At 47.0% G+C, this 230,686-nt stretch carries 193 protein-coding genes, 24 tRNA genes, 2 rRNA genes, 1 other RNA gene, 1 riboswitch and 1 other annotated feature (1 of these 222 cut by a window edge); of the genes, 43 read left to right on the top strand and 177 right to left on the bottom strand.

Features of this window, described 5'->3' with window-relative positions; translation table 11 throughout:
• The 4 genes from MHH93_RS16320 to MHH93_RS16305 all read right to left on the bottom strand — a co-directional run.
• Positions 1-262, bottom strand: partial view of a peptidoglycan D,D-transpeptidase FtsI family protein gene (locus MHH93_RS16320; RefSeq protein ID WP_500054863.1) — the start only. The gene continues 1,718 nt to the left of window position 1, outside the view; 262 of the gene's 1,980 nt are visible here — the first part of the coding sequence; its start codon is at positions 260-262; its stop codon lies off the left edge, out of view.
• 366 nt (positions 263-628) lie between these two features.
• Positions 629-2,665: a peptidoglycan D,D-transpeptidase FtsI family protein gene (locus tag MHH93_RS16315; RefSeq protein WP_500054862.1), complete on the bottom strand. Its 2,037-nt coding sequence runs from the start codon at positions 2,663-2,665 to the stop codon at positions 629-631.
• Between the two features lie 105 nt (positions 2,666-2,770).
• A complete protein-coding gene (locus MHH93_RS16310) occupies positions 2,771-3,865 on the bottom strand; it encodes a transglutaminase domain-containing protein (protein WP_500054925.1) in 1,095 nt (364 codons plus the stop codon).
• Between the two features lie 69 nt (positions 3,866-3,934).
• The gene (locus MHH93_RS16305) at positions 3,935-4,417 is read right to left on the bottom strand and encodes an ATPase (RefSeq protein WP_500054861.1); all 483 of its coding nucleotides are present in this window, start codon (positions 4,415-4,417) and stop codon (positions 3,935-3,937) included.
• Between the two features lie 188 nt (positions 4,418-4,605).
• On the opposite strand from MHH93_RS16305, the gene MHH93_RS16300 reads away from it, so the two are divergent.
• Positions 4,606-5,781: an MFS transporter gene (locus MHH93_RS16300; protein WP_192135861.1), complete on the top strand. Its 1,176-nt coding sequence runs from the start codon at positions 4,606-4,608 to the stop codon at positions 5,779-5,781.
• 481 nt (positions 5,782-6,262) lie between these two features.
• Entirely contained in the window at positions 6,263-6,610 is a 348-nt protein-coding gene (locus MHH93_RS16295; protein ID WP_192135859.1) for a toprim domain-containing protein, read from the top strand.
• 78 nt (positions 6,611-6,688) lie between these two features.
• Here the strand turns inward: MHH93_RS16295 and MHH93_RS16290 are convergent, their stop codons facing one another.
• On the bottom strand, positions 6,689-7,300 hold the full coding sequence (locus MHH93_RS16290; protein WP_192135858.1) for an SCO family protein: 612 nt from the start codon (positions 7,298-7,300) through the stop codon (positions 6,689-6,691).
• A 424-nt stretch (positions 7,301-7,724) separates the two neighbouring features.
• Between MHH93_RS16290 and MHH93_RS16285 the strand changes: the two genes are divergently transcribed.
• Positions 7,725-8,705, top strand: coding sequence for a metal-dependent hydrolase (locus MHH93_RS16285; RefSeq protein ID WP_500054860.1), 981 nt, complete (start codon positions 7,725-7,727; stop codon positions 8,703-8,705).
• A gap of 116 nt (positions 8,706-8,821) precedes the next feature.
• Here the strand turns inward: MHH93_RS16285 and MHH93_RS16280 are convergent, their stop codons facing one another.
• Positions 8,822-9,040, bottom strand: coding sequence for an alpha/beta-type small acid-soluble spore protein (locus tag MHH93_RS16280; protein WP_024634589.1), 219 nt, complete (start codon positions 9,038-9,040; stop codon positions 8,822-8,824).
• A 120-nt stretch (positions 9,041-9,160) separates the two neighbouring features.
• Between MHH93_RS16280 and MHH93_RS16275 the strand changes: the two genes are divergently transcribed.
• A complete protein-coding gene (locus MHH93_RS16275; protein WP_500054859.1) occupies positions 9,161-9,361 on the top strand; it encodes a hypothetical protein in 201 nt (66 codons plus the stop codon).
• Positions 9,362-9,473: 112 nt separating this feature from the next.
• On the opposite strand, the gene trpS is transcribed toward MHH93_RS16275, so the two are convergent.
• Positions 9,474-10,469, bottom strand: a complete 996-nt coding sequence (gene trpS, locus MHH93_RS16270; protein ID WP_421891805.1) for a tryptophan--tRNA ligase — start codon at positions 10,467-10,469, stop codon at positions 9,474-9,476.
• A gap of 75 nt (positions 10,470-10,544) precedes the next feature.
• Positions 10,545-10,810: a binding site (T-box leader), on the bottom strand.
• Between the two features lie 247 nt (positions 10,811-11,057).
• Here trpS and MHH93_RS16265 point away from each other — a divergent pair.
• Together MHH93_RS16265 and MHH93_RS16260 are read left to right on the top strand one after the other, a co-directional pair.
• On the top strand, positions 11,058-12,032 hold the full coding sequence (locus tag MHH93_RS16265) for an aldose 1-epimerase (RefSeq protein WP_500054858.1): 975 nt from the start codon (positions 11,058-11,060) through the stop codon (positions 12,030-12,032).
• Between the two features lie 214 nt (positions 12,033-12,246).
• Entirely contained in the window at positions 12,247-12,480 is a 234-nt protein-coding gene (locus MHH93_RS16260) for an alpha/beta-type small acid-soluble spore protein (RefSeq protein WP_017692382.1), read from the top strand.
• A gap of 88 nt (positions 12,481-12,568) precedes the next feature.
• Here the strand turns inward: MHH93_RS16260 and MHH93_RS16255 are convergent, their stop codons facing one another.
• Together MHH93_RS16255 and MHH93_RS16250 are read right to left on the bottom strand one after the other, a co-directional pair.
• On the bottom strand, positions 12,569-12,982 hold the full coding sequence (locus tag MHH93_RS16255; protein WP_500054924.1) for an O-methyltransferase: 414 nt from the start codon (positions 12,980-12,982) through the stop codon (positions 12,569-12,571).
• Between the two features lie 273 nt (positions 12,983-13,255).
• Entirely contained in the window at positions 13,256-15,055 is a 1,800-nt protein-coding gene (locus MHH93_RS16250) for a M3 family oligoendopeptidase (RefSeq protein WP_500054857.1), read from the bottom strand.
• A gap of 118 nt (positions 15,056-15,173) precedes the next feature.
• Between MHH93_RS16250 and MHH93_RS16245 the strand changes: the two genes are divergently transcribed.
• Positions 15,174-15,344, top strand: a complete 171-nt coding sequence (locus tag MHH93_RS16245) for a YycC family protein (protein WP_500054856.1) — start codon at positions 15,174-15,176, stop codon at positions 15,342-15,344.
• Positions 15,341-15,574 (top strand): hypothetical protein, encoded by a 234-nt coding sequence (locus tag MHH93_RS16240; RefSeq protein WP_062324061.1) that lies wholly within the window; start codon positions 15,341-15,343, stop codon positions 15,572-15,574. The genes MHH93_RS16245 and MHH93_RS16240 overlap by 4 nt, the downstream gene beginning before the upstream one ends.
• Before the next feature lie 12 nt (positions 15,575-15,586).
• Here MHH93_RS16240 and MHH93_RS16235 read toward each other — a convergent pair whose 3' ends face one another.
• From MHH93_RS16235 to MHH93_RS16225, 3 genes are all read right to left on the bottom strand, one after another.
• Positions 15,587-16,318 (bottom strand): DUF2225 domain-containing protein, encoded by a 732-nt coding sequence (locus tag MHH93_RS16235; RefSeq protein WP_500054855.1) that lies wholly within the window; start codon positions 16,316-16,318, stop codon positions 15,587-15,589.
• 43 nt (positions 16,319-16,361) lie between these two features.
• On the bottom strand, positions 16,362-16,739 hold the full coding sequence (locus MHH93_RS16230; protein WP_500054854.1) for a globin domain-containing protein: 378 nt from the start codon (positions 16,737-16,739) through the stop codon (positions 16,362-16,364).
• Between the two features lie 244 nt (positions 16,740-16,983).
• Positions 16,984-17,148, bottom strand: coding sequence for a hypothetical protein (locus MHH93_RS16225; RefSeq protein WP_155984997.1), 165 nt, complete (start codon positions 17,146-17,148; stop codon positions 16,984-16,986).
• A 152-nt stretch (positions 17,149-17,300) separates the two neighbouring features.
• Here MHH93_RS16225 and spoVV point away from each other — a divergent pair, with 152 nt between their 5' ends.
• Together spoVV and MHH93_RS16215 are read left to right on the top strand one after the other, a co-directional pair.
• On the top strand, positions 17,301-18,554 hold the full coding sequence (spoVV, locus tag MHH93_RS16220) for a dipicolinic acid transporter SpoVV (RefSeq protein ID WP_500054853.1): 1,254 nt from the start codon (positions 17,301-17,303) through the stop codon (positions 18,552-18,554).
• Between the two features lie 104 nt (positions 18,555-18,658).
• On the top strand, positions 18,659-19,462 hold the full coding sequence (locus MHH93_RS16215) for an NAD kinase (protein ID WP_036673293.1): 804 nt from the start codon (positions 18,659-18,661) through the stop codon (positions 19,460-19,462).
• 32 nt (positions 19,463-19,494) lie between these two features.
• Here MHH93_RS16215 and MHH93_RS16210 read toward each other — a convergent pair whose 3' ends face one another.
• Both MHH93_RS16210 and lipA read right to left on the bottom strand, forming a co-directional pair.
• A complete protein-coding gene (locus tag MHH93_RS16210) occupies positions 19,495-19,914 on the bottom strand; it encodes a YutD family protein (RefSeq protein WP_500054851.1) in 420 nt (139 codons plus the stop codon).
• 14 nt (positions 19,915-19,928) lie between these two features.
• A complete protein-coding gene (gene lipA, locus MHH93_RS16205; RefSeq protein WP_253440726.1) occupies positions 19,929-20,828 on the bottom strand; it encodes a lipoyl synthase in 900 nt (299 codons plus the stop codon).
• A gap of 240 nt (positions 20,829-21,068) precedes the next feature.
• Between lipA and MHH93_RS16200 the strand changes: the two genes are divergently transcribed.
• A complete protein-coding gene (locus tag MHH93_RS16200) occupies positions 21,069-22,139 on the top strand; it encodes a M23 family metallopeptidase (RefSeq protein WP_500054849.1) in 1,071 nt (356 codons plus the stop codon).
• A gap of 126 nt (positions 22,140-22,265) precedes the next feature.
• On the opposite strand, the gene yunB is transcribed toward MHH93_RS16200, so the two are convergent.
• The 4 genes from yunB to zwf (MHH93_RS16180) all read right to left on the bottom strand — a co-directional run bounded on the left by yunB (position 22,266) and on the right by zwf (MHH93_RS16180) (position 27,039).
• Positions 22,266-23,147: a sporulation protein YunB gene (gene yunB / locus MHH93_RS16195; RefSeq protein ID WP_500054848.1), complete on the bottom strand. Its 882-nt coding sequence runs from the start codon at positions 23,145-23,147 to the stop codon at positions 22,266-22,268.
• 259 nt (positions 23,148-23,406) lie between these two features.
• Complete coding sequence (fsa, locus tag MHH93_RS16190; protein ID WP_036605718.1) at positions 23,407-24,051, bottom strand: fructose-6-phosphate aldolase; 645 nt, start codon at positions 24,049-24,051, stop codon at positions 23,407-23,409.
• 86 nt (positions 24,052-24,137) lie between these two features.
• Positions 24,138-25,031 (bottom strand): phosphogluconate dehydrogenase (NAD(+)-dependent, decarboxylating), encoded by an 894-nt coding sequence (gnd, locus tag MHH93_RS16185; RefSeq protein WP_062838007.1) that lies wholly within the window; start codon positions 25,029-25,031, stop codon positions 24,138-24,140.
• Between the two features lie 553 nt (positions 25,032-25,584).
• On the bottom strand, positions 25,585-27,039 hold the full coding sequence (zwf, locus tag MHH93_RS16180) for a glucose-6-phosphate dehydrogenase (protein ID WP_500054847.1): 1,455 nt from the start codon (positions 27,037-27,039) through the stop codon (positions 25,585-25,587).
• Positions 27,040-27,454: 415 nt separating this feature from the next.
• Here zwf (MHH93_RS16180) and MHH93_RS16175 point away from each other — a divergent pair, with 415 nt between their 5' ends.
• Positions 27,455-27,775: a winged helix-turn-helix transcriptional regulator gene (locus MHH93_RS16175; RefSeq protein ID WP_036605715.1), complete on the top strand. Its 321-nt coding sequence runs from the start codon at positions 27,455-27,457 to the stop codon at positions 27,773-27,775.
• Between the two features lie 195 nt (positions 27,776-27,970).
• On the opposite strand, the gene MHH93_RS16170 is transcribed toward MHH93_RS16175, so the two are convergent.
• A complete protein-coding gene (locus tag MHH93_RS16170) occupies positions 27,971-29,128 on the bottom strand; it encodes a Gfo/Idh/MocA family protein (RefSeq protein WP_500054846.1) in 1,158 nt (385 codons plus the stop codon).
• 108 nt (positions 29,129-29,236) lie between these two features.
• Between MHH93_RS16170 and MHH93_RS16165 the strand changes: the two genes are divergently transcribed.
• From MHH93_RS16165 to MHH93_RS16130, 8 genes are all read left to right on the top strand, one after another.
• A complete protein-coding gene (locus tag MHH93_RS16165; protein WP_500054845.1) occupies positions 29,237-30,112 on the top strand; it encodes a helix-turn-helix domain-containing protein in 876 nt (291 codons plus the stop codon).
• Positions 30,113-30,523: 411 nt separating this feature from the next.
• Positions 30,524-31,174 (top strand): phosphatase PAP2 family protein, encoded by a 651-nt coding sequence (locus MHH93_RS16160; RefSeq protein WP_500054844.1) that lies wholly within the window; start codon positions 30,524-30,526, stop codon positions 31,172-31,174.
• Between the two features lie 242 nt (positions 31,175-31,416).
• Entirely contained in the window at positions 31,417-31,920 is a 504-nt protein-coding gene (locus MHH93_RS16155) for a DedA family protein (protein ID WP_500054843.1), read from the top strand.
• A 45-nt stretch (positions 31,921-31,965) separates the two neighbouring features.
• Positions 31,966-32,532 (top strand): class I SAM-dependent methyltransferase, encoded by a 567-nt coding sequence (locus tag MHH93_RS16150; protein WP_500054842.1) that lies wholly within the window; start codon positions 31,966-31,968, stop codon positions 32,530-32,532.
• A gap of 90 nt (positions 32,533-32,622) precedes the next feature.
• Positions 32,623-33,303 carry a response regulator gene (locus MHH93_RS16145; RefSeq protein WP_500054840.1) on the top strand — a complete coding sequence of 227 codons (681 nt, stop codon included), beginning with the start codon at positions 32,623-32,625 and terminating at the stop codon, positions 33,301-33,303.
• Entirely contained in the window at positions 33,296-33,778 is a 483-nt protein-coding gene (locus tag MHH93_RS16140; RefSeq protein WP_500054839.1) for a HAMP domain-containing protein, read from the top strand. Before MHH93_RS16145 ends, MHH93_RS16140 begins: the two co-directional genes overlap by 8 nt.
• Complete coding sequence (locus MHH93_RS16135; RefSeq protein ID WP_500054838.1) at positions 33,747-34,391, top strand: sensor histidine kinase; 645 nt, start codon at positions 33,747-33,749, stop codon at positions 34,389-34,391. Before MHH93_RS16140 ends, MHH93_RS16135 begins: the two co-directional genes overlap by 32 nt.
• A 34-nt stretch (positions 34,392-34,425) precedes the next feature.
• Positions 34,426-35,013: a class I SAM-dependent methyltransferase gene (locus MHH93_RS16130; RefSeq protein ID WP_500054837.1), complete on the top strand. Its 588-nt coding sequence runs from the start codon at positions 34,426-34,428 to the stop codon at positions 35,011-35,013.
• Between the two features lie 67 nt (positions 35,014-35,080).
• Here the strand turns inward: MHH93_RS16130 and MHH93_RS16125 are convergent, their stop codons facing one another.
• The 8 genes from MHH93_RS16125 to MHH93_RS16090 form a co-directional block, all read right to left on the bottom strand.
• Positions 35,081-35,473 carry a hypothetical protein gene (locus MHH93_RS16125; RefSeq protein ID WP_500054836.1) on the bottom strand — a complete coding sequence of 131 codons (393 nt, stop codon included), beginning with the start codon at positions 35,471-35,473 and terminating at the stop codon, positions 35,081-35,083.
• Between the two features lie 24 nt (positions 35,474-35,497).
• Positions 35,498-36,280 carry an SDR family NAD(P)-dependent oxidoreductase gene (locus MHH93_RS16120; protein WP_500054835.1) on the bottom strand — a complete coding sequence of 261 codons (783 nt, stop codon included), beginning with the start codon at positions 36,278-36,280 and terminating at the stop codon, positions 35,498-35,500.
• Positions 36,281-36,386: 106 nt separating this feature from the next.
• Entirely contained in the window at positions 36,387-36,965 is a 579-nt protein-coding gene (locus MHH93_RS16115; RefSeq protein WP_500054834.1) for a TetR/AcrR family transcriptional regulator, read from the bottom strand.
• A 61-nt stretch (positions 36,966-37,026) separates the two neighbouring features.
• A complete protein-coding gene (locus MHH93_RS16110) occupies positions 37,027-38,025 on the bottom strand; it encodes an NADP-dependent oxidoreductase (RefSeq protein WP_500054833.1) in 999 nt (332 codons plus the stop codon).
• Between the two features lie 306 nt (positions 38,026-38,331).
• Positions 38,332-39,417, bottom strand: coding sequence for an alkene reductase (locus MHH93_RS16105; RefSeq protein ID WP_500054832.1), 1,086 nt, complete (start codon positions 39,415-39,417; stop codon positions 38,332-38,334).
• 64 nt (positions 39,418-39,481) lie between these two features.
• Complete coding sequence (locus tag MHH93_RS16100; protein ID WP_500054831.1) at positions 39,482-40,240, bottom strand: SDR family NAD(P)-dependent oxidoreductase; 759 nt, start codon at positions 40,238-40,240, stop codon at positions 39,482-39,484.
• Between the two features lie 266 nt (positions 40,241-40,506).
• Complete coding sequence (locus MHH93_RS16095; RefSeq protein ID WP_500054830.1) at positions 40,507-41,295, bottom strand: TrmH family RNA methyltransferase; 789 nt, start codon at positions 41,293-41,295, stop codon at positions 40,507-40,509.
• Positions 41,296-41,321: 26 nt separating this feature from the next.
• Complete coding sequence (locus MHH93_RS16090) at positions 41,322-42,023, bottom strand: potassium channel family protein (RefSeq protein WP_278299144.1); 702 nt, start codon at positions 42,021-42,023, stop codon at positions 41,322-41,324.
• Positions 42,024-42,151: 128 nt separating this feature from the next.
• On the opposite strand from MHH93_RS16090, the gene sspI reads away from it, so the two are divergent.
• Positions 42,152-42,385: a small acid-soluble spore protein SspI gene (gene sspI / locus MHH93_RS16085; protein WP_036673259.1), complete on the top strand. Its 234-nt coding sequence runs from the start codon at positions 42,152-42,154 to the stop codon at positions 42,383-42,385.
• A gap of 231 nt (positions 42,386-42,616) precedes the next feature.
• On the opposite strand, the gene MHH93_RS16080 is transcribed toward sspI, so the two are convergent.
• The 12 genes from MHH93_RS16080 to MHH93_RS16025 form a co-directional block, all read right to left on the bottom strand.
• Positions 42,617-44,200 (bottom strand): peptide chain release factor 3, encoded by a 1,584-nt coding sequence (locus MHH93_RS16080; protein ID WP_500054829.1) that lies wholly within the window; start codon positions 44,198-44,200, stop codon positions 42,617-42,619.
• Between the two features lie 353 nt (positions 44,201-44,553).
• Positions 44,554-44,952, bottom strand: a complete 399-nt coding sequence (locus tag MHH93_RS16075) for a DoxX family protein (RefSeq protein WP_024634146.1) — start codon at positions 44,950-44,952, stop codon at positions 44,554-44,556.
• A gap of 364 nt (positions 44,953-45,316) precedes the next feature.
• Positions 45,317-46,867, bottom strand: a complete 1,551-nt coding sequence (zwf, locus tag MHH93_RS16070; protein WP_500054828.1) for a glucose-6-phosphate dehydrogenase — start codon at positions 46,865-46,867, stop codon at positions 45,317-45,319.
• Positions 46,868-47,082: 215 nt separating this feature from the next.
• Positions 47,083-47,832 carry a YwmB family TATA-box binding protein gene (locus MHH93_RS16065; protein ID WP_500054827.1) on the bottom strand — a complete coding sequence of 250 codons (750 nt, stop codon included), beginning with the start codon at positions 47,830-47,832 and terminating at the stop codon, positions 47,083-47,085.
• Positions 47,833-48,114: 282 nt separating this feature from the next.
• Complete coding sequence (locus MHH93_RS16060; protein ID WP_091020933.1) at positions 48,115-48,783, bottom strand: response regulator transcription factor; 669 nt, start codon at positions 48,781-48,783, stop codon at positions 48,115-48,117.
• Positions 48,725-49,840 (bottom strand): sensor histidine kinase, encoded by a 1,116-nt coding sequence (locus MHH93_RS16055; RefSeq protein ID WP_500054826.1) that lies wholly within the window; start codon positions 49,838-49,840, stop codon positions 48,725-48,727. Before MHH93_RS16055 ends, MHH93_RS16060 begins: the two co-directional genes overlap by 59 nt.
• Positions 49,841-49,871: 31 nt before the next feature.
• The gene (gene liaF / locus MHH93_RS16050) at positions 49,872-50,519 is read right to left on the bottom strand and encodes a cell wall-active antibiotics response protein LiaF (RefSeq protein ID WP_440391432.1); all 648 of its coding nucleotides are present in this window, start codon (positions 50,517-50,519) and stop codon (positions 49,872-49,874) included.
• Positions 50,520-50,669: 150 nt separating this feature from the next.
• Complete coding sequence (locus MHH93_RS16045) at positions 50,670-51,377, bottom strand: PspA/IM30 family protein (protein WP_124117409.1); 708 nt, start codon at positions 51,375-51,377, stop codon at positions 50,670-50,672.
• A 1-nt stretch (position 51,378) separates the two neighbouring features.
• Entirely contained in the window at positions 51,379-51,882 is a 504-nt protein-coding gene (locus MHH93_RS16040) for a PspC domain-containing protein (protein WP_500054825.1), read from the bottom strand.
• A gap of 17 nt (positions 51,883-51,899) precedes the next feature.
• The gene (locus tag MHH93_RS16035) at positions 51,900-52,133 is read right to left on the bottom strand and encodes a PspC domain-containing protein (protein ID WP_500054824.1); all 234 of its coding nucleotides are present in this window, start codon (positions 52,131-52,133) and stop codon (positions 51,900-51,902) included.
• 4 nt (positions 52,134-52,137) lie between these two features.
• A complete protein-coding gene (locus MHH93_RS16030; protein WP_062838036.1) occupies positions 52,138-52,809 on the bottom strand; it encodes a PspA/IM30 family protein in 672 nt (223 codons plus the stop codon).
• Positions 52,810-52,844: 35 nt separating this feature from the next.
• Positions 52,845-53,153, bottom strand: a complete 309-nt coding sequence (locus MHH93_RS16025; protein WP_500054823.1) for a LiaF transmembrane domain-containing protein — start codon at positions 53,151-53,153, stop codon at positions 52,845-52,847.
• A gap of 562 nt (positions 53,154-53,715) precedes the next feature.
• Between MHH93_RS16025 and MHH93_RS16020 the strand changes: the two genes are divergently transcribed.
• The gene (locus tag MHH93_RS16020; protein ID WP_500054822.1) at positions 53,716-56,106 is read left to right on the top strand and encodes a helix-turn-helix domain-containing protein; all 2,391 of its coding nucleotides are present in this window, start codon (positions 53,716-53,718) and stop codon (positions 56,104-56,106) included.
• 335 nt (positions 56,107-56,441) lie between these two features.
• Here MHH93_RS16020 and MHH93_RS16015 read toward each other — a convergent pair whose 3' ends face one another.
• The 25 genes from MHH93_RS16015 to MHH93_RS15895 all read right to left on the bottom strand — a co-directional run bounded on the left by MHH93_RS16015 (position 56,442) and on the right by MHH93_RS15895 (position 74,253).
• Positions 56,442-57,368 (bottom strand): class I SAM-dependent methyltransferase, encoded by a 927-nt coding sequence (locus MHH93_RS16015; protein ID WP_500054821.1) that lies wholly within the window; start codon positions 57,366-57,368, stop codon positions 56,442-56,444.
• A 182-nt stretch (positions 57,369-57,550) separates the two neighbouring features.
• Positions 57,551-57,629: transfer RNA gene (locus MHH93_RS16010), tRNA-Leu, on the bottom strand.
• A gap of 6 nt (positions 57,630-57,635) precedes the next feature.
• Positions 57,636-57,709 (bottom strand) — tRNA-Cys (locus tag MHH93_RS16005).
• 5 nt (positions 57,710-57,714) lie between these two features.
• A tRNA-Gly gene (locus MHH93_RS16000) sits at positions 57,715-57,789 on the bottom strand.
• A gap of 4 nt (positions 57,790-57,793) precedes the next feature.
• Positions 57,794-57,868, bottom strand: a tRNA-Gln gene (locus tag MHH93_RS15995).
• A gap of 22 nt (positions 57,869-57,890) precedes the next feature.
• Positions 57,891-57,963 (bottom strand) — tRNA-His (locus MHH93_RS15990).
• Positions 57,964-57,993: 30 nt separating this feature from the next.
• A tRNA-Trp gene (locus tag MHH93_RS15985) sits at positions 57,994-58,067 on the bottom strand.
• 6 nt (positions 58,068-58,073) lie between these two features.
• Positions 58,074-58,159: transfer RNA gene (locus tag MHH93_RS15980), tRNA-Tyr, on the bottom strand.
• Positions 58,160-58,168: 9 nt separating this feature from the next.
• Positions 58,169-58,244: transfer RNA gene (locus tag MHH93_RS15975), tRNA-Thr, on the bottom strand.
• A 20-nt stretch (positions 58,245-58,264) separates the two neighbouring features.
• Positions 58,265-58,340: transfer RNA gene (locus MHH93_RS15970), tRNA-Phe, on the bottom strand.
• Positions 58,341-58,435: 95 nt separating this feature from the next.
• Positions 58,436-58,513 (bottom strand) — tRNA-Asp (locus tag MHH93_RS15965).
• 27 nt (positions 58,514-58,540) lie between these two features.
• Positions 58,541-58,614: transfer RNA gene (locus tag MHH93_RS15960), tRNA-Met, on the bottom strand.
• A 17-nt stretch (positions 58,615-58,631) separates the two neighbouring features.
• Positions 58,632-58,707: transfer RNA gene (locus MHH93_RS15955), tRNA-Val, on the bottom strand.
• A gap of 66 nt (positions 58,708-58,773) precedes the next feature.
• Positions 58,774-58,845 (bottom strand) — tRNA-Glu (locus tag MHH93_RS15950).
• 9 nt (positions 58,846-58,854) lie between these two features.
• Positions 58,855-58,946: transfer RNA gene (locus MHH93_RS15945), tRNA-Ser, on the bottom strand.
• 3 nt (positions 58,947-58,949) lie between these two features.
• Positions 58,950-59,025: transfer RNA gene (locus MHH93_RS15940), tRNA-Asn, on the bottom strand.
• 66 nt (positions 59,026-59,091) lie between these two features.
• A 23S ribosomal RNA gene (locus MHH93_RS15935) occupies positions 59,092-62,017 on the bottom strand.
• A 316-nt stretch (positions 62,018-62,333) separates the two neighbouring features.
• A 16S ribosomal RNA gene (locus tag MHH93_RS15930) occupies positions 62,334-63,886 on the bottom strand.
• The 16S and 23S rRNA genes sit together here with 15 tRNA genes alongside, the layout of an rRNA operon.
• Before the next feature lie 617 nt (positions 63,887-64,503).
• Complete coding sequence (locus MHH93_RS15925; protein WP_500054820.1) at positions 64,504-65,049, bottom strand: GNAT family N-acetyltransferase; 546 nt, start codon at positions 65,047-65,049, stop codon at positions 64,504-64,506.
• 49 nt (positions 65,050-65,098) lie between these two features.
• On the bottom strand, positions 65,099-66,703 hold the full coding sequence (locus MHH93_RS15920; RefSeq protein ID WP_500054819.1) for a response regulator: 1,605 nt from the start codon (positions 66,701-66,703) through the stop codon (positions 65,099-65,101).
• Positions 66,700-68,613 carry a cache domain-containing sensor histidine kinase gene (locus tag MHH93_RS15915; RefSeq protein WP_500054818.1) on the bottom strand — a complete coding sequence of 638 codons (1,914 nt, stop codon included), beginning with the start codon at positions 68,611-68,613 and terminating at the stop codon, positions 66,700-66,702. Before MHH93_RS15915 ends, MHH93_RS15920 begins: the two co-directional genes overlap by 4 nt.
• A gap of 28 nt (positions 68,614-68,641) precedes the next feature.
• Complete coding sequence (locus MHH93_RS15910) at positions 68,642-69,490, bottom strand: carbohydrate ABC transporter permease (protein ID WP_500054817.1); 849 nt, start codon at positions 69,488-69,490, stop codon at positions 68,642-68,644.
• A complete protein-coding gene (locus MHH93_RS15905; RefSeq protein WP_315939021.1) occupies positions 69,487-70,437 on the bottom strand; it encodes a carbohydrate ABC transporter permease in 951 nt (316 codons plus the stop codon). Before MHH93_RS15905 ends, MHH93_RS15910 begins: the two co-directional genes overlap by 4 nt.
• Positions 70,438-70,484: 47 nt before the next feature.
• Positions 70,485-71,825 carry an ABC transporter substrate-binding protein gene (locus MHH93_RS15900; protein WP_500054816.1) on the bottom strand — a complete coding sequence of 447 codons (1,341 nt, stop codon included), beginning with the start codon at positions 71,823-71,825 and terminating at the stop codon, positions 70,485-70,487.
• A gap of 184 nt (positions 71,826-72,009) precedes the next feature.
• A complete protein-coding gene (locus MHH93_RS15895; protein ID WP_500054815.1) occupies positions 72,010-74,253 on the bottom strand; it encodes a glycoside hydrolase family 88/105 protein in 2,244 nt (747 codons plus the stop codon).
• 373 nt (positions 74,254-74,626) lie between these two features.
• On the opposite strand from MHH93_RS15895, the gene MHH93_RS15890 reads away from it, so the two are divergent.
• On the top strand, positions 74,627-75,454 hold the full coding sequence (locus MHH93_RS15890) for a methyl-accepting chemotaxis protein (RefSeq protein ID WP_500054814.1): 828 nt from the start codon (positions 74,627-74,629) through the stop codon (positions 75,452-75,454).
• Between the two features lie 160 nt (positions 75,455-75,614).
• Here the strand turns inward: MHH93_RS15890 and MHH93_RS15885 are convergent, their stop codons facing one another.
• Positions 75,615-76,433 carry an endonuclease/exonuclease/phosphatase family protein gene (locus MHH93_RS15885; RefSeq protein WP_339258358.1) on the bottom strand — a complete coding sequence of 273 codons (819 nt, stop codon included), beginning with the start codon at positions 76,431-76,433 and terminating at the stop codon, positions 75,615-75,617.
• A gap of 280 nt (positions 76,434-76,713) precedes the next feature.
• Here MHH93_RS15885 and MHH93_RS15880 point away from each other — a divergent pair, with 280 nt between their 5' ends.
• Together MHH93_RS15880 and MHH93_RS15875 are read left to right on the top strand one after the other, a co-directional pair.
• Positions 76,714-78,492 carry an SWIM zinc finger family protein gene (locus tag MHH93_RS15880; protein ID WP_500054813.1) on the top strand — a complete coding sequence of 593 codons (1,779 nt, stop codon included), beginning with the start codon at positions 76,714-76,716 and terminating at the stop codon, positions 78,490-78,492.
• Positions 78,493-78,497: 5 nt separating this feature from the next.
• Positions 78,498-81,518, top strand: coding sequence for a DEAD/DEAH box helicase (locus MHH93_RS15875; protein WP_500054923.1), 3,021 nt, complete (start codon positions 78,498-78,500; stop codon positions 81,516-81,518).
• Between the two features lie 95 nt (positions 81,519-81,613).
• Here MHH93_RS15875 and MHH93_RS15870 read toward each other — a convergent pair whose 3' ends face one another.
• Entirely contained in the window at positions 81,614-82,078 is a 465-nt protein-coding gene (locus tag MHH93_RS15870) for a hypothetical protein (protein WP_500054812.1), read from the bottom strand.
• A gap of 383 nt (positions 82,079-82,461) precedes the next feature.
• On the opposite strand from MHH93_RS15870, the gene MHH93_RS15865 reads away from it, so the two are divergent.
• On the top strand, positions 82,462-83,145 hold the full coding sequence (locus MHH93_RS15865) for a type 1 glutamine amidotransferase domain-containing protein (RefSeq protein ID WP_500054811.1): 684 nt from the start codon (positions 82,462-82,464) through the stop codon (positions 83,143-83,145).
• Positions 83,146-83,246: 101 nt separating this feature from the next.
• Here the strand turns inward: MHH93_RS15865 and MHH93_RS15860 are convergent, their stop codons facing one another.
• The 4 genes from MHH93_RS15860 to MHH93_RS15845 all read right to left on the bottom strand — a co-directional run bounded on the left by MHH93_RS15860 (position 83,247) and on the right by MHH93_RS15845 (position 88,635).
• Positions 83,247-84,206: a 2-keto-3-deoxygluconate permease gene (locus MHH93_RS15860; RefSeq protein ID WP_500054810.1), complete on the bottom strand. Its 960-nt coding sequence runs from the start codon at positions 84,204-84,206 to the stop codon at positions 83,247-83,249.
• A 6-nt stretch (positions 84,207-84,212) separates the two neighbouring features.
• Positions 84,213-85,670: a glycoside hydrolase family 1 protein gene (locus MHH93_RS15855; RefSeq protein ID WP_500054809.1), complete on the bottom strand. Its 1,458-nt coding sequence runs from the start codon at positions 85,668-85,670 to the stop codon at positions 84,213-84,215.
• A gap of 51 nt (positions 85,671-85,721) precedes the next feature.
• On the bottom strand, positions 85,722-87,650 hold the full coding sequence (locus tag MHH93_RS15850) for a beta-glucoside-specific PTS transporter subunit IIABC (RefSeq protein WP_500054808.1): 1,929 nt from the start codon (positions 87,648-87,650) through the stop codon (positions 85,722-85,724).
• A 139-nt stretch (positions 87,651-87,789) separates the two neighbouring features.
• A complete protein-coding gene (locus MHH93_RS15845; RefSeq protein ID WP_311768645.1) occupies positions 87,790-88,635 on the bottom strand; it encodes a PRD domain-containing protein in 846 nt (281 codons plus the stop codon).
• A gap of 314 nt (positions 88,636-88,949) precedes the next feature.
• Here MHH93_RS15845 and udk point away from each other — a divergent pair, with 314 nt between their 5' ends.
• From udk to MHH93_RS15825, 4 genes are all read left to right on the top strand, one after another.
• Positions 88,950-89,582, top strand: coding sequence for a uridine kinase (gene udk / locus MHH93_RS15840; RefSeq protein WP_017691162.1), 633 nt, complete (start codon positions 88,950-88,952; stop codon positions 89,580-89,582).
• A 110-nt stretch (positions 89,583-89,692) separates the two neighbouring features.
• On the top strand, positions 89,693-90,022 hold the full coding sequence (csaA, locus tag MHH93_RS15835) for a chaperone CsaA (protein WP_076333520.1): 330 nt from the start codon (positions 89,693-89,695) through the stop codon (positions 90,020-90,022).
• A 336-nt stretch (positions 90,023-90,358) separates the two neighbouring features.
• Positions 90,359-91,636: an S-layer homology domain-containing protein gene (locus MHH93_RS15830; protein ID WP_500054806.1), complete on the top strand. Its 1,278-nt coding sequence runs from the start codon at positions 90,359-90,361 to the stop codon at positions 91,634-91,636.
• Between the two features lie 437 nt (positions 91,637-92,073).
• A complete protein-coding gene (locus MHH93_RS15825; RefSeq protein ID WP_500054804.1) occupies positions 92,074-95,019 on the top strand; it encodes a DUF5704 domain-containing protein in 2,946 nt (981 codons plus the stop codon).
• Between the two features lie 165 nt (positions 95,020-95,184).
• On the opposite strand, the gene MHH93_RS15820 is transcribed toward MHH93_RS15825, so the two are convergent.
• From MHH93_RS15820 to MHH93_RS15795, 6 genes are all read right to left on the bottom strand, one after another.
• Complete coding sequence (locus tag MHH93_RS15820) at positions 95,185-96,048, bottom strand: ABC transporter ATP-binding protein (protein WP_500054803.1); 864 nt, start codon at positions 96,046-96,048, stop codon at positions 95,185-95,187.
• Positions 96,038-96,835 carry an ABC transporter ATP-binding protein gene (locus tag MHH93_RS15815; protein WP_500054802.1) on the bottom strand — a complete coding sequence of 266 codons (798 nt, stop codon included), beginning with the start codon at positions 96,833-96,835 and terminating at the stop codon, positions 96,038-96,040. Before MHH93_RS15815 ends, MHH93_RS15820 begins: the two co-directional genes overlap by 11 nt.
• Entirely contained in the window at positions 96,835-98,427 is a 1,593-nt protein-coding gene (locus MHH93_RS15810) for an ABC transporter substrate-binding protein (protein ID WP_500054801.1), read from the bottom strand. The genes MHH93_RS15815 and MHH93_RS15810 overlap by 1 nt, the downstream gene beginning before the upstream one ends.
• A 14-nt stretch (positions 98,428-98,441) precedes the next feature.
• Positions 98,442-99,275, bottom strand: coding sequence for a nickel transporter permease (nikC, locus tag MHH93_RS15805; RefSeq protein ID WP_500054800.1), 834 nt, complete (start codon positions 99,273-99,275; stop codon positions 98,442-98,444).
• Complete coding sequence (nikB, locus tag MHH93_RS15800) at positions 99,276-100,214, bottom strand: nickel ABC transporter permease (RefSeq protein ID WP_500054799.1); 939 nt, start codon at positions 100,212-100,214, stop codon at positions 99,276-99,278.
• A 167-nt stretch (positions 100,215-100,381) separates the two neighbouring features.
• A riboswitch (cobalamin riboswitch) is annotated at positions 100,382-100,574 on the bottom strand.
• Positions 100,575-100,651: 77 nt separating this feature from the next.
• Entirely contained in the window at positions 100,652-101,479 is an 828-nt protein-coding gene (locus tag MHH93_RS15795) for an AraC family ligand binding domain-containing protein (protein WP_500054798.1), read from the bottom strand.
• Between the two features lie 204 nt (positions 101,480-101,683).
• On the opposite strand from MHH93_RS15795, the gene MHH93_RS15790 reads away from it, so the two are divergent.
• The gene (locus tag MHH93_RS15790) at positions 101,684-102,985 is read left to right on the top strand and encodes an alpha-glucosidase/alpha-galactosidase (RefSeq protein ID WP_047841509.1); all 1,302 of its coding nucleotides are present in this window, start codon (positions 101,684-101,686) and stop codon (positions 102,983-102,985) included.
• Positions 102,986-103,099: 114 nt separating this feature from the next.
• Here MHH93_RS15790 and MHH93_RS15785 read toward each other — a convergent pair whose 3' ends face one another.
• The 8 genes from MHH93_RS15785 to ytxJ form a co-directional block, all read right to left on the bottom strand.
• The gene (locus tag MHH93_RS15785) at positions 103,100-103,801 is read right to left on the bottom strand and encodes a response regulator (RefSeq protein ID WP_500054797.1); all 702 of its coding nucleotides are present in this window, start codon (positions 103,799-103,801) and stop codon (positions 103,100-103,102) included.
• 1 nt (position 103,802) lies between these two features.
• Positions 103,803-105,395: an ATP-binding protein gene (locus tag MHH93_RS15780; protein ID WP_500054796.1), complete on the bottom strand. Its 1,593-nt coding sequence runs from the start codon at positions 105,393-105,395 to the stop codon at positions 103,803-103,805.
• Positions 105,396-105,399: 4 nt separating this feature from the next.
• Positions 105,400-107,739: a histidine kinase gene (locus tag MHH93_RS15775; RefSeq protein WP_500054795.1), complete on the bottom strand. Its 2,340-nt coding sequence runs from the start codon at positions 107,737-107,739 to the stop codon at positions 105,400-105,402.
• Positions 107,740-107,831: 92 nt separating this feature from the next.
• Positions 107,832-108,392 carry a potassium-transporting ATPase subunit KdpC gene (kdpC, locus tag MHH93_RS15770; protein ID WP_500054794.1) on the bottom strand — a complete coding sequence of 187 codons (561 nt, stop codon included), beginning with the start codon at positions 108,390-108,392 and terminating at the stop codon, positions 107,832-107,834.
• Positions 108,393-108,491: 99 nt separating this feature from the next.
• On the bottom strand, positions 108,492-110,492 hold the full coding sequence (gene kdpB / locus MHH93_RS15765) for a potassium-transporting ATPase subunit KdpB (protein WP_500054922.1): 2,001 nt from the start codon (positions 110,490-110,492) through the stop codon (positions 108,492-108,494).
• Between the two features lie 208 nt (positions 110,493-110,700).
• The gene (kdpA, locus tag MHH93_RS15760) at positions 110,701-112,380 is read right to left on the bottom strand and encodes a potassium-transporting ATPase subunit KdpA (protein ID WP_500054793.1); all 1,680 of its coding nucleotides are present in this window, start codon (positions 112,378-112,380) and stop codon (positions 110,701-110,703) included.
• A gap of 58 nt (positions 112,381-112,438) precedes the next feature.
• A complete protein-coding gene (locus tag MHH93_RS15755) occupies positions 112,439-112,501 on the bottom strand; it encodes a potassium-transporting ATPase subunit F (protein WP_500054921.1) in 63 nt (20 codons plus the stop codon).
• A gap of 296 nt (positions 112,502-112,797) precedes the next feature.
• Positions 112,798-113,337 carry a bacillithiol system redox-active protein YtxJ gene (gene ytxJ / locus MHH93_RS15750; RefSeq protein ID WP_500054792.1) on the bottom strand — a complete coding sequence of 180 codons (540 nt, stop codon included), beginning with the start codon at positions 113,335-113,337 and terminating at the stop codon, positions 112,798-112,800.
• 224 nt (positions 113,338-113,561) lie between these two features.
• Here ytxJ and MHH93_RS15745 point away from each other — a divergent pair, with 224 nt between their 5' ends.
• A complete protein-coding gene (locus MHH93_RS15745) occupies positions 113,562-114,419 on the top strand; it encodes a hypothetical protein (RefSeq protein ID WP_500054791.1) in 858 nt (285 codons plus the stop codon).
• A gap of 101 nt (positions 114,420-114,520) precedes the next feature.
• Here the strand turns inward: MHH93_RS15745 and MHH93_RS15740 are convergent, their stop codons facing one another.
• The 28 genes from MHH93_RS15740 to MHH93_RS15605 form a co-directional block, all read right to left on the bottom strand.
• Positions 114,521-114,949, bottom strand: a complete 429-nt coding sequence (locus MHH93_RS15740) for a VOC family protein (RefSeq protein WP_124118268.1) — start codon at positions 114,947-114,949, stop codon at positions 114,521-114,523.
• Between the two features lie 169 nt (positions 114,950-115,118).
• Positions 115,119-115,679 carry a hypothetical protein gene (locus MHH93_RS15735; protein WP_500054790.1) on the bottom strand — a complete coding sequence of 187 codons (561 nt, stop codon included), beginning with the start codon at positions 115,677-115,679 and terminating at the stop codon, positions 115,119-115,121.
• Between the two features lie 79 nt (positions 115,680-115,758).
• Complete coding sequence (locus tag MHH93_RS15730; RefSeq protein WP_062837704.1) at positions 115,759-115,986, bottom strand: hypothetical protein; 228 nt, start codon at positions 115,984-115,986, stop codon at positions 115,759-115,761.
• Between the two features lie 190 nt (positions 115,987-116,176).
• Positions 116,177-117,049, bottom strand: a complete 873-nt coding sequence (locus MHH93_RS15725) for a sugar phosphate isomerase/epimerase family protein (RefSeq protein ID WP_500054789.1) — start codon at positions 117,047-117,049, stop codon at positions 116,177-116,179.
• A gap of 12 nt (positions 117,050-117,061) precedes the next feature.
• Entirely contained in the window at positions 117,062-117,937 is an 876-nt protein-coding gene (locus MHH93_RS15720) for a sugar phosphate isomerase/epimerase family protein (protein ID WP_500054787.1), read from the bottom strand.
• Positions 117,938-118,004: 67 nt separating this feature from the next.
• Complete coding sequence (locus tag MHH93_RS15715) at positions 118,005-121,124, bottom strand: alpha-mannosidase (protein WP_500054786.1); 3,120 nt, start codon at positions 121,122-121,124, stop codon at positions 118,005-118,007.
• Entirely contained in the window at positions 121,121-123,433 is a 2,313-nt protein-coding gene (locus tag MHH93_RS15710; RefSeq protein ID WP_500054785.1) for a glycoside hydrolase family 3 N-terminal domain-containing protein, read from the bottom strand. Before MHH93_RS15710 ends, MHH93_RS15715 begins: the two co-directional genes overlap by 4 nt.
• 50 nt (positions 123,434-123,483) lie before the next feature.
• Positions 123,484-125,703: a helix-turn-helix domain-containing protein gene (locus MHH93_RS15705; RefSeq protein WP_500054784.1), complete on the bottom strand. Its 2,220-nt coding sequence runs from the start codon at positions 125,701-125,703 to the stop codon at positions 123,484-123,486.
• Positions 125,704-125,881: 178 nt separating this feature from the next.
• Positions 125,882-127,519, bottom strand: coding sequence for a type 2 periplasmic-binding domain-containing protein (locus MHH93_RS15700; protein ID WP_500054783.1), 1,638 nt, complete (start codon positions 127,517-127,519; stop codon positions 125,882-125,884).
• 129 nt (positions 127,520-127,648) lie between these two features.
• A complete protein-coding gene (locus MHH93_RS15695) occupies positions 127,649-128,557 on the bottom strand; it encodes a carbohydrate ABC transporter permease (RefSeq protein WP_500054782.1) in 909 nt (302 codons plus the stop codon).
• 15 nt (positions 128,558-128,572) lie between these two features.
• Positions 128,573-129,550: an ABC transporter permease gene (locus MHH93_RS15690; RefSeq protein ID WP_074093076.1), complete on the bottom strand. Its 978-nt coding sequence runs from the start codon at positions 129,548-129,550 to the stop codon at positions 128,573-128,575.
• A 378-nt stretch (positions 129,551-129,928) separates the two neighbouring features.
• Entirely contained in the window at positions 129,929-131,341 is a 1,413-nt protein-coding gene (locus MHH93_RS15685) for an alpha-L-fucosidase (RefSeq protein ID WP_500054781.1), read from the bottom strand.
• Positions 131,342-132,175: 834 nt separating this feature from the next.
• Positions 132,176-133,234, bottom strand: coding sequence for a Gfo/Idh/MocA family protein (locus MHH93_RS15680; protein WP_500054780.1), 1,059 nt, complete (start codon positions 133,232-133,234; stop codon positions 132,176-132,178).
• Positions 133,235-133,486: 252 nt separating this feature from the next.
• Entirely contained in the window at positions 133,487-134,353 is an 867-nt protein-coding gene (locus MHH93_RS15675; protein WP_500054779.1) for a sugar phosphate isomerase/epimerase family protein, read from the bottom strand.
• Between the two features lie 105 nt (positions 134,354-134,458).
• The gene (locus MHH93_RS15670; protein WP_500054778.1) at positions 134,459-136,240 is read right to left on the bottom strand and encodes a glycoside hydrolase family 35 protein; all 1,782 of its coding nucleotides are present in this window, start codon (positions 136,238-136,240) and stop codon (positions 134,459-134,461) included.
• Position 136,241: 1 nt separating this feature from the next.
• Positions 136,242-137,702 (bottom strand): alpha-L-fucosidase, encoded by a 1,461-nt coding sequence (locus tag MHH93_RS15665; RefSeq protein WP_500054777.1) that lies wholly within the window; start codon positions 137,700-137,702, stop codon positions 136,242-136,244.
• Positions 137,703-137,767: 65 nt separating this feature from the next.
• Entirely contained in the window at positions 137,768-138,508 is a 741-nt protein-coding gene (locus tag MHH93_RS15660) for a copper homeostasis protein CutC (protein WP_500054776.1), read from the bottom strand.
• A 531-nt stretch (positions 138,509-139,039) separates the two neighbouring features.
• On the bottom strand, positions 139,040-139,231 hold the full coding sequence (locus tag MHH93_RS15655; protein WP_017691199.1) for a hypothetical protein: 192 nt from the start codon (positions 139,229-139,231) through the stop codon (positions 139,040-139,042).
• Between the two features lie 188 nt (positions 139,232-139,419).
• The gene (locus tag MHH93_RS15650) at positions 139,420-142,203 is read right to left on the bottom strand and encodes a glycoside hydrolase family 3 C-terminal domain-containing protein (RefSeq protein WP_500054775.1); all 2,784 of its coding nucleotides are present in this window, start codon (positions 142,201-142,203) and stop codon (positions 139,420-139,422) included.
• Positions 142,204-142,469: 266 nt separating this feature from the next.
• Positions 142,470-143,558: a low temperature requirement protein A gene (locus tag MHH93_RS15645; RefSeq protein WP_500054774.1), complete on the bottom strand. Its 1,089-nt coding sequence runs from the start codon at positions 143,556-143,558 to the stop codon at positions 142,470-142,472.
• 40 nt (positions 143,559-143,598) lie between these two features.
• Positions 143,599-144,555, bottom strand: coding sequence for a ring-cleaving dioxygenase (locus MHH93_RS15640; protein ID WP_500054773.1), 957 nt, complete (start codon positions 144,553-144,555; stop codon positions 143,599-143,601).
• Positions 144,556-144,699: 144 nt separating this feature from the next.
• The gene (locus MHH93_RS15635; RefSeq protein WP_500054920.1) at positions 144,700-144,927 is read right to left on the bottom strand and encodes a DUF896 domain-containing protein; all 228 of its coding nucleotides are present in this window, start codon (positions 144,925-144,927) and stop codon (positions 144,700-144,702) included.
• Positions 144,928-145,177: 250 nt separating this feature from the next.
• Positions 145,178-146,203 carry an SPFH domain-containing protein gene (locus tag MHH93_RS15630; protein WP_500054772.1) on the bottom strand — a complete coding sequence of 342 codons (1,026 nt, stop codon included), beginning with the start codon at positions 146,201-146,203 and terminating at the stop codon, positions 145,178-145,180.
• 46 nt (positions 146,204-146,249) lie between these two features.
• Complete coding sequence (locus MHH93_RS15625; protein ID WP_500054771.1) at positions 146,250-147,050, bottom strand: TPM domain-containing protein; 801 nt, start codon at positions 147,048-147,050, stop codon at positions 146,250-146,252.
• On the bottom strand, positions 147,047-148,078 hold the full coding sequence (locus MHH93_RS15620) for a TFIIB-type zinc ribbon-containing protein (RefSeq protein ID WP_500054770.1): 1,032 nt from the start codon (positions 148,076-148,078) through the stop codon (positions 147,047-147,049). Before MHH93_RS15620 ends, MHH93_RS15625 begins: the two co-directional genes overlap by 4 nt.
• A 68-nt stretch (positions 148,079-148,146) precedes the next feature.
• Positions 148,147-148,848, bottom strand: a complete 702-nt coding sequence (locus MHH93_RS15615) for a PspA/IM30 family protein (protein ID WP_500054769.1) — start codon at positions 148,846-148,848, stop codon at positions 148,147-148,149.
• A gap of 210 nt (positions 148,849-149,058) precedes the next feature.
• Positions 149,059-150,012: an alpha/beta fold hydrolase gene (locus MHH93_RS15610; RefSeq protein ID WP_500054768.1), complete on the bottom strand. Its 954-nt coding sequence runs from the start codon at positions 150,010-150,012 to the stop codon at positions 149,059-149,061.
• 102 nt (positions 150,013-150,114) lie between these two features.
• Positions 150,115-150,333 carry a hypothetical protein gene (locus MHH93_RS15605; protein WP_500054767.1) on the bottom strand — a complete coding sequence of 73 codons (219 nt, stop codon included), beginning with the start codon at positions 150,331-150,333 and terminating at the stop codon, positions 150,115-150,117.
• Positions 150,334-150,561: 228 nt separating this feature from the next.
• On the opposite strand from MHH93_RS15605, the gene MHH93_RS15600 reads away from it, so the two are divergent.
• From MHH93_RS15600 to MHH93_RS15570, 7 genes are all read left to right on the top strand, one after another.
• Entirely contained in the window at positions 150,562-152,244 is a 1,683-nt protein-coding gene (locus MHH93_RS15600) for a sigma-54-dependent transcriptional regulator (protein ID WP_500054766.1), read from the top strand.
• A 166-nt stretch (positions 152,245-152,410) separates the two neighbouring features.
• On the top strand, positions 152,411-153,397 hold the full coding sequence (locus tag MHH93_RS15595; protein WP_124118293.1) for a 2-keto-3-deoxygluconate permease: 987 nt from the start codon (positions 152,411-152,413) through the stop codon (positions 153,395-153,397).
• Positions 153,398-153,489: 92 nt separating this feature from the next.
• Positions 153,490-154,785 (top strand): four-carbon acid sugar kinase family protein, encoded by a 1,296-nt coding sequence (locus MHH93_RS15590; protein WP_500054765.1) that lies wholly within the window; start codon positions 153,490-153,492, stop codon positions 154,783-154,785.
• Complete coding sequence (gene pdxA, locus MHH93_RS15585; protein ID WP_500054764.1) at positions 154,782-155,783, top strand: 4-hydroxythreonine-4-phosphate dehydrogenase PdxA; 1,002 nt, start codon at positions 154,782-154,784, stop codon at positions 155,781-155,783. Before MHH93_RS15590 ends, pdxA begins: the two co-directional genes overlap by 4 nt.
• A gap of 249 nt (positions 155,784-156,032) precedes the next feature.
• Positions 156,033-156,599, top strand: a complete 567-nt coding sequence (locus MHH93_RS15580) for a TetR/AcrR family transcriptional regulator (RefSeq protein ID WP_440392295.1) — start codon at positions 156,033-156,035, stop codon at positions 156,597-156,599.
• A gap of 120 nt (positions 156,600-156,719) precedes the next feature.
• The gene (locus tag MHH93_RS15575; protein WP_091012066.1) at positions 156,720-157,841 is read left to right on the top strand and encodes an ABC transporter permease; all 1,122 of its coding nucleotides are present in this window, start codon (positions 156,720-156,722) and stop codon (positions 157,839-157,841) included.
• On the top strand, positions 157,841-158,524 hold the full coding sequence (locus MHH93_RS15570) for an ABC transporter ATP-binding protein (protein ID WP_091012064.1): 684 nt from the start codon (positions 157,841-157,843) through the stop codon (positions 158,522-158,524). The genes MHH93_RS15575 and MHH93_RS15570 overlap by 1 nt, the downstream gene beginning before the upstream one ends.
• A gap of 135 nt (positions 158,525-158,659) precedes the next feature.
• Here the strand turns inward: MHH93_RS15570 and MHH93_RS15565 are convergent, their stop codons facing one another.
• Entirely contained in the window at positions 158,660-159,583 is a 924-nt protein-coding gene (locus MHH93_RS15565) for a helix-turn-helix transcriptional regulator (RefSeq protein ID WP_500054763.1), read from the bottom strand.
• A gap of 199 nt (positions 159,584-159,782) precedes the next feature.
• Between MHH93_RS15565 and MHH93_RS15560 the strand changes: the two genes are divergently transcribed.
• A complete protein-coding gene (locus MHH93_RS15560; RefSeq protein WP_500054762.1) occupies positions 159,783-162,953 on the top strand; it encodes an alpha-mannosidase in 3,171 nt (1,056 codons plus the stop codon).
• Positions 162,954-163,191: 238 nt separating this feature from the next.
• On the opposite strand, the gene MHH93_RS15555 is transcribed toward MHH93_RS15560, so the two are convergent.
• From MHH93_RS15555 to MHH93_RS15440, 24 genes are all read right to left on the bottom strand, one after another.
• Entirely contained in the window at positions 163,192-164,046 is an 855-nt protein-coding gene (locus tag MHH93_RS15555; RefSeq protein ID WP_500054761.1) for an aldo/keto reductase, read from the bottom strand.
• A 141-nt stretch (positions 164,047-164,187) separates the two neighbouring features.
• Positions 164,188-166,101, bottom strand: coding sequence for an AraC family transcriptional regulator (locus tag MHH93_RS15550; RefSeq protein ID WP_500054760.1), 1,914 nt, complete (start codon positions 166,099-166,101; stop codon positions 164,188-164,190).
• A gap of 129 nt (positions 166,102-166,230) precedes the next feature.
• Complete coding sequence (locus MHH93_RS15545; protein ID WP_500054759.1) at positions 166,231-167,484, bottom strand: mechanosensitive ion channel family protein; 1,254 nt, start codon at positions 167,482-167,484, stop codon at positions 166,231-166,233.
• A 148-nt stretch (positions 167,485-167,632) separates the two neighbouring features.
• Positions 167,633-168,274: a polysaccharide deacetylase family protein gene (locus tag MHH93_RS15540; protein ID WP_500054758.1), complete on the bottom strand. Its 642-nt coding sequence runs from the start codon at positions 168,272-168,274 to the stop codon at positions 167,633-167,635.
• A gap of 107 nt (positions 168,275-168,381) precedes the next feature.
• The gene (locus tag MHH93_RS15535; RefSeq protein ID WP_500054757.1) at positions 168,382-169,257 is read right to left on the bottom strand and encodes a carbohydrate ABC transporter permease; all 876 of its coding nucleotides are present in this window, start codon (positions 169,255-169,257) and stop codon (positions 168,382-168,384) included.
• 15 nt (positions 169,258-169,272) lie between these two features.
• Complete coding sequence (locus tag MHH93_RS15530; RefSeq protein ID WP_500054756.1) at positions 169,273-170,142, bottom strand: carbohydrate ABC transporter permease; 870 nt, start codon at positions 170,140-170,142, stop codon at positions 169,273-169,275.
• A gap of 133 nt (positions 170,143-170,275) precedes the next feature.
• The gene (locus tag MHH93_RS15525; protein ID WP_500054755.1) at positions 170,276-171,589 is read right to left on the bottom strand and encodes an extracellular solute-binding protein; all 1,314 of its coding nucleotides are present in this window, start codon (positions 171,587-171,589) and stop codon (positions 170,276-170,278) included.
• 196 nt (positions 171,590-171,785) lie between these two features.
• Positions 171,786-173,564 carry a response regulator transcription factor gene (locus tag MHH93_RS15520; protein WP_500054754.1) on the bottom strand — a complete coding sequence of 593 codons (1,779 nt, stop codon included), beginning with the start codon at positions 173,562-173,564 and terminating at the stop codon, positions 171,786-171,788.
• On the bottom strand, positions 173,555-175,726 hold the full coding sequence (locus MHH93_RS15515; protein WP_500054753.1) for a cache domain-containing sensor histidine kinase: 2,172 nt from the start codon (positions 175,724-175,726) through the stop codon (positions 173,555-173,557). The genes MHH93_RS15520 and MHH93_RS15515 overlap by 10 nt, the downstream gene beginning before the upstream one ends.
• A 563-nt stretch (positions 175,727-176,289) precedes the next feature.
• Entirely contained in the window at positions 176,290-176,652 is a 363-nt protein-coding gene (locus MHH93_RS15510) for a hypothetical protein (RefSeq protein WP_500054752.1), read from the bottom strand.
• Positions 176,653-176,760: 108 nt separating this feature from the next.
• Positions 176,761-177,177, bottom strand: coding sequence for a uracil-DNA glycosylase (locus tag MHH93_RS15505; protein WP_500054751.1), 417 nt, complete (start codon positions 177,175-177,177; stop codon positions 176,761-176,763).
• Positions 177,178-177,468, bottom strand: coding sequence for a hypothetical protein (locus MHH93_RS15500; RefSeq protein WP_500054750.1), 291 nt, complete (start codon positions 177,466-177,468; stop codon positions 177,178-177,180).
• Between the two features lie 204 nt (positions 177,469-177,672).
• Positions 177,673-178,119 (bottom strand): ATPase, encoded by a 447-nt coding sequence (locus MHH93_RS15495; protein ID WP_500054749.1) that lies wholly within the window; start codon positions 178,117-178,119, stop codon positions 177,673-177,675.
• A gap of 118 nt (positions 178,120-178,237) precedes the next feature.
• Positions 178,238-178,435 carry a hypothetical protein gene (locus MHH93_RS15490; RefSeq protein ID WP_500054748.1) on the bottom strand — a complete coding sequence of 66 codons (198 nt, stop codon included), beginning with the start codon at positions 178,433-178,435 and terminating at the stop codon, positions 178,238-178,240.
• Between the two features lie 87 nt (positions 178,436-178,522).
• Positions 178,523-178,887: a transfer-messenger RNA gene (ssrA, locus tag MHH93_RS15485) on the bottom strand.
• 590 nt (positions 178,888-179,477) lie between these two features.
• Entirely contained in the window at positions 179,478-179,960 is a 483-nt protein-coding gene (gene smpB / locus MHH93_RS15480) for an SsrA-binding protein SmpB (protein WP_062837738.1), read from the bottom strand.
• Between the two features lie 261 nt (positions 179,961-180,221).
• Positions 180,222-183,020, bottom strand: coding sequence for a ribonuclease R (gene rnr / locus MHH93_RS15475; RefSeq protein ID WP_500054747.1), 2,799 nt, complete (start codon positions 183,018-183,020; stop codon positions 180,222-180,224).
• A 570-nt stretch (positions 183,021-183,590) separates the two neighbouring features.
• The gene (gene secG, locus MHH93_RS15470) at positions 183,591-183,824 is read right to left on the bottom strand and encodes a preprotein translocase subunit SecG (protein WP_062837740.1); all 234 of its coding nucleotides are present in this window, start codon (positions 183,822-183,824) and stop codon (positions 183,591-183,593) included.
• Between the two features lie 211 nt (positions 183,825-184,035).
• Entirely contained in the window at positions 184,036-185,322 is a 1,287-nt protein-coding gene (eno, locus tag MHH93_RS15465; RefSeq protein ID WP_036616228.1) for a phosphopyruvate hydratase, read from the bottom strand.
• Positions 185,323-185,561: 239 nt separating this feature from the next.
• Positions 185,562-187,106: a 2,3-bisphosphoglycerate-independent phosphoglycerate mutase gene (gpmI, locus tag MHH93_RS15460; protein ID WP_500054746.1), complete on the bottom strand. Its 1,545-nt coding sequence runs from the start codon at positions 187,104-187,106 to the stop codon at positions 185,562-185,564.
• 1 nt (position 187,107) lies between these two features.
• Positions 187,108-187,860 (bottom strand): triose-phosphate isomerase, encoded by a 753-nt coding sequence (gene tpiA, locus MHH93_RS15455; protein ID WP_500054745.1) that lies wholly within the window; start codon positions 187,858-187,860, stop codon positions 187,108-187,110.
• A gap of 36 nt (positions 187,861-187,896) precedes the next feature.
• The gene (locus tag MHH93_RS15450) at positions 187,897-189,078 is read right to left on the bottom strand and encodes a phosphoglycerate kinase (RefSeq protein ID WP_310342101.1); all 1,182 of its coding nucleotides are present in this window, start codon (positions 189,076-189,078) and stop codon (positions 187,897-187,899) included.
• 151 nt (positions 189,079-189,229) lie between these two features.
• Positions 189,230-190,237, bottom strand: coding sequence for a type I glyceraldehyde-3-phosphate dehydrogenase (gene gap, locus MHH93_RS15445; protein ID WP_056695277.1), 1,008 nt, complete (start codon positions 190,235-190,237; stop codon positions 189,230-189,232).
• A 106-nt stretch (positions 190,238-190,343) separates the two neighbouring features.
• Positions 190,344-191,369 carry a sugar-binding transcriptional regulator gene (locus tag MHH93_RS15440; RefSeq protein WP_500054744.1) on the bottom strand — a complete coding sequence of 342 codons (1,026 nt, stop codon included), beginning with the start codon at positions 191,367-191,369 and terminating at the stop codon, positions 190,344-190,346.
• Between the two features lie 426 nt (positions 191,370-191,795).
• Between MHH93_RS15440 and MHH93_RS15435 the strand changes: the two genes are divergently transcribed.
• Both MHH93_RS15435 and clpP read left to right on the top strand, forming a co-directional pair.
• Positions 191,796-191,870, top strand: a tRNA-Arg gene (locus MHH93_RS15435).
• Positions 191,871-192,048: 178 nt separating this feature from the next.
• The gene (gene clpP / locus MHH93_RS15430) at positions 192,049-192,645 is read left to right on the top strand and encodes an ATP-dependent Clp endopeptidase proteolytic subunit ClpP (RefSeq protein ID WP_169482112.1); all 597 of its coding nucleotides are present in this window, start codon (positions 192,049-192,051) and stop codon (positions 192,643-192,645) included.
• 234 nt (positions 192,646-192,879) lie between these two features.
• Here clpP and MHH93_RS15425 read toward each other — a convergent pair whose 3' ends face one another.
• From MHH93_RS15425 to MHH93_RS15380, 10 genes are all read right to left on the bottom strand, one after another.
• The gene (locus tag MHH93_RS15425) at positions 192,880-193,977 is read right to left on the bottom strand and encodes a stalk domain-containing protein (protein WP_500054743.1); all 1,098 of its coding nucleotides are present in this window, start codon (positions 193,975-193,977) and stop codon (positions 192,880-192,882) included.
• 388 nt (positions 193,978-194,365) lie between these two features.
• Complete coding sequence (locus tag MHH93_RS15420) at positions 194,366-195,118, bottom strand: SIMPL domain-containing protein (RefSeq protein WP_339258241.1); 753 nt, start codon at positions 195,116-195,118, stop codon at positions 194,366-194,368.
• Positions 195,119-195,274: 156 nt separating this feature from the next.
• A complete protein-coding gene (locus MHH93_RS15415) occupies positions 195,275-195,544 on the bottom strand; it encodes an HPr family phosphocarrier protein (protein ID WP_017691248.1) in 270 nt (89 codons plus the stop codon).
• Between the two features lie 256 nt (positions 195,545-195,800).
• Positions 195,801-196,739, bottom strand: coding sequence for a DNA-binding protein WhiA (gene whiA, locus MHH93_RS15410; protein WP_500054742.1), 939 nt, complete (start codon positions 196,737-196,739; stop codon positions 195,801-195,803).
• A 6-nt stretch (positions 196,740-196,745) separates the two neighbouring features.
• A complete protein-coding gene (mgfK, locus tag MHH93_RS15405) occupies positions 196,746-197,732 on the bottom strand; it encodes a gluconeogenesis morphogenetic factor MgfK (protein WP_017691250.1) in 987 nt (328 codons plus the stop codon).
• Between the two features lie 13 nt (positions 197,733-197,745).
• Entirely contained in the window at positions 197,746-198,645 is a 900-nt protein-coding gene (gene rapZ, locus MHH93_RS15400; RefSeq protein WP_017691251.1) for an RNase adapter RapZ, read from the bottom strand.
• Between the two features lie 51 nt (positions 198,646-198,696).
• Positions 198,697-199,647: an ROK family glucokinase gene (locus MHH93_RS15395; protein WP_017691252.1), complete on the bottom strand. Its 951-nt coding sequence runs from the start codon at positions 199,645-199,647 to the stop codon at positions 198,697-198,699.
• 448 nt (positions 199,648-200,095) lie between these two features.
• Positions 200,096-201,127 (bottom strand): AI-2E family transporter, encoded by a 1,032-nt coding sequence (locus tag MHH93_RS15390; protein ID WP_338594798.1) that lies wholly within the window; start codon positions 201,125-201,127, stop codon positions 200,096-200,098.
• Between the two features lie 162 nt (positions 201,128-201,289).
• Positions 201,290-202,249: a thioredoxin-disulfide reductase gene (gene trxB / locus MHH93_RS15385; RefSeq protein ID WP_500054741.1), complete on the bottom strand. Its 960-nt coding sequence runs from the start codon at positions 202,247-202,249 to the stop codon at positions 201,290-201,292.
• 172 nt (positions 202,250-202,421) lie between these two features.
• A complete protein-coding gene (locus MHH93_RS15380; RefSeq protein WP_500054740.1) occupies positions 202,422-204,155 on the bottom strand; it encodes a tetratricopeptide repeat protein in 1,734 nt (577 codons plus the stop codon).
• A 213-nt stretch (positions 204,156-204,368) separates the two neighbouring features.
• Between MHH93_RS15380 and MHH93_RS15375 the strand changes: the two genes are divergently transcribed.
• Positions 204,369-204,821 (top strand): hypothetical protein, encoded by a 453-nt coding sequence (locus MHH93_RS15375; protein WP_500054739.1) that lies wholly within the window; start codon positions 204,369-204,371, stop codon positions 204,819-204,821.
• Between the two features lie 134 nt (positions 204,822-204,955).
• Here the strand turns inward: MHH93_RS15375 and MHH93_RS15370 are convergent, their stop codons facing one another.
• The 30 genes from MHH93_RS15370 to MHH93_RS15225 form a co-directional block, all read right to left on the bottom strand.
• Positions 204,956-206,707 carry a hypothetical protein gene (locus tag MHH93_RS15370; protein WP_500054738.1) on the bottom strand — a complete coding sequence of 584 codons (1,752 nt, stop codon included), beginning with the start codon at positions 206,705-206,707 and terminating at the stop codon, positions 204,956-204,958.
• A gap of 253 nt (positions 206,708-206,960) precedes the next feature.
• A complete protein-coding gene (locus MHH93_RS15365) occupies positions 206,961-207,911 on the bottom strand; it encodes a sugar phosphate isomerase/epimerase family protein (RefSeq protein WP_500054737.1) in 951 nt (316 codons plus the stop codon).
• Between the two features lie 57 nt (positions 207,912-207,968).
• Complete coding sequence (locus tag MHH93_RS15360; protein WP_440392332.1) at positions 207,969-208,841, bottom strand: carbohydrate ABC transporter permease; 873 nt, start codon at positions 208,839-208,841, stop codon at positions 207,969-207,971.
• A 70-nt stretch (positions 208,842-208,911) separates the two neighbouring features.
• Complete coding sequence (locus tag MHH93_RS15355; protein WP_124118325.1) at positions 208,912-209,811, bottom strand: ABC transporter permease; 900 nt, start codon at positions 209,809-209,811, stop codon at positions 208,912-208,914.
• A 130-nt stretch (positions 209,812-209,941) separates the two neighbouring features.
• Positions 209,942-211,531 carry an extracellular solute-binding protein gene (locus MHH93_RS15350; RefSeq protein ID WP_440392333.1) on the bottom strand — a complete coding sequence of 530 codons (1,590 nt, stop codon included), beginning with the start codon at positions 211,529-211,531 and terminating at the stop codon, positions 209,942-209,944.
• Between the two features lie 447 nt (positions 211,532-211,978).
• Positions 211,979-214,240 (bottom strand): helix-turn-helix domain-containing protein, encoded by a 2,262-nt coding sequence (locus MHH93_RS15345; RefSeq protein ID WP_500054736.1) that lies wholly within the window; start codon positions 214,238-214,240, stop codon positions 211,979-211,981.
• A 247-nt stretch (positions 214,241-214,487) separates the two neighbouring features.
• Complete coding sequence (locus MHH93_RS15340) at positions 214,488-215,435, bottom strand: ribose-phosphate diphosphokinase (protein WP_036616184.1); 948 nt, start codon at positions 215,433-215,435, stop codon at positions 214,488-214,490.
• Positions 215,436-215,515: 80 nt separating this feature from the next.
• Positions 215,516-216,340 (bottom strand): histidinol-phosphatase HisJ, encoded by an 825-nt coding sequence (hisJ, locus tag MHH93_RS15335; protein ID WP_500054735.1) that lies wholly within the window; start codon positions 216,338-216,340, stop codon positions 215,516-215,518.
• A 12-nt stretch (positions 216,341-216,352) separates the two neighbouring features.
• Positions 216,353-217,087: a bifunctional phosphoribosyl-AMP cyclohydrolase/phosphoribosyl-ATP diphosphatase HisIE gene (gene hisIE / locus MHH93_RS15330; protein WP_500054734.1), complete on the bottom strand. Its 735-nt coding sequence runs from the start codon at positions 217,085-217,087 to the stop codon at positions 216,353-216,355.
• Positions 217,080-217,841 (bottom strand): imidazole glycerol phosphate synthase subunit HisF, encoded by a 762-nt coding sequence (hisF, locus tag MHH93_RS15325; RefSeq protein WP_079344982.1) that lies wholly within the window; start codon positions 217,839-217,841, stop codon positions 217,080-217,082. Before hisF ends, hisIE begins: the two co-directional genes overlap by 8 nt.
• Before the next feature lie 29 nt (positions 217,842-217,870).
• Positions 217,871-218,605, bottom strand: a complete 735-nt coding sequence (gene hisA, locus MHH93_RS15320; RefSeq protein WP_500054733.1) for a 1-(5-phosphoribosyl)-5-[(5-phosphoribosylamino)methylideneamino]imidazole-4-carboxamide isomerase — start codon at positions 218,603-218,605, stop codon at positions 217,871-217,873.
• Between the two features lie 62 nt (positions 218,606-218,667).
• Positions 218,668-219,294, bottom strand: a complete 627-nt coding sequence (gene hisH / locus MHH93_RS15315) for an imidazole glycerol phosphate synthase subunit HisH (protein WP_500054732.1) — start codon at positions 219,292-219,294, stop codon at positions 218,668-218,670.
• A 3-nt stretch (positions 219,295-219,297) separates the two neighbouring features.
• Positions 219,298-219,927 (bottom strand): imidazoleglycerol-phosphate dehydratase HisB, encoded by a 630-nt coding sequence (hisB, locus tag MHH93_RS15310; protein WP_036674766.1) that lies wholly within the window; start codon positions 219,925-219,927, stop codon positions 219,298-219,300.
• A complete protein-coding gene (gene hisD / locus MHH93_RS15305) occupies positions 219,920-221,224 on the bottom strand; it encodes a histidinol dehydrogenase (protein ID WP_074092955.1) in 1,305 nt (434 codons plus the stop codon). The genes hisB and hisD overlap by 8 nt, the downstream gene beginning before the upstream one ends.
• A gap of 155 nt (positions 221,225-221,379) precedes the next feature.
• Positions 221,380-222,039 carry an ATP phosphoribosyltransferase gene (gene hisG / locus MHH93_RS15300; RefSeq protein WP_500054731.1) on the bottom strand — a complete coding sequence of 220 codons (660 nt, stop codon included), beginning with the start codon at positions 222,037-222,039 and terminating at the stop codon, positions 221,380-221,382.
• A 1-nt stretch (position 222,040) separates the two neighbouring features.
• Complete coding sequence (locus tag MHH93_RS15295) at positions 222,041-223,240, bottom strand: ATP phosphoribosyltransferase regulatory subunit (RefSeq protein WP_500054730.1); 1,200 nt, start codon at positions 223,238-223,240, stop codon at positions 222,041-222,043.
• Between the two features lie 403 nt (positions 223,241-223,643).
• Complete coding sequence (locus tag MHH93_RS15290; RefSeq protein ID WP_340965425.1) at positions 223,644-224,186, bottom strand: acyltransferase; 543 nt, start codon at positions 224,184-224,186, stop codon at positions 223,644-223,646.
• Positions 224,183-224,839 carry a pyrophosphatase PpaX gene (gene ppaX, locus MHH93_RS15285; RefSeq protein ID WP_500054729.1) on the bottom strand — a complete coding sequence of 219 codons (657 nt, stop codon included), beginning with the start codon at positions 224,837-224,839 and terminating at the stop codon, positions 224,183-224,185. The genes MHH93_RS15290 and ppaX overlap by 4 nt, the downstream gene beginning before the upstream one ends.
• 6 nt (positions 224,840-224,845) lie before the next feature.
• On the bottom strand, positions 224,846-225,871 hold the full coding sequence (gene lgt / locus MHH93_RS15280; protein ID WP_500054728.1) for a prolipoprotein diacylglyceryl transferase: 1,026 nt from the start codon (positions 225,869-225,871) through the stop codon (positions 224,846-224,848).
• A 121-nt stretch (positions 225,872-225,992) separates the two neighbouring features.
• Positions 225,993-226,931 carry an HPr(Ser) kinase/phosphatase gene (hprK, locus tag MHH93_RS15275; protein WP_091011999.1) on the bottom strand — a complete coding sequence of 313 codons (939 nt, stop codon included), beginning with the start codon at positions 226,929-226,931 and terminating at the stop codon, positions 225,993-225,995.
• 418 nt (positions 226,932-227,349) lie between these two features.
• Positions 227,350-228,474, bottom strand: a complete 1,125-nt coding sequence (locus MHH93_RS15270) for an ABC transporter ATP-binding protein (protein WP_062837775.1) — start codon at positions 228,472-228,474, stop codon at positions 227,350-227,352.
• Positions 228,475-228,577: 103 nt separating this feature from the next.
• Positions 228,578-229,771, bottom strand: coding sequence for a PucR family transcriptional regulator (locus MHH93_RS15265; protein WP_500054727.1), 1,194 nt, complete (start codon positions 229,769-229,771; stop codon positions 228,578-228,580).
• A gap of 142 nt (positions 229,772-229,913) precedes the next feature.
• Positions 229,914-229,986 (bottom strand) — tRNA-Lys (locus MHH93_RS15260).
• Between the two features lie 7 nt (positions 229,987-229,993).
• A tRNA-Tyr gene (locus MHH93_RS15255) sits at positions 229,994-230,079 on the bottom strand.
• Positions 230,080-230,091: 12 nt separating this feature from the next.
• Positions 230,092-230,164, bottom strand: a tRNA-Phe gene (locus MHH93_RS15250).
• Positions 230,165-230,185: 21 nt separating this feature from the next.
• Positions 230,186-230,263 (bottom strand) — tRNA-Asp (locus MHH93_RS15245).
• Between the two features lie 9 nt (positions 230,264-230,272).
• Positions 230,273-230,348, bottom strand: a tRNA-Thr gene (locus MHH93_RS15240).
• A gap of 5 nt (positions 230,349-230,353) precedes the next feature.
• Positions 230,354-230,429 (bottom strand) — tRNA-Val (locus MHH93_RS15235).
• 9 nt (positions 230,430-230,438) lie between these two features.
• Positions 230,439-230,515: transfer RNA gene (locus tag MHH93_RS15230), tRNA-Met, on the bottom strand.
• A 43-nt stretch (positions 230,516-230,558) separates the two neighbouring features.
• Positions 230,559-230,650: transfer RNA gene (locus MHH93_RS15225), tRNA-Ser, on the bottom strand.
• Between the last annotated feature and the right edge of the window lie 36 nt (positions 230,651-230,686).

The following is a 230,686-nucleotide window of genomic DNA, read 5'->3' as shown; positions in this document are numbered from 1 at the left end:
CCGAGTAAGCAAGTGCAATTTTTCCCGTAGCATCATAGATGGGACCACGAACAGGTGCCAGCGGAATATCTTTGGTATTACGACTCGTTTCCATATACGTCAGTTCAGGCCCCTCCACAAACTGCACAAAGGCCAACCTGAAAATAAGGATACTGAATATGACAAATGCCGCGAAAAAAAACAGATTCAGCCTTGCGGTGGAAGGCTTATTGACGGGTGTGTCTTCCTCAGCCATGGGTTTCTTCTTCAATCGGTTAAACATGTTTTGAGCCTCTCCCGTTCCTCTATAAAAATAAAATATTTAATCCGTATTGTGAACGTATTCAATCCAGTATTTAATCCTTACTCATCCAAGTCTACCAAAGGTTAGCTGTCACGTCTTTCAATTTTTGGTTACATTTTCGTAATCAGAAATGTACACTACCCAATCTACCGATTCCAATGTAAACACTGACATATCAACGTTATCTCGTTCTTCAAAAAGCGTTTACCCTTCTCTTATATAAACGTCGCACAGCTCATATGGTTACATATTAATGCAACTAATTAACTCACTCTTATGACCCAATCTCCGCGTAAAACAAAAAAAGAGGACCCATAGGGTCCTCTCTGTAATCAATGCATCACATCACTGTGCGCCTGATTCCGATTCTGAATCTTTATTTTTGTCCTTTTTCGGTACACCGTCGAGACCGAATTCCTCGTCATAGGCATCGAAGATCGCACGTGCAACCGGAGCCGCACTACTCGAACCAAATCCCCCTTCGGGGATAACCACAGCGACAGCAAGCTTCGGATTATTACGTGGTGCGTAAGCGATAAACACCCCGTTATCCACCAGTTTACCGCCGACGAGTTGCGTCGATGTACCTGTTTTTCTGGCAAAATCATAAGGGAAGCCGCTAAATGCCGAAACCTCGGTAGCCATGCCTCGTTGCACCTCGTTCCAGTAGGCGTCGTTAAACTCTACCGTGCTGAGTACCTTCGGTTTAACTTTCTCAACCACATTACCTTCCGAATCCCGGAACTCGTTAACCAATTGTGGTTCCATCCGTTTTCCTTTGTTCGCAAGCATCGTGGTGTACTGTGCTAACTGCATGGTTGTGTATTTTCCTTGCTGACCGAAGGAGGCATACACAAGTTTAGTGAGGGAGCTCTCTTCACTTCGGATATACTCCAAATAACCAGGATATTCATTCGGCAGATCAACTTCCGTCTTCACGCCAAGACCAAACTGCTTCATGTAATCATCCCATACGCCAATGCCCTCTGCACCATACTTCGAATACAGCTTCTTCCCGATCTCGTCGATCATGAACACGTTGGAGGAATGCCGAATCGCATCATGCGGACGCATCGCACCGTACACATGCCCTGATGAGTTCTGTACTCTACGGTTGTCTCCACCAAAGGTCGTTGAACCTCTATCCGAATATACGGTATTTGTAGTGAAGAACCCTTCCTTCAAACCGATCAAAACACTAAGCGGTTTGATCGTGGAACCGAGCAAGACTACAGACTCAGCCCGCTTGCCTGTATCGTCTGGCGGGAAGCCTCGGATCGTACCATTTTGATAGATATATTTTATTTTATCGTAATCTTCATTGCTTATACCGCCGGTTCTCCATACATTGGTATCATAATCCGGCATACTTGCAGCAGATACGATTTTTCCCGTATCCACTTCCATTGCAACTGCAAATCCGGTCTTTGCATTCGGATGCAATCGACCAGAAACCGGGTTCCGATGAAGCCAGCTCAACTGATCCAGAATAGCTTGTTCTGTTTTCACCTGAACGTTCTTGTTAATGCTGGATATCAGGTCATAACCTTTCTCCGGCGGGGTAGAACCAGCTACACCTTCAGGCAAGTTACGCAAATCGACATCGACGGACGTATATCCGCTTTTGCCACGCAGTACATCCTGATATTGCAGTTCCAGTCCATCAAAACCAACGAATTCATTCTCTGTATACACCAGACCCGGATCCGTTTGCGTTTTGTTGGCCTCGTCCACTTCTTTGTATTTATTCAAGGATTTCGAGCTTCTGAACTTCTTGAGATATCCGATGGTCTGAACCGCTACCGTATCCGGATCATAGAACCGCACACTTTCCTCAACAACCTGGATGCCTTTGAACTCATCCTTATGCTGGAGGAAATAAGCAACTTCCTCCTCGGACAGATCGCTCTTAATGAGCCGTGGCATGAAGCCGTTCGCCTTGCGTGAATTCAAGTCCATCTCTTCAATGATCTGTTCGACCGTAAGTGACTCTGAATCCTTCAGCTTGTACTGTTCGAACACATCATGCAAGCGGGTTGCAATATCCTGCACTTCCCCTATGTTGGGACTCGGTTTCCCATCAACATCCCCATAGTTTTTATACAGCGTCAGGTATAGCGACTGAATGGGCTTGGAGTAAGCCAACTTCACCTCGCCTGTAGAATCATAGATCGTGCCTCTCACTGGAGGAAGCGGTACATCCTTGGTAATGTTACTTGCTTCTTCCTGACTAAGCTCAGGCCCTTCGACAAATTGTAAAAACGCCAAACGTACGATAATAACGCTAAAAATAACAAAGGAAGCGAAGAAAAATACATTCATCCGGTAGCTAAATCGCCGTTTGTCTGTAAGTTCATCCTTCTCATTGGAATGCTTTTTCATCCATCCTACCTCTTTCATGACTTGATGCATACCGCTCAAACTGATTCTTCCCGGCATGATAACCTGGCAACGTCGTCATATTACGGACTCATGTCCATTGTTTGGTTAAGCTGATTGATCCTTCAGATGGGTGTCGGCAAAATTCGGAGGATTGAACCAGTCCCCACTGATCGCCCATGTCGGGTCAAGCGGAACCCAGCTCTCGGAATCACTCAGATACACTTCATTCCACGCATGCGGACCGTACCCTCCTTGGCCGTTATAACCAAGTCCTGTAACCACTTTGACTTCAAGTCCTTGTGAACGGGCCATCACAGCATAGAGACGGGCATAATCAATACATACGCCTTTGCGTGTATCAAATGTATTCTGCGGATTCTGTTCATGCCATATGCCCTTTTGCTCATAGTCATCCACTTTACCATAGTCATACTGAATACGTGAACCTACCCAGTCATATAGCGCTCTTGCCTTTGCCTCATCTGTCGATTGCCCTTTGACAACCTCTCTCGCAGCCGATTCAATATCCGTCGGAATATTATGGTCAATGACTTCATATTTGCGTTGCAGGATGCCGCCCAGTTCCTTCTGCACAGCCTGCGTAAATACGGGAAGCTTGTCCTTGATAAACGTACCAGACAACGGTTCAATAACCGATTTGGCCCCTTGCATATAGATGGGAGATGCCTCCACATATCGACTGAACATACTCCCGGGGTAAAGACTGACGATCATGAACAACACGGCAATGACAATCATTCCACGGACGGAGCCTATGATCGTGCCAATCAATGCACCCGTCAACCGACTAAACATACCTTTAGGCGCACTTTCCTCGGCCGATCCCTGCCTGCTACTGAAAATTAATGAAGAGAGCAATCCGAGAACCAATCGGATGAGTCCATAGCTAAGCACAAATAATACAGCGAACCGCATGAGCGGAAAATCTGCAATCGCCGTAATCAACGTATAATACATCTGTTCCCACCGGTTCAGCTCCCGGTTAGGCATGGCTGAAGCATACTCAGACAGCCAATGCTGTACATATGGCGCAAGCCACAATGTTAAACCGATCGACAACAGAATACCAATAACCGCCATAATGCCATCCATCAGGAACCCAAAGAGTCTGCCTGCTGAACGTGAAGCTCCTCTGGACCAACCCTGCAATAATGAAGCAGCCACAATCAGCAACAACATAATCGTGATGCCATTCAATTCCTTCAGGCTGTCCAGCCAATTCTGCAGCACGTACCGATTCCCCCTTTACTACGATGCTGGTGCTGTTTTGTTCTCCTGTGCCTGTTCGACAAATGTACGTATCGTTTCGTTGTCGAGTTTCCATTCGCCAAGTGAAATTCCGCGGAAGGTCACATCCACTTTATCGGATTGATTTCTGCCCTTAATTTCCACATTGGGACTTGTGATGGTAAATGCTCCATCCGATCCTTTGACGTAAGTTGCTTTGGAAGCTTCCTTCAGCATCATGCTAGTTGCTTCCTTCTTCAAGGTGTCCATCGTACTGGATTGCACGTCTGTCACTGTCTGTTTGATCTGATCAATGGAGATGCCGCTGTATATCAGTAGAGCCGCAATAATGATGATGGCAATCAACCATTTCAATACGGTTTTGACCACATTCAGAACAAAGAACAATATGATCAGCGCAACCACGATCACCAACCAGTTCTGCATCAGAAACTCTTTGATTACTTCTATGTTCATGACTACACCTTCCGTATTTGAATTCATTCGTAACACTCCCGAATATTATACATGATTTCCGAAGCCGCTGTCAGCTAAGCCCTCTCCCTTAAAAATAAACGGTCTAAGTTCGTCCCGCCAGGCGTACAAGTAGTACCATAAGGTTCTGCTGGCGAACGGGAACACGTTCAAGACCTGTAGTTTGCACATGCATCGCTTAACAAGGAGGGGCTTATGTGAAAACGGCCATCTGGCTATACCTGTTTTTGTTCCTTGCTGTATTCGATCTGCACGCCCAGTATCCCATTCTGACTCCTTTTGCCATCTCGCTGGGAGCCGCCCCTACTTTCATTGGCTGGATGATGGGCATCTATTCCTTGACGCATCTACCTGGCAATCTCATTGCCGGAACACAAATTGATAAACATGGCAGTCGCCGCTACATTGTATTCAGTCTGCTCGGGGCTGGATTCATCCTGCTCCTGCAAGCCTACGTCCAGACACCATGGCAACTACTCGCGCTGCGTTCCGTCAGCGGTTTTGTACTGGCCTTTCTGTCTCCTGCATGTCTCGCCCTGCTTGCACAGTTATCCAGCGATCCGGTGAAACAGGGAAAGTATATGTCGGGACACGGGGTAGTACATACCCTCGCTTCTGTGGTATCTCCCGCAGCAGGTGCGATCATTGTGGGTTCCATGGGATTCTCTGCTACATTCTCAGGCTTGGGTTACTTGCTCATTCTTACAGGTGTGATTGCTTTCATGACCATGCCTCGTGGCATCATCAAGCAGCATGAGAGAGTGACTGAACCTGCCAAACCTGACGTTTCACCAGTAGATGCCAAAAGTGCATTCCTCCCGGTGTCCTGGCGCTATTTTGCCCTGCCTCTGGTTATTGCTTGTGCTCAAGGGATTCTCTTCTTTGAGCTGCCCCTGCGGGGAGGAGGGCATTCATCCATCATGTCTACCGGGTTGTTATTTTCCATTATTAGCATTGGAGCTCTTTTCACACTGAGCATGTTATTCCTTAACCGGTATTCCCCCAAGCTACGTCTGGTTGCGGGTGTGCTGCTGATGTCCTTGTGTTTCTTTGCAATGGCCGCCATTCCGCAAATCCCGTTGTCCACCGTATTATTTGTACTCGGGATGTCCAAAGGCATTATCTTTCCAGCTATGGCAACCCTATTTATCCGTCTGAGCGGAGGAAGCAGGTTGGGCCGTATTTTCTCGCTGCAATCCATTGCCACATCCATCGGCTCTTTTATCGGCCCAATCACAGCCGGGCAACTTCGTGTCGGGTTATCGCCCTATTTCATCGCCTTTGTTTTGTTAATGATAGGTATGCTGTTGCTTCCATACTATACATCCAGACGCGAAGCTTCCCTCGCCGATCCGAAAAGTATATTGAATTAGGCCAGTATTTTCATTAGCTTTGCATCATTCCCCCATTTACAGCTAAACTATATAAAATGGAATGACTTTTTACACACGAACGGAACGGCCTAGGGGGCATAAGCGCTGCTTCAAGATTTCAACTTTTTCTTAAATATCATCATTAGGTATGGACGATCATTGGAAGTAGTGAAGGGGACGGAATCGATTTTGAAGAAGCGGTAGCGTTCGCCTTTGTCTCCATATTTCAACCTTAAAAAATAAAATCAATCAGAAATTTGGAGACAACAGCGATCGAAGGAACGATCCGTAACCGTAACGGCCACTACTGATCAGAATTAATTCCTGATGTATGTGAAGAAGAATTCAGAAATCAGACGTGCTCCTGTCCGCGTGGTGAACAGTGTAAAGAAAAGGAGTCCATTTTATATAATCAGTCGATTTTCGCTGCAACATTTCCCGGGGAATGTCGACATAAGCTCTCGAACAAGAGGTGAATACCATGCCTATTCATGTCATTGTGGAAGGTAAGAATGACCGAAGCAAATTGAAACGTCTGGTTGGTCCCGAGATCAACATTCTATGTACGTTTGGAACACTTAATTCACTCAAACTGGAAACCCTGCGCAAACAAGTCGGGTATGATGAAGTTTATTTATTTATGGATAATGACAGTTCCGGCAAAAAAATTAGAGGTGTGCTTCGGGATGCTTTCCCGGATGCAGTACAGATGTATACACGCCGAGGATATGCTGGTGTGGAAGGAACACCTGATGAGTATATCATCGCCCAGCTGGAGAAAGCCGGGTTAGAGACATACATCCAATACCCTGAACATCCTTCCTTTTAAAAAGAAATGCCAAAAGGCTGCCTTTCGGTTGATATCCAACCTGAAGGCAGCCTTTACAATAGGAGTAGTATCCGATAATTATTCCTTGATCAGATTGCGAATATCCTCGGCAATTACAGCAGGTACAACATCCTCTGTATTGAACGCATTATATACCTTGCGAAGCTGGTTATTCTGATCCACCAAGCCAATCATATTCATATGGGCAAAATCGTCCTTATTCTCGCCTTCAATCAGGATTTGGAATGAATCCCTGGCGAACTGTTTTGTTTTGTCCATATCCCCTCGCAAGAAGTACCATCCGGAATAATCCGCATGGAAGCGATCCGCAAACGTCTTGATCTTCTCTCTTGTATCGACTTTCGGGTCGAATGAAATGGAGACAAACGAGACATCTTTACCAAAGGTGTCGTCCTCTTTCAACAGATCCTGCACCTGGGATAACGTGAACGTCGTAATAGGGCATACATCCGGACAACTGGTGAAATAAAAGTAGAACAAACGGACCTTTCCTTGAGTATCCTCCAGGGATACCGTACTGCCATCTACATTTTCCATGGAAAAGGATTGGATCTCGCGAATCTCGGGTAATTTCTCCTTACTGGCAAATACGGTGCCCCACATCAGATACACAGCCATAATAAGTGCGAGCCCAAGCAATATCCATGTCCATTTGTACTTTTTCAGCATCTTTCTCGTCCCTTCTGTATCTTCCTTTTGTGAATACGCATACATATTTGAACTTAAAAACACGTTTGTTTAACTTCATCCATCTACTGTGACATATGTACTCCAAGAAACCTACTTTTTATGAGATTCTATATTATTGTAACGGTTTGACGTAACAATGCCCATACATATTTATGGAACATCTTGAACGCGTAGGCTCTGACGAAATCCCGCTCACTATCCGATATAAAGTTTATCACAGGAAATGCTGAAATAGTTTGACAAACTACGTACATTTATTGGGTATGGACCAGGTTATTGTCATAACTTTGAAATTAGGGATGTTTTGCATCCTGACAGACGGATATTATACACTATATATGGGTATCACCTAGATAGAGAAGTAATATGCCTTAGAACGATACACCACACAAAGGAGACGTTTATGGATACCTCTACACATTTTGTCATGGGGATTGGTTTAGCCGGTCTGGCTTATGTCGATCCTGTCGTTGCGTCCAACCCTATGCTTGCAGCTGCGGTAATGGTTGGCACGATTGCCGGTTCACAGGCCCCTGACATCGATACTGCGTTACGTCTCAAAAGCAATTCGCTTTATATTCGGAATCATCGGGGCTTGTCACACTCCCTGCCATTTCTCCTGTTATGGGTTCTGCTCATCACCGGCGTCATCGCACTGATATTCCCTGGTGTCCCCATTGGACATGTTGCCACCTGGACCGCTGTAGCCGTAGGCGTTCACGTATTCACCGATCTGTTCAACACCTATGGAACCCAAGCCGCCCGACCTTTTACGGAACGCTGGATTGCCTGGAATATCATTCATATTTTTGATCCGTTTCTATTCACTACGCATGTCGTAGCTATCCTCTTATGGGCCTTTGATCTGATCGCCCCTGCACCACTCTTCGTTACGTTGTATAGTTTGACCGGTTTATATTATATATGGCGAACGATTGCTCGTGCCCAAGCGGTCAGAAAAGTTAGACGTCTGGACAACAGCCCAGAACAAGCAAAATACATCGTAATTCCAACGATATCCTGGAACCGCTGGCATGTGGTTAAACGAGTTAAGGATGGCAGTTATGTGATCGGAAAAATGGATGGTTCGAACCTGGTATGGAGTCTGCATGCCTCGTCTTCTACTCATGCGGCCGTTGCTGCTTCACGCAAATCACCGGAAGTCAGTGCTTTCCTCTATTTCACCTCCTATGCGGTGGCAGAGGTTGAAGAGCTGCCTGCCGGTTACAAGGTCCGCTGGGCAGATGTACGTTATCGACACCGGAAGCAATATCCATTTGTCGCGGTAATTGTGATGGATCGAAATTTTGAAACGATCGATACGTATGTAGGCTGGTTAAGCGATGAGAAGATGGATAAAAAACTTTTATCCGCACGCCCTTGACGAAGTGAGCACGGCAAGGCACAATCAGACATAGGAACTGATACGCGAGAAAGCCCGGAGCGTTTCCGCCCCGGGCTTTCTGTTTATCCTTTTTTAGTGCTGTTGGTTAGGATGAATTATTTGCCAGACCCAGCCAAAGACTGCTCAGCGATTTGTACCAGACGTTTGGTGATATATCCACCCAAAGATCCTGTTTCACGGGAAGTGTAGTTACCATAGTACCCGTCTTGAGGGATAGTTACACCCAGTTCCTGTGCAGCTTCCATTTTCAATTGTTGCAATGCTGAATTTGCCTGAGGTACCACCAAGTTGTTAGAACGAGATCCTTGAGCCATATTTATAATCTCCCTTCAATCTGTGTCTGTAATGTAATTGCAAGCTTGCAAGATTATTATGGCTCGCAGGCTACAGGTTATACGGAGTTTTACTAAATTTGTAGATGGAGGTTTTTCCCAATGAGTAAAGGTCTATCCTTATGGTTCGCATTCTCTTCGATTGTTTTGTTAACGGTTTCAGCAATTATGATCTCCTACTCCGGCTGGTTCGCTGCTTTATTGTTTGTCCTGTCCGTTGCCAACATTGGCTGGGGATTTGTGATTCGTGCCAAAAAAGAACGTCAGGAAGTTCGCTCGGCGGCTTCAGATCCTACTTCTTGAGCAAATATTTAACGCAAGTTAGAACATATGAAAAAAGAGGAGTCCTTCAATGGACTCCTCTTTTTCATATTAACTATTCATGCCGTTACATAAAGACTTCTTATCTTTAAGACTACGACAACGTACGTCTAGGAACAAACCCCATCCGTTCTTTCACCGCACTCAGCGTCTGAGAAGCAACCTCTTCTGCACGACGAGCTGACGTATCCAGAACATCGGCCAATTCGCCAGACTCACGAATCTCATTATATCGTTGTTGCAGCGGTTCAATAACAGACACCACGACTTCAGCCAGTTCCTTTTTGAAAGGACCGTACATTTTGCCTTCATAACGCTCAGCGACTTCCTTCAGCGTCATACCCGCACATTCAGCGTAGATACTCATCAGGTTGCTAACTTCCGGTTTGTTGGCCGGATCATATACGACTTCACGTCCCGAATCTGTAGTGGCACGGCTGATTTTTTTGCGGATGACATCCGGCGGATCCAGCAGGGCAATATAGCTGCCCGCATTAGGGTTACTTTTGCTCATCTTCGAAGAGGCATCATCAAGCGACATTACCCGTGCACCTACCTGTGGGATATACGGATCGGGAATCGTAAAGTACTCCCCATAGCGGTGGTTAAAACGTCCTGCCAGATCACGTGTCAGTTCCAGATGCTGCTTCTGATCCTCACCTACCGGTACAAGATCAGCATTGTATAACAAGATATCAGCCGCCATTAATGATGGATACACGAATAGTCCCGCACCCACGGAATCTTTACCGGATGATTTATCCTTAAACTGAGTCATGCGTTCAAGCTCACCCATGGAGGTCAGCGTCGTCATCAACCAGCCCAATTCTGCGTGTTGTGGTACATGGGATTGAAGAAATACGTTAGATTTCGAAGGATCAATACCTGCTGCAAGGAACAGCGCAGCTACCGCTTCCGACTGCTCACGCAATGCTGCTGGCTCCTGAGCCACGGTGATTGCATGAAGATCAACTACCATGAAATGACATTGATAATCATGCTGGAGTTTTACAAAATTTTTGATTGCGCCAATATAGTTGCCCAATGTGAGCTTACCGCTTGGTTGAATACCTGAAAGAACTGTTTTCATTGCACATAACGCCTCCCTGATTGGATATAAAGTAGCTCCTGTCATTCTCTGCGAACGCAAAAAGGCCCCACATCCGCAAGGGACGTGAGACCGTGGTGCCACCCTTATTCGCTTTTCTCCTACTCCCTGACCCTTAATCAAGTCAAGCTGAAGAAATGCCTTCATTGTTCCGTAACGTGGATTATACGGCAGACTCTAGTGGGGCGAGCCCGTCTCTGGCTTCACCTGTTCAAATCCACACTCAAGGGTCCATTCGGTAAAGAGCTCACACCGGTTCGCATCTACCACCGGCTTTCTGAAGAGGATTCTCTTGGCCTACTTATCCCTGTCATCGATTTCATGTCATTCAATTTGAATAAATGCTTTCAGAGTTCCATCTTAATGCGCAAAGGCGCGAATGTCAAAATGAGTTGAACTTTTTTACCCGAGACATCAAAATCTGTTATGATGGAATTGCTTATCCTAAAGCCTGCTTCACACAAAGCAGCGCAGGAAATAGCTGGCATGTACACAATGACACGCCTGCATCAGTACAATTAATCAACAACTGCTTGCAGACAGATTTCAAGTGGGAAAAGGAGCATCGATATGAAACAAGTGACCAAAGGCCAATGGAATGGTTACGACACGTATATCCTACATAGCCGTGAATTGGAAATCACCCTGCTGCCGCGTCTTGGGAATAATATTATTTCTATTCGTGATTTAGTGCAGGACCGAGATATCGTCCGCCGTCCGGATGAAGACGATCTTGCCTTTTATCTGCAGAAGCCGTACCATTTTGGCGTTCCTCTCCTAATTCCACCAGGACGCATTCATCGGGGACAATTCGAATATGAAGGTGTTGGGTACCAGTTCGATCAGAACACGGCGAATGACAACCATATTCACGGCCTCCATCGTACCCAATCCTGGTGTGTCAGTGACATTGAGGAAGATGAAGACGGCTGTGCAATTACGACTGAATTACTAACTGAAAATGAAGAGCATTGGATGGCTCAATTCCCTATCCCCCTGAAACTTGAGATGACGTTCAGTCTGCAAAACGCTGTATTTAGTCAGCGTCTGCGAGTCACCAATCTGAGCTCAACGCCTGCTCCTTTTGGGATGGGATATCATACATGGTTTTTGTTAGACGGCAAACCTGCCGACTGGACACTGCAACTCCCTGTTTCCGGAATATACGGACAGAACGAAGAACAACTACCGACAGGTGAATTGGAACCGCTGGGTGAATGGTCTGCTCTTAACGATGGCATCAACTTGCAGGGACGTAACTGGGATACCTTGTTGAAAGCTACCGAAGGTGAACCGGCTACAGCTTACTTACGCAGGCAAGATGGATATACCTTGAAATATTCAGCAGATGAAGCATTTTTTAAACACTGGGTTCTCTTCACCAAAGGTGAATCTGATCAGTTCTTGTGCATTGAACCATATACTTGGCTCCCGGATGCACCTAATTTGGATTTATCGGATGAGGAAACCGGGTTGATTCGGCTAGAACCGGAACAGCCTGTTGAGCTATTTACACGTATTGAGGTTATACCTCCTACAGACTAAGCCAGCTAACTACCTTCTATACTGCATTTACGCATTGTACGTATATCACCAACTATTTCGATATTCTCATACAACTCGCCGACCCAATACGGGTCGGCTTTTTATTGTGTTCTGTCCACTGTGAATCACCCATATTTTCCCTTACGCCATATCATGTATATTTCCTTATTCTCTAACCATACTAACATCACCAACCCATAAGGAGGTGACACATATGTACGGAGGTCAAAACCAAGGTAGCGGTAGCCGCTCCAACAACCTGGTCGTTCCCCAAGCAACTGCAGCATTGCAACAATTGAAAATTGAAGCTGCACAAGAGCTGGGTGTAACTATTCCACAAGATGGTTACTACGGTAACTATACTTCCCGTGAGACAGGTTCTCTGGGTGGATACATCACGAAACGTCTGGTGCAAATCGCTGAGCAGCAATTATCGGGTCGTTCGTAAGCTCGCAATGATTGCTTGAGCCTAAGCAGAATCCAAAAGTAACAAAAGCGGCCTTCTTCGGAAGTGCCGCTTTCTTTGGTGCAACGAATTATGAAGTCGATTCCATATCTGTATCCTTGTATGTATTGGTTCTAGGGTAACGAATCATCAAGCTCGCCATATTGTAATTAGATTCCATCGTTGCATCTACCAAAATCATACCTTGTCTTACTGCGAAGTCATATGATATTTCACCATGTGTCCAATTGCGTTTGAATTTCAATGTTTCCAGTGCCATCGACCGAAAAGAATTTCTTTGGGTTTCATTTAGTCCCCCTTCCTCCACATCCATCTGCCCGTCCCGTCCAGTTATCGGATTATGTCGAATACCGAACTTCCCAATTACGTTGTTTCGTATTTGCACAAAAACTACCCCTGAATCTAACCCTGACAACTCATGATCAAGCTCTTTAAATACTAAATCTAACTGACGTGCTAATGAAAGCTGTTCAATTTTCATAATAACACTCCTCCTACATGCTTATAGTCCTATTTAACAAGGACTTACGACTCATTATATGACATCATTTGCGCATGTTCAACAAACAACGGCAAACTTGGGTATTTTTAACTATAATTTGCACAATTAATTGCCATTCACCTTCCTTAAAGTGAGTTTTTTCTTTCATTTACGACAAAATATTTGATTATCAAAAATTAGGATTACGAACAAAAAGAGGCCGCAATTCCGTGTCTGTTCACACAGGATTGCAGCCTCTTTCATATTATGTTCAACCTATTTTTGGGGTGCTGTCATCTGCAGAAACTGCTCAATATCGGCAATAACCAAGTCCGCAGCATTTTGCCAGAAATCCGGTTGTGTCAGGTCCGTACCCAAATGTTTCTGGGCCAGCTCTTCGACCGTCATACGTCCTGTATCCCGCAACAAGTCATCATATTTATCTGCAAATGCTGTACCTTCTTGCTGTGCTCTCGCATAGATTCCCGCACTAAACATATAACCGAACGTGTATGGGAAGTTATAGAATGGCACACCTGTCAGATAGAAATGCAGTTTGGATGCCCAGAAATGAGGGTGATCTGAGGCAAGCGCGCCGCAGAATGCTTCCTGCTGGGCCTCCACCATTAATTTGGATAATTCATCCGCGTTGACCAGCCCTTTTTTGCGTTGTTGATAGAAACGATTCTCAAACAGGAACCGGGCATGGATGTTCATAAAGAAAGCCACACTGCGCTGTATCTTGTCTTCCAGCAAAGCCAGTTTCTCTTGCTCATCTGTTGCTGCCTGCACCAGGGCATCTGCTACAATTAATTCAGCAAACGTGGACGCTGTCTCAGCCACATTCATCGCATAACGTTGATTCAATGCAGGCAACTCTTCCATAATGTGTTGATGATATCCATGACCAAGTTCATGCGCAAGAGTCGACACATTAGACGGTGTCCCGGAGAAGGTCATGAAAATTCGGGTTGCTTTGCTAAGTGGCAAAGACGTACAGAATCCTCCCGGACGCTTGCCGGGGCGGTCTTCAGCTTCAATCCAGCGTTTCTCAAAAGCCATCTCTGCAAAAGAAGAAAGTTTAGGACTGAACTTGGCAAACTGTTCAACGATATTGATAGCTGCCTCATCGTAAGTGATTTTGCCACTGGATTGGCCTACCGGTGCGTCTACGTCGCTCCAACTGAGCTTGTCTACCCCCAGCAGTTCTGCCTTGCGCTCCAGATATTGAACAAGTGCAGGTTTGGCTCCATTAATCACATCCCACATCGTATCCAGTGTCTGACGTGACATCCGGTTAATGGCCAGAGGTTCTTTGAGGATATCATCCCAGCCACGTTTCTCATACAACTTCAGTCGGAATCCTGCGAGGTGGTTCAGCGTGTCTGCACAGAAATCTTCGACATCGGTCCAAGCCTGCTCCCAGTTTGCAAATACCGTCTCGCGTACATTCCGATCACTATCACTCAGCTTGTTGGCAGCCTGTCCTGCGGACAGCATTACCGTTTCTCCATCTTGCTCAAAAGGAATGTTCACCTTGCTGACAATCGTATTATAGAATTTGCCCCAACCATGGTACCCATCCACACCCAGATCCAGGGCAAGGCCTTCCAGTTCTGGCGAAAGCTTCTCACGAGCCAGCGTGCGACTCTCGTTCAATGCAAATGCCAGCGGCTGGATTTCTTCCCGAGCAATCCATGCGTCCCACACCGAATCCGATGTCTGACTAAGTGTATTATCGAACTTCGACTTACTGCCGTTCAGCATCGCAGCAATGGAACTGATGGCCCCCTGAAGCTGCGTTGCCTTCTTGTCCTTCTGGTTTTGTGATGAGAGGCAGCCTACAAACGCAGAACCTTCCGATACGCGGATATAGCAGCTCTGCAACAGTTCCAAAATCGGATCAAATGCAGCCGTCTCTTCTAATGAAGTCGGTGCGGGTGTTTCGTTCAACAGATGTTGCAGTTTGCGTACATCCTCTTCCAGTTCAATCAGATACGCAGCGAATGATTCGGAGGAAGAACCTCCACTAAAAATGGACTCCAGATCCCATACGGGGTGTAATGGCGTTTTCATTTAATAAGGCACCTCTCTCTATAAATTGGATGGTTAGAATTGAATTAAAAACTGGTTTTATGCGTGTCATATCTCTATACTAGAGAAATACTTATAGCAACTTTCAGGAGGTAAACGTATGAAACCTTTACAAGTATCGGCTGATACAGCCGTCAAATTAGCAGAATCCCTGGGCGTACCTTTGGAGCACCTGATGCACATGCCACAACATATCCTGATGCAGAAGATTGCGGAACTTGCCAAACAGGAAGCTACCAAACCTTCCGCACCAGAAGGCGAACAAGAATGATTCCGTTTGAGAACAGCTGGCCTTACGATATTGTGATGGGAGACATCTATGTACAGCAATGTCCCTATTGTCATGCAAGCAATGTGCTGCTCCCCCTCAAACCCAAAGAGCTTGTGCGCATTCGCGAAGGCAAAAAGAAGTTGCTCGTCTTTCCCTGCTGTAATACCAGCATGACCGTGATCGACAACGACAGTGACTACTTGTTATCCAGCCGTCCTGTCCGTAATTAATGCAAGATCAACCTAGAGGGGGCTGCGCTTTGCAGCCTCTTTATCTGCTTCCAGCATCTCTTCAGGAAGTTCCAACTTACTTGAAATCATCTGTTCACGCAGCACGGCCCACTGTTCCCTTGAAGCACGGATCATGGCCGCATCTGTGATCCGCTTGTCATGAATGACCTTGCTGAACCATTGCACTGCTTCATTAAACCGTCCTACCCTGCGGTTCAATTCCCCGAGCAAATACAACAGTTTGGCTTCATTACCGCCCGTTCCTTCCCGTTCGAACACTTTCACATAGGCTCCAAGGCTAAATTCGAGAAAACGATGTTCCTGTGCATGGTCCTCCATATATCGATACAACCATGCAATATGATGCAACAGACCAGCGACGACACGGTCTTTCTCCTGAATAACCTGTGCACATAGCAAGGCAAGCTTGTACGTAGCTAGCGCCTGGTCCAGTGTCCGTGCTCCGCTATAATCACGTTTTACCCAGCGATTACCGACCTGTTCCTTAAAAGCCTTGCGTTGAGCATCATTCAAATGCTCCGTTGCGTTCTCCGTGGAGGCAAATCCGCACTGCGGACAGATGCGAACCACATAAAAATCCGGATTCTCCAGCTTGTAGTAAGCACAAAAATCTGAATCTGTCCGGTAGGGCCTTTTCAAACTAGGTCTTACACGTGAGGTTTCATACTCGGTTTCGCAATAATGACAGGTCACTTTCACCTTATACAGCGGCTCTAATTCCAATCTCTTCCATCCCTCTCCCGTACGCTTATAATCATATTCGGAACTACGGTGTATTCACAAAATGATGTGCAGGCCCGGATAAACGCTGCAGGATAAACGAATGCAAGGGCTCCTCCACACCGATCTGTGTTAAGGCTTGATCCATACATGCAAGCCAAGCTTCAGCCCGTTCAACCGTCACTTCAAAATGCATATGACGGGCACGCATCATCGGATGTCCAAACGCTTCGGAAAACAGATCAGGTCCTCCAAAAAACTGAGACAAAAACATATACTGCTTATCGATGACCGGCTGAATATCTTCCGGGAAAAGCGGAGCCAGTTGCTCATTCTGCTGAACGATTGGATAGAAGGCCTCGACCAGTGCGCGAACACCTTTCTCACCACCAAGATTTTCATAAATACTTAAACTGGGATTCATTCGTCTGATTCCCCTTTCTGATGTCGAATTTTGCAATATATTACACGTTCCGTGAACATTGTGAAAACAGTAACAATATCCAGGCCACAAAAGCCTTTATCTCCATTCTATCAAAAAAAACCAAAAAGTCCTATATAACATGTAATCATCAGGATGCATCCCCTGCCATCTGTATATAGGACCTTCTTCCGAACACAACACAAAAAAAGCGCCAACCCCATAGGTTGGCGCACTAGATATTCCATTAATAACTCCGCCAGTCCTCTTCCTCAGAGCGTACCAGCGAGGCACGTATCACATATACAAAAGCACAGACCAGGATTCCGGTGACAAGACTCATGATCATCACTCCATCCGAATTGAATTCCACCTTGGAGACAATTAGGTGACGTTCAGGCGTTTTTCTCATTTTAGCACACATCACTCAAAAACACAGCCACTTTTGCAAGCGCTTTCTGCGTATAATTTTGTACTGTTTGTCCACTTTTTTTCATATATTGATGGCAATAGCATCACAGACTTCCGCACACCGACCATTCCAAAAGTAAAGGAGAAGAATTCATGGCTACTTCACAACGACTTACCCGTGTCCTGGTCACACTCGCTCTCCTGATCTTTTGTGTGTTAATGGTCTTGTATCCAGCGGAAACCTGGCATGCAGGTGTACGCGGACTGTCCATCTGGTGGGACGTATTGTTTCCCTCCCTTTTTCCTTTTTTGGTGTTGTCCGAGCTGCTGCTCGGCTTTGGCATTGTTCATTTTCTGGGTACCTTGTTAAATCCACTGATGCGTCCTTTGTTTCGTGTTCCCGGAAGCGGTGGTTTTGTATTTGCTGTGAGCTGTGCATCCGGTTATCCTACAGGGGCGAAACTGACCGCCCAGTTATGGGAACAAAAGCTGGTTACCCGGGAAGAAGGAGAACGGCTCGTTGCCTTCACCACATCATCCGATCCCATCTTCATGATTGGAGCCGTATCCGTTGGGTTCTTTCACAATGTCGCCATTGCTCCATTATTGGTTGCAAGCCATTACGCTGCGGCTTTTCTGGTGGGTATACTCATGCGTTTTCACGGCGGTACAGCGAAAGGCTCAGCGCCAGACCTCCCTTCTGCATCTCCATCGGGTGAAATACCCGGAAACAGACTGGTTCGGGCCATCTACGCGATGCATGATGCAAGAAAGGCTGACGGACGGGCATTCGGCGAACTGCTGCGCCAGGCAATCTCCTCATCCCTTCGCCTTATTATTATCGTAGGAGGGCTGGTTGTATTCTTCTCGGTCATGTTGGAGTTGCTTGTGCAGACAGGTTGGCTTGCTGGATTGTACGGAATTACCGAGCAATTGCTTCGATATAGCGGGCTTCCTCCATCCTTATCTCCTAGCTTGGTCGGTGGGTTGTTTGAAGTAACGCTGGGGAACAAAGAGGCCGGAAGTGCCGGGGCATCCGTCCCACTCGTCTATAAAGTTGCAGCAGCGGCCTTTGTTCTCTCCTGGGGCGGATTATCCGTCCATGCACAGATTATGAGTGTTCTGAGCAGCACCCCCATGAGATACGGCCCATTTCTATTTGCCAGAGCGATTCATGCGCTAATCGCACCTCTGCTGGTCCTGATGTTATGGACACCCATGATGGGACGTTCCTCTTCACCCGCTCTCATGGAGCCTGGTTTCATCCCATCGTTATCGACCTATGCACCAGACTGGGGGCTGATCTTCCTGACGGGGGTCATTGTTTTTGCGAGTATCATTGTATTGTTGCTATTCCTTACGATATTAAGTTATTTCTTCAAGCCAAGACGACATGCCAAAAAATAAGTCACTCATCCATCTATATTTAACTGAATATGCCTCCAAACGTTGTGTTCTTCCGCGGAATTGATTATCATCGGTAGTATAATGACCACAAAGGAGCTTTCATCTTGAGATATTATGTTCAAGACCGCGGAGACCAGTTATCAATTGATCTCAGCCAGCAGTTTCATGCGCTGGCGAAGGAAGAAGGGTTCAAGCTGGATGCAGAATCGCCGGAGATTGTCATCTCCATCGGGGGCGATGGTACGATGCTACAAGCATTTCACAATTTCATCGACCGTATTCCGGATATTGCTTTTGTTGGGGTTCATACAGGCCACCTCGGCTTTTACGCCGATTGGAAGAAGGAAGAATTACGGGAATTAGTTCGGCTGATGAGTGGCAAAGGAGATCCGGAACGTCTCAAACCACGCATTGTACAATATCCGCTATTGGAGCTTGAGATTCGGAAAAAGTCGGGTAATTCCTCCTACATCGCCCTTAATGAATTTACGTTAAAAGGTGTGGATGGTACCGTCGTGGCCCAAGTGGATATTAACGATGTGACCTTCGAGATGTTCCGTGGGGATGGAATCTGTGTATCCACGCCTTCAGGCAGCACGGCATACAACAAGGCCCTTGGCGGTGCCATGGTTCACCCAACTATTGAGGCCATTCAGATTGCGGAAATTGCTTCGATTAATAACCGTGTCTATCGGACACTCGGTTCACCGGTTATTTTGCCCAAGCATCATCATTGTGACATTTTCTCCCGCAAAGATCAGCGGTTATTGATGACCATTGATCATGTGAACGTGATGGTGGAAGATCTAATATCCGTCCGTTGTCAGGTATCGAGTCACAAGGTCAGTTTTGCGCGTTTCCGTCCTTATCCATTCTGGAATCGGGTTCGCACGGCATTTCTTGACTAAAAAAAATAAACACACCAAAAAAGCGGTCCTTCTTAGGAACCGCTTTTTGCTTTGGCTTGAGGCTGATCTTTGCTCTTCTGAAGCACAAAATACGCACAGCCAAAGTTACAATATTCATTGATATAATCGACCATACTGGCGATTGTTGAATCCTTCGTCGCTTTCGGATGGTTATCACGGTAAAACCCTTTTAACCTTAACTGGCTATAACCCCAGTCCCCGATAATATAATCATAACGCTCCAGCACCTCGCTGTAACGATCACGGAAGACCTCTGGATTCCAGCCCTCCTTGTGGTTCTGGACGATTTCATAATTTTTGGTGCCAATCTGTACAATGACCGGTTCTTTGGGCTTTTCTTCAACTGACTCAACAACCGCTTCCTGAACCGGCTCCTGGATCTGCTCCTGAAGTTGGTCCTGAATCTGTTCTGTAATTTTGTTTTCTTCCAATCGGGTGTCCTCCATCACGCGTGTGTTGCCGCCTGTTCAGCATGTTTGGTAGCCGATTTCACCTGTTCATGCGCATGGTAGGAGCTGCGTACCATCGGGCCGGACTCGACATGGCTGAAGCCACGTTTTAATCCTTCTTGTTTCAATGCAGCGAACTCCTCTGGCGGATAATACTTTTCAACATACAGATGTTTCTCCGATGGCTGCAAATATTGACCAATCGTCATAATATCACAGTCCACTGCACGAAGATCATCCATGGTTGATAAAATTTCATTATATTCCTCACCTACACCAAGCATAATACTTGATTTCGTTGGGATGTTAGGTTGCATTTCTTTGGCACGAGCAAGCAATTCCAGTGAACGTTTGTATTTCGCCTTGGCACGTACTTTGTCTGACAACCGCTCAACTGTCTCAATATTGTGATTCAGAATGTCCGGTTTGGCATCCATTACAATCTGCAAAGATTCCCGATCGCCCAGAAAGTCTGGAATGAGTACTTCAACGCTGCATAATGGCAACCGCCGCCGTACAGCCTTTACCGTCTCTGCAAAAATCGTAGCTCCCCCATCCTTCAGATCATCACGGGCTACACTTGTAATGACGCAGTGTTGCAGATTCATCTGCTCTGCTGCTTCTGCCACGCGTTCAGGTTCCTGCAAATCAAGCTCGGTTGGCAAGCCTGTATTCACCGCGCAAAAACGGCATGCCCTTGTGCAAATATCGCCCAAAATCATAAAAGTGGCCGTTCGGTTGGCCCAACATTCATAAATATTCGGACACCGTGCTTCCTCACATACCGTATGCAGCGTTTTGGAACGCATCATCGTTTTCATTTCCTGATAGTTATCGCCGGTTGTCAATTTGATCCGAATCCAATCCGGCTTCGGTTCTTTAACACGTTTTGCCAATGCATAAACCTTCTTTCTACTGAAGTTAGGCTGTTGCTCGGAACATATTATACCATGAAAGCGTTGGAAAAACTCCCATTTGTCACATCTTGTGCATTCCTGCCCGATCTGGACAATTCGGATCATTCGATTCATACCAAGTGCTTACATGGATAAAATGAGATCTTTTGAAGAACGCTAACCTTTAGCTTGGTTCATCGGGTACCTTGTATCATTCTAATGGAAAGGGGCTGCTTCCCAGTGCAACAACGCTTGACCTTCAGGCATACGTACAGCTTTTGGATCAAAACATTACTTGCAGGTACTCTGCTTCTCCCATGCTTGCCTGTTGATGTTTATGGTGAACCCGCCCAGGCCGCTCCGAAACCACAGGCAGCTGAGCTAAAGCCCGCAGAAATCTTCGCTGCACGTCGCCATTTATATGAGAGCATCGGTCAGATGACTCAGATTCCCTGGTACAGGCTGGCCGCCATTGATCAATATGAACGTACGATTACCCGTGCACATCCAAAGGATCGCAAGCATCCAGAGCGGCTCACAGGTATCTTCATGACCCCTCCAGCCTGGAGGGGATGGCTGAATCCTGATGAGACGGATCAACATCCGGATTCCATTCTTTTTTTCAAAGGATATGGACGTGATGGTTCAGGAGATGGGATCGCGGATGCCAACAATGATCAGGATGTGCTATACAGCATAGCTTCTGTGATTCAGGGGTACGGGAACAAACAAGAGGACTTCAACATTGCCCTGTGGGAATATTATCACAACTCCCGTGCTGTGCAACGGATACAGCAATTTGCGAAGTTATATGAGCATTTTGACAATTTGGATCTGTTTGGACATGCCTTTCCGGTTCCACTCGGAACCAATTACTCCTATCGTAGCACCTGGGGGACAAAACGTAGCTGGGGCGGCTATCGCATTCATGAGGGAACGGATATCTTCGCTCCGCATGGTCTACCCGTGCGTAGCACCTGTTACGGAGTCGTGGAAATCAAAGGCTGGAACCCGTTTGGCGGCTGGCGCATCGGTATCCGGGATTTGAACAATCATTATCACTATTACGCCCACCTGTCGGGTTTTGATAAAAGTGCTCGCATCGGTGAAGTCGTTATTCCCGGTCAGGTTGTAGGTTGGGTTGGCAGTTCGGGTTACGGGAAACCGGGAACGCAAGGGAAATTCCCTCCGCATCTGCACTATGGGATCTACCGGGACAGCGGACTCCACGAATGGTCGTTCGACCCTTATCCACAGCTGAAACATTGGGAACAGGAGGAACGCAAACAAAAGAACAAGAAAAGCAAGTAAGACGAGAATATGTCAATATAACGTTTCCGTTAGGAGTACGATGAGCATGCGAATAAGGGACCTCTTCAGTAGAGGCCCCTTTTCTCATTTTCTACTGAGAGTCTTTTTATCAGCAATTGATGTGTATCACGGATGCGTGTCCTTGTTAGACTGTGATCCCCCATTCACATCGGGCAGATTATCCGGCTCAAATTCAAGTTCACTTCCTTGCAAATGGTCGTCGGATGGCGTCTGTTGCTGGTTCTGGCTAGGGGGATTCGTAGTCACTCCACTACCGCTAGATACTCCCGTATGACCGGATGGCAGCGCAATAGCCGGGGCATTACCACCGTTACTGCCCACCGGCTTGCCCTGATTATCGTAATAATACATTGGCACATCCCCAACAACCAACAGATAGGATATCGGGATTTCCGTATCAACGGTTTCGGGCTCCATGTCGAAGGGCACCACAACCGCGACCTCCGCAATGATGTGAATGTACACTTCCACCAAAATCATGTTAATCCCCGCATTTTGCTGACGGGTGTTTAGGTCCACTTTGACAGCCCCTTGAGGCTCAATACGTACCGGTATACTCGGACCAAAGGAAGCCATCACCGGACTACCCAGTGCCTGCCCCAGCGGAATTTTTTCTTTTAACATGTGTACATTCTGCAGCGTGGATTGCACAATATTCATTGTACTTGCGGTAATACGCATATGCTCATTGTAGTTCAGCATGAAACCGGACACTTTCCCGGCGGTATCCGTCTTCCAATCAATCAGTCCTTCGTTGGTCTTGCCATCTGCCACCTGTGCTGTAATCGCCTTGTTGATCGCTTCGGTCGCAATCTGCTTCACTCTGATCTTGGCCAAGTGCATGATGGGGGGCTTCATTTTCTTATCTACGTAAGCAAAACCCTGCATCAAACAAAACACGGTGACCAATAAAATGATCAACCACATTTTGCGCTTGCCGCTTGGCGGCTTACGGCGTCTCCGGCTTCGCCATTTTCTTCTCATCATCGAAGTGTCCCTCCCCTGCGGGATGAGCTATAGGCTATATGTTAACCTTATGCACCGTTGTCCTGAAAAAGAAGGACAGTACGTAGACACTGGACAGAAAGTAACAACAACATTCATGAGACAAGGTTGTAATGTTCATTCACTACCTAACCGGGAATCGAAAACTGCGTAAATAAAAAAGCCTTTCGCCAGCAGATTACTCTGCTAGGCAAAAGGCTTTATGTTCAGACCACCTAAAGATTAAGGCTTGTCTATCCTTTTATTTCGGAACGGATTCCCAGTCTTTCAGGAAACGTTCAATCCCGCTGTCCGTCAGTGGGTGTTTCCAAAGTGTCGGCAGAAGCGAACCTGGAATGGTCGCAATGTGCGCACCGGAAAGGGCCGCATCTTCTACATGCTTGATATTGCGAATGCTTGCTGCGATAATCTCGGAAGGCAGATCATACATGTCCAGGATCAGACGCAGATCACGAATCAATTTCATACCATCCACCGCAATATCATCCAAACGACCAACGAATGGACTGATGTAGGTTGCCCCGGCTTTCGCCGCCATCAGACCCTGTGCTGCGGAGAAGATCAGCGTGACATTGGTTTTGATCCCTTTTTGCGTCAACTCATGACAAGCATACAGCCCATCTTCGGTCATCGGCAATTTAATGACTACATTCGGTGCCCATTCTGCAATTTCATAAGCTTCCTTCAACATATCCTCGGCTTTGAGACCGATAACTTCAGCACTGACCGGGCCTTTAACCACGCCACAGATCTCCTGAATGACTTCTTTAAATACGCGACCTTCTTTGGCAATCAAAGACGGGTTAGTCGTGACTCCATCCACCAGACCCAGACGTTCGATCCGTTTGATTTCTTCCACATTCCCTGTATCCAAGAAAAATTTCATGATATGTTACCTCCACTTGATGAATTCGTAAACACGATATAAGTCATTACCCGATGTTCATCATATGTTAACAGTTATATATAAAATTAGTTCTTCTCGACAGCGTGACCGCCAAATTCATTACGCAGTGCAGCTACCACCTTACCAGTGAACGTATCAGTCTCCAGGGAGCGATAACGCATCAACAAGGACAACGCAATAACAGGTGTAGCCGTTTGAAGGTCAAATGCTGTTTCTACCGTCCAACGTCCTTCACCGGAAGAATGCATTACGCCTTTGATTTCATCGAGGTTTGCATCTTTGGAGAAGGCACGTTCTGTCAGCTCCATCAACCAAGAGCGGATAACGGAACCATTGTTCCATACACGTGCTACTTGTTCGAAGTCGAAATCAAATCCACTTTTCTCCAATACGTCAAAACCTTCACCGATGGATGCCATCATACCGTACTCGATACCATTGTGAACCATTTTGAGGAAGTGACCGCTGCCCGCTTTACCTGCATACAGATAGCCGTTCTCAACGGAAGTATCTTTGAATGCCGGTTCAACGATTGCCCAAGCTTCCGGGTCTCCACCGATCATATAACATGCTCCATTACGTGCGCCTTCCATACCGCCAGATGTACCTGCATCCATGTAGTGAATGCCTTTGGTTTTCATCTCTTCGTAGCGACGGATGGATTCTTTGTAGTGGGAGTTACCCGCTTCAATGATGATATCGCCTTTAGACAACAATGGGCTAACTTCAGCCAGTACAGCATCTACCACGTTGTGAGGAACCATGATCCACAATACACGTGGGGATTCGAGCGAAGCCACCATCTCTGCGTATGAAGATACGCCTTCAGCGCCGTATTCTTTCATTTCGTTTACTGCTTCAGCGTTCAGGTCAAAAGCAACCACTTCATGTTTGTGATCAATCAAGTTTCTACCCAGGTTCAATCCCATTTTTCCTAATCCGACTAGTCCAAGTTTCATTTTAAAATCCTCCTGTTATGAACAATGTTTAAATTTCATTTGCGCTCAAATATTAATTAAGGTTTGCGTTATGCAGCAACCGTTCCGGTGATGGATCGTTCTTATGATCGCTGTTGTATCCAAATTTTTTTGAACTATTTTTCTTATAGTTAAAATTCGGATACAAAGGCGAACGCTTCGCTTCTTCAGAATCGATTCCATCCCCTACACTACGGCACTACACCAAAAGAAGTTAATTAATTTGAACACCATCTATATTAAAAAATTTTCACGGCCCTCCGGCAAACATAACCGGAAGGGCTTATGCAAAATTGGAACGGTATAATTCATAAAAAATGAGATCTGTATACATCATAAAAGCTACTTCATCTATATCAGCATTTTGCATCATTTCGATCAACTCGCTTCCGAATACAAGTTCTAGAAAACGAAAAGAACCATTTCGTTCATATCCTGTTTACTTGAAAGACGGTCTTTGGATTTGTGCAAAATGTTCATTGGTGAACACAATGGATTACTATTGTGTTCTCAGATGATTACTCTGTTGTAACACTTACCACCAACGGTAGCCATCTGCAGCTGTCAGGCGATCTGCTGATTCTGGGCCATGCGAACCTGCGCTGTACGTATCCAGTGGCACGCTGCCGGCTTCAAATGCTTCCTGAATCGGTTGAACCCACTGCCATGCCAGCTCCACTTCGTTCCAGTGAGCGAAGAAGGTGGAATCACCACGCATAGCGTCAAAGATCAGATTCTCGTACGCTTCAGGGATGTTACGTTTACCTGAGTTGAAGGTCATATGCATTGGTTCCACTTCACCATGGTTCAATGGATTCTTCGCATTTAATTGAAGGGAAATACTTTCTCCCGGACCAATCTCAATCGTTAGCAGGTTAGGTTCCGTTGTATTCTCGGATTCATGCCCCGTCTTCAGTGGAGCCTTGAATTCAACAACGATTCTGGTGGATTTCTCAGCCAGGCGTTTACCTGTACGGATATAAAATGGTACCTCACTCCAAAACGGATCATCGATCCACAGTCTCGCGGCAACATAGGTCTCGTTCTGCGATCCAGCTGGGATGCCAGGCTCGTCCAGATATCCAACAACCGAAGTGCCTTGCAGCTCACCTGCGGCATATTGCGCACGAACGACTTCAGAAGCGACGTTTTTTTTCGTCAACGGACGGAGTGCTTCAGCAATTTTTTGCTTTTTGAATTGAATTTCTTCTGGTGTGCAACGTTTAGGCAAATGCAATCCAATCATCATCAGCAACTGAAGCATATGGTTCTGGAACATGTCACGAAGGGCACCGCTTTGGTCGTAATACGCAGCACGTTCTTCAACGCCCACCGTTTCACTTGCTGTGATCTGTACATTGGCAATATAGCGGTTAGACCACAACGCCTGAATTACCGGATTTGCATAGGTGAGTGTCTCAATATTTTGAACCATTGGTTTACCAAGGAAATGGTCAATGCGGTAAATCTCTTCTTCCGCAAAGGTATTGCTCAGTTTTTCGTTCAGATCACGAGCGGATTGCAGGTCGTGTCCGAATGGTTTTTCGATAATCAGTTTTTTCCAGCCTTTAGTGTTACCCAGGCCACTTTCTTGAATGTTCAATGCGATTGGCTCAAAGAATTCCGGTGCCACCGACATGTAGAACATGCGGTTTTCGGGGATGTTAAGCTCTTGTTCACGCTGCTGAACCAGTTCCAACAGTTTAGTGTAATCTTCAAGCTTCGTATTATTTAAAGAACAATAACGAAAAGCACCGATGAAATCACGAACTTGAGATGCTTCTTCAGGCGTCTGACGAGAGAATTCATGAAGTGACTTTTCTACATTTGCCTGAAAGTCCGCATCCGACAATTCACGCCGTCCCAAACCGATAACGGAGAAGGAATTCGGCATTTTCTGATCCATGTACAAGTTATATAATGCAGGGTAAATCTTACGTTTGGCTAAATCGCCTGTTGCCCCGAACAGGACAAATGTCATTGCATCCATTGGAGTGCCTCCTGTGATCTGTGCAGTATAGTATATGATGTTGCAAAATGTTCAAATCCAAGCATGACAAAAGACGGAATAAGTGGGTGTCGTCCCCGCCTTGCCTCCGTTTATATAACACACCTGAATTTAACCATGGAACATTCCTTCTCTCCACAACCTGTATTTAGGTTATAAATTGTAACCATTTGAATTAACGTTACCCATATTACACCTGTCGTCACAATTCGTCAATAATCGTGTCGAAACTGTGAACTCCAGTGTTTATAGGCTTTTTATTTGATGATAACGCTTTATGTGGTAAGATTAAGAACAATTGGTATGTGACATTTTACACATATGGCCTGTGGACAAGTAGGTTACAATAAGTATACTAATGATATTACAAGCAATACTAAACCGAAGGAGTACAATCATGAGCGATGATGAGAATGCCAAGCAAATATGCACAAAAGTGGAACAATCTTATCAGATCATTGGTCGAAAATGGGTAGCCCTCATTATTCATGCATTGATGGAGGAGCCCAAACGCTTCAGTGAGATTCACGCTTATATCCCTGACTTGAGCAAACGTGTGTTAAATGAGCGAATGAAGGAATTGGAGGAAGAAGGACTTGTGGTTCGCCATGTGGTCACGGAACGTCCAGTTCGAACTGAATATATGTTGTCACGAAAAGGCACGGAACTGGGGAGAGCACTAAGCGCTGTGGAACGTTGGGCTGATAAGTGGCTATAACCTTTTGATGAAGCCTTATTATATTAATTTAAATTTTAAATAATAATGGTGCACAGTAAGATAACGTAATAACGTCATTTCAAAAATATGAATGGATACAATTATTGTATTTTTAGAACAGGAAGATGTCTCAGACCTAAAAAAAGATGCCCATCCTCACTTTTTTGTGAGAAGGCATCTTTTTCACATAAAATACTACGAATCCAAGTTGCTCCCGAGCGTAATACTCGAATCCTCAAAGTTTTCCACCGTCGTCTTTTTTTCATAAAAATGTACAGCATGTTGCATAATTCCTTCTCTTGTGTAAAACGTATCTTCGGCCCCTAGTGGAAAAACAACCTTTTCTCCCGTACTTGCCGACTTATAGATACCCACAATCAGTTCAAGTGTATTCCGACCACTTTGACCATCCACCAGAAGGCGTGATCCTGTCTCAATAGCATTTAACACATTCTCAACTTGCCCAGCGTGACCGACATGAATAACATCCGGTAGTTCGTCAGCGAGCTTCTGAATCTGTTGCTCCAACTCTCGATTTGATTCCGGAAACCCGTTGCTCCGTGAGGTAGAAGCTACCACTTTCCAAGGTGCAGACACTCGGGCTTCCTTGCCCTGAAAAATTAATTGTTGCTCCTCTCCGTGATGTACGACGGAACTGGTAATCATGCCAAGCGCACCTGATTGAAAGCGGAGCATCGCCATGGATATATCCTCGACTTCCGCATTATCATGCGCCGTATTTGCCATCATGGACTGCAATTCCACCGGAGGTCCCATCATCCATAACATGGCATCAATATGATGCACCGCATGATTGAGGGTACAGCCTCCACCCTCTTTTTCCCATGTACCGCGCCACCACAGATCATAATAATTGTGCCCACGCCACCAGAACGAATCAACCTGCACATGTAGTATAGGGCCCATCTGTTTACTGTCTAACACACCTTTCAGTTTCATCATCGGTGTCGTAAACCTATTTTGAGCTACAACAGATAGTAACCTGCCACTTTCTTGCGCTACTTTCAGCATCAGATCCGCTTCCTCCAAGGAAGATGCCATCGGTTTTTCGACCAATACATGCGCACCTGCCTGCATGAAATCACATGCAATGGAAGCATGCGTATATGGCGGTGTACAGATTGATACCAGATCAATGTTTTGGGTAAGTAACTCCGTATAATCCGTAACGACTTGTGCACCTTCCAGTCCATATTCGTTCATTCGCTTCTGTGCTTTATCCACGTACATATCGACCACAGCCACAATCTGACATCGCTCAGGAAATGCCAAGTATGCCGAGATATGTGCTCCACTAATTGCTCCTGCGCCGATAATCGCCACTTTTAACATCGTTGCATCCCCCCCTTATTCCCTTCACAATACACAATAATAAAGCGCTTTTATGCGTTCATCTTGTGCTAAAATAAAACTATCTTGCGCATGATAAGGGAGGTATTCATGATGTCCATCATCCTGGGAGAACAATTTAACTTAGCTTGTCGTCGTACATCCAAGACTACGTTTCGCGAAGTGTTCCATGCTCATTCGCAGATGGAGATAACCTATATCCACGAAGGATATGGACAGTTGATAACCGAGGGACAGGTGTTCTCCCTTGAACCTGGTATGCTCATGATTTTTAGACCTTTTCAATTGCACCACGTCCAGATTCAAGTTTCCAGCCAGCGGCCTTTCATTCGGAACGTGCTCATGGTTGAGCTTGAATTACTGAAGGCACACTGGTCGCAATTTATCGTTACTCACCACTTCATACAGGATCTGCTGGGAGAGCAATCCCCCATTCAGCCCATCAGACTTGCTGCCACTTCCCCACTCATTCAACGCATGGAACAATTCGATAAGACCTATCCAGAACTACTACCTCATGAAGCTGGGGAGGATACTTGTCTCTTTGTACTCGATTCACTTACGCAACTTCGTTACTTATGGAAAGATGTTTTCCTTCAGAATCCAAAGGCCCCTGCCGCAACCAGCTCAGTAATCCTTCATCCTCATGCCGAAGCTGCAATGCAGTGGATTGAACAGCATTATTCAGAGCCTTTCCGTTTGGAGCAGATCGCAGATGCACTTCACCTATCTCCTTATCACCTGTCTCATGTCTTCAAAAAAGCGACCGGCACCACCATCGTTGCTTATGCCCAAGCTACCCGCATTCGTCATGCCTGTGTGCTGCTCACCCGTTCCTCACTCACCGTTCCCGAAATCGGTCATCGTGTCGGTATGACCAGTCCGTCCTACTTTTGTAAAGTATTCCGTAACGCCACAGGGTCCACACCGCATCAATATCGGCTCAAGGTACAGGGGAGGAAGTAATGGATCACAGCAACAAGAAAAAAGCGAATACAAGAGTAAATTAGCAGGGGTGGTCACAATTGTAATGAAATTTTTTAGTAAATTGTACTCAGAATATTTACTGATCCCACGACCTCTACGTTTATTGTTTCTGTGGGCATGGATTGTTTTGTTTTTTGTTGCTGGTGCCAAATTCAGATGGTTCTACTTCCTACAATAACCTGCCGAAAAACCTGTTCTCATCGGAAATAAAAAAAGAGCTGAGTCGTCATGATGACGTCTCGGCTCTTCTTGATTTCATCCGTGCATACCACTCCTTTTCGAGAAACATTTCACTTGATATTCAGAATTTCTTTAGAAAATCCCTCTCAAGTTCTTCAGAGTTTATCTCTACTATGGATACATTGATAGATCCGTATAGGAGTTGAGCATTTGAAGCTTTCCAGTCCGTCATCGACCAAATCAGTCTGGCTTTCACTGCTTTGGCTTGCAGCCATTCCAATTTTAAATATCTTCTACGGTGTACTAAATCGCCCTGGGGATCATGTCTATAGTCTTGCAACGCCCCTCGATTCCATGATCCCTTTTGTCCCGATATTTTTCCTCCCTTATGTATTATGGTACCCGTTCATTACAGGTGCATTAATAGCACTTGCTTTTAAGGACAAGCGAACCTATTTTCAGACGCTCATTGCACTCTGTAGCGGTCTGGTGATCTCATACATCTTCTTCGCTCTGTTCCAGACAGCAATTGAGCGCCCGGACATCCGGGGTGAGAAAGGAATTCTTTTCACGATGGTTGATTACATCTACCGTAACGATCAACCCTACAACTGTTTTCCGAGCATTCATGTGTTAACCAGTTATCTGCTCCTTAGAGGAACACGTGTATTTGGACGCGTGATATGGGCGATGACTTCCATCCTATCCATTCTTATTATGATGTCTACCATACTGGTGAAACAACATGTCATCGTAGATATTGCAGGTGGCATCCTGGTTGGCGAGCTTTGTTTCCGCTTGGCTGGAACATCTCTCCATGCTCTCTCAGCCCGTATAAATCGATTCGATTGGAGCGATTAGCCCGACTCTCTGCCCTGATCGATTCCCTGTTGAATATGACATACCTATAGATCGTATATCACAGCCTATGAATATATCGACCTGTTCAAGTCTTGCCAACTAAGTTGGCAAGGCTTTTTTCTAATATACGTCATTGTTTGGCTTTACTTATGTATTCTTTAGATTTTCTTCAGAAATATGCTCATTAATTCCTTAGTTTTTTTCATTAACATTGCTATATCAACTAGAGAGGAGGCAAAACAATGATCAGTAATACGATCTTAGAACTGCTTCATCAGTATGGATATCTGATTTTTTATTTTGCCTTCTCATTAGGGCCTTTCGGCATTCCCATTCCGAATGAGATCACAATTATTAGCGGTGCCATTTTAGGCCAAACCGGAGTTATCAATTCATGGATCACATACTTCTGTATTTTATCAGGACTACTAACGGCCATTACCTTTGCTTATTTTGCAGGTAGATTATTTGGAAACAAGATAAAACACAGATTTCAACATCATAAAAATTTCATCAAGGCTGAACTGATTCTGAATAAGAGTGGCCAATGGGCGATGTGCATCGGTTTATTCATTCCAATTGTGCGATATATTCTCCCTTTGCTTATTGGAATGAGCGGTGTGCAGTATCGGAAATTTGCTCTCATCTCATACTCCAGTGCTTTGTTATGGACCATAACGTATTTTACAGCGGGAATCTACTTTGGCGGTCCTATCTTATCCAAGCTTCAATTATTACATTTCTAACTGCTTTTGCTAACACACCATCACATATACGGAGGAACCACACACATGAATTCCAATCAACCACTATTATTTCTGAAAAGCTTTCTTCAAAGCCCCAAACATGTTGGCAGCATCATTCCCAGTTCCCGGTTTCTCGCCAACAAAATGGTGAATCAAGCCTCTTGGCTGGAGGCAAAAGCAGTCGCCGAGCTTGGATCGGGTACAGGTGCCATCACTCGTTATATTCATCAACAGGCACAGGACTCCACCAAAGTGCTATTGTTTGAGATGAACGATACAATGAGGAATAATCTTCAGAAGGCATACACGGAGTTCTCCTGTTATCCAGATGCCGCTCGATTGGTTGAATCCATGAATCAAGAGGGAGTTCAGCAACTGGATTACATTTTTAGCGGATTGCCCTTCTTCAACTTTGAGCCTGAATTAAGAGCTACGTTAGTAGAGCAGATCCATAAAGCACTCAAACCTGGAGGATTATTCATCTCCTTTCAATATTCACTTCAAATGAAAAAATTATTATCCGAACACTTTATCATCGAAAAAATAGAATTAGTGCCTTTGAATGTGCCGCCTGCGTTCGTTTATGTCTGTCGCAAAAAGGAAACAATTTAAACATCCCTGACTATCGTTTACACTGATGTTATCCTCTTGATAAAAAGTTAAAAAGTTATCTGGATTAGAGCAAAAAAGGAGTGTTGAATCATGAGTACCATTCTTGTTGTTGATGATGAACCCGATATCCGTGACGTCATTCATGTTTATTTACGTAACGAAGGATACAAGGTCATTGAAGGAGCCAATGGTGAGGAAGCGCTAAATATTATCAATACAATATCGGTCCAACTCGTAATACTTGACGTCATGATGCCCATTATGGACGGCATCAAAGCCTGCTTCAAAATAAGAGAAGTATCTACCACTCCAATCATTATGTTATCCGCCAAGGAAGAAGACATTGATAAAATTACAGGCCTGACTACCGGGGCAGACGATTACATGGTCAAACCGTTTAATCCGCTAGAATTACTGGCTCGCGTTAAGGCTCAGCTCCGACGTCAAACATTGATCGGAAAACCGGAATCGAGTTCACTGATCCTCATTAAGGACCTTGTCATTGATACAAGCAAACATTCAGTAAAGTTAAAAGAGAATGACATTTCACTAACCCCTCTGGAGTTCTCCATTCTGGTGTTACTTGCGAGTCATCCCGGACAAGTATTTAGCTCTGAGAAGATTTACGAGACTGTATGGAAAGAACCTTATGGCTATTCCGATAATACGGTGATGGTTCATATTCGTAATCTGCGAGAAAAGCTGGAATTGACTCCACGAGAACCTCAGTATATTAAAACGGTATGGGGGGTAGGTTATAAAATTGATTAAACGATTACAGCAATCCAAGCAAACGAAAAAGATACAGATCCATATCCTCAATCGAATGGTGATCAGTTTTGTAATTTCTATTGTCGGATCAGTGATTATCAATAATATCCTTATTACGATTGTGGCAAAAATCAGTGAAGGTTTGGAATGGAACTGGATTCTCAACTACTTCCCTTATATTCTGACACCTATATTTATCCTAATCTTTACGTTTACTTTTTTGGGTTCTACACGAAAAATTGTAAGAGATATCATTTCACTGGAGCAAGGGCTTCAAATCATATCTGAAGGTAATTTAAACTACAGGGTTTCTGTAGTTCGACAAGATGAACTTGGCCGGGTCGCTTCCAACATTAATCACATGACTGAACAGTTACAGATGCAGATCATCAAGGAGCGCGAGTTGGAACAATCCAAGATGGACATGATCACGGGTATCTCTCATGACGCTTACCAGCATAATCGGGTATATTGAACTTCTTAGAACAGAATCCTTTCAAGACAAAGCGGAGTATGACCGTTTTATCCAGAATACCTTTAACAAAGCAACGCATTTGAAGAAGTTACTCGATGATTTATTTGAATACACACGTCTTAACGCAGTGAACACCCAATTGGATTTGAAAAGTGTTGACCTATGTCAGCTATTGGATCAATTGTTGTTTGAATTCGAGCCTTTAGCTCAGGAGAATGGGGTTCATATTGAGAAAAAACTCGGCGATGCTCCAATCATGGTTTCCCTGGATAGTGATAAAATTGCACGAGCCATCGACAATCTTCTCATGAATGCACTGAAGTATTCCTTTAAACCGGGTACGATTCATGTTCGAATGAGTGTGCGGCATAATCACGTTACCATTGAAGTAGAGAATAAAGGCATGCCACTAACAATAGAACAAAAAAACAGACTGTTTGATCGCTTTTATAAGGTGGATTATTCGAGGAATAGCGAAGGCATTCAATCAGGATCTGGTCTGGGTCTTTCTATTGCGAGGAACATTGCGGAGTTACACCAGGGGTCTTTAACACTACAACATACACTTAACGTATTTATCTTCCAACTAAACTTGCCTACCAACATCAAGTGAACTATTAATGCATTTAATCATGGAGGATACCACGATGAAAACACCAGAACCATTTCTTTTCCTACAAGGATTTCTGAGTAATCCCAAACGAGTAGGCAGTGTCCTGCCCAGTTCCAAATTTCTAGCTCGTAAAATCGTCCAATCTATACGATGGGATGAGATCAGAACTATTGCCGAGTTGGGGCCAGGAACAGGTGCCGTCACACGTCTCATGAGAGCACATTTACCGAACTCGGCAACCGTGTTTTTATTTGAAAGAGACCCCAAAATGAGAAGTAATCTGAAGAGGACATATCCTGAATTCATGTTCCATTCGAATGCATCCTATCTGTTGAAACGAATTCATCAAGAACATGTGCAACAGCTGGATAGTATCATTTGCGGACTGCCTTTTTTTAATTTCTCCAGAGAAATGAGACAAAATATCCTGTCACAGATCCATACAGCGCTGCGACCTGGAGGCACATTAGTTTTGTACCAGTACTCACTTCATATGAAGAAACAATTAGCTGAATTATTTGAGATGGAGAAAATTCAATTTGAACCCTTTAGCTTCCCGCCTGCTTTTGTGTATGTTTGTCGTAAAAGACAAGATGAAGGAGCCAGTGAAACGAGCGAATGAGAGAAGGCGGATTGCTTTATTACTACAAAACTCAATTGAATTATGTAAATGATGCTTCGCTACCTTCTCATTTTACGGTTGCCAGCCAATGGTATGCCTCATCTATGTCATGAAACTCTTGAGATGGATTGGATATGTCCATTCCTGAGAGCATTCGGTTTGCACTCGATTTAGCTATCGCTTTATGGGGAACAAGCAGTGCTGAATACTTAAGTCCTGCTTCAAGTGATCTCGGATACCACTCTTGTGCAACCCATTCTTGGTCATCTGGCGAAATAACGGCCAAGTGACGGCTATCGTATAACGCCTTATTCGAGCGCTTTTGCACCGCTAACTCCAACAATTGATTTAGTGGTGTACGATAATGTTCACCTTGTGCAAAGCTCTTCCATTGTAAGATAACTACTTTATTTTCCTCATTCCATGAAACGGATGCTTGGGGGGAATCATAAAAGATCAAATCGACCAGCTCCTTTTTAAATGTTTAATGTCCTGTCTTGTCCTGTGTGGATCTTATCATGCGAGTCATCATCTTACGCGGCAACAACCGCGGCATAAACGCAATGAATCGGTTCCGAGCACCAGGCATAATTAACGTCTTGCCACGCAAGAAACCTTGATACCCTTCTTCAGCCACCTGTCCCGCTTCCATGATGGGACCCTGCAACATCTTCGAGACACCCATACCCGAACGATCAACAAATCCGGTAGATGTCAGACCTGGACACAGTGCCGTTACCGTAACGCCCGTTCCGCTTACTTCATTCTCCAAAGCCTCGGTGAACGATAGTACGTATGCCTTTGTTGCATAATATACCGACATCATCGGTCCAGGGAAAAAACCTACCAACGAAGCCACATTCATCACGCCACCTTGCCCACGTTGAATCATCTCCGGTAAGAATAGCTTTGTCATGATGGTTAAAGCTTTGATATTTATGTCAATCATATTGACTTCCTGTTCCAGATCCGTTTCCATAAACGTCCCGAACAGACCGAAGCCTGCATTATTGACAAGATAGTCAACAACAATGCCCTTTTCCTTCAGCTCATTATAAATCTCCTGTGGTACCCCAGGTGCTGCTACATCTTTGGCAATAACCGTCGTCTGAATGCCATACTTTTTCTGATACTCCTGAGCTAGATCCTGTATTTTATCCTTGCTTCGTGCTACCAGCACAATATGATGTCCGCCTTCGGCAAATCGATCTGCTAACTCTTTACCAATCCCACCTGAGACCCCTGTGATGAGAACTGTCTTTCTCATGTCGTTACCTGCCTCTCTTTTCTTTTCTTTTCTTTTCTTTTCTATAACATATGTTCATCTGAAACACCCATATTAGAACGAACATTCTTAAAAGTTAGAAAAAAGACTACCTTAGTATGAGATCCATGGATAGCGTCCCTATACGAAGAAGTTTTTCCTCGGTTATTGAAGTCTTGGCCATTACCCTTAATCCAACGCCTACATTATGCAGATATTCCGCCAATACCTCGGCGCTGTATTCCGTTGTGAATTCACCTTCTTGCTGCCCCCACACAATCATGTCCTTGATTAGTTTCTCCGTATTCGTAAACATCTCCGTCGATCGGTTGTTCATGTCTTCATCGCGTGCCGCCAATTCGACGGTAGAATTGACAATGAAGCAGCCTGATGCTGGAGGTTCCTCTCCATGAATTAAAGAAGCAAATATAAACTGAAGTGCTTCCTTTGCCGTTTTGGAACGCTTCACACCTGCTACAAGGGCGGAGCTGATTTTGTGCTCATACAGATCTACTGCCTTCAGAAACAAAGTATGTTTATCACCAAATGTGTCATACAAACTTTTGCGATGAATTCCCATATGATGGACCAGATCCGTCATAGACGTCTTTTCATAACCTTGTTTCCAAAAAAGTCTCATCGCTTTATCCAGAACAACAGACTCTTCGAACTCTTTGCTTCTCGCCATTGGCTTTCCTCCTGTTCAGAAGACGAACATTGAATAGCATGAGCATCATCTTAACGAGACTTTAAAAGGTAACAATGACTTTACCCTGGGAGTGACCCGTGGATACTTTAATCAATGCCTTTTCAATATCATCAAACGAATACGTGGAATCGATCGAAGGCTTAATGTCTTCCTTTTCTACAAGAGCTGTAATCTCTTGCAATTGAACCCCACTGGAGTGCACAAATAAAAAACGATATTCATTTTGGTTCTTACGCGCTAACGAATCCAGGCGTGCACCTACAAGACCAAATAGTGCTCTCTTCCATAATGGGAATTGACTGTCCACTGCAAAGCGATAATTGGGTCCAGCCTTCAAAGAAACTAACTTGCCCTGTGGTTTCAAAATGCTAAGTTCGGCTTTGATCTCATCCGCACCCAAAGTGTCGATCACATAATCGATTTCGGACAGAATGTCAGCATAATGTTGAGTTTTATAATCAATGAATTGATCTGCTCCAATAGATAGTGTACGTGCTCTGCCTCTTTCGCTTCCACTTGTAATCACTGTTAATCCCATGGACTTGGCAATCGGGATAGCCATTGAACCGAAACCACCGGTTCCTCCAGGTATAAACAGCTTTTTATTCGGTTCAGCTCGAAGTACATCATGCAAAGCTTGATACGCCGTCAGGGCAGTAAGAGGTACTGCAGCAGCTTCAATAAAGGACAAATTCTCCGGCATCATGGACAAAGCATCTTCATGCACGGCTGCATATTCAGCAAAAGCACCAATTTTATTTAGAGGTAACCTTGTGTAGACCGAATCTCCCACTTTAAAATTCAAAACATCATCACCAACAGCTTCAATGATACCTGATAATTCATTACCTAAAGTTAAAGGTAAGTTATAGTCGGCAATCATCCGAACACTGCCATTCATATTCAAGATATCCAGCGGATTTACACCCGCAGCTTTTACTCTGACAAGGACCTCATGGCTCTGAATCTGAGGTATGTCAATATTATTGATCTCCACTTGGATTTCTTTGGAGTATTTCTGTATTTGGACTGCTCTCATCAGTTATCCTCTTCCTTTGCTTATAGACTATATAAGTTGAACTAAAGATTATTTACACTGACACTACGATGACAGAACAACCCTCCAATCGCTGTTATCCCCAGATTTTTTGATCCCCTTTCTAAAGGGAAAATCCTTTGATAAAGGCGAGGTGTATGCTTCCGAAGTAGCTTTCTTTCAGAAAGCTTGTAGCTTCACTTTTTCAGGCTCTTTCTGTCCTCTACGTTATCGTGTAAATGATTAGTTCACCTAATGTAGGAACATGGCGAACAAGGTTCAGTTGTACGCCATGCTCCATGGTTGGTGCTAGTGTTGCCCCTCTTGTGACTTCAATTCATCCAACGTAGGATAATCCGTGTACCCTTTACTTCCTGAACCAAAGAAGGTTGCAGGATCTGCTTCATTCAGTGGTGCACCTTGTTGAAGACGTTCCACCAAATCCGGATTGGCTAAAGACCATACACCAACCGGTACCAGATCAGCCAGACCTCGATCTAGATCTGCACTGAGATCTTCTAACGTTCTTCCGGCCCGGTTGACCAACAATGGATTCTGCCAAATTGAACGAATGTCCTGGAGCAGTTCTTCATTTCCAAGATGCATGATATGCAGATAAACCAAGTCCAATTGGGCTAATTCTTTGGCAAGATAACGATAAAGTTCAGGACCTTGTTTCCCATCCTGAATTCCACCAAGAGGTGTTCCTGGAGAGATTCGGAAGCCGGTACGTTCTGCTCCAATTTCTTCGACAACAGCTTTCGCTACTTCAATTGCAAACCGAGCACGATTTTCTATAGATCCCCCATACTCATCTGTCCGCGTATTTGAATTCTCTCCGAAGAACTGATTGATCAAATATCCATTGGCTCCATGAATTTCGACGCCATCCGCCCCTGCTTCGATCGCTGCGGCTGCTGCTTTACGGAAATCGGCGATGGTCGTTTGAATATCCTCCTGACTCAATTCCCGGGGAACGGGGATATCCTGCATCCCTGTAGCCGTAAACATTTCTACACCCGGTGCGATGGCAGATGGAGCAACCGGTTGGCGATGATGCGGGGTATTGTCCGGATGTGACATGCGACCCGCATGCATTAATTGGATGTATACATATCCGCCAGCTTCATGCACCGCATCCGTTACCCTTTTCCATCCATCAATATGCTTGTCAGTATAGATGCCAGGTGACCACAAGTAACCCTGTCCGTCATCAGATGGTTGTGTACCTTCCGTAATCAGGAGTCCCATGGTGGCACGCTGAGCATAATAAAGTGCAGCCAACTCTCCAGGTGTACCATCTTCTTGCGCCCGACTGCGTGTCATGGGTGCCATCGCTAGTCGATGAGGCAATTCCATGTTGCCAATCTTTGTTTTACTCCATATCTTTTCCAATGGGATGTACTCCTCTTCTTATTTAGAGATTTGGTAAAAAGATGTATGCGTGGATGCTTCTGAATTAACTTAGTTCTGAGATCACTGGGTACATCGGAGCCGTCAGTTGGAAATCATAGTTCTGGTCTACAATTCCCACAACCACATCGTTGCGATCATACAGATCTAGCATGAAGCTCGCCATTTCTTTAGCTGTATGGTACTTGGACATATTGGCTTTGTAATCAAATCCTTCAGCATCTATTGATTTTTGTACAAACTCTGTTTCCGTGATCGCTGGTGCAAGCACCTTCGCTTTCAGTTTTGCACCTTTCAGTTCCAGTTCTTTGGCAAGACCTTCCGTGAAGGCACTAACGTAGTATTTCGATGCAGAGTAAGCAACACTGCCTACAGCAATGGCATATCCAAGTGCGGATGAGACGTTAATCAATTGAGTACCTTCGACATTCGCATAATCTCGTACATACAGTGTAGAAAGGATGGTCAACGATTCGATGTTAACACGCAGCATGGTCTCTACTTTATCCAGATTCTGTTCAGCAACGAACGAACCTTCTCCAAGCCCTGCATTATTGATCCAAGTCTCGATTTCATATTCCTTCAAATCGTTATACAATGCGTAAGCCTCTGCCGTAACAGACAGGTCACTTGTGTGAACAATAACACTCACTTTAGGGTTGATACTCTGAATGGTGGATTTAAGCTCTTCCAACTTATCCAATCTTCTCGCTACCAAAATCAAGTTTTTACCCCGAGCTGCAAATGCCAATGCCGTTTCATATCCAATCCCTGAACTTGCTCCTGTGATTACTGTATATTTCATCTTATTTCTCTCCCTCGTATTCTTTAGATTAAAGTGATTTTAGTTTTGAGAACGATCGTTCTTTATTGTGCAAAAAAAAACAGTTAGATCTAACTTGCTGTTAGCATATCATTTCTAGAACGGACAGTAAAGAATTATTTTGTCCGAGAAGTTACTTGGAACGAACTTAAATAAGAATAGAAAAAGACTGGAAATTGGATTGCATCAATCTTCAATCCGTATCCAGCCTTTGTACGTTTAGTTCAGCAAGATATTTATTTTACTACCTACACCATCCGCTGCCTCATCGCCTCAAACAACAAAATCGTTGCCGCCATTGCTGCGTTAAGCGACTCTGCCTGTCCCTGCATCGGAATTGTAATCGCATCATCCACCAAGCGTGCCGTAGCATCCGAGATGCCTTTGCCTTCGTTACCAATGACAAGCCATACCGCCTGCGTAAAATCATAACTATAACATGAATACTCTGCCTGCAAAGAAGTACTTACCAGCTTCACGCCCGCAGCCTTCGCTTCGGGAAGCAAAGATTCCAACTGGCCCTCCACGATGGGCAAATGAAACAATGACCCCATCGTCGAGCGAATCGTCTTCGGGTTATAGACATCAGCACAGCCCGCGCCAAGTACGACCCCAGCTGCTCCAGCTGCATCCGCACTGCGAATAATCGTTCCCACATTACCCGGGTCCTGCACCCCATCCAGCACTACGACAAGCCCGCGCGCGCCGCCAATGAGGCTTTCCAATGGCTCACTGCCTTTACGCACAATCGCGAATACAGGCTGTGGTGTCATTGTATCTGTACATTTGGCGATAACCGCAGGAGATACACTTACCCACTCCACACGCTGTAGTGGGTTTTCAAGCCCGGACAGTTCGCTAGGTACGCCTTGCTCCCCGTCGTACACAATGCACTCCAGATCTGCTCCGGCGCGCAATGCTTCCTGTACCAGATGAATGCCCTCAATGATATATTTATGTTGACGGGTACGATGCTTTTTCTCCAGCAGCTGTGCCCATTCTTTTACACGTGTATTTTGCGGTGATACAATATCCATCTTTCCATCCTTCCCATCTGCATCCATCACTTCGGATATGCAAGCTCCATTTTCGTCAAATGATCTTTATGGCCCACAATGACCAGCACATCACCAGCTTCAATCCGGTCCTCCGCGTACGGCGAGATGTTCATCGAGTTCCCACTACGAATCGCCATGACGTTGCATCCAAAACGTGCACGGATGTTTAATTCCATCAGGTTTTTGCCGATCATTTGCTCGGAAGCTCTCATCTCCAGAATGCTGTAATCCTCAGATAACTCAATGTAATCCAGTATATTAGGCGAGGTTAGATGATGGGCTACGCGCAGTCCCATATCCCGCTCAGGATAGATGACTTTATCAGCGCCAATCTTCTGCAGCACCTTACCATGAAGCTCATTTTGAGCTTTTACGATCAGCACCGGTACACCCATATCTTTCAATATCAAGGTTGTCAGGATACTCGCCTGTATATCTTCACCAATTGCCACAACGACAACATCGAAATTCCGTATGCCCAGCGCACGCAGCGCTTCTTCATCTGTTGAATCTGCCGATACCGCATGGGTTACCACATTGGACATCTCCTGCGTCCGCTGCTCGTCCGCATCAATTGCCAGCACATCGAATCCCATACCGCTCAGTGCATTGGCAACACTTGATCCGAACCGTCCCATGCCAATTACGGCATACTGTTTCTTCGCCATTAGGGTCTTAACCTCCCGCTGCACTTCAGCATGACGCATCATTACGGATACCCATGCTAACGTAAATAATCCTTCGTAGTATACCACAAAGCCCGATAAACTTGAATGCGCTCGCGCTTCCCAGGGAACAGTATAAGAGCAGCCGAATATACGAGGAGGGAATTGCGATGCCCATTACATTAAGCCTGCGTGAAGCGATTGTTCATAAAGTTCATGACAAAAGTGATGATCAGCTCCGGGAGATGATTGAAGGTTCAGTAGATGGACCGGAAGCTGCATTACCTGGACTTGGCGCCATTTTCGAGATGATCTGGAAGAACACAGAACCTGCCAAGCAGGAAGAACTCATTCAAATCGCGCAGGAGCATCTGCACACCATTCCCGTTCAACCGCTTCGCTAATCGAAGCATTGAAGGGCAGGGTAACCATCAAACCGTTTGTTCTGTCTGCAAAAGAAAGCTTTCCCTTATTCGGCTGGATCATCCCCGCCTCTAAGTAAGGTGTATAGCAATAGATCCCTCCGCCAATTGGCGGAGGGATCTTATTTTGAACAAGCTTTACCTCATGATGGCAGCTTGTTACATCCAACCAACCCTTCAATGATTAGCCGGATTACGTCTGTCTGCTTGCACTTAAGGTGCAGTCTCCAAGAACTTGGCTGTAGGATTTTTATCCATAGCCGTTCTCATGGCGTACTCATTTTCGAAGAGCACCACATAATTTCCTTTTTTATCTTTCACAAGCGCAGAGTTAATCCGGAATTTGCTTGGGTCCAGATTCTCGTCCACGATCCAGCGAGCGAACTGATAAGGCATGCGCTGCAATTGCACGTCTACCCCATACTCGCCTTTCATCCGGTATTCAAATACCTCAAACTGAAGTTGACCAATTACGCCGAGAATCGTCTCGTCGAAACTTACCGTCTGGAACACCTGAATGGTTCCTTCCTCCGTCAACTGGTCAATCCCTTTTTGGTACTGTTTATGCTTCAACGCATTTTTAACGGTAACTTTGGCAAAAATCTCTGGCGAGAACGTTGGCAACTCTTCAAAGATAACCTCGCTGCCTTGGCTCAGTGAATCGCCAATCCGGAAGATACCCGGATCGAACAAACCGATAATATCCCCAGCATACGCCTCTTCCACAATATCCCGATCTTGTGCCAGGAATTGCTGTGGCTGTGACAGCTTGATCTCTTTACCTACACGAGTATGCTTCACACTCATTCCACGTTGGAACTTGCCTGATACAATACGCAGGAACGCAATACGATCTCGATGTGCCGGGTTCATGTTCGCTTGAATCTTGAATACATAACCGCTGAATTTTTCATTCGTTGGCTGAATTTCTCCTGCCGTACTGCGACGTGGTTCAGGCTTCGGTGCCAGTTCCAGGAAGTTCTCCAGGAAGGTCTGCACACCAAAATTGTTGATCGCACTACCGAAGAAAATAGGCGTCAATTCCCCGCGTTGAACTTTCTCCATATCAAATGGATCTCCCGCAACGTCCAAAAGCTCCAGATCCTGAATTAACTGATCATGCAGATATTCTCCTGCCATCTCACGGATAATTGGATCTGTATAACCATTTACTTTCTGAACTTTAATTATCGAGTGATCGTCACCTTGGAACAACTCCACCTGATTTTTCATCCGGTCATATACACCGCATAGTTCACGACCTGTACCAATTGGCCAGTTCATTGGAACGGAACGAATACCCAGTACATTTTCAAGTTCTTCCATTAGATCAAATGGGCTTTTACCCTCACGGTCGAGTTTGTTGATAAACGTAAAGATTGGAATTCCACGCTTCGCACACACCTGGAACAATTTAATCGTTTGTGCCTCGACACCTTTTGCCACGTCAATCAACATGACAGCGCTATCGGCAGCCGTGAGTGTACGATACGTATCTTCACTGAAGTCCTGGTGACCTGGTGTATCCAGAATATTGACGCGATGGTCCAGATAATCAAATTGCATTACGGAAGAGGTAACGGAGATTCCCCGTTGTTTCTCAATTTCCATCCAGTCACTTGTTGCGTGTTTGCTCGCTTTCCGAGCTTTTACCGTTCCCGCAAGGCGAATCGCGCCCCCGAACAGCAACAGTTTCTCGGTTAATGTCGTTTTACCCGCATCCGGGTGAGAGATAATGGCAAACGTCCGGCGTTTGTCCACTTCCTGTTGAAGAATATCATTTGCAGCTTTGCTCATAGGTTTAATCCCTTTCGTCCGTTCATTCACGTTAATCCGGCATAGCCGGTCCATCATTCAATCTTTATGCAATCCGGCGAGGCCGGTTGATTGTACACTGATCATTTTACATACGAGGTATTTACACACTAAATTAATTTTACACATTTACAATGGAGTTCATCCTCCTCAAATCTGTGCTTTCATGCATACCGTGAACTGCTTATTAACCCAACTCTCCTATTGTACCATAATCTGTACCGAAAATAACCGATTACTACCGCACATTCTTCTCTTTTCCCTTGCAAAAAAAAGCACCCTTCAGCCATAATCATGGCATCCAGGCGCTTCTCATTCATTTTTATTTATCGGGTTTAGAAAATCAATGCATCCAGAGCGTATTGTCCGCCACCCGTCAGGGCCAGCGCTACACCAATCACCAGAATCGCGAGATTATATTCGAATCCGTTCTGCGTGGACCAGTAACCGTTCGCACCATGCACTTTCACAATCGCAATGACCATCGTCAATGCAATCAGAATGCCACCTACCGGTGTGAGTAGACCCAGTGCCAGCAGCAATCCGCCACCGAATTCTGCGAGTCCAGCCAGTAACGCCACCAATGCACCGGGCTTCATGCCCATCGACTCAAACCAGCCGCCTGTGCCCTTGATCCCGTAACCTCCGAACCAACCAAACAGCTTTTGAGCTCCGTGCGCCATGAACGACAATCCAATCACCAAACGAATCAACAACAACCCTACATCCAACATCATTTTCTTTTTCCTCCATTCAATATATACAAAATAGTATTCTCAGATTAAAGATATTATGCACTTTTTTTCATGATTCTCTATTCGCAAACCCCTTCAATTGGTTTACATTTTATCATGAATGATAACTTATCCGAAACGTTGACCCGGATGAAGTTTGTCATTGGCGTAACTCTTTAACTCATGTGTTGAGTATAAGTTACATACTTACTTTTTGTCAACAACTTAATTTTAATTACTTATTTCCTTATGATGGATGCCTGCCTTTTCCACGCTAAAAAGCCTGAGTACACCGCAAAATTTGCGATGTCCCAGGCTCAGTCATGTTCTGTATGTTCTTATTACCATTGTTAATGCCCTTACCCTAACCGTTCACTTGCCAGATCACGCTGTCCTCGTCCTGACCATTCACCGGCCACCAGTGGAATCCGTCCTGCTCCAGCAGCTTGTCTGTCGCTTCTGGCCCCCATGTTCCAGCAGGGTACGTATGAAGTTCTCCCTGATTCTTGCCCCAGGCTGCAGCGATCCGATCTACGAAAGACCAGGCTGTCGCCACTTCATCCCAGCGGGTAAAGTACGTAGAATCCCCCTCCGCTGCATCGTGCAGCAGACGTTCATACGCTTCAGGCGAGTTGATTCCAATCATGCAGCTCTGACAGAAATCCATCGCGAGCGGCTGAATCTCGGAATCCGAGCCTGATTTCTTGGCATTGATCTTGATATATATGCCTTCCATTGGATTCACCCGAATGACCAGCAGATTCGGTTCCAATTTATATTTTTTCCCAAGGTACACATTGTTCGGCATCGACTTGAACTCCACTACGATCTCGGTCGTTTTCACCGGTAGACGCTTGCCTGTCCGAATGTAGAATGGAACACCCGCCCAGCGGAAATTATCCACGAATACACGTGCTGCAAAATAAGTCTCCGTATTGGACTGCGGATCAACCTTGTCTTCCTGGCGATACCCTGGAAGCTGCTTACCACGGTACTCCCCTTCAGCATACTGCCCCCGCACAACGTTGTTGCTGACTTCCTCATTCGAAGTGAACGCCCGCAATGAGCGCAATACCTTCACCTTCTCATCCCGAATGTCTTCCGGGAATAGGCGACTCGGCGGTTCCATCGCAATCATCGTCAGCATCTGAAGCATATGATTCTGCCCCATGTCACGCAGTGCGCCGGAGTGATCATAATACCCACCACGTTCTTCCACACCTACTGTCTCACCGAGCGTAATCTGAACGTTGGCAATGTGCTTGTTATTCCAGAGTGGTTCAAAAAAAGCATTTCCGAAGCGGATCACTTCGATATTTTGCACCATTTCCTTGCCCAGATAATGATCAATCCGGTAGATTTCCTCTTCACGGAATACCTCACGAATCTGCTCATTCAGATGTTCAGCCGATTGCAGATCATAACCAAATGGTTTTTCGATCACCAAACGGTTCCAACCCCGACTTTCCAGCATACCGCCGTCCCGCAAACTATACGACACACTGCCAAACAGCTCAGGTGCCAGTGCCAGATAGAACAGTCGGTTCCCCGGCGTGTTAAACTTCGATTCCAGATGCTCTGTCTGCGCACGCAGCTCTTTGAATCCGTCCACATTATTGATATCCAGTGCTTTGTATTCAAAATGATCGACAAAAGCGTTCCACTCATCAGGTTCCCCCGCCGGATAGCGGCAGAACTCTTTAATGGATTCATAGATGTCTTCCCGGAATTCTTCTGGGGACCTCGGACGACGTGCTACGCCAATAACCGCAAAGTCTTCGGCAAGCTTGCCTTCACGGTAAAGACTGTAGATAGCCGGAAACAGCTTCCGGCGGGCCAAATCACCCGTTGCTCCAAAAATGAAAAATACTGCGCCTGGTGTCTGTACTTCATCTTGCGATTGTTTTTCAACCATGGGCTCCTCTTTCTTCCGGGAAGATAACCTTCATGCTCTCCCCGAGCTATGTAATGGTGTTATATATGCACGGCATACAACTGTCAATTACCAGCAAGTTCCTTCTTGGATGTGATGCCATTTTAGCATATCAACTGAATGGATGCACTATTTTCACACTGATTTCTCTGATAAATATTCGCCTATTGGAGCCGAACTCATGAGAGCTTCATTCCTCAATATTCAATCGTAATCACCGGAAACCCCACTGTAATTCGATTGTCCATCCCGTCACCAACTTGATGAACTGCGAGTTGCATATTTAACATATGTGAGCCACTTTTGATCGACAACGGAAGCTCAGCCGCCTCGTAAGAGACACTTGCGCTGGCTACATCCGTATAACGTTCAACAGAGGCAAGATCCACATTTTTGGCCAGGTCTTCCTCGATCAATGCCAACTGCTGACTCGCATCACCTTTAATAGCAGTATCTGCTGTACCTTGTACAGACATATTCCAGGTTGCCTTCATCCCTGAGTCTGCAAGCAGTCGACTGATCTGTTCATGTACGGTCACTAATGCCTTCCGATCCGTGCGTGCATCCCCTGACAGTTGTACGATGGCGTAGTAGCTGTTATCCCCTGTCTCGACGACATTGACCAACAGACCAGCTTCTCCAGTAGCCTCATGGACAGCCAGCTCACTACGATACACATCATGGCCTGTCTGGCGTACCCGTACTGGTTGTTCCAGCCCCAAGTGACTAGCCAGTAATACGGCCTGCGCTTGTGCATCTCCCCGGCCTTCTCCTTGCCATTTAATCACCAGACGATCCACTTTATCAATCACGCCGTCAGCAGTATGAATTAATTGTTCGAGTTGCGCTGCTTTGGGTTCGTTCTTCTCTGCGTATACCTGTGTCACACCGATAAGAATAATGATAGCTATTGCCAATATACCTGCTGTCATCCAACGATTTAACATGTGAATCCCCCGTTCATTCTTACATTCTATGAATCTATCAACAGCATACCCCTTTCCCACATTAGCTATACTTGTTCTGAATACATCAAAAAAAGCCCTATCCGCCACTTGCATGGCAGATCAGAGCTTTCCATTCAACCTTTTCTAGATAAATTAAACCACACAATATTTACACTCGCTATTCCGATGACAGAACAACCTTCCGTTCGCTGTTATCCCCAGATTTTCCGTACATTACTGCACGGTTCTTAGGCTTAATGATCTTTTTGCACATCATTCTGCTTACTCTGCAAGTCCGTTTTTATAAGCATAGATCGCGGCCTGAGTACGGTCGTCTACACCCAATTTTGCGAGTAAGTTTGTAACATGAAATTTGACTGTCTTGATACCAATGATCAGATCATCCGCGATGTCCTGATTCGATTTGCCTTTAGCCAGCAACCGGAGCACATCCATTTCACGGTCAGTCAATTCATCATGCAGAGGAGCTGCTGCCTGCGGCTGCCGGAATCGATTCATCATTTTCGAAGCGACCTGTGACTCCAGAACGGATTGTCCACGAGCAGCTGCGCGAATCGCATCTGCCACTTCATTGGCTCTTGATGTTTTCAACAGATAACTGAATGCGCCTGCCTCAATGACAGGGTACATTTTTTCATCATCCAGGTAACTGGTTAACACGATGACTTTGCACTCCGGATACATTTTAAGTACCTGACGGGTAGCCTCAATGCCATCCATGCCTTCCATCACCAAATCCATCAGAACCACATCAGGCTTATATTCCTGCGCAAGCCGAATGCCTTCCTCTCCACTACCTGCTTCACCAACAACTTCAATCCCATCTTCGGTATCCAGTACCGCTGCAAGACCAATACGTACCATCTCATGATCATCCACGAGCAATACTTTGATCGACGTTTCCGTCTCCGTTTCGACTTCCGGTTCCATTGACATGTTCTTCCTCGCTTTCATCGCTCATCAAAGGTATCGTAATCTCAATCCGCGTTCCCTTACCAGGCGCTGTTACAAATTGTATGGCTCCGCCAATCTCCGTAACACGTTCACGCATGTTAGCCAGACCGTAGGAAGCTTGTTTATTTTCGTCCAGATCGAAGCCTTGCCCATCATCACGAATCAATACGCGAATCGCATCAGTGCGGCGCTGGAGCCGTATCTCCATTTTCTCCGCTTTCGCATGCCGTAACGTATTGGACATAGCCTCCTGAACGATCCGAAACAGATGATTCTCGATACCTTTGATTAGATCGATGTCTTCATCTATTTCGAGCACAATATCCATGGGCACTTTCGTTTTCAGTTCCATCACCAGATCACGCAGACCTTGTTCGAGTTGTTTGCCCTCCAGATAGACTGGCCGCAGATGTAACAATAATGCACGCATCTCGGACTGTGCTACCGAAGCCATCTCCTCAATCAGAGCCACCTGCCGCTGAGCACGTTCAAAATCCTTCTCCATCTTCCGTCCAACGGCCGTTGCTGTCATGGATATCGCGAACAGTTGCTGCGATACCGCATCATGCAGCTCCCGTGCCAGCCGCTGCCGTTCTTCCACAATAGCCGTTATTCTGGCTTGTTCCGCAAGCTGTGCATTATGAGTAGACAATCGCTGAAGCGAAGAGACCTGATCTTCCCACTTTTTGCCGATTCGTCCGAGTTGCTCACTTAAACGGCCCACATCATCATCGCCCAGATCAGGTACAGTGCGTGATAGAGAGCCCTTCTCCCACAGTAGAAGTGTTTCCCGCAGCAGTTCAAGTCTGCGTTTAACCCGATAACTCTGATAGAACCCAAAGACCGCACCGATCCCAACCAGAAGCAACAATAAGGCAAGACCCGATTGAATCAGATGACGCCAGCCTGCAAATGGAGCAAGATAACCATATGTATACAATACATACAAAGTAACAGCAAGGACAATGAAAACCAGGAGGATCCCTTCACCCATACTTCGGGTTACCATATCGGTATGTCGTTTTGTCTTCATCGGGGTCTCCTCCTTCTCTTCATCTATTTTACTACGAATGACTTATGCTTAGGTCGCCAACAATATAAGAAATGACAAATTTTGCTTTATGTTCACTGGATTCATATCCAGGTGTTCTCCATACTAATTTGTTCATCATGCCGCTATCTTGTTCTCCAAGAAGATTAATCCGGCCGAAAAGAACCGATGCTTCAATCTCTACACCATAATCTTCTGGCAGCGTCAAACGAACATTCCCCATAACGCCTTGCAACAGCACAATCGTTTGTTTCTCCTCCGGAATTGAAAGAGACAGATCTGCATTAACCTCACCCATGGCATGCCACAGGCTCATACTACGTAACGTCCAGGACGATTGATCCCAGTAATACCGAGCCATGAAATTCTGTTTCTTCATAACACCTTCGTCCAGATGAATCTTTTTGTTTTTTGAATAAAAGTAAGCTAAAGAAGCCAATACAATCAAGAATACAATCATCAAATTATCCAGCAATAACAGTGCCGCACCAATACCAAGATATCGATAACCTCTACGTGTATCTCCCTTGCGAATTTGTAGCATTCCAACCGTTAACAGAATCAGTGCGGCAGCGGTCAGAAAGTTAATATTCTGATTCAGTAACATCATTGCGCCAATAATAATAATGACAACTGCAAGCCATTTACTCTTGTTATTCATCCCCGCCGCACCTCCTCTGTAAGTTAATCTCTCTTTATTCAACGGAAAAGCCATACCAGGCGATGAAGTCCTGTATGGCTTAACTTTTGTTCTACCAACCGTACATTATACACGATTTATAGAATATCATATTGTTCACTGAGCGAACAGTTATTCTTTTGAAGTTCCGTTCGCTTCATTCTTGGAACCATTGCCCATTTTGTTTTTAAGAGCTTGTAATTGCTGATCCACTTTGAATTGCTTTTCCACATCTACAGGATTCGTGTACGTGGATGAAGTGTTGCGATAAGGTGCACGGGCTACATCCGCTTCAGCTTCCAGTTGCATGATTTTCTCTTCCATGCGATGGAATCCTAGTGATGCGCCACCACTTTCAATCGAATGCAAGCTGTTGATGGAAGACATTTGTTTTTTGGCTTTTGCCATTTGTGCACGGGATACGAGCTCATTACGTTTGTTACGCATTTTGTAGAACTCATCTTTCATGTCATGCAATTGTTGCAACAGATCTTTTGCTTGTGCTTCGGACTGTGCATGCAGTTCACTGTACTCGGTAATTTTTTGATCAAAGTAGATTTTCTCTTCCAGCAATTTGCGTGCTACTTCTTCCTGACCGTTGGCCAGAGCAGCTTCTGCTTGGGACTCACGTTGTACCGAAGTACGCTCCGCTTCGTCCAGACGTTGTTTCATGCGGCGCTCATTCGCCATTTGTTTGGCAACAGTTACCTCTGCCTCATGAATCTCAGCCTCCATATCACGCAAGTACTGGTTCAACATTACAATCGGGTCCTCTACCTTATCCAACATATCATTTACCGATGCTTTCGTCATATCCTTAATCCGTTTAAATACTCCCATTTTACTTTTCTCCCTTCTCGTAACGAGATAATTTTTGGCGAAGCTCTTCAACTTCTTTTTTCAGTGCTTTTTTCTCGATATCTTTCATCATGGAATCAAGTTCACTTTCTTGCGGTGCACCTGCTCCGTAGGCATTGTTATCATAAGAACGCGAACCGGATTGAGGTCTGTTGTTGTATCCAGGGCCGGGACCGAAGTTACCAGGACCTTGTTGATTGTGATTATTTTGAAAAGGACCTCTTGGCGGCTGATGATCATAGTTGTCATATCCTCTGCCTGGACCAGGGCCCGGGCCGTAACCATATGGATCATAAGGTGGATACGGTTCTTTTGGTACCACCAGTGCTGCAATGAAATATATTAACAACGACGTGCCGCCAGTTACGAAGATACTGATGACAAAGATGATACGCAGCAGGGTGGAATCCATTCCAATACTTTCGGAAATTCCGCCGCACAAGCCGGTTAACATCCGGTCACGCGTTGAGCGGTATAATTTGCTCATGTGCTTGCTCCTTTCGTTTACTTGTATCCTCTTACGTTGGAATCATAAGCATATGGATCAACGTGATTGGATTCCTTGGGTACCACCAACGCAGCGATGAAGTAGATCAACAATGATGTACCTCCCGTAGCGAAAATACTGATGAAGAAAATGATACGTAGCAGCGTAGTACTAAATCCGAGATTTTCAGAAATGCCGCCGATCAAACCTGTTAGCATTCGATTACGCGCCGAGCGGTATAATTTATTCATGTGACTACTCCTTTCTGTCATTGTTCAATTTCTGTCTTAAGCGCTCCAGTTCCTTATCCAGCGTGGAAGATGACATGCTACCAGTCACTCCTGAACCATCTTGACCCATCCGCCGGATATCCCGAAGACTTTGTGCTTCATATTCGAGATCAGAGACTTGGTCATCCAGTCGATTAAACATACGAGGTACATTCTGACCGTTGTGATTGCCTCTCTGGTTCATACGTTGTTGTAATTGAATTGTCTGCATACGAGCGTAGTAATATTGGCGTTTGCTGTATACATTCTGATATTCAACTTTCAACTGGTCGATCTGTTCATCCAGCTCCTGTAATGCCGCATAACTTTGTGCATACAATTCATTGTACTGTTCCATTTTTTCCTCGTGGAGGATTTTCTCCTGCAAGGCCAGCTTAGCGAGATGTTCCTCCCCGGCTTTCAGAGCCATGGAAGCCTGTTCTTCCCTTTTGTTCACCATACCTGCTGCCTGATCGGCTTGTTGTTTCATTTGTCTGGTATGGCTTGCATATTGATGACGAAGTTTCTCGGCTTCACCGATGTCTTGGCGGGTCGAGACCAGGAACTGATCAATCAGTTTGACTGGATCCTGACTTTGCTCCAAATGTTCGTTCAGATTGGCTACGGTAATATCCCGCATTCGACGAAATACACTCATTATGTTCTGTCCCTCCTTTTCATAATCGTGAAAGCTTAGTACCGACCACGACGACTGCGGTTATTGCTTAGCATTGAGATACCAAAGATGATTAACCCGATCGCGATGATCGGTCCGATCAACCATGCCAGTTTACTCATCAGTGAGATGATACCGATGATAAGAACAATCCAGCCAAGTAACACGTTCCCTCGTTTGACTCCGTAATATCCCAGTGCAATCATCAGGACCGGAATCAGATAACCCATCAAGTGTCCCAGAAGTGGAGTTAACTTTCCGAAGAGGAGTAGTGCACCCAACGCAATCAATACAATCGCCCAGCCATTTCCCTTATTCAATCTCATAATTGTTGTTCACCGCCCTTTCCATTCGTTCGTTTTAATGTGTTAAGTCATTTGTTCGTTTGTTTCTTGTTTTTTTGTTTCCGTGTTTCTTGTTTAACCTTATGTCCTTATTCTAGGGGAATTCGAGACTTTTCAAAACAGACCGTGGACGGTTTTTCATCCTAGACTCAGGTCGGGGATCTAGTTGGACCTTTGACTGTCCCCACATAAGACCTTCGTTCCGCCCACGCTAATTAGCACTCTGGATGCCTTCTATATCCCCATATGCTGGCCACCCTTCAACCGATATTGACCTATAGAGAGAATGATGTCCATGTCTCTATTTACGTACACACTTCAATTTCGTTTCTAATGATTCCGTTAGGAGTGTCTGACCAAGCCGTTTCTAGAGCCCTTTCCGCATATCATCTATCAGGAATCCTTTATATTTGTTCCTATACCCCATACAATGAAAATTACTTATTTATCCAAATAAACAAAATTTAGATTGTTCTATATGTAAGCGTTTACTAAAATAGAAAGTGTTACTACTACTACTAATGTCAGGAGTGGAAGGGAAACTGTGCGAACAATTAGCTATCTCCATAAAATGATCATCTTCGGAATCCTGTTAAGCACCCTGCCCATTTTGTTAACAGGAATTGCCGCATTTATCTATTCATCAAACCAAACTGAACTGCATCGTACGCAGGCCAACAGACAGTTGCTGGAACAAATGCAATCCAACGTAGAACACAAACTAGCTACAGTCAGTTATATGCTTGATCAGGCCGTTCGCTCTCCATTAACCCTCCGTTCCCTGTCTGCTCCTTCTTCACTCCAAGGGAAAGGACAGCTACTTGCCGATAAGCTACAGAGCGAGTTTCAGCATATGCGGTCATGGGAACCTTTGTTAGATATTACCCTGGTGAACCAATCTCAGAATTGGCTTATTGATCATGCAGGATTATATCGTAATACAGATTTTCCACTGGCTCTTCCCATGAAGGAATTGATATCCGATACGCTAACCTCCGGATGGCAGCTCTCCCCTTCATCGGTGTTCAGTAATGATGAGCGTTCACCCGGTACAGGCTGTATTTATCACATTGCCCTTGCGAGATCTATTCCGAATCTGAATATATCTTCCGATGCTGCCCTGATTGCGGGTATTCCTGCATGCTCTTTGCAAAACACACTTGGAGAAACCTCTTTAGGAAATGCTGCCTCAGGACTGGTCATTTTGAATCGGGAACAACGTATCTTGGTCCATCCCGATCCTGTATATATTGGACAACCATTGTCTGCCATAGGATTACAGGATCGGGATACAAAAGCCAACATAACCAAACTATCACCCATCCCCTTCTCAACAGGCTTTGAAAAACGAGAAGTTACGATCGCCGATACACAATATTCTCTAACGTATAGCCCTTCTACCTTGAAAGGATGGACTTATGTTCTAATCTCACCTACTACTATTCTGACACAGGAATATCTCAATATTGGATTACACACCTTGTATATCAGTATCTTCTTGCTTTTACTTTCATTATTGCTTGCCTGGCTCGGCTCCAAGCGAATGCATGTCCCGATTCGTAAACTTTTAACCCAACTTGGTGACAACCATCTGTCCAAAGAAGGAAACTCACTAGCTCAGCAATCACCACCATTTTCTGATGAGTTCGAGCAGATTAGAGCAGGGGTCTCACAATTATCTGCCTCTCGCTCCCAATTAGAGAACACACTTAATATGCATCTGTTGCAGATTCGCACTCATTTTATGATAAACCTGTTCCAAGGCAAGACCCCTGTTCATACGCTTCATGACACCCTGAATGAATATGGTTATAAGTACCAGGTACAGGAATGGCAACAAATTGCTGTTATTACAATACAAGCAGATCTCGTTAATCATACGAAGTATAGTGCTGGTGATCGTGACCTCTTGTTATTCGCTATTCAGAATATATTGGAGGAAACGGTTGCGCATAACCAACAATTACTTCCGATTGTGTTGGAACATACGGTGGTCACAATAATTGGCACTATGGAACAGGATCATTTTATTTTTTCACAGCAGCTACATGTATTAACAGAACAGTTACAACAACAGATTCATAAGATCCTAGCTCTTCAAGTCAGTCTGGGCTTCAGTCAGCCACACAGCTCCCTATATCACATCCCACAAGCCTACGCAGAAGCCATGGAAGCATTGATGCACCGGCTGAAGCTGGGTACAGGCATTATTTTTCAATATGAGAACATAGATCATGACGCTCCCACTTGGTCCATCACCTACCCGGAATCGTTGGAATATTCGTTGATCCAAGCTATTCAAAGTGCGGACGAAGTCCTGGCCTCTACTCTTTTGAAACAGTTGCTTGAAGTGCTCTTTGGGTTGGAGTGTACACCAGAGGAATATCAGGTAGCTCTTACGAGGCTGCTCACGCGTATTTTGCAAATGACTCAGGAATCCGGCATACGACTTGGACAGATCTCACAAGGCCGTGGCTCAATGTTCCATGAACTTTATGGTTTGCAGTACGCCACTGAAGTTGAGGAATGGTTTAACCATCAGGTCATCTTGCCCATCATCCAGGTTTTTAAAGTGAGACAATATGCCCAGTATCAGCATATATCAGAGAAGATGATTGCCATGATTCATCAAGATTATGATAAGGATCTGACGCTTGAGGAGTGTGCATTGAAGCTTCACTACAATGCGAACTACTTAAGTAGTGTTTTCCGAAAAGAGACAGGTTGTGCATTTAGTGAATATCTGACCAAGTACCGTTTTAATATCGCCAAAAAATGGCTGGACGAAAGTGATCTAACCGTTAAAGACATCGCAGCACGGCTTCGGTACAACAATCCGCAAAATTTCATTCGATCATTTCGTAAATGGGAAGGAATTACCCCCGGCCAGTACCGGGAGCGTAAGCAGAAACCAGAAGTATCCAATAGGAAGTAAACTACGTGTTTCGTGTTTAGTTTTCGGTTGTCCCGATACTAGTTCAAACGTTGGTGCAGCCCATCGGTAATTCATTGATTCAGCTTTACAGCCCCAAGAACCCAACGGTTTGATTCAACGCGCTTGAAATCTTGTTGAAAGTTATTATAAAGAGGGAGCAACTATCCTGCTCCCTCTTTCTATATAACTTAAACTTAAATTGAAACTTCATATGTTCCACACGTGGCATCGTCTTGTGTGACAGCGTAATGCTTGATAGCCTCAGCTCAGATGTTAGACTAGGGTGTCCATCCTGATCCAGGATCCTCCCGTAACATGTAACAAGCTCATAAAATTTATCGCTTTTCCTTAGTACGAACTGTCTTCATATTTGGCTGTTCAAGTTGGATTAGAATTTTCCCGAACCTTGCACCACGTGAGAAGGTTAACGTGCTATCCTTGTACGAATCCCGTATGTACTTCTCAGTCAGTCTGAGAGAATCTTCATCCGATGGTAACTCATACGTATTAAGCCATTCTGGTAGCTTCTTGATAACCTCTTCCACTGGTACTTCAAATGAATTAACTTCTCTTGTAATGATCATCGTGTATGAATAACCTTTCAAATACAGCAACTGTTGGATATATCCCATATCACCGGCTTTATATGAAGAAGTAACCCCCAGAACATCCTTAAGCTCATCCATTAGTGTGTGTTCCTTCTGTCCCGCCATAGTGCTTATATACACATACTTACGAGCACAGTCGATCGCCATCTCAATCGTTTCCCAATCTGACATTGCAGGGCACATGGATGCAAATGCAAAGTCATATTTCTTCTGCCAGCCTTTATCCTGGATAGAGATTTCCTCAAATCGTTCTTTTACGATCTCGATATTGGATTCCAAAGACGAAGGTATCGTCTCTTTCATAAGGGAGACAAGCAACTCGGAAGGCTCAACTGCAGTCACACTTGCCCCCTTTTTCGCAAAAGGAATGGTAAATATGCCTGAGGCCGCTCCAATGTCCAATATGGATAATCCTGCGAACTCCACCCCTTGGTTCTCAATCCAGCCCATAATGCGCTCAGAACGCTGCTCTCCTTCTTCAGTGAACGACTGTGCATGATAATCCCTGGCCCACCGCTCAAATGCTTCTTCTGTATTAAATGGTGCGCTTTTCTTTTTATATTTTGGACTTCTCGAACGATTCTTCCATGCCTCTTCCCATACAGAAAGATCAAATAACAGATCGTTATCCGATATATGTTTTCCATTATTCATTTTGCTTCACTCCTCCATATTAAAGACTTTACTTATCTACAATATACCGAATATAAGCGCACGTCAATCTTTATTAACGTCCAACTGTTCTTAGTCCACATTTTCTTAATGCACAAAAATATTATCATATAAATAAAAATAACCCCACACATTGCATAAGCAACATGTAGGGCTATTCAATATACCGGCGAGAGGACTCGAACCTCCACGGTTTCCCACTCGATTTTGAGTCGAGCGCGTCTGCCATTCCGCCACGCCGGCATATTCTGGAGGCGCCACCCAGATTCGAACTGGGGATAAAGCTTTTGCAGAGCTGTGCCTTACCACTTGGCTATGGCGCCATATTTGGAGCGGAAGACGGGAATCGAACCCGCGACCCTCGCCTTGGCAAGGCGATGCTCTACCGCTGAGCCACTTCCGCATAATGGCTGGGGATATAGGATTTGAACCTATGCATGACGGAGTCAAAGTCCGTTGCCTTACCGCTTGGCTAATCCCCAATAAAAAATGAAAAAACAAAGGGGCGATCGAGGGGAATTGAACCCCCGAATGCCGGATCCACAAACCGGTGCGTTAACCACTTCGCCACGATCGCCACAAAAGGTTAAATTACTTAAAAGTTAATTGGCAGGGGCAGCAGGAATTGAACCCACACCAACGGTTTTGGAGACCGTTGTTCTACCTTTAAACTATGCCCCTAAAAACTGGTGGAGGATGATGGATTCGAACCACCGAACCCGTACGGGAGCAGATTTACAGTCTGATGCGTTTGGCCACTTCGCTAATCCTCCAGGATTACATGGTGCCGGCGAGAGGACTTGAACCCCCAACCTACTGATTACAAGTCAGTTGCTCTACCAGTTGAGCTACACCGGCATATTAAATTGTTTTGAAAATGGTGGCTCGGGACGGAATCGAACCGCCGACACGAGGATTTTCAGTCCTCTGCTCTACCGACTGAGCTACCGAGCCGAAATAAAGTCTAATCTTAATTCCTTACACTTTATATAGGGCATCAGTGCCATACAGCAGATGTAGTGAACAGTTTGCCTCATGTAAAGATTAAATGGCGGAACCGACGGGATTCGAACCCGCGATCTCCTGCGTGACAGGCAGGCATGTTAGGCCAACTACACCACGGTTCCAGATCACTTTCTCAAAAGAAAGTATAATTGCGGGGGCAGGATTTGAACCTGCGGCCTTCGGGTTATGAGCCCGACGAGCTACCGGGCTGCTCCACCCCGCGTCGTTATAAAAATTATATGGTGGAGGCTGAGGGGATCGAACCCCCGACCCTCTGCTTGTAAGGCAGATGCTCTCCCAGCTGAGCTAAGCCTCCGAACAACACATTTATGATCATATCATAATCTTGTTGTAAAAATCAACTTCTTTTTTGAAGTTAATATGACCCGTAGGGGATTCGAACCCCTGTTACCTCCGTGAAAGGGAGGTGTCTTAACCCCTTGACCAACGGGCCTTATTATTATGGCGGAGAGAGAGGGATTCGAACCCTCGAGACGCTTGTGACGCCTACACGATTTCCAATCGTGCTCCTTCGGCCAGCTCGGACACCTCTCCATATGGCTCCCCGAACAGGGCTCGAACCTGTGACAACTCGATTAACAGTCGAGTGCTCTACCAACTGAGCTATCAGGGAATATGCTTCAGAGATCGTTCTCTGAAAACTAGATTCGAAACGAAAGATGCGAATTATCACTTGCTATTGGATAAGCCCTCGACCGATTAGTACTGGTCAGCTCCATGCATTGCTGCACTTCCACCCCCAGCCTATCTACCTCGTCGTCTTCAAGGGGTCTTACATACTGGGAAATCTCATCTTGAGGGGGGCTTCACGCTTAGATGCTTTCAGCGTTTATCCCGTCCGTACATAGCTACCCAGCGGTGCTCCTGGCGGAACAACTGGTACACCAGCGGTACGTCCATCCCGGTCCTCTCGTACTAAGGACAGCTCCTCTCAAATTTCCTACGCCCACGACAGATAGGGACCGAACTGTCTCACGACGTTCTGAACCCAGCTCGCGTACCGCTTTAATGGGCGAACAGCCCAACCCTTGGGACCTACTTCAGCCCCAGGATGCGATGAGCCGACATCGAGGTGCCAAACCTCCCCGTCGATGTGGACTCTTGGGGGAGATAAGCCTGTTATCCCCAGGGTAGCTTTTATCCGTTGAGCGATGGCCCTTCCATGCGGTACCACCGGATCACTAAGCCCGACTTTCGTCCCTGCTCGACTTGTAGGTCTCGCAGTCAAGCTCCCTTATGCCTTTGCACTCTTCGAATGATTTCCAACCATTCTGAGGGAACCTTTGGGCGCCTCCGTTACTCTTTAGGAGGCGACCGCCCCAGTCAAACTGCCCACCTGACACTGTCCCCGCACCGGATTACGGTACCAGGTTAGAACCTAGATACGATCAGGGTGGTATCCCAACGTTGCCTCCACAGAAGCTTGCGCTCCTGCTTCAAAGGCTCCCACCTATCCTGTACAGATCGTACCCAAATTCAATATCAAGCTGCAGTAAAGCTCCATGGGGTCTTTCCGTCTTGTCGCGGGTAACCTGCATCTTCACAGGTATTAAAATTTCACCGGATCTCTCGTTGAGACAGCGCCCAAGTCGTTACGCCATTCGTGCGGGTCAGAATTTACCTGACAAGGAATTTCGCTACCTTAGGACCGTTATAGTTACGGCCGCCGTTTACTGGGGCTTCGGTTCACAGCTTCGGATTGCTCCTAACCACTCCCCTTAACCTTCCAGCACCGGGCAGGCGTCAGCCCGTATACTTCGCCTTACGGCTTCGCACAGACCTGTGTTTTTGCTAAACAGTCGCTTGGGCCTTTTCACTGCGGCCCCCTCGTGCTATTCACACTACCGGGGCACCCCTTCTCCCGAAGTTACGGGGTCATTTTGCCGAGTTCCTTAACGAGAGTTCTTCCGCGCGCCTTAGAATACTCTTCTCGCCTACCTGTGTCGGTTTGCGGTACGGGCACCTTCACCTGGCTAGAGGCTTTTCTTGGCAGTGTGAGATCATGACCTTCGCTACTACAATTTTCGCTCCCCATCACAGCTCAGCCTTACAATGTGCGGATTTGCCTACACATCAGCCTCACTGCTTAGACGGACATCCATCAGTCCGCGTCACTACCCTACTGCGTCCCCCCATTGCTCATAACGGCTTACGGTGGTACAGGAATTTCGACCTGTTGTCCTTCGACTACGCCTTTCGGCCTCGCCTTAGGTCCCGACTTACCCTGAGCGGACGAGCCTTCCTCAGGAACCCTTAGGCTTTCGGCGGATCAGATTCTCACTGATCTTTTCGTTACTCATACCGGCATTCTCACTTGTATAATGTCCAGCGCTCCTTACGGTACACCTTCAACCCTTATACAACGCTCCCCTACCCCTGATGCAAAGCATCAAGCCATAGCTTCGGTGGTGTGTTTAGCCCCGTTACATTTTCGGCGCAGAGTCACTCGACCAGTGAGCTATTACGCACTCTTTCAATGGTGGCTGCTTCTAAGCCAACATCCTGGTTGTCTGTGCAACTCCACATCCTTTCCCACTTAACACACACTTGGGGACCTTAGCTGATGGTCTGGGCTGTTTCCCTTTTGACAATGGATCTTAGCACTCACTGTCTGACTCCCGGAAGTAAGTCTATGGCATTCGGAGTTTGACTGAGCTTGGTAACCCTTGCGGGCCCCGCACCCAATCAGTGCTCTACCTCCACGACTCTGTTTTCCGAGGCTAGCCCTAAAGCTATTTCGGGGAGAACCAGCTATCTCCGAGTTCGATTGGAATTTCTCCGCTACCCCCACCTCATCCCCGCATTTTTCAACATGCGTGGGTTCGGGCCTCCAGTGCGTGTTACCGCACCTTCACCCTGGACAGGGGTAGATCACCCGGTTTCGGGTCTACGTCCACGTACTATGGCGCCCTATTCAGACTCGCTTTCGCTGCGGCTCCGGCTCTTCACCTTAACCTTGCACGGGAACGTAACTCGCCGGTTCATTCTACAAAAGGCACGCCATCACCCCTAAAACGGGCTCTGACTTTTTGTAAGCACACGGTTTCAGGTTCTATTTCACTCCCCTTCCGGGGTGCTTTTCACCTTTCCCTCACGGTACTGCTTCACTATCGGTCGCTAGGAAGTATTTAGCCTTGGCAGATGGTCCTGCCGGATTCATACGGGGTTTCACGTGCCCCGCACTACTCGGGATCCGTCTCGGAGGGAACAGACTTTCAACTACAGGGCTTTTACCTTCTTTGGCGGGCCTTTCCAGACCTCTTCACTTAACCGGTTCCTTTGTAACTCCATGTGAGACGTCCCACAACCCCAAAGAGCAAGCTCCTTGGTTTGGGCTTCTCCGCGTTCGCTCGCCGCTACTGACGGAATCACTATTGTTTTCTCTTCCTCAGGGTACTTAGATGTTTCAGTTCCCCTGGTATGCCTCTACACAACCTATGTATTCAGTTGTGAGTAACTGGAAATTACCCCAGCTGGGTTTCCCCATTCGGACACCCCCGGATCAAAGCTTGCTTACAGCTCCCCGAGGCAGTTTCGTTGTTCGCCACGTCCTTCATCGGCTCCTAGCGCCTAGGCATCCTCCGTGTGCTCTTAGTAGCTTAACCAAATTGCTCCGGTTTCGATCGCTCGCTTCCCTTGTTTTGCTTGCGCAAAGCCAAAAGTCGCTCCCATTCGATTCCATCGCAACAGCAATTTCACTACCGTTTTTATTGAAACTTGTTTGCACAAGTTCAGCTAAAAAGGAATGTTCTAATTCGCATTTACTTTCGTTTCGATATCTAGTTTTCAAAGAACAAGCTCCATGCAAAAGCAAGCTGTTTGAGAGTTTGAGCTCTCAAAACTGAGCAACGAGTGAGTAACTAGCCGACCTGGCTAGATTTTATATTTGAATGTTTCCACTCGGGAAACGATTCTCCATAGAAAGGAGGTGATCCAGCCGCACCTTCCGATACGGCTACCTTGTTACGACTTCACCCCAATCATCTATCCCACCTTCGGCGGCTGGCTCCTTGCGGTTACCCCACCGACTTCGGGTGTTATAAACTCTCGTGGTGTGACGGGCGGTGTGTACAAGACCCGGGAACGTATTCACCGCGGCATGCTGATCCGCGATTACTAGCAATTCCGACTTCATGCAGGCGAGTTGCAGCCTGCAATCCGAACTGAGACCGGCTTTGTTGGGATTGGCTCCATCTCGCGATTTCGCAGCCCGTTGTACCGGCCATTGTAGTACGTGTGTAGCCCAGGTCATAAGGGGCATGATGATTTGACGTCATCCCCACCTTCCTCCGGTTTGTCACCGGCAGTCTATCTAGAGTGCCCACCCGAAGTGCTGGCAACTAAATATAAGGGTTGCGCTCGTTGCGGGACTTAACCCAACATCTCACGACACGAGCTGACGACAACCATGCACCACCTGTCTTGAATGTTCCGAAGAAAAGGTACATCTCTGCACCGGTCATTCAGATGTCAAGACCTGGTAAGGTTCTTCGCGTTGCTTCGAATTAAACCACATACTCCACTGCTTGTGCGGGTCCCCGTCAATTCCTTTGAGTTTCAGTCTTGCGACCGTACTCCCCAGGCGGAGTGCTTAATGTGTTAACTTCGGCACCAAGGGTATCGAAACCCCTAACACCTAGCACTCATCGTTTACGGCGTGGACTACCAGGGTATCTAATCCTGTTTGCTCCCCACGCTTTCGCGCCTCAGCGTCAGTTACAGCCCAGAGAGTCGCCTTCGCCACTGGTGTTCCTCCACATATCTACGCATTTCACCGCTACACGTGGAATTCCACTCTCCTCTTCTGCACTCAAGTCACCCAGTTTCCAGTGCGATCCGGGGTTGAGCCCCGGGATTAAACACCAGACTTAAATGACCGCCTGCGCGCGCTTTACGCCCAATAATTCCGGACAACGCTTGCCCCCTACGTATTACCGCGGCTGCTGGCACGTAGTTAGCCGGGGCTTTCTTCTCAGGTACCGTCACCTTGAGAGCAGTTACTCTCCCAAGCGTTCTTCCCTGGCAACAGAGCTTTACGATCCGAAAACCTTCATCACTCACGCGGCATTGCTCCGTCAGGCTTTCGCCCATTGCGGAAGATTCCCTACTGCTGCCTCCCGTAGGAGTCTGGGCCGTGTCTCAGTCCCAGTGTGGCCGATCACCCTCTCAGGTCGGCTACGCATCGTCGCCTTGGTGAGCCGTTACCCCACCAACTAGCTAATGCGCCGCAGGCCCATCCCCAAGTGACAGATTGCTCCGTCTTTCCAGTTTCCTTCAGGCGAAGGAAACAACTATTCGGTATTAGCTACCGTTTCCGGTAGTTGTCCCAAACTTGAGGGCAGGTTGCCTACGTGTTACTCACCCGTCCGCCGCTAACCATCAGAGAAGCAAGCTTCTCTGATGGTCCGCTCGACTTGCATGTATTAGGCATGCCGCCAGCGTTCGTCCTGAGCCAGGATCAAACTCTCCAATAAAGTATTGAAAAGAGCGATAAGCTCATTTTGAATCTGACGAGATTTAAATCTCATTTGTGCTCCAGCCGATTCAAGCCAAGGCTTGTTTCAAACTTTCGCGTTCATTCTGCAAGCAGAATGTTTACTCACTCGTTGTTCAGTTTTCAAAGATCAAACTTGTTTTGTTACCGAGCGTTGTTCTCCTCAGCAACTTTTATATCTTAACACTTCCGAACCAACTTTGCAAGCTCTTTTTTTAAGTTTCTTTCGAAGCTTATTTGTTTTGCCTGCGGCACTTTATTTATCGTGTTTTTTTGGCCGGAAATAGAATATATCATATACACAACACAAATACCACTTGTAAAATATTCCATTATTAAACGAATGGTTTACTTAACTCAATCTCTTCTTAATCTCTTTGTCCGATGGTAACTATATTCTATATACTCTCACCGGTCAAATCTCTCTCAATATAGGTTGTGAACTAATCAACCAGCATCATTACATTCGTTCTATAAAATATGAAACACAATAGCTCTATTCAATAACACTGCTATCTATTATGTGGTTACCGAATCTAATAATCAAACTACATAGAACTTTGATCATGATAGAAATGTGTTCTTCATTTTTTACTATTAGTCTTTGAACCTACCCATCACTATCGTATCATGATGCTGTCCGTCCGCATGCCGCCGATCCTTTTTCAGGATACCTTCGATCTCGAAGCCACTCTTTTGGTATAACTCAATTGCCTTTTCGTTGGATGCCACTACGTTCAACGTCATCTTCTCTACACCAGCCTTGTCTGTCCATTCTATCGACTGCAATAACAAGTTCTTGCCAATCCCATGTCCCCAAAACTCTTGGGCTACACACACGCCGAACTCAACCTTATGGCAAAAGCGCTTCAACTCTCTGCCTTCACATCGGGAATACCCCACAATCTCACCCGCCACTACAGCAACAAGGAACAGATGCCGCAACTTCTCCGTGTCAGAAAGGATGATCCGCCTAAACCCAGCTGCGTCGATATACGCTTCGCCCTCTTCACGATCCATGTTCTCGGTTTCCCCGTCCATTTGTACACGAAGTGAAGACAAGGCCTCAGCATCTTTTTCCTCTGCCGATCTAATTGAGTAAGATAAACCTTTAATGTAATATTCCTGCTGATCGATCATCATAAGAACCATACCTCCTCTTCCGCTTTGTAATTACTGTACCTGTATCGTTCTACCCCACCTCAGACGGACTCTTGCCCGTAAGCATTTTGAACACCTGGCTGAAATACGTCGCATTACGGAACCCCGTCATCTCGCTCACCTCATATACCATGTAATGACCCGACTGCAGCAGTTCCAACGCTCTCTGAATTCGGTACCCGTTCAAATAACTCACGAAATTCTCACCTGTCACCCTTTTGAACAGTTGACTCAGATACTTCGGATGTACGAATAATCCCTTGGCTATTGCTTCAAAACTAATCTCTTCGGCGTAATGCAGCTCCACATACTGTTTCACCTGCTCGATAAGTTTATTGCTTTTTTTCTCGCCCATCTCCTTGCGTATCTGTTCCAGCCAGTCGCAGATAATACGATCCATCCAGTTTACCAGATCATGCAAAGCATATTTCGATTGAATTTCACGCAAAAAATCACTCATCGCTAGCGGCGGTGTTAACATAGGATGAAGTCGGTTCCAGCTATGCATCAACGTGTCAAACAGACTGACGGCCACAACCTGTACATCCTGTATCCCAACACATTTCCCCTCTTTCAGCAAAAGGCAAATATGATGCCATACCTCTTCCGCTAGGTCAGGTCGAATATCCGCCCAAACCTCATTCCATTGACGAAGCAATAATGAATAATCAGTCACACTTGGTTCTGTTTCCTTTGATGTTTCATAGTGGTATATACGACTTCCACCTTGAAACTCTGCTGTTTCCACTGCTTCCCTGCTCTCGAGATAGGAATCTATCACCTCACATGGGTGACTCTTGGATCTTCCGATTCCAGCACTCACTTCAATCTTCAGATACGTAAAGATCTGATCGATCATCCTCTCCACGAGTGGCAGGCATTCCTCCAGATGATCTTTATCTCCTAATAGAAGCAATACAAATACCTGATCCGAATAATCAACAATCTCTACCTGACCATTCATGCGCGCTGCTTGCTCCTTCACCGTCTCCTGAATAATATCGGCCGCCCCATATCGGAGAAGCTGCCAATCCCGTTCTTTCATTCGTGTCAAAAATACGGGGCGATTCAGTTGCAGACTAATGGCGCGTGTCTGTGAGGACATATGTATGCCTATATAGTCCATGCGTTCTTTGGGCAGCTCGTCTGCCCGATATCGCGTAGTCAGCAGTTCATGAAGAAATTGTTTGCGCAAATACGGAAGTACCCGTCCGACCTCCTGCTTGTACGTCTGCTCCAGCCGCTCATGCCGCTCTCGCACATCTTGTTCCAGTATCACCTCCCGCAGCACAGACTCAATCTCCTCAACCTCTGCCGGCTTCAGCAAAAAGTGATTCACCCCCCAGCGCATGGCTGCCCGGGCGTTCTCGAATTCGTCATATCCACTAAGAATGATGATCGGCAGGTGGGGATGATCACGTCGCAACGTCTGTGTGATCTCAAGCCCGGTCATCCCCGGTAGATAGACGTCAGTCATAACCACATCTGGATGCATGCGTTGAAACAGCTCCAGCGCATCCAAGCCATTGGAAGCAGTGCCTGCAATGCTAAGGCCCAGAGAAGGCCAATCGATATGATCTGTTAGTGCCTTTACAATATGAGGATCGTCATCAACAAGCATAATGGTCTTCATCATTTTTCACCGTCCAGCCATAGATTTAATTGCTCGTCGGTCTCAATACGCGGCAGCGTAATGGTCACTTCCACGCCACCTGACTCTCTATTGCTCAGTTGAACGCCATACCTCTTCCCACAATAAAGCTGAATGCGCTGATGTACATTTCGTACACCGATACCACACGTCTCTTCGAGTGTCCACCCCTCCGGCAAACCCCGCCCATTATCCGTGATACGAATGACGATATCCTCATGCGGGCCAACCTCTTCGTGCATATGGACCTGAATTCGAAGTGTACCTTCTTCAGGGTGTCCGTGCATAACAGCATTTTCGATAAAGGGCTGCAAAATGATCTTCGGAATGTAACAACCGCGAATACGCGGATCGATCTGCTCCTGATAATGAATGGAGAACGGTAGCCGCTCTGACTGTATGTTAACGTAGCAACGGGCATGCTCCAACTCATCTCGAACCCGAATAAACAATCTTCCTCCACTCAGTCCGATCCGTAACAGCTTACTGAGCTGCACAATCATGCGACTGATATCCTTGGCTTCGTAATCGAGTGCGCGCCAGTGGATCATGTCGAGTGTATTGTATAAAAAATGAGGTTTGATCTGGGCCTCAAGCAAGCCCGTCTGGGCTTCACGCTTAGCCCGGCTCTCCTCCTTTACCTGTTCCATCAGCGTTGTGAGTTGTGAAGCCATATGATTAAAGCCATAAGCCAAGTGGGCGTATTCCTCCGTAAACGAAAGGTGCACCCGGGTATCGAAGTCCCCTTTCTCCAGTTGTCTCATTCGCTTGATCAATTGTCTCAGTGGGCGGATGATCTGCCTTACGAACAGGTACGCAAGAACAGCGGAACATAACAGTCCCAGTATGGCAATGCCGAGAATCTGCCAGCCCGCCTGTCTGAGCGGTGATAACAGTGTATATACCGGAATAGTCTGTACGAGGCGCCACTGAAGCATGGCTGGCCTGGAATACAGCACCAATTGAGCACCACCGGGTTGATCGGAAACCACTTCGTATCCGTCTGCACCAGGCTGCACATGTTCCTGAATCCATGCACTATCTATAATAGAAGAAGATGAGTTTGTGGACTCACCCGTTTCTGGAGCTGTACTCACTTCATTACTTCTATTCGCTCGTTCCTGTTCTTCCAAGGCATCTCCTTCAGCATTATCGTCGGATTGTACATTCTCCCCTGCTGGATCAGCTTTCCCCATCTCCATGACGACATTACCAGCCGTATCTACCAACAGGACTTTTCCATCAAGCACCATGGGTACATCGGCAAACCTGCGTACAATGTCCGCTCTACTCAGTCGAATGAGCACATAGGCAACCGTTCCGCCATGACTGTCGAAAATCCGTTGGGCGTATCCGACCAGGGATTGGCCCGATTCGTTCTCACGCAGCGGAACCCATGCCGCATCAGCCTTTTCCAGCGTAGCAAACCAAGAATCGTGTGCGATGGTGTCGACCGGAAATATGCGATCAGCCATAGTCACTGTCACTTCATTAAAGACATCCGTATACAGTTCAATGGAAGTAATGCCTTCACTCACGACCATGGTATGATCCAGGATTCGAGATACCTCTCTCCGCTGGTGAATCTGTGCAAGCCTGCCCGTATCGGCCGTCTCAAGCAGATTGGACAGTTCGCGATTGCTTGCCAAACCATATGCGGTTCCTGTTACCCCTGTAATGAAATCAAATCCCCGACGTGTGCTCTCGTTCAGAAGAGCCAGACGTGCTTTGCTAATCTCGGCAAATGTGACCGCGGAGAAAGACTGATATGCCAGCCAGACCACAACGGAGACGAGCAACAGGTTAAACGCAATAAAGCAAGTCACCATCAACGTGGAGAGCTTGCTTTGTTGCAGCTTTTGATTAATGAATGAAGACCATCTTCCTTTCCCCATGGAAAAATCAACTCGTTTCGTCTTGGAATTACCCTTTGAGCCCAGAGGTCGCGATTCCTTCCACGAAGTACTTTTGACACACGATAAATACAATGAAACATGGCACCAATGACAACACCGACATGGCAAACATCGGACCCCAATCGGATTGAGAACTCGAATCAAGGAACAGACGCAGACCTAGCGGCACGGTGTATTTGCTAACGTCACTCAAGTAGATCAACTGACTGAAGAAGTCGTCCCATGTCCACAAGAACGTAAAGATCATCGTGGTAACCAGTGCTGGGAACGCAAGTGGAATGATGATTTTGGTGTATATTTTCACAGGACCGCAACCATCAATGGTAGCCGCCTCATCCAACTCTTTGGGCAATCCCCGGAAGAACTGTACCATGAGAAAAATGAAGAAGGCGTCGGTCGCGAGCCATTTTGGCACCACAAGCGGCAGATACGTATTCACCCACTCCAGGTGGTTGAAGAGAATATACTGCGGGATCAGCGTTACATGATGGGGCAGCATAATCGTCATGAGCATCAGGCCGAAACAGATGGCTTTGAAGCGAAAATTCAGTCGGGCGAAGGCATATGCCGCCATAGAGCAGGAGATGACATTGCCCAGCACGGCGCCAAGCGACAGGATGACAGAATTGCTAAGGAACCGGGAGAACGGATTACCCTGAATTCCCGACCAGCCATTCATATAATTTTGCCAATTCCATTCCTGCGGCCAGAACCAGGTCTCTGTAAAGATCATATGTCCCGGTTTGAACGAGCTACCGAGCATCCAGAGAATTGGATAGAGCATGACAAAGGCGATGCCTGAGATCAGCACATGTTTGCCGACGACCCATGCTCTGGAGTTCCGTTGTCCAATCATGATTTTCCACCATCCTCATAGTGCACCCACAGCTTGCTGCTGCGGAATACGAGCAATGTAAATACGCCAATCAGGATGACCAGCACCCAGGCCATCGCAGAAGCATAGCCCATCTGAAAGAATGAGAACCCTTTTTTGTACAGATACAGAGAGTACATTAAGGTTGAGTTCACTGGTCCTCCGCTACCATTACTGATAACAAAAGCCTGTGTGAATGATTGAAAGGACGTAATCAGTTGCATCACGAGATTGAAAAAGATGACGGGTGACAGAATCGGCAACGTTATATAGAAGAATCTCCGCAGAGGACCTGCCCCATCTACCGCCGAGGCTTCATCATATTCAGGTGGAATCTGCTTCAAGCCTGCCAGGAAAATAATCATGGATGATCCAAACTGCCATACCGATAACAGCACGATGGAGTACAGGGCATACTTCGGATTAGCAACCCAATCGGGCGCCTTAATGCCTACCATAGCAAGCACACTATTAAGCAGCCCGTCACCGCCCAGCATTTTACGCCACAGCATTGCAATCGCAACGCTGCCTCCAAGCAATGTCGGAATGTAATACACGGTCCGGTAAATACCAAGTCCTCGAATCCCTTTATTGAGCAGCATGGCTACCAGCAGTGCAAAGATCAACTTGACCGGTACCGATACAGCGACATACGTGAAGGTGACTTTAAGCGACTGGGTAAACAGTTTATCCGATGTAAACATCGTGGTGTAGTTATCCAGACCGACCCAGGAAGGGGCGGCCAGGATACTGTAATCGGTGAATGAGATGTATAACGATACCAGCATTGGTCCCAAGGTGAGAAATAACAATCCCACAAGCCATGGGGCGAGGAACAGAAGCGCGGCTCCATTATGCGCATATCTCCGTTTGACCCGCCGGGTAGCTACACGCTCGATTCGGGCTTGACTGACCTGTGATGTGTTCATCTTCGCAACCTCCCCGCAGAATTAGAAGTCTGAGACAGTTTCAATTATTATTGACTCGATCCAAGCGTAGCCTTGGCTCCTTCAATAAACTGGGCAATGACATCTGGAGTATCGCCTTGACCGAAGGCAATCTGCTCACTTGCGCTCTTGAAACTTGTGTCCACTTCAGCAAATCCTTGCGGGTATGGTGGATCGATCTCACTGGAATGCTTCGATACGGTGTCAATAAATTGGAAAATGACTTGCTCCGCTTCCGGCAGCGTTGGCTGCATCTGCTCACGAATGCTTGAGTTAACCGGCACACCACGTTCAGAACCAAGAATAGCGGTTGCTTCTGGATCATTGACCATGAAATCAATGAACATGGCAACTTCCTTCGGATGTTTCGTTTTGCCATAACCGGAGAGGAACTGGCCTGGTTTCAGGTATTCGCCAATTTGCTGCTCGTTAACACCATGCGGGAGTACTTGTATCCCAAGCTTATGATCTTGGTTTTTGTTCACCTGCTGGAATGTCAGCAATTGATTGGACCATGCAAAATCCATGGCAGCTGTACCCAGTGAGATTGGGCGTGTCTCCAGCGCATTGGTTGTGGATGCTGTGATCTCCGCTGTGGTCACTCCACCATTCTCGCGTAGTGCGCTCCACATATCGAACCATTGCTGGAGCTCCTCGCTGGTAGCAGTCATTGTGCCACCATCAAACAAACCTTTTCCGGATTGTCGGATAAACACTTCAAACATGTTGGTTGTACCGGAAATGTCTGCAGATCCATAGAACCCCTCACCTTTGGCTGCGGCAATCTTGGTCGCAATATCCCCAAAATCCTTCCATGTCCAGCTCTCTTGCGGTTCTTCAATACCTAATTCCTGAAATACGGTGGCGTCATAGATGACACCTGGTGCGTTTACTCCGAGGGTAATTGCATATAATTTATCGTCAATGGATCCGGCTGTAATCATGCTCTGATCATGATCCTCTGTTCGCAGCTCTTTGCTCTCTGCAAATGGGGTCAGATCAAGCAAAGCACCACGCCGGGCAAAGTCAGTCAGAAATGCGTAATCCATCTGGATGATATCTGGTGCATTTGAACCGGCTACCTGTGTCGTTAATTTGTCAAAATAACCATCCCAACCGGAATATTCAGGTTTAATGGTGATTCCGGGATGTTTCTCTTCAAACAATTGGATCACTTTGGTCGTCAGATCATGTCTAGTCTGTGATCCCCACCAAGTCATGCGCAGTTCAACCTTACCTGATGAATCTCCTTCACTTCCACTTGCTTCCCCAGAAGAAGATGGTGTATCAGTGGCCCCTCCAGAACAGGCTGTAGCGAACAATAACAGGGACAGGCAGAACAGGGTTACCCACTTTTTTGTAATCATCATAAATGAATTTCCTCCCCTTCTTGCATTTGTGGAATCGCTTACAAAACCTATTGTATCGGTCTATTACTGCACATGACATAAACAAAAGTAAGCTTTCCTGTCAAAAAAGTAAGGAGTTGAAAAAATCACAAACCACCGGGAATAACATTCCCGGCGGTCGTGTTCCCGTCTCAGATATGGTGTGTCAGGAATGTGAGATTGCGGGTGAAGAGACCCTATGCTCGGCCAGATGTTTCTTCATTTTTGCCACTTCGGTTCCTGCCAGCATCATAATGCCTATTCCGTGATTGTCATTGGTGACGGTACGCAAGTCCTGATCATAATACTCTGCCGTAAACGCATATCGTGATCCACTGCACACGCCATGGACATTCCCTTGACGATCAATGGCTTTGCAGATGAGTCCCTTCCAGGCCCGTTCGGCGGCCGTGACGTAAACTTCAGGGTCTTTGAACCAGCCAAAACGTACCCCTCTCGCAAAACCATAGGCAAACATCGCCGTACAGGAGGCTTCTTCATACGTCTGTGGTTCGTTCAACACCTGATGCCACAACCCACTTTCCCCTTGAAGCGCCGCATATCCTTCACACAATTCGTTGAAGAAATTAATTAGAGCCGGGCGCTCGGGATGCTCTGCCGGCAAAGCTTCCAATACCTCCGTCAAGGAGAATAGTGTCCAGCCATTGCCCCGTCCCCATGGAATCTGCGTTGCCTGTCCATATTTGAAATCATACACATGGGACATGATCTTGAACTCAGGCATGAACAGATATTTCCGATACAGTGAAAATTGTCTGGCGGCTTCATCCAATGCGGCTGAGTTGCCTGTCACCCGTGCATAACGAACGAGAAACGGCGTGCTCATATATAGGTCATCTGCCCACATGGTATTCTCGGCATACTCCCCTACGCATGTGCGATAAAACGCCCCATCTTCCTGCCGTTCCAGGCGGGAAAGCATGAAATCTGCAATACGTTCAGCAATCGGAAGAAACGTTGGTTCATGGCACTCTGAATACGCTTCCAGCATGGCCGAACCAAAAGAACCGCAGTTATCCAGCATTTTCAGCATGACCAATTGTTGATTGACAGCCGGGAAACCATACTGCTCCCGATCCCATAACGAGTACTCATACATCTGGGTACATGCCTGCACATGCTCCGCCGCATAACGTGTAATGTCCGGTCTCTGCAAATAACGCCCCGTCCGTAACAGACCATATACAGTGACACCCAATGGATAATCCCAGCGACCATAGTTGGTTACACTGCCCACGGTCCATTTGTTGCTTAACATGGCATTTTCATAATAGGGTCTGATCCAGGCATCCGGTCGATCCAAGCGCAAATACGTCTGTTCTACCCCTGTTTGGTACACTCGGTCTGTTCGGGTAAGATCCTGCACATCCAGTTCAACATTCGACTCAAAGGGACCGACATATAACCATGACTCTCCGGAAGCACCATGGACGCGCTGAGGAAGTTCAAGTAAAAGCGGCTTACCCGAAACGGTTGCGTTCAAATTAAAATTCCACGGTCCTGCCGCATCATCGCATTCACTTCGAACAAGCAGGTCACTCCGTCCAAAAGAGGCTGCTACCTCTACCTCGAACGGACCTGCTTCCTTCACTTGCGCCACAGGCTTGCCGCTAATCCATATACTTAAACAACCGGAGGATTGACCTGACAATCGTACCTGACTCCCGGTTGAATCGGTATTGTTCAGATGCGTCCAAGCATACACATGCCGTCCAGGAAGATGCCCGTATATTCGTTCGAGAGCCGGCTTGGTTTTATCTTCATCAGACCAGCCTGTCTCAGGTAGCCACTTCAAACTGTAATCTGCTTCTTTTCCAAGCAGGTCTGGTTGCTTACTCACAGCAAGGTTCGGTTGGGAGAACACCCACCCCGCTTGTCCCTGTCTCTCCTGAAACGGCGCAAATACGTTCAGAATACGCACTTTACCTTCATCTGACCCAAACTGGCAGCCAAATCCGGCAGGGGTATTCTTCATTTCAAGCCAAATGGTGTTCCAACCGGGCTTGATATCGATGCTGAGCTTCACCGTTGCATCAGGACTGATCTCATCCATTACGGTAGAGCGATAGACCAACTGCTCATTGAAATAGAAGCGAACAGGTCCATAACAGCGGACCAACACATCCAGGTTCCTGTCCTCATCCCCCCATACAAGCGCAGCTGCGTAAGATATATGATCTTTGGGAGCGTCAGGAAAGCGTTTACCTAAATTCAGATCATAAAGCCCTTTCTCATTTTGCAAAATACCAGACTTCTGGAATACCCGATATACAAAATCAGCCTGCGCATTGGCCCCAATATACCTCTCGGCCAGCACCTTCAGCACCTGATCCTGATCTTCTCCAAATCGGTAATACATGCTCTGCGGTTCGCTGAAATAGGTCGTCATTGATCGCACACTTCCCTCTCACATTGAAATAAAATCTTATCCGAAATAAAACGTCCACCCGGGCAGCTCAGACCCATATTATACTGTGGCAGGATCTGGAGATATAGCGCTTAACCTTCGTAAGGAACGCCCTTGCCCTGTACGTTAATATCTTCTAGTTTACTCAGGCACCAATTAATAATCCCAGTATAACTGACATGTTCTATGGTGGCTATAGATTTTTGTTTGCGCTTACAAATAAATTCAAAGTCTACCTTTATGTCTCGCCAGCTGAACTTATATTTGAACATTCGTTTAAAAAACAGAAACCGTTACCGATATAGATAGTAGGTCGTAAAATTCCACTTTTTGTATCGGGAAGGAAAGATGAACATTGAATACTCTTGAATCTCTGGTAAATGCTATGCCTTTTGTTAGCCAAATGTTCCGTGACGACATATCCATATCCATTAATGATCATGAGAAAGTATTGTATTTTTCCGAAGCAAAAAGTCTGGAGATTGGCGTGAAGGTTGGAGATGAGCTGCATGACGATTATAAAAACTTCAAAATGCTCACCAACAAGGAGACGCGTACTGTGGCACGTATGCCTGGTGATCTGCAAGGCAGACCTTTCGACGCCATCCTTATTCCCATTAAGGAAAACGATCAGGTCGTGGGTATATTGGGTGTGAACTACGCACTGGATAGTCACATGACACTGGAGACGCTGATCCGTGAAAATGAAACGACTATTCATGCGCTTGTCGGTGGCATTCAGCAGATTGCGGCACATTCGGAAGAACTCTCTGCGACCTCGGAAGAGATTTTGCGCAACTCCAAAAAAGCTTCAGAGAACTCTGTCAGTGTGTCTAAAGTAACAAACGTCATTCGTGAAGTATCCGAACAAACCAATCTGCTTGGACTGAACGCCATGATCGAGGCAGCTCGTGTGGGCGATCAGGGAGCCGGATTCGGTGTGGTGGCCAGTGAAGTACGTAAACTGTCCGATCATACGAAACAAGCAGCGGCTGATATCGAAACCTCCCTCGGTAGTGTACAGGATTCCATGAAACATATGGAGCAGGAGATCGGTCAGATTACAACCGCAACAGTAGATCAAGCCAAGCTCGTTAGCGAGTTCATGGAAAGTATCGAACAACTTAGCGAGACAAGCGCTAATCTGAAAAAGTTCGTACATCAGATGCTAGCGCTAGAATAGTAGCAATTCCGCAACAAAATGAAGAACAACCATACTACATGTACATAGGAAATGATGTTTGAATGCAACAAAGCCTCCGGCTACACTTCCCTTAACAGGAAGTCAGCGGAGGCTTTATTTCTTTAATTGAGGGGAAATCCCATTTATAGCCGCATGGCTGTTAGATCTCTACAGCGACGCCAAAATGGTCGGACACGACTGGCCCGTTTTTACCGTTCAAAACCACAGTTGAAGATTTGGCCTGAATGGGGCGATTGGAGAAAATATAGTCAATCCGAAGATCGCGTTTGTTATCTGCCCAGCCGGCAATGGCCTTCACCACGGTCGCTCCTTCATCCTTTTGCAATGCGGTGGTGTACAGGTCATTCCAGCCTTTGCTCATCATATAGTCATAGCCTTCACCACGCACTTCCGCGACATTGTTGAAATCACCCATTATATATAACGGCTGATCCATGTAGGGTGCAAGCTTGCTCTCGGTCAGCTCCCACTGTCCCTTGAACGGTTCCTGTGCATCATCCCACCAGTTGTAGTGGCCGTTCACAAACCAGGTTGCTTCACCTTGGACGACCGTCTGAATTCCCACAATCTTGCGTGTACGGTAATTGTTATAATCCCGCATGTGGGACACATATTCTCCAAAAGCCTGTGTAATCGGCGTCCGGCTAAGGATCGCCAGTCCTTCATCGTATTTTTGAAACCCGACATGCGCGGGAATCCACGTCCAGTAATATTGCTCTGTCAGCTGTTGAAGCAGGACGTAGGCGTAGTTGTCTTTTTTAATCACAGCATCCGATTCAGTCGCATAATATCTCTTCAGTTCTTCTTCAGAAAGCGCCGCTTCCTGCATGGACTGGTTTACTTCCTGCATGGAGATTACATCAAATTGATGTGTATTAATAAAATCAGCCAGCTGACTGATCTTGTTCAGTTGATCCTCTTCCGCCCAAGCGTGTGTGTTTAACGTGAGTATTTTCATATGCTCTCTCCTGTTGTTTGTAATAGGACCGTTTCCCCGGCCTGCATCGTTCCTGAAAGGAATACATACGATAAGCATACACAAAATGAGGCAATCATGCATGCCACTCGCTCACGGCAGCTGCATAATCATCTAAATTCATGTTTGTCCAAAAAGAACTTCATATTCGTATAACCCATGCACGGATCGGCTCATAACTGATATGATGGATACAACAAATTGACAACATCACGTCATCGACGTGGTGATTACTGAACCTATGTTTACCCCAGGAGATGGAATGATGAACATACCGAATAACATGAGGATGGATGATGCCCAGTGGCAACAGTTGATCAGGCAGGTTGCGGAACATTTTAATAACCTGACGATCATGCGCGGATTCCAATATTATAAACAGAAACGTGTCGGACCATTAAACTATTCCGAACAACAAGGGATCTCGGCCGTTGTGCAAGGATCGGAAGAATATGAGGTCACCCTAAGCCTGCAATCCCTGTCTACAAGTCATTGTACTTGCCCGGTGAATTCCGTATGCAAACATATGACAGCTGTCTTGATGAGTTATGCCGAACAACTGGAGCGACCTGTACATGCGATCGTGAATGCACACTCCAGCACAGCGCTCAAGCAAACGACCAAACCCGTCGGGGCCATGTCCGCAGGACGATCCAGCTACGCGGATGCCGATGAACCACAGGATATGGACATTCAGGGCAACCAATACAGTCAGATCAGGGAGCGCGCAACAGAGCTTGCCGATCTCGAAATCCCGGAATGGCATGAGCTATTCCACTCCTGTCTGAGACGCCTGGGTACAGGCACAGCAAGTACATCCTACGTGCAGGAAGCAACGGACGAGTTATATGCCATTAAGCCAAGGCTGACCGCTGCGATGGACCAACTTTTTGAACTGCATGTGCAGCTGCACCTCATACGATTCTGCGTACCGCCGGCTCGTAACTCCATTACGCATACACCCGTGTACTTGAGCTACCCTGCCCAGCTCGCGGTGGATGCACTTCTGAAAGACATTGAACGGATCTTTAACCATCCGCTAGACCTGTCAGGTCTAAAGGGAAACAAGCTTGAACAACTTTGGAACAGACTGGCCGAAACCTCAGCTTATTTACGTAAACAGATGATGCCTGAGACAGCCAGCATGATGTTCTTCACTCCGATCTATCGGCAACTGTGGTTGAACTGGATCGTACCTGAGCTTCAAGGGTCCCAGGACATGTTAGTGTCGGAACAGGCTATCTTAAATGATATAGAGCGCAATATAACCGCCGCTTCGCCACCTTCCCAGTCAGGTGGAAGTGTCTTGAGTAGCGCTCAAAGTAATGGAAGTAGTATTGATAGACCAAGCAAAGCAGTGACACTGCCTTTACCACTGGTACTCGCGCAGAGCTGGATGCACTTCCATCTGGGGCAGGATGATCAGGCGTGGCACCGACTCGTCCATGGAAGCTCAGCCTATGGCATCCCGCCAGAACATCTGTTGCATTTTCTCCATGTACTCGCAGATTCGGCTGAATGGAAGCGTCTTGGGGATTGGTTAGTACAACTTGGCCCCCTTCTGGCGAATCGGCGTAATACACCTTTGAATGATTACATGCATCTATGGGATACGGCCATTCAACATCTGCCCGATGCAGAGAACCGTATGTGGGACACGCTTGTCAGTATGCTTCCCCACTCCCGCCCCGCTTACGAGGATGCCATGCATTCTCGTGGTCAGTGGCGCAGGTGGATAGATTTTCAGCTAAGTACAGGGACGGAGCCTCTCGAATTCCGTGTAGCGGTGCTGCAACCGATTGAAAAAGATGCACCTGAACTGCTGCTCCCCTTCTATCATCAGGCGGTGGAGCGTTATATCGGACACAAGAACAGGGACGGATACAAGGCCGCGGTGAAGCTGCTGAAACGTCTCTCCAAAATCTATAAAAAATTGAAGCAAGAAGCGCATTGGGAGCAATTCATCACCACACTCGCCGTTCGTAACAGTCGGCTGCGCGCCCTGCAGGAAGAGCTTCGGAAAGGTAAACTGATCTCATGAGCTTAATTCATCCATACACTGAAACGATTGAGGTTCACGTCGCTTTAACCGGATATGGCGATGCTTTGTTTTACGGAGCACTCAACACACACCACTTTGTATCGGGACAGTCGCTTAAGCAGCGATTGTTCGCTTGGCATGCGCCTTCCTACTACGGTACCGAATTGGAAGTTCGGCAGATCGAAGAGATTGAGCTGGTTGTTCTGCCTGCGGAAGAAGTGATTCCCTTCTTTGCCGAGATGCATACCCTGCTTCATATTGAATGGAAGTGGGACGAGCAAGCGGAACATCTGATTCGACTGGCTCCGGCATTCTCAGCATCTATCGAGAAACGCAAATACGTACCCAGCTTCGAGGCCTACCGGGCAGGACAACTTCAGTGGACCTGGGACCCGGACAGCTTGAAAAAGCAGGAACGGGCATCGCTTACCAAAGCGATTCAGCAGACGGACGAGAGCTACGCGGAAGGACTCGGGGCGGCCTACTCCGCCTTTGTGTTCCAGCGCTGGTACAGTTCGGAGGAAGCGGCAACCGATCTGCGGCGTGAATTCCCGCAGTTGTTCCCAGAGCGCGGCACTCTACCCAAGACAGCCGGAATGGACGCTCAGTCCTGGCTCGTATCCATTGGCTGGAAAGCGGATGCCGCACCATTCAGACCCATGCTGCAATTGCAGGAGCCCGATGAGGATGAGCCATCTTGGAGGCTGCGACTGGTGTTGCAGAACAAGCTGGATGCCGCCATCTTGGTGCCCGTCATGCTGGATTCACGTGGCAGACTTGAAGGCGAATGGCCAGAGGTATGGACACCGTTCATTCTGGATCGCTCCGCCGGATGGCTGGATCAGCTTCGCGCACATCTGCCGCGTCTTGCAAGCTCTATTAGCGGCAGACGTGATGTGCTGAGTGACCCTTTGGGAGATCAGGAAGCCTGGCAGTTCCTTACACAGGATAGCGGAAGATTGCTGGCAGCGGGTTGGCAAGTCCTGCTCCCGGGTTGGTGGGAAGCAGCCCGGAAGAAGAAACCTAAGCTGCGCGCCAAGGTGAAGCCAGAGGAAGGCAGTGAGCGGGGACAATCTTTCTTCGGACTGGACTCAATTATTCATTTTGACTGGCGCATTGCGATTGGTGACACGGATCTCAGCGAAGATGAATTCGCCGACCTTGTTGCCCGTAATGAACGATTGGTTCGCTTCCGCGGAGAATGGGTTCCTCTCGACCCCGACCTGCTGGAACAGATACGACGTGCCATGGGCGGTGTAGATCGGGAACAGGGACTCTCATTTCAGGATATTCTACACCTGCATTTGCTTCATAATGAACAGCGGGAATATCGCAACCAGAAATGGAAGGAAGGGCAACAAGCCGAGGAGGAAGAGCAACCACAGGCTAATGAGAACATTCGACTGGAGGTTGAGCTAAACGATCACCTGAATCGGGTCATTGCACAATTGGGAGGCGGACAAGGCGGTGCGCCTTCCCTGCCTATCCCTTCAGGGCTCCATGCCGAGCTGCGGTCGTATCAGAAGGAAGGTTTTGCATGGCTTGGTTTCCTGCGCAGATTCGGCCTTGGGGCATGTCTTGCCGATGATATGGGTCTCGGGAAAACCATACAGTTCATTACGTATCTATTACACATCAAAGAACACGAACCACGTAAACCAGGACAGGCTCCGGCACTTCTGATCTGTCCAACTTCTGTATTGGGCAACTGGCAAAAGGAGATCAGCCGCTTCGCACCCTCTATTCATGTCAGTCTGCATTACGGGGCACGCCGATTAAGCGGAGAAGAATTCAGGGAGCAAACGGAACAGGTTGACATTATCATCACGTCTTTTGCTACGGCTACACTGGATCAGGAAATGTTGCAAAGTTACACGTGGTCATGCATCTGTCTAGATGAAGCGCAGAATATCAAAAACGCCCAGACCAAACAGTCCCTGGCCGTCCGCAGCTTCCCGGCAAAACACCGCATTGCCATGACAGGCACACCAATCGAGAATCGGTTGTCCGAGCTGTGGTCGATCTATGATTTTACGAATCCAGGATATCTGGGCAGTGCCCGAGCATTCCAGACTCGCTTTATCAGTGCCATAGAGAAAGATAAGGATGAGCAGCGGATGCAGGATCTGCAACAGCTCGTGAAACCATTCATGCTGCGCCGTAAGAAAAAAGATCCGAATATCCAGCTTGATCTGCCGGACAAAAACGAGATGAAGACTTACATTCACCTTACGGGCGAACAAAGTGCATTGTATGACCAGTCCGTGCAGGCCCTGATGGATAAAATGAAAGAGCTGGAAGGTATCAAACGCAAAGGTGCGATTCTGTCGACACTAACTCAGCTTAAACAATTGTGTGACCACCCTCTGCTGCTGACAAAAGAAGCTTTGCCAGAGGAACTGCCCGAGGACGGTGCACTGACATCTGCTTATGACGTGTACAGCCCGCAGGATATGGCGATGCTGATCAGCCGCTCCGCAAAGCTGGAACGACTGATGGAGCTTGTCCGGGAATTGCGGGATGAGGGCGAGCGATGCCTGATTTTCACCCAATATATTGGTATGGGACAGATGCTGCAACAGGTACTGCGTCAGGAGTTGCAGGAGCCTGTGCTATATCTGCACGGAGGTACGTCCAAAACGGGGCGCGATCGTATGATTGAGGAGTTCCAATCCCGCACACTACCTGAGGACAAACAGCCGTCCGTCTTCATTCTGTCCATCAAGGCAGGCGGTGTGGGATTAAATCTGACGGCCGCCAATCATGTCTTCCACTTTGACCGCTGGTGGAACCCTGCTGTGGAGAATCAAGCCACCGACCGGGCTTACCGGATGGGTCAGACTAAAGATGTACAGGTGCATAAGTTCATCTCTCTCGGTACACTGGAGGAACGGATCGACGAGATGTTGGAGAGCAAACAACAACTTAGCGACAACATCATCACAAGCTCCGAGAACTGGATTACTGAATTGTCAACGGACGAGCTGAAAGATCTGTTCACTCGGCGTCGTGACTGGTCGAGCTAACTCGGATTGAAATAAAAAACACAAAAAGAGCGAAGTTTCGGAATTAAAATTCCGGCTTCGCTCTTTTTTGTATTGTTGCAATTAATCATCCGTTCTTAACGCATGTTACCGATGATGGATGATCTTGAATCCTGCATTTTTTTGATAAAGTTAGTCATTACATCAAATGCTTCATTACGCTTGTTGGACAGGGACTGCAGACGAAGCATGTCCATCTGTTGGGAATTGCTTGCACCATCAATTTGGCCTTTCAGCTTCTGAATAGCTGCTTCATCTCCGTTTTGCTGGGCTACCTGCAATTGAGAGTTCAGTTCCGCGATCAACTGATTGCGGTTCTGTACCTCTTGAATTTGCGTTTGCAATTGGGCATCCAATAATTTGGTGCGTTCTTGTTGAACCAACATCAAAGCAGTTTCGATATCCATACTTTGAATATTAGCCATAGAAATACTAGAGATGTTCGAATTAGAGATTGTGCTTGCCGAGGCTGAAGACACGATTGACACAGCAGCGACAGCAGCAACTGCTGTTGAAGCGAAAAATTTACCTGAACGTTTCATTTGTGTTCCTCCGAGTCCCTATGTAATATGTACCAGTTTTATGTTGGCATCTTCCGCCATTCTAAATCAAAAGAACTAGTTGTTCAATCAAATTAACATCAAATTTGAAATAATTTTGATAACCCTTACACATGCCTACCTCCGCTTACAAATTGAGTAAATTAAAAGAACATTATAAGTAAAAGTGCATTCTTAAGGGCATATTTACTACGACTAGATTGTTCTTTACGCCTACGCTTGAAAGTAACAATGGAGATCGAAGATACGTTAATGATTTTACTTTAGAACATGGTTATGTTATGTTTAATAATAGATTTTACACAATTTAATTTTGTGATATTAAACATAAATGAATGTTATACATTTTACGGGAGGTTTTTTATATGAAAAAGATACTGGTTGTTCTAACAAATGTAGATAAATACGCAACGAAAGACGAGCCTACCGGCTTGTGGCTGAGCGAAGCAACTCACTTTATTGAAGAGTTCGACCATAATGACAATGTTCAGATCGATCTGGTTAGCCCTAAAGGTGGTAACGTACCTCTTGATCCGAAAAGTCTGGGTGACTCCCTGGATGAGAGCACCAAAGCCTATTTCGAGAACGAAACGTTCATGAACCAATTGAAAAATACGTTGAAACCCAGCGAAGTGAATGCAAGTGATTATGATGCGATCTACTTCACAGGCGGTCACGGTACGATGTGGGATTTCCCGGACAATGCCGAACTTCAAGAGCTTTCTCGTGAAATCTATGAAAAAGGTGGCGTTGTATCCGGTGTTTGCCACGGGGTTACAGCCCTGCTGAACGTGAAGCTGTCCAACGGCCTGCTATTAATCAAAGACAAAACGGTTTCCGGCTTCACGAATGAAGAGGAAGCATTGGCTCAACAAACCGAGTATGTTCCTTTCCTGCTGGAAGATGCTTTGAGAGAACGTGCCGCACAGTACGATAAAGCCGCTGCATTCAGCTCTTATGTCACAACAGATGGCCGCGTGGTCACAGGACAGAATCCGCAATCCAGCAAAGCGGTAGCTGAAAGTGTTAAACAACTGCTGGGTCTGTAAAATAAACCGATCGATCCCTCTCCTCCCCCAGGAGATCATATAGATGTAAAAGCAAAACAGCACGTGACCCGTCATGACCTGACAGAACACGTGCTGTTTTTTTAGTGGTTTGCCCGTATAGAAGCTTCTGTCACTGTTGTTCCAGCCAAGCGCTTCACGATAAACGGTACGGTCACCGATGTCAGGATGACGGCAAACGCAATCTGAGCGATAGCTGTGTCCACATAAGGCGCATACGCCGGATTAAACCCAGCAGCCATTGAAGGCACCACCATGGACAATCCAGCAACCGAACATGTCGCAGCCGCTGCGTAACCTGGCCGTCTTAGTATCGCGCGATCGATTCCAATGAGCGGTAGCATGCAGATCAGCAAAAATAATACCGTGACCAACAATCCGGACAGACTGGACTGAAATGCAATACGCAAATCAATATTGGACCCAAAGCTTGTGCCTAGGAAAGGCAGCAGAATCAGTGTTCCCGGAGCAAACATCTTCTGTATGTTGCTATCCAGATTACCAAGCAGTATGCCAATGAAGAAAGGCACTAGCGTAGCAAGTACACTGAGGTAATCGATACCAATGCCACTTGCCGAATTCAATATCATGACCGGAATAACCGGTACGGCAATCAGATTCAGAATGCCAAATGCAGCACGGTCCACATCATCTCCATACGTGTTCATCAAGGCCAGATATAATCCTGGATTACAACTGGTCAGCACGGCAATGAAGGCTACCGCAGAAACTCCCCCGACCCCATTTATGCCAAAAAAGTGTACAAACGCCCAGCCGAACAGGCAGCTGATGAGGATGCGTGAAATACAGAGCACTCCTGCTCTCTTCAAGGTCACCAGAAGCTGCGACAAGTTCAACTGTGTTCCTGATATCAGTAAAATCATGCCGATCAACACCATGGTACCTTTTGATGTGAATAGTGCTGTCGTTGGATCTCCGATCTGAAAAAACGATGGAAACATCGTGTTGATGACCGCGGCGGCCAGCATGGGAACAATCAGCAAGCCGCCGGGGATTTTTTTGATACGACCCAGAATGTTCATGGTGCGTTACAGTTCTGCTCCGTTGGTACGGATCACATTCTGATACCAGAAGAACGAATCCTTCCGATATCTTTTCAGCGTACCGTTGCCATAGTCATCCTGATCCACATAGATAAATCCGTAACGTTTGCTCATCTCGGAAGTCCCTGAACTGATCATGTCGATCGGCCCCCACATCGTGTAACCCAACACTTTGACCCCATCGGCAATGGCGAGCCCCATCTGTTCAATATGTTTGCTCAGGAAATCAATCCGGTATGGATCGTTGATCGTTCCGTCTTCATTTAACTTATCGTAGAAGCCCGAGCTGTTCTCCAGAATGAAGACAGGTTTTTGATACCGATCATAGACGAGGTTTAGCGTATACCGCAGGCCAATCGGATCAATCTGCCAACCCCACTCGTTAGCGGGCAGATGCGGGTTTTTGTAGACGCTGTGTACATTACCTGCCGTTAGTTCGAGTTGCTCCGTATCACTGCTGGAAATCATGGAGTTGTAATAGGACATCCCCACGAAATCAGCGGTATGTGCGCGAATGTTATCCAGATCGCCGTCCTCGATGTTCAGCTGGATCTCCTTGTTTTTGAAGTACGTTTTACTATAGTAAGGGTACTCGCCTTTATTGAGCACATCCAGATAGAATTGATTTTTCATCTGATCATCCTGCTGCATCTGAAGTGCATCCTCCGGCTTGCATGTGTACGGGTACGTTGTAAAATAAGCCACCATACTTCCGATCTGGTTATTCGGATCAATCTCATGAGCCATCTTGGTTGCTCTGGACGCAGCTACAAATTGATGGTGCAGCCCTTGGAACAGCATTTCCTCATAATTCGGAGCATCATAATCAATGATTCCCAGCGTCTTGGCCGATGCCTTCACGCTCATGTTGATCTCGTTGAACGTCACCCAATATTTCACTTTGCCCTTGTAGCGATTGAACAGCACATCACAATAGTTCACATACAGATCAATTAGCTTGCGGTTATACCATCCTCCGAACTTGTCCATCAGCACAATCGGTGTATCAAAGTGGCTAATGGTGATCAGGGGCTCCATACCCTGTTTCAGGCACTCATCAATAACCTGATCATAGAACTCCAGTGCCTTTTCATTCGGAGCGGCATCGTCGCCACCTGGAAATACTCTGGCCCATGAAATGGAATAACGAAATACTTTGAAGCCCATCTCGGCAAACAAGGCGATATCTTCACGGAAAGAATGATAGAAATCAATTCCCCGGCGCTTTGGATATTTAATCGTATCCGGGTCATTCCTGGCCTCTTCAATCATCTCCCAATTCACTCTGATCTGTTTGGTCACCTTGCGGTCGTTCTTCTCATTAAACTTCATCACTTCTGGAATGGTCAGGCTCTTGCCATCCACATTATAAGCACCTTCAGCCTGACAGGCGGATAGCGCACCGCCCCATAAAAAATCCTTTGGAAAATGGGTATTCGTCATTATAGTTTCCTCCTGTTATTACGTGTTATTTAAATGATCTTATTTAAGGTTCTAAGGGATCAACTTGATCATTGCTTCGCTCTCCCGAATTGGGCCGTTGGTCGCTGTGGTCAGTACGTCTCCGTACTGTTGCATGTTGGTGACAACAATGGATGTAATGGTGTTATATCCTGCTGACGTAATGCCTTCTGGATCAAATTCCACTAATAAATCGCCAGCCTTGATGGTCTGTCCCTGTTCGATATGGGCGGTAAAATATTTGCCTTTCAAACTAACGGTATCCACACCGATATGAATCAGAATTTCAACACCATTCGCGGCTTTTAATCCGATAGCGTGTTTAGTGCGGTAAAGGGCCTCGACTACCCCGTCAAATGGAGCATATACCTTGCCCTCTGTTGGAAGAATCGCAATACCTTTACCCATTAACTCTTGAGCAAATGCCTGATCTTCCACCTCAGAGATCGGTCTGATCTCCCCCGTCATCGGACTAACGATAAGCATGTCAGCAGATGTGGATGTCTGTGTTGATGCGGATGCTGGATTTACCTCTGTGGCAACGACTGCTTGATTGCTATTCACCTTATCCGTAGCTTGTTGCTTCGATTTACCCCCATCTGTATCTTCCTTGATGCCTGCCATCAGCGTGAAGACAAAACCGAGTACAACGGCGGCAATACAACCAATAACGACATACATGTAACGATCAGATGAATACGTACCAATTGCCAATACACCTGGAAGTGAAATAGCGTTCGCTGTTGTATGCACCAAGCTGTAGAATCCACCGACTAATCCACCTGCAAGACAACCTGCGAAAAATGGACGTTTATATTTCAGCGTTACCCCATAGATCGCCGGCTCGGTAATCCCGAACAACGCGGTGAATCCACTCGAAGCAGCCGCTGATTTCATCGTTTTGCTCTTCGTCAGTACAAACACACCAAAGGCTGCTCCAGCCTGAGCCAAATTCGCTGCCAGTGCCGTTGGTAACAGTACGGTTGCGCCCAGTGTAGCCACTTGTTGAACCTGTATGGGCATGATGGCATAGTGCATACCGAACATAACCATGATTGGTTTGAAAAATCCAAGAATCGCACCCGCAAGCACACCTGCGGTGGAGAACAATGAGTTAATGCCATTGGTCAACCAGTCACCGATATATGATCCTACTGGACCCAGCACGATTAGTTCCACTGGAATCATAATGAACAAAACAATCATTGGGGTAAGCAGGACCTGCAGAAACTTGGGAATCACTCGATTAACGATCGGATACACGTAACTCATGATCCATACCGCCAGAATGATGGGAATGACAGAAGATGAATATTTCATCAACAGGATCGGCATGCCAAGAAAGTCAATGCTGTTCACACCCGTCTCAGCAATCTGGGACGCAGCGTTTAGAATGATGGGGTGCATCAACCCAGCAGCAAGAGCTACCGCCAAATACGGATTGGTTTTGAAACGGTTGGCTGCACTGACAGCCAGGAAGAATGGCATGAAGTAGAAAATACAGTCTCCGATCATATTAATGATCGTCAGGAAACCGGAACCTTCCAGATATCCCATTGCCGTTATAACGGTGGCCAAACATTTGATCATCCCGCAACCAACGAGTGCTGGCAGAACAGGCGTGAATATGCCTGCGATGGTTTCAAGCACAACATTGACAGGGTTGCGTCTCTTTTTGGGTCCACTGTCTGCTGACTCCGTAAGCTCGCCAATATGGTCAGAGGTCAGATTTTTCATCTCACTGTAGACTGCATCTACCTTAGCACCGATGACAACCTGAATCTGCCCCCCGGAATTTTGTGCCTTAAGCACGCCTTCAAGCTGATCGATCGCCTTAAGGTCTGCTTTGTTATCATCCTTCAATACGAATCTCAAACGGGTTGCACAGTGCGTCAGACCCGATATATTTTGCTCGCCACCAACGAGATCAAGTACGTTTTTAGCCAAGTCTTTGTTGTTCATGACCCTTCTCCTCTACATGAATAAATTGGATATATAAAAAATGACCAAGCCGGGGAATCGTCATTCCCTACGCTTGGTCATGCCTGATCGAATCAGTAACAGTCCAATATGGATTATTCGGTTAGTTCATTCAGCAATTTCATTCCGTTGGTTCGTTCGAGATTAATCGCTGAATATGCAGAATCAGATATAATTTTTCATCGTCGGAACAGGTCCAGCCGTAATTATTTTTTAGGAAATCAGCAATCTTCTCCACACAAGCCAGTTCCTTCGGAAACTTCTCCTTCACCATTAGAAACAGCGATTCATTCTCGTCTTTGAGCGATTTACCGCTCATCTGCCTCAGAATGAAGTACCGGATATGTGTGGCAAAGCGCATGAAATGGATGGAATCCTCCTGAAAGTCAATTTTGAGCGCATACTTGATCACAGACAGGATTTCGCCCGTCACGGTGGTTACCTTTGTCGTATCACTCATCTCTCCAGAGCCCACCTGTGCATTGACAAAGTGCAGAGCAATCAGTGTTGTTTCAGCTGTCGGCAGAGCGATATCCGTTTTTTCCTGAATCAGCTTCAGCGCAGCCTCTCCCACCCGAGTCTCGTCCGGATAGAGTGTCCGCACTTCCCATTCCAGTGGATTTTTGATACGGATGCCTTCTTTGGTTCGGGTTAATGCAAAACTGATATGGTCAGACAGGGTGAGAAGCAGATTCGGGTTAAATGTTTTATTCAGGATCTGACTGCCCAGCTTGATGACTTCCTCCGCGAGATAAATATCCTCAATTGGAATACTGTTTAGCAGATCATACATCCGAATGTTCTTCGGAGCTACGAATATTTTCTCCACCAAGTCCGTCTCCGTCAACTCATAGGGCGTTTTCAGAAATCCTACACCCTTGCCTACAACAAATACCTCTTCGTTATGTTCATTAATAGCAATGGCCACGTTATTGTTTACTTTCTTGATAACCTTCAATGTTCTCACCCCCCAACAAAAATAAAAAAAGACCGAAAGCGATTACAGTAAAGCAATCGAATTCGGTCATGCCTGGTTTCCCCAGTAACAGTCCGTGTTATGAATATAAGTTTATTATAGTGCTGTTTTCGAAAAAGTCAATCATGCAATCGTCAGGGAATACATCCCTCTCCAAAGCAGATGAAAAAAGCCGTCTGCTATGGTACAATGAAGGAATTGTGTATTCAGAGACAGACTTGTGGGTAGAGGTGCTGAGTCGATTCTGAATCAGCGCTCTTTGTCCATGATTATGCTGCCATTCTAGGGAGGCTTATGGAACAACCATGCTCATTATTGGTATCGCCGGAGGAACCGGCTCCGGTAAAACGACGGTAGCTCGCTCCGTCATAGACCGTCTGGGATCAGGTAAAGTCACATTTATATCCCAAGACAATTATTACAAAGACCAGTCGCAGCTCACACCTGAGCAACGCCGACTCACCAATTACGATCACCCGTTTGCATTCGATAATGATCTGTTGATTGAGCATCTCACCTTGTTGAAAAAAGGCCAAGCGGCGTATGCTCCCGTATATGACTTCACCATAGATAACCGTGCTGCTAATGAGACGGTTGAACTGGCACCGAACCATATTGTCATTGTAGAAGGATTGCATGTGCTGATTGACGAACATCTTCGCAGTCTAATGGACATCAAAGTATTCGTTGATACCGACTCCGATGTGCGGATTCTGCGACGAGTGCTGCGGGACATTGAGGAACGCGGACGCACGATCCAATCCGTGTACAAACAATATCTCGAAACGGTAAAACCGATGCATGATGCTTTTATCGAGCCATCCAAAAAGTATGCCGATATCATTATTCCAGAAGGCGGACATAATGAAGTAGGTATTCAGATGTTATCCATCCTCACCGAGAAATATCTCACCGGGGAAAATTGGAACGGCGCTTAATTTGTAGCAAAGCAACATAATAGAAATCCAGGTTACGATGCAGCGTAATCTGGTTTTTTTGTTGATTCTTCATTTATAATAATCCCATAATTGAAAGGATATCTCTCCCTATGGCTACTTTTGAAGAGTTCATGCAGCATGATATCCGGGTTGGTACCGTGGTGGAAGCCGAACCCTTCCCCAAGGCTCGCATACCCGCTATTAAGATGACAATCGACTTCGGACCACTTGGTCTTAAACGCTCCAGCGCTCAGATTACCCAGCGATACACGCCTGACATGATCATTGGCAAACAGGTCATTGCTGTAGTTAATTTTCCACCTCGGCGAATTGCCGGTTTTGTCTCTGAAGTACTCGTGCTGGGCGGCGTGCCTGGTGAAGGCGATGTTGTCTTGCTTACACCGGATAGCCCATTGCCCAATGGAACACCGATAGCCTGACTTTATGACGAGTTTGAATAATATGGGCTTTTCAAATGTTTCGAAATCGAGTATTCTTGGTGTATTGATGATTGATGAAGGAACTACATATGTTAGAGACCTTAAAGCATAAGGCTATGAATCTGCGGATTCGTGGCCTTTTTTTGTGTTTTTTAAGAGAAAATAGGTCTAAAGAATTAGTGAGAGTTGTGTGGAGAGGAGGGAATATAATGATAAATCATACCAACAGCCTAGTTATACATGGTAGAATATTGATTATTATTACAAATTTAGTATCTAGTAACCTAACCAGTACATACCAAAGACCAAAAACTACAATGAAGAGGAGTAAGATTCATGAAAAAAATGATGATTTCCGGCGTAACCGCATTGGCTTTATTAACAGGGGGTATCGTAGGGTTTGGAGGCGTTGGCAGTCCTGTAGAAGCCGCTCAAGCTACAACTACATTCAAAGATGTTCCGGCTACACACTGGGCGTCCTCAGCGATTAATTTGGCCGTGGAACAAGGTTATTTAAAGGGGTATGCCGACGGGACCTTTAAACCAAGTTCACCCGTTACCAAAGCTGAAATGGCAAGTATCCTAGGACGTTTATCCGACCAGCCTAATGCATCGATACAAGAACCAAACAATTTCACAGACATACCCGAGTGGGCAAAAAGCGGTGTCTCTACTGCTATCGCGAAAGGCTTTATCAGCCCTTCTAGTTACAAGGGAAAACTGGATGCACAGGGAGCTCTTCAACGAGGCGAGATGGCGACTTGGCTCACGCAAGGGCTAACCGTGGTTGATCCTGAGTACAAGCAAGCACTCTCTGATGTGACCAACACCGTTGTGCCTGCAAAGGAATACTTCACAGGTAAACTCGCAAACGCTCAAAAAAATGCAGTAGCTGTTGCCCTGGGAACGGGACTGATGAGTGTAGCCAACGATAAAACATTTGGCGTCGATCGTACGACCACACGAGCTGAAGTAGCTGTATTGATCGCCCGTTATGCAGCCGTTGCCAAGACAAAGCCTGCTGATTTCCAGGGGCTGAATGAGCTGCGGACAGTGGGTTTGACAGGGACGAATTTGAGTATTATTGCGCCATCGTACAAAAAAACACCTGAGAAAAAGGTTGGACCAGACGTTGACTACAGTGAGGTTACAGACGACTTCTCGAAAGTTCGTAATAAAAATATTATTACAGATACTAAATATGCCGATCTCAAGATAAAAAATTGGATTATTGTTAATACCTTTGCAAAGGGTTCTGAAAGGAGTATTTATTACCCTGTTTTTGTAGATGAGGGATACACCTTGGTACGAGGAGCTTATTATTCTTTTGCGGAACTTGAATTGAACGTGAAAAGTACTACCATGAATGCACTACAAGCCGGAAGTTTACTTAATTCAGCAACAATTAATCCTATGAATTCTCCAACTTCGAAAGCCTTTGCTGCATATGCTGGGCCCGTAATTAATGATTTCACAAAAACTAGAGGTGTATTCGCTGTTAATACTCCAGTCTACTGGAGTAGAGGACTCTTACATTTTGATAAAGAGCTTACTTTTGCTGTCAGTCTTGTGACCAAAGAAGGACCCACTTACAGCGTAATAGCCACAGATTAGAGGGATTATATTTGAGGGAAAAAAAAGCTGTTAAAAAAATGGCGTTGTTCGTGTTATCACTCGTATTACTTGTATCATCAGTAACTCAGGCCTCTGCAGGTGGAGGACCTGGAATTAAACCTGAAATAAACACATTCCATATGGAGCCTTCTACACCAGCGAAGTCACAGAAAAAGGTGATCCCTGTTGAAGGGAAAAAGAAAACTAATATAGGTGTATATATTTACCAAATTGATAATCTAAAATGGAAGGTTGACGGCCAGTGCAATAACATCGAGCTAGAAAACGACCCCATCAAAAATCTTCCGGTCTCTTCGACAATCTGTGTCGACCTTGATTTGAATAAAGATGTTTATATTCCGACTGAGTACTTTGATAAAGGAGGTGAAGCACATTCTTCTACGGAAATAACTGATAAATCTAAAGAACCTCACTACATGGATAATACAGCTTACTATGAGCCAGGGCTGCCCATCTTGGTTTCTGTTGAATCATTTACAGGTCGTAACACAAAATTCACCACTCAAATTGGTGGTGCTATTCCACCTATCAAAACGGAAGAATATTACCCTTCCAAATGGAATGCTGACTATCAATTCAACACAGATTTATATTGGCGGGCCGTTGCCGAAATAACCAAAGAGATCAACCTTACCGCTGGCGGACAACTTAGCTTGAACCAGTCCAAACAATTGAATGCAACGGTCAAAACCAAAAATGGAGATGGAGACTTTGGAGCGGAGACCAATGTAAATACCGGCAGCGGTGGTACAACGACTTGGGAATCTTCCAATCCTGGTGTCGCTACGGTTAGTAACTCCGGATTAGTTCAAGCCGTTAGCAGAGGAACAACAACCATCAAAGTACTGTGGGAAAAGGATGATTTCACCTTAACTACCACAAGCAACATTGGCGTTGAAGAAGATCCGGGCCCTGGAGGTGATGGTGACGGTAACGGGGGCGGTGGTGGAGGTTGCACACCAACGATTGGACCACCTTCTGCTGGAACCATCATGAGCATGAATGATCTCGATCCAAATGCCAACGGAGTTATTAAGTCAGATAACAGAGATAATGAGACATTCAATGTATTAAAAGGAATACCTACTTCCGAGTCACTCTACACAAATGCCTTTGCTGACAATTATCTATTTAAACAAGCCTGGGCGAAAATGAGCGGTAAAGTTACATACAATTGTAATGTCACAATCTCGTACGACAGAGAGTGGACAGTACCTGGACCAGAGGAATGTGATGATGATGGTTGTAGACCAGGGACACCTGTACCTGCGAACGACACGGTACCCAAGCCATACAACTTCCAAATCACAAGAGACTACTCCTACTGGAAAATTAATAACCTGGAAGTATATAAGATCGCTAAAGCAACCATGAACAATTACGCTTTGCCCGGTGAGACCGTTACGATGAATCCATCAGGATACACACCACCAACACTGGAGTCTAAAAACGATGAATCCGTAGAAAGCCATGTACGACCAGGGCAAACCACTTCAATCTCATATACTCCACCCAAACTTACAGGAGGCTTGAACTCTCCACCCAGTGTACCTGATGATACATCACGGTTAAAAGGGATGGCTGAAACAAACACACCTCAAAGTAAAGTGAATAATGATTTGGTGAAGTTCAACAACACAACCATTATGAATGATGTAGAAGCAACCAAGGATGGACCAACGCCATCCAACATTCCCAATCCAACGACGATTGGTCGCGATGTCTTGTACAAACCGGGGAACATGATCAGCAATTCCCTGTTGAATAAAGCCAGCACAACGAGTTCGGGCGAGATCTATTATGATTTGCTACCCGGTAACGTGAACGGTGGCGCCAATAAAATATTGCCGATTAATGGTATCAACACCGTTACAGTTCACACCCCTGTTGTTAACTACGCCTGGGTGTCGGATGATCAGCGACATAATCAGAAAACGATACCGGACGCAACCAGCGCCGCACTCATTTTGGAACGTCCGTTCATTGTGCGAATCCCCACATCAGGACAGCACTTGGACGAAGCAAGTTATCCCGGTTATGGCAATAGAGATTATGCCAAATATTTTCGAATTAAACAGGTACAATTTCCGTTTGATGTCTACAACGCAGACCGGAGTCAGTTTATCCCTGCCAAGACATGGGTCGATATTCCGGTCAATCAACTGGACACCACATTCTATCTTCCTGTATGGGTAGACGAAGGAAATTATCATATTACATTCCGCAATATTGCAGAGAATGCACCTGCAAACTTTACCGAGCAACAGGATGCCAATACCAATCTGGCCCATCATGTTGCAGCAGACACCGTACCGGTAGATGTCATCGGAAGGTTATATGATTTTCACGTCACGGATATCTCTGATTACAACTGGGAAAATGTTTTTCGCAAGCGGCTGGGCAGTCCCGAACCAACGAGCCTTAGCTACTGGGCTGGAATGAATAGCATTGATGGTGATCCGAGAGGCAACCTGGCTCCATTTGTATTACCCATTCGGCCAGGAAGCCATCCGGTGCAGGGATTTGCTAATGCAACTGTGAAGACAGGGTATCATTTCAAATTCGATCTGAAGACCAAAGGAAATATGTTTGGCAAGCAGGATGGCATCCGAATAACACCCACTTTTGCTTTTGTAAGCAAAGACGGGTCCTCCCGGCAAGATGTGGATCTGTACTACCATCGGGGCCAGGAACGCCTAATCCGGATTGGATCGGCTCAGGATCTGGAGAAACGATTTGTTGTTCTGAACTCACGTCTTCGAAATGTACCCGGCACAGAGTTAGGCGATACCGCGCGTTATCAGTATACTTATGAGCTGTCGGCGGAGGAACGCAACCAACGTACGTTAGCAGAACATATGGTTCGCCTGGTCGATCAGACTTCTCATCAAAAAACATGGATAGGTCGTTATGACTGGATGATCCTGTCCGCTCCGATTAGAACGCTTATTGGGCCCAAAACGGACATTCCTTCCGGTGTCAACGTGGATCGAGCCAATGCAGCAATCCAGCGCTGGTACGGGGAGTACAGCTTACCTGCCGATGTATATGTCGTACCAAAAGGTACCGATCTTGAACCCCTCGCCCGACAAAATCAGCTGGATGAGAAATCGAAGATTTTTCTAAAGAATGGTTATATCGTGGTCAACTTCAACATGGAGAGCCTGCGGAATGGAAATACAGAGGCACCCCATCTACAATACATTTATGCACCATTGATGAATCAATGGCAGATGGAAGGTTTCAACAAAGCGCCCTCGGACGTCCAAGGCAGAATCTGGCCTCTGAAGGATGGGGATATTGTCTTTTACCATGCTTATCAGTCCAGCCGGAACGATTTCCAATCCCAGGTACCACACTAGTTCGGGATCACCCCATAAAAAACGATCGCGTCCCAACCACGCATAACGTTCCTGTTATACAATAAAAGGGTTACCCTAAAAGTCATCTATAGACTTCCGGGGTAACCCTTTTTGTGTCATTCTATTGGTATAATCTAATCAGTTAACGAAAAGCCGCCATCGGTTTCATCCTGACAGACTTTCCTGAAGAACCTCCACCTGCTCTTGTTCTTGTTCCTCGTTTTTCTTCTGCATTTTATACTTCATTTCTCTCAAGGACAACACGGAGGACATCAGGCTCCGGGTATAGGGATGATTCGCTGAGCTGGTCAACTGCGAACTCTCCACAACTTCGACCACCTCACCCTGGTACATGACGGCAATTCGGTCGCTCACCTGCTGAACCACTGCAAGATCATGCGATATAAAAATAGATGAGATACCTGTTTCTTTTCTCAACTCCACCAACAGATCCAGGATCTGCTGTTGAATGGAAACATCCAAAGCAGAAGTGGCTTCATCGAACAGGATGATGTCTGGCTGTACTCCAATTGCACGAGCAATAATTGCTCTTTGTTGTTCTCCTCCGCTCAGTTCATGCGGATATCTATCCGCCGTAGCGGCAGATAATCCTACCCGTTCCAACAACCTGAGCACTTCCTGCTCCGCTTGTTGGCTCTTTATTACTTTATAATTGATAAGTGGTTCCCGAATAAATGCTCCAACCTTCATTCGCGGATTAAAGATAGCCGAAGGCTCCTGAAAGATCATCTGAATCTGCCTTCGTTGCTGGCGTAGCAACCTCCCATTCAATCGGGTAATATCCTGCTGACGATATTGAATCTGTCCTGAAGTTACTCGCTCCAAATGGGTTACACATCTGGCCAGTGTGCTCTTCCCGCTACCACTCTCCCCGACAATCCCCAGACATTCCCCAGGATACAGCTGCAAATGAATAGCTTTCAGTGCATCCACTGCTCTGTGTCCCTTTAACTCATAGGTTTTGCACAGATTTTGCAGTTCCAGAATTGGTAACCGCTCATGAGTCATGAACATTTCCCTCCAATTCAGGTACAGTACTCAGCAGCTTGCAAGTGTATTCATGCTGAGGATCGGATATGACACGGAAAGTATCTCCCATCTCGACCAATGTACCATCCTGCATCACACCTATTCGGTCAGCCATATGAGCCGCAACAGCAATATTGTGTGTTACGATAATCATGCCTGTCCCTTGACGGGAACGAAGCTCACTTAATCGGTTCATCACTTCAATCTGCGTCGTCACATCCAGCGAACTCGTCGGCTCGTCCGCAAGCAGAAGCTCTGGTTCCATCGTAACCGCCATAGCAATTGCTGTACGCTGTTTCATGCCTCCACTAAGCTGCGAGGGGTAGGAACGCATAATTCGTTCGGGATCATCCAGTCCCATGTCCCCGAGCATATTCACAGCCAGGGCATAAGCTGCTTTTTGGGACACGGTAAAATGAGTTCGAATCGCTTCAATATACTGACTACCGATGCTGCGAATGGGATTAAGATAAGATCCACTGTCCTGAAACACCATAGCAATCCGCTTCCCCCGCACGTCAGCCCAATCCAAACGCGAATCACGCAATAGCGCTTTTTCCTGAAAAGAGATCTCTCCCCCAATGTATCGCCCGCCTTCTGGAAGCAGGCCAAGCAAAGCCCGAATCAGGGTTGATTTCCCGCTGCCACTTTCACCTACAATCCCGATAATCTCCCCCTTATTCATGGAGAAGGATAAGTCCCGTAGACCCAGAGAATCTCCCTTGTAAGTTACGGACAGATGATGGACACTCACCAAGGAACTCATTACTGCCCAACCTTGATATTACGATCCAGCAGGTAGAAGTCGATGGGATACATCGTTGCGCCTTGCACGTTACTTTTACTCACAATATTAATCGGGGTATAGGTCAAAAACATATAGGCTGCATCATCCAGGATAATCTGCTGGGCCTCTGCCGCGAGAGCATACCTTTTCTCCACATCAAACTCGGAGTGTAGACGATTGATGACCTCATCGAGCTTCGGATTGCTATATCCACCTACATTCCATTCCGCGCCCGTCATGAAGTAGAAATCCAGAATATACTGCGGATCACCCGTGATACCTGTATTAATGCTTGTTAAAGCGAGGTCGTAATTCCCACTCTTCTGATGATCGGTCAGATCCTCATACGAGGTCATCTCCAATTGAACGCCGATTTCTTTCAGTTGGGACTGCATTGCAGCAGCCACAATCGAATCAGACTCATAAGCGGAGTTGAGAATCAGCTGTAGCGATAGCTTCTTGCCATCTTTTTCACGAATGCCATCGCCATCTGTATCCTTGAAGCCAGCATCATCCAGCAACTGTTGGGCTTTTTCCGGTTCGTAGTCATATCCCTTGATGTTGTCATAACCGAAAGGCAGAGCTGAGGTGAATGGCCCTTTGGCAGCCTGACCGCCCACCAGCGTATTGGCATACATCTCGCGGTCAATACCATAAGAGATTGCTCGGCGAACCTCCGGATCACTCAGCAGCGGATTGCTCGTGTTAAACCACACGAACTGGGTACGCAGGCTGGGAATTTCATCTATGGTGTATTGACTCTTGTCCTGGAATAACGCCAAACTGCTGCGTCCCACGTTACTGGCTACATCAATCTCTCCGGACTGCAGGGCAAGGGCACGTGTACTATCATCCTTGATGTATTTCAACGTCAATGTGTCGACATCTGCCGCGCCGCCCCAATACCCGCCATACTTCTTCACCTGGATCTCCTGATCTGGCGTATAACCTGTCACCATAAATGGCCCGGTAGCAATTGGCTCGCTCTTGAATTTGGATGTATCTGCGCTCGTATCCACAATGATAAACAGTGGCTCGGCGATATTGCCAAGCAGTGACGCATAAGGCTCTGTCGTTTTAATCGTCAGATCTTGTCCTTCAGCAGTCATCGAGGCTACGGGTACAGTCGATCGTCCTCTCTCGTTTAACTCAATGGAGCGTTCAATCGATTTTTTCACCGCGTCGGCAGTTACCTTATTTCCGTTATGGAAAGTTACACCTTCCCGAATATGAAAATGCCAAGTTGTATCATCAACACGTTCCCAAGTATCTGCAATTTTAGGGACCAGCTTCATATTCTCGTCAAACTGAATCAGTGTCTCACCAATCGCTGCACGCGTAAGTGTCCAGCCGTTCCATTCTTCTGCGGGGTCCAGATTGCTGCCAAGCCAGAACAGGGCCACATTCAGATGTGTTGGTGCACTTGTGGTATCCTTGTCCGTAGCCGCTGGCTTCTCCGTTGCTCCCGACGAGGTCGATGGATTATTGGCGGTGCCACAAGCTGCAAGCAAGAATACAACGAACATGGATACAATGGTAAGCAGGATTGATTTTTGAAAATTCCCCTTCATTCTGGTTCCTCCAGTTAAGCTGTATTTTTCTTGGGATCAAGCACATCTCGCAGACTGTCTCCCAGTAAATTAAAAATAATAACGGTGCTAAATATCGCCAGACCTGGATAAATCAACAACCAAGAGGCAGTCTGGAGATATCTTCTGCCTTCATTTAACATGGCCCCCCACTCAGGGTTCGGAGGCTGCGCGCCGAGCCCGAGAAAGGACAAGCCCGAAATGGACAGCATCATGCCTCCCACATCCATCATCGCCATGACGATGAGTGGAGACATCATATTAGGCAGGATCGTCCTGCCAATGATCTGTATCTTACGTGCTCCGCTGAAAGCAGCGGCAGCAACATATTCCTTTTGCTGAAGTGAAATCACTAGGCTTCTCGCCATCCGTGCATACTTCGCCCACCAGACGACCGACAGTGCCAGCACCGTATTGAACAATCCCGGCCCAAGCATCCCCACCACAGCGATCGCAAAAATCAGGCCCGGGAATGCCATTAAGGTATCCGACAGGCGCATGAGAACCATATCCGTTACACCCCGAGCAGTACCGGCGATGACCCCAATCGCTACACCCAGTACGAACACAATGCCAATCATCATAAAGGTGAGCAGCAGCGATGTTCGTGCACCGTACAGAAGACGAGATAATACACATCGGCCCAACTGATCGGTTCCAAGGGGATATTCCATGCTGGATGGCTGCAGTACTTTGGCAAAGTTCGTGGTAAGTGGATCGTGTGGTGCAAGCAGCGGTGCAACCATGGCAAGAATAATCCAGAAGGCGGTCAAAGACAGCAGGAAGGCAAACCAGCGATTTTGCATTAATACAAGTCTGAAGGCTCTCATCTATACATCCACATCCAGTCGGATTCGGGGATCACGAAGATGAGTCCATATATCAACCAGCAGATTCAGGGTGACATATATGATCGCCATCCAGATGACATACCCCTGAATCAGCGGATAATCCCTTGTGAAAATCGCATCTACAGCCATCTGTCCAACGCCCGGCCACACAAATAAACTTTCCACAATCGCTGCACCACCCAACAATGCACCTGTCGTCATGCCCATAAGGGTAACGATCGGCAGCAGAGCATTGGGGAGAATATGACGCAAAATAATAATCGACTCCTTCACACCTCTGGATCTTGCTCCGATCACATAGTTCTGGCTTGTCTCCTCAAGTAGGACCGCACGAATCTGTCTGCTGTACTGGGCAACAAGTGGAATCGCGAGTGTACATGCAGGCAGAATCAGGCTGTACCATCCGGAGTTGCCCATTACTGGCAGCAGCTTCAGTTGTACACCGAAGACCAACATGAGTAACATACCTAACCAGAAGCTGGGCATGGATAATCCGGCAAAAGAGAACAGACGAATGACGTGATCAAGCCATTGGTTACGGTAGACAGCCGACAGCATCCCCAATGGAAAGGAAACCAGTATAACCAGAAACATGGCGCTTCCTGTTAGCCAAAGCGTTGCCGGGAGCCGTGCCATCAGCACGTCCAGCACTGGACGATTGTATTTATATGATGTACCGAAGTCCCCAGTCATCACCTGTCCCAACCAAGTCCCGTACCGATAGAGAAAGGGCTCGTCCAATCCAAGCTCCGACCTCACCTGCCTGACCAGCTCATCAGATGGCGTTACCCCTGTAGACATAAGCATAAGTCTGGCTGGATCTCCAGGAGACAGGTAGGTTAGCAGGAACGTCAGGAACGTGATGCCGAACAATACGACTACCAGTTGCATTAATCGTTTAATGATATATCTGCTCACGTGTTCAAACGTCCTTCCCCAAAACTTTATGTATATGCCATGATGTTCTCCGTCCATAGCAAAAAAGGCGTCCCTCTCCGTGTTACTGGATGAGGACGCCTTAAATAAACAGATTTTCAGAAAAAATCATGCTCTCTAAACACCTTCCTATCTCCCGTAGGGTACTACTGTGTTTGTTAAACCTGGCAGGTCTCCTGGCTCCAGAATCATCGTCACTTGCAGCTCCTTCCCGGCTTAAACCAGTGGATTATCGCTACCTGACTCCTCTGTTACAGTGGCGGGACCGCGCCGGTATTACACCGGACTTCCCTATTAAGCTTCCACCCTGACGGGCAAAGCACCAAGTTCCACATATTCAATTACACTTCTGTATCAGTATAGCGGGACAACGTTTAATGATCAAAACTTTTCTTTCAAATTTGAAACACTAGGTGCGTCTAATCGCGAATTCTCGACCCCTTCGGAGATACGCCCGTCACACGCTTAAACATCTTGGAAAACAATAATGGGTCCGTATAACCGACAGAATGGGCCACTTCACTGACCGACAGCCCTGGATTCTGAAGAAGTTGGGCAGCCCTATTCATACGGTACTCCAGAAAAAATGACTGTAGCGACATGCCATATCGCTCTTTGAATAATCCCGATAGATACGTGCGATCCAGCCCCACGGCTTGGGCAATATCCAGTATGGAAGTTCGCTGACTGTACCTGTTCTCCATAAATTGCACCGCCTGCCGGATGTATGTTTCTTTGTTTGAAAGGAGCTGCCCGACCTCTTCCTTCACAGGTGAAGAAGAGATTAATTCTGCCATCAAGCGGTACAAGAGACTCTGGTTCAACACATCACCTTCCGGTCGCGTGGAAGCTTGGACCATCTCCGTATATAACTGTTCCATCGTAATCGTATCATGGACATCATATATCGGGCGCTCCGGGCTCAGTTGGGCACGTTGCATGAATGCTTTGGCTTGTACCCCTTTGAAGCCGAACCACGAATACGTCCAGGGCTCCTTTGGATCTGCCTCATAATGAATAAGCGTGTCCGGGAAAATGATAAAACCCTGTCCTTCGCTAAGCTTGTATTCCTGATCCCCCATGTACACGATGCCCCGTCCTTCATGGATGTAATGCACAATATAGGAATCACGTACACCCGGTCCCCAATAATGGGCGGGTTCACACGCCTCCCACCCGAAGAACAACAAGACCAGTTCCATCTTTGTCCAGTCCGTGGCTACCACATTCATCTCTATTTTTCTCATTTTATGCCCTCCCTCCTTGTTTCCTTCCGAGGCTCACCATCTGTATGTCTAATTAAATTATAACAGCTAAAGGACACAAATATTAGTTGAAAGCGGAAACAAAAATGGGATTATGCCATGTTTGAAAGGGGTTGAGCCATAGTTATATGTGCCGAATCGGCCTATAGTTGGGGTACAACATTTTTCAGGGAGGCTGAACTTAAGATGAACAAAATTACGTTTCTTGGTGCAGGAAGCACCGTCTTTGTCAAAAATGTATTGGGTGATGTCATGATGACCGAAGCACTGCAGGATTTTGAGCTGGCATTGTTCGATATCGATGCTGAACGTTTGAGCGATTCAGAGCGTTTGCTGACCAGTCTGGCCCGTTCACTCGGAAGTCGTTGCGTCGTGAACGTGTATCATGACCGCAAAGAAGCGCTGCGCGGGGCCAAATATGTCATCAACGCCATCCAGGTCGGTGGATATGATCCATGTACCATTACGGACTTCGAGATTCCGAAGAAATACGGACTACGTCAAACGATTGCAGATACACTCGGGATAGGCGGGATTTTCCGTAACTTGCGGACGATTCCGGTCATGCTGGATTTTGCCCGGGATATGCAGGAAGTATGTCCGGATGCATGGTTCCTGAACTATACCAACCCGATGGCCGTGCTTACCAATGTCATGAATGTGCATGGTGGGATCAAAACCGTAGGTTTGTGTCATAGTGTGCAGGTATGTGTACCACATCTGTTCGATGCACTGGGGATTGATCAGACAGGTGTTGTGGCTAAAATTGCAGGGATCAACCACATGGCGTGGTTGCTCGAAGTTACAAAAGACGGGCAGGACCTGTACCCTGAGATTAAACGACTGGCGAAGGAAAAACAGAAAGAACAGCATGATGACATGGTTCGTTATGAACTGATGCAGCGTTTTGGCTATTATGTAACGGAATCCTCCGAACACAATGCCGAATACCACCCTTATTTCATCAAGCGGAATTACCCGGAGCTGATTGAACGCTTCAACATTCCACTGGATGAGTATCCACGCCGCTGTGTGAACCAGATTGAAGGCTGGAAAGAGATGCGTACCAAGCTGTTTGCCAGCGAAAATATAGAACATACCCGTAGCCGTGAATACGCATCGCATATTATCGAAGCAATGGAGACGAACAACCCGTACAAGATTGGCGGCAACGTCATGAATAACGGACTGATTACGAACCTGCCGCGTGAGGCCTGTGTCGAGGTACCTTGTCTGGTCGATGGATCAGGGATCAGCCCTACGTACATTGGAGATCTGCCTCCACAACTCGCGGCATTGAACCGGACAAACATCAATACGCAACTGCTGACCATTGAAGCAGCTATCACTGGAAAAAAAGAACATATCTATCACGCCGCCATGCTTGATCCACACACGGCTGCCGAACTGTCTATCGACGACATCGTAGCGATGTGTGATGAGTTGATTGAAGCTCACGGCGACTGGTTGCCGAAATATACCTCATAATTTATAAGCACCGTTCCTTTGCAGATAAAGGGGACGGTGTTTTCTTCTTCCATAACGCTCACCGCTGAAAGGTGCATCACATCATTGTTATGAAATGTTTGACTCCCTTAAACCTTATTCGGCAGGGAGTAAAAAGCGATAACCAATGCCAGGCTCCGTCTGAATATATCGCGGATTGGTTGGATCTTCATTTAATTTCTTGCGCAGATGTCCCACATATACCCGAAGATAATGGCTATCGGACTCATGATGATGCCCTCCCCATACTTGCTGCAAAAGCTGACGCTGGGTGATGATCTTCCCCGCATTCGAGGCGAGCACCTTCAGCATCTCATATTCCGTTGGGGTTAATTTGACCAAAGTCCCCTCCAGTTCGACTTGCCTTTGGGCCAGATCAATTGTGAGTGATCCGAAGCGCAGTATCGGCTCATCCGTCGTTTTGGCTACATGACGCAACGCCACCCGAATACGGGCGACCAACTCACCCATCCCGAATGGTTTGGTCACATAATCATCTGCACCACCATCCAACGCGGCAATTTTGTCTCCCTCCTGATCCTTCGCTGTCAGCACGATAACGGGCACTTGTGACCATTCGCGAATCCGGCGAAGTGCCTCCATGCCGGACATGCCCGGCAAACCAAGATCAAGGATGATCAGATCCGGATGTACAATACTGGCCTGAATGACGCCCTCTTCGCCATCCCCACACTCGTGGAGTTCAAATTGGTGCGCCTGAAGGGTGACCTTGAGCAATTTACGAATCTGCGGCTCATCATCGATCACCAGTATACGAGCCCCTTGTGGTGCGTTCATGTTATTCTTCAACCTCTCCTTGTTCTGAATAGGGAAACCGCGATCCGTGAGCCCCCATGGGGAGTTCTATGCGCATTCTCGTTCCCCCGCCCAGATTCGGCTCTGCCACAATGGTACCTCCGTGGACTTCCACAATGCCTTTGCAGATCGCCAGACCAAGCCCTGTTCCTGTGACATGCCGAGTCGACTCTGAGCGATAGAACTTATCAAATATACGTATTCTTTCCGCTTCCGGTATACCAACACCTTGATCATCTACCTGGATCATCAATTGACTTGGACTCTTATCACTCCTCACAGTGATGACAATCTGGCTCTCATCAGGCGAATATTTGATGGCATTGCTGACGATATTGACCAGAACCTGCTCCAGCAAGACTTCATCTCCGTAGATGAAGACCGGATCATCAGGCAGTTCAACTTGTATTTTGCGATGCGGACTGAACTCCCGAACCTGTGTCAGTACTATACTAATCATGTCCCCCACGTCACACCATTTCCGGTTCAGTTGTAACATGCCGCTCTCCAGCTGAACCATACCCAACAGATTCGTAACGAGACGATTCATGCGCAAGGCTCCATCCCGAATGTTGCCTGTTAATTCCCTCCGATCCTCGGGTGTAAAAAGAGTATCATTCTCCAACAATCCCGTAGCCGAGCCGATAATGGCAGTTAGGGGCGTTCGTAATTCATGGGAGACCGAGTCCAGCAGCGCTGTGCGTATACGCTCGGATTCAGCAGTGATCTGCGCCAATCGGGCCTCTTCCGCCAGCTTCACTCGGGCAATGGCACCTGCCGCCAGTCCACCGCATGCCTCCAACAGACGAAGCTGTTCTTGCTGCTCATGAGACTCGCCAGCATCCATGCTCACGGCGAGCACGCCATGTATCTGCTCCTCTGTGCGCAGCGGCACGTAAAGTCCGGGAGATTCCCGCAAAGTGGATGATCCCTTACCTGCGATCTGTCCGTGAAGATACACCCATTTGGCGATGGCAATCTCCGATTCCCCATCCCCCCAATCATCCTCCCCCTCTGATGCAGATATGGAAGAGCTCGTAACCAGCAGATCCCCTTGTTCATCCGGAAGATACATAGCAGCCGGCTTACCAAGGGTAAGTGATACTTGGGTTGCAATATTAACCTGCAACGTATTCAGATCGGTAATGGCTGTCATCTGACGACTCAATGCGTACAGGGAGTTAGTGGTGGATTCGCGTGCTTTTACCATCTCCAATTGTTGTCGCAATCGACCTGCAAGACTCGCTGTCAGGATCGCCACCGCAAGATACACGACAAAGGAGATAAGATATCTCAAGTCCTCAACCGTAAAGCTCAAATATGGCGGTACAAAAAAGAAGTCAAACATAATGACGCTAAAACTCGCGGCATATACAGCTGGCCCCATTCCCCAGTACACGGCACTAACCAGTACGGGAAACAGGTATACAAGCGCTACATTAACCAGATCATCACTCATGCCGATGGCATGAAGCAGTAAAGTTAGCAGCGTCACCCCGAGGGTCACCCATACATATGCCGGAACCCGTTTTCCATGGGATGCCCGCGTTTCTTTTTTTATTCGTTCAGACAACATCTATTCACATCCCGCTCCGTTCCTCATCGTAATCTGCAACGATCAATATATCCAGATGCCGCGATAAGCGTACAAGTCGGTTGACCACCGAACCTGAGCCACGGTAGCCATTCAGCCACCACACCCGTCTTGCCTGCCCCACCACCAGCTGGGTCACTCGTGCCTCCAATGCCTTTCTTGCCAAAATATCAGGTACATCCCGCAGCCTTGGACTGTGGTGAATGTGAAATTGACCGCCAAGCCGAATCGTCAGCTGCTCCAACGCTTCCAGATGACACTTCACTTCGGCACTCATGGACTCACCAATATGGATATGATGTACGTGCCAGATGGCTTTTAGGCGAAAAGCCATGCGGAATCCACGTCGGATCAGCCGCTCGGCATGACGATCACTGCTTACACATACAAAGACCGCTTCCTGTCTGCGCCAAGGTCCTCGAAGTGTGAATTTGGCCTGTTGTGCTTCAAGCCTTTCATCCACGTCGTCCGCCAGTTCGCGCAAGGCAAGTTCACGGAGGGCAATTAGATTACCGATTTTGAAGAAATTCGCAAGAGCTTGCTCGACCTTGGCAGTTGCATAGATTTTACCCTCCCTCATGCGCTGCCGCAAGGCCTGGGGCGCCACATCAATCAGCTGCACCTCATCCGCCATCTGAATGATCCGATCGGGTACGGTCTCGCGGACACGAACACCGGTAATATGTTCAACGGCATCATTCAGACTTTCAAGATGCTGTACATTCATTGTGGTAATCACCGAGATGCCTGCATTAAGCAGGATAAGGACATCTTCATAACGCTTTTGCCGGACACTTCCGGGCACATTCGTATGCGCCAGTTCATCCACAAGCACCACTTCCGGACAAAGACGCAGAATTCTCTCCGTGTCCATCTCTTCCAGCCGAGCCTCCTGATAAACTCGCTGCACGCGGGGGATCACAGATAAATGACCTATCTGCTCCACGGTTTCTGCCCGTCCATGTGTCTCCAGCAAACCGATTTGCACATCGATGCCCTTACGGAGCAAATCATTGCCTTCCCGCAGCATCATGTAGGTTTTGCCTACACCTGGTGCGGCTCCAATATATATTTTGAATGTGCCGCGCTGAATCTGGCCAATCTGATCCTTCATTTCCTGCTCACTTAGTCTGCGGTATGTCAGTGACTCCACTTCGTTTACTTTGGCCGGGACCACACGTTCACCCTCCCGGGCCGCTCGATCAGCAACCAGAAACAGATCCACACCACGTAATCTGCGTAGAAGTGAGTTAACAACGGACCCTTGCCACAGTTCCTGCCAGCGCGTACGCCGGGAATGCCCCATCACAATTCGGGTAATCTGGTGCTCCATGGCGTAACGCGCCAGCATAGACGGGATGTTACGACGGTGTAATATTGACAGTTCCTCCATATGGCCACCAAACTTCTCCACCAGTTTGATCATATTCCGCCGAAACACGGTTGCCTCTTTGGTTAACGGCTGCTTCTTATTTCGAAAAACCACGGCGCACAGATCACCATTCAAACGTTTGGCAATCTGTTGTCCACGCCGGATATAGATCGAGCCGTTCCAATGATATTGCGTGGACACCAGAATCCGTTCCGCGATACCTGTTGTCACGGTAATTCCCATCTCCTCCCGATGCTCACGCAGGGATTCATTCACCCCTTCTGCAACCAATCTCAATGCCAGTTCGCGCAGAATACCCAGATTGCCTTGACGAAATACAGCTTCTCCCTCACGCCCCTTCAAGTGACCTTCTGCCAGACGGCTCAGTATCGTTTCCGGCGTAACATCAATCAGCTTGACCTCATCCGCAAGTTCCAGTGTATCCGCAGGTACCGTATGTTCTGCTGCGATGCCGGTGAGCTGCCGTGCCAGCTCGGTATAACCTTCTAGCTCATACACATTCACCGTTGTCATGACACTGATGTTGTTTCGGAGCAAAAACTGAATGTCCTCCAGTCGGGTAGCATATCGAGCGCCATCTCTGTTGCGATGTGCCAAACCATCCACCAGCACCACCTCCGGATTACGCTCCAGGAGTGCATCCAAGTTCAGATCCTTCATCTCTGCATCATCACTCTGGCGCAACCAGTGAATGCTTGGAATCCGTTCGAGTGTGCCAAGCTGCTCTACCGTTTCCGGTCTGCGCATCGTCGATACGGCACAGATGACCACATCAACGCCCTGGTCGCGCAACGCATTTCCTTCACGTAACATGTGATACGTTTTGCCCGATCCGCTGACGGGGCCGATGTAGATTTTGAGCGTACCCTGCTGCAGCTTCGTAATCATCTTCAGCATCTCTTCCGGTGACTTGCGCTTGAAGCTGTCTTCCATCCCTCTCTCTTCCCCTTCCCTTTAAAATATGATGAGAAAAATGGAGAAAGCCCCTCCCGATATATCGTGAGAAGGCTGGTACGTCCATTCGGTTAGTTCAGTTCTGCTGTCAGCGCCAGATTCAGAGCCGTTACATTGACACGAGATTCCCCGAAAATGCCCATCTGACGACCTTCCGTATGCTCATGTACAAGTTGCACAAGCTGCTGTTCACTAAGTCCCGTAGCTTCGCTAATGCGTGGGATCTGCGCCTCAGCGGCTTCGGGAGAGAGATCCGGGTCAAGTCCCGAACCTGAACCTGTCACGAGATCAGCAGGGATTTGCTTCAATCCGGGGTTTTCCTGCTGAAGCTTAGCCATCTTTTCCTTCATCTCGCTAATATACTCCTCTGAAGCTACAGCGCGATTCGAACCGGCTGAAGCCGTTGGGTCATAATTGGCATTTGATGCCCGGGGCTGGAACAGCCCCGGTGATTGAATTTCCTGCGCCAACAGTGACGAGCCAATAATTTTCTCATCTTGCGTAATCAGACTGCCATTCGCCTGCGCAGGGAAGAGAAGTTGGGCTACGCCAGTCGTTACAAGCGGGTAGATTAGACCGCAGATCAGCATAAGCACGACGGACAACCGTACAGCGGGTAAGAACATGTTCATACAGATCACTTCCTGAATTCATTAGGATAAAAGGACAATTTCGCTAAACATTGCGGTGTAGCACGCTTTACTTCAAAGTTTCGAGATCACATCGTTTGCTCAAAGAATCCCCGACAGAACCATATCAATGAGCTTAATGCCGATAAAAGGTACAATCACACCACCTACGCCATAGATGAACACATTGCGCCCAAGCAGCCGTTCGGCTGACATCGCCCGATACTTGACCCCTTTCATTGCGATAGGAATGAGTAGCGGGATGATAATGGCGTTGAAGATGAGCGCCGACAGGATCGCAGACTGCGGTGAAGCCAGATTCATAATATTCAGTGCCTGAAGCTGCGGCATGGCGAGAATAAACATGGCTGGGATGATGGCAAAATATTTCGCGATATCATTGGATATCGAAAAGGTTGTGAGCGCACCGCGTGTAATCAGCAGCTGCTTGCCAATGGAGACGACCGACAATAGCTTGGTCGGGTCGGAATCCAAGTCAATCATGTTGGCCGCTTCCTTGGCCGCCATGGTGCCCGAATTCATCGCCAGGCCCACATCGGCCTGCGCCAGAGCAGGAGCATCGTTGGTACCGTCGCCCGTCATGGCGACGAGTTTGCCCTCCTGCTGCTCTTTTTTGATCGCCGCAATCTTGTCCTCGGGCTTCGCTTCGGCAATAAAATCATCCACACCCGCTTCCAGCGCGATGGTCGCTGCGGTTAACGGATTGTCGCCTGTACACATAATGGTCTTGATACCCATGGCGCGCATCTCGGCGAACTTCTCTTTCAGCCCTGGCTTCACAGTGTCTTTCAGATAGATCACACCGTAGATGCATTCATCGATAGCTACAGCAAGCGGCGTACCCCCGGCCTTTGCAATTCGATTTGCGATCTCATCCAGATCCCCCGGTATACGGCCTCCTTCGGAAGCAATATATCTTTTGATCGCATCCACCGCACCTTTGCGGATCTTCATTCCGCTACTCAGATTGAGACCGGACATCCGGGTCTCTGCCGTGAATTCCACATTTTCCGCATGTGCATACTCCGTCTCAGGCCAGCTCTGGCCTTGTTTGCCTGCCAGTTCTACAACAGAACGCCCTTCCGGGGTCTCATCTCGCACAGAAGCCTGTAAAGCAGCTTGCGTCATCTCTGACGAAGTAATGCCCTGAACGGGAACAAACTCAGATGCCATGCGGTTTCCGTATGTGATCGTTCCTGTTTTATCCAGAATCAATGTATCAATATCCCCTGCCGCTTCCACCGCTTTACCCGACATGGCGAGCACATTGAACTGCGTAACACGGTCCATACCGGCAATACCAATGGCAGACAGTAATCCACCAATGGTGGTGGGGATCAAGCAGACGAGCAATGCGATCAGGGTCGCCAGATCCAGTCGAATACCCAAGTAATTCGCCATCGGAACCATTGTCAGAATAACGATCAGAAAGATCAGGGTTAATACGGCGAGCAGGGTTGTCAGCGCGATTTCATTAGGTGTTTTCTGGCGCTGTGCACCCTCAACCAGAGAGATCATCCGGTCAAGGAATGACTCCCCCGGATCGGTCTGAACACGCATGACGATGTAATCCGATACGACGCGAGTACCTCCGGTAACCGAAGAGAAATCGCCTCCTGCTTCCTTGATAACCGGGGCAGATTCTCCCGTAATAGCCGATTCATCAATAGAGGCCAAGCCCTCTATAATCTCACCGTCCGTCGGGATCAGTTCACCAACTTCCACACGTACCATATCGCCTTTTTTCAATTGGGTCGAAGACACGTGTCGGATGGTTCCATCCTTCTGTACCAGATTGGCCATGGTGTCCGACTTCGTCTTGCGTAACGTATCCGCCTGCGCTTTACCTCTACCTTCAGCTAGTGCCTCCGCGAAGTTGGCGAACAGCAGTGTGAACAGCAAAATGAAAAATACGGCGATATTGTACCCGCGCCCGGCTTCGGATGCGGTGAACAGATCGGGATTGATGCATAACAAGAGCGTAATGAATGTACCTACCTCGACAATGAACATAACCGGATTTTTGATCATGACCACCGGATTGAGCTTCTTGAATGCATCCAGTGAAGCCTGAAGTATCATATCTTTGCTTAACGACCGTTTCGATCCGGGATCATGTTGAATATGACCGCGATTGTTATCCGGCTCATTGCCCTTCGTTCTAAACATTTCTGTATCCATGTGTTGCATCGTCTGTTCCTTCTTTCGTTCGACTGCATTCATTGTGCACTGCCACCTCCATACGTTACGTCGATACACCAATTTCTCTGTAACTCCCCTGTCGTATTCCTCATTGAATCATTGCCAAGTGTTCTGCAATCGGTCCAAGAGCAAGCGAAGGGAAGAACGTAAGTGCGCCGACAACAACAATCATCATGACCAGAATGCCCGCAAAGAGAGGTGTGTGGGTCCGCAATGTGCCCGTAGTTACCGGTACAACTCGTTTGGTAGCGAGCGAACCGGCAATCGCCAGCATGGCGATCATCGAAACGTACCTTCCCAGCAGCATAACGATACCAATCGCAATGTTGTAAAAGTCTGTATTGGCATTCAGTCCGGCAAAGGCCGATCCATTATTGGCTGCACCCGAGGCAAAAGCATAGAGAACTTCGGTCAGGCCATGCATGCCCCCGTTCGAGATGGACGCAACTGCTTCAGGCCGCATAAGTGCGAGTGCCGTTGGCGCAAGAATAATCAAAGGATGAATGAGCAAGGCGATGGATGCGAGCTTCACTTCTTTGCCCTCGATTTTTTTGCCCAGGAACTCAGGTGTTCGTCCCACCATCAATCCACAGATAAATACAGCCAGAATCACATACAACAGTCCGTTGATTAGCCCTACCCCTTTACCGCCAAACACGTTGTTAAGCATCATCTGGGCCAGCGATACCATGCCTCCAAGTGGAGTGAGCGACTCGTGCATATTGTTGACTGAACCTGTTGTGGCAGCCGTCGTGACCGCTGTGAATAAAGCAGACTCGGGTATGCCGAACCTGACCTCTTTGCCTTCCATATTGCCCTGCAGACCTGCTGCATCCAGCGCAGGTACACCGCGATATTCGGAGACAAATACGGTGGTTAACATCACAAGGAAAAGAAAACTCATCGCTGCGAACAAGGCCCAACCCTGCTTCCGGTTATTGACCATCAAGCCAAAGGCGTATACCAGTGCCGTTGGCAGCAGCATCATACAGACGATATGCACCAGATTGCTCAGGGCTGTTGGATTCTCGAATGGATGTGCAGCATTGGTTCCAAACCAGCCACCACCGTTGGTGCCAATATGTTTGATTGACTCCAGTGAGGCGACCAGTCCACGTGATATGGTCTGCTGCGCACCTTCCAGCGTGGTTGCGTTAACCGCTCCAGCGAGCGTCTGAGGCACACCCTGGAACACGAGGAACAAGGCCACGATGAAGCTCAGCGGTAAAAAAATACGTGTAATCGACCGTACAAGGTCGACGTAAAAGTTCCCCAGTTCATCCCGGCGGCCTACCAGCCCGCGAATAAACGCAATGGCTACCGCGAATCCCGTTGCTGCCGACGTGAACATCGGGAATGTCACGGCCAGCATCTGTGACAGGTACGACAGGGCGTTCTCGCCCGTATAAGACTGCCAGTTCGTATTGGTCATGAACGAAACGGCCGTATTAAATGCCTGCGCCGATGGCATATTGCCGATCCCATCCGGGTTGAGCGGTAAATATTTTTGCAGTCGCAGCACCAGAAACATCAATATCAACATTACGAAGTTGGAGAGGAGAACCGCTGTGAGATACTTTTTCCACCCCATGGACTCGTTCTCCCGTACGCCCATCACGCGATAGAGCAGTCGCTCCGGTCCGCCAAAAACCCGATCCAGCCCCGTTCGCTGTCCATCGAACACGTTCACTATATATTTTCCCACCGGCTTCACCAACAGCAGGATGATCAGCAGCGTTACCGCTACTTGCACTACACCGATACCCATATTCGTATTTCCTCCCTATTCGACGTCCGCTTGTTCCGCATTACGTACAGTGTCAGCATCAGAATTTCTCTGGCTTCACCAGCACATAACCGAGATAAATCACCAGTACGAGTACAATCATGCCGATGGCAATCATTCTGCTCCCCCTCTCTACCCTCAAGCCTTTTCGCAGAATTTCACAAATCCCCAAAACACCGCAAACAGCAGCACAACCAATCCAATCATCGTGGCATCATTCACCATGCGCCCTTCCTCCCTCTCTCTACCGTTCTTTGCACCTGCTACATGTAAAATCGTAATATGAATCGCTGTAAAAAAGGGGTAAAGAAAACCCTCCACAGGTGTAAAAAAAGCGTAAAAAAGACCCGCACTTCTCAGCTATGGGCTGAAAAGGACGGGTCTATGAAGGGTATCTATTTATCCAAACGGATTCTGCGCCCACTGCAATAATCTCTTTTTCGTGATTTTGCCATGAGATGTATGTTTGACAACTTGCCCCTGATCGAGCAGAAGTACCTGTGGTGACTCGTGGTGAACCTCTGTCTCTTCCGCAATATGGCGGGACAATGAGCGATTTTCAATCACTTTGACGATGCGGTAATCCATGGGATGTTTCGAATCGGAAGCATTGGTACCTACAAACGCCATAAACTCTCTGTAGGCTCTCGCACTTATCGGACACGTCGTGCTGTGCTTAAGAATAAGCACCGGATGATCCTGCGAGCGTTGAAGCACGTCTTCCCAGTCACCCGTTTTGTGCAATTCATGGACATGTTCGCTGAGCATATGTTCCGAGTCTGAACCCGTACGTTTACTAACCACCGAACCAATGACAATGCCAAGCGTCAAGCCAAAAGCAATCCCGAGTCCAAGCTGCTGCGTAGCCGTACCAATGCTGACTCCCATGGCAACACCTATTGCAAGCCATACGGCTTGATGGTTTACTTTTTTATCCATACAGATCTTCCCTTCCCAAAGTATGTATATCAATGCTTTATGTTTTCCAACCTTACATTCTGATCAAATTATAGCATAGGCCTCTGTGAGCAAGCTTTGTTAATCTTCATCTGCAGGTACAGATTTCAATGATTGAATTTAAGCAAAATGCTCATTTGTGATACACTGGTTGTAATTTGGAAACGATGAACATGAAGAATGGATTGGAAGGGCGGAAATTCCATATGACATACGCGTTTATGATTGAACCACAGGATTTTATTGCGCTGGATAACGAAGATGAGCTGATTGAGAAATGTCAGGAGTGGGGCCTGCTTTCCGGTAAAGCGACCAAACTCAAAACGTTCTATTATAAAGGAAACGGATTAAACATGCCGTGCACCATTATTGGATATGTCGATCATATGGCGGCCGTTATTCAACTCGATAATGGACAAAAACATTGCATTCACCCGTCGTATTTGAAGGAAATGCAAGCGTCCAGTTACAGCGCCAGAAGCATAAGTAATGCCGGGTCAGATCGAAGCACAGAAACGACAACTCCGGATACAGTCGCACCAGTCTCTCCTGCTGTTACGTCAACTCCAGAAGATGCCCTGGTTAACCCGGATGAAATTCCGGCGGATCTGGAAGATTTGGACGACACGGACACAGATGAATTCTCCTCGGGGCTGAAGGGTGATCCGGATGGGCTAGTAGAAGCGTATGTTGGGCCTCAGTCCGGGGCATCCAGTGAAGCCAAACCCAAAGCCAAAACAGCGAGCAAGGCCAAGACCGTTAAGATTGATCTGCCAGAAGGCAAAGTGAAGATGAGTGCCGTTGTCAAAGAATTCACCACCGTACCGAATCACTTCTCTGACAATGACGATGAAGTCATCATCTATGAAGCAGTTACCATCACGGAGCCAGATGTCATCGACGTTGGGGAAGCCTGGTCGAGCCACAGTGCTACTGTTAAGAAACAAGAACTGGAAGTGGGAGACGTTATCACGTTTGAAGCCAAAATCATCAAGAAGAAGCTGACACGTAACCCGGTTCCTTATAAAATCAACAACCCTTCCAAGATTCAGAAGGAAGGGTAATCCCACGCCGTACAGGAAAAAACCAAAAAACCTCCAGAACTGCTCAAAGCAGATCGCGGAGGTTTTGCCGTTTGTAGGCTATATTAGCGAAGAGTACGCTCTTAAGCTTGTCCCGGTTTAGCACTGATCTGAAAATGTACGCCGAATTTGTCGACAACCGTGCCGTAGGCTGGACTCCAGAACGTCTCTTGTATCGCCATTTCCACTACGCCACCATCTTCCAGTTGGCTGAAAATAGCTTTGGCTTCATCCACAGTATCCGTGTTCACAGTAATACTAACATGATTACCTATGGTGTACGGCATGCCTGGAAATGTGTCGGATAACATTAATACCGAGCTGCCAATCTGCAAAGATGCATGCATAATACGGTCTTTCGCTTCTGGCGGGATGGGATGATTCGGGTCAGATGGACCGTCACCAAATGTTTGAAGTGCGAGCACTTCCGCTCCAAATGCCTTTTGATAAAAATCTACCGCTTCACGTCCATTACCGTCTGTTATCAGATACACATTCAAGCTGATCGACATGCGTTCTTCATCTCCTTGGGCTCATGTAATTATACGATTCACGCCACTTGCGACATGAGTATATATGAACAGGTTGTCCTTTGACAAGCGTGTATTTCTGCACTCATCTCTGTGGACCGTTACACCATTTTAGGGTTACCAACATATTCTTAATCCATCCGTCTTTCCACTAGTTCTTTCGCTTGCGTATATAGTAGAGAACACGGATCAGAACACCCGGAACCAGTGCTGCAAAACTGGCATAGATCAGACACCATTTCAACAAGGTAAATATCGGAGTGAGTTCAGCAAGCACAGGCGTACGTTCAGGATAACGATACATGATCAGGGATGCACCTACATTTTCAAACATGTCCATAGCCCAACCTAAGATTGGAATGAGATTCACCCAGCGCCAGCGACTCTTCACCGGAAGCACCCGATAGAGTACGGATAAGAGAACAACCAATAACAACAGATAGGCCAACGGCCATATCAGGTCAAATGTGAATCGTGCCTGAATATAGGCGCTTCGTCCTGTTTCTCCATATTGCTCAGCCATCTGATAAAGATCATTCGCCGTGTAGAGAAAAGATGAATCCGGAGACTGCCCACCACCTGTGGCTTCCTCCGACTTTGCCGCCTGCCAAGGCAGTATAAATGCAATAAAATAGGCAAATACAACAACCGCAGCTACAACCCATCTCCAATTTACCCGCTGATAGAACCAGCCTGACACTTTATTCAGCACGTTCTGTCCCCTTTCCGATAAAAAAAAGACCACTTTCCCGAAGCCTGTCGGTCAAATGGTTGTGTTCAATCCTATGAAGTTATCGAGCTTGAACGATGTTATCTATTTCACTTTTCAATAAGAGGTATCGGTGAACACTTCTCATGATCGGGACCTTCGTAAGTTTGTTCTTGTCCACGTACAGTTTCATCTGGTCTTTGGTCAACCCAAGCAAACTTCCAGCTTCCGATACCGTCAATACTACCTCTGGGTTCGTAGCATTAAACGTCTTCTTTACCTTCTGATTCCAGTCCTCGAATACCTGCATAGATCAGTGACCTCTCCTATCCATAGCCAGTTATTATCAGGCTGAATATATCCAGTATACCACACTTGGGATGCTCGTAACTTAATCCTTGCGCAGAACCATATTCTGATAGGCTTTTTTCGCTTGCTGTAGTATGAGAAAAAGAGCCACATCTGAACGTGGCCCTTGGATTATCTCTCTATGATGTTTGTTACGCTTCTTCCCAAAAGCGACGCAGGTTGTCCATGGCGATTTTGGATGCGGATTTGCATTCCTCCATGCCTTCGAACTCCACTGTAATGTGGCCATCATAGCCGGAGTTTTTAATCAACTTTACAATTTTGCGGATCGGAATATCCCCTTGCCCAACGATGGCCCCACGCAGGAAGTTGCCGTAGGCCGTCGTAAACCATTCACCCTCACCTGGGTGCTCATCATAAGGACGGAAGTAGAAATCTTTGAAGTGAACCAGAGAAGCGTACGGCAGATTTTTCATGACGCCAATGATCGGGTTCTCATCCACACACATGAAGTTGCCAATATCGAGTGTTGTCTTGAAGTTGGGACGATCCACCGCATGCAGTACACGCTGCACCCGGTCACTCGCCTGCACACTGAAGCCATGGTTCTCAATGGTTGTGGTGATACCAAACTGCGCTGCATAGTCCGCAATGATCTGGCTTCCCCGTACCATCAGAGGCAGATGCTCCTCGAACCAGGCGATGGTCATCTTCTCCTTTGGCAGAGTAAACGCCGTGACGTCGTGACGCATATGTTTTACACCCATCCGGTGTACGACATCCACATGCCTTTTGACCCGGGCCATCTCTTCTGCAAACGCCTCTTCCGTCTCCTGCACGAAATTGGCTGGCATCGAATAGTTGGACAGTTCAATACCCACAGACGCTGCCCGTTCCCGAATCGCATCCGCCAGATCGTGATTATCCTCCACGGTATAACCGTAAGGTACCATCTCCATATGTTCTCCGCCGTTTGCCGCAATCCAGTCGATTACATCCAGCACCGTCATCTCACCGGAATTCAAATCGTTCAACAAACTGTACGTGCTCAGGCCCACTTTCATCTGCTCAGCTCCCTATCGATATTGTTGAATGAATCGAACCGCCTTGTTAATATCCTCCTCCGGCTGATGACCAACCTCGCGTTCAATCGTCAGATAACCGGTGTAACCAATCTCCTGAAGCGCTGCAAAGTATCCATCAAAATCAACACCACCCTCACCCAGAGGAACCTCACGGAAGAACGTCCCGGACGAGACCATCTCGGCAATTTTTTCGTGATCCATAGGGGCATAACCGACCGCTCCGTATACGTCTCGTGGATCGACTTCCTTCAACCGCACACCATCCTTCACATGGGTATGTACGATGTAATCCTTAAGCAGATGGACTCCCCGAGCAGGATCATCACCAGTCACCATCACCATATTTGCCGGGTCAAAATTCACCGATACCCCGTTGGTCGACAGTGTATCCAGGAAGCCTTTTAAGTCAGCTGCCGTTTCCGGTCCTGTCTCAATGGCAAAATATGCACCCACACTTTTGGCGTATTGACCCAATTCCTCACAAGCAGCATGCAGCGTGGCATAAACTTCCGATGAAGGGTCGTGTGGAACAATGCCGATATGTGTCGTGACGATGTTGGTACCCAGATCAAGGGCCAGATCCACGATCCGCTTGGATTTCTCCACTTTCCACGGATTATCTTCCTTGACTTGAAAACCATGTCCGCCAAGATCACCAACCAATGCTGAAATTTCGAGACCCAGCGAATCGATGTAACTCTTCAGCTCCTTACGCGCCGTAGGTGACAAATTTTCAGGGTCCATCTCTCCCTTGACGGCATAGATCTGCACACCTTCTGCACCTACGTCTTTGGCTTTGCTCAACCCTTCCCGTACACCTACGCCAAAGCTATCCACGATGACACCGATCTTATTCGTTAATTTCATGTCATACCTCCTGTGATTGAATGAGTAACTTTACGTTCTCGTGTAAATGTACGGTTCAACTCATTATTTATATCTCAACAAGTTTCACCGACTTAATCTCATACGGTTTGAAGGTTAACTCGAATACTCCATTCGCACTGGCCAACGGATGGATCTCATCCTCCAGTAGATTAATGACAGACGCCTTAATTCCCTTTTCAACCCATTCGACCTGTACCGTTTCTCTACCTCCTGATGACTCGTAGAAACGCAGCACCGTTCCCAAGCCATCTTCCGCGGGCTTAATTGCATCCAGAATGACATGCTCACTATGGAACTGCACCCAAGCGTGTTCGGACGGCAAGTGACCCGAAGACGGACTCGCTGTCACAAGCTCTACCGGATGATTAAGCTCCATCGCGCGGCGAACGACAGCAGCTTGTCGCCAATCCCCCTGATGGGGCAGGATTGAATACGTGAACTCATGGTTGCCCTGATCGGCATGTTCATCCGGCCATTTCGGGGCACGAAGCAGGGACAGGCGGATCGTCCGATCCTTGATGTCATACCCATACTTGCAATCATTCAGCAAACTCACACCACTATTGCCTTCTGAGATATCCGCCCAGCGATGCCCGCAGACCTCGAACTGCGCCTGCTCCCAACTGGTGTTGTTATGGGTTGGACGCTCCAATGCTCCGAACGGAATCTCATAGGCTGCTTTGGCTGCCACCAGATCCACCGGAAAGGCCACCTTGAGCAGCTTATGGCTCTCATTCCAGTTCACTTTCGTATGGAAATCAACACGCCGCTGGTGGTGATGCAAAATGATATCCTGGCTGATCTCCGATTGATTCAGCTTCCACACATAACGCAGCACATCTCGCGTAGCTCCGCGCTGTACAACCTCTCTGGAGACTAACCGCACCGCACCTGCCCGCTGGGATTCAAACCGCGGATCAATATCCCAGGCATCCCAGTATGTCGGTTTATCATGGAAAAACTGCCACTCATTCGCCCGATCACCGGGTTTCAGCCACTCGCGTCCTACCGTTTTGTCATACCATCGGGTGATCTCTCCCAAGTCATTGAACTCAAGCGTGTAGAATTCGGTATCCCATGTGGAAGGGAAGGATTCTTCTTCCCTTACTGGAAGGATAACATCCGGTGCCTCGCGCAGCCATATGGTTGTATACCCAAAAGCAGGAATCGATGGAACATGCACAAGCAACGTATACTTGTCTCCCTTTTGTTCGAGATCACAGGCCAGAGGGTTCCCTTGACGATCGAATGCACCCACCGTGGTGAGATTTGCATCCCCTGTAATGGTGATATTTTCTCCGCGTTCCCAACCGAGGCTGTTGAATATAATGTAGGGAAGACCATCAGCTTCATCAGTTGCAATGTTCTCCGCAAGAGTATCCAGCGTTTCCCGCAGTGTGGATGTACCTAATGTAAATACCTTCGTGTACTCCTCGGTGGACGTTACGTATACTTCAGGAATCGATGTTCCCGGAATAATGTCATGGAATTGGTTGAGCATGATCAGCTTCCAGCCTTCACCCAGATCATTCTTCGTGTGTACAGCACAAGCTCCGGCAAATTGCCCCCAGATCTCCGCTTCTCGGTACAATACCTCTGCCTTTCGATTGCTACGTTTGTTCCTCGCATGCGTCGTATAGGTTCCCCGGTGTAACTCCAGGTACAAGTCCCCGTGCCATTTCGGCAACGTTGGATTATTGCACGCTATGTCTTCAAAAAAAGCGCCTGCCGTGCTGAATTTGCTGATCGGTTGCCCCACCATCAAGTGGGATCGCTCTGCAAACTCCACCATTTCATTCGTCACGCCGCCACCACCATCGCCATGTCCGTAAAGCAACATTTGCTCAGGGTGCACATCCTTTTGTTTAAATGATTGCCAATGTTCATCCACATCTTTGGGACGCGTATGCTCATTTACCCCATGATTCAGATAAGCGAGTACGGAAGTACCATCAATGCCTACCCAGTCGAAGAGGTCATACGGAAACGCATTGGTATCATTCCAATTCAGCTTCGTGGTCATAAAATAAGGAATATCCGCAAGCTTCAGCATCTGCGGCAAGGAAGCACAGTAGCCAAAGGTATCGGGCAGCCACTCGATGTTGGAGCGTTTGCCAAACTCCGCCTGGTAGAAGTTCTGTCCATACAGAATCTGCCTGACCAACGACTCGCCGCTCGGAATGTTCAGATCCGGTTCCACCCACATGCCTCCGACCAGCTCCCAGCGCCCTTCAGAAATGCGTGCTTTTACTCGCTCGTACAGCTCCGGGTAATGGTCCTTCACGAAGGCATACAGCTGCGGCTGGCTCTGGGAATACACAAAATCCGGATACGTGTCCATCAAGGTACACATGGTCGAGAACGTACGACTGGACTTGCGAACCGTCTCTCGCACAGGCCACAGCCAGGCAATATCAATGTGGGATTGTCCAACCAGATGCATGAAGCCACTTCGATACTCCTCCGGGTCTTCCTGCTGCACTGACTGTACCAGTCCATGTTCAAAATTCTGTATCCATGCCGCATCCGTCCAGCGGTCCGGATTATTGTACATCTCATCCATCACCTGGTGAATGGCCTGAACAAGCGCCATCCGCTTGGGCTCCTTCTCGTTATATGCCCGGAGCGACTCGGCGAGTACCGTCACGCTGTACATCAGGCTCTGCAATGGCTGATTGATATGAACCAGGGCTGTGCGAATGCCCTGAATAGGCGGTTGAATCACGGCTTGTCGATTAAGTGGATCATGCGGCTCTGGAATGGGATCGTAGAGTTCAATCTCCAACTGCGGTGCACTCCCTACTCGACTTCTCGGAAGAGGTACGAATCCGTGATTCCGATCCAGTCCGTGATAAGGCAAGCCATTTACCTTCAGCAGCCCTTCTCCTCCAGTCTCAAAAATCAACCCAATGGCTTGATCCTGCCAACTGTCCGGAATCTCCACACATTTACTCAGAAAATATGTCGTTCCGTGTACACTGTTCAGCGGATTCAAGCTCTGCATAGCCTTGTCTGGATGCTCATCTTTATGTTCATTTCCCTGCTCATACTCGTATTCCCCTGGCCGAATGTACCGGGCCTTCTGCATATGCCATTCTGGAAATTCAATCGTATCCAGCCATTGCCGTTGTTTCAGATCTTCGATGAATCGCTGAATTCGAATCATACCTCCACCCCCACCTTCTGAATGTGCAGACTGCAGGCGGTCCAATCCATAGAATTGCGGCCAACCATGATTCTGAATTCACCCGGTTCTACGACAGACTGGAGACGAGAGTCGATCAGTGCGAGGTGTTCCTTTTGCACAGGGAATGTAACGGTATGAGTCTGTCCTGGCTCCAGATGGATTTTACGAAAACCTTTCAGTGACATTTCAGCCCGAGTGACCGAAGCCGATATATCGGTGATATAAAATTGTACAACTTCACTTCCCGCAACCGCTCCGGTATTCGTGACTTCAACCATCACCTGCGCTTCATCTTCTGGACCAATCACTTCGGGCAATACCCTAACATTCTCGTATTTGAATTTGGTATAACTCAGTCCATATCCAAACGGATACTGCGGTGCCAGATCCATCTCCAGATACCGCTTGCCACGCGTACGTTTGGCATGGTAATAGATCGGAAGTTGTCCAACATGCTTGGGGATGGAAACGGTCAGACGGCCAGATGGATTCACATCACCAAACAGAATATCTGCGATCGCGTTACCACCTTCCTGTCCTGGGTACCATGCTTCCAGAATGGCGTGAACATGCTCATCAATCCAAGGTTCAGCAATGGGACGGCCGTTGATATAGACCACGATTACGGGTTTACCCAGCTTATGTACCTCCTGCACCAGCTCCAATTGGACACCCATGAGATTCAGGGACGCCCGGTCAATGCCCTCGCCGCACTCCATATCATTCCATGGGTCATCCGATACTACAGACGCTCCTGTCCGCAAGTCGATGGTACCTTCACCAAAATCGCGAGCGCTGGAACCACCCATCACCATCACGATGACATCGGCCTGTTCCGCACAGGCGAGCGCTTGCGCAAAGCCCTCTCTGGAATCGCCTTTAATCCGGCAACCCGGTGCGTACAGCATCTGACCCGAATCCACGCCAAGCTTGCGCGTAATACCATCCAGTACGGTGACGATCTGTTCTCGCGGCTGTGGCGAGGTATAGTCCCCGAGCTGGTTATAGGTATGGTTCGCATTCGGACCAATGACAGCTAACTTCGTACCTGTTTTGGCAAGCGGAAGAGTATTCCCCTCATTTTTCAGTAAAATAATCCCCTCCTGCGCAACTTCTCTCGCCAGCTGCACATGATCCTCACATCCAATGACCTGCTCTGCAAAGTCAGGATCTACAAAAGGCTGTTCGAATAACCCGAGTCTGAATTTCATCTCCAGCACCCGCCACACAGCCAAGTCCAGATCTTTCTCTTCGATCAGTCCCTGCTCCAACGCCTGACCGAGATGTTTGCGATACATGTACCCGGACATCTCCATGTCCACACCTGCCTGAAGGGCCTGCGCTACGGCCTGCTCCCCGTTCTCCGCGGTGTTATGTCCATGGACCAGCATCTGAATGGCGCCAAAATCAGTAATGACGAATCCGTCAAACCCCCACTGCTCGCGCAGAAGGTCATTCAGCAGATACGTACTGGACGTGCAAGGCATGCCATCAATCTCGTTATACGCGGTCATCACGGAACAAGCCCCGGCTTCCACTGCTTTTTTGAACGGCAACAGATCTATTTCATGCAATTCACGTATTCCCATATGCACAGGTGCTGCATTACGCCCGCCCTCCGAGCTGCCATAAGCTGCAAAATGCTTGAGTGTAGCTACAATCGTCTGGTTGGAATCAAGACGGTTACCCTGTAATCCCTTCATGGCTTCTACAGCAAATTCACCGATCAGGTATGGATCTTCGGCAAAACATTCCTCCGTCCGTCCCCATCTCGGGTCACGCACCACATCAAGCACCGGGGAATACGTTGCCGCTCCTCCCTGGCTCCGGGTCTCCACAGCGATGGCTTCACACATCTTGCGGTATAACTCCATATTCCACGTGCTGCCCACCGTTAACGGTACGGGAAACACTGTCGCTCCAATTGCCATATGCCCGTGTGAACACTCTTCCCCGAACAAAATGGGAATGCCCAGCCGGGAATGCTCCATGGCATACTGTTGAATGACATTCGTGGCAACGGCTCCCTGTCGTGGTGTCAGACCTGTCTCCAGCGTCACTTCAGTCCACGGATCGGCCCGAAGCACGCCATACAAGGAACCGACACCGCCTTGTTCCATGTCCACTTCGAACTCTTCCGTGACCTGTACTGTGCCATCTGCTGCCTTCACATACGTCTTCCAGCCCATCGGCTGAATGAGTTGTCCAATCTTCTCTGCCGTTGTCATCCGTCCGATCAGATCCTGAACCCGCTCCTGAATGGGAAGCGAAGCATCTTTATAGTCCATATGCACATTCTCCTTATGCGTTCGGAATTAGTTAGGCGCGTGAACTTGCGTCACATGGCTTTCCGGTAGTCACTTGGTGCCATACCCACCACGTTCTTGAAAGCCCGGTTGAAGGAATTATAGTTGGTATATCCCACTTCCTCACTGATCTCCTGAATGGCCTTATCGGTCTCCTGCATGAGCAGTTTGGCTTTTTCAATGCGATGACTAATGAGCAGATCCACGAACTTCTCCCCAATCTCATCCTTGAAAAGCTTGCTCAGATACTTCGGATTAATATCGAATCGATCACTAAGGTAGTTCAGCGACAGATCGGGATTGTTGTAATGCTCTTCAATATATTTGCGAATCTCCAGAATATGAGATCTGTGTTTACGCGAACATTGCAGCGTCTTCATCTGCAGGGCCAGTTCCCGGAACCCTTCCCAGCACAGCTCACGCAGATCATCTAACGTCTCCCAGCCCTCAAGCCTTGGGAGAAGCGGGGTAAATATAGCGGCCCACGAATCCTGATACTCCCGTGGAAGTTCGGCAAATTCCCGATTGTAATGTTGAAATAACAATTGGATCGTATTCATAATCTCCTGACGGGACAGAACGGACTCACTGATTTGTTCAAACAGTCTTTGAAAATGCTTTTCCCACACATCGTCCGATAAACGCATCGCCTGCACCAGCAGTGAGATGGTCTTCAGGAACTCATACACATCATTGGTCGAATTCGGTACATCGCTACACGGAATGATGCGATTCATTCCCAGTACAGCCTTGTACTCCAGCGCGTGCACAGCTTCTTTCAATGAAGCTCTCAACCCCCGAATATCGACAGCAACCCGACCCACACCAATGGTCACAGTGAAGTTCAGATACTGGTCGATTCTGTCCAGATAACCAGCGAGCAATCGATGCTCAGTCTCCTCCGCCTGTTCCATTTCCGGGATCCAGAGGATAGCGTACAGACGCTGATCGGAGATCCATTCAGCCCATACATCCGTTCCTTCATGACGTGTACTCTCCTGCAGAATACTGGATAACACGAATTTCAGGAGGGATTGGTCCTGATCATGATACTCCGTCACAAATGCATCATACCGATCCATCTCGACTACCATGACAGCCCAACGATGCTCCAACCCAGGCAGTTTGAACTTCTTCATCTCCGCTGTCAGCTCCGTACTCGTAAAGTCTCGTGTGCCCTCCAGCAACTCCTGAAAGAACATCCTTTTCTGCAAAATCAGATTCTCCTCATGCTCCTCCTGATATTGTCTCGTTTGATCAATCATGCGTTCCAGCGTGGTATGGATGAAACGGAATTCGTTCTCTTTGCCATAATTCAGTCCGGATTGCTTCTGCGAAGAGACGGTCTGAATTAACGTGACAATCTGCTGAATCGGCTTGTAGTTTCTGCGGGTCACATAGATCACCCATACCACGCCAATTAACACAACCACTACAGCAAAGGCAAACCAGATATTATAAAATTGCAGAGCCAATTTGACGATTTTGCCGTTATTGAGACCTGTCTGCACCTTCCAACCGCTATAGCTTGACGTAAATTCAGAGAAGACTTCTCCCGAAGTAGTTTTAGTCGAAGCTGTAACCCCTTCTGGTCTGCTGCTATCCCACAGATTGCCGCCTGATCGGTTGAAAATGTTCACGAACGTAAATTCCGGATCATACATCTGCATGATGGACTTCCTCAGGGTACTTAGGTCCACGTTGGTGACTACAAGTCCTTTGCCGTTCCCTACACTTCGCACAATCGTAATCACCTGCTCCGTTGCTTGTGAAGGGAAAGCCCGGAATGCTCGTGCCCCTGCCCACTTTTGTTCATCCCTCGTCCGGCTATCTGCAATAAAGTCTGCATCCGGGAACTCTTCAATCTGAACAGCCTTCCCGTTACTGAAGACCGTACCATCTCCATATCGAACGAGATATATCGAATCGATCAACGGATACTCTATTTTCAATTCATCAACCACCTGGACCGCCTGAATGCCGGCATACACATCATCGCTGCCAGATACCGAGAAATAATTCTTCAAGTTAGGGTTGGTCAGTATCTCACGCAGTACCTTGAAGTCAATGGAACGCAAAGAGTTGTCCAGATATTGCGTGACTTGTGAGGCCAGGAATTCATTGGCCTTAAGCGCTTCTCTACGGTTCTGTTCATTAAAAACTTGGAAGAAAATAAAGAATAGAATGGTCGTCACAATAAAGAAAACAGGCAGATACGATAACAGCAAACGTCTAAACCAATTGTTGTTCATCTCCGAGATCCCCCCACCATTACTGTTCATGCTGAATGACGACAAACATCTGTGCTGATCGTTAATTTTCCATAAATATTCAGTACATTATATCGGATGACGTGGGGTTGTCATAGGAGAAGACTGTCCCGGTCACGGGTGACAGACGGGACAGCCTCTATATGGAATCCTTCAACAATTATTGATTCTTCTCGATGGCGCGCTGGTAGATCTCAAGGTAATTACTCAGCCCAAGACCATCGAAGCCTTTGACATATGCATCCCATTCCTTATCAATGCTCTTGCTACCGATAATGAACTGTGCCATATTCGTCTGCACATAATTCTTGATAGCAGTAGTTAATTGTGCAGCTGATTCCGTATCCTCTGGACGGATAAACACGTTCGCAGGATATACTTCTTTGGGTGCATAGGGTTCATACACATTGGTAGCTTGAGCCAGACGTGTACCATAACCCTCTGCTTCCAAAGGATTCTGCCCTTCGGCAAACAGATTACGGAATGTGTTGGACAAGTCATGCGCTCCGATCTGTGACCAGCTCTCATTCACAACAACGTTTGGATCACGCTCAGGCAGGTTGTAGTAACTGTATTTGGCAGGCTCGCCATTGATGTTTTTCTCATCAGCATCTGCCTTCTTCCAGCCCTTGCCTTCGGTTGGTCCATACTCCGCGTACAGTGCACCTTCTTCACTGAACATGTAGTCCACAATTTTGATGGCGGCAATCTGCTGTGCTTCTGTCGCTTTGTTGGTAATGGCAAACTCAAATTCACCGACGCTCTGCGTGGCGCCTGTTGTCTGCACGCCATCCGGCCCTTTCAATGGAGGGACAATATCCCAGTGCTGGTGACGAGTGATGTCTTTGTCATAGGTATTTACGAGATAGCTGACCAGCGCCGTTGTAATGGAGCCGACCACTTCATCACCTTCTTTGTTCCCCAGCTGTCCAATCGCCTGATCGTTCTGCGTGAAGGAAGCTGGATCAATCAGGCCATCTGCATACAGCTTGTTCATGTACTCCAGCCCTTTCTTCCACCCTTCCTGATTAGCGGCAAAACTCACCTTGCCATCGTTCACGATCAGGTATTTGTCGTTGTCATTGTATATGAAACTATTCATCAGATAGGCATCAATGTTGCCATTCCATACATACTTGTTCGGTGCACCCGTAAGTGGAATCTCGTCCGCTTTCCCGTTACCGTTGGGATCTTGTGTCTTAAACGCCTTCAGAACGGTATACAGTTCATCGGTTGTCGTTGGCATTTTCAGACCCAGATTATCGAGCCACTCTGTGTTGATCCAGTATTTCTGTGCATACGTGCAGTGGTAACATTCATTGAAGATCGGCAGTGCATAGATGTTGCCATCCGGTGCTGTAATGGCTTCTTTGAAATATGGCTTCTCTTCCATAATCTTGGTCAGGTTCGGACCATACTCCTTAATCAGATCTTGTAGCGGAAGGAACACGCCCTGTTTTCCATAGGTTTGAAGGTCTGAAGTGGTGAACTTGCCGTGAAGAAACACTTCCGGATAATCACCACTGGCCAGCAGCAATTGTCTGCGATCCTGCAAGGCGTCCGTTGGGGCCAGATCCCATTTTAGGGTAACGTCGAACTTGTCTTCGATAAATTGGGTAAATTCATTCTCTTCCATGGACGCTTTGCCTTGCGGAGCAAAGAAGGTCATGGTTACAGGGCCGCCGCTCTCCCCGCTACCGTCGCTACTTCCACCCGATTCCTCAGATGAACTACATGCGGACAACAAAGCCATCGAAGCAAAGACCAGAAACAACATCGAAATCCAAGATTTTCTCAATCTGACTCCTCCTTTTTGTTCAAAACGGCAAATTATTGAGTTGTAGTGCACACGTATCCAATCACTCCCGGAAGCCGGCGTGTTCCTTCCACCTCCTTTCAAGAGGCAACCGGGCTTAACTCACAAGGATTAACCTTTGAGGGAACCAACCATGACTCCTTTAACAAAATGCTTCTGTACAAATGGATACATGATCAGAATGGGAATACTTGCGACAACGATCAGTGCATATTTCAACACCTGCTCAAACCCTTGATCCCGCAACTGTTGGCTGGTATTGGCAAGCATCGCCGGATCAGCCGCGTTCAGGATAAGCAGATTGCGCAGCACGTACTGGAGAGGGAACAATTTCTCAGAGCGCAGATAGATCAGTGCATCAAAGTACGCATTCCAGTGACCTACGGCATACATGAGTGTCATAACCGCCAGAATGGGCTTTGATAAAGGAAGAACCACGCTAATCAGATACCGGATATCCCGGCAACCATCCATCTCTGCGGCCTCCCCAAGCTCTTCCGGGATGGAAGATTGGAAGAACGTCCTTGCCACGATGACCTGGAACACCGCGAGCGCCCCGGGCAACCACATCGCCCAACGTGTATCCAGCAGGTGCAAGTCCTTCATCAGGAGGTAGGTGGGAATCAGACCACCATCGAAGAACATTGTGATCATCATGAAAATGATAATGGCTCCTCGTCCGTAGAATGACTTACGGGACAAGGGATACGCCAGCATGACAGTCAGTGTCACGTTAATGAACGTGCCCACCACGGTGTAAATGATCGTGTTATAAAAACCGAGCATAAGCTGTTGGCTTTTGAATATGGAGATGTACGCCTTAATGTTAAAGTCGACCGGGAACAGCCACACCTGACCGGATGTGACGGCCCGTGAAGAGCTGAATGAAGAACTGATGATATACAAGAGTGGATAAAACACCGTTAGCAGTATGGCGAATAGAAAGATGTAGTTGAATGTCATGAAAATGCGGTCACCAAGCGGGTCCTTGATCCGGTTACGATTAATCAGGTTGAACATGGATAAACTCCTCCTTTACCACAAGCTGTTCTGGGATACTTTGCGCGATATGCCGTTGACGATAACCAGCAGGATCAGGTTGATAATGGAGTTAAAGAACCCTACTGCCGAGGAGAAGCTGAAATTGGCTCCGATCAGACCCACCTTGTACACATACGTGGAGATGACCTCCGAAGCGCTTGTGTTGAGCGGATTCTGCATCAGGTATATTTTCTCGAAGCCCACGCCCATAATGCTGCCCAGACTCAGAATCAGCATGATAACGGTGACTGGAACGAGCGATGGGAGGTCGATGTGCCATATTTTCCGAAGCCTTGATGCGCCGTCCATCTTCGCTGCTTCATAGAGAGATGGATCAACACCAGCAAGAGCTGCGATATATATAATGGATGAATATCCCATGCCCTGCCAGACACCTGACCAGACATATATCGATTTGAAGTATTCGGGAATACCCATGAAGTTGGTCATCGGAAAGCCGAGCAGTGTGAACAGCTTGTCTACCACGCCCACATGGGGGGAGAGCATCAGAATGATAATGGATACCATGACAACGGTGGAGATAAAATGCGGAGCGTAAGTGACCATCTGTACGGTCTTCTTGAAGTAACCCGTTCGAATCTCATTCAGCGCCAGCGCCAGCAGGATTGGAATAGGGAAACCCGCAATTAAGGAATAGAAGCTGATGCCTATCGTGTTTTTGATTAACAGCCAGAAGTTTGGAGATTGGAAGAAGGCTTCAAAGTGTTTGAATCCAACCCACGGGCTTCCCCAGATTCCTTTGACCACACTGAAGTCCTTGAAGGCGATCTGAACACCCACCATAGGAATGTACTTGAAGATCAACAGATACAACACCGGGGGCAGCACGAGCAGGTAGAGCTCCCAGTGCTTCTTGAGGCTTTTGATGAATGGATGCTGCCGCTTGGGCTCCACATGTTTCCTCTGCTGGAGTTCCATCTTGGCGGGTATGCTTTCCGTAGCTCGACTCATTTGCGTCACTCCTTCTACACCTCAAGTGTAATAATACATTACATTTACATCTCTTAAACATCCTTTTTCCTGATCTAAATTCCTTGTTAAACACAATTGATGTAAACATTCATATCAGGTAGCGCTTTCTTAATTTGATAGTACATCTCACGGTAAACTTTTATCAATTTGCAATTTTCTCCGACTTCTCTTTATTCCATAAACCCTTGTGTGACAAGCGATTACGAACTGTTTTTGGTGGGAATTACGTTCCTTATGTATAAATAAAAAAATCCCGGAGGTGGTTAGATCTCCCCCGGAATTGACATGGCGTTCTGTGCATGCATGTTCAAAAAGTTACCGATTCAGCACAGATAAGGGGAACTCTTGGAACAATCTCTATGCGCTTGTGATCAATTTGAACGTATGTGTGATGGGTAATGCACTGGTTGTAACTGATTGTGGAAGTTCCACGAGAAGTCCGTCTTCCGTATGCTGATACGTAAGTACGTCATCGCTACCGATGAGTTCGACCCGCTCTACCTTTTCTAAATACGGAATGACTAACTGTGGTTGTGCGGTCTCATGTTCGTTTCGGTATAAACGGAAGGCATATACGGTGTTGATCTCTTCCTTCTGCGTGAAGGCCCAATCTTTCGTAAAATATGGCCCGCAGATCCGGGTTCCATAGACCCCTTCTCCATGAGTACCCAGCCATTCACCGAGGCCCTTGATGCCTCGAATTGCCCCTTTGGGCAAACGCCCATCGGGTTGTGGTCCTACATTCAGCGCCAGGTTACCACCCTTGGACACGACTTCGAGTAGAATATGTGCCAGCTGTCTTCCCGTTTTATACTGATCATCGAATCCGAAGGCAAAGGAGTTGCCGACGGTAATACAGCTCTCCCATGGAATGTTCATCGGATGTTCCGGTATGGTCTGCTCGGGGGTAACGATATTCTCATACGGCCCACCCACGGTGCGATCTGCGGACAGGAGCCACGGCTGTGTGGTCTGACGTGCCCGCTCCACGACTTCTCCGAGCCTGATATCCTGCCCATGGCGACCTTCGCGCACCCAGCCGGCATCCAGCCACAGACACTCAATCCGTCCGTAATTCGTCAGCAGCTCCATGATCTGCTCATGTGTGAACTCTACGAATTGCTCCCACAGCCACGGATACTTATGGGGGTCATACGAGGGCCCGCGCCACATATGGCGTCCACGCTCCATACCGGGTGCCCAGTAATACGGGGTATGCCAGTCCGCTTTGGAGAAATACGCTGAGATGCCGAGTCCTTTAGCCCGAAAAGCGTCAAATAGTGCTCGACAGATGTCCGCATACTTATGGGTATGAAAAGGCGTGTCCTTACCCGTAATCCGGTAATCCGTCGTCTTGGTATCCCACATGCAGAAACCGTCATGGTGCTTGGTGGTAAACAGGAAATATTTGAACCCGTTATCTGCTGCCATCTGTGCCCATTCCTCGGGCTGGAAACGAATCGGATTGAAGGTTTTGTTCAGATCGAAATATTCCCGTTTGAAGTCTTCCATGTCATCCGTCCAGTCGATGTCATCGCGCGACCAATCGCCATCCTCGTCGCTCAGCGCCCAGGACTCCACGAGGCCAAGCTGAGAGTACGGCCCCCAGTGCATCATCAGCCCCAGCTTCTGATCCTTGAACCACTCCAGCCGTTCATTCAGCAGCGGATCCTCCGGTCTGATCCACTCTTCCTCTTTGCTAAAATTGTGCACCCCGGCTTCGACAATCTGCTCTTCCTGCTCCAGTACGGTTTCTTTGGTTTCGCTCATCCTGTTTCATCTCCTCTGGATTTCATGTCAAACGCTGAACACATAGGTTTACACTCGGCCACTACGCGGTCAGAATAATCTTCCGATCGCTGTTACCCCCAGATTTTTTGATTATTTCCCTAGAGGGGAAATCCGGGGATAAAGGCGAGCGCTCCGCTTCTTCAGATTTTTTCTGACCTCTCCGTTATCGTGTAAACGTTTAGTTCAACTAAAAAGGACATATTAAATCCTGTCATTTTTAGTGTGGTAGGATCTTCTGAAGCTTTTAGCTTTGCTTCTTCGGATAGGTTCTGCACTCTCGGTTTTGGCGTAAACGATATGTTTAACTATTATGGGGCGTAGTAACTTTGTTATTTCGATTGTGGTGCCATCTTCAATCACGGACCCGTTATTTCCTCCTCTTTCCTCTGGGGAAATGTAAACTGGATAACCCTGGAGAATGGGTAGGAAGTTTTCTAAGGAACTCAGCGTGTCTTATTTAGCCTTTTGATCCTCTTTTTAAATTGTAAGGAACGTCAGACACGTTATTTCCCGAAATTAGCTGATAAAAACGCCGTCAACTGCTATTTAATCTCATATAGCGTGTCTCAGGTTCTTTAGATTTCTACTGGGGCTTCAGATCCTTCAATAAGACGCCTCAGATTCGTTAGCGCTCGCTCCCATGCTTTATTCCAACCGCAAGCAAAGAGGACGACTCCGAATCTCGCCCGGAGCGGGGCTTTTCATTGAGAAGGTAGCGAAGTGTTCATAACCTTTAATGCCACGGGAGTAGTTAAGTATCAACGTGAAATAGCCACATGGAGGACCCACATCCACGAGATACAATGCCACCATTTACATCGTAATTTCGCGTCCCTCACGAGCTGATTCGTAGATGGCACAGAGCATTTTCATTACTTCGACGCCGTCTTCTACTGGGCTAAGCGTTTCTTTGCGGCCCTGCGTACTATCGATGAAATGGTTGATTTCATTGCGGAACGAGCCCATAAAGTCGAATGATTTGAAATCCACCTGTGGGGTCATGTTCAAAATGGTGTTGAATTTCTCGCCAATAATCGAGATTTCCGGCTCCAGCTCGGCACCGCCTTTGTCACCATATAGCATGACCGAAGTCTCATCTGCTTTGGCATGGAGCGTGAAACTTACATCCACGAGCAGGCTCGCGCCATTTTCGAAACGAATTAGGGCATTCGCCATATCCTCAACAGTGTTCTGTTCCGCATCATAATCTGCTGCTTTGTAGAACGACAGATTGTTAATATTCGAACGGTTCCCCAATCGGTTGGACACGTTAGCGGACACGGATTTCACCTTCGGTCTGCCCATCAGATACCAGCAAATGTCGATCACATGCACCCCGATATCGATCAGCGGGCCACCGCCGGAGCGGTTGATATCGGAGAACCAGCCACCTGGGTTGCCCAAACGACGCAGACTGGAGGCTTTGGCATAATAGATCTCGCCCAGTTCACCCTCGTCAATGAACTTCTTCAGAATCTGTGCATTGTCGCTATAGCGGCGAACAAAACCCACTTGCAGCAGTTTTCCGCTGCGATGAACGGCTTTTTCTACTTCGAGCGCATCCTCCACCGTTTGGCAGAGCGGTTTTTCACATAACACGTTTTTGCCTGCGTCCAGCGCAGCAATGCTAATCTCGGCATGGGAGTCGTTCCATGTACAGATGCTGACGGAATGAATCTCGGGCATTGCGAGCAGTTCCTTGTAGTCGGTAAACACATGAGGTGCATTATATTGCTTCGCCACTTCTGCGGCACGTGCTGCATTCAGGTCGCAGATGGCGTATATTTCAACGTCCGGGTTACTGGCGTAGGCTTGCAAATGGCAATCGGATATGGATCCGGCACCGATGACGGCGACTTTCAATTTGGACATAGTGCTGATTCCTCCATAAATAAAATTAAAGTTCTGCAGAGTAGACGTTCCGGTTACGAATCGTTCTTCCGATCACTCTTATCCCCAGATTTCTTCACTCGCCTTTTTGCAAAGGGGAAATCCGGGGATAAAGGCGCACGCTTCGCTTCTTCAGAATCGATTTCGCCCCTCCACTACCTTTTCTGAATGAATTAACTTTCTTTTTGAGCCCTACATAACAAGTCATATTTCATTTAAAACAAGCACTAAGCCCTATGCCTCTTCCCATAGGCGGCGGACGTTATCCATGGCAATGCGTGAGGCGGTTTTGCAATCCTCCATGCCTTCAAATTCAACCGAGATATATCCGTCATACCCCGATTGTTTTAACACACGCATAACTTCAGGCATGTTAATATCACCATGGCCCACAATGGCACCACGCAGGTAATTACTGTGCGAGGTTTGGAACCAGCCTTCACCGGGATTACGGTAGGAAGGTCTCCAATAGAAGTCTTTGGCGTGCACGATCGACGCGTACGGAATATTATTTTTCACCGCACTCACTGGATCTTCATCCACACAGAGGAAATTACCAACATCCAGGGTGGTTTTGAAGTTCTCCCGCGCCGTTTCGTGGAGCAAACGCTGAATTCGCTCACTCGACTGCACATAGTACCCATGGTTCTCCACGCTTGTTGTAATCCCAAAACCCGCTGCATAATCGGCTATCCGCTGACAAGCCTTCACCAGTACAGGCAGGTCGATCTCGAACTGTGCTACGGTTCCTTCCGGTGAAGGACGGAAAGCGACGTCATGACGCATCAGTTTTACACCCAATGCAGCAGCCACATCCACATGTCGCATCACATTCTGGATCTCTTGCTCCAACGCTTCGGCGTCCTCCTGTACAGCAAAGTTAGCGCCGATGGCATAATTGGAAATATCGATTTCTACCTCTTTTGCGACAGCTTTAATCTCATCAATCAACTCCGGATTTCCAATCAGACTGAATCCCATGGGCACAATCTCCACATGCTCCCCACCCTGATCGGCGATCCAGCGAATGGCATCCGGCACGGTTAATTCTTTGCGATCCAGTGCTTGTTGCAGACTGTAGGTGCTTAGTCCAACTTTCATTTTTCCTCATCCTCTCCTGTAGTTGCTGTCCATACCCAACGTATACCTTTTTCCGGCAGACACGACAATTGCCAATAATCGTATGGCTCACCTATTTTCCTTTTCCTAGCCCAAATCCGGTGTATCCACGAACGTAACGGCCAGATCACCCGTCTCGTGGAGTTCAAATACAGTAATTTCATTCTCACCTTCGCGAAGGAGCGGGGCAGGGACGTATAATGTTTTTTGCGGTCCTTTATTCCAGTAGCGTCCCAGATTGAATCCGTTTACAAATACAACGCCCTTGGTCCAGCTATCCAGACGCAGAAAAGTATCTCTTACACCCGTTAGTTGAAAACTTCCCCGGTAAAAGGCTGGCCCTTTCCCCGCTCTCTCTCCTTCTTCATCGTCTGCCGCAGATCGCTCGTTAAATTGCAAACTCGACAGATCGGTTAATGGCAGACAATGAATCGTCCAGTCATATAGAAATTGAAAACCATGTCGCACACCCTCAGTGATCCCCTTCGGATCTCTCAGATACGGACCATAGTTGATTCGCCCCATATTTTCAACAAGCATCAATAGATCTGCGCCCTCCGGCGGTACTTCAAAGGAAATCGATAATTCCGTATTGCCCCGTTCGAGCACACCTTGAAATTGCCCATTAACAAACACTAGCGCACGATCACGCACCTCCTGAACCACCAGTTCCTGTCGCTCCCTGGGTCCCGATATTCGGGTCTGATAACAAATAAATCCATAATCCTGACCGAGTTTCTCCATCGGTTCCGGATTCGTACGCTGTAACGGGACGGATATCCGGTCCAACTGCGCCAGTAATGACGCCTGCTGGTTCAACTCCACTCGACCATAGGCGAATGCCCCCTTCGATTCAGGCAACAAGAGCTCACCCAGACCGCTGTCGCTATACCGAGCAATAAGAGCACGTACGGCATGAAATTTTGCTGTCGGCTCCCCGGATTCACTGAGGAGTGAATCGTAATCGTAACTCGTAACGGTGGGTTCATATTGATCTTTCTGCTGACAGTTCGCTCCGTTATAAAATCCAAAGTTCGTTCCCCCGTGGAACATGTAAAAGTTAACTGAAGCACCTGCCCGAAGCATCTCTTCAAATACACCAGCAACATCTGCGGCTCCCCGGGTATGATGCGACTCACCCCAGTGGTCGAACCAGCCGTTCCAGTACTCCATGCACATCAAAGGTTCGTCCGCCTGATATTCACGCAGCTTGGCGAACGCTCCTTGCGTCCCTGATCCAAAATTGACCGTTGCCAGATGTCCTGGTACCGATCCCGCCTGTAACATGTGATCTGTCGGTCCATCCGAAGTAAACAGAAGCACATCCATACCCCGCTCTACCATGCCATCCCGTAAATATTGCAGATAACTCGCGTCATTGCCGAAACTGCCGTACTCATTTTCAATTTGCATTGCGATGATCGGACCGCCATGGGTGCTAAGGAGGGGTTTCAATTTGGGCAAAAGCACATCATAATAACGATCCACATTCCCCAGAAATTTCGCATTATTACACCGAAGACGGATATCATCATCAGCAAGCAGCCAGGCAGGTAATCCACCAAAATCCCACTCCGCACATATATAAGGACTTGGACGAACAATCACATACAGACCCACATCTCCCGCAATGCGAATAAATCGTTCCAGATCAGCCATGCCTTCAAAACAATACTGCCCCGGCTGTGGCTCATGGACATTCCACGGCACATACGTTTCCACTGTATTGAAACCGCAGGCTTTCAGCTTGAGTAGCCGATCCTCCCAATATTCGGGGACCACTCTGAAATAATGGATGGCACCCGACAGAATCCGAATGGGCTCGCCACCATACATGAATTGTGAACCTTTATACGTTAGCAGCGCCATGTTACACCCCTCCCCGCTCGCTCAGATATATGCCTAACCCGGACAACGTAGGATACCATCTGGATTCATGAATGGTTAATCGCATCCTTCTCAATGTGACCTGGGGGAAACAGCAAATTCGTTTATACCCCACCACAGTCCCCGTGTAGAACGCCTCCCAACCCCCATCTGCCCTCTGTGACTCCAGTGTAAAACGCTCAATCCGTTGGCCTGTCTCGATATGTTCCATCAGCACCACCCGGTCAAACGTTGTTTCCTCCTGCAAATCCAGCTCGATCCAAGCCTGCTCCGTTCCTTCATGAGGACACCAATACGTATCCCGTCGTTCCGTCAGCACCTCCGATACAGCATGTTGTTCATCCATCGTCTCCGATGCTTTTACCAGCGCCTGCAAGGCCAAATTTTCCTGAAAAATGGTACGTAGCGCATCACCCAGTTCCTGTAGTCGCTCCACATCACGTTCGTGAATGAGACCACGCGTATCCGGTGGCAAATTGAGCAAAAAGGTGGCGTTGCCCCCCACTGCGCCATAATAGACGGCGAGCAGTTCTTCCAATGTTTTGACCTGATCATCTTCACTGGCATGATAGAACCAGCCCGGGCGAATGGAGGTATTCACCTCGGCAGGGTACCAGATCAATTGCTTGCCTTGGGAACGAATGACCTCTCGGCTTCCCAAATCACTGTCCTGCGTATTGATCCTTGTGGCAAACTCACCATCATCCACCTGCTGCGATTGCTCCTGAATCTTCTCATTATCCTGCATATGCGCAGGCACAACGCTCCATTCCGATTCCCGCGTATGCCCCGCCTCATTGCCGCACCAACGAACATCCGGTCCACATACCGAGATGACAGCATCGGGCTGGAGTTCACGAATAAGCGCATAATACGCATCCCAGTCGTAGATCTGCCTTTTGCCATTCGGACCCTCACCACACGCGCCATCGAACCATACACAGAAGATATCGCCATAATTCGTAAGCAGCTCACGTAACTGATGGAGGAAAAACTCGTTATATCTCTCGGAATCTCCATACGTGGCTTCATGCCGATCCCAAGGAGACAGGTACACGCCGAACTTCAATCCGCCCTCACGGCAGGCATCGGCGACTTCCTGAACCAAATCCCCAGCACCGTTCCTCCATGGACTGGCCGCGACCGTATGCGCTGTATACAGGCTTGGCCACAAACAAAATCCATCATGATGCTTACACGTCAAAATCAGCCCCTTCATCCCGGCAGCCTTGCATGCCTGCACCCATTGCGCTGCGCTTAGTTCAGAAGGATTGAAGATCAACGGTTCTTCCTCCCCAGTGCCCCATTCCCGATCCGTGAATGTATTTACCGTAAAATGAATAAACGCGTAAAACTCCATCTCCTGCCATCTCAACTGGCGTTCGGTTGGGCCGATCTGCGCTGCGGTTTTAATCCATTCAGCTGATTGCAGTTCATGATTCATGATGTTATCCCTCCTTTTATTTCGTGCATTGCCATGTCACTGGACCACCCTTGCTTTATGGACCGTTACGGATTGCATTTCGCATTACTGTCCATGAATGGCAGTGATGCCTGTAATAACTGCTGCTTGGCTTGAGCGATAAGCTGTGAATCTGCGGGATGGTCAAAGCTTCCTTCGCGGCGTACACCTGATCCCATATGGATCTCCGTGATGCCCGTCTGACTCACTAGCGTTTCAATTCCCTCTATGGTGACCCCAGACCCTGCCATGACAGCGATGTTCAAGGTTTGCCCCAGTTCCTGAAGCTGTTTCAGTTCCAATATGGCTTCAGGTGCTGTCCGTCTCCCTCCCGATGTAAGCACACGCTCCACATTGCCCAATGTGTTAATGGCCTTGAGTGCCTCAGTCAGGCTTGCGCTCACATCAATTGCACGATGAAACGTAACGCCCAAACCCTGAGCTTCCGCCATACATGATTGCAAGGATAGAAGGTCCACTTCACCCTCTCCCGTGAGGGCTCCGATCACGATGCCAGCGGCTCCAAGTTTCTTTGCCACGCGAATATCACGGGTCATGGCGTGGATGTCATCTGCGCTATAGCGGAACGAGCGGCTGTGGGGACGGATCATGACATACACCGGAATGGATACCTGGGACACGACATGCTCCATAACGCCATAACTTGGAGTAAGCCCCCCTTCAGACATCGCAGACACCAGCTCAATCCGATTGGCCCCTCCCTCCTCAGCTGCCTTGGCATCTTCCACATCCACAGCAATGACTTCCAATACAGGCTGTCTTTCCATAAGGATCGCTCCCTTCACTTCATCGAAGATTATTCATGCGTAATAAGGTAATCATCAGCAGGCATGAAGTCGTAAGTAGATACTTCTTAAAGTGTAATCTTGAGTTCTCACCCAACCCTCGCACCTTTACCCCGTATCGATACCCATCACTCGAACTTCACACAGCCTGATCCATGACATAAAGGACCGACTGAACGCTTCATCAGCGCTCCTGCGGTCCTTCTTCATCATTGTGGGCTACGGTCAGCTTCCAGAGCACAATCCGAAAAGGCTGACCTTCCTGAAAGATATATTGTTTGTCGGCAATGATCTTCATGAATGGATTCTCCTTTGAGTACCGGAATGGGCTAGCAAATAGAGAGTGCAACGTATGTTATGTGCTTTGTTGAAACATTTTGTTATTTTTGTTATTTATAATGTTATTATCAATTAGCAATAGTCTAAAACGTTAGGATCAGAACGTCAATACAAAAAAAGACACCCCGAGGGTGTCTTCATGTCTCGGATAACCTTATGGTTATCCGAGCTTTTCTATTTTCTACGCCGAGCCTTCGTCATTCGATTAAACATAATCAGTGCAGCAATAATCATGGCTATCATGGCAATATTACTCGCCACTTCTTGTGATAAGCCGAAAAGAACTCCTAGGTTAGTCACCAGGCCTCTTACAATCAGCGCCACCACAACCAGCAGGATTGGACTCAAAAAATTATAATTTCTCATTCTTCGCAACACCCCTGATCCCATTGTTCAGAACTACGAATTTCCTAACACTATCATAACAGTAGCTATTCCGTGTTACAACAAAGGACACCCGTAAACAGTGTCCTTTGTCATGTACCCACGTATTCTGCTTTGAATGACAGAACAACCTTTTGATTGCTGCTATCACAAGATATTTCTGATTACCTCTACACCTGCTTGAATTCGATCCAATCAATCTGGAGACCTGGTTTGGTGAAGTCCAGTTTCAATTCATACAGTCCTGCCTCAAGGTCTACTTTGACAAGCTTCTGTCTGATCCATTTGCCTTCCGTACCATTCGTCTGAATGGTGGTTACCAACTGGTCATTCAGGAGCAGGTTACATGCACTTTGAGCCAGTTCCGGCTCAGGGGACATGATCTGTACAATAATCCGATAATGGCCAGCCTCGTCCACTTTCATGTAAACCGGTTCAGCTACCGCAGGTTTCACCTGTGCGTTCTCAACCAGAACCTGGGCCTGTGCAGCAGATAGAGATGCATTCGCTTGGAACGAAGCTACGTTCTCCACGATCTCGTGTTTTCTACCAGACACCGGTGCATTCATGATGAACTTGCAGATGTTGATTGCAGAGCGTTGCAGTTCTCCGCGAGTTAATGTTCCATTTTCCAAGGATTCAATCGTGTTATCGTCCCAGCCGTTAATCTCTGCGCCGTAGTTCGGTACAACCATGTAGAGATCATTCTGCGCACGAATCATCCAGTTGGTGTATTTGCGATCCGCTTCTCCACCTTCGGTCACATCATTCATAATCGCCCACCAGTCGGTCATGACGATTCCGTCAAAATTCCATTCGCCGCGCAAAATTGTGGTATTCAAGTCGTAGTTCGATGCCGCCCAGTGTCCGTTAATCGGGTTGTAGGAGGTCATGATGGAGTTCGCTCCGCCTTCTTTTACAGCGATTTCGAACCCTTTCAGGTAAATTTCACGCAGTGCACGCTCAGAGACAACAGCATCTACTTTGCTACGGTGTTTCTCCTGGTTGTTGCAGGCAAAGTGTTTCAGTGTGGCATTGGAACCACCCTTCATGATACCTTTCGTACATGCTGCGGCAAATACACCCGAGATCAGTGGATCTTCGGAGAAGTATTCAAAGTTCCGGCCGTTGAGCGGGCTCCGGCGGATATTGAGTCCAGGTCCGAGCAGGGTATCTACCTGATTTCTCAGTAATTCCTGTCCTTCCATCACATACAACTCTTCAACAAGCTCCTTGTTCCATGTCGCCGCAAGCAACGTACCAATGGATACCTGTGTTGCCTTCTCGCCACTATCCATACGAATACCGGACGGGCCATCTGCCGTACATGCTACCGGAATACCGTAGTTAAACAGGCTGTCGCTGACACCCCCAAATGCAGATGCCGTTCCCGAAGTAACGAGTGGACTGCTCATGCCTTCACCACGGACAATCGCTGCCAGGTCCTGATCACTCAGTTGAGCGATAAAGGCTTCCAGACTCACTTTGCCAGCTTTAACGTCACTCAGCTTGTAGCCTTGGTTGCCCGTCTGTTCCAGCGTTTGCGGGAGATTCTCTTCAATTCGTTTCGCCAAGGATATCTTACGTTTCGGTACTTCTGCATACGTCAGTTCATATGATCCATCTTCCTTGCGTATACCTGGTTTCATCCGTGTAAAATCTTCCGTTGGCGCCATCGCTTCTTGCAGCTGCTCCACCAATTGAAGGGATTCAATCACATATCCATCCTGGCCATCGATGCTAACGTGCTGCACTTGTTTCACACTGGTTCCTACATGCAGTCGATATGTGCCTTCTTCCAGAACGTATGCGGAAGCATGACCTGTAACACCCGCATCATCGTAGGATGCCATGTCATGGATCGGGAAGCTGATCGTCAGAAGTTCTGACTCGCCCGGCTGTAACAATCCTGTCTTGCCAAAAGCCACCAAAGCCTTCACCGGTTGTCCCAGTTTGCCTTGTGGTGCTTCATAATAGACTTGCACAACCTCTTTGCCCGCATATGTTGTACCTGAGTTGGTCACATTGACACGAACTTCAATGTAGGTTTCGCCATCTTTGGACACAGATTTCGCTTCTTCATGCTGGGCCAAAAACGTCGTATAAGACAGGCCGTAACCGAATTCAAACTGAACACGCTCAGTTCGAAACGTTTCGAAATAACGATAACCTACATAGATATCTTCCTGATACAGGTTCTTGAACTCATTGCCGTAGTTGCTTGTCGAAGGATAATCTTCGATGGAATATGCAATCGTATCTGTCAGCTTACCGCTTGGTGTAACGTCGCCCGCCAGCACATCAGCAATCGCGTTGCCACCCTCCATACCGCCATGCCAGGAGTAAATCACACCTTGGATCGGATGTAGATACGTTTCGTTTAACCAGCTCATGTCGATGATATTCGAGACATTCAGCACTACGATTGTGTGTTCAAACTGCGAAGTGACTTGCTTCAGCATCGCTTTCTCATCTTCGGTCAGTTGGTAGCTTCCTGGCGCATCCGCATTATCCTGATCTTCTCCTGCTGTACGTCCAATTACGATAATGGCTTTGCTGGATTTGCTTCTGGCCTGTGCAACCAGTTCATCCGTCAAAGGCATTTCTTTCTGATTCCAAGGCTCGGCCGCCCATACTTTTCCACCATCATCAAATGGATTTTCTTCAATCCACTTCTCATAGACAGCTGCCAGTTCTTCGTTCACCGTTATATTCTTTTTGCTGCGCAGACCATCGAGCAGATTGGTTGTGTAGGCTACATGGACACTACCGCCTGAACCCGTGCCGCTGCGATAATAATTCACTTGAATCCGTCCAAAAACTGAAACGTTTTCGTTTTCACGAAGTGGAAGCACTTGGCCTTCATTTTTGAGTAAAACGGCTCCTTCAGCAGCAACCGTACGACTAAACTCTGCAAACCCTTCCAATGGAACTCCGATTTGATGTGTGCTCAATGATTTCCCTCCTGATTGTCATCCCCATATCTACGAATCGCTATACATAAAATGAACTAACAAAACGCACGCTCATTTTATATAAAAGATATTCTATGATCTGGTAGATTCACTTGTACATAGTCTCATATTAACAGATTCCTTAGAAGAAATTAAATTAGATTTGTGCTTTATTTATATTATTAAGTCTTGGCCGGAATTTGCTGCATCACAAAAAGCCACGGACGCCTGTTGTCCGTGACTTTTCTTCATTTTAGATCACTATATCAAGTCGTAAGTTTCGCATACACTAGGAAGAACAACATGTCTTCACCCATGATGACGTAGCCCGGAACCCGGTAGACCAGATCCACAAGGACAAATGCCACCAGCAACCCTACCATGACTGCCAGATGACGTGGCCGGAGTCGTAGATGTGCATGTCTGTAACGATGGAACACAAGGGAGGTCGACAGGAAGTACAGCAGCACAGATCCAAACACAAACCCGATCATAAACACATAGTTTAACTGATTCTGATACAACAGCTGAATGGACGCGGCGATCATACTCATGGAGATGTAGATGAACAGATGTCCGTATATGATCGCTTGCCCGGCAGTCTGAATCTCTTTGCTGACTTTTTTCTCCACGTTGTCGAAGTACTGCCACCACATCGCAATGACAAAGATGGCTGTAAAGGCGGCAAACAGGATGGATTTCATATCCCAATGATCGGCTTGCAGCACAGCGATAATGCTTACCACCGATTCACCCAGCAGGATGAGTGTGAAGAGCGCGAAACGTTCCAACAAATGATGAGTCTGAACCGGTACTTTCACCAGATTTTTGCGTCCAATCAACGGAAGCACGATGTCCACCGCAATTCCCGCATACAAAATCAAGTAGCGTAGCCAGGAATCGAAGAATAGTGAACCTGATGAGATCAATATGCCAATGAGGAAACAGATGCCCAAGTACTTGGCGGCTTTCTGCTGATGCTCGCTTTTCGACTTGTGAACCGTCAGATACTGAATGGCCGTAAACGCCCGTGAACCTATATATCCTATGAAGAAGGACAGGTAGTATTGGTCAAAATGGGTAGAGAGACTCGCCGTCATGACCATCACGGACAGGAGCTGAAGGATGAGAAATATTCGATGGATCAGGATATCTTGGCCATAGCGGTTAATAAACAAGGTTTGACCAACCCATGCCCACCAAACAGGGATAAAAATAAGCACAAACTTCATTAAGTATTCAAACGTAATTACTCCGTGTTCGGCATGTAACAAGACATGACCGGCTTTGGAGACCGCTGCTACGAAGAGCAGATCGTAGAACAGCTCCAGCCATGTAACCTTTTTCTCCATCATCCTTCGTTGCTCCTTAGATGTTATAGTAATAGAACCCTTATTACTTCGCAGTTGTAGCAGGTTTGAGTGTTCTTACCACGATTGGTTGCAGATTGTCCTCAATTTGAGGGCGGTATTTCTCAAACCACTCTGGCAGCATCAATTTTTGTCCGAGCGAATCCGCAGGTTCATCTTTGGCAAATCCCGGGGGATCAGTAGCAATCTCGAACAGAATGCCGCCAGCTTCTCTGAAGTAAATTGCGTTAAAGTACTGACGATCCCGAACTGGAGTCGGTTGATACCCGTAATCGCGTACAGCTTCGCTCCATTGTGCATGTTCCACGTCATCTGTGGCGCGCCATGCAATATGATGCACCGTTCCAGCCCCACCCATGCCCAGAGGTATACGGGTCACCGGAACATCCACAACATTACCGATGTCTCCACTCGACCGGAAACGGGCATACTCTTCATTTTCACTAGCTCTGACGAATCCTAAAATTTTCTCAAGAGCGTCCATCGTTCTTTGCGGATTAACACTGAACAGGACAGCACCGCCAAAGCCTTTGATGGCTTTATCTGTTGGAATTCCTTCGTGAGCCCAAGTGCTGTTTGCTCCCTCTTCCCGTTCCACAAGCTCAAGCCGCAGGCCTTCACTATCTTCGAATTGAAGCAGCTCTTCATTGAAGCGACTTGTTTTGGTTACCTCAATGTTATACTGTTCCAGCCGGTTCTGCCAGAAGCCAATCGACCCAGGAGGAATGACATAGGAAGTGATACCGACCTGACCTCCGCCAATTTTGCCCCGTGGTGATCCAGCGGATGGGAAGAAGGTAATGATGGTACCTGGGCTTCCGTGTTCGTCTCCAAAATACAGGTGGTATACATCAGGTGCATCGAAGTTAATTGTTTTTTTCACGAGACGAAGTCCCAGAACTCCGGCATAAAAATCAACGTTAGCCTGTGGATCTCCTGCGAAAGCTGTAATATGGTGAATACCTGCTGTTTGAATAGTCATGATTAATTCCTCCTTGGTTTGTTAAGCATGTTTTGGATTTGGTAGGTGTTAGAGATAATGAGCCAATTGAGATTGTTGAGATCGTAGATTCATTTATAGTAAGTTTGTATTATCTTTAAATTAAGATATATGTTCGTTTAAAGCCTATTTACTATTTTGAGAAGCCTGTTCTTGTTTCAATTTATCAGGAGTCACGTCATCGCCGTTCGGATCATAGATGGTTGCATTCAAGAGAATGTCGTTGACCGAACCGCGAAAAGTTTGCAGATATTCCTGGCGAAGATTCACCCGTTCCTCTTTCTCCATCTCCGTCAATCCGCCCTCTTTGGCTTTTCTTGCAAGTTCATTAATTCTGGTCAATGTTGGGATCATCATCTTGATCGCTCCTCATGTAATGGATTAAAGATATTTGTTTGTGGTTGTTATTTATATTTAAATTAAATATCTTAATTTAAATATAAATAATTTGTGATTAGTTGTCAACTGTTTTATCAAAACTAAAATAAATGAATTGCATCCCTGCTCTTCACCCTGTTGCTTTAACTATGATTGCAAACAAAAAAGGGCCAGCTCCGCAGTAACTTTACTTCCTGCGAACCTAACCCTACATGTATTCATTTTATTAGCCTAGCTTTTGACCACAGTTCGGACAGAAGTTGGCTCCTTCATTCTTGGCTCCACAGTTCGGACAGAAGTTAGGCTTCTTGTTGCCCTCTGTAGATGAAGAGGTACCTGAATCACCGTTGCTATTTCCCGCTGGCTTCTGGTCGTTATTTTGATTCGAAGACGAATTGGCATTGTTGTTCTGGTTCATGTTCTTCATCATTTCGTTGGCCATGTTCATGCCCATCATCATGCCCGCCATATCGGAAGCCGCGCCGCCGCCCTGTACTTTACCGGATGAGATGCCGTCTGTCATGCTGACCTGCTGATACTTTTGCAGATTACCAATCATCTCATGCGAAGCGGTCTTCGTAATCATATCCTGAATCTCTTTTGGATAATTGAAGCTCATCACCTGGAAACCGGTAATCCCAATGCCGATGTCCATCATCTGCATATCCAGATCTTCCTGAATCCCTTTGGCAATATCCGATGCATTGGCCTGCAGGTTGAACATATCCTTCCCTTCACGGCTAATCCACTTCATTAGAAGCTGATCCAGCACAGAAGTAATTCGGATTTTGACATCCTCTACCAGATAGCTCTGCTTAATGCCTGCAATCTTATCGATCAGGGTGACATAGTCACTTACTTTGAAATTAAATGTTCCGTTGGCCCGAATTGGCATCCCGCCCGGGAGTTGTGGTGTCGGAATCAATACCGGACTTTGCGTGCCCCAACGCACGGTGAACTCTTTGGTATTTACAAACAATACCTCCACCCGCATGCCGCTGTTGAATCCAAATTTGAATCCTTTTAAGGTAGAAAGAAACGGAATGATCTCGGAATCGATATTAAATGATCCTTCGTCCTCGAAAATCCCTTCCACTTTACCGTTATTCAGAAAAATCGCGTCCTGACCCGAACGGATGATAAGTTTACTCCCCTTCTTGATCTCCCGGTTGCTCCACTTCCAAAATATCATGTCATCTCTGAACTCTTCCCATTCCACCACATTCGAGAATTGATTTTTGAAAAATCCCATATTCGTTTCCATCCCTTCTATTTAACGTACTCCGATTATTCCTTTATTAAAACGATCCTCTACTCCCACTGTGTGAATGACCGCCTCGCGATGTACCTCCACCGCCGCCTCCGCCTCCATTGTTATTGTTCTTCTCAATTTTGCGCTTGGTTACGGTCGTACGGATATAACGATCCTGCCGATCAATTACACTGGAATTACTTGAATCCTCATAAGTCGCACGGTTGACTGTGACACGCCCCCCGGAACGATAGGTCATCATGCCAACAACAATACCGCCCAGTACTACGGATACTCCCAACTGAAACCAGCCGTTGAACAAAATGTTGTTCGGATTCACACCCGGTTCGTACCCCATATATTTGTAAGAGAGCTCAATATATTTCTCAAATGCGAGTTTATAGTCCCCGCTGGACAATTCAGAGGTAATCCGGTTACGGATAGAATCCAGCCGCTGATCACTCAAATATTCTTTTGCCTTATAAAATCCTGCCAGATACACTTCTCGATTATTCATATCCATCGTCAAAATAACAGCATTGCCAAATTTCTTATCGTACCCTAGCCCCTGCTTATCATAAAAATCTTCAGTTAAAAGCACGATATCCTGATTCTCAACATTATTTGTTGTCAAAATAACAAAGTCCGTCTGCCGTTCCGCACCATACTGATTCGCAAGTAGGTTCAGTTCGCTTTTCTCCTGCTCATTTAGCAGGTTGGCCTCATCGTAGATGAGGTTTTTGCTCTCCGCTGCGGATGCCGATGAGATGGGAATCAATGGAGCAACCAGGGTGATCATAAGCAAAATGAGCGTAGCCATCACGGCCAGAGGGGTTCTTTTTCTCATAAGAATCCACCTCCCATCATCCAGGAAACCAGCTTCAGTGACAATAACGAGACCGCGGATACTCCTGCGAACCAACCGGCCACTTTGGCTTTGCTGATCGGCGGTTTGCCGACCACCTTACCTGTCTGACCATTCATGGCAAATGTATACTGCGCACGATTGTAGTCATAATTGACCATCCACACCGGGAGCAGCACATAGTCTGCATTTTTGAGCTTAGTGTCAATCTGCTTGTCGGTGTAACTCACGCTGCTATAACCGGACACGGTTGAAGCAATATAAGAATCAATATACGATCTCGTCTTATCTTTGGCACGTGGGAAAAGTTCCTCGTCCGTATAGCTATATTTTTCCGCAATGTACCCCGCCAGATACGGGGTCTTGAACGATTTCAGCTGATTATATGGGAAAGGCTCCAGTTTATCCATCAGTTCATCCTTCATTTTCTCCGATGCATCAATGGGCAGGTTCACGTAATTCAGCCGAATTCGGCGGTATATATCGAAATGCTGTGTCTCCGTGTAATGGTAGTCGCCCTGGGTGTAGGATCTGACCTTGGTGCCACGACCATGCACTTCGATTTTGTTATGTAACTCGTACAACCAGAACGGCACGTACATGCCGGTTATGCTCTGAATCCGATCGGCGGACATGAAGCCACTTGGCGTTAAGAGGCCGTTTTTGCACCACTTTTTGAAAGCCTGCTTGGCTTGATCCTTGTTAATGGAAAAGGGAATTACCATCGCGGGGGCCAAATTGCCCGTCAGCCGATCACTGAGTACAACTGCTGCACCGCAGAAGCTGCATGTCGTCGCACTGGTCTCCGGTTCGGTCACAATGTCAGCTCCGCAGCTGTTACAGTGGTATTCCTTGACCTCATTTTCCGTGAACACTTGTCTCTTCAAGGGGTCTGGGATCTGCTCTATGTTGTCCTGGCGGCCACAGCTGGGACAGGATAATGAACCTGACACACTGTCAAAGATCATGCCACTGCCGCAGTTCGGACATTTGTATTCAATAACCGGCATCTGCTCACCTCAATGTTAACGAAATATAATTCTTTTCTGTCCTCTACGTTGTAGTGCACACGTTAAACTCACTTCTTCAGCTTCTCCTGAATTGCTGCGAGTTCTTCCTCCGCACTTGGCGACGCATGTTCATTATTACCCGCATCCGCGTTCATGTCCCTCTCCAATTGGGCAATTAATTCGTCCAGATCATCTTCCTGTGCCCCGGCACGAAGTTCTGCTAAAGCCTCTGCTTCGTTCAACGCCTGGTTCGCCTTGTCTTCCATGGCCTTCAATGCCGATTCGGCTCTGCCCGTAGATGCATTGCGTTCATTGGCCAGTTGCTGCGCCTTCGCATCTGCCATGCGACCTTTCAGTTCTGCATGCCGTGCTTCCAGTTGTCCTAGATCGGCAACGAGCTTATCATTCATATGCTTCATCATCTTGGCTTTGGCGGAAGCCCGTTCATAGGCAGCCTGTAATTCGTTCAATTTGTCAGCCAGCTTCACTTTCTTCTCCAGAAAACCACGTGCCTTGTCTTCGTCTCCCGACTCTGCCGATTTCTCCGCGTACCGCTGTAACTTCTTAACCTCGGCACTGCACTCATCCAATGCTCGCTTCGCCCGGCTCTCATCTGACAACACCGCGGTCGTCTCTGCTTTTACCTGACCCAGATCACTTCTCAGGCTGCGCATATATTCATTCACACTCTTCTCCGGGTCTTCCGTCCGAGATAACATGTGGTTCACATTGGCCTTCATCACGTCTCTAAACCTCGATAAGATTCCCATTACGTGTTCCTCCTCCGAAAAGTTCATATGTATACTATAATACATGAATAAGGCGACATACGTTTCACATTTCACGTTTACAAGTGGAGTTAATACGATCCAAATCTTCATGATAATAGCGCAGTATAAGAAAAGACGAACACCTATAGTGCCGCCTCTCGCCTCATGATCTAAAAATTTCTTCTAACTCTTAATTTCCTTCTTCCCAATTTACAATTTGTTAATGAATTGCACACTTTCCTCTGCGATTCGATCTGGATCTGTATTATGTATGTAATGACCGCCATCTAAAACCTGATATTGTCCCATCTTCACAGACTCGATATAACTTATTAGGTACGTTTCCCAATTCTCAACGGGTAATTCTTCTCCATTAGATATGAAAAAATACATCGGCACATCCGGGATTCCTCGTTTTGCAACCTTTACTGCATTCTGTTTAATCATGCTGACCTCATCATTCATATTCGATGTCTGCGTATTCTTGTAGAACAATGCTCGATATATTCCCTCTTCCTGAGGGGACAAATGTTTCTCCTTAATCGCAGCGGATGAATTCACAATCTCAGGGAAAAACCGTGTAATCCCCATTCGTGCTCCCAAACCTGTAAGATTCATCATACCTCTCGAGGGCAAGGGATATGCTTCATATACCTCTGGAATAGCCGGGTCTAATCCGATGATCGCCTTCACTTCGTTTGGATACTGTTGTGCCCAATATAATGCTTCTATGCCTGACATCGAATGTGGAAATAACACATATGGTGGATTCTGGCCTGCTAAGGTCAGCGCTGTTCTGGTTTCTTCCAAAATCGTATCAATATCACGGGATACCTTGGCCGTTTCACTAAAACCGTATCCGGCCTTCTCAACTACAACAATTTTGTATTGTTCCGACAATCTGGAGTAAATTGCTTTGAAGTCCAATACAGGAGCGGAGGTACCTCCACCTGATAGAAAGACCAGCGTCTGTGACCCAGCACCTTCTGTATAGACATGCATTTGGTGATTATTCACCTTAACTATTGCTCCTGGCGGCGACAGAATACTCAACTCACTCTTGAGCTTAATGGTATGATTCGTAAAACTAATAACAACGAACACTAGCATGACACCTAATATTGCCAAGGCGCCATACCCAAATCTCTTCAACACAATTCTCATGGGTTCCCCTCCAAAATGATAAACATTTCTATTGATCTTACCATGAATTTTGGAAGATGTATGGGGGTTTAACCCTTTGTCGTATCATCATCCTTTCCTACCCTAGGGTTCAACCGGAAGGCTCTCCACCGCTGTGAAAAACACATCCATCAGCTCAACGTTATACATAGCGCGGACATATTCTTCGATCCCCGCTAACTCTTCTTCCCGCTGATACTCCAGACATGGACGGCCCTCACTCCACAGGACCCTGCAAGGATACTTTCCGACAACATCCTTAATGATGTGATCCGGCTCAGCTACTTTATGAATGTCTCCCATATAAAACTCCTCATTTCTCTAAACTTATCGTGTGCAATGATCCATTAATTTTGAAATAGTTAGGGATTCGATTCAGTGCACTTCGTCACATTCCACGCGGAGAGTTATATCGACATACTACACAGGCATTCTGCACACATTAACAGTGACCTGTGCACCCAGGGTGCCATTCCTTCGCAAGTTGGCTATAATAAGGGGATCAAAGTTTTCTATAAAGGCAGGAAAAATATGCGTACACGAGTTCACTTTATTGCTCCTTATGAATCGATGATTCCTATTATACAAGAGTGTATTCCCCGCTTTCCCCAGTTAGCCATTCAGACAGACGTGGGCGACTTGGCGAACGGTGTGGAATTGGCAACTCAAGCGGAAAAAAACGGTGCAGAGATTATCATCAGCCGCGGCGGAACCGCTCAATTGATTAAAAAAGCAGTCACCATTCCCGTCATTGATGTGCAGTTATCGGGTTATGATATGATTCGTTCCCTTACCCTGGCAAGCCAGTTTAACGGCCAAACGGCCATCGTTGGCTTCTCCAACATCACCTCCGGTGCACAATCGATTATTGATCTGATGGATCTGCCCCTCAAGGTCTACACCATACATAGCTCGGAAGATGTGGCACGATTACTCTTGGAGTTGAAAGCTGCCGGGTATCGCCAGATTGTCGGAGATGTGATCACCGTCAACACTGCGAAGACTTATGGTTTGGAGGGATTGTTGATCCAATCCGGCCAGGAATCCATCCTTAGAGCGATGGAGGATGCACAGCTGGTCTACCGTTATTTGAGCAAAAACCATGCGATATCGATCATACTGAATGACCTGGTTACACGGGAACATCCGAATTTGCTTATTTTAAATGAACGGAATGAAGTTGTATTCGAGAACCTGACCGACTTTGAGAAAAATCCGCTGACCGATAATCACATGTATCTGACCAACACCAGTCTGGAATTCCATCAATCCCAGATCCAAAATGTGTTCATGGTGGATGACTATCAGCTTACGGTCAACGCCTATGAAACGACCCTGGATAACAAGAACTACAAGGTATATATGCTGGAAAAAGGACAACCCTATGCCTTTGCACAATTCGGCATAACAACGTTCACGGACGCATCAATGGAGCCCATCGTTGCCGAATCTCCTGCCATGCAAATGGTATTGAAGAACATGCGAGCACTCTATGAGAATCATGAACCGATCTATCTGCTCGGTGAAGCGGATTCCGGTAAATCTTTTCTGGTCAAACATATTCACCAGATGTACTCTGGTGGTGGACTTTTATTACAGATTGATCTCTCGCAAGTGCCTCCCGGTCATTTGCACAAGATACCACTCGCCAAAGTTAGAAATGTAGAAATTAACCACGTGGAAACACGTATGGAAGATCCGGAGTTGCTCTCCTTTATCCAGAGCTGCCTTCAAAGCCGAATTGGGGTGTTTATCCTCGGGGAACAGGTAATAAATCCCCATTGGTCACTCGATTTGAAGCTTAATACGATCATGATGCCTAATCTTGCAGATAGGCCAGAGGATCTGGCTCCACTGATGCAGCATTTCCTTACGGGGTACTACCACAAATACGGAACTACTGCGGTGAGAATAAAAGAAGATGCGCTACAGCTGATTCAAGAACAGATTACACATATGAATGTCAACCAGCTGAAACATCTGATCAAGCAGGCTGCACTTAATGAACAGGAATATGTAATCACCACGGCTACCTTATCCCGCTTGCTCGGTCAGCAACCTTCTTCAAGCCCAACGAAGTTGAACGGTACGCTGAAGGAGATCGAGAAAGAAGTTATTCAGATCGTGCTTCAGGAGGAAAATAACAATCAATCGAAGGCGGCAGAGCGTCTGGGGATTAACCGGGCCACATTATGGCGTAAACTTAAAGATTAACTTTAAGTTTGCGTCTTTTTTATCGCCTTAAAGTGTTGCATTTTTAAACAATTTAGCGAGCATTTAAAATTTACAATAATTAATTGTTGCTATATTAAACGATATGGGATAACATAATCCCTGCAAGCGCTTCATAAAAACGATTACTTCATAAGGAGCTACTACTATGAACATTAAAGCAACTTTAGATCGCATCCCTGGCGGTATGATGGTCGTTCCCCTGTTAATTGGTGCAACCATCAATACATTCTTCCCAAATGCCCTGCGCATTGGCGGATTCACGGAAGCTCTCTTCGTTAACAGTGCCAGTACGTTGATTGCGCTGTTCCTGTTAATTGCGGGTACACAGATTACGTTCAAAACAGCAGGTTCATCTGTCGGCAAAGGTTTAACCTTGCTTACGTTCAAATGGGTGATTGGCGCAGGCCTTGGTTTTATCGCTATTTTGTTTGCGGATTCAAGCGGTTTATTCCTGGGTCTGGCCCCACTTGCCATTATCGCTGCGATGACCAACTCTAACGGTGGTCTGTACATCGCACTCGCTGGTCAATACGGTAAAGAAGATGACAAGGCAGCTTACCCGTTCCTCGCGCTTAGCGATGGTCCGTTCCTGACCATGGTAGCGCTCTCGATCTTTGGTGCAATGGGCTTTGCGAACGGCATGTTCTCACCGATGGCATTCGTTGCTGTATTGCTTCCACTCATCGTTGGTGTCATTATTGGTAATCTGGACCGTAATCTGGGGGATTGGCTGTACAAAGGTAGTGACAAACTTGTTCCGTTCTTTGCATTCTCCCTGGGTATGGGAATCAATTTCTCATCCATCATTCAAGGCGGACTAGGTGGCATTCTGCTCGGTGTTCTGACCGTGCTTCTCACAGGCGGAATCGGATATCTAGTGTTCAAAGCCATTGGCTGGAACCCGATCGTTGGTGCTTCCGAAGGTTCAACAGCCGGGAATGCGGTAGGTACACCCGCTGCCATCGTGGCTGCCAATGCTTCATTTGGCCCGATTGCGGAGATTGCCACTGTGCAAATTGCGGCGAGCGTTGTAACGACAGCTATCCTGTTACCCATCTTCATCGGGTTCCTCTCCAAACGACTGGAGAAATCAGGTGGCGTCGAGAAATACAATCAACGACCAACCACATAAATGGTTATCACCTGATCCGATATGTTTATTCTGTGCAATTGATGATCTGACGGACTTATTATGAAATTTTGCTTACAAGGAGGGATGACTGCATGAAATTAGCTATTATTGCAGATGATTTGACCGGTGCCAATGACAGCGGGGTGCAGCTTGCCCGTCATGGCTTAAAGACCAGTGTTCTTTTTAATATGAATGAAGAACCTCTTACACATTACGATGCTGTCGTCTTTGATACAGATAGTCGTTCCATATCCCCTCAGGAAGCATATGACCGTGTATATCGGGCTGCTGAGTTGCTGACGAACAACGGATTTGAGACGATTTTCAAAAAAATGGACTCCACCATGCGCGGCAATATCGGCATCGAGATTGATGCTGTATATGATGTAGTTAAGCCGGACTTTATGATGATTGCCCCGGGATATCCGAAAAATAACCGGACTATTCTGAACGGAATTCATTACCTGAACGGCGTTCCACTGGCAGATACCGAAATTGCCCATGATCCGAAGACACCTGTTACGATTTCCTACCTTCCGGACTTGTTGAAACTACAAACCAAGTACGAAGTTGGCGAGATCACCGTCGCAGATCTGGAAGCCGGGCAAAATCATATTCGCACCAAGCTAGAACAGTTGAAAATAAATAACATTCCGTATGTGATGGTAGACTCCACCGAAGAACGCCATCTGGAACTGATTCTGCAGATGACCCGTGAATTGGATTATACCTTTACTTGGGCAGGTTCGGCGGGTATTGCCGATTATCTCCCCGCACATTACGAATTGGAATCCAGGGCTGCTTCACTTGATATCCCGGAGAATTCCGGTCCCATCCTCACGGTGGTAGGCAGCGTCAACAAAAACTCCCGTGAGCAGCTGCATCGCTTGATGCGCAAGTCCCGCGTAGCTTCTGTCTCCTTCCACTCCTTCAAAGCGGTATCCGCAACCGAAGACCGCGCGGAAGAGATGGAACGTGTCTATAACGAGGTCCGAGACAAAGCGCTGGAAGGACAAGATGTCGTTCTTTACTCCACCGCTGAACAGATTGATATCGAATTGGCTCGTGCCACGGGCGAAGTTCGGGGGCTTAATCACACCGAAGTCAGCAATGAAATCGTACTCGCGATGGGTGAGATCTGCGCCAGACTATTGGAAGAGGGACTGTTCAAGGGTGTCTCCATGACTGGTGGCGATACGGCAAAACAAATCTGTCTGAAATGGAATATTAGCGGCTTCGAGCTGCTGGATGAGCTTGAAATCGGCGTGCCGATCTCCAAGTTCATAGGCATTGATGATCTGCATGTGATTACCAAAGCAGGCGGATTCGGCAAACCCGATGTCTTTATCCATGCGATTCAAAAATTAAAAGGGGGTATTCTCGTATGAAACCTACAATCGGAATTACGATGGGCGACGCAGCAGGTATTGGACCGGAGATTATTATGAAAGCACTGGGTCATCAAGAGATGTATGATCAGTGCAATCCACTCGTGATTGGTGATGCGAAGATTCTGGAGCGTGTGCTGCCGGTTATCGGATCAACGCTGAACGTTAATGCTATTCAAGAGCCTTCCGAAGCCAAGTATGAATTCGGCACTGTCGATGTGATTGATCTGAATCTTGTTCCAGCGGATCTGGAATACGGTAAAGTATCTGCCGTGGCTGGGGATGCAGCATTCCAGTTTCTCGCCAAAGCCATTGATCTGGCCAAAAAACACCAGATTCACTCCATCTGCACAGCACCTTTGAACAAAGAAGCTTTGCATCAAGGGGGGCACCTGTATCCAGGGCACACCGAAATTCTGGCTGACCTGACGGATACACAGGACTTCTCGATGATGCTGACGACGCCGAATCTGCGTGTTATTCACCTGACGACGCACATGGGTCTGATCGATGCCATCGCGAGTATCAACCCGGAAAGAACCTACACCGTTGTGAAGCTTGCTCATGATACGTTGAAAAAAGCAGGCTTTGATAATCCGCGCGTAGCCGTATGCGGAATCAACCCTCATGCCGGTGAGAACGGACTGTTCGGCAACGGGGAAGAAGAAGAAAAATTGCAGCCCGGCATAGAGCGTGCGCAGGAGGAAGGCATTAACGTCGTTGGTCCACTGCCGGCGGACACACTCTTCTTCCGCGCTGGTCGCGGCGACTTCGATATTGTGGTAGCCTGCTACCACGACCAAGGCCATGCACCAATCAAAGTGATGGGCATCGAGGAAGGCGTGAACATCACCGTTGGTCTGAAAGGCGGCATCATTCGTACGTCTGTCGACCACGGTACAGCCTTCGATATCGCCGGTAAGAACATCGCCGATGACAAAAGCATGCTGGCAGCCATCCGCTCCGCCATTGAGCTGGCACCAAAGGATCAGGGATAACACCAAGATTCATCCGGTACATGCGTAAGTCTGATCGTAAGATCAATTGTAGACGTATCGGTGTATCGTCGGTATTCGATATATAAAAGGAAAAAGGCAAATCCTTGTAAGTTCAAGGATTTGCCTTTTTGTATATTGTCCACCCATTTATTCAGACCAATCGTCTTAGTTGGTATTATGGCCATCAAACATATGCTAAACTGATCATAATAAGCAAGAGACTTTAAATGAAAAAAAGGAAGAGATTCAATGGGAAGAAAACAATCTTTTACTGAAACAGAGCTGCTGGATACGACCAAGAAATTAATTCTCGAGCATGGCTACGACGGTTTTCATCTCAAGCTGCTCTCACAGCATCTCTCCGGAGCCCGAAGCACGATATATCAATATTACGCCAATAAAGAAGAGATTGTTGCTGCTTGTATGAAGCGCGTAATAGCAACCGTGTTGGAGAATTCATTAGCCGTTGATGAGACTGATCCCATGGATGCTCTTGAGCAACTGCTTCTGATCTACGCAGAAGAATCGACGCTCCATCAACTTCTGGGAGATGCCAGCAAAATTAATACGACTAATTCTGCTGCAGCAGCGAGAGATCTTGAATTTATTGAGGAAGCACATAAGACCCTGAAAATTCAGTTATCACGTTTATTTGAACGCGCACAGCAGGATCAGGCCCTCCGGCAAGATATCCCTCTACCTGTACTTATTGGTGTTTTCTTCAACTTGATTAATACGCCGAACATGATGAATATCCCTACGCCTGATTGGGGAAAGCTGTTGTTCCAAATGTGGATCGGAGGAGCCAAGAGCTAACTTTGTTCTTGGATTAAATTTGACACAAGTGTCATTTATGTCGTTTAATAATGAAGACCGCGTCGCCGCGCACCTAATTTGACACATGTGTCGAAAAAGAGAGAAGGAGTTGAACAGATCATGTTTTTAGCGATGAAGGAGTTAATGCATAGTAAAATGAAGTTTTTGATGATTATCATTATCTTCGTACTGATGGCTTGGCTGGTATTTATTTTATCCGGTCTGGGGAATGGATTGTCCACGCTAGCCGCATCAACATTCAAGACCATGAAGGCTGATTATGTCATCTTTGAAGAAGGGGCTCAGTCTTCCATGAGCAAGTCACTGCTGTCAGATCAACTGGTGGCGAAGGCGGAACAACTTCCTAATGTGGATGCCGCATCCCCTATGGGAAGTACGATGGCAACAGCAATGAAAGAGACGAGTACCAAGAATGAAGATAAAGTCGATATAGCGATTATAGGAATTAACCCAGGAAGTTTCCTGGAACCAGCTATTGTAGAAGGTGACAGCCTGTCTTCCGAGAATCCCACCGGTGTGGTAGTGAATTCGACCCTAAAAGATGAGGGCTATAATATCGGGGACACCTTTCAACTGGATGGCACGACGGAATCATTGACCATTATCGGATTTGTGGAGAATCAGACGTATAACCACGTTGCATCCGTATTTACACCAATGGCTGAATGGCGGAAGATCGCTTTTGCTGCTCCAGGTTCAGATAAAGGAATTGAAGGACCGGTTAATGCGATCATGTTACAAGGCGAAAATATTGATCCTGAAGCGATAAACAAAGAGTTATCCAGTACGGATACCGTTACCCGGTCGGAAGCTGTGCAAGGCATGCCAGGATACAAAGAAGAGAACGGAACGATTCTGATGATGCTTGCCTTTCTGCTCGCGATCTCTGCATTTGTGCTTGGGGTATTCTTTTATGTCATCACGATGCAAAAGACCAATCAGTTTGGCATTATGAAAGCGATCGGTGCCAGCAACCGTTTCTTGGGAAAAGCCATTATCTCGCAAGTGTTTGTACTTTCGCTGACTAGCATTGTTGTTGGAATCTTGCTGACTTATGGGACAGCAGCAATTATGCCAAAAGGAATGCCATTTAAGCTGGAAACCAGTCTTGTCTTCAATTATTCTATTATCTTGCTGGTTATCGCTATGTTAAGTTCACTGGTATCTGTTCGCAAAATTACGAAGATTGATCCGCTTAAAGCGCTCGGGAGGGTTGAATAATGAGTAAGGGATTGCACATGCGGGAAGTCACCATGTATTATGCCGAAGGAAACAATCGGATCACCGCGCTCGATCATGTATCCATATCCGTGGAACCGGGGGAATTTGTTGCTGTCGTTGGACCTTCTGGTTCTGGTAAAAGTACATTCTTGTCTATTGCTGGGGCTATGCTAAAAGCCTCCGAAGGAGATATTCAACTAAACGGAAATCATATTTCGAAGCTTACGGAGAAAGAGCTATCTACTATACGGCTGCAAGAAGTTGGATTTATTATGCAATCTTCAAATCTAGTTCCCTATCTAAATGTTCTCGATCAACTGTTAGTTGTAAAAAGAATGGCGGGAACGGTCAAAAAAGAGGATAAGGCATTTGCCACCAAGCTGCTGGAAGAACTGGGGCTGGGTTCGAAGTTAAAAAGTTTTCCCGAAGAGTTATCCGGTGGTGAGAAACAACGGACAGCCATTGCGCGTTCTTTAATGAATAATCCCAACATCATCTTAGCCGATGAACCAACCGCCAGTTTGGACACCAAACGAGCCCATGAAGTGGTTAGTCTAATCGCGCAAGAAGTGAAATCACGCCAAAAAGCGGCCATTATGGTTACCCATGATGAGCGCATGCTTGAATATTGTGACAAGGTATATCGGATGTATGATGGCGGGATGTCCCTAGCTAAATCATAAATAGATGGACCCAATCCTATACCATGTCCTTAACTATTATTTTCATGAAAATCTCCTGTCCGGAAAAATAGCCCGTTAACTAGCAATTTAAGCCTGTCCATCACTCCGCTTATTATCTCACGCTAGGCGCTAACGTCACTCGGGTCTTTCGCCCACAAGCATCATTTCATGTTTGCTCTGCGATGGTCTGCTCCGTCGATAGGCACTTGGTGACATACCGCTCTGTTTGTTGAAGATGCGATTGAACTGGGAGAAGCTGGCGAAACCACACTGTGCAGCAATGTCCGTAATTTTTTCACTCGAATTCAGCAGCAATTGCTGGGCATTTCGAATACGGGTCATCTGCACATACTCCGTGAAGGTAAAACCAGTGACCTTGTTGAATTGGCGGGACAAGTGGTGGGCACTTACATAAAACCGCCTGGACACCTCGTCCAAAGATAAATCCTGCTGATAGTGGCTGTGAATATAGGATGCAATGGCATACATACGCCGGGACATCGATGATCCTGTCTCTTCTCGCACATACCCATTCTCTGCCGTGTAACGATGAATGGCACACAGAAATTCTACAAATTTATGATGGATCACAACCGGTTGAAGCGTAGAGCGCTGCTGGGATATGGCGAAAATATCATTGATGGGCGCGAGGATTTCTTTGCGCCGTTCTTCCGGGAAGCGGAAAATCGGAACCTCTTCATCAAATATGGAGAATAGTTCATTGTAACCGCTCTCAAGTCCTGGCATATGGCGAGGCATCGCAAAATTAATCATCAAGCGTTTTGGCGGTGTACCTTTCGGATACTGCGTCTTATGCAGCAAAGAAGGTCGCAGCAGCACGATATCCAATGGATGAATCTCATATAAACTGCCTTCAATAATATGCGCAGCCGTGCGATCCAGCAGAATACAGACTTCATAAAAATCATGAAAGTGCTGAAACTCCATATTCAGGTCATGAGAACGCTCGTCATAGTCCAGATGATAAAAGAGTTCGTCTCCAGGCTGATTGACATGGATTGCATATCCCTGCTCGTATGTCAAAACGGATGTTGTCATGGACATGCCTCCTATCCCGATACTAATGACTTTATTTTAGCATGAAATGCAATAAAAATACGTCTTTTTCAGCATACATTACGTAGTTTCGCCCATTTCCCCTTTGTTATGATAGAGTTGATATGTTAGCGCTTGCAGTATACTTACTCCAACGACGACTACAGCCTGTACTTACTACAAACCAAGGTGGGAAACCAACATGAAAATGAATTCCTTGTATACTCGGATCCATACCATAGTTAAACACTTGGAACTTGCACGACTGACCTCAAAAACATATATACCGGAGCTTTATCATAAAGAAAGTGGTTACCACTCCTGGGAGCTGGTGCATGAGGACCCTTCCTCCTGGAACGTATTTCGTAAGGGTGATGGCTGGGGCGGTAAAGATGTACACAGCTGCTTCAAAACCCGGATTCGCATCCCGGATCATATGGAAGGAAAAAAAGTCGTATGTACCATTGTCACCGGTGCGGATGATATCTGGAACTATGATAATCCACAATTCCTGGCATTCATCAATGGAGAATTGATCTGCGGTCTGGATGTGAACCATACGGAAATTGACCTGACACCTGCTGCGGCAAAAGGCGAAGAATTCGAACTGGCTTTATATGCGTACTGTAGTACTTCAGCAGCGGATGTCTTTCTCAATGTATATATTGCTGAGCATCATCAGCCTGTCACCGATCTATATTACGATCTTAAGGCTGCGCTCGATGCGGCGGATCTGCTGCGTGAGGATGATCTGGAGCGTCTGAATTTGGTCGAACATCTGAATAAAGCCGTGAATCTGCTGGATTTACGACAGGAGAACAGCGTAGAATTCCATGCTTCGGTACCGGAAGCGCGCCAATATTTGCAAGATCATGTCTATGGTGATGTCCGCCCTGCTGGTGATCACATCCCTACCGTCCATTGTATTGGACACACGCATATCGATGTGGCATGGCTATGGACATTGGATCAGACTCGGGAGAAGGTCATTCGCAGCTTCGCGAGTGTATTGTATCTGATGGACAAGTTTCCAGAATACACGTTCATGTCCTCTCAGCCCCAGCTGTATGCGTACCTGAAAGCAGACTACCCTTCCCTCTATGAGAAAATCAAGGAAAAGGTAGCGGAAGGCCGCTGGGAAGCCGAAGGTTCGATGTGGCTGGAAGCCGATTGTAACTTGATCTCCGGGGAATCCATGATCCGTCAGATTATCTACGGGAAACGTTTCTTCAAGGAAGAGTTCGGCGTGGAGAACCGTGTGCTCTGGTTGCCGGATGTATTTGGTTATAGTGCTGCGATGCCACAGATTATGCGCAAGAGCGGTATTGATTATTTTATGACAACCAAAATTGCCTGGAATGATACGAACCAGATTCCGAACGACACGATGTACTGGAGAGGCATCGACGGATCAGAGGTTTTAACCCATTTCATCACAGCGACAGACTATGACAAGCATCCCGATTTCAGACAACGCCGCTTCGAGACGACTTATAATGGAAGATTCAACGCCTCTCAAGTCAAAGGCACGTGGCAGCGATACCAGAACAAGAACATCAATGCAGATGTCCTGCAATGTTTCGGATTCGGGGATGGCGGCGGCGGACCAACGGAAGAGATGCTGGAGCATGGCAGACGACTTGATGTCGGATTGCCGGGTGTGCCCACGGTGAAACGTACCTTTGTACGCGAGTTTTTCGAGAAGCTGGAGCAAAATCTGGCGGATGTGCCTTCCGTTCCCCGCTGGTCGGGTGAGCTGTATCTGGAGTATCACCGCGGTACCTACACTTCCATGGCCCGCAACAAACGGTACAACCGTCATAGCGAATTTGCGTTGGCCGATGCCGAGCTGTATGCCATGATTCATCGTCAGGCGAATGCACAGGCGGCCTATCCAACCGATGCACTGGAGCATGCATGGAAGCTGACGATGCTGAATCAGTTCCATGATATTCTGCCGGGCAGCTCCATTGAGCAGGTATATGTGGATTCCAAAGAGCAATATGAAGAAGTGCTGCGTGTCACGGATGAGCTGAAAGACAGCGCACTGAACGGCATTGCAAGCCGAATTACATCTGATGGCGAAGCCATTGTCGTATTCAACACCACTGGATTCGTACGGACGGACGTGGTTGAACTGCCTGCTTTTGCGAGAAAAGTGACCGTCTACGATGGAGATCGCCCTGTACCAAGCCAGCGTACTCCCGAAGGCGGACTCGTGTTCCTTGCAGAGAACGTGCCTGCATCTGGATATAAATCGTTCCGAATTGCACCAGATCTGACTGACGAACTTGTCGCGGGCGTATCGGTTGCACAGTGGGAAGCCAATCAGCGCCACATCCATACACCTTGGTACGATATTCAACTGAATGAAAGTGCCGAGTTCATATCCGTATGGGACAAGCTGGAGGGGCGTGAGCTGCTTCAGTCTGGCAAGCGTGGTAACGTGCTGCAAGTGTTCGAGGATCGACCTGCGGAATATGAGGCATGGAACATTGACGACTATTATGAACAGCATATGTGGGAGATTAGCGACCTACAGTCACTGGAGTGGGTTGAAAGCGGGCCGGTGCGTTCCGTGTTACATGTGAAGCGACAGTTCCTGGACTCGGTTATTGAGCAAACGATCATCTTCTACGCGCATACACGCCGGATTGATTTCCGTACGTTTGTGGACTGGAAGCAGGAGCATTTGCTGCTGAAAGCCGCCTTCCCGCTGGATATCTGGAGTGAGAAAGCGGTCTACGAAATCCAGTATGGCAACGTTGAGCGTGCTACGCATCGTAATACCAGCTGGGATCAAGCCCGGTTTGAAGTATGCGGACAGAAGTGGGCCGATCTGGCGGAGAACGGGTACGGGGCTGCGCTGCTGAATGACTGCAAATACGGATATGATATTCATAACTCGGTGATGCGACTGTCACTGATCAAGAGCGCAACGTACCCGAATGAAAATGCTGACAAAGAGCAGCACGTATTCAGCTATGCACTCTATCCGCATCAGGGCGACTTCCGTGAAGGACGTGTCATCCAAGCTGCTTATGATCTCAACCGTCCGCTGGTTGCCCGTGATATTGCATCACAAACCGGTACGTTGCCGGGAACATGGTCGCTCGCATCGGTTGATCAGGATAATGTCGTGCTGGAGGTTATCAAAAAAGCCGAGAACAACGATGATATGATCATCCGTCTCTATGAAGCACATGGCCGCCGCAGTAGGGCTTCCCTGCAATTGCCTGAAGGAACAGGTGCTACGGCGTACGCGTGTGATTTGCTTGAGAACAACGAAGCGGAATGCGCGGTGGAAAATGGTCGGATTTCTTTTGATATCAAACCGTATGAAATTTTAACTTTCCGGATCCCGACAGCATAGCGGATACATTAACGTGAAAATGTGCAGCTGTAACCTTTAATTTCAAGGGGTGCTTATTGTCATAACTGACAAGGGCACTCTTTTTCTTTTTTTACGATATCCTCTCCCCCGAATGTACAAAAACACCCCCGGAATATCAACGGTAGAGCCAGAGGCTTGACCATGTTTATTCACAGGGGTTTCTGATTACAAATGGTAGATTATATAGGAACCAACTTAGCCAATGATTAAGATGTCTTTAAAATTCTTCGTACTCGCTTGGGTCCTGATCCCACAACCGTCCATCCGGACGATTAAATGCCGAGATGACCTGCATCTCTTCTGTACTCAACTTGAAATCGAATATATTGATATTTTCTTGCTGATGCTGCAAGGAGCCGGCCTTTGGAATTGGAATGGAACCCAGCTGAACATGCCAGCGCAGAATGATCTGGGTCGGCGTTTTGCCATGCGTTTCCGCGATCCGAAGAATGTTCTCATCCTTCAAAATATCCTGTACGGCATCATTGCCACGTCCAATCGGACTCCAAGATTCGTTCACGATGCCATGCTTCGCATCCTGTTCCCGCTGATCAGCTTGGTCAAAGAACGGATGCAGCTCAATCTGATTCAGACTCGGTGCTACCCCCGTCTCCTTAATCAGGCGTTCATTGTGCTCAGGCAGGAAGTTGCTGACGCCGATGGATCGGATATATCCACGCTTTTTGGCTTCGATCAGCGCTTGCCATGCCTCGACATACATGTCCTTCTTCGGATTGGGCCAGTGGATCAGATACAAGTCATAATAGTCCAGATCCGCTCTGTACAATGATTCCTGAATCGCCACGAGTGCTTTATCCTGAGCGTGATAACGCCCTGGCAGCTTCGAGGAAATCAGCAGTTCTTCTCTAGCGATGGAGCTTTGCTTAATTGCTCTGCCCACGGTTGCCTCATTCTCATAGTTATACGCCGTATCAATTAATCGATACCCTGCATCCATGGCAGACGCGATCGATTTAACGCCTTCTTCACCTTTCAGACTATAGGTACCAAATCCAATTGCAGGTACTTTCAAGCCATCGTTCAATGTATATTCCGGAATGTGATGGTTCATGTGAGAACTCTCCTTTGCCAAAAGGTTAGATTTTCGTTCCGAGATTAGACTGTTGGAAATTGATCGTCCTCTCGTTATTCTACCCTTCCCAGGGTGCTTGAATCAATTTGGCTTAAGAGAATCCATAGGGTGTTGGACGTTCTATTGGTTCTTTCCGACCAGTATGTCCACAATGATATCCAGCTGTTGCACGACCGAAATAGGGTCACTGAATAGAAACTCGTCAAAATCGATATTGTAGACCTTGTCTGCTTTCCCTGCTGGCGATTGCTCAATCAGCTTCTGCACATCCTTGAGTTTATCCTCCGCTCCTTCATTCACAGCAAGGAATAATCGATCACCAATAAAATCAGGAATCACCTCAGAAGAAATTTCCCACGTCTCACCTTTGATCACGTCTGTCTCGATCTTGGAGGTTGGCTTCAACCCGAGATACTTGTAGATAATATTGCCTCCCATATTCGTATCCCCGTATACAAAAAGTGCATCTGGACGCACGTTTAATATGGAGAACGTTTCTTCAGCACCTACATAAGGACTTATCTTCTCTTTGTACTCCGCGATTTTCGCCTTGAATTGCTCATTCCATAACCGTGCTTCCTCTTGTTTCCCAAGAATATCGCCAAACATCTCCACATCTTTAATCGGGTCATTATGCTGCTCGACAACAATGGTTGGAGCAATCTGACTCAGTGCATCATACCCACCTTCCACAGCTTCTGCGAATGCTGCCGTTGTCACAATCAGATCTGGCTCCAGTGACAGAATTTTCTCAGCATCTGGCGGAACGCCCACATCTGAAATACCGGAAGTATCACGTATAAGTGGATTATCTAAAATATATGTCGTTGTGCCAACCGGCTTCACCCCAAGCGCCATCAACTCACCCAAGTGATAGAAGCTGACGACTCGCTGTGGATTCACAGGAATCTCGGTTTCTCCTTTCAGATGTTTATATGTCCGCGTTTCCACAGCTGCGCTGTCTGTAGCTACAGCAGTATTCGTATCTGATGAAGCTGGCTGGGAAGCCGTTGCTCCTGGAGTACTGCTAGTCTGGCATGCACTTAGAAGCAAGGATGTACATAATAACATCATCGCCCCAAAGGCTGGTCTTGAAAATCTAAACATGGATGTGTCCCCTTCCCGAATCCGTTGATAATAAGTCTCATTCTCATTATGGGAACCGGAGTTAGGGGTTACAATAGACGATTCTAACCAGCGTAATGGATTATACTGAACCTGTGGCCGATATTGCGTACGAAATTGAAGCGGCGATAAGCCGGTATGCTTTTTGAACAAACGACTGAAATAATACATATCCGCATACCCCACGTTGCTCGCGATCTCCTGAATACGGGCCTCGGATCTGAGAAGGTATTGCTTGGATCTGTGAACGCGCACATGAATGAGATATTCAATGGGTCCCAATCCGATCTGGTTCTTGAACAAACGGGATAGATAACTAGCGCTGCAATGGTACCTCTGGGCCAATTCTTCAGCTGTAATTGATTCGCTATAGTGTTCGTGAATGTAGTGGATTGCCTCAGTGACGATATTGGGTTTGCTGCTTTCCTTTTTGGCCAAAGTCTGATTCTGTTGCCGCATGATTTCGTACACCATTGGGAGAAAGGTCGACTGTGCCTGTAGCTTGTCTATGGGGTCAGACTCTTGCCACAGACGACTCATGGCTTCACACTTCTCCTGAATAGGGAGTAACGCATACGGAGCAAATCCATACGTCACTTGGAAGCTCTTCCAATCTTCCGTCGATACACACTCGGCTGTATATAAAATCAGATAATAGGCAAAATCCTGATCCAACGTTATAATACTCAGCTCAGCATCTGCTCCCCCATGCAATATGTATGGTGAACGGGTCTGATTGGCCTCGCCTGATATGCTTATCCTAGCCTCTCCATGCGTAATAATTAAGAAAAAGCTGTTATGCACCGCATCATGATCAGGAACCGTGCCATGCTCCGCACGATAATATACAATATCCAGTAATCTAACGGCCGTTCGGCTCCAGTGTTCGATATGAGCTTCCCAATCCATACACGTTCCCCCTACTTCTTCGTTCGTAAAATATGCCTATTATATCACAGAAAAAAAGCCATCAACCTAGATGGGTTAATGGCTTATGCATGAATAGTATTTATGAAAAGGCAGAGCTATTATGAGGTCCTAGTATTCTCGCACAAATTGCTTATCTTCTTTCAGCTGCACAATGTCATGTCCAGTTGGATTTTGGAAGGCACGCAGTCCGAATGTTGACGCCACCGCGAAGATATGGTCAAAGATATCCGCCTGAACGTTCTCATATACACCCCAGTTGATATCATTGCTGAATGCATAGATTTCCAGAGGTAGTCCGCGATCTTCCGGTGCCAATTGTCGCACAATCATCGTCATATCTTTATTGATCTTTGGATGGTTCCTCAAATATTGATGGATATATTCCCGGAATACACCGACGTTTGTCAGCTGTCTGCCGTTCACGTTGCTTTCAGTATTCACCTGGTGCTCCATGTTGTACGCTTGAATTTCTTTAAGTTTGGAAGTGACATAATCCGTCAGGTAATGAATCTTCTCAAATTCCGCCACCATCTCTTCCGTACAAAAACGAATACTGCTGATATCAATATAGATACTCCGCTTAATCCTTCTGCCGCCGGATACCTGCATGCCTCTCCAGTTACGGAACGAATCCGAAATGAGGGCGTAGCTTGGGATCATCGTAATCGTTTTATCAAAATTCATAACCTTTACCGTGTTCAATGTAATGTCAATGACGTCACCATCCGCATTATACTTTGGCATCTCGATCCAGTCACCAACGCGCACCATATCGTTTGACGATAGCTGTACACCCGCCACGAGGCCCAGGATCGAGTCTTTGAATACAAGCATCAATACTGCCGATAACGCCCCAAGTCCACTGAGGATAATAAGCGGATTTTGTCCAATCAGGCTGGAGATGACGATTATGCCCCCAATAATGAACAGAACAATCTTGGCTACCTGAATGTAGCTCTTGATTGGGCGAATCTTCGACACCTCGTAGGTACGATAGATATCATCGAAGACATTAAGCAGAGCATTCAGAACCGTGATCATGATGACAATCATGTAGGTCATTGCTGCTTTTTCAATGATGCCCTGATAGGGCGAGAAAATATAAGCAGAATAATAGATTATAATGGCTGGCACAAGATGCGACAGCTTCTGAAATAAATTTTTCTGAACCACGATGTGGCCCCACTTGAAACGGTTGTTACTTACAATACGATGCACCGTCTTCAGTACCACTCGCTTGGCAATCACATTCGCCAATATCGAGATCACCGCAATAAAAATAATCATAATGATGTTTGAAAGATAACCAATGGAGGGTCCACTCATGCCGAGTTCTTCTAGTTGATTTTTGATAAAGTCCATTGTTTCCTCCTGACATAATCTAGTTTAGCCTATTATTATAAAGTAGTTTGAGAGGGCAAGCAAAGTTTGTGCTCCCGCTCCGTTCTTCCTATGTATTATATATATTAAAAAAAGACCCTCTCATTCAAAGAATGATGGGTCCACTTGATTATGTTATCTTTTCATCCTGATCACGTGAAATGTCCAGCAGCTCACTCACCGTCACCAATCGATACCCTTCTGTGACCAGTTCTTCCACCAGCACACGAACGGCCTCCACCGTCTGGGAACGATCCCCGTACCCGTCATGGAATATCAGCACGCTGCCAGGTTTCACCGCAGATCGGGTATACTCCAGAATGTGCTCAACACCAGGATTGTCCCAATCCTTCGCATCACCATTGACCGCACCAACAGTGCGATATCCACGCTCCGCTGCCAGAGACAGTATATCATCGTTTACGCCAAAATACGGCGGTCGGAAGCTGCGGGCAGGTTGCCCCGTAACTTCTTGAACAAGACGTTCTGCGCGTTGCAACTCTTCCCCGGCTTCCTCCAGCGTCAGCTTGGTCAGGTCCGGATGCGTGTATGTATGGTTGGCGATTTCATGCCCTTCCCGGTGCACCCTCGCCGCAATCTCCGGATGAGCCTCTATCTCTGTACCAATCATGAAAAATGTCGCCTGCCCACCAGCACGACGGAATATCTCAAGTACTTGAGGTGTATACACCGGATGCGGCCCATCATCAAACGTAAACGCCACAACTTTTTCCCGAACAGACTCCTGCTCTACCATCGCGATATTGACCATACCATAATGACCCCTCTCTGCAACTGACTGGCTACATACCCCTTATTATTCCATGTCCACAGGCTCCGGTCCAGTCCAGAGATCACACCTTTTCCTACGCTTCTAATTTAACCTTTGATCGCACCTGCGATCATGCTCTTCTGCACCTGTTTATTCAACAGCAGATAGATGATCACCGTTGGTACCGTCGTAATCATCAGTCCCGCACCAATGATGCCCCATTGCGTAATGTACGTTCCCACCATCGACATCATGCCCACCGTCAATGTCTGGTAAGCCGTGTTATTGATAAACGTGACCGCAAACATCAGCTCATTCCAACACGACAAAAACGTGAAAATGGCTACCGTTGATATAGCCGGGGTTACCAGAGGCAGAATAATAGAGAAAAACGTCCGGTAGATGCCGCAGCCGTCGATCACCGCCGACTCCTCCATCTCTCGCGGGATACCTTTGAAAAAACTGCCCAGAATGAATACCGCCATCGGAATGCCAAACGCCACGTAGGGAATGATCAGTGACCAATAGCTATTGAGCAGGCTCAGATTCTTCAAAATAATAAACAATGGCAGCAGCGCCGCATGAATCGGCACCATCATACCCAGCAAAATAATCGTCATCGTGAACCCGCTGAGCTTCCAGTTCATTCTTGTGATTGCGTATCCCGTCATCGAAGACAGGATCAGTACCAAGACAATGGAGGCAGCTGTGACCAGCACGCTATTCATAAAATAGTTCAGCACATGGCCATCGGACAAGGCTTTGGTATAGTTGCTCCACAGAAATGCCTTCGGCAATCCGGCAACATCGCCGCTGAAGATTTCACTGTTATCCTTCAAGGAAAACAGCGCCAGCCAGATGAGCGGGTAGATCTGCACAATCGCAACGAGGATCAGAAACGCTTGCAGGAACACTTTCCCGATTGGTCCGGAGATGGACCTTGGCTTGGGCTTTTTTTGCAACATGACTTCTACGGTACTCATGCCTCATGCCTCCTTCTATTCCGTTTTGAACAATGAATTAATGAGGATCGTACATACCAGACATTCCACAATGATAAATACCGAGATTGCACTGCCATATCCGTACCGGAACGTATCAAAAATGGTGGAGTACATCAGCGTGCTCGGCACTTCAGTAGTATAGAACGGCCCGCCGCCGGTTAGCACATAGATCAGGTCAAACACCTTGAATGCGCCAATAACCGAAAATACAAGGCTTACCTTCAGGATGGGCTTCATTAAAGGGATCATGATGGACCACGCCGTGCGAAGACGTGAAGCACCATCCATTCTTGCAGCTTCGAGTACATCCTGAGACACGGATTTCGCTCCTGCGTACATCAGCAGCATGTGATACCCCACGTACTGCCATAGGGTTGGGATAAAAGAAGCCGCAAGTGCCGTATGCTTCTGACCCAGCCAATCTTGCGCCCAATGGGATAAGCCGATATTTTGCAGCAGCACGTTCAGCAGACCATAATCGGCATTGTAGATTTTTGACCACAACTGGGCAATAACCACCGTTGAGATCAATACCGGGATGAAATACACGGTCCGGTAGAACCCTTCCCCCTTGACGTTGGACGCCAGAATCAGTGCGAGCACCAGCGAGATCGGCAGTTGAATGAACACCGAAGCTCCCGCGAATAACAGGGAGTTTTTGATCGAATTCAGTACACGCGTATCCTTAAACATCTCCACATAGTTGTTCAGACCGATAAATGTACCCCTGCCTACGCCGTTCCAGTCCAGCAGACTGTAATAACTGGAGACAACGATCGGAATAAGCACAATGCCGCAGAACAGAATCAGTGTGGGCAGTACGAAGACAGCTATGGTGCCTTTATTGGAAAATACAGAGTTCATTGTTGTTCTCCTCTCAAAGGCGTGACCGGGATATGCCGGACCACGCCTTGTTTGGGCTTTAGCTTAATTGTTAGAAGCGGTAGCCGTGCAAGCTCACGAGCTTACACGTGTAAGGATTGCGCGCATGCGCGAATTACAGGCTTAGCTCCGTTGGTTTGAGCTGTGCCATCTGTTTGCAGAACTCCTCAGGTGTTATATCGCCGGCAAGCAGCTGGGCAATCAGGTTTTTGTGCGCTTCGGCAGACTCCGCTGGCAGAATGTTATCCCACCACGCGATGAATGAGGTCGCCGTTTTCATAATGTCTGCCGCAGACAGATCAAGGGAGGACAGGCTGGACGTGTCGAGTGCATCGGTTTTCCAGCTTGGCAGACCGGCTCCGGCCAGGAAACCTTGCGTACCCAGCTGCTCGCTCAGATACATCAGGAATTCCACGGCTTCCTTCGGATGTTTGGTATTCTGGTTGATGTAGAAACCATCGACAGCTCCGCCGAAGATTTCGGTATTTGTGCCTTTTCCATCCTCAAACACCGGGAACGGAATCACTTTCACTTTGCCTTTGACTGCAGAGGACGGATCCTCAATTCCTGCATTCACCCAGTTGGCCTGGAACATCATCGCCCCGTTGCCTGCATTGAATGCCCCAAGCATCTCGTCATAGCTCATGCTGAACATGCTGCTGTTGAAAGCTCCTGCTTGCGCAAGCTGCTGCATTTTGGTCGCGGCGGCCACAAAGTCCGGCGAATCCCACTTTGACGGATCTTTAAAAGCTTCCATCACCGCAGCATTGCCTGCCTGGCGCATCGCAATAATGTCGTACCAGTACATGCCCGGCCAGCGGTCTTTTTCCCCAATCACAGCCGGAGTAATTCCTGCCGCCTTCAGCTTCTCGATTGCATCCAGCAGTTCGTTATAGGTGGTGGGAATCTTGGCACCCGCCTGCTCGAACAATTCCGTGTTCACGTAAAGGTTGGCGATATGGGTGTACACGGGCAATGTGTAGATTTTGCCGTCCATATTGATTGCCTCAGCCATACCCGGGCCCATCCGTTCTTTAATATCGTCCGTCAGGTAACCTGAGATTTCCAGCACATTACCGGATTTGATGTACGGCTGCATGAAGCTGCCGCCCCCCATGCCATAGAACAGGTCCGGCGCTTCACCAGCTGCAATCGATGTTTTGACTTTGGTTTTGTACTGTTCTCCTGTTGTGCCCGTACGTTCAACCTGAATGTCTGGATGCTCGCTGTTCCATTTCTCCACAATCTCGGGCAGAAGCTTGGCCGAAGGATCGGTATTGCCGACTGATTGATCCCACAGCGTTAGCTTGATCTTGCCATTACTTTCCCCCTGTGCACCGCCGGACGAATCGGATGAACATGCCACCAGACTACTTACAATGCCAAGAGTCAGAATTAGACTTGCTGATTTTTTTAATAGCGCTTTCATATCTACGGACCTCCCTATGTGTTTTCGTTGGTTCTAGCCCATATTTTAGGTGAACTGTGCTTTGTTCTCCATTTAGAAAACAGGCATCGATTTGTAATTTTCGAACATATGTGGAATTGGAACCGAAGCGGCTTTACACTCAGACCTTCGCCGCACTCCCCACACTCCCCAACACGCCCGACTACATTCTCGTTTTTCAGGTTTTTACATTTCGATATTCATTCATGGATCGACCGATATGTTTTTTGAACAAGACGCTGAAATAGTGTGGGTCCGGGATGCCTACCTGCTCCCCAATCTCATAACCTTTCAGATCCGTCTGTTTCAGTAGCAGTTCAGCCTTCTTCATGCGGAGTTGGGTGAGATACTCCACAAATGTCTGCCCGGTTTCTTTTTTCATCAGCCGCCCCAGATGGCCCGAGCTTACGTAAAAAGCAGCCGCCGTGCTGGAAAGCCCCACTTCCGCATTGCCCATATTCTCTTCAAGATAAGCCTTCACCCGGTCGATCAGATTGCCTTCATTGGCCTGTCGCTTGGCTTGTATGACATCCGATACGGTGCGGACATGCTGCTCTAGCCTACTTTTTAGTTCGGACAGATGATTTGCTGTAAAAATGGCCGCAACGGCCTCCTTGTTCAATGCGTGCTCTCCCTCAAGCTGCTGCTCTATAACAGCACGTTGGCACTCCGTAACCACATCCAAGGCTGCCATCCGAAACTGCGAAACGTCCGAGAATGGCACAGACAGCACACGCTCCAGCAATAATACCGCTTCTTCCCGCGCACCAACACTGACGTAAAATTGCAGTTGTTGGAGCAACTGAGCATCCGAGTGGTAGGGCTTCTTCCCGCCCTCGATGACCAGATCTTCGAAGCAAATGACCTGATTTTTTCCCACAAACGCCTGATAATCGAGTGCACGACAAGCTTCCCAGTATCCCACACAAGCCTTTCCCCATCTTGATTGCCATTGCCCAATCCCTACAGTCACATCCACTTCGCACCCTTCGAGCTTAAGCGTCTGTTGAAGTTCTTCGTGAAGCTGCTGTACCTGATTGGCAAATTCCGTATCCGCACCAAGCGAGAGCACAACGATCTGGTTATGCGGGTCCATAAAGGTAAGGGTGTGCGAATCCTGCGGATAAAAAGCCTGTACCTGCTTCATGCCTACCATTCGCAGCAGAATATGTATTTCCTCAGCGGGTTGTGGATGGGCTTCTGTCTGATGCCGGCTTATATGGGTTTGATCATGTTGAGGCTCTCCTTGAACTTGGCTGAGTTGGTGCGGTTGACGGGCTTGATGAGCTTCATGAACTTGATGAGATGTCTCGGACAGATGTGGATATACCTCTGGTGCAGCTATCTTCGCTTGCGGTACAGCAACCTCCACCTCTATTACTGCGATGCGTAATCCCGGTTCGCCAGACGAGATAGGAATGCCGAAGAATCGCGCCTTCTCCTTTAGTTCATCCTCAGGCACCACATGACTTAACCATTGATTCACAAACCTCTCCCTGAGATAAGGCAAGCTCTGCTCCATCTCCTCTCGCAGCTTCATCAGCTCGTACTCACGTCCGACCTCCTGCTCGATCGCCAATCGCAGCTTCGCCGTAACCTGTAATAACTCAGAAGCACGAATGGGTTTCAAAATAAAATCGGATATGCCCAGCTTCACACTCTGACGAGCATACTCAAATTCATCATGTCCCGTCACAACCACGATTTTCAGGCTCGGGTAACGCTCCATGAGAATGCCGCTCAGTTCAATACCGTCCATCTTTGGCATGTATATGTCCGTGAATACGATGTCTGGACGCAACAGCTCCACCTGATCCAAAGCCTCTTGTGCATCAGAGGCCTCGCCAACGATGACCATGCCTTGCTGTTCCCAATCGATACGCATACGCAGCAGATTTCGGATTAGGTACTCGTCATCCACAATCAATACCTTTAACGGTTCCACAGTTAATTCCATGATTCATCGGCTCCCTTCGGGATCGTTATCAAAATGGTTGTTCCTTTTCCAACCTCGCTCTCAAGCTTGAGTCCATCCTCTCTGTCGTAGAAAATACGAAGTCGCTCCATCGTGCCCCATAAGCCAAAGCTTGGATTTTGTTTAGAGTTATAGTTAATCTTAGAAAGATTAGAAAGATTAGAAAGATCGGAAGGATTGGAAAGATTAGTTGAATTAGAAGAGTTAAATGATTTAGTTGAGTCAAAACGTTTAGAACGGTTTATTTCTTTGCGTTGAACCTGCTGTATCTCTTCCTCAGACATGCCAACTCCGTCGTCAGTAATCGTTAGAAGTACCCCTTCCTTGAATCGACGTGCTTGAATGCGTATCTTGCCTGGGCTGCCTTTGGGACGAATGCCATGATACAGTGAATTTTCCACCAGCGGCTGGAGCACGAGCTTGGGAATCATCACCCGCTCACAGTCTGAATCGATATCGTACTGCACCTCAAACACACCGGGGTAGCGCACCTGTTGGATCGTCAGATAATTGCGTACAATCTCAACCTCCTCGTGCAGTGTAATCAGTTCACGGCCTTTGCTGACACTCAGTCGATAGTAACTTCCGAGCGCTTCTAACAACTCACATACCTTATCGTTCATGCCCGACATGGCCAGGGAGGTGATGGAATCCAGTGTGTTGTATAAAAAATGCGGCTTGATCTGCGCCTGAAGTGTATTCAGCTCTGCACGGCGGATCGTCTGCTGCTCCTTAATGATGCGTTTCAGCATCTGGTCAATCTGTTCAATCATCTGATTGTATCCTCCATATAACTGAGCGAACTCGTAGCTGTTCAGCTCAACCATCACTTTGCGGAAGTTGCCACTTGGCGCTTTCTGCATGGCACGAAGAAGCTTATGAATCGGCTTGATGACACTGCGCGAGATGATGAATGAACTTACAAAAAAGACAGTTCCGTTCACCGCCAGCAGGATCAACGCGAGCAGCACCATGGATTTATTACGGGTATCAGTAGCCCGGTATGGACTCATGCTGATGAATTTCCACTGATCATCACCAGCCGAACGATAGGTTACCGCATACTCCTGACCACCCGATTGCAAGGTGATGAAGCCGGAGGGCTGCTCTTGAAATGCTTGTTTTAACTTGGCCTGATTGGCCTCTAACATCTCGTGCATGCCTTCCTGTCCAGAAGCCGCAGACATGGATGCGTCGGATACCGTAGGCACGCCCTTCTTTCCATCGGTTGCGTTGGTTGCGATCACCCGCTGATGCTCATCCAGAATGGCCACCTGAAATGAATCCGGTGCAGACAGGTTGGCGTAGGCTTGCGCGATGGACGCCCCCTTGATGTTCATGACCAGAAATCCAAGCGGAGACGTATCATCCAAATCCCGAATGAGGCGAATAAATGAGACCACCTCTTGCCCATCATTTTCCCCCATGGCCGAGAATCCGCTATCGTTGTTGCCACCATTCAGCCTGAGCAGATATCGTCCGTTGTGCTTCAAAGCCTGTTCGTACCACGGCGCTTCCTCCACATTCGCTTCCATAAACGTGGGCCACTCCTGTGTACCGACCGAGAATCGGTGCCCCGAATTATCATAAATATAGACTGAATCAATAATTGGAACCGCTTGCATAAGATTGGTCAAATACGCGCTGACCTTGGACTGTGTCTGTAAATTGGAGTACACATTGCCCTGACGCAGCAGGTTCTGCAAGTTGGGATCGGAGAAAATCATCTTCGAATAATTGTTCACGTTCCCGATCATTAGATTAACATTGGTCTCAATGGATGTGATTGTCTGCAGTGATGCTTCATTAATCTTTCGCTGCGCGTCATTTTCCGAGATTCGATTCAACACCAACGCACTGAACGCCACAGTTAGCAGAATAATGACAAAGTAGGCAAACGGGATTTTAAAAGCCAGCGTCCTGGGCTTGCGTTGAATGAACTCTTTGAAACGGGGAGCCCACTTCTTCTTCATTGCACTGGGGTTTGCTCTTGTGTTTGCTTTTGTGGTTGCTTTCATATTTTTGTTTGCTTCTGCATTGGTCTCGAAATCTGATGCTGTTGCTGTTACTTTCGCTTCAATTGTTGCATCACCTTCTGTTGTTGCTCCTGCATCTGTTGTTGCATCCTTTGCTCTGTTTTTCACTCTGACCCTCCTTTGGTTCCGAAGTGTGATGGGTTTAACGGTTTGGATCGGATGACCGGTTGTGTTATCCACCACTCTCTTGGATTGTATACAATTGTATATTATAGGACGGTGTATGGAGGAGGCTCAATTCTTTTTATCGCTTGGGGATGACTTGACTGAGTAAAGTAGAATGAGGATTTGGGGAGCAGATTGTTGTGAATGCAACGGGTAGAGGCCCCCTGAATTGGAACCACAAGGAGCACTGCTTTATATAATGTTTGAGGTACAGATAAAGGTTGTGGTTTGTGCCGGATGGAGAGTGATGCAGGGGACGCGGAGGATCTTAATACACAAAAGACGCATATAAACATCTACCTTGATATGCGCTACTTTTGAGCAGAATTACTATATGTACGAGCATACACAAATCTTATTATGGGCCGTGTGTTGATCGAATGGTTAAGGTTGGGAAATTCAATCATCGTTTCTTGTATGATAGATCTAAGTGGGGGAAGTGCCGGGCAAACTGCTCTCGGGCAGGAGAAGTACCGTTCGTTATGGTAAGAAACAGCGAATCGTGATCAAAGCGAGAATTCGGTAACGCCTTTTTTGGAGGCATATTTCAGCGTGTAGCTTCCTTCTGTCCCATATGGCATCGTAGCGATTTGGATGCGGGTGTAATCCAGCCGACTCTCTCTCAGCACTTTTTTAATTAGCGCTATGCTCCGATCCTCGTCCGTTACCACACAGAAAATGTTCATTACATATGCCTTCGGATCAGCCACACGGCTACCCAGATCACATCCATCCACCTCTCCCAACTCCGCCTGGGTCAGAACGGTTTCCAGATATTCCATTATCTTTTCTTTCAACCAATGATCCCGTTTGCTGCCCTGCGCGCTCTTCAGCGGATATTGCACCACAAGCCAGTATTTTTCACTCATTTAGCTTCACCAACCAATCTTTATATAATAGGTCATTACCTTACGTGTAGGACACTTGGACGATAAGGTCCATATGTTATGCCTTACATTCCTTCAGTTCAAAATGGGCTAGATCATTGACCTTACTGCTTTCTGGAATTGTACTGCCCTTCCATTTGCAGGATGAGGAACATGGTGATGTTTAATGAGATGGGAGCTTAACGTGTCTGCTGACTTTCTGCCAATAGCCACGATCTGAGCATCAGGATTCAGTTGCATAAGCTGTCTTGCGAATAACACACCATCCTCCAACTCTGCCAAAGTCGGCGTTCGATTCGTCATCCTGTTCTCAGAAGATTGATAGGGGTGAAAGGGATAGATGTTCCAAAATATAAAGTCCATTGGTTTCCACCTTGTACTGGATAACACTTCGCCCCATATAATAGATGCTGTCGGCTCTGCGAATCCATACAATGCCTGACTCTGGTTAGGCTTGGCGATATTGGGCAGGCTTGTTCGGACACCCGGCTCACCTGAAAAAACCATCTATTGATTCACCAGCGGGTGATTCCCGGTAACCATTCGCTCGGACGTCAAGGGTACGCCGGAGAACCTAGCCCCTTGATATCCCACCGCTTCCGCAATAAAAATGTACCGAGCCTTGCACATTCGCGGTTCCAAATACCTGACCAAATGTTCCGACCGAATCTTCACCGCTTCGGGGCCGATATCATAGCCCGTCACATAATCTCTCCAAGGATTAATCACATTAACTGGCGAGACATATGCTTGTATCCCTGCAACAAAATCGCGGATCTCTTGCTGCGTTTGGCTCATGCTTCTTTGCCTCCTTTGGGAGATTACAGAGTATATCGGGCTTGCATCAGCTTATTTTACAAAGATTATATCATACAGAAAAACCACCAACCAGTTCACGGGTTGATGGCTCTTGACTTCTAAAAGCGAGGGATCGAACCCCTGTCCGAAGATAACGCACATAATCTTCTACGGGTGTAGTCAAGTTCTGATGTCATCCGAGTGTCAATAATCCACAAGAACAGGATTAGCCCATGTAGGAATAGACTCAACACAATAGATCAATTTATTCTGTATGATTTCTGCAACAATTAAAGGCTTGTATCTATTATCAATGATGATAACCCGCTCTGCTATGGCTAGAGCCGGTTTAAGGTTCTTCAATGACTCACCATATCGATAACGAATGTCTTCTTCTGCAATCCAATGTCCACCTTGTTCAACACGAGAGGCAACACGATCTATATGCATTTGAACATCCTCAAGACCGATATAGTAAACGACAATTTCATAATTGTTTTCTTTTGCTATTTCCATATGTTTTAAAACAAATGATCCGGACAATGTCGTTTCAATAGCGAAGTTTACACCACTTTTAATGAGTGATCGGATTCTTTTTATAGCTTCCCTGCCAGCAGAAAGGTCAGCACTGCGCGGATTCTCTGGCTTCAACTCTCTTGCAATTTGATCTGGATCAACCAGTTACCCAAGCCACTCTCTCATTTGCATGCTAAGTGTACTTTTCCCTGCTCAATTGGTTCCAGCAAACACAGTCATGACTGGTTTGGTTTCACTCATGATACTCAAACTCCTGCCGTTTCCCAGTAGAATCAAAAATAATTTCGAATTTATTACCTTCAGCATCCTCACGAACGCGTTTGTTGTTCTTTATATAATAGATAGAGGCACCTGATTCTTTGGCTTGTTTCCGTGCATGTTGATTGGCTTTCTTTAAAATTTCTTGGAGCTGTTCTCGATTTTCAAACATCTTGAGTCCCCCAATCTAAATTTATACATATTATATCATAAACTAAAAAACCACCAACCAGATTACTGGTTGATGGTTTCTTGACTCTAATGGAGGCGAGGGGAGTCGAACCCCTGTCCGAAGATAACGACACATAAGCTTCTACGGGTGTAGTCACAGTTTTGATGTCACCCGAGTATCGCCCCGTAACCGGCTATACGTTGGGTCAGCCTGATTGTCTTCTTCAGCACACCCCAGGCGGAGATGTGACAGCGTATCCCACTACTTGTTAGCCCCTAATCCTGTCACATGGGCGATGCAGGTTAGAAGCACGCACACAGTTTCTTAGGCTGCGAAAGCGTAGTTTGTTTGTTGTTTGCCGTTTAATAGGCTTTAGCGTTGATGAAGCGGACGCGTCCCCACTACCCGCTACCCATGCTCGAACTATCCCCGTCGAATCCATAAACGCCCCCTCATATAAGAAGGGCTCCAGGATTAATCCGTGAATACGGAGCAAAGGTGCTGCACATCTTTTTCCTCCAAGGTAAAAAGATGCTTCTTTCAAACTCGGCATTCCTGTCTGCTACATGAGTAATCATAACATAGGACACATCACCGAAATAGTACAGATTGCTGGAAGACATTCCAGCAGGCTGAGCACGTGTACAAAGTTATCCAATACAACAGGCCCAATCGTCTACATATTATACCGCGTCACCCATCGGAAGTAAAGTTTACCCAGATCGGTTCATAAACAACGGCACCTAAGTATTTTACCCACGATTTAGTCAACTTACGCAACAGCTGATAATTTAGATTCACCACTTCACTTAGAACCAGGCTCCTAGGTGTTTTCTTAGTCACACATCAACAAAAATCAGCTCACTGCTCACCTCAGCAACTCACACCATATCCCCTTTCCACTAAAAATAAAAAAGCCCCAATCTTGCCCATTACCGGGCAAACACTGAGACTCCCTTAACTCGTACATCAACTTTCCTAACTCCATCACGAGAAACTAACTTATGCACCTAAAGTAAAACTCTCACACTCACTGCTCCACTTAACGTGCAACCTTCTGCTTCTCGCGCATTGCGCGTTGAATATCACGTTGTGCATCCCGCTTGGCTGCAGTCTCACGCTTATCAAACTGTTTCTTACCTTTACCCAGTCCAAGCAACAGCTTAGCGTAACCGTTCCGGATATAGATTTTCAGTGGCACAATGCTGTATCCATCCTGTTTCGACAACCCTAGCAGCTTGTGAATCTGCACTTTGTGCATCAACAACTTGCGCGTACGTGTCGGATCGAGCGGATTATTTCGGTTCCCTTGTTCAAAAGGACTAATATGCATATTGTGAATATGAATCTCACCGTTACGAATCGTGGCAAATGCATCACCAATATTTGCACGGCCGTTACGAAGAGATTTGATCTCCGTTCCGGTAAGCACCATGCCCGCTTCATACGTATCTTCAATGAAGTAGTCATGGGAAGCCTTTTTATTCTGTGCGAGCACTTTACTCTGTCCATCATTCTTGCCCATGTCCTCACTCCTTCTCCGTAAAATAAGCCGGTACCATGCTCTGTAGCAGCGCACCCATTGTTGCACCAAGGTACCACGTGCCAGACCTTAATTGTAGCAAGTACGGCTGTTAAAATCAAGAAAGAGGCGACCTCAGCCGCCCCTCCTCATTACACCACTTTCAGACTGTGCGAAACAAAACACAACTGAAGTGACTATCTCACCAACGCTTAACTTGGAGGAACGAATTGCAATCCAGTTTTCCAAGTGACTGAAGCGTTATTATTTTTTCTTTTTCCGCACAAAAGCTGCCGTGCCGTTACCAGCTGCACCTTTGCTCTTCTTCCGCTTACGTCGTGGTGCTCCGCCTTCCTGAGCGCCACCAGGAGTTGCATTCTCGCCAATAAATACGCCGCTCGGCGAAGTGTTTTTACGTCCACTTCCGCCTTTGCCACCTTTACCGCCGCCCTTGCCGGACTTAAAGCTTCCTTCACCGCGACCGCTGCCGCTGCTTTGGCCACTTCCTTGTCCACCGGTTGAACTACTATCCGATCCACCCGATGTAGAGCTATAACCGCCTTTACCTGAGCCAAAACCAAAGCTCACCGCGCCTTTACCCCGACCAGTCGATCCGCCAGCATCACCAGCACGACGCTCACCTTTCGGTTTGCCGCCGCCTTTACCTCCGTATCCACCGGATGAGCCTGCGCCCGTACCTGCACTCGCTGCTCCGCTGCGACCGCCACGTCCACCTTTGCCGCTCTCTTCCGTTGATCGGCCACCACGGTTGCCTCCAGCACTGGCTGAGCTGCCTTTGCCGCCACGCGATCCGCTGAATCCACCTGGTCCACCCTTGGCACTGCCGCGTCCGCCGCCGCTACTATTAGGACGTCCACCTTTACCGCCACGTCCACCACCGAAGCCGCCAGGACGTTCAGCGCGAGGTTTCATATCCACCATTTCAAAATCAATCGTATACTCTTCCATGCTTACACGTGCCACACGAATCTTCACTTCATCCCCGATGCGGAAGACTTTTGAGGTACGTTCACCAATCAGAGCCATATGCTGATCATCAAAATGGTAATAGTCGTCCGTGAGCGCGCTCAGACGAATCAGACCTTCAACCGTGTTCTCCAGTTCAATGAACATACCGAAGCTGGTCACACTGCTGATCATACCTTCGAACTCTTCGCCTACTTTATCGAGCATGTACTCGGCTTTCTTCATTTTCTCCGTATCCCGCTCAGCTTCTACCGCCACACGTTCACGTTCCGAAGACTGCTGGGCAATATCGGCCATGCGTGCTGCCAGATATTCCTGACGGTTCTCCGGCAAAGCACCATTATTTTCAATGACTTCGCGAATCACCCGGTGAATGACGAGGTCGGGATAACGACGAATTGGAGACGTAAAGTGACTATAAAACTCTGCTGCTAGGCCAAAGTGACCCGACATTTCAGAATCATACTTCGCCTGTTTCATGGAACGGAGCATCATCGTACTAATCACGGTTTGTTCTTTCGTTTCTTTGATATCCTCAAGCAACGATTGAAGCGCCCGTGGATGAATCGCATTGCCACGTCCTTTGACCTGGTGTCCAAAATTCGCCGCAAAGGCGAGGAAATTTTGCAGTTTTTCCTGATCCGGATCTTCGTGTACACGATAAATGAACGGAACCTTCAACCAGTGGAAGTGCTCTGCTACCGTCTCATTGGCTGCCAACATGAATTCTTCGATGATTTGCTCCGCAATCGAACGTTCTCGTTTCACGATATCGATCGGTTTGCACTCTGCATCCACAATGATTTTGGATTCTTCAAAATCAAAGTCAACCGCTCCACGACGCATACGCATCGCTCGCAGCTTCAAGGCAATTTCTTTCATCAGATGAAAATCATCTACCAGATCCTTATAACGCTCAAGCAATTCCGGCTCTTCACCTTCAAGGATTTTGCGAACGTTGGAATACGTCATCCGCTCTTTGGTTTTGATTACACTCGTGAAAATGTCATGTTTGACAACCTTCATCTGGTCGTTAAACTCCATCTCACAAGACAGAGTCAAGCGATCTACCTGCGGGTTCAAACTACAGATTCCGTTGGACAGACGTTGTGGCAGCATAGGAATAACCCGGTCTACCAGATACACACTGCATCCGCGGTTGTAAGCTTCCTGATCGAGCTTGGAATTCTCCTGCACATAATAGCCAACGTCCGCAATATGAACGCCCAGACGGTAATTACCATTAGGCAGCTTCTCTACGTTAACAGCATCATCGAGATCCTTGGCATCTTCGCCATCAATCGTGACAATGTTTAGTCCACGCAGGTCACGGCGACCTTGTTGTACAATCTCTTCATCCGTGATGGAGTCGGGTGCTTTCTCCGCCTCTTCTACAACTTCATCCGGGAAAGCTTCTGGCAGCTGATGCTTGCGAATGACGGACAAAATATCAATGCCCGGCTCATCTTTATGACCGAGAATCTCAATCACTTCACCTTCGGCTGCCGCACGGCCCTCCGGATAGCTGACGATTTTGGCAACGACCTTCTGTCCATCAACCGCCCCTGCAAAGTTGGTACGTGGGATGAAAATATCGCGATTAATCCGTTTATCATCCGGAATAACGAAGCCGTACACCTCATGGCTTTGGAACACACCGACAACTTGTGTCACCGCACGAGTAACAATACGGACGATCTCACCTTCCAGGCGACCGCCAGAAGGGCCTTGGGACGTGACTTTAACCAATACCGTGTCACCATTCATCGCACTTTTCATATCATTGGCGTGAATGTACACATCCGGGTGCTCACGATCCTCTGGGATAAGGAAAGCGAAACCTTTGGCATGAGCCTGTAAACGTCCACGTACCAGATCCATGCGCTCTGGCATGCCATAGCGATTGTTGCGGGTCAGCAAAACTTTACCGGATTCCTCCAGCGTATTAAGCATAATCAAAAAGGCTTTGAAATCAGCTGCATCTTCAATAGCGAAGTGCTGTTCCAACTCCTGATAAGTCATCGGTTTATAAGCGGTTTCCCGCATGAAGTCGAGCAATTGTTGTTCTGTTATCATTAATATATTCACCTCGGGAAACATAAAAGTGTAATCAGGTCTCATCTGTTTATGTATCGGAATTCTTGCCATTTTCATGCAATACAACATCACTTTCGTGATGAGTGTAGTCGTGCAACCATACTATCTCATACCCTAGTATACACGAATTCAATCCAGCCCATCCGTACCTATCAAAAAAACCACAGTTGCCGGGCGCTCCTCTAAAATCACGCTTTCACGTATCTCTACAGACATTTTATGCGATACACATGCTGTACGCATCTGCCAAAGGACTACATCCGAAAATTTTCTGTACACATGACATTCATTATAGGGAGTGCGTTCGCGCGTAACGACTAAGCGAGGGACATATCCATACATGATAGGGGTTGTCTTGCATGTTAAGGAAGGAAAACCGAACAGAAGTGAGAAGAAGACCGAAATCATGGAGTCTATAGATAGATTAGATTATTGTTGGAAAAGTTTGGACACGTAAGAATTTATTAAAAAACCCCCGTTTCTCCACGAAACGAAGGTTCATCAATTAAGCCGTTAGCTTAAGCTATTCATTGTAAAGCAGTTCCAATCTTACTTGGAAACCACCGTAACAATAATAGACAAAATCATAAATCCTGCACCCAGTACCACCGTTGCACGTTGCAGGAAGAGATCCAATCCGCGCGCTTTCGTTTTACCGAAAAGATGTTCCGCACCACCGGAGATGGCACCCGCCAAACCAGCGCTTTTCCCGTGCTGCAGCAATACTACAGTGATTAGACCGATCGAGAAAACAACGAGCAGCAATTTCAAAGCAATATCCATTCTTTCCACCTCCTACCCATGTGGGCATACATCTCACCATAAAAACAGTTACTTTAATTGTAACATAGCTATGGTTGTACTACAAGTAGTACAGCTCATACAATGCCCCAAAATTCACCATCTACATGATCCGTGTTTCATACCATGACTCCGTTTCAATAAAAAAGACAAGCCGGTTACCCGGCTTGCCCGTAAAAGCTGGATATCCAGCTTATTTTTTAAGGTTGTAGAATCCTTTAAGACCATTGTATTGAGCCAGTTCACCCAGTTGATCCTCAATGCGGAGCAATTGGTTGTACTTCGCGATACGGTCTGTACGGGAAGGAGCACCCGTTTTGATTTGACCAGCGTTTGTTGCAACAGCAATGTCAGCGATTGTGCTGTCTTCGGACTCACCGGAACGGTGAGAGATTACAGCTGTGTATCCTGCACGTTTAGCCATTTCGATTGCATCAAATGTTTCAGTCAATGTACCGATTTGGTTAACTTTGATCAGGATGGAGTTACCGATACCTTCGTTGATACCTCTGCCCAGACGCTCAGTGTTTGTTACGAACAGGTCATCACCAACGAGTTGTACTTTGTCTCCCAATTTCTCAGTGAGCAATTTCCAACCATCCCAGTCATCTTCGGACATACCGTCTTCGATTGTGATGATTGGGTATTTCTCAACCCATGAAGCCAAGAGGTCAACATACTCAGCGGAAGTGTAAGATTTACCTTCGCCAGCAAGAGTGTATTTACCATCTTTGTAGAACTCAGTGGAAGCTACGTCCATACCCAGGAATACGTCAACACCTGGTTTGTAACCCGCTTTTTCAATCGCTTCGATGATTGTAGTGATTGCTTCTTCGTTCGAACCAAGGTTCGGTGCGAAACCACCTTCGTCACCTACAGCTGTGTTCAAGCCTTTGGAGCTCAATACGGATTTCAGGTTGTGGAAGATTTCCGCACCTACGCGAAGAGCTTCTTTGAAGCTTGGTGCTCCAACTGGAAGAACCATGAACTCTTGAACGTCGATGTTGTTGTCCGCATGCTCACCACCGTTGATGATGTTCATCATTGGTACTGGCAATGCTTTAGCGTTGAATCCGCCCAGGTAAACGTACAATGGCAGGTCCAGAGCGTCAGCAGCTGCGCGAGCTACTGCCATGGATACAGCCAGGATTGCGTTAGCACCCAGTTTACCTTTGTTTGGCGTACCATCCAAAGTGATCATCAATTTGTCGATACCCAGTTGATCCAATGCATCCATACCGATAACTTCTGGAGCGATTGTTTCGTTTACGTTTTTAACAGCTTGCAGAACGCCTTTACCGAGGTAACGGGATTTGTCTCCATCGCGAAGCTCAACTGCTTCGTGGGCACCAGTGGATGCACCGGATGGAACGATTGCGCGTCCGATTGCGCCGGACTCCAGGTATACTTCAACTTCTACTGTAGGGTTACCGCGGGAGTCGAGGACTTCGCGAGCGTACACGTCAGAAATAATAGTCATTTGTGATAATCTCCTTTAAATTTGAATTTATTTTTAATACGTTCAGAATAGTTCAGTTTCACCAGGCCACTCCGCACGCAGTACCATCTTCCGATCGCTGTTATCCCCTGATTCCTTTGAACTTATTTTTATAGGTTGGAATCATGTGATAAAGGCGAACGCTAACGCTTCTTCAGATTGGTTCTGCCCGCTTCGTTCCAGGTTCCACTCTGTCTTATTCGACAACCTATTAAAACGAATTATTTACGAGTAGCAATAACAGATGTACCTGTCATTTCTTCCGGTTTAGGCAATTGCATCAGGTCAAGGATCGTTGGCGCGATATCCGCCAGGATTCCGCCTTCACGCAAGGTAACGTTAGCATCTGTAACGATGAATGGAACCGGGTTCGTTGTATGAGCTGTGAACGGACGTCCTTTCTCATCGAACACCATATCCGCGTTACCATGATCCGCAGTGATCAGTACAACGCCGCCTTTGGCAAGTACTGCATCCACAACACGGCCCATGCACTCATCTGTTACTTCAACCGCTTTGATGGTAGGCTCCAGCATACCGGAGTGACCAACCATGTCAGGGTTAGCAAAGTTCAGAATGATGGCGTCATGTTTGTCTGCTTCGATCTCGCGAACACATGCGTCAGCCACTTCATACGCGCTCATCTCTGGTTGCAGATCATATGTTGCAACTTTTGGTGAGTTGATCAGTACACGAGTTTCGCCCGGAAGCTCCACATCACGACCGCCGCTGAAGAAGAAGGTAACGTGCGGGTATTTCTCGGTTTCTGCAATACGCAGTTGTTTTTTATTGTTCTGTACCAGAACTTCACCCAGGGTGTTGTCGAGGTTCTTCGGCGAATAAGCCACATAACCTTCAACCGTCTCACTGAACAAAGTCAAGCATACAAAGTGCAAGCCCACAGGGAACTTCGGACCACGATCAAAGCCGCGGAAATCCTGGTTCGTGAATACTTGCGACAACTGGATCGCACGGTCAGGACGGAAGTTGAGGAAGATAACGGAATCGCCGCTCTCTACCAAACCTACCGGCTCACCATCCGCTTTGACGATAACCGTTGGTTCAACGAATTCATCAAATACGGATTTCTCATACGATTCTTCAACCGCTTTGAGTGGGTCAGTGTATTTCGGTCCATCTCCATAAACGATGGCGCGGTATGATTTCTCAACCCGTTCCCAACGCTTGTCACGGTCCATCGCGTAATAGCGACCTTGAACCGTTGCGATTTGTCCCACACCAACTTCTTCAATCTTGGCGATCAGCTTCTGCATGAAGTCTTTACCACTGTCTGGCATAACATCGCGGCCATCCATGAAGGCATGAATATATACATCGTTCATTTCTTCTTTTTTGGCCAGATCCAGCATAGCAAACAGGTGGTCGATGTGACTATGTACGCCGCCATCGGACAACAAACCGTAGAGATGAAGCTTTTTACCGCTTTGTTTCGCTTCGCGAACCGCTTTGACAAGTGTTTCATTGTCATAGAACTCGCCGTCACGAATGGATTTGGAGATACGGGTCAAATCCTGGTATACGATCCGGCCGGCACCAATGTTCAGGTGACCTACCTCGGAATTTCCCATTTGCCCTTCTGGCAAACCTACAGCTTCACCGCAAGCAGTCAGCGTTGTATGTGGGAATTGGCTCATGAAACGGTCGTAGTTCGGTTTCTTGGCTTGCGCTACCGCGTTGCCTTCCACCGTGTTACGCAGACCAAAGCCATCCATGATGATCAATGCTACAGGTTTTGGAGCTGTCATCTTACTTCGCCCCCTCAACAAGCGCGATGAACGAAGCCGGCTGCAAGCTGGCACCGCCAACAAGCGCGCCGTCGATGTCGCTTTGTCCGAGGTATTCTGTTACGTTCTCCGGTTTAACACTGCCGCCGTATTGAATACGAACTGCATTCGAAACCGTCTCGTTGTACAGATCCTTCACCAGTGTACGGATGTAAGCAATAACTTCATTCGCATCTTGGGAAGTGGAGGATTTACCTGTACCAATCGCCCAGATTGGCTCATAAGCGATAACGACTTGTGCTGCTTGCTCTGCGGACAGACCTTCAAAAGCAGCTACTGTTTGCACTTTGCACACGTCTTTTGTTTGATTAGCTTCACGCTCTTCAAGCGTCTCACCAAGGCAGAAGATTGGAGTCAATCCGTGACGGAATGCTGCATGCAATTTTTTATTGACAGTCTCATCGGTTTCCGCAAAATATTGACGGCGCTCCGAGTGACCAATAATGACATAATCCACACCCAGATCTTTCAGCATTACACCGCTGATTTCACCTGTGAATGCACCGTTGTCTTCAAAATGAAGATTTTGTGCACCAATTTTGATGTTTGTGCCTTTAACGGCTTCTACCAGAGATGGCAGATTTGTAAACGGTGCGCAGATTACAGTCTCCACGCCTTCAACTTCCGCTTTTCCTTTAACTTCCTGAATGAAGTCATTGGATTCGGAAACCGTTTTGAACATTTTCCAGTTACCTGCGATAATCGGTGTTCTCATGGGTTTCAACTCCTTCATGCTATAGACTACTAAAACTTACTTGTCGTTCAATGCCACTACGCCTGGAAGTACTTTACCTTCCATGAACTCGAGCGATGCACCGCCACCTGTAGAGATGTGGTTCATCTTGTCAGCCAATTTGAACTTCTCAGCTGCTGCTGCGGAGTCACCGCCACCAATTACAGTGTAAGCTTCTGTCTCAGCGCAAGCTTCTGCTACTGCACGAGTACCGTGGGAGAATGGCTCGATTTCAAATACGCCCATTGGTCCGTTCCATACAACCAATTTGGAGTTTTTGATTACGTCAGCATAGATCTCACGTGTTTTAGGACCGATGTCGATGCCTTCCCAGTCTGCTGGAATGCCGTCGATGTCAACGATTTGTGTGTTGGCTTTCGCACTGAAATCGTCAGACACTACGATATCTACCGGCAGGTAGAAGTTTTTACCCAGTTTTTTCGCTTTTTCTATGAAACCAAGAGCAACATCAAGTTTGGATTCATCCAGCAAGGATTGTCCAATTTCATGTCCTTGTGCTTTGAAGAACGTGTAAGTCAGACCGCCACCGATGATCACGTTGTCTGCAATGTTCAGCAGGTTGTCGATTACATCGATTTTGTCCTTAACTTTGGATCCACCAATGATCGCTGTGAAAGGACGCTCTGGGTTGGAGATTGCTTTACCCAACACTTCAAGTTCTTTCTCCATCAACAAACCGGACACTGCTGGAAGCAAGTGAGCGATTCCTTCAGTCGAAGCGTGTGCTCTGTGAGCCGCGCCAAACGCATCATTAACGAAAACGTCAGCCAGTTCAGCAAATTGTTTTGCCAGTTCCGGATCGTTTTTCTCTTCGCCTGCGTGGAAACGAACGTTTTCAAGCAACAATACGTCGCCGTTGTTCAGTTCAGCGATTTGAGCTTTAACAGCGTCACCAACAGAATCGTCAGCTTTAACGACTGTTTTACCCAACAATTCAGACAAACGCTCAGCTGCCGGAGTCAAACGCAAGGATTCAACCACTTCGCCGTTAGGACGACCCATGTGGCTTGCCAAAATGACTTTAGCGCCTTTTTCAATCAAGAAGTTGATTGTAGGAAGCGTTGCACGAATACGTTTGTCATCTGTAATTTTACCATCTTCGAGCGGCACATTGAAATCTACACGGACAAAAGCCCGTTTTCCTGTCAATTCGATATCGCGTACACTTTTTTTGTTCATCTGTATTTCCTCCGCACCCATGTATTTGGTGGACCCATCAAGGGCTGAAATCCCTTGTCAATCCTGGTGTTTTTGAGAAATTTGCAAAATATTGATATATAAAGAGCGGAAACAATATAGCATCTGTTTCCGCTCTATGTTATTGCAGATATTACTTAATCATTTTTGCAAAGTGCTCCAAAGTGCGAACCAATTGTGCAGTGTAGGACATTTCATTGTCATACCAAGCTACAGTTTTAACCAATTGTTGGTCGCCAACAGTCAGAACTTTAGTTTGAGTTGCATCAAACAGGGAACCGAAAGTGATACCTTGGATGTCGGAAGATACGATCTCGTCTTCAGTGTATCCGAAAGTTTGTGGGTCGGAAGCTTCTTTCATTACTGCGTTAACTTCTTCAGCAGTAACTTTTTTACCCAGAACAGTTACGAGCTCAGTCAGGGAACCAGTAGCTACTGGTACACGTTGAGCTGCACCATCCAATTTTCCTTGCAGTTCTGGAATTACCAGACCGATTGCTTTAGCAGCACCAGTTGTGTTAGGGATGATGTTTTCAGCTGCTGCGCGAGCACGACGGAAGTCACCTTTAGGGTGTGGAGCATCCAAAGTGTTTTGGTCGCCAGTGTAAGCGTGAATTGTAGTCATCAAACCTTGAACGATTCCGAATTTGTCTTGCAGCGTTTTTGCCATAGGTGCCAGGCAGTTTGTTGTGCAAGATGCGCCGGAGATTACAGTTTCAGTACCGTCGAGGATTTCATGGTTTACGTTGTAAACGATGGTTTTCATGTCGCCAGTAGCTGGTGCGGAGATAACAACTTTCTTAGCTCCACCTTTCAAGTGTTTCTCAGCTGCTTCTTTCGTTGTGAAGAAACCAGTACATTCCAGAACGATATCTACGCCCAGGTCGCCCCAAGGAAGTTCTTCCGGGTTACGGTTAGCCAATACTTTAACTTCTTTGCCGTTCACTTTGAAGAAGCCATCGTGTACTTCAACATCGCCATCGAAGCGACCTTGAGTTGTATCATATTTGAGCAAATGAGCCAGCATTTTAGCGTCAGTCAAGTCGTTGATTGCTACTACTTCAATGCCCTCTACATTTTGAATACGGCGGAATGCCAAGCGTCCAATACGTCCAAAACCGTTAATACCTACTTTAATCATGAGTAAGTTCCTCCCAAGTTTTGATTAATTTTTTTATGAAACTTATATATTCAAGACAGACGGTAAAGTCCGTCAAGACAACAATAGTTGTACTGCACAATAAACCCTATTCCATTTCAGCAACGATGACTTCGGCAGCAGCCTCATCAATAATCAGAATATCTTCCTGACCAAATCGTAACACGGAATGTATAGCAGCAGCTTTGCTTTTGCCACCTGCAATTCCAATCACGACATCAGTTCGTTCAATATCCTGAAGTCGCATTCCCAGTGTAAGCATGGTATGTACCACCTTACCCTGATCGTTAAAGTAATAACCGAAAGATTCAGATACGGCTCCTTGCTCCTGAAGTTCATCTATGATCTCCGTCGCAAGTTTACGTCTTGTCGCCATCTCCACGGCATCACCAATGCCATGAATAACAATGCGCGATTGCCGAATCAGCTGCAGAATCTCCTGAACACTGGGGTCCTGGATTAATGATTCATAGGCATGATCACTTAGCAAATCCGGTACATGCAGGAGTTTGTATTGCGCTCCTACCCGTTTTGCCATTGTAGATGCAATCGTATTCGCCTGAATTTCAAGGCTTTCTCCAAGTCCACCGCGTGCCGGTACGAACCAGACACCTTTGAGCGATGTTGGCGGAGTCAGTTGCTCTGCGACTTCAGCCGTTGTTGATCCGCCAGTAACGGCCACAACGTCGTTGTCACTCATGATATTGCCAAGAGCCTTCGCTCCGGCTCTGCCCAGTTCCCTTTTGGCAAATGGAGAAACATCCGAATCACCAGGAACCACAACTACCTTTTGCAGACCGTAGGCTTGCTTGATGCGCTCTTCCAGCTCGGATAATCCGAACAACTCTTTGGCTACGGGCTCTAACTGCTGCAGCAAATCATACCCTGCCTCGCTGATCTTCATTCCTGCACTGTCAATTTCAATAAGTCCCTGAGCCTTTAACAGATCGGTCTCAGCCCTCAGAACCCGCTCGGTCATCTGCATGGAATTAGCTAACGTTCTCCGTCCGATCACATCCGATAACATGATCTGTTGCAGAATCGTATACCTCTTTTTCAAGACATCCATGAGATCAGGCAGAAGCTGCTTTTGTACTTCTAAAATCGTTCGCATGCTTTCCACTCCCGCAAGTTCTCGTTCCAAGCTCTCTTTCGTGGCCCTAAAACGTCCCGGGTTAACTTTTTAAGTCCCACGTCTATTCTACCTAAAACTGACGTGACATGCAAGTGTTTCAACGTCTTATTTCGACACGCATTCAGCGTTTGTACGCGCCTAATTTCACAATCCCAGACTTCCATGATCAAGGACTAGCTCACGCATACCATATATAGAAGAAACGAATGAATTCCGTCTACATATCGCCCAGAATCGCATTTCTTACGGCGTGTCCAAAACCTCTAATAGCATTTACTTAAATGCACTCTTTATCCACTCTTCTTCATCATGATCATTTTTGGCTTAATCCAAACTACATCTACAATGAACTGCTTGCAAATAAATATCTCATGAGCTATAATCATTATTGCTGTCACATAATGTGCGCCCGTGGTCCAATGGATATGACGTAGGCCTCCGAAGCCTGAGATCCAAGTTCGATTCTTGGCGGGCGCGCCACTTTTTATTTAACAGCTCATAACCCTTTTAACCAATGAAACCGGAAAGGTTTCTTTTTTTTGCAAGTTAGTTTGACTTTCTTTGACTTTTTGTTTGGAATTGTTTATTATGTGGGTAATACGGTAACAGTTTAAGTATAAACACCAATAACATTTACATTTCCGAGGAGGTTTTTCACGTGAGTTTTATTCCTATGGTCGTTGAACAGAGCAACCGGGGTGAGCGCGCCTATGACATCTATTCCAGATTGCTGAAGGATCGTATTATTTTCCTTGGTAGCGATGTTAATGATGTTGTGGCTAATGCAATTATGGCACAGATGTTGTTCCTGGCTGCGGAAGATCCGGAGAAAGACATTCACTTATACATCAACAGCCCAGGCGGATCGATTACAGCCGGTATGGCCATTTACGATACAATGCAATTCATCAAACCGGATGTATCTACCATCTGTGTAGGTATGGCGGCTTCCATGGGTGCATTCTTGCTGAATGCCGGTGCAAAAGGGAAACGTTTTGCGTTGCCTAACAGTGAAATCATGATTCACCAACCACTTGGTGGTGCTCAAGGTCAAGCTACCGACATCGAAATTCGTGCTCGCCGCATCCTGAAAATGCGTGATACCTTGAACCGCATCATCTCTGAGCGTTCAGGTCAACCGTTGGAGAAGATCGAGAAAGATACAGATCGTGACTACTTCATGAGTGCTGCTGAAGCTGCCGATTACGGTATCATAGATAAAGTTATTGAAAACGTAGGTTCCCAAGGCATCTAATTTGCTGCCTGGAGGCAAGCGGTAACTTCACAGGGCGGGCTTCACCGATATAGGTGAGCCCGCCCTGTGCTATTTTCAACTAAACAGGCAAATATCACAACCGTTAGTGGAGTGCGTTGCCTGAATAAACAAGAATCCCCTCTCATCCTGCTTTGACGGGGGATTCTTGTTTATTATTTTTCATGAGAAGAATGTGATATAAGTGCTCTTGCTTAAAAGTTACCCTACGCGAACTTACTTGTCTGATGTTACGTTGCTAAACGGCTCTGTGCCCTTAGGCAGAACTTCCTTGTAAGTGAACTTCATTTCAGGAAAGCCTTCCGCGTACGCTGTATATTCATACAACTGGAAGAACACAACTACGCCCGTTGGTGTCACATAGAAATCCTGGTCTTTATTTAACCCTTTGTAACCTTCCAGGTATCCACCGCGGGCTTTCAGCTGCTCTCCCACTTTTTTACCCAACGTCTCGCGCATGGTTTTGTTATTTTGCAGCACATCATCTAACGTAAGTTCCTTGCCTGTGTCCAGTGCAAAGGTGTGGCCGGTACGAGTCGTCATGCCATGTGCTCCTGCATAGTCCTCATAACGTTGAGTGATCAAACCTAGCACACCGTTCTCATTGTAGGTCACGACATACGAAGTTTCAAAAGCATAAGGACGGTTGGCTGTTGCCCCGCCAAATTCAGTGGTTTGTTTTTTGAAAGCGGCAACAGCCGTGTCCACTTCATCTTTGAGCACTTTGTTGATCGCTGCTTCGGCCTCTTTGCTCGCAAGTCCACTCACCTGCGGATATTGTACATCCACCTCCGCATTTTTAACTGTCACATTTACTTTTGTCGATTTTACCTGCACATTATTTTGTTTCACTTTGCTTAGGGTTAGTGTTTTTGTTTTGGCATCCCAGCTGCCCTGTACACCCAGATAGTCTCTCATTGCCGAGAACGGGATATATAATCGACCCTGAATCAATTTTGCTTCCACCTGAGGGTAATAACCGTTAATGTACACGTTTGGCTGTCCATCCATCAGGCTAACAGTCATCGCATTGTTGGCTGCTGTTACCGTATATGACTTGGTTTTAGCATCATATTTCAACGTACCGCCCGCTACATCTTTGACCGCTGTCAGCGAGACCCAAGTCGATCCACCTTGAAGAAGTCCTTTTTGAGTCAGTGTTTTTCCACCCGATTTCAGCGTTACCTCAGCCGGGGTTGTCACTTTCGAGGATACAGAAGCCGCCTGTACCGAGCTATCCTGCCATACCGAACCACTACCTACAATAATTCCTGCTGCAAGCAACGCACTTGTCCATTTTTTCCATGATGTCATATATAAAACTCCTCTCTGAATTCACAATTAGGGATCATTGCGTATGTAATCTTGACCTGATCGCATATCTCATACGCTCACCTCTTTATTATAATTAACCCAATTTCGGAAAGGTTTACAGCTCGAGTTACAATGTTGATGAATATCAGACGCAAAATATAAGGGGATATGACCTTTTTGTCACGAACAACTATACAAAAAAGATACCAATAAACAGCATTTCACGTTGCTTCAAAAAGGTACACATCTATCTAACTTCATTAAAGTTTGCTTTTCCAACAAAAAAAGACTCTGTCCACAGGACAAAGTCTTTGTCATTATTTCGTTGTACCCTTTAAATGACACTTATAAAGGTTACTTGAGTTTACAATCATTAGTTCGATCTTATTTATTTCATTTCATACGTGATATTCAGGATTGTGCTTACTTTAACCTGGCCTGTTTCAATCTCAGTGCCACCTGCTGTATCTGCTGCTTTGGACATCAATGACTCACTTGCATAGAACACAGGTACATTCGCATCGCCTTGGCTTACGGAAAGAACAGCACCCAGTTGACGTTTAACCGCTTTTGCAATGGCGCCAGCTTTCACATCTGCATTGGCAACAGCTTTCTCAATCACTTGGGACTCATAAGTTTCCGGATTTTCTACAGTAAAGCGCACGTTCTCAATATTGTTCGCACCCGCACCTGAAGCAGCATCAAGCAGTTCGCCGATCTTGTCCATCTGACGATACGTGACTGTCAGTGTATGATGCGCTGTGTATCCTTTAATTTGTTGTCCGTCTTTTTCGCTATACGTATAGTTGGGTTGTACAGAGAACTGACTGGTTTGAATGTCGTCTGCACTGATCTTCCATGTATTCTTCAGCAAGTTGGATACTTTTTGAACTTTGGCAGCATTCGCTTTTTGAGCAGATGCAGCTGTCTCTGCAGTACTGTTCACACCAATGGACAGATAAGCAATATCAGGCTTCACCTGAATCTCACCTTTACCCACGACATTAATCACATTCTGTTGTACGCCTTGAACCTCTGCAGCATAAGCATAGCTCCCTGGCGCAACCCAAGCGGTTCCTCCTACAAGCAACGTACTTGCCACCAGCACTGCACCAAACGGTTTCATCCATTGTTTACCCATCACGATAGCCTCCTTATGTGTTAACATCTCAAACTTTAATCGATTTGATACCTTAACAGACGGGACAAATTCCATAATGTTGCACTTGACGATAGCAAATACCTCAATAACGCAAAAAAGCCCCTTTCGGGACTTCTTCATTGGATTGATCATATCTTATTGGTTTTCGAGCTCTTCCTTGCTTACCAGACTAACTAAAGCGTTTACAGCCTGTTCGGCATCCGCGCCTTCTGCACTAATCTGGATTTCCGTACCTGTGCTAATCGCAAGGCTCATGATCCCCATAATACTTTTTGCATTAACTTTTTTGTCGTCCTTCTCGACGAACACTTCAGACGAGTACTTATTCGCTTCTTGAACGAACAGTGCCGCAGGTCTGGCATGGAGACCCGTTTTCAAACGGACAACTACCGGGTGCTTTGTCATGGAAACTTACCCCCTATTATGAAATCTGGACATTAAATACACAATTATATTTATACAACATTATACCATTAACCCGTGCAGGACACTAGAAGAAAAAACTTAGGGTGCTTTGAAGGACATTATCTTGCCCGATTTCATCTTGTACAGAGCCCATCCCAATGTCCTAAGTAAGTCTTCCAGATCCTTTACGTCTGACTTTCCCCACCTTTTCTGTTCAACAGAAAGAGCGGATCTTGTTAATTTACCCTACTCCGCCTTAACCATAACGTTCTGTGCGCACTTTCTCAGCCAGCTCATCAATTTTGCGAAGCCGATGGTTCACTCCCGACTTGCTAACTGTACCTTTAAGGAGTTCGCCCACTTCCTTCAGATTGATATCCGGATGAGCCAGTCGAACCTCCGCCACCTCGCGAAGTTTCTCAGGCAGTGATTCCAGACCAATTTCCTTTTGCAACAAACGGATATTATCGATTTGTCTTACCGCGGCACCAATGGTTTTATTCAGGTTGGCAGTCTCACAATTGACAATCCGGTTAACGGAGTTGCGCATGTCTCGCATAATTCGTACATCTTCAAACTTGAACAAGGCCTGATGAGCACCAATGATACTTAGCAGCTCAATGATTTTCTCGCCTTCCTTAATGTATAGGATGAATCCTTTTTTCCGTTCTATACACCGGGCATTAAGATGAAATTCATTGGCGAGATCAACGAGTGCCTGACAGTGCTCCTCATACATGGACGCAATCTCCAGATGGTACGAGGACCCTTCCGGATTATTAACCGATCCACCAGCCAAAAATGCACCGCGAAGATAGGCCCGTTTACAACAGTTCTGCTGAAATAGCTCCGTATTAATGCCTGGCGTAAACAGAAAGCCTTCCGATACAATGTGAAGATTATTGAGAATCTCCTGTACCATGGTTGGAATACGAACAATATATACATTGTTCTTTTTCAGCCGCATTTTTTTGCGGACCAGTAATTCCGTATGCACTTGAAAATGCTTTTTAAGCAGAGAGTATGCCCGTCTTGCAATGGCGGCATTCTCCGTCGAAATATCCAAGATCACTTTTTTATTCGATAACTGCACTGCACCAAGCATACGGATGAGGGCTGAAAGTTCCGCCTTTTCGCAGCACGGTTCGCTCTCGATCATGGTTAACTCTTTTTTGGTCTGTGCTGCAAACGACATGGGACTTCACCTCTTCCGTAACATCCAATTTTGTACCAGTTGGTAGATGTGATGACTTAACTTGTCGGCATCATGACGCAGATAAGTCTTGAACAGAACAAGGGTATCTGCAACCACCTGATAGCCGGCACTTTCGAGTACATTCATATCCAGTACAACCGGTTTTGCTCCTTTTTCCGCATACTTATTCTGCACTTGCAGCGGAATATCACCATTATTTACGATAACGTAGTCGAAGAGCTGATGACCTATATGCTCGTGTACCGCCTTAAGGTGGTCACTTACCGTATAGTTATCCGTTTCGCCCGGCTGTGTCATAACATTACAGATAAACATCTTCACCGCATCAGCCTCTACCACAGCTTCTGCAAGCTTAGGCACAAGCAGATTGGGAAGAATGCTTGTATATAGGCTGCCTGGCCCGATCAGAATGGCGTCAGCTTGACGAATAGCCTCTACTGCCTCTGGCAACGGCTCCACGTGATCCGGTTCAAGGAAAACACGTTTGATGCGTCCGCCTGCCTCAGGGATTTTGGACTCACCTGTAATAATTGTGCCATCTTCCATCTCGGCATGCAACACAACGGCCTGCCCGGCTGCTGGCAATACCTCACCTCGAACGGCAAACACGCGGCTAAGCTCCCGCACTGCGGTCACAAAGTCGCCCGAAATATCCGTCATTGCAGCCAAAATCAAATTTCCCAAGCTGTGGCCTGCAAGCCCCGCGCCTGTATTGAAACGGTACTTCAACATATCTGAAAGCAATGGTTCTACATCAGCCAGTGCCGTAAGCACGTTGCGAATGTCGCCCGGAGGCGGCATCTGTAGCTCATTGCGCAGGATGCCTGAACTTCCACCGTCATCTGCAACCGTGACGATGGCCGTGATATCCAGCGGCTTCTCTTTCAAACCGCGTAACATCACGGATAATCCGGTTCCGCCGCCCATTACAACTATTCTCGGACGTTCTCTTCGTGGTCCGGCCTCTTTCATCCCTTCACCCTCTTCAATGACGGTCCCGGTCGGCGTCGCGATGGCTTACGGTGACAGCTTCTGTCTCGCTGCTTCCCAACATCTTGCCCAAATATTCCGATATCGCTACCGAACGATGCTTGCCTCCGGTACAGCCGATTCCAATAATAACCTGGCTTTTGCCTTCCTTCCGGTATTGCGGAATCAGGAAATGCAGCATATCCAGCAGCTTGGTCAGAAACGCCTGTGTCTCTGGCCACTTCATAACATATTCGTACACATCACTATTCTGTCCCGTATTCGGTCGTAAATGATCGATATAATGCGGATTCGGTAAAAAACGTACATCAAATACCAGATCAGCATCAATTGGAATGCCATATTTGAATCCGAACGACGTTATATTCACTGACAGCATTTGGCTTTCCAGATGAGAAAAGCGGGATATGATGCGTTCTTTCAGTTGGGCAGGCTTCATTGTACTTGTATTCAGTACCTGAGTAGCGGAGTTTTTGAGTTCCTCCAACATCTTGCGTTCCAGTCGGATGCCGTCCAGCGGCATGCCTTCAGGAGCCAGAGGATGTCTGCGCCTGCTTTCTTTGTAACGCTGAACAAGCACAGAATCTGTAGCATCCAGGAATAAAATTTCGCAATGAATGGTAAAATGATCTTTAATATAGTTCAAAGACTCGGACAGAGCCGTAAAGAATTCACGCCCGCGCAGATCGATAACCAATGCAACCTTACCAATCTTGCCGTTAGACTGTTCAATTAGTTCCGCAAATTTTGGAATCAATACCGGTGGCAGATTATCCACACAGAAGAAACCCAGATCCTCCAGGCTTTGTACTGCAATGGTTTTACCTGCCCCGGACATGCCCGTAATGATAATGAGCGTGGCGCCTGTGCCTGGTGAGCCTTCACCTTCAAGCATAAATGTCCCCTCCTTATCATATTGCTGTCTTCATATATTGTTACGAGGTTACTAGGAACGCAAGAGAAGACCTGCCGCACCCACAATACCTGCATTATTCCCAAGTGTAGCTTCCAGAATCTGAACCCCATCTTGCAACGGTTCCGGTGTCAGCTTAGCAAATACGGTACGTATTTCATCGAACAAGAAATTGCCCGCTTTGGACACACCGCCACCAATGATGAACATCTCCGGGTTAATGACAGCCGCTACAGTCGCCATGGACTTGCCCAAGTAGAATGCTGCACGGTTTACAATACGCTGTGCTACTTCATCGCCTGCCTTAGCAGCATCGAATACTTCCTTGGCTGCAATCTTGTCGACGAGTGCCAGTGACGTATGATCACCACGTTCTACGGCATCCTTCGCCATACGGATAATACCCGTTGCAGACGATACCGTTTCTACACATCCCATTTTACCACAGCCGCACTTGATGGCCTCCAGATCAGGTACTACACTGATATGACCCAGCTCTCCCGCCATACCCGAGAAGCCTTGATAGATGTTACCATTCAAGATCAAGCCTCCGCCGACGCCTGTACCGAGTGTATAACATACACAATTGTCTACGCCTTTACCGGCTCCTGCCCATACTTCACCCAGTGCTGCCACGTTTGCATCGTTATCTATTTTGATTGGCTTGCCCAGACGTTCTTCCAGAATCGAACGAATGGCCACATTCCGAAATCCGATGTTAGGGGCATGAACGATAATTCCCTCGCGTACATTCGTGAAACCGGCCACTCCAGCACCCACACCCTCAAGCTGTTCCCAACTGTAAGGTGATTCGGCTACGATATGTCGGACATACTTCTCGATGTTGGCGATGACCGTGTCTACGCCCTTATCCACTTCAGTCGGTCCTTCATACGTATGCATTAGCTGACCTTGTTCATCGCATATACCGACCTTGATTGCTGTTCCGCCGAGATCGACCCCAACGTAGATTTTCTCAGACATGCTGCAAGCCACCTTTATCTATCTAAAATAGTTTAAGTCCTACGTACCAACTATAATTGAAGGATACGCCTGGGTCAAGACGATAAGACCTACGAGACATCATGCTTTGATGGGGTTGTGAACCACATCACATAGCATTTTTGAATACGTATACAATCTCATTGCCTTCATTTATGAACGCACGCTTTATTCCTTCCTCCATAGCAGAGGAAGCCTCAACTCATGATATTGCATCTCCCCTCGTTCCATTCATAAAAGATAATCTTCGTCCCCTCATAATGGTGACTCGTCTTATGCACCCGCCCACCTGACATTCCCATACAGAAAGCGATCTAGTGACGGTAATTGCCAACAAAAAAGCGCCTTCCATGGTTGGAAGGCACCTTACTTTTCACAAATATCTGAAGTTGTTCAATTGGATTAAACTCAGCCATTCTTCAGCTATACGTCACAGCTTCGACTCCACACGTACCGGCTCTTCTGTCTTCTCCATCTTGTTCACATCCAGAATATCGAGCAGGAAGACAAAGATCGGAATACCAATGATCAGTCCCCAGATCCCCAGGAAGTGCTGTGACAGAATCAGTACGATAAAGGTATAGAACATCGGCAATTTGGTCTTGTGTGCCATCAGTTTCGGATTCAGGAAGTACGTCTCCAAGGCATGAATCACAATAATCATAATAATCACAATGATGCTTAATTTCAGTCCACCCATCTGATACCCAATCAGACAGAGCGGTACAAGCGAGATGATAACCCCCGCAACGGGAACCAGACTGAGCATGAACACCAGAATGGTCAGCGCGAACAGATATGGGAAGCCCAGAATCCATAAGCCCAGGATCGTCAGCACTGTATTGAACACCGCAATAAGAAGCTGTGCCTCAATGACTTTACCAAAAGAAGATACGAATTTGTCTCCCAGATAAGCTACTTCATTATAGAACCATCCAATTTTACTTGTTTTGAACTTGGACGTGAACTTGGATATCTCCTGCTTCTGCAACAAGAAGAACAGACTCAGAATGATAACAAGCAGAATAAATTCCAGCCATTTGCTCAAAGCGAAAATATATTTCAATGCATCATTGGTGTAATTTTTAATATCGAAGGATTGAAGATAGCCCGCAATTTTGGACGCAAAATTGTCGCCGTCTGCACTATCCAGAAACTTCATAATCTCGTTCGTCAACTGAACGACCTGATCCACGATCCGTGGTGAATATCTGGAGATGCCAAGCACAATGACTGCGATCACAATCATATAGAGCAGGATGACCACAACTTTATAATTGATCGGAAACAACCGATTCAAACCACCTGTAATGAAATGCTGTAACCTGTTCATGACATACGTCACCAGGAACAACAGCAGAATCATGTGCAGCATACTCCCCATACTGAACAAAACCAAACAGAACAAGAGCAGGATCAAAAATCGTCTCACTGTCGCATTCTGCAACCAATCTTTTATCATTTCCCCCAAAATCTTCACCTCACAGCTAATATGCCCCATATGTATACGAACTCATGCCCACTGTAGTTTCAAAAAAAGAGAAGCCTTCCGGCTTCTCTCATTTCATGAGACTTCCCGTTGTCTCTTATTCCTAGCTTATGCCTAACCATATGCATGTCATGCTTATTTATCCAGCGTTTCGCTCCAATCATGGACAATGCTTCCTTCAAGGAACTTCTCACAATCCATCGCGGCCATACATCCAGAACCTGCAGCCGTAATAGCTTGACGATACTTGGTATCCTGAACATCACCACAGGCAAATACACCAGGAATATTGGTCTCCGTCGTTCCTGGTTTAACCACAACATAGCCGTGTTCGTCCAGTGTAATCGCATTACCCAGGAATCCGGTATTCGGTGTGTGACCAATGGCAACGAACACGCCATCTGCTTCAAGCAACTCTTCCTGCCCCGTCTCGTTGTTGCGCACCTTCAGTCCTTTGACACCCATAGCTTCCGGTACGACTTCGAGTGGAGTACGGTTCAGCGCCCACTTCACCTTCTCATTGCTGCGAGCCCGATCCTGCATAATCTTGGATGCACGCAATTCATCCCGACGGTGAACCAATGTGACGTCTGTTACAAAACGAGTCAGGAAGCTCGCCTCCTCCATCGCAGAGTCTCCACCGCCCACGACCACGATTTTTTTGCCGCGGAAGAAGAAACCGTCACATGTCGCGCATGTGCTTACACCACGTCCCACATTTTCCTGCTCGCCCGGAATACCGAGATAACGAGCGGATGCACCTGTGGAGATAATGATCGATTCAGCTTCCAGTTCACCAATTCCTCCAACTTTGACCTTGAAAGGCGGTTTGCTGAAATCAACTTCTTCCACCCAACCATTTTTGAATTCGGCTCCAAAACGTTCAGCTTGCTTACGCATGTTGTCCATCAGTTCCGGACCCATGATACCTTGCGGGAAACCGGGGAAATTCTCAACTTCCGTTGTCGTCGTCAATTGACCACCCGGCTGAAGACCTTCGATAACCAGTGGTTTCAGATTAGCACGAGCCAAATATATCGCTGCTGTCAGACCCGCAGGTCCCGTTCCGATCACAATCGTTCTGTATTTAGACATATAGATACAGCCTCCTTAATTAAGGTGAGAATGTGTTGTACTAGCGATGAACTTGCCAAGATGATATCCTACAGGCATTTACGAGGCCCATTCGTTAAGTTTACCCGTTTTCCCGGTTGTTGTATCCTTCACCTCATGATGTCTTTCTGAAAACGAGTGAGGGCCAACTTTTTTATACAAGTGGTGGATTGCTGTTACAGACCTTATGAATCTGTTTAGCATACTTGCTAACTGTTGATGCCGATATCCCATACCGCTCAGCAATGCTTTGATAGGTAACGGGCCGACTGTGATTCTTCGCTGCCAAATATTCAAGTCCCGCAGCCCAACCCTCAATCTGTTTCGTGCCCGGAACCTCCGGATGTACCCGGGACACATAATCGGTCCAGAGCCGTTCCATCTCTTGCTGCAACTCAGCCTTCGCTTCAGACATCTGTAACGCACGATCAACAACAGCCTGCCAATGGGAGATTGAGCCACTATCCGATTGTTCTGATGTGGATTGAACCTTCCCAATGGACTTCAAGGCAACAGGAGAAAAGGGACGAACCACCTGAGTATTCCGATCCTCATCTTCAGCCGATTTCAATCCGCTCAGTACATCTTGTGCTGCCTTAAGCAGATCCTGTTCTTCTCCAGGCTCTTCAATGAAGGATTGCAGAGCCTGCTGCACCTCATAATCACCGATCATTCCAAGCGCATGAATAACCTGTAGCTTCGTTGCCCGATCACCATGCCGCAGTGCCCAGAAGAACGATGAACGAATCAGTGGATCATTCTTCATTTCTTCAGGTATGCCGTTACCATAGTTCTCCCACTGCCTGAACTGCTCATCAAATGGCAGATGATAGTGATAACTTAGCTTCTCTGGCTCTTGTTCGCCTTGTTTTACAGCCTCAAGACCTGACAGATAGTATCGGGATACTTCGGAACCCGGATCAAGCTTGGACACATGATGCCACAGACGCTCAGCAGCATCATACCGTTCTGTATTATAAGCCGCCACTGCTGCATAATGAGCAAGTGCCGGATCAGCAGCTGTCTCTTCGTCCTTGAGCAAACGCCGGAAGTGAATATAAGCCGTATCGTGTTGGCCCAGAATTCCCATCGTTGTCGCGAGTTTGTAGACTTGCTCGTGCTGGAACGGCACGATGACCCGCAATTTTTTGATCAGAAGCAGCACTTGATCAGCCCGGTTCTCATTCTGATGGAAAATGGCCAGATTACAGAGTGCATGCAGATTCCCCGGCTCCTGTTCAAGCACTTCGGCAATGGTCCCTTTTGCTTTGGAAAATAGACCCATATAATAGTAGGCGAGTGCCAGATTGTTACGGGCAGCCAAGTAATCAGGATAATCAGAAGACATGCCTTCGAGCAATTCAGCAGCCTGTGCAAATTTCCCTTCTTCCAGCAGTTCCCGTGCCTGATCGTGCTCCACTACACCTTTGCGTGATTTGATTCGATTCAGTTTGGTCGGACGATCCAGCTCATAATACAGAAGCTCCATCATCTCTTCTGCCTCCGTCATGAACTGGCCCTGGGTGTCCTCCTCCAGATAGGTAACAAGTGCTTGCTCGGCTTCCTCAAACCGATCCATATTTGCATAATTGTTCGCCATATAGAAATAACATTCCGTCATCGACGGATCTACCACTTCCAGCACGTTAGCCAGAATGGCATTGGAGGCTTCGTAATCCCCCTTCTCCGATAATATACCCGCCATATTACAATGATTCACCGGATTTTCCGGTTCGTATTCAACAGCTTTGCGAAAATATTTTAATGCCTTGTCGACATGATTACGGTCCAGCGAGCGGACAGCTCTTTCAAAGAAGAAAGAAGCATCCAAGTGAATCGGTATAATATTGGCAAGGTGTCCCTCAGCCCGCACTAGCTTGCCCTTCATCTTCCAAGGCACCTCCTCTTTGCATTTCATTCATACTCTTCAGTATACCACATCTTAAGGCCCACTTCTCAATATGTAGTTTCATGTCGTTTATGAAAAAAATGCAAAAGAAGATGATATTCCATTTTGCGGAAACCTTTCACCTTGGAGAGTTGTTTATTCTATGAGAACCCGCCCTAGCACACATCATTATTATTTTAAGGAGTTGTTATATTGATAACCTCAAAAATAAAACCACTTGTATTCATCTTGATATGCTTGTTTGCTCTGAATGGATGTTCCAAAGATATAGAAAACAAAGAAAATAAATTCACATTAGATGATGTGCTGAAAGTGCTCGAGTCTCAAAACTTGAATTTAGTGTCCTTTGGTATAACCGGGTATCCTTTGAAATTAAATGATGTTATACCTGAAGTGTACTCAATTGAAGCGTCAGGGAAAGAAGATCCGTATAGCCCTGAATTTATACATTTTTATATTTTCAATTCTGATAAGGATCGCGTTAATGGGACCAAAGAATTCAATAAGCACATGGAAAATGCCCATTTCACAACGTTCCCTTTTATATATGAGAAAGGAAATGTACTTATCGTCTACTGGAGCAATACCAAAGATAATCCTCTGTTCACCAAACCAATCGAAACAGCGTTAGAGCAACTGGAATGATAATAGTTCATATATTACTGGACTGAGTTCAACAGTGGGATATCATTTTAGAACATTTATTGCATTCATTCTTAAATGAAAAAGACCGAGCCCAAGGGTTCGGTCTTTTAACGGTAATGGCTTAAAGGATTGATTTAGTTCTTCAACGCCATCGAAGGCGAAAGTGAGATATGAATGGTTTTATCAAACGGCGTCATGAAATTGACCAGCACAACCTTGCATTTGTCCGGCAGTTTTGCCTCACGAACCGTTGCCGCCAGATGTCCGAGTTCGCCCCCGGTGATCTCCAGCCAGTCTTCTCCGCAGGTATAACGTAGGATACCGCCTTTCCACAAGAAGTGACCCTCACTCGTTTCAATCGCATCCTCACAGGTAAGCTCACCTTCACTTCCAAACACAAAGGACAATTGCATCATCGTATCCTCCGGTTCATTCCCAGTAAGATGCATCTTCCAGCCATTTTCCGTATGCAGCACTTCTGCCCCTACACGGAGTGTCTGCTCATGAGTAAGTTGACGACTCTGATGGGGTAACAAGTACCACGGACTTATGGCTGATGAAGCAGATTCCGGCAAAAGTTCCGTAGGAATCGGGCCGTAGTATCCTTTCTTCTGTTCGCCCGTCAGTTGATATCCCTCGGGCAGCTTGGTCATATTTTGCATGGGTATATACCCCGGATTAAAATAAGAAGCCAATTGCACAGCAAGCAGACGCACCTGACCATGTCGGAGTGCAAAGAAAGGCGGCACTTCTGTCATTACGGTTACGCTTGTCTCACCATTACGGATTCGGGCCACAGGAGCACCAAAGTCCGTGTGCATCCGACTGTGAGAGATTCGTCCATGATGTCCAGTCGAATCCATCTGCCCAAGATACTGCTCGCGTGCAAAGTGTTCATTCAGTATCATCTCGTAATTTTCCGGGAGCGAATCCTTCGTACCACTGGTTTGTTGAAGATCAGGTTCCAGCAACAATCTAACGAGAGCGTTGACCGAGCATACGCCCGGGTCCGTTAATGTGCTATCTGCCCATGTTGCCATGCCCGCAAAAATGGAGTCACCATCGATCTTTGCCAAGATCGCATATGGGAGATAATACGACGACAAATCATGGATACTCCCCAGATCCTGTCGACCAGAATAATCTGTTACAATCTCACCCGTGGGATGCACCAGATACACCATCATACGTAGATTTAGACGCACCGGCTCCAGCAACTCTGGACGATTGAGCAGACGAGCCGCATGAATGAGCATAATGTCGCTTACCGCATTATAGATTCCGTTGCTTCGTTCGGTCCACTCCCCATCGGGTGTAATGTCCATGCCTTCCGCCAGCCACTGCTCTGCGCGCTGCACAGCTTCCTCCACACCAAAAATGTCATGCAAGAAACCGAGCGCCGCGCATAGCACCCAGCGATGATTAGGCGTATGACAACCTCCTGTGAGCATGGTTGGGATTGTCCGTTCCAGAAATAGCTTCATATTGTTCAATACAGGTTGTAATGGCTCCCATTGTTGCTGCAGAAGAAGCTGATACAACTGTGAGTACCCCACAACAACAAATGCAGTATCGGGAGGGGAATGGTAATTAGTCCAGCCTGGCGATATTGAACCGTCTTCATGCTGGAAGCGAAGTACATATTCCGTAGCTAACAGCAGTCGATTTAACAACGCCTCATCCCGGTAATAGATGGAGTCGGGATTGGAGATCGCTGCGCCCCAGTAACACATATCCGTGGGCGTTCCAGTCGTATGGTTAACCCAGGCAACACCTGTATAGGGATCAATGGTCCCTCCATAGTAACGGCTTTCCGGGTCAAGCATCTGCCGGGATATGCCTCGTTCTACCGCTCTGTCATTACTGTCCACCAGTTGTTTGTACATGTGCAGTCCCCTCCATACCAATGCATTCTCCCGATGTGCGGAGTATGTTGCTTCAGCCCTTCAATTCAGAACGGAAGCTTACTCATACCGCCCGTAGGTGAGTTCATTTTTTTCGTCAGTATATACCATATACCAACAAATGTCGCTAGAAAATACGTGCTTGTTTAACTACATATTTATGGTTCTTCGTCCCTGAGGAAACAGTCGTTGAACACATGCTGTGAACACCCAACTGTTTCTCACATCACCGTGCCTACTCTGTCACTCCAAGCTTCTTCATAAGCAAGTCATGACTCTCGTGGATTTCTTCTGCCTTACAGGCAGACTTCAACTCATACACTTTCACCTGTGCACGGCGAATCATCGGCAGATAGGCATCATAGAAGTTCATATCCTTACTGTGTACATACGGGCACCAGTGATCAGAGAGACCGAGTGTCTCATGAATATGCACCCCTACGATATCATCCATCAGCCCCTGCATTTCTCCCACACTGTCATATAGGCCCATTCGATCCATCATGATAGCATGACCCGTATCGTACCAGATACCAACCGGAGCCCCTTTGAGGGCTGTAATGATGGTCTTGGCTTCGGCAAGGGTAGGAATCTGTTGTGGTCTGGACCTCGTTTCGATGCCAAAACGGACATCCAGACCTTTGGCTGCCGCCCGATTACATACTTCATCCAGACTGGCGATAATTTTATCCACATACCTCGAACTGAGGGCTTCTCTCCGCTCCATCAATTCTGCCCATTTACTGCGATACTTCGGTGAATCCGGACCTTCCTCGTTATAGATCTTTCCAAGGTCTTTGCTGATATCTTCAGGAAAGGGGACCTCTCCAGGGTGCACAACAACAGCTTCTCCCCCATAACGCTGGGCATATTCAGCCGACTCTACCAACAATTCGATCGCCCGCTTGCGTTTCACTTCATCTTCAAAGCCGAGCAAGATGGAATCCGTTCCGTAATCGGGATCAGGGTCATGAGGGAAGGTATTGTGCACACTGGACACCCCAATCTCCCCGCGCTCGATCATCGGCTCAATCGTTTTGAGCATTTCTTTCGTTACATTATAATTTAGCTCCACCCGATGAAAGCCGAGATCCGCAATCTCCCGAATCATGTCTTCCCCGACATCATGCTTTCGGATATTCCAGCATGTCGAGAATGAGTATTCTCCCTTATCTCTTCCCTGCATATTACGTTCCTTCTCCTTCCCCAATTGTGATGTTTAGCGTGTATAGAGACTACGAAATTACCCTTTAACCGCTCCCAGCATCGCACCGCTGACGAAGTACTTTTGCAGCCACGGATAAACAAGCAGAATAGGTACCGTTGCGAATACAACTGTAGCTGCCTTGAGACTTTCCGGAGTCAGTGGTGTGCGGTCAGCACCTTCCATCAATGTAAGCTCGCTCACCATGTTGTTTTGAACCATTTGGAAGAGCTTCAGTTGTAACGGATACAACTTGGGATCATTAATATACAACAGTGAATCCTGGAATCCATTCCAGCGACCAACCGCATAGAATAGCGCCAATGTGGCAAGTACAGGCATGGATAATGGCAGTATGATTTTGAATAGCGTGTGTACATGTGAGCTGCCGTCAATTTCTGCTGACTCTTCCAGACTTTCAGGAATGCCTCTGAAAAATGAGATCAGGATAATTAGGTTGAACGGACTCACCAGTCCCGGTAAGATCAGTGCCCAGACTGAGTTAAGCATATGAAGATCACGAATGAGCAAATACTCGGGAATCATCCCGCCACTGAAGAACATCGTAATGATGATGACATACATGAAGAGCTTGCGCCCTTTCAATTTTTTCTTAGTTAACGGATATGCAGCAGCAAGTGTGAATAACATGCACAACACCGTGGTTGCTACTGTCAGTACAGTCGTAAAGCCAAGTGAATATATCATGGATTGATCAGAGAATACTTGAATATACGCATCCCAGTTAAATTCTTTAGGGAAAATGGTCACTTCTCCCGAAGTAATAGCCCGGTTAGAACTTAGTGATATCGCAATGGTATGCAAAAATGGAGCTAGACAGAATATAACAAACAAACTGATAAAGGAGATATTAACGATATCAAAAATCCGATTTGAGGTGCGTTCACTCATATGCGCACAGCTCCTTTACTGATGGTCTATACATACAAGCCGATTGGCGTCTCTTCCGTTTATCTACAACCTACAAAATACCTTCACCCGTTGCTTTCTTCGAAATATAGTTAGATCCTAGCACGAATATGAGTCCTACCACTGCCTGGAAGAGTCCGACGACAGTTGCCAGCGTGTATTGTCCTGATTCAAGACCAACTCTGTATACAAAGGTACTGAGTACATCGGAATATTCACGCACGGCCGTATTACCAATGATATATGGCCGATCAAAACCGATGCTGACCATATGTCCGAGATTAAGAATGAGCAAGGTCACAATGGTTGGTTTAATACTTGGCAACGTAATATGCCAGATTCTCTTCAGTCTTGAAGCTCCATCAATCTCTGCAGCCTCAAACAATTCCTTGTTCACACCGGTTAATGCCGCCAGATAAAGAATGGTACCCCATCCTGCACTCTGCCAGACACCTGTGAACAGATACGTTACAAGCCATGGATTCTTTTCTGTCAAAAATGGTATTGAATTTAATCCCATGCTTTCCAGTACACCGTTAACCATACCGGATTGATTGCCGAACAATTGGTATACAATTCCTCCGATGATTACCCATGAGATAAAGTGAGGAATGTACAGAATCGTTTGCGATATTTTTTTAAACCATTTGAATCTAACTTCATAAAGCATGATGGCCAATAAAATTGGAGCAGGAAACGAAACAAGCAGGTCGAGGAAATTTAGCATGAAGGTATTTCGTAATGTGGTGTAGAAGTCCCGCATTCCAAATACTTCACGGAAAGCATCGAAACCGATCCACTCACTCCCGTTAATGCCCTGAAACAAGTTGAAATCCTTAAAAGCGATCTGAACCCCGTACATTGGGCCGTAACGAAAGATCAAGAAGTAGATCAGAGGCAGTGAGATGAGCGCATATAATTGCCAATACCTTTTCAAGTATGTGATGGTCAAATCGGTTTCCTCCTATCAACAGAGAAACGGCTGTGCCGCCCATACTGGCGGCACACGTTCCTTCCAAGTTATGCGGTACATTACATATTGATTTAGTAATCATAAGATGAACCTGCTTATTCAATAAAGCTTACTGAAGTGCTGCTTCAAGCTCTTTCTTCAGTTCTGTGCCACCCAGTGACATAAAATCATTCATTTCTTTTTCGTATACTGCTTCGAAGTCTGCCGGTTTAGCCATCGCAGTTTTCACAATAAGCACTTTCAACTTATCATTTAGCGCTGTACCATATTTAGATTCTGCTTCAATTGGTTTGCTGAAGATAACCGGACCAACCGTATCCGTATTAGCGATATCAATGGACTGTCTCATCAGCTCTTGGTTACGTTCTGGGAAGCCTGCAATCCATGCGGCTTCATTGGCTGCCTGATCTCCAACAACTTTACCATTGGCAATAATAGCCATGTCTCCACCGTTGTAGATACGATCTTTGACATCCTGTGGTGCATCATCTTTAACAACTGGAACACCATCAACCATATCGTAATTTTCACCTTCGACACCCGTGTTTATCTCTAGCAAGTTCGTTCCAGAAGCCATCCAGTCCAGGTATTTCACTGCTTCAACCGAACGTTTGCTGCTTTTTGGAATCATGATGTACATACCGTTGCTACCATAGCGTGACTTGATGTGTTTATTGTCCACATTCGGGTTGGTGTAAGCGTCAACTGCTATAACTTTGCTATCAGGTACATTTTTGGACAAATTATCAAGCATACCATCTGCATACAGAATCTGACCTACATCCTCAGACATGTAGCCAACATTACCGTTCTGGAAGTCTTTGACCAATTGCGTTTTTTCTTCATCAAGACTGAAGTCTTTGCTGATCAGACCTTCATTGTAAAGCTTGTTAAGGAACTGCATCGCATCTTTGAAGCCATCATGCAATGGTAGCTCGTAACGCTGGCTGTACGTAAGCCCATCTTGTACGGGTTTAATAAAGGAGTAAATCAATGTTTCATACTGGGCTGGGGCAAGTGCCATACCCATTGGGATGTTTTTGCTGCCCAGATTACCCGGATCTTTCTCTTTAAATGCTTTCAGCGTTTCGTAAAGCTCATCGGTTGTCGTTGGAGCCTTCATTCCAACTTTGTCGAGCCAATCCTGGCGGATATAAGAATTGTAGCGGGAAGTAATGGCACGTTTACCCGGAATAGCGAATTGCTGACCTTCAAGCTGACCAAATTTCAACAGGTCTTCGCCGAGATATTCTTTTAAGTTAGGCGCATGTTCATTAAGAAGTTCACCTACTTCAGTTAGACCACCTTGCTGAGCATAGCGGTAGAACACACTGGAGTCGTATACAAACACAATATCTGGAACGTCGCTGGGACTAGCCATTAACACGTTGAGCTTAGTTGTTTCTTCTGAACGTTGAACAGGTACGAATTGCACATCAATGTTATTCGGATCGCCGAATTTCTCTTGAACAAATTTAGTTAAATAGTTGTTAGTGATCGTATGTGGAGAAGGACTGTTACCACGATCGAAAACCTCCACTTTCAAAGTAACACGTTCACCATTCGTTGTTGCCCCGCCTTCTGCTGATTCTTTTTCTGATGCAGACGAGCACCCCGCAAGTAAGGACACTCCCATTACCATCGTAAGTGCCAGACCCATCCATTTCTTCTTACTCCCCTTGGTTGCTTTTCCAATCATTTTGTCATCCCCTTTTACTTTGCGTGAATGTTTAAGGCTTGCTCCGAGTATTCCACATCTTCCCGAACTCTAGCAATAAACCACTTTCGGAAGCGCTTACAAACGGATTATGGTTTATATGCTACGCCTATTTTCGCAGACTGATTATTTTCCCCAAGCGTTGCTGCTCTAGGCTTTGATGGTCCTCAAGTCTTCACAACTTGAAACTGCCTGTCCCCATTCGGATAAACCATTTTCACACACTGCCTATATTCGTAAACATGGAAAAACAGGAATATATGCTTGCTGTCCTGCGAAAACAGTTGCATACGATCCTGGTTAGCGGAGAACTGTTCAACGAAAATAGGGCGAACCTCTGCAAGTCTGCTCTCCTAGTGGAAAGTGACTGCATGAAATTCACCCTGTTTTATCATAATGTACAGATCTCAGAATATGTTCATCATTGTGTTACTCTTCGGGTTCTCGATGCTCACGTTTTAAACGACGATAATCTCCTGGTGTAATACCCGTTACCCGTTTAAATACACGTCCTAATGTAATTCCATTTGCATACCCAACCTTCAGGGCAATATCCTGTAAAGAGTAATCGGTATTGAGCAGAAGTTGCTCTGTCTCCTTCATGCGAAGCTCTGTTACAAAATCAACAAACTTCATGTTGAATTCTGTCTTAAACAAATAACTGGCATGTTTGCCCGTAATCTGGAATCGGTCGCTCAGATGTTTCAATGAAAGATCAGGATTGGCAAACTGTTCTTCGATATATTTTTTCATTTCGTTAACCATGGCTTTGTAACTCTTGGTTTCCGTTACGGCCACATACGTTCTGAACAAATCCGTCAGACCATCGAACAAAAGACTTTTCACATCCGTAAGCGTCTCGGCCTCTTCCACAGCACTTAACCATCTGTTGATGTTTTCTTCGGACAGCTCTTCCTGAAGCCCTTCCGACATCATGGCTACCTCCCGGCTGAGCATCTGCAACATGGCTTGAATCAGAGAACGAATCTCGTCATCCGGCAGTTTGTTCTGTTCAAATGCTGTAAAGATCTCCTCCAGCTGTTCCCGCCACTGTCCACTTGACATCCGGAACCGCTTAACAAAGTCCGCAATCATCTGCAGATAGGTATAGGTATCCAGCAAAGGATGCTGTGGTTCGCCGCAGTCGGCTTGGCCGACATCTCCATTCATCAACAGTTTGCGTTGCATTACCGCTTCTGCGGCCGCATAGGAATCTCGTATTGTATCGATTCCCTGAGCCATAGGTCCAATGCCAAAGCTTAAGGAGATGCGTAGATTTTGTTCTACCCAAGATTTGCATTCCTCAGCTACAACACGAATCTGCCCAGACATGTCCAAGTTGCTCTCATTCTGTTCTTTGAACACAAAAAGGATTGCAATTCGATCTACACTAATCCATTCCGTCCAGCATTGTACTCCCGTATTACGTGACAGCTCTTGTAATACGTTCATCAAGGCAAACTTCAGCGTATTTTGTTCACCTCTCGTGTACCTCTCCTGAAATCCCTTCTCATAACGGTTAATATCTCCAACAACAACGACAAAGTGTGACAATTCATGAACGTCATCTAGTGGAGAGAGCTCTTTTAATTGTTCTTCTGCATTTTCGATATGTTCTCCATGTAACAGGGCATTGAACAACTTGCTGCGCTGCATGAGTACATTTTCCATGCTTTTCTTGTCATAATCCATCATATGATTAATCAGATTCTCAAGCACTCCGTCAATCATCTTCATCTCATCCGTCCGAGCACCCGAGGATTCAAACGCCCGAATCTGATGAGACTCAATTCGGTTCATGATGATCTGAATCGGTTTATAGTTACGGCGTGTAATATATACGATATACACAATCGCACAGATGACAGTCACAATCGCAATGATTACCCAAACATAAGATACGACAGATACCCAGCCAAATAAGTTGCCGGCCTTAATTCCACTGGATATGGTCCAGCCCAGTCTTTCTAGCGGCAGCCTATTCAATTCCTGACCGTCTATCGAGCCCTCTTGGTCCGAGTGTGCATTATACACAACCTTACCGTCCCGATCCATAATCGTCAGGAATGAGAGCTGACCATTAACCATACTATCTACACTTTGTTCAATACTGCTCATCTTAATATTTATGACTAATGTGCCCTGAGAACCAAAAGGCAAAGGCATATCCTTGTTCACGGTTAATACGCGAATAGGAGTACGTTGAACAGACTCCGTATCGAATTCCCGGACCGGCTGCCAGCCTGAACTAATAGAACCGGTACCCATCTGGTCAATCCATGCCTTATCCAAGAAACTTTCCGCTTCTCTGGAACCACTTACGGTCAGAACATGTTTATTTCGCTTGTCGTATAGATAGATGGATTGAATCCATGAAGACGAATTGGTTAGCTCCCGTAAGCTCTGTGCAATTGCATACACTGTGTCCGAGCTGGTCTGGTTTGTGTTATTAAAATAGAGCCTGTATGCCTCCTGACTCTGTACCGTTTCCAGGATGGATAGTTCAATACCCCTGATTGTGCGATCCACCGTGTCTATCATGTAGCTGGAGGAGATCCGGTCTGCTTTTTTGGTTTCCTCTTTAGAGATATCATTGATGAAAACAAACGCGATGAAGATGAGTATGCTCACCGTAAGAAAAAAAATTGGGAAGTATGAGAACAATAACCGGTAATACCAATTACGTGACAATAGACCCCACTCCTCACTCCACGATGCCAATGTTTTCAGCCGTGGTTCTACTGTTCAGCATCCTTCTCACTTAGAGACTGAACACTATATGATAACGCTATCATAACTGATTTATGTTATTATAGCACAAGCCTCTGAGCAGCAAAGCAAGAATTGAATTCCTAGAGTCAAAAACAAAAAAACCGTGCTGAGCAGACAACAACTCAGACACGGAACATTGAAAACGCACCTTCAGATCCTTGATACTTTAAATGCCAGAATCTTTAAATAACGTGGCCATGGAGCCACCATCCACAATAATGCGTACGGCGCGGGCCAGCATTGGTGCAACAGGTAACACTTTGAAGCATTCGGGGTGGTCATCTGGCAGTGCGATCGAGTCCGTAACTACCACTTCTTCAATAGACGGGTGATTCAATTTACTTACTGCCCCATCGGAGAACAATCCATGTGTTGCACATACATATACATTTTTGGACCCACGTTCTTTCAACCCTTCCACAACATTCAGAATAGTTGTGCCGGTGTCGATCAGATCCTCAATAATAATAGGTGTTCGTCCTTCGACATCACCAATGACATGGGTAATCACGGATTCATTATGGCTTGGACGTTTCTTGATCATAATGGCAAATGGAGAATCCAGACGATTGGCCAGCTTCTCTGCCATTGATGCTCGTCCCGCATCAGGGGAGACCACGACAGGGTTCTCAATGCCTTTGCTTAACAGATAATCACTGATCAGGTCCAGTGATGTCATATGGTCAACCGGAATGTTGAAGAAGCCCTGAATAGCCGCTGCGTGCAGGTCGATCGTTACCACCCGATTGGCGCCAGCCGTAGTTAAAACATCTGCTACCATCTTGGCCGAGATCGGTTCCCGTGGAGCGGATTTACGCTCTTGACGAGCATACCCGTAATAAGGAACAATTATGTTCACCGTGCGCGCAGAAGCCCTTTTCGCGGCATCAATCATCACAAGCAGCTCAACAAACAGCTCATTAATCGGATGAGACAACGACTGTACTAGAAACACATCACAATTACGGATCGTTTCTTCATAATGAACGTATATTTCTCCGCTCTTGAACCGGGACAGTTTGATCTTGCCCAGTTGTACTCCCAGCTTGTCACATACCTGTTCTGCCAGCTTAGGGTTCGATGAACCGGAAAAAATACGTAACGAATGCTGCATAATGCCCTCCCGAGGGTTGAAGCCCCTATATAATCCCTTATCTAAAAGGTTATTTCCTACCCTCATTATACTCTACTGGCTTATACATTTAAAGGAATGAACGAGCGATGACGCCCTTCAAAAACAGCAACTTCCGTACAACCCAATTCATGTAAAAGTGCTTCAGCTTCAGGCAAATAATCGCCCAGCTTCAGTGGGTCATGTGCATCAGAACCCATCGTTAATGGAATGCCCAATCGAATGGCCTCCGTCAGCATTCTGCGACTAGGGAACATCTCGGCGCAAGGCTTCGATAACCCGGAAGCATTCAGTTCCATGGCGCAGCCGCTTTTGGCAATTGCCTCCAGTGCTGCGTTCTCTAGTGAGATACGTTCTTCTGTTTGCTCCTCTGAAGGAACATAGCCAAACCGTTTAATGACATCCGTATGGCCCATAATATCATACATGCCCGTCGCAGCTGCCTTGCTTACGGCATCATAGTACTGACGATATACTTCAAGGATGTCTTTGCCCTCCCAGTGATGGGTCTGGCGGAAATCCGTAATGTCCCATTCTCCCAGGAAATGAACGGAACCAATCACATAATCCCATGGATAACGCTCAATGATCGCTCGGATCTCTGTTTCCCAGCCTTCAATATAGTCACCTTCCAGACCCACACGTACGTCAATCTGCCCACGATAACGTTCTTTCAGGGAGAAACACTCCTCCACATAACGCGGCAGTTCATCCATAGGCATCGCCATTTCCGGATAATATTGAGCCGGATCAACATGCAATAAGGGCATGTGATCGGACAATCCAATCTGGGATAGTCCGATCTCCACACCACGTTGCACATACTCTTCCAGTTTGCCAACGGCATGTCCACACCGCTCATGGTGTGTGTGATAATCTATACGCACGAAGCTCGCCTCCTAATCGCGGCGAGGCCGTTCATGACGGCGGCTCAGCTCTGACATAATATCGTCCAGCGGCAGCTTGCGCTCTTGTAACAGGACGAGCAGGTGATACATCAGGTCACTGACTTCCAGACGAAGCTCGTCATTATCTTTATTTTTGGCGGCGATGATCGTTTCGGATGCTTCTTCACCGATTTTTTTCAATATTTTGTCTACACCTTTATCAAACAGATACGTTGTATATGCACCTTCAGGACGTTCACGTTCACGCTCTGCAATAACCGATTCCAGTTCAGCCAATACCTCGAAGCGGCTTTCGGAATCGGAACTTCCCGAAGCAGATGCCTCACTCGCATTATCCGAACCCTTATCCGCCGATTTCTCTGGCAAACCAATGATTTCATTATGGAAACATGTTACCGCACCTGTATGGCAGGCAGGACCGTTCGGTTTAACCTCAACCAACAAGGTATCACCATCACAATCATATTTCAGGGAAGTAATGGTCTGCACGTTGCCAGATGTTGCACCTTTGTGCCACAGCTCTTGACGCGAGCGTGACCAGAACCACGTTTCACCGGATTCAAGCGACAACTTCAGAGATTCTCGATTCATATAAGCCATCATTAAAACTTCCCGAGTATCCACATCCTGCACGATGGCAGGAACCAAACCGTCACTCCAACGAATGTGTTCCACAACCTGTTCCAAGGATAACTGTTCCTTGATTTCATCGCTTACTTTAGTCACGGATCTCCACCCCTTGTTCTCTCAAATGTTGTTTTAGCGCCGGTACGGCGATTTCTTTGTAATGGAAAATTGTTGCGGCCAGGCCTGCATCCGCTTTGCCTGTGGTGAATACATCATAGAAATGAGATTCCTTACCCGCACCGCCCGATGCGATGACTGGAATACGCACAGATTCGGATACCGCTGCCGTCAGCTTCAGATCGAAACCGTCTTTTGTTCCGTCCGCGTCCATACTGGTTAGCAGAATCTCTCCCGCGCCTAATGTTTCAGCTTGCTTAACCCATTCCAGTGCCTTGATTCCAGAAGGTTTCCGTCCGCCGTGCGTGTAGACCTCCCATTCACCCCAAGCCTCGTTATACTTGGCATCGATTGCTACCACGATACACTGCGAGCCAAAGCGACGTGCACCATCGGCAATCAACTGCGGATTAAGTACCGCGGCTGTATTCACTGCAATTTTGTCCGCTCCTGCCCGGAGAATCCGCTTCATGTCCTCCACTTTGGAGATGCCTCCACCTACCGTAAAGGGAATAGCGATCTCGCCAGCCGTCTGCCGCACGACTTCTTCCATCGTTTCGCGACCTTCTACCGAAGCGGAGATATCGAGAAATACCAATTCGTCCGCGCCTTCGCGGTCATATAGTGCCGCCAGCTCTACCGGATCACCCGCATCACGGAGATTGACGAAGTTAACGCCTTTGACGACCCGGCCGTCTTTCACGTCCAGACAGGGAATGATTCTTTTTGCCAGCATGCTACCTCATCCTCTCTATCCGAATATCTTTACTTATTTACCGCACGTACCGCTTCAGTCAGATCAATGCTTCCTGTATACAGTGCTTTACCCACAATTGCTCCACCAACACCATCATCCGCATGACGACTCAGACGAAGCAGATCATCCATTACACTCACACCGCCGGAAGCAATTACCGTCCGTCCGCTTGCCTTGGCTAGAGACACAATCGCTTCCACATTAGGACCCTGCATCATGCCATCACGGGAAATATCCGTAAAGATAAACGTTTCTGCCCCATACGCCGCCAATTCCTTCGCGAGTACCTCTGCCTGTACTTCCGATGTTTCAAGCCATCCGCGGGTTGCCACGTAACCATTACGAGCGTCGATGCCAATTGCCACTTTGTCGCCGTAACGTCCCAGTACTTCCTCTGTAAAAGCACGATCCTCAATGGCTGCTGTTCCAATGATCAGCCGGCTAACACCCAGACCCAGCAATCGCTCTACATCCGCTACTGTACGAAGTCCGCCGCCTACCTGAACAGGTACGTTTACAGCCGAGGCAATGCGCCCGATCAGCTCATCGTTAACAGGATGACCTGCTTTGGCACCATCCAGATCCACCAGATGCACGTATGTACCGCCTTGCTTCTCCCAGGATAGAGCCACTTGAACCGGGTCGTCGTTATACACAGTCTCCTGATTATAATCTCCCTGCACCAGTCTTACACATTTGCCGTCCCGGATATCAATCGCCGGATATAGGATAAAAGATGACATACAAGGCCTCCTGAATATGAATTAGATTTGTACGCTTTCTATAGTTAAGAAGAGATGATTCGTTACCTTTGTACAGGCGCTCCTGTCAGAGCCAAAAAGTTGCCGAGCAGCTTCATGCCAAGCTCTCCGCTTTTCTCCGGGTGGAATTGCATGCCAAAGTTGGACCCGCTGCCTACAATGGCTGTCACCGGATGTCCGTAATCCGTTACCGCCAGCAGATCATCCCTGTTTTCAGTAAGCGCATGATAGGAATGCACGAAATAGACGTGACCTGCCTCAAGCCCCGTAAACAGCGGATTTTCCGCGTGCAGGAATTCCAAACGGTTCCATCCCATATGAGGAACCTTCAGTTCTCCTGGTGCGAAACGCACCACTTTACCTGGCAAAATATCCAGTCCCTCATGTTCGCCATGTTCTTCACTTGAGCTGAACAACAACTGCATCCCCAGACAGATACCGAGCAGTGGCTTGGACTCTGCAGCGGCTTCCTTCACCACCGTATCCAGTCCACTCTCCCGCAGATGAACCATCGCATCACCAAAAGCACCTACCCCTGGTAGAATGACACCATCTGCGCCAAGAATCTCTTCCCGTTCACTCGTGACCAGCGCTTCGTAGCCAAGACGTTCGACCGCTTTGCCGACGCTGTGCAGGTTACCCATACCGTAATCGACAATTGCAATCGCCATCGTCTACAGCACTCCCTTCGTGGAAGGCACACCCGTTACACGCGGATCAATCATCGTTGCTTCATCCAGTGCACGTCCCAATGCCTTAAAGATCGCTTCAATCATGTGGTGGGTATTCTGACCATAGTGCACAATGACATGCAACGTAATCCGAGCTTCCAGCGCCAATTTCCACAGGAATTCATGTACCAGCTCCGTGGAGAAGCTGCCTACCTGTTGGGAAGGGTATTCTGCACGATATTCAAAGTGAGGTCGGTTGCTCACATCAATAATAACCTGAGCGAGTGCCTCGTCCATCGGGACAAAAACACTGGCGTAACGCTTAATACCGCGTTTGTCACCCAACGCTTCTCGCAACGTCTGTCCGAGACAGATTCCGATGTCTTCAACCGTGTGGTGATCGTCAATATCAATATCTCCACGGGCCTGCACGTTCAGGTCGAATTGTCCATGCTTCGTGAACAGATCCAGCATATGATTCAGAAAAGGTACATCCGTTTCAATTGTGGATTGTCCTGTTCCATCAACATTAAAGGCCAATTGGATATTGGTCTCATTCGTTTTGCGATCAACCTCTGCTTGGCGCACTGCACCTTTGTTTTCAAGTTCCACACCATTATTTTGCTTATCCATTGTCCGATTCCGCCTTTCCTTCCTGTTCTAACCGTACAGCGATTGCACGGGCATGCCCTTCAAGACCCTCATGGCGGGCCAACTCTATAATAGCCGCTCCGTTCTGCAGCAGCGCTTCTTTACTATAATAGATCAGACTCGATTTCTTGATAAAATCATCCACATCCACTGGCGAACTGAATCGCGCAGTTCCATTGGTCGGAATAATGTGATTGGGTCCGGCAAAATAATCCCCTACCGGCTCCGAACTGTACGGACCAAGGAAGATCGCTCCCGCATTCTCGATCCGGCCAGCGTAAGCCATCGGCTCCTGCACCATGATCTCCAGATGCTCCGGTGCGAGCCGGTTCACCACATCGATTCCCTCATCGATGGAATCGACCACAATAATCGCGCCATACTGCTCTACCGAAGCAGCAGCAATATCGCGCCGCGGCAGCACTTCAAGCTGCCGCTGCACTTCGCCCTGCACGGCTTCCGCCAGCGTGGCCGAATTCGTGACGAGAATGGCCGACGCCATCTCGTCATGTTCCGCCTGCGACAACAGGTCGGCGGCGACATACACCGGATTCGCCGTATCATCGGCGAGCACCACGATCTCACTCGGCCCGGCGATACTGTCGATATCGACCGCACCGTACACCTCGCGCTTCGCGAGCGCCACGTAAATATTGCCCGGTCCACAGATCTTGTCGACCGGGGCAATGCTCTCCGTGCCGTAAGCCAGGGCGGCGATGGCTTGAGCGCCGCCAACCCGGTACATCTCGCTCACGCCTGCTTCCGCGGCAGCAACGAGAATGTACGGGTTAATGCCTTCGCCACCGTTGGTAGACGGCGGTGTCACGAGAACAATCTCCGGCACGCCTGCCACCTGTGCCGGAATCACATTCATCAGCACAGACGATGGATACGCTGCTTTGCCGCCAGGTACATAGACCCCGACCCGCTTCAGCGGCCTTATGACCTGGCCCAGCAGGCTGCCGTCCGGCTGCCAATCCATCCACGAGTTGCGTTTCTGCTTCTCGTGAAACGCACGAATGTTGGCGGCGGCTTGCCGAATCGCCGTCACAAAGGATGGCTCCACGGCTGCATAAGCTGCCTGCAGCTCTTCTTGCGGTACGCGCAATTCCGCGGCCGTCAGCTTCGTGCGGTCCAGCTGCTCCGTGTAACGCAGCAGTGCCGCATCACCCTCACGGCGAATGTCGCTGACAATGCGCCGTACCGTTTCATTTTGCTCTGGCGTCCCGTACTCCACTTCACGCTTCAGATCAAACTCACGTGCAGGTACAATTTTCATACGTACAACCTCCTTATCCCCTATAATGCCTACCTTATATGACCGATTCGTTTAAGATTTCTCTCGTTCCTTACTTCTATCGTTTCATTCTTTTGTTATTTCCGTTTTTCTCTATTCCCGTTCCTTGCTACCTTGCAGTCCTTGCTTATCTGTAGTTATCCCCGAAGGCTTCCCGCAGAAATCTCATTCGATGCCGGAATGACCTGCTGAAGTGCATCACACAAAGCCTGGATTCGATCATTTTTCATCCGATAACTTACCCGATTGGCGATAAGACGGCTCGTGATGTCCAGAATGCCTGTCATCTCCACGAGTCCGTTCTCGCGCAGTGTCTGACCTGTCTCCACCAGATCGACAATCCGGTCTGCCAGGCCAATCAGGGGTGCAAGCTCAATGGAACCATTCAGCTTAATCACCTCGACCTGCTGTCCCTGCTCTCGGAAATACTGTGAAGCGATCCTCGGATACTTCGTTGCAACACGTTGCTGGATGCCTGGCTTCCAGTCTGGAAGTCCGATCACAGACATACGACACTGGGCGATTCCCAGATTCAACAGTTCGTACACATCCCGATCTTCCTCTAGCAGCACGTCTTTACCCACAATTCCGATATCAGCAACACCATACTCGACATACGTTGGAACGTCTACTGGCTTCGCCATAATGAATTCCATTCCCGCTTCCGGTACTTCAATGACCAATCTGCGTGTATCGTCCACGTCTTCTGGAATATCAAGCCCCGCTTCACGGAACAATTTGGAGGCTTTTTTATAGATTCGGCCCTTCGGCATGGCCACCTTCAGAATATCCGACATCTCAGCGTCCTCCTTCTTCAGATCCGTAAGTAATAACCTGCTCAGCCTGAACGGTTGTTGCTCCAGCAGATACGGCACTTGCTCCAACCCCGTCTTCAGAAAGAAGGAGTGTCACTACATTTTGTCCCAGACTGCGTAATCTTGCCGCTTCCGTTAGTGCCTCGGCCCGACGTTTCGGGCTATATTGGATAAGTATCGGTTTCTTCTCTTCAATGGTAATACCGTGAACGCCATCAATAATCCGGTTGGTTTTCAGTGCGAACCCAGTAGCTGGCAACGAACGCCCGAATTGTTGTAACAGATTGTCATACCGCCCCCCGCTACATACCGGAGATCCCAGTTCTGCTGCATACCCTTCAAACGTCATGCCCGTATAATAGGAGAAATCCCCAATCATCGTAAGGTCAATCAGTACATGTTCGGATACACCGTACGCTTCCAACACTTCGAATACGGCACACAGATGTGCAATCGACTGTGCTGCTTCAGCGCTTGAACTTAGCTCTACCGCATGTGTGCATACTTCCTTGCCACCACGCAGACGCAGAATCGCTTCAAGCTGTTCTTTCAACTTGGGCTCCAGATTCAATGCTTCAATCGACTGACGATAGCCCACATAATCACGTCCAAGCAGCCCTTCCTTCAATTGCTCCTGCTCAGCTGTCTGGCCTGGAATGACTTCCTCCAGTAATCCGTTCAGGAATCCCATATGACCCATCGCTATTTTAAAAGAAGACACGCCCGCTGCCTGCAAAGAGGCAATCGCTAACGCGACAACTTCGGCATCCGCTTCAGGAGAATCGTCTCCAACCAGCTCCACGCCTGTCTGGAAGAATTCAGCCTCACGCCCAGCTTCCTCTTCAATGGAACGGAATACGTTCGCATGATAGGACAAACGCAGCGGCAACGGCTCATCTTTGAGCATGGAAGAAACGACGCGTGCAATGGGAGCTGTTAAGTCTGATCTGAGTACCAGTGTGGTCCCCCGGCTATTCAGCAATTTAAACAATTTGCGATCGGATGTAGAGCTTGCTACACCTACCGTGTCGTAGTACTCAATCGTTGGTGTGATGATCTGACGGTAACCCCAGCGTTCCATACATTCCAGTACATTCCGCTCAATCGTCCGTAGCTTGGATACTACATGTGGTGTATAGTCGCGAAATCCGGTCGGTTTTTCAAATCCTTTTGGTTTGGACATTGGTATTATTCACCCCGAGTCAGTAATTTAAGAGTGGTGCTCGTTCTATTTCAACAGGATTTATGTAGTGTAAATCCCCATCCTAACTTGTAACCCTGAATCATTGTATTGCTTCAAAAAGCTTTCAACTATTGATTTAGTTTGCCTTTATCACGTTTAATTTCTCCAACGTTACTTTCACATGGTAAAGTGCTAACAAACTAAAGGATATGGGATATGATAACATGAAATCCGCACTACCGTCAACAATACCAAAGCTCCATGACCCTAGGATGGGCATATCGTTTTGTATACACAACGTTACCTTTACCAATCGATATTTATATACGAAAAAAGCTGCCATAAGCAGCTTTTTATTTCGACACATCTTCATTGATTCATCTTGATTTATTACTTTATTAACTTAATGCACACTGCCCTGAGAAGAATCATCTGTATTAAAGACCGTCTCTTCCTTAGAAGCCGCGGCACGGGATAAATCACGGAGTGGATTACCTCCAACAAAAGCCCCTGGTGCAACATCCTTATGTACGACAGCCCCAGCAGCCACAACCGCTCCATCCCCTATGGTTACCCCAGGCAGAATCGTTGTATTCGCACCAATCAGTACATTTTCCCCGATAATCACCTCACCGAGCCTGTACTCCTTAATGAGATACTCATGAGCGAGAATCGTTGTGTTGTAACCGATGACCGAGTTTTCGCCGACCGTTATTTTCTCTGGAAAAAACACATCCACCATCACCATCAGGCCAAAGGCCGTGTGTTTTCCCACCTTCATACCGAGCATTCGGCGGTAAATCCAATTCTTCACCGATAGGATCGGACAGTAGCGTGACAACTGGATCCAGATAAAATTACGAACGCCCTTCCACGGACTCACTGTCTTGTAGATATGCCAAAGTGCATTCTGGTCCTCTACCGGATAGCGGGTTACTTTTCTCATGAACGTCCCGTTTCAACACCAATGAGTTTTAACAAATCTCTCATATCATGCAACATGTGATCTGGCCCATATCCACTTAGGATTGTTTCTCCTTTGAGAGACCAGGCAACTCCTGCCGAGAGCGCGCCCGCATTCTGTGCCGATTGGATATCCACTGGACTGTCACCTACCATTAGCGTTTTGGCAGGATCTGAACCCAGTTCCGCCATGGCTTTCAGTACAGGCTCAGCATGTGGCTTCGGATTCGTCACATCGGTCACGGTTACAATCGACTTCATATACTTCAGTAGGTCAAAACGCTCCAGTACCTTTAATGTAGAAGGACGAATTTTGGTTGTGACCACACCCATCACGATTCCAGCCTGATGCAGTGCCTCTACCACCTCAATAACATGTGGAAAAGGTCTAACCATCGCTTCATGATGGATGTCATTATAGGCACGATAACCTTTCACGTACTCGGAGACTTCCTCCTGGCCAGAAAAGGTGCGCATTTGCTGCTCCAGTGTGCCACCCATATGCGGAATGATCTGTTCCCTTGTCCATGGAGCTGAATGCTCCCATCCCCCCATGACATGCTGGAATGAGCTGATAATCAGCTCATTGGTATCAATAATGGTTCCGTCCAGATCGAACAATACCGTGTCAATCATGTTGCATTACTCCTTTTTATCATCAACTTGCTTCGGATCATCTTTGGCTGGAGGTGTTACCTTGCTCTCTTTGCCAGCAACTGTTCCCGTATGCTCCATATCATCTGGGGTAACTTTGGACGATACAATCGGATCACTGTAACGAACATCCGCTTTACCTGTCACTCTTCTCACCACAATGAATGCAACAGCAACAATAATGATGCCAATAGCGAGCAATTGCGAGATTCTTACGTTACCATAAGCAGGATCAAGATATCCTTGTTCGAAGCCCATTGCAGTCATTGGAGACCACAGCCCGTTCACTAACGAAGCAACCCATTGCGGAGCCTGGAAGCCCAGACTGTCCGTACGCAAAGCTTCAATGAAGAAACGACCGATAGAATACCAGATGAAATAAGACATGAAAAGTTCACCTGAACGGAGAAACTTCTGACGACGCAGAACCAAGAGCAAGACCAGGCCAACCAGACTCCACATCGATTCATACAAAAACGCAGGATGATGGAATACGCCATCTACATTCATCTGATTCACAATAAAGTCCGGCAGATGAAGCTTGTCTCTCAAAAATGATTCTTCTACAGGACCACCGTAGGCTTCCTGATTCACAAAGTTCCCCCAGCGTCCGATCAACTGTCCAACGAGCAGTCCAGGCGCACAGATATCGGCCATACGCCAGAAATTATACCCTTTACGACGGAAGAAAATTACTGCACAGATGATTGCACCAATAAGGGCACCATAGATGGCAATACCGCCATTCCATATTTTAAAGACATCCCAGAAATTATCCTTATAATCTTCCCACTTAAATGCGACATAGTAGATGCGGGCACCAATGATAGCAGAAGGCACGCCCAGCAGAACCATGTCCATGAACACTTCCTGTGGGATATTGTAGCGTTTGCCCTCCCGGATCACGAGCAGGAGTCCTATAAGTGCCGCGGCACCAAGAATAAGCCCGTACCAGTGAACCTTTAACGCTCCAATAGAGAACGCAATCGGGTTCAACAGTAATAATGTATCCATTCATTCACACTCCTATTTATTCAATCAATCGCACGCATGACGAATGGTTGGCATACACTGCGCCTTAAGAGAAGCAGTACATGTCAACCATTTATCTTCATTTCCTTGTATAAAATGTTTCTTAATCCATATCTTCCATATCTTCCGAGATGGTTGCTGTCAGCTTGTTCGTGAATTGCAGTGCAGCATTCAGACCCATCTGTTTCAGACGATAGTTCATACCGGCTACTTCAATAATAACCGCCAAGTTCCGTCCCGGACGAACAGGAATCGTAACAAGTGGCACATCCGTATCAATGATGCGTGTAGTTTCTTCATCCAGACCCAGTCGATCATATTGTTTATCCTGCTGCCATGCTTCCAGACGAACAACCAGGGTAATCCGTTTATTGTTCCGAACCGCACCAGCCCCGAACAATGTCATGACGTTGATAATGCCGACACCTCGAATTTCGAGCAAATGGCGGATCAGTTCAGGTGCAGTACCGTGCAGCTGAAAATCTGACGTTTGGCGGATCTCTACCGCATCATCGGCAATCAGTCGGTGTCCACGTTTAACCAGTTCAAGTGCTGTTTCACTCTTACCAATACCGCTACTACCTGTGATCAGCATACCTACGCCATAGACATCACAAAGTACACCGTGAATAGTTGCTGTTGGTGCTAATTTGCCTTCCAAAAATCCAGTGATCCGGCTGGACAAGATTGTTGTTGCCATATTACTGCGCAATACAGCCAGGTCCCGTTCTTCACTGATATCAATCAGTTCTTGCGGAACTTCCAGTCCACGCGTCACAACAATACAAGGTGTCTCTTCCGTACAAAGACGTTGCATACGATCACGCCGCTCTTGTTCAGGTAACATTGCAAAGAAAGCTAACTCCGTTCTTCCAAGCAACTGTACGCGTTCTTGTGGATGGTATTCAAAATAACCGGCCATTTCCAGACCAGGACGGTTTAGATCATCTACCGTAATGACTCTTTTCAGTCCGTGAGATCCAGAAACAACCTCCAACTGAAACTGCTGCACCAATTCGGATACTTTCACTTTTTTCGCCATTTGTCTCTTCCTTTCAGCATTCGCTGTGCCTCTATGTACATCAGATGGGGTATCAATTCTTTCCATTATTAGCGCATTCACAACATGGGTACAGATACATACCCTTTCAGCGGTCTATTCTCTCAGATTTATGAAGACAGACCTTCAAATAATCTTAAATGAATTCCGGGATGAATGCAATCGCAGCCTCCGACAACCCTTATTAACAAAAGTCTTATAATCGAAGTACAAGTATGATTGCCACAATCGTGATTTATCGGCTACTTTTCTGCGATTACAGATATTTTTCAGCCTGTTGCAAACTTCTATATTAAAGTCTTAAAAAAGCCCCTTCCAGCATTAACGGAAGGGGCTCTCATTACAATGTATAATTGCATTAACTGTCAGGTTCCATCGTTACCGAGGAATCCCAGTATTATTAGTCTTGAAGAAGTACGTTTACTTCAGTCTCTTTGTCAAAGATATGAACTTTGTTCATGTCGATGGCCATTTTAACTGTGGAACCATCACGAGTGTTAGAACGTCCGTCTACACGTGCGATTGTAGTATCGTTACCTACACCGCTCAAGTAGAGGAGCATTTCGTGACCCAAGTTCTCTGTTACATCTACGTGTGTAGAGAATACAGAGTTCGGGGATGCTTCCAGGAATACTGGCTCTTCGTGAATGTCTTCTGGACGAACACCCAGAATCACTTCTTTGCCAATGTATCCTCTAGATTTCAACACTTGTGCTTTACCTTGCGGGATTTCAACGTCCACGCCTGGAGCTACGAAGTGAAGGTTTGCACCTTGCTCAGCCAATTTACCCGAGATAAAGTTCATTGTCGGGGAACCGATGAAACCAGCCACGAACAGGTTAGCCGGCAGGTTATACAACTCTTCCGGAGAAGCTGCTTGTTGGATGATACCATCCTTCATAACTACGATCCGATCACCCATCGTCATTGCTTCGATCTGGTCATGCGTTACGTAGATAACTGTTGTTTCCAAACGTTTAGCCAGTTTAGTGATTTCCGCACGCATCTGACCACGAAGTTTAGCATCCAAGTTGGAAAGAGGCTCATCCATCAAGAAGACTTGTGGATCACGGACAATCGCACGTCCTAGAGCGACACGCTGACGTTGACCACCGGACAATGCCTTAGGTTTACGCTCAAGCAAATGCTCGATATCCAGGATTTTAGCTGCTTCACGTACACGTTTGTCGATCTCGTCTTTTTTAACCTTACGCAATTTCAAACCAAATGCCATGTTTTGATATACGCTCATATGCGGATACAAGGCATAGGATTGGAATACCATCGCGATATCGCGGTCTTTAGGTGCAACATCATTAACGACACGGTCACCGATATAGAGTTTACCTTCAGAAATTTCCTCAAGGCCTGCGATCATACGCAGTGTTGTTGATTTACCACAACCGGACGGACCTACCAATACCAGAAATTCTTTATCTTTAATGTCCAGGTTAATGTCAACTACAGTTGCTTTATCAGAACCCGGGTATTTTTTGAAAATATGCTCTAAACGTACTCCAGCCATGATTGTTGCCTCCTCAGAGATCATTTTGTAATCGAATACAATTTGTATTTTTATATTACCCTATCTGCATGAGGTTTGACTATTCGCAAACTGCACAAAAATATCAATGCTTTTTCGTCACTTTGTACATAAGCAGCAAAAACTGCACTAGAACAGCACTTTCGAAGTGCCTTACATCGTAACCAATCTCTTGTTTGATCTTGTCCAGACGATAAACCAACGTATTACGATGAATGAAAAGCCGTTTGGCTGTCTCGCTCACATTACAGTCCAGGCTAAAGAAAGTCTCCAGCGTAGCAAGGGTCTCACTGTCATTGAAGATTAACGTATCCTTGCCTGTTTCCTGTATAAACCGTATCCGTTGTGCATCTGGAATACTCGCTACCAACCGTTCCAAATGCAGATCCCATGGGAGATGAATATGCTGCGTAACATGGAATGCTCTCCCCAAGTGAACACTTTCTTTAAGAAGAGCTGTGACCCATACGATTTGTTGTGCGGGTATACATGGCAGGGAAGCAGACAGATGGAACACCCCAGCCCACTCACTGGCAACCAATTCATGCAACCCCAGACAAAAAGCGTTCAGAGAATCCTTCTTGGCTTCCGTTGTATCTTCCTCGGCTTCTTCTGTTACAATTTCTTTATCACCCATGAAAATCCATTCTTGCTCCCCTAAAGGAATCAAGACAATCTCCTCGCCAAAATAACTCTCAAGCAACTTATTGAGTTCCTTGGACCGTATGCGATGAGCATCCGGTGTATCCCCTTGCAGCAAGAACAGAATCTTCTCAGCATTCAATCCTGCAGGTGCCACAAAGCGATCAGGAACCGTTTCAGATTCCTTCTTGGTTGGTTCTTCGATCTGCTCTTTAAGCCAGAGACCCAATTCAGTCAAATATTGCTCCCTATCATTCTCATATACAACAGGCTGTGCCTCATCGGGTATTCCCATGTTAGCACGGATCAAAAGCTCAATAAATCTCCGTCTTTCGACAGTGATAGATTTTGCAGCACATCCCCAACATACCACGGTCTCTTCTTTTTCATTCATCCAAACCTTAAAAAATATACGCTCTCCCGTATTCAAACTGATCACATCGGATGAAGTGGGAAATGTAGATTGTTCAGACACCTCCTGACTCTCTTCTACATCACCAAAGGAATCTGAATTCTCGGGAAGTCCAGTTAGATTTGCAACCGACTGCGTCCATTCTTCTATAGTAATTTCATATTCGTCCAAGGTTGTACCTATAATAACTTCAATTTGCTGTTTTAAATCAGGTATGAGCTTCATATAATGAACGTCACCACTCTGCATGTTTTCTAATAGTTTATCATATCTTGCCCAGCATTAATAAATATCCTATTCCGTTATAATTGCATAACAAAAAAGAGCGACTAATCAAATTAATGATTAATCACTCTTTTCTTAAAGATGAGTCATGAAGGGCTCGAACCTTCGACACCCTGATTAAAAGTCAGGTGCTCTACCAACTGAGCTAATGACTCATAAAACTGGTGGAGGATGATGGATTCGAACCACCGAACCCGTACGGGAGCAGATTTACAGTCTGATGCGTTTGGCCACTTCGCTAATCCTCCAAGGATTAAAGGTGGCTCGGGACGGAATCGAACCGCCGACACGAGGATTTTCAGTCCTCTGCTCTACCGACTGAGCTACCGAGCCATATTTAATTTTTAGGATTAATGGCGGAACCGACGGGATTCGAACCCGCGATCTCCTGCGTGACAGGCAGGCATGTTAGGCCAACTACACCACGGTTCCAGGCATTAATGGTGCCGGCGAGAGGACTTGAACCCCCAACCTACTGATTACAAGTCAGTTGCTCTACCAGTTGAGCTACACCGGCGTATATGGTGGAGGCTGAGGGGATCGAACCCCCGACCCTCTGCTTGTAAGGCAGATGCTCTCCCAGCTGAGCTAAGCCTCCTGGGTAATATGGTAGCGGCGGAGGGGATCGAACCCCCGACCTTACGGGTATGAACCGTACGCTCTAGCCAGCTGAGCTACACCGCCATATTAATTGTGTCTTGATTGCTTGTCCATCTTTACCTAAAGATGGCGGAGAGAGAGGGATTCGAACCCTCGCACCGCTTACGCAGTCTAACCCCTTAGCAGAGGGTCCCCTTATAGCCACTTGGGTATCTCTCCAAATAACAATCTTCAACATCATTCAAGGATTGCTCC

Origin of the sequence: Priestia sp. FSL H7-0729 (assembly GCF_038005685.1) — a bacterium.
Lineage (GTDB): Bacteria > Bacillota > Bacilli > Paenibacillales > Paenibacillaceae > Paenibacillus.
Note: the sequence above shows the minus strand (reverse complement) of the source record. Positions and strands in the feature narration are given on the sequence as shown.

What these genes read in the sequence shown, in the direction of transcription:
- MHH93_RS16315 (WP_500054862.1), bottom strand. Translation starts at nt 2,665, where the DNA reads ATGAAAAAGCATTCCAATGAGAAGGATGAACTTACAGACAAACGGCGA.
- MHH93_RS16310 (WP_500054925.1), bottom strand. Translation starts at nt 3,865, where the DNA reads ATGTTGTTGCTGATTGTGGCTGCTTCATTATTGCAGGGTTGGTCCAGA.
- MHH93_RS16305 (WP_500054861.1), bottom strand. Translation starts at nt 4,417, where the DNA reads ATGAATTCAAATACGGAAGGTGTAGTCATGAACATAGAAGTAATCAAA.
- MHH93_RS16295 (WP_192135859.1), top strand. Translation starts at nt 6,263, where the DNA reads ATGCCTATTCATGTCATTGTGGAAGGTAAGAATGACCGAAGCAAATTG.
- MHH93_RS16290 (WP_192135858.1), bottom strand. Translation starts at nt 7,300, where the DNA reads ATGCTGAAAAAGTACAAATGGACATGGATATTGCTTGGGCTCGCACTT.
- MHH93_RS16285 (WP_500054860.1), top strand. Translation starts at nt 7,725, where the DNA reads ATGGATACCTCTACACATTTTGTCATGGGGATTGGTTTAGCCGGTCTG.
- MHH93_RS16280 (WP_024634589.1), bottom strand. Translation starts at nt 9,040, where the DNA reads ATGGCTCAAGGATCTCGTTCTAACAACTTGGTGGTACCTCAGGCAAAT.
- MHH93_RS16275 (WP_500054859.1), top strand. Translation starts at nt 9,161, where the DNA reads ATGAGTAAAGGTCTATCCTTATGGTTCGCATTCTCTTCGATTGTTTTG.
- trpS (WP_421891805.1), bottom strand. Translation starts at nt 10,469, where the DNA reads ATGAAAACAGTTCTTTCAGGTATTCAACCAAGCGGTAAGCTCACATTG.
- MHH93_RS16265 (WP_500054858.1), top strand. Translation starts at nt 11,058, where the DNA reads ATGAAACAAGTGACCAAAGGCCAATGGAATGGTTACGACACGTATATC.
- MHH93_RS16260 (WP_017692382.1), top strand. Translation starts at nt 12,247, where the DNA reads ATGTACGGAGGTCAAAACCAAGGTAGCGGTAGCCGCTCCAACAACCTG.
- MHH93_RS16250 (WP_500054857.1), bottom strand. Translation starts at nt 15,055, where the DNA reads ATGAAAACGCCATTACACCCCGTATGGGATCTGGAGTCCATTTTTAGT.
- MHH93_RS16245 (WP_500054856.1), top strand. Translation starts at nt 15,174, where the DNA reads ATGAAACCTTTACAAGTATCGGCTGATACAGCCGTCAAATTAGCAGAA.
- MHH93_RS16240 (WP_062324061.1), top strand. Translation starts at nt 15,341, where the DNA reads ATGATTCCGTTTGAGAACAGCTGGCCTTACGATATTGTGATGGGAGAC.
- MHH93_RS16230 (WP_500054854.1), bottom strand. Translation starts at nt 16,739, where the DNA reads ATGAATCCCAGTTTAAGTATTTATGAAAATCTTGGTGGTGAGAAAGGT.
- MHH93_RS16225 (WP_155984997.1), bottom strand. Translation starts at nt 17,148, where the DNA reads ATGAGAAAAACGCCTGAACGTCACCTAATTGTCTCCAAGGTGGAATTC.
- spoVV (WP_500054853.1), top strand. Translation starts at nt 17,301, where the DNA reads ATGGCTACTTCACAACGACTTACCCGTGTCCTGGTCACACTCGCTCTC.
- yunB (WP_500054848.1), bottom strand. Translation starts at nt 23,147, where the DNA reads ATGATGAGAAGAAAATGGCGAAGCCGGAGACGCCGTAAGCCGCCAAGC.
- fsa (WP_036605718.1), bottom strand. Translation starts at nt 24,051, where the DNA reads ATGAAATTTTTCTTGGATACAGGGAATGTGGAAGAAATCAAACGGATC.
- gnd (WP_062838007.1), bottom strand. Translation starts at nt 25,031, where the DNA reads ATGAAACTTGGACTAGTCGGATTAGGAAAAATGGGATTGAACCTGGGT.
- zwf (WP_500054847.1), bottom strand. Translation starts at nt 27,039, where the DNA reads ATGGATGCAATGACATTTGTCCTGTTCGGGGCAACAGGCGATTTAGCC.
- MHH93_RS16175 (WP_036605715.1), top strand. Translation starts at nt 27,455, where the DNA reads ATGAGCGATGATGAGAATGCCAAGCAAATATGCACAAAAGTGGAACAA.
- MHH93_RS16170 (WP_500054846.1), bottom strand. Translation starts at nt 29,128, where the DNA reads ATGTTAAAAGTGGCGATTATCGGCGCAGGAGCAATTAGTGGAGCACAT.
- MHH93_RS16165 (WP_500054845.1), top strand. Translation starts at nt 29,237, where the DNA reads ATGATGTCCATCATCCTGGGAGAACAATTTAACTTAGCTTGTCGTCGT.
- MHH93_RS16155 (WP_500054843.1), top strand. Translation starts at nt 31,417, where the DNA reads ATGATCAGTAATACGATCTTAGAACTGCTTCATCAGTATGGATATCTG.
- MHH93_RS16150 (WP_500054842.1), top strand. Translation starts at nt 31,966, where the DNA reads ATGAATTCCAATCAACCACTATTATTTCTGAAAAGCTTTCTTCAAAGC.
- MHH93_RS16145 (WP_500054840.1), top strand. Translation starts at nt 32,623, where the DNA reads ATGAGTACCATTCTTGTTGTTGATGATGAACCCGATATCCGTGACGTC.
- MHH93_RS16135 (WP_500054838.1), top strand. Translation starts at nt 33,747, where the DNA reads ATGACGCTTACCAGCATAATCGGGTATATTGAACTTCTTAGAACAGAA.
- MHH93_RS16130 (WP_500054837.1), top strand. Translation starts at nt 34,426, where the DNA reads ATGAAAACACCAGAACCATTTCTTTTCCTACAAGGATTTCTGAGTAAT.
- MHH93_RS16120 (WP_500054835.1), bottom strand. Translation starts at nt 36,280, where the DNA reads ATGAGAAAGACAGTTCTCATCACAGGGGTCTCAGGTGGGATTGGTAAA.
- MHH93_RS16115 (WP_500054834.1), bottom strand. Translation starts at nt 36,965, where the DNA reads ATGGCGAGAAGCAAAGAGTTCGAAGAGTCTGTTGTTCTGGATAAAGCG.
- MHH93_RS16110 (WP_500054833.1), bottom strand. Translation starts at nt 38,025, where the DNA reads ATGAGAGCAGTCCAAATACAGAAATACTCCAAAGAAATCCAAGTGGAG.
- MHH93_RS16100 (WP_500054831.1), bottom strand. Translation starts at nt 40,240, where the DNA reads ATGAAATATACAGTAATCACAGGAGCAAGTTCAGGGATTGGATATGAA.
- MHH93_RS16095 (WP_500054830.1), bottom strand. Translation starts at nt 41,295, where the DNA reads ATGGATATTGTATCACCGCAAAATACACGTGTAAAAGAATGGGCACAG.
- MHH93_RS16090 (WP_278299144.1), bottom strand. Translation starts at nt 42,023, where the DNA reads ATGCGTCATGCTGAAGTGCAGCGGGAGGTTAAGACCCTAATGGCGAAG.
- sspI (WP_036673259.1), top strand. Translation starts at nt 42,152, where the DNA reads ATGCCCATTACATTAAGCCTGCGTGAAGCGATTGTTCATAAAGTTCAT.
- MHH93_RS16080 (WP_500054829.1), bottom strand. Translation starts at nt 44,200, where the DNA reads ATGAGCAAAGCTGCAAATGATATTCTTCAACAGGAAGTGGACAAACGC.
- MHH93_RS16075 (WP_024634146.1), bottom strand. Translation starts at nt 44,952, where the DNA reads ATGTTGGATGTAGGGTTGTTGTTGATTCGTTTGGTGATTGGATTGTCG.
- zwf (WP_500054828.1), bottom strand. Translation starts at nt 46,867, where the DNA reads ATGGTTGAAAAACAATCGCAAGATGAAGTACAGACACCAGGCGCAGTA.
- MHH93_RS16065 (WP_500054827.1), bottom strand. Translation starts at nt 47,832, where the DNA reads ATGTTAAATCGTTGGATGACAGCAGGTATATTGGCAATAGCTATCATT.
- MHH93_RS16060 (WP_091020933.1), bottom strand. Translation starts at nt 48,783, where the DNA reads ATGGAACCGGAAGTCGAAACGGAGACGGAAACGTCGATCAAAGTATTG.
- MHH93_RS16055 (WP_500054826.1), bottom strand. Translation starts at nt 49,840, where the DNA reads ATGAAGACAAAACGACATACCGATATGGTAACCCGAAGTATGGGTGAA.
- liaF (WP_440391432.1), bottom strand. Translation starts at nt 50,519, where the DNA reads ATGAATAACAAGAGTAAATGGCTTGCAGTTGTCATTATTATTATTGGC.
- MHH93_RS16045 (WP_124117409.1), bottom strand. Translation starts at nt 51,377, where the DNA reads ATGGGAGTATTTAAACGGATTAAGGATATGACGAAAGCATCGGTAAAT.
- MHH93_RS16040 (WP_500054825.1), bottom strand. Translation starts at nt 51,882, where the DNA reads ATGAGCAAATTATACCGCTCAACGCGTGACCGGATGTTAACCGGCTTG.
- MHH93_RS16035 (WP_500054824.1), bottom strand. Translation starts at nt 52,133, where the DNA reads ATGAATAAATTATACCGCTCGGCGCGTAATCGAATGCTAACAGGTTTG.
- MHH93_RS16030 (WP_062838036.1), bottom strand. Translation starts at nt 52,809, where the DNA reads ATGAGTGTATTTCGTCGAATGCGGGATATTACCGTAGCCAATCTGAAC.
- MHH93_RS16025 (WP_500054823.1), bottom strand. Translation starts at nt 53,153, where the DNA reads ATGAGATTGAATAAGGGAAATGGCTGGGCGATTGTATTGATTGCGTTG.
- MHH93_RS16015 (WP_500054821.1), bottom strand. Translation starts at nt 57,368, where the DNA reads ATGAATAATGGAAAACATATATCGGATAACGATCTGTTATTTGATCTT.
- MHH93_RS15925 (WP_500054820.1), bottom strand. Translation starts at nt 65,049, where the DNA reads ATGATGATCGATCAGCAGGAATATTACATTAAAGGTTTATCTTACTCA.
- MHH93_RS15920 (WP_500054819.1), bottom strand. Translation starts at nt 66,703, where the DNA reads ATGATGAAGACCATTATGCTTGTTGATGACGATCCTCATATTGTAAAG.
- MHH93_RS15915 (WP_500054818.1), bottom strand. Translation starts at nt 68,613, where the DNA reads ATGGGGAAAGGAAGATGGTCTTCATTCATTAATCAAAAGCTGCAACAA.
- MHH93_RS15910 (WP_500054817.1), bottom strand. Translation starts at nt 69,490, where the DNA reads ATGATTGGACAACGGAACTCCAGAGCATGGGTCGTCGGCAAACATGTG.
- MHH93_RS15905 (WP_315939021.1), bottom strand. Translation starts at nt 70,437, where the DNA reads ATGAACACATCACAGGTCAGTCAAGCCCGAATCGAGCGTGTAGCTACC.
- MHH93_RS15900 (WP_500054816.1), bottom strand. Translation starts at nt 71,825, where the DNA reads ATGATGATTACAAAAAAGTGGGTAACCCTGTTCTGCCTGTCCCTGTTA.
- MHH93_RS15895 (WP_500054815.1), bottom strand. Translation starts at nt 74,253, where the DNA reads ATGACGACCTATTTCAGCGAACCGCAGAGCATGTATTACCGATTTGGA.
- MHH93_RS15885 (WP_339258358.1), bottom strand. Translation starts at nt 76,433, where the DNA reads ATGAAAATACTCACGTTAAACACACACGCTTGGGCGGAAGAGGATCAA.
- MHH93_RS15880 (WP_500054813.1), top strand. Translation starts at nt 76,714, where the DNA reads ATGATGAACATACCGAATAACATGAGGATGGATGATGCCCAGTGGCAA.
- MHH93_RS15870 (WP_500054812.1), bottom strand. Translation starts at nt 82,078, where the DNA reads ATGAAACGTTCAGGTAAATTTTTCGCTTCAACAGCAGTTGCTGCTGTC.
- MHH93_RS15865 (WP_500054811.1), top strand. Translation starts at nt 82,462, where the DNA reads ATGAAAAAGATACTGGTTGTTCTAACAAATGTAGATAAATACGCAACG.
- MHH93_RS15860 (WP_500054810.1), bottom strand. Translation starts at nt 84,206, where the DNA reads ATGAACATTCTGGGTCGTATCAAAAAAATCCCCGGCGGCTTGCTGATT.
- MHH93_RS15855 (WP_500054809.1), bottom strand. Translation starts at nt 85,670, where the DNA reads ATGACGAATACCCATTTTCCAAAGGATTTTTTATGGGGCGGTGCGCTA.
- MHH93_RS15850 (WP_500054808.1), bottom strand. Translation starts at nt 87,650, where the DNA reads ATGAACAACAAAGACTTGGCTAAAAACGTACTTGATCTCGTTGGTGGC.
- udk (WP_017691162.1), top strand. Translation starts at nt 88,950, where the DNA reads ATGCTCATTATTGGTATCGCCGGAGGAACCGGCTCCGGTAAAACGACG.
- csaA (WP_076333520.1), top strand. Translation starts at nt 89,693, where the DNA reads ATGGCTACTTTTGAAGAGTTCATGCAGCATGATATCCGGGTTGGTACC.
- MHH93_RS15830 (WP_500054806.1), top strand. Translation starts at nt 90,359, where the DNA reads ATGAAAAAAATGATGATTTCCGGCGTAACCGCATTGGCTTTATTAACA.
- MHH93_RS15825 (WP_500054804.1), top strand. Translation starts at nt 92,074, where the DNA reads ATGGATAATACAGCTTACTATGAGCCAGGGCTGCCCATCTTGGTTTCT.
- MHH93_RS15820 (WP_500054803.1), bottom strand. Translation starts at nt 96,048, where the DNA reads ATGACTCATGAGCGGTTACCAATTCTGGAACTGCAAAATCTGTGCAAA.
- MHH93_RS15815 (WP_500054802.1), bottom strand. Translation starts at nt 96,835, where the DNA reads ATGAGTTCCTTGGTGAGTGTCCATCATCTGTCCGTAACTTACAAGGGA.
- MHH93_RS15810 (WP_500054801.1), bottom strand. Translation starts at nt 98,427, where the DNA reads ATGAAGGGGAATTTTCAAAAATCAATCCTGCTTACCATTGTATCCATG.
- nikC (WP_500054800.1), bottom strand. Translation starts at nt 99,275, where the DNA reads ATGAGAGCCTTCAGACTTGTATTAATGCAAAATCGCTGGTTTGCCTTC.
- MHH93_RS15795 (WP_500054798.1), bottom strand. Translation starts at nt 101,479, where the DNA reads ATGAGAAAAATAGAGATGAATGTGGTAGCCACGGACTGGACAAAGATG.
- MHH93_RS15790 (WP_047841509.1), top strand. Translation starts at nt 101,684, where the DNA reads ATGAACAAAATTACGTTTCTTGGTGCAGGAAGCACCGTCTTTGTCAAA.
- MHH93_RS15785 (WP_500054797.1), bottom strand. Translation starts at nt 103,801, where the DNA reads ATGAACGCACCACAAGGGGCTCGTATACTGGTGATCGATGATGAGCCG.
- MHH93_RS15780 (WP_500054796.1), bottom strand. Translation starts at nt 105,395, where the DNA reads ATGTTGTCTGAACGAATAAAAAAAGAAACGCGGGCATCCCATGGAAAA.
- MHH93_RS15775 (WP_500054795.1), bottom strand. Translation starts at nt 107,739, where the DNA reads ATGGAAGACAGCTTCAAGCGCAAGTCACCGGAAGAGATGCTGAAGATG.
- kdpC (WP_500054794.1), bottom strand. Translation starts at nt 108,392, where the DNA reads ATGAACATGTTCTTACCCGCTGTACGGTTGTCCGTCGTGCTTATGCTG.
- kdpB (WP_500054922.1), bottom strand. Translation starts at nt 110,492, where the DNA reads ATGATACTTCAGGCTTCACTGGATGCATTCAAGAAGCTCAATCCGGTG.
- kdpA (WP_500054793.1), bottom strand. Translation starts at nt 112,380, where the DNA reads ATGGGTATCGGTGTAGTGCAAGTAGCGGTAACGCTGCTGATCATCCTG.
- ytxJ (WP_500054792.1), bottom strand. Translation starts at nt 113,337, where the DNA reads ATGGATAAAAAAGTAAACCATCAAGCCGTATGGCTTGCAATAGGTGTT.
- MHH93_RS15745 (WP_500054791.1), top strand. Translation starts at nt 113,562, where the DNA reads ATGACATACGCGTTTATGATTGAACCACAGGATTTTATTGCGCTGGAT.
- MHH93_RS15740 (WP_124118268.1), bottom strand. Translation starts at nt 114,949, where the DNA reads ATGTCGATCAGCTTGAATGTGTATCTGATAACAGACGGTAATGGACGT.
- MHH93_RS15730 (WP_062837704.1), bottom strand. Translation starts at nt 115,986, where the DNA reads ATGCAGGTATTCGAGGACTGGAATCAGAAGGTAAAGAAGACGTTTAAT.
- MHH93_RS15725 (WP_500054789.1), bottom strand. Translation starts at nt 117,049, where the DNA reads ATGAAAGTGGGCCTGAGCACGTACAGTTTGTTGAACGATTTGAATTCC.
- MHH93_RS15720 (WP_500054787.1), bottom strand. Translation starts at nt 117,937, where the DNA reads ATGAAATTAACGAATAAGATCGGTGTCATCGTGGATAGCTTTGGCGTA.
- MHH93_RS15715 (WP_500054786.1), bottom strand. Translation starts at nt 121,124, where the DNA reads ATGATTCGAATTCAGCGATTCATCGAAGATCTGAAACAACGGCAATGG.
- MHH93_RS15710 (WP_500054785.1), bottom strand. Translation starts at nt 123,433, where the DNA reads ATGGACTATAAAGATGCTTCGCTTCCCATTCAGGAGCGGGTTCAGGAT.
- MHH93_RS15705 (WP_500054784.1), bottom strand. Translation starts at nt 125,703, where the DNA reads ATGAACAACAATTGGTTTAGACGTTTGCTGTTATCGTATCTGCCTGTT.
- MHH93_RS15695 (WP_500054782.1), bottom strand. Translation starts at nt 128,557, where the DNA reads ATGTTCAACCTGATTAATCGTAACCGGATCAAGGACCCGCTTGGTGAC.
- MHH93_RS15690 (WP_074093076.1), bottom strand. Translation starts at nt 129,550, where the DNA reads ATGAGTCGAGCTACGGAAAGCATACCCGCCAAGATGGAACTCCAGCAG.
- MHH93_RS15685 (WP_500054781.1), bottom strand. Translation starts at nt 131,341, where the DNA reads ATGAGCGAAACCAAAGAAACCGTACTGGAGCAGGAAGAGCAGATTGTC.
- MHH93_RS15680 (WP_500054780.1), bottom strand. Translation starts at nt 133,234, where the DNA reads ATGTCCAAATTGAAAGTCGCCGTCATCGGTGCCGGATCCATATCCGAT.
- MHH93_RS15675 (WP_500054779.1), bottom strand. Translation starts at nt 134,353, where the DNA reads ATGAAAGTTGGACTAAGCACCTACAGTCTGCAACAAGCACTGGATCGC.
- MHH93_RS15670 (WP_500054778.1), bottom strand. Translation starts at nt 136,240, where the DNA reads ATGGCGCTGCTAACGTATAAAGGTTCACAATTCATGTATGGTGGCGAG.
- MHH93_RS15665 (WP_500054777.1), bottom strand. Translation starts at nt 137,702, where the DNA reads ATGAATCATGAACTGCAATCAGCTGAATGGATTAAAACCGCAGCGCAG.
- MHH93_RS15660 (WP_500054776.1), bottom strand. Translation starts at nt 138,508, where the DNA reads ATGGAAAGACAGCCTGTATTGGAAGTCATTGCTGTGGATGTGGAAGAT.
- MHH93_RS15655 (WP_017691199.1), bottom strand. Translation starts at nt 139,231, where the DNA reads ATGAGAAATTATAATTTTTTGAGTCCAATCCTGCTGGTTGTGGTGGCG.
- MHH93_RS15645 (WP_500054774.1), bottom strand. Translation starts at nt 143,558, where the DNA reads ATGATGGAGAAAAAGGTTACATGGCTGGAGCTGTTCTACGATCTGCTC.
- MHH93_RS15640 (WP_500054773.1), bottom strand. Translation starts at nt 144,555, where the DNA reads ATGACTATTCAAACAGCAGGTATTCACCATATTACAGCTTTCGCAGGA.
- MHH93_RS15635 (WP_500054920.1), bottom strand. Translation starts at nt 144,927, where the DNA reads ATGATCCCAACATTGACCAGAATTAATGAACTTGCAAGAAAAGCCAAA.
- MHH93_RS15630 (WP_500054772.1), bottom strand. Translation starts at nt 146,203, where the DNA reads ATGGGATTTTTCAAAAATCAATTCTCGAATGTGGTGGAATGGGAAGAG.
- MHH93_RS15625 (WP_500054771.1), bottom strand. Translation starts at nt 147,050, where the DNA reads ATGAGAAAAAGAACCCCTCTGGCCGTGATGGCTACGCTCATTTTGCTT.
- MHH93_RS15620 (WP_500054770.1), bottom strand. Translation starts at nt 148,078, where the DNA reads ATGCCGGTTATTGAATACAAATGTCCGAACTGCGGCAGTGGCATGATC.
- MHH93_RS15615 (WP_500054769.1), bottom strand. Translation starts at nt 148,848, where the DNA reads ATGGGAATCTTATCGAGGTTTAGAGACGTGATGAAGGCCAATGTGAAC.
- MHH93_RS15610 (WP_500054768.1), bottom strand. Translation starts at nt 150,012, where the DNA reads ATGAGAATTGTGTTGAAGAGATTTGGGTATGGCGCCTTGGCAATATTA.
- MHH93_RS15605 (WP_500054767.1), bottom strand. Translation starts at nt 150,333, where the DNA reads ATGGGAGACATTCATAAAGTAGCTGAGCCGGATCACATCATTAAGGAT.
- MHH93_RS15600 (WP_500054766.1), top strand. Translation starts at nt 150,562, where the DNA reads ATGCGTACACGAGTTCACTTTATTGCTCCTTATGAATCGATGATTCCT.
- MHH93_RS15595 (WP_124118293.1), top strand. Translation starts at nt 152,411, where the DNA reads ATGAACATTAAAGCAACTTTAGATCGCATCCCTGGCGGTATGATGGTC.
- MHH93_RS15590 (WP_500054765.1), top strand. Translation starts at nt 153,490, where the DNA reads ATGAAATTAGCTATTATTGCAGATGATTTGACCGGTGCCAATGACAGC.
- pdxA (WP_500054764.1), top strand. Translation starts at nt 154,782, where the DNA reads ATGAAACCTACAATCGGAATTACGATGGGCGACGCAGCAGGTATTGGA.
- MHH93_RS15580 (WP_440392295.1), top strand. Translation starts at nt 156,033, where the DNA reads ATGGGAAGAAAACAATCTTTTACTGAAACAGAGCTGCTGGATACGACC.
- MHH93_RS15575 (WP_091012066.1), top strand. Translation starts at nt 156,720, where the DNA reads ATGTTTTTAGCGATGAAGGAGTTAATGCATAGTAAAATGAAGTTTTTG.
- MHH93_RS15570 (WP_091012064.1), top strand. Translation starts at nt 157,841, where the DNA reads ATGAGTAAGGGATTGCACATGCGGGAAGTCACCATGTATTATGCCGAA.
- MHH93_RS15565 (WP_500054763.1), bottom strand. Translation starts at nt 159,583, where the DNA reads ATGACAACATCCGTTTTGACATACGAGCAGGGATATGCAATCCATGTC.
- MHH93_RS15560 (WP_500054762.1), top strand. Translation starts at nt 159,783, where the DNA reads ATGAAAATGAATTCCTTGTATACTCGGATCCATACCATAGTTAAACAC.
- MHH93_RS15555 (WP_500054761.1), bottom strand. Translation starts at nt 164,046, where the DNA reads ATGAACCATCACATTCCGGAATATACATTGAACGATGGCTTGAAAGTA.
- MHH93_RS15550 (WP_500054760.1), bottom strand. Translation starts at nt 166,101, where the DNA reads ATGGATTGGGAAGCTCATATCGAACACTGGAGCCGAACGGCCGTTAGA.
- MHH93_RS15545 (WP_500054759.1), bottom strand. Translation starts at nt 167,484, where the DNA reads ATGGACTTTATCAAAAATCAACTAGAAGAACTCGGCATGAGTGGACCC.
- MHH93_RS15540 (WP_500054758.1), bottom strand. Translation starts at nt 168,274, where the DNA reads ATGGTCAATATCGCGATGGTAGAGCAGGAGTCTGTTCGGGAAAAAGTT.
- MHH93_RS15535 (WP_500054757.1), bottom strand. Translation starts at nt 169,257, where the DNA reads ATGAGTACCGTAGAAGTCATGTTGCAAAAAAAGCCCAAGCCAAGGTCC.
- MHH93_RS15530 (WP_500054756.1), bottom strand. Translation starts at nt 170,142, where the DNA reads ATGAACTCTGTATTTTCCAATAAAGGCACCATAGCTGTCTTCGTACTG.
- MHH93_RS15525 (WP_500054755.1), bottom strand. Translation starts at nt 171,589, where the DNA reads ATGAAAGCGCTATTAAAAAAATCAGCAAGTCTAATTCTGACTCTTGGC.
- MHH93_RS15520 (WP_500054754.1), bottom strand. Translation starts at nt 173,564, where the DNA reads ATGGAATTAACTGTGGAACCGTTAAAGGTATTGATTGTGGATGACGAG.
- MHH93_RS15510 (WP_500054752.1), bottom strand. Translation starts at nt 176,652, where the DNA reads ATGAGTGAAAAATACTGGCTTGTGGTGCAATATCCGCTGAAGAGCGCG.
- MHH93_RS15505 (WP_500054751.1), bottom strand. Translation starts at nt 177,177, where the DNA reads ATGGTTTTTTCAGGTGAGCCGGGTGTCCGAACAAGCCTGCCCAATATC.
- MHH93_RS15500 (WP_500054750.1), bottom strand. Translation starts at nt 177,468, where the DNA reads ATGAGCCAAACGCAGCAAGAGATCCGCGATTTTGTTGCAGGGATACAA.
- MHH93_RS15490 (WP_500054748.1), bottom strand. Translation starts at nt 178,435, where the DNA reads ATGTTTGAAAATCGAGAACAGCTCCAAGAAATTTTAAAGAAAGCCAAT.
- smpB (WP_062837738.1), bottom strand. Translation starts at nt 179,960, where the DNA reads ATGGGCAAGAATGATGGACAGAGTAAAGTGCTCGCACAGAATAAAAAG.
- rnr (WP_500054747.1), bottom strand. Translation starts at nt 183,020, where the DNA reads ATGATAACAGAACAACAATTGCTCGACTTCATGCGGGAAACCGCTTAT.
- secG (WP_062837740.1), bottom strand. Translation starts at nt 183,824, where the DNA reads ATGGATATTGCTTTGAAATTGCTGCTCGTTGTTTTCTCGATCGGTCTA.
- eno (WP_036616228.1), bottom strand. Translation starts at nt 185,322, where the DNA reads ATGACTATTATTTCTGACGTGTACGCTCGCGAAGTCCTCGACTCCCGC.
- gpmI (WP_500054746.1), bottom strand. Translation starts at nt 187,106, where the DNA reads ATGACAGCTCCAAAACCTGTAGCATTGATCATCATGGATGGCTTTGGT.
- tpiA (WP_500054745.1), bottom strand. Translation starts at nt 187,860, where the DNA reads ATGAGAACACCGATTATCGCAGGTAACTGGAAAATGTTCAAAACGGTT.
- MHH93_RS15450 (WP_310342101.1), bottom strand. Translation starts at nt 189,078, where the DNA reads ATGAACAAAAAAAGTGTACGCGATATCGAATTGACAGGAAAACGGGCT.
- gap (WP_056695277.1), bottom strand. Translation starts at nt 190,237, where the DNA reads ATGATTAAAGTAGGTATTAACGGTTTTGGACGTATTGGACGCTTGGCA.
- MHH93_RS15440 (WP_500054744.1), bottom strand. Translation starts at nt 191,369, where the DNA reads ATGCGAACGATTTTAGAAGTACAAAAGCAGCTTCTGCCTGATCTCATG.
- MHH93_RS15425 (WP_500054743.1), bottom strand. Translation starts at nt 193,977, where the DNA reads ATGACATCATGGAAAAAATGGACAAGTGCGTTGCTTGCAGCAGGAATT.
- MHH93_RS15420 (WP_339258241.1), bottom strand. Translation starts at nt 195,118, where the DNA reads ATGGGTAAACAATGGATGAAACCGTTTGGTGCAGTGCTGGTGGCAAGT.
- MHH93_RS15415 (WP_017691248.1), bottom strand. Translation starts at nt 195,544, where the DNA reads ATGACAAAGCACCCGGTAGTTGTCCGTTTGAAAACGGGTCTCCATGCC.
- whiA (WP_500054742.1), bottom strand. Translation starts at nt 196,739, where the DNA reads ATGTCGTTTGCAGCACAGACCAAAAAAGAGTTAACCATGATCGAGAGC.
- mgfK (WP_017691250.1), bottom strand. Translation starts at nt 197,732, where the DNA reads ATGAAAGAGGCCGGACCACGAAGAGAACGTCCGAGAATAGTTGTAATG.
- rapZ (WP_017691251.1), bottom strand. Translation starts at nt 198,645, where the DNA reads ATGCTTGAAGGTGAAGGCTCACCAGGCACAGGCGCCACGCTCATTATC.
- MHH93_RS15395 (WP_017691252.1), bottom strand. Translation starts at nt 199,647, where the DNA reads ATGTCTGAGAAAATCTACGTTGGGGTCGATCTCGGCGGAACAGCAATC.
- MHH93_RS15390 (WP_338594798.1), bottom strand. Translation starts at nt 201,127, where the DNA reads ATGATAAAAGATTGGTTGCAGAATGCGACAGTGAGACGATTTTTGATC.
- trxB (WP_500054741.1), bottom strand. Translation starts at nt 202,249, where the DNA reads ATGTCTAAATACAGAACGATTGTGATCGGAACGGGACCTGCGGGTCTG.
- MHH93_RS15380 (WP_500054740.1), bottom strand. Translation starts at nt 204,155, where the DNA reads ATGAAGGGCAAGCTAGTGCGGGCTGAGGGACACCTTGCCAATATTATA.
- MHH93_RS15370 (WP_500054738.1), bottom strand. Translation starts at nt 206,707, where the DNA reads ATGTACAAACAACTGGTGGACAGTAATGACAGAGCGGTAGAACGAGGC.
- MHH93_RS15365 (WP_500054737.1), bottom strand. Translation starts at nt 207,911, where the DNA reads ATGCAGGGAAGAGATAAGGGAGAATACTCATTCTCGACATGCTGGAAT.
- MHH93_RS15360 (WP_440392332.1), bottom strand. Translation starts at nt 208,841, where the DNA reads ATGAGTGAACGCACCTCAAATCGGATTTTTGATATCGTTAATATCTCC.
- MHH93_RS15350 (WP_440392333.1), bottom strand. Translation starts at nt 211,531, where the DNA reads ATGATTGGAAAAGCAACCAAGGGGAGTAAGAAGAAATGGATGGGTCTG.
- MHH93_RS15340 (WP_036616184.1), bottom strand. Translation starts at nt 215,435, where the DNA reads ATGCAGCATTCGTTACGTATTTTTTCCGGTTCATCGAACCCTAAGCTG.
- hisF (WP_079344982.1), bottom strand. Translation starts at nt 217,841, where the DNA reads ATGCTGGCAAAAAGAATCATTCCCTGTCTGGACGTGAAAGACGGCCGG.
- hisA (WP_500054733.1), bottom strand. Translation starts at nt 218,605, where the DNA reads ATGTCATCTTTTATCCTATATCCGGCGATTGATATCCGGGACGGCAAA.
- hisH (WP_500054732.1), bottom strand. Translation starts at nt 219,294, where the DNA reads ATGGCGATTGCAATTGTCGATTACGGTATGGGTAACCTGCACAGCGTC.
- hisB (WP_036674766.1), bottom strand. Translation starts at nt 219,927, where the DNA reads ATGGATAAGCAAAATAATGGTGTGGAACTTGAAAACAAAGGTGCAGTG.
- hisD (WP_074092955.1), bottom strand. Translation starts at nt 221,224, where the DNA reads ATGAAAATTGTACCTGCACGTGAGTTTGATCTGAAGCGTGAAGTGGAG.
- hisG (WP_500054731.1), bottom strand. Translation starts at nt 222,039, where the DNA reads ATGTCGGATATTCTGAAGGTGGCCATGCCGAAGGGCCGAATCTATAAA.
- MHH93_RS15295 (WP_500054730.1), bottom strand. Translation starts at nt 223,240, where the DNA reads ATGTCCAAACCAAAAGGATTTGAAAAACCGACCGGATTTCGCGACTAT.
- MHH93_RS15290 (WP_340965425.1), bottom strand. Translation starts at nt 224,186, where the DNA reads ATGAGAAAAGTAACCCGCTATCCGGTAGAGGACCAGAATGCACTTTGG.
- ppaX (WP_500054729.1), bottom strand. Translation starts at nt 224,839, where the DNA reads ATGATTGACACGGTATTGTTCGATCTGGACGGAACCATTATTGATACC.
- lgt (WP_500054728.1), bottom strand. Translation starts at nt 225,871, where the DNA reads ATGGATACATTATTACTGTTGAACCCGATTGCGTTCTCTATTGGAGCG.
- hprK (WP_091011999.1), bottom strand. Translation starts at nt 226,931, where the DNA reads ATGGCGAAAAAAGTGAAAGTATCCGAATTGGTGCAGCAGTTTCAGTTG.
- MHH93_RS15270 (WP_062837775.1), bottom strand. Translation starts at nt 228,474, where the DNA reads ATGGCTGGAGTACGTTTAGAGCATATTTTCAAAAAATACCCGGGTTCT.
- MHH93_RS15265 (WP_500054727.1), bottom strand. Translation starts at nt 229,771, where the DNA reads ATGAAGCTCATACCTGATTTAAAACAGCAAATTGAAGTTATTATAGGT.